The organism is Bacillus swezeyi, from assembly GCF_030908325.1.
Classification (GTDB): domain Bacteria; phylum Bacillota; class Bacilli; order Bacillales; family Bacillaceae; genus Bacillus; species Bacillus swezeyi.
Genome location: NZ_CP133085.1, coordinates 1090001 through 1319825 on the forward strand (window position 1 = coordinate 1090001; position 229825 = coordinate 1319825).

Annotated in this window: 223 protein-coding genes, 14 tRNA genes, 6 pseudogenes and 2 riboswitches (1 of these 245 only partly in view); of the genes and pseudogenes, 162 read left to right on the forward strand and 81 right to left on the reverse strand. The window is 44.3% G+C overall.

Going from position 1 to position 229825, the window contains the following annotated elements; translation table 11 throughout:
* Positions 1-65: 65 nt before the first annotated feature.
* From RBH91_RS05090 to RBH91_RS05150, 13 genes are all read left to right on the forward strand, one after another.
* A tRNA-Val gene (locus RBH91_RS05090) sits at positions 66-141 on the forward strand.
* 21 nt (positions 142-162) lie between these two features.
* Positions 163-239: transfer RNA gene (locus tag RBH91_RS05095), tRNA-Met, on the forward strand.
* A 39-nt stretch (positions 240-278) separates the two neighbouring features.
* Positions 279-355: transfer RNA gene (locus tag RBH91_RS05100), tRNA-Asp, on the forward strand.
* A gap of 17 nt (positions 356-372) precedes the next feature.
* Positions 373-445, forward strand: a tRNA-Phe gene (locus RBH91_RS05105).
* A gap of 6 nt (positions 446-451) precedes the next feature.
* Positions 452-524: transfer RNA gene (locus RBH91_RS05110), tRNA-Thr, on the forward strand.
* 8 nt (positions 525-532) lie between these two features.
* Positions 533-617, forward strand: a tRNA-Tyr gene (locus RBH91_RS05115).
* 7 nt (positions 618-624) lie between these two features.
* Positions 625-698: transfer RNA gene (locus tag RBH91_RS05120), tRNA-Trp, on the forward strand.
* A gap of 21 nt (positions 699-719) precedes the next feature.
* A tRNA-His gene (locus tag RBH91_RS05125) sits at positions 720-792 on the forward strand.
* Between the two features lie 14 nt (positions 793-806).
* Positions 807-878 (forward strand) — tRNA-Gln (locus RBH91_RS05130).
* A 54-nt stretch (positions 879-932) separates the two neighbouring features.
* A tRNA-Gly gene (locus RBH91_RS05135) sits at positions 933-1007 on the forward strand.
* A gap of 15 nt (positions 1008-1022) precedes the next feature.
* Positions 1023-1093: transfer RNA gene (locus RBH91_RS05140), tRNA-Cys, on the forward strand.
* 11 nt (positions 1094-1104) lie between these two features.
* Positions 1105-1193: transfer RNA gene (locus RBH91_RS05145), tRNA-Leu, on the forward strand.
* Positions 1194-1205: 12 nt separating this feature from the next.
* Positions 1206-1287: transfer RNA gene (locus RBH91_RS05150), tRNA-Leu, on the forward strand.
* 432 nt (positions 1288-1719) lie between these two features.
* Here the strand turns inward: RBH91_RS05150 and RBH91_RS05155 are convergent.
* Positions 1720-2088, reverse strand: a complete 369-nt coding sequence (locus tag RBH91_RS05155; RefSeq protein WP_307893704.1) for a four-helix bundle copper-binding protein — start codon at positions 2086-2088, stop codon at positions 1720-1722.
* 198 nt (positions 2089-2286) lie between these two features.
* On the opposite strand from RBH91_RS05155, the gene aroD reads away from it, so the two are divergent.
* Together aroD and thiC are read left to right on the forward strand one after the other, a co-directional pair.
* On the forward strand, positions 2287-3051 hold the full coding sequence (gene aroD, locus RBH91_RS05160) for a type I 3-dehydroquinate dehydratase (RefSeq protein ID WP_307893705.1): 765 nt from the start codon (positions 2287-2289) through the stop codon (positions 3049-3051).
* Positions 3052-3222: 171 nt separating this feature from the next.
* Positions 3223-3332: riboswitch (TPP riboswitch) on the forward strand.
* A gap of 144 nt (positions 3333-3476) precedes the next feature.
* A complete protein-coding gene (gene thiC, locus RBH91_RS05165) occupies positions 3477-5252 on the forward strand; it encodes a phosphomethylpyrimidine synthase ThiC (protein ID WP_307893706.1) in 1776 nt (591 codons plus the stop codon).
* A 35-nt stretch (positions 5253-5287) separates the two neighbouring features.
* On the opposite strand, the gene RBH91_RS05170 is transcribed toward thiC, so the two are convergent.
* Both RBH91_RS05170 and RBH91_RS05175 read right to left on the reverse strand, forming a co-directional pair.
* Positions 5288-5743, reverse strand: coding sequence for a hypothetical protein (locus tag RBH91_RS05170; protein ID WP_076761462.1), 456 nt, complete (start codon positions 5741-5743; stop codon positions 5288-5290).
* A complete protein-coding gene (locus RBH91_RS05175) occupies positions 5740-5946 on the reverse strand; it encodes a helix-turn-helix transcriptional regulator (RefSeq protein WP_307893707.1) in 207 nt (68 codons plus the stop codon). The genes RBH91_RS05170 and RBH91_RS05175 overlap by 4 nt, the downstream gene beginning before the upstream one ends.
* A gap of 549 nt (positions 5947-6495) precedes the next feature.
* Here RBH91_RS05175 and RBH91_RS05180 point away from each other — a divergent pair.
* The 7 genes from RBH91_RS05180 (at position 6496) to RBH91_RS05210 (ending at position 10761) form a co-directional block, all read left to right on the forward strand.
* Entirely contained in the window at positions 6496-6708 is a 213-nt protein-coding gene (locus RBH91_RS05180) for a hypothetical protein (RefSeq protein WP_076761464.1), read from the forward strand.
* 107 nt (positions 6709-6815) lie between these two features.
* A complete protein-coding gene (locus tag RBH91_RS05185) occupies positions 6816-7562 on the forward strand; it encodes an ABC transporter ATP-binding protein (RefSeq protein ID WP_076761466.1) in 747 nt (248 codons plus the stop codon).
* Positions 7528-8997: a hypothetical protein gene (locus RBH91_RS05190; RefSeq protein ID WP_307893708.1), complete on the forward strand. Its 1470-nt coding sequence runs from the start codon at positions 7528-7530 to the stop codon at positions 8995-8997. The genes RBH91_RS05185 and RBH91_RS05190 overlap by 35 nt, the downstream gene beginning before the upstream one ends.
* A complete protein-coding gene (locus RBH91_RS05195; RefSeq protein ID WP_307893709.1) occupies positions 8987-9895 on the forward strand; it encodes a PqqD family protein in 909 nt (302 codons plus the stop codon). The genes RBH91_RS05190 and RBH91_RS05195 overlap by 11 nt, the downstream gene beginning before the upstream one ends.
* Positions 9892-10176 carry a hypothetical protein gene (locus RBH91_RS05200; RefSeq protein ID WP_076761470.1) on the forward strand — a complete coding sequence of 95 codons (285 nt, stop codon included), beginning with the start codon at positions 9892-9894 and terminating at the stop codon, positions 10174-10176. The genes RBH91_RS05195 and RBH91_RS05200 overlap by 4 nt, the downstream gene beginning before the upstream one ends.
* Before the next feature lie 104 nt (positions 10177-10280).
* Positions 10281-10550 (forward strand): 30S ribosomal protein S14, encoded by a 270-nt coding sequence (gene rpsN / locus RBH91_RS05205; RefSeq protein WP_307893710.1) that lies wholly within the window; start codon positions 10281-10283, stop codon positions 10548-10550.
* Between the two features lie 137 nt (positions 10551-10687).
* A tRNA-Gly gene (locus RBH91_RS05210) sits at positions 10688-10761 on the forward strand.
* A 101-nt stretch (positions 10762-10862) separates the two neighbouring features.
* Here RBH91_RS05210 and RBH91_RS05215 read toward each other — a convergent pair.
* A complete protein-coding gene (locus RBH91_RS05215; protein ID WP_307893711.1) occupies positions 10863-11492 on the reverse strand; it encodes a B3/B4 domain-containing protein in 630 nt (209 codons plus the stop codon).
* Positions 11493-11575: 83 nt separating this feature from the next.
* Between RBH91_RS05215 and queG the strand changes: the two genes are divergently transcribed.
* The 17 genes from queG (at position 11576) to RBH91_RS05300 (ending at position 27365) form a co-directional block, all read left to right on the forward strand.
* Positions 11576-12724, forward strand: a complete 1149-nt coding sequence (queG, locus tag RBH91_RS05220) for a tRNA epoxyqueuosine(34) reductase QueG (RefSeq protein ID WP_076761476.1) — start codon at positions 11576-11578, stop codon at positions 12722-12724.
* A gap of 67 nt (positions 12725-12791) precedes the next feature.
* Complete coding sequence (locus RBH91_RS05225) at positions 12792-13697, forward strand: amidase domain-containing protein (RefSeq protein ID WP_307893712.1); 906 nt, start codon at positions 12792-12794, stop codon at positions 13695-13697.
* A 47-nt stretch (positions 13698-13744) separates the two neighbouring features.
* Positions 13745-14218, forward strand: a complete 474-nt coding sequence (trmL, locus tag RBH91_RS05230; protein WP_076761480.1) for a tRNA (uridine(34)/cytosine(34)/5-carboxymethylaminomethyluridine(34)-2'-O)-methyltransferase TrmL — start codon at positions 13745-13747, stop codon at positions 14216-14218.
* An 89-nt stretch (positions 14219-14307) separates the two neighbouring features.
* Positions 14308-14922: a YhbD family protein gene (locus RBH91_RS05235; RefSeq protein ID WP_076761482.1), complete on the forward strand. Its 615-nt coding sequence runs from the start codon at positions 14308-14310 to the stop codon at positions 14920-14922.
* A gap of 13 nt (positions 14923-14935) precedes the next feature.
* The gene (locus RBH91_RS05240) at positions 14936-15646 is read left to right on the forward strand and encodes a polymer-forming cytoskeletal protein (RefSeq protein ID WP_076761484.1); all 711 of its coding nucleotides are present in this window, start codon (positions 14936-14938) and stop codon (positions 15644-15646) included.
* A gap of 14 nt (positions 15647-15660) precedes the next feature.
* Positions 15661-16359 (forward strand): hypothetical protein, encoded by a 699-nt coding sequence (locus RBH91_RS05245; protein WP_307893713.1) that lies wholly within the window; start codon positions 15661-15663, stop codon positions 16357-16359.
* A 417-nt stretch (positions 16360-16776) separates the two neighbouring features.
* Positions 16777-18672 (forward strand): serine/threonine protein kinase PrkA, encoded by a 1896-nt coding sequence (gene prkA, locus RBH91_RS05250; RefSeq protein WP_307893714.1) that lies wholly within the window; start codon positions 16777-16779, stop codon positions 18670-18672.
* 177 nt (positions 18673-18849) lie between these two features.
* Positions 18850-20019 (forward strand): sporulation protein YhbH, encoded by a 1170-nt coding sequence (gene yhbH / locus RBH91_RS05255; protein ID WP_307893715.1) that lies wholly within the window; start codon positions 18850-18852, stop codon positions 20017-20019.
* Positions 20020-20338: 319 nt separating this feature from the next.
* Entirely contained in the window at positions 20339-20971 is a 633-nt protein-coding gene (locus tag RBH91_RS05260) for an HlyD family secretion protein (RefSeq protein ID WP_076761492.1), read from the forward strand.
* A 65-nt stretch (positions 20972-21036) separates the two neighbouring features.
* Positions 21037-22602 carry a DHA2 family efflux MFS transporter permease subunit gene (locus RBH91_RS05265; RefSeq protein ID WP_307894670.1) on the forward strand — a complete coding sequence of 522 codons (1566 nt, stop codon included), beginning with the start codon at positions 21037-21039 and terminating at the stop codon, positions 22600-22602.
* A gap of 17 nt (positions 22603-22619) precedes the next feature.
* Positions 22620-23150 carry an NAD(P)H-dependent oxidoreductase gene (locus RBH91_RS05270; RefSeq protein ID WP_076761494.1) on the forward strand — a complete coding sequence of 177 codons (531 nt, stop codon included), beginning with the start codon at positions 22620-22622 and terminating at the stop codon, positions 23148-23150.
* A 13-nt stretch (positions 23151-23163) separates the two neighbouring features.
* Complete coding sequence (locus tag RBH91_RS05275) at positions 23164-23496, forward strand: hypothetical protein (protein ID WP_307893716.1); 333 nt, start codon at positions 23164-23166, stop codon at positions 23494-23496.
* 131 nt (positions 23497-23627) lie between these two features.
* Positions 23628-24395, forward strand: a complete 768-nt coding sequence (locus tag RBH91_RS05280; RefSeq protein WP_307893717.1) for a hypothetical protein — start codon at positions 23628-23630, stop codon at positions 24393-24395.
* 4 nt (positions 24396-24399) lie between these two features.
* Positions 24400-24780: a GntR family transcriptional regulator gene (locus RBH91_RS05285; protein ID WP_076761500.1), complete on the forward strand. Its 381-nt coding sequence runs from the start codon at positions 24400-24402 to the stop codon at positions 24778-24780.
* Positions 24770-25471 carry an ABC transporter ATP-binding protein gene (locus tag RBH91_RS05290; protein WP_307893718.1) on the forward strand — a complete coding sequence of 234 codons (702 nt, stop codon included), beginning with the start codon at positions 24770-24772 and terminating at the stop codon, positions 25469-25471. Before RBH91_RS05285 ends, RBH91_RS05290 begins: the two co-directional genes overlap by 11 nt.
* Positions 25472-25507: 36 nt before the next feature.
* Complete coding sequence (locus RBH91_RS05295; protein WP_307893719.1) at positions 25508-26431, forward strand: ABC transporter ATP-binding protein; 924 nt, start codon at positions 25508-25510, stop codon at positions 26429-26431.
* Entirely contained in the window at positions 26424-27365 is a 942-nt protein-coding gene (locus RBH91_RS05300; protein ID WP_307893720.1) for an ABC transporter permease, read from the forward strand. Before RBH91_RS05295 ends, RBH91_RS05300 begins: the two co-directional genes overlap by 8 nt.
* A gap of 115 nt (positions 27366-27480) precedes the next feature.
* On the opposite strand, the gene cspB is transcribed toward RBH91_RS05300, so the two are convergent.
* The gene (gene cspB / locus RBH91_RS05305; RefSeq protein WP_003155376.1) at positions 27481-27681 is read right to left on the reverse strand and encodes a cold shock-like protein CspB; all 201 of its coding nucleotides are present in this window, start codon (positions 27679-27681) and stop codon (positions 27481-27483) included.
* Positions 27682-28027: 346 nt separating this feature from the next.
* Positions 28028-28141: riboswitch (SAM riboswitch) on the forward strand.
* 100 nt (positions 28142-28241) lie between these two features.
* Here cspB and RBH91_RS05310 point away from each other — a divergent pair.
* From RBH91_RS05310 to RBH91_RS05325, 4 genes are all read left to right on the forward strand, one after another.
* A complete protein-coding gene (locus RBH91_RS05310; protein WP_307893721.1) occupies positions 28242-29246 on the forward strand; it encodes a methionine ABC transporter ATP-binding protein in 1005 nt (334 codons plus the stop codon).
* Entirely contained in the window at positions 29247-29897 is a 651-nt protein-coding gene (locus RBH91_RS05315; protein WP_076761511.1) for a methionine ABC transporter permease, read from the forward strand.
* Between the two features lie 17 nt (positions 29898-29914).
* A complete protein-coding gene (locus tag RBH91_RS05320; protein ID WP_307893722.1) occupies positions 29915-30733 on the forward strand; it encodes a MetQ/NlpA family ABC transporter substrate-binding protein in 819 nt (272 codons plus the stop codon).
* Between the two features lie 112 nt (positions 30734-30845).
* The gene (locus tag RBH91_RS05325; RefSeq protein ID WP_404802477.1) at positions 30846-32231 is read left to right on the forward strand and encodes an L-cystine transporter; all 1386 of its coding nucleotides are present in this window, start codon (positions 30846-30848) and stop codon (positions 32229-32231) included.
* Between the two features lie 40 nt (positions 32232-32271).
* On the opposite strand, the gene RBH91_RS05330 is transcribed toward RBH91_RS05325, so the two are convergent.
* The 3 genes from RBH91_RS05330 to RBH91_RS05340 all read right to left on the reverse strand — a co-directional run bounded on the left by RBH91_RS05330 (position 32272) and on the right by RBH91_RS05340 (position 34476).
* Positions 32272-32631, reverse strand: coding sequence for a hypothetical protein (locus RBH91_RS05330; RefSeq protein WP_307893723.1), 360 nt, complete (start codon positions 32629-32631; stop codon positions 32272-32274).
* 54 nt (positions 32632-32685) lie between these two features.
* A complete protein-coding gene (locus tag RBH91_RS05335; protein WP_307893724.1) occupies positions 32686-34080 on the reverse strand; it encodes a S9 family peptidase in 1395 nt (464 codons plus the stop codon).
* A gap of 231 nt (positions 34081-34311) precedes the next feature.
* A complete protein-coding gene (locus RBH91_RS05340; protein WP_307893725.1) occupies positions 34312-34476 on the reverse strand; it encodes a hypothetical protein in 165 nt (54 codons plus the stop codon).
* 141 nt (positions 34477-34617) lie between these two features.
* Between RBH91_RS05340 and RBH91_RS05345 the strand changes: the two genes are divergently transcribed.
* A complete protein-coding gene (locus RBH91_RS05345; RefSeq protein WP_307893726.1) occupies positions 34618-35181 on the forward strand; it encodes a YhcN/YlaJ family sporulation lipoprotein in 564 nt (187 codons plus the stop codon).
* A gap of 1177 nt (positions 35182-36358) precedes the next feature.
* Here the strand turns inward: RBH91_RS05345 and RBH91_RS05350 are convergent.
* Positions 36359-37024, reverse strand: coding sequence for a spore coat protein (locus tag RBH91_RS05350; RefSeq protein ID WP_076761523.1), 666 nt, complete (start codon positions 37022-37024; stop codon positions 36359-36361).
* Positions 37025-37686: 662 nt separating this feature from the next.
* Between RBH91_RS05350 and RBH91_RS05355 the strand changes: the two genes are divergently transcribed.
* The 3 genes from RBH91_RS05355 to RBH91_RS05365 all read left to right on the forward strand — a co-directional run bounded on the left by RBH91_RS05355 (position 37687) and on the right by RBH91_RS05365 (position 43955).
* Complete coding sequence (locus RBH91_RS05355) at positions 37687-39714, forward strand: PAS domain-containing protein (RefSeq protein WP_307893727.1); 2028 nt, start codon at positions 37687-37689, stop codon at positions 39712-39714.
* Between the two features lie 114 nt (positions 39715-39828).
* A complete protein-coding gene (locus RBH91_RS05360) occupies positions 39829-43359 on the forward strand; it encodes a 5'-nucleotidase C-terminal domain-containing protein (protein ID WP_307893728.1) in 3531 nt (1176 codons plus the stop codon).
* Positions 43356-43955, forward strand: coding sequence for a class D sortase (locus RBH91_RS05365; RefSeq protein ID WP_307893729.1), 600 nt, complete (start codon positions 43356-43358; stop codon positions 43953-43955). Before RBH91_RS05360 ends, RBH91_RS05365 begins: the two co-directional genes overlap by 4 nt.
* A gap of 34 nt (positions 43956-43989) precedes the next feature.
* On the opposite strand, the gene RBH91_RS05370 is transcribed toward RBH91_RS05365, so the two are convergent.
* Positions 43990-44913: an RluA family pseudouridine synthase gene (locus RBH91_RS05370; RefSeq protein WP_307893730.1), complete on the reverse strand. Its 924-nt coding sequence runs from the start codon at positions 44911-44913 to the stop codon at positions 43990-43992.
* A 121-nt stretch (positions 44914-45034) separates the two neighbouring features.
* Between RBH91_RS05370 and RBH91_RS05375 the strand changes: the two genes are divergently transcribed.
* The 8 genes and pseudogenes from RBH91_RS05375 to RBH91_RS05410 form a co-directional block, all read left to right on the forward strand.
* A complete protein-coding gene (locus RBH91_RS05375) occupies positions 45035-45409 on the forward strand; it encodes a DUF5365 family protein (protein ID WP_239693608.1) in 375 nt (124 codons plus the stop codon).
* A 185-nt stretch (positions 45410-45594) separates the two neighbouring features.
* Positions 45595-45999: a CBS domain-containing protein gene (locus tag RBH91_RS05380; protein ID WP_395948174.1), complete on the forward strand. Its 405-nt coding sequence runs from the start codon at positions 45595-45597 to the stop codon at positions 45997-45999.
* 138 nt (positions 46000-46137) lie between these two features.
* A complete protein-coding gene (locus RBH91_RS05385) occupies positions 46138-46800 on the forward strand; it encodes an HAD family hydrolase (protein ID WP_307894672.1) in 663 nt (220 codons plus the stop codon).
* Positions 46801-46824: 24 nt separating this feature from the next.
* Positions 46825-48363: a GNAT family N-acetyltransferase gene (locus RBH91_RS05390; protein WP_307893731.1), complete on the forward strand. Its 1539-nt coding sequence runs from the start codon at positions 46825-46827 to the stop codon at positions 48361-48363.
* A gap of 94 nt (positions 48364-48457) precedes the next feature.
* Positions 48458-48592, forward strand: a complete 135-nt coding sequence (locus RBH91_RS05395) for a hypothetical protein (protein ID WP_263315902.1) — start codon at positions 48458-48460, stop codon at positions 48590-48592.
* 119 nt (positions 48593-48711) lie between these two features.
* Positions 48712-50349 carry a ribosomal protection-like ABC-F family protein gene (gene abc-f / locus RBH91_RS05400; RefSeq protein ID WP_307893732.1) on the forward strand — a complete coding sequence of 546 codons (1638 nt, stop codon included), beginning with the start codon at positions 48712-48714 and terminating at the stop codon, positions 50347-50349.
* Between the two features lie 133 nt (positions 50350-50482).
* Positions 50483-51394: an AEC family transporter gene (locus RBH91_RS05405; RefSeq protein ID WP_076761540.1), complete on the forward strand. Its 912-nt coding sequence runs from the start codon at positions 50483-50485 to the stop codon at positions 51392-51394.
* Between the two features lie 142 nt (positions 51395-51536).
* A pseudogene (locus RBH91_RS05410) lies at positions 51537-52155 on the forward strand (aminotransferase class III-fold pyridoxal phosphate-dependent enzyme); the annotation flags it as partial.
* A 30-nt stretch (positions 52156-52185) separates the two neighbouring features.
* Here RBH91_RS05410 and RBH91_RS05415 read toward each other — a convergent pair.
* Positions 52186-53178, reverse strand: a complete 993-nt coding sequence (locus RBH91_RS05415; protein WP_307893733.1) for a quinone oxidoreductase family protein — start codon at positions 53176-53178, stop codon at positions 52186-52188.
* A gap of 196 nt (positions 53179-53374) precedes the next feature.
* On the opposite strand from RBH91_RS05415, the gene RBH91_RS05420 reads away from it, so the two are divergent.
* The 11 genes from RBH91_RS05420 to RBH91_RS05470 all read left to right on the forward strand — a co-directional run bounded on the left by RBH91_RS05420 (position 53375) and on the right by RBH91_RS05470 (position 63924).
* Positions 53375-53932: a glycerol-3-phosphate responsive antiterminator gene (locus tag RBH91_RS05420; RefSeq protein WP_307893734.1), complete on the forward strand. Its 558-nt coding sequence runs from the start codon at positions 53375-53377 to the stop codon at positions 53930-53932.
* Positions 53933-54151: 219 nt separating this feature from the next.
* Positions 54152-54967, forward strand: a complete 816-nt coding sequence (locus RBH91_RS05425; protein ID WP_307893735.1) for an MIP/aquaporin family protein — start codon at positions 54152-54154, stop codon at positions 54965-54967.
* Positions 54968-55005: 38 nt separating this feature from the next.
* Entirely contained in the window at positions 55006-56496 is a 1491-nt protein-coding gene (glpK, locus tag RBH91_RS05430) for a glycerol kinase GlpK (RefSeq protein ID WP_076761550.1), read from the forward strand.
* A 140-nt stretch (positions 56497-56636) separates the two neighbouring features.
* On the forward strand, positions 56637-58310 hold the full coding sequence (gene glpD, locus RBH91_RS05435) for a glycerol-3-phosphate dehydrogenase (protein WP_307893736.1): 1674 nt from the start codon (positions 56637-56639) through the stop codon (positions 58308-58310).
* A 186-nt stretch (positions 58311-58496) separates the two neighbouring features.
* On the forward strand, positions 58497-60245 hold the full coding sequence (locus RBH91_RS05440; protein WP_307893737.1) for a phospho-sugar mutase: 1749 nt from the start codon (positions 58497-58499) through the stop codon (positions 60243-60245).
* Positions 60246-60401: 156 nt separating this feature from the next.
* Positions 60402-60860, forward strand: coding sequence for a DUF6773 family protein (locus tag RBH91_RS05445; protein WP_307893738.1), 459 nt, complete (start codon positions 60402-60404; stop codon positions 60858-60860).
* Between the two features lie 21 nt (positions 60861-60881).
* Positions 60882-61082, forward strand: coding sequence for a helix-turn-helix transcriptional regulator (locus tag RBH91_RS05450; RefSeq protein ID WP_076761558.1), 201 nt, complete (start codon positions 60882-60884; stop codon positions 61080-61082).
* 58 nt (positions 61083-61140) lie between these two features.
* Positions 61141-61500 (forward strand): hypothetical protein, encoded by a 360-nt coding sequence (locus RBH91_RS05455; protein ID WP_307893739.1) that lies wholly within the window; start codon positions 61141-61143, stop codon positions 61498-61500.
* Positions 61501-61614: 114 nt separating this feature from the next.
* Entirely contained in the window at positions 61615-62763 is a 1149-nt protein-coding gene (locus RBH91_RS05460) for a GAF domain-containing sensor histidine kinase (RefSeq protein ID WP_307894673.1), read from the forward strand.
* Complete coding sequence (locus RBH91_RS05465) at positions 62751-63401, forward strand: response regulator transcription factor (protein ID WP_307893740.1); 651 nt, start codon at positions 62751-62753, stop codon at positions 63399-63401. The genes RBH91_RS05460 and RBH91_RS05465 overlap by 13 nt, the downstream gene beginning before the upstream one ends.
* A 4-nt stretch (positions 63402-63405) precedes the next feature.
* Positions 63406-63924 carry an NADPH-dependent FMN reductase gene (locus tag RBH91_RS05470; RefSeq protein WP_307893741.1) on the forward strand — a complete coding sequence of 173 codons (519 nt, stop codon included), beginning with the start codon at positions 63406-63408 and terminating at the stop codon, positions 63922-63924.
* A 64-nt stretch (positions 63925-63988) separates the two neighbouring features.
* Here the strand turns inward: RBH91_RS05470 and RBH91_RS05475 are convergent, their stop codons facing one another.
* Positions 63989-64237, reverse strand: a complete 249-nt coding sequence (locus tag RBH91_RS05475; protein WP_076761567.1) for a YhdB family protein — start codon at positions 64235-64237, stop codon at positions 63989-63991.
* 203 nt (positions 64238-64440) lie between these two features.
* Between RBH91_RS05475 and RBH91_RS05480 the strand changes: the two genes are divergently transcribed.
* Positions 64441-64761, forward strand: a complete 321-nt coding sequence (locus tag RBH91_RS05480; protein ID WP_307893742.1) for a YqzG/YhdC family protein — start codon at positions 64441-64443, stop codon at positions 64759-64761.
* Positions 64762-64791: 30 nt separating this feature from the next.
* Here RBH91_RS05480 and nsrR read toward each other — a convergent pair whose 3' ends face one another.
* Positions 64792-65223, reverse strand: coding sequence for a nitric oxide-sensing transcriptional repressor NsrR (gene nsrR / locus RBH91_RS05485; RefSeq protein WP_076761571.1), 432 nt, complete (start codon positions 65221-65223; stop codon positions 64792-64794).
* Positions 65224-65484: 261 nt separating this feature from the next.
* On the opposite strand from nsrR, the gene hmpA reads away from it, so the two are divergent.
* Both hmpA and RBH91_RS05495 read left to right on the forward strand, forming a co-directional pair.
* Positions 65485-66699, forward strand: a complete 1215-nt coding sequence (gene hmpA, locus RBH91_RS05490) for an NO-inducible flavohemoprotein (protein ID WP_307893743.1) — start codon at positions 65485-65487, stop codon at positions 66697-66699.
* A 100-nt stretch (positions 66700-66799) separates the two neighbouring features.
* Positions 66800-68209: a SpoVR family protein gene (locus tag RBH91_RS05495; protein WP_307893744.1), complete on the forward strand. Its 1410-nt coding sequence runs from the start codon at positions 66800-66802 to the stop codon at positions 68207-68209.
* A 68-nt stretch (positions 68210-68277) separates the two neighbouring features.
* On the opposite strand, the pseudogene RBH91_RS05500 reads toward RBH91_RS05495, so the two are convergent.
* Positions 68278-68436 (reverse strand): annotated as a pseudogene (locus RBH91_RS05500) (alkaline phosphatase); the annotation flags it as partial.
* Positions 68437-68835: 399 nt separating this feature from the next.
* Here RBH91_RS05500 and RBH91_RS05505 point away from each other — a divergent pair.
* The gene (locus tag RBH91_RS05505) at positions 68836-69657 is read left to right on the forward strand and encodes a C40 family peptidase (RefSeq protein ID WP_076761577.1); all 822 of its coding nucleotides are present in this window, start codon (positions 68836-68838) and stop codon (positions 69655-69657) included.
* 45 nt (positions 69658-69702) lie between these two features.
* Here RBH91_RS05505 and RBH91_RS05510 read toward each other — a convergent pair whose 3' ends face one another.
* Positions 69703-70581, reverse strand: a complete 879-nt coding sequence (locus tag RBH91_RS05510; protein ID WP_307893745.1) for a transcriptional regulator CitR — start codon at positions 70579-70581, stop codon at positions 69703-69705.
* A gap of 109 nt (positions 70582-70690) precedes the next feature.
* On the opposite strand from RBH91_RS05510, the gene RBH91_RS05515 reads away from it, so the two are divergent.
* The 6 genes from RBH91_RS05515 (at position 70691) to RBH91_RS05540 (ending at position 77659) form a co-directional block, all read left to right on the forward strand.
* A complete protein-coding gene (locus tag RBH91_RS05515) occupies positions 70691-71782 on the forward strand; it encodes a citrate synthase/methylcitrate synthase (protein ID WP_307893746.1) in 1092 nt (363 codons plus the stop codon).
* Between the two features lie 128 nt (positions 71783-71910).
* Positions 71911-72975: a PQQ-dependent sugar dehydrogenase gene (locus RBH91_RS05520; protein WP_307893747.1), complete on the forward strand. Its 1065-nt coding sequence runs from the start codon at positions 71911-71913 to the stop codon at positions 72973-72975.
* Between the two features lie 82 nt (positions 72976-73057).
* Positions 73058-73927: an SDR family oxidoreductase gene (locus RBH91_RS05525; protein WP_307893748.1), complete on the forward strand. Its 870-nt coding sequence runs from the start codon at positions 73058-73060 to the stop codon at positions 73925-73927.
* Between the two features lie 137 nt (positions 73928-74064).
* Entirely contained in the window at positions 74065-75423 is a 1359-nt protein-coding gene (locus tag RBH91_RS05530; RefSeq protein WP_076761587.1) for a sodium-dependent transporter, read from the forward strand.
* 21 nt (positions 75424-75444) lie between these two features.
* Positions 75445-77073, forward strand: a complete 1629-nt coding sequence (locus RBH91_RS05535) for a pyridoxal phosphate-dependent decarboxylase family protein (RefSeq protein ID WP_307893749.1) — start codon at positions 75445-75447, stop codon at positions 77071-77073.
* A gap of 82 nt (positions 77074-77155) precedes the next feature.
* Positions 77156-77659: a hypothetical protein gene (locus RBH91_RS05540; protein ID WP_307893750.1), complete on the forward strand. Its 504-nt coding sequence runs from the start codon at positions 77156-77158 to the stop codon at positions 77657-77659.
* Positions 77660-77678: 19 nt separating this feature from the next.
* Here the strand turns inward: RBH91_RS05540 and RBH91_RS05545 are convergent, their stop codons facing one another.
* Both RBH91_RS05545 and pdxR read right to left on the reverse strand, forming a co-directional pair.
* Positions 77679-78554 carry an AraC family transcriptional regulator gene (locus RBH91_RS05545; protein WP_307893751.1) on the reverse strand — a complete coding sequence of 292 codons (876 nt, stop codon included), beginning with the start codon at positions 78552-78554 and terminating at the stop codon, positions 77679-77681.
* 80 nt (positions 78555-78634) lie between these two features.
* On the reverse strand, positions 78635-80032 hold the full coding sequence (gene pdxR / locus RBH91_RS05550) for a MocR-like pyridoxine biosynthesis transcription factor PdxR (RefSeq protein WP_307894675.1): 1398 nt from the start codon (positions 80030-80032) through the stop codon (positions 78635-78637).
* 114 nt (positions 80033-80146) lie between these two features.
* Between pdxR and RBH91_RS05555 the strand changes: the two genes are divergently transcribed.
* Positions 80147-80584: a GNAT family N-acetyltransferase gene (locus tag RBH91_RS05555; RefSeq protein ID WP_307893752.1), complete on the forward strand. Its 438-nt coding sequence runs from the start codon at positions 80147-80149 to the stop codon at positions 80582-80584.
* A gap of 231 nt (positions 80585-80815) precedes the next feature.
* Positions 80816-80893: a putative holin-like toxin gene (locus RBH91_RS05560; protein ID WP_125921372.1), complete on the forward strand. Its 78-nt coding sequence runs from the start codon at positions 80816-80818 to the stop codon at positions 80891-80893.
* 468 nt (positions 80894-81361) lie between these two features.
* Here the strand turns inward: RBH91_RS05560 and RBH91_RS05565 are convergent, their stop codons facing one another.
* Genes RBH91_RS05565 through sigM form a run of 3 tightly spaced genes read right to left on the reverse strand, consistent with a single transcriptional unit; the run spans position 81362 to position 83194 of the window.
* Positions 81362-81652 (reverse strand): anti-sigma factor, encoded by a 291-nt coding sequence (locus RBH91_RS05565; RefSeq protein WP_148956210.1) that lies wholly within the window; start codon positions 81650-81652, stop codon positions 81362-81364.
* Positions 81640-82710: an anti-sigma factor gene (locus RBH91_RS05570; RefSeq protein ID WP_307893753.1), complete on the reverse strand. Its 1071-nt coding sequence runs from the start codon at positions 82708-82710 to the stop codon at positions 81640-81642. The genes RBH91_RS05565 and RBH91_RS05570 overlap by 13 nt, the downstream gene beginning before the upstream one ends.
* Positions 82703-83194, reverse strand: a complete 492-nt coding sequence (gene sigM / locus RBH91_RS05575; protein WP_307893754.1) for an RNA polymerase sigma factor SigM — start codon at positions 83192-83194, stop codon at positions 82703-82705. Before sigM ends, RBH91_RS05570 begins: the two co-directional genes overlap by 8 nt.
* Before the next feature lie 800 nt (positions 83195-83994).
* Here sigM and RBH91_RS05580 point away from each other — a divergent pair.
* Positions 83995-84597, forward strand: coding sequence for a lysophospholipid acyltransferase family protein (locus RBH91_RS05580; RefSeq protein WP_076761602.1), 603 nt, complete (start codon positions 83995-83997; stop codon positions 84595-84597).
* 80 nt (positions 84598-84677) lie between these two features.
* On the opposite strand, the gene RBH91_RS05585 is transcribed toward RBH91_RS05580, so the two are convergent.
* From RBH91_RS05585 to RBH91_RS05600, 4 genes are all read right to left on the reverse strand, one after another.
* Positions 84678-85970: an acyl-CoA thioester hydrolase/BAAT C-terminal domain-containing protein gene (locus RBH91_RS05585; RefSeq protein WP_307893755.1), complete on the reverse strand. Its 1293-nt coding sequence runs from the start codon at positions 85968-85970 to the stop codon at positions 84678-84680.
* Positions 85970-86566, reverse strand: a complete 597-nt coding sequence (locus tag RBH91_RS05590; protein ID WP_076761605.1) for a TetR/AcrR family transcriptional regulator — start codon at positions 86564-86566, stop codon at positions 85970-85972. Before RBH91_RS05590 ends, RBH91_RS05585 begins: the two co-directional genes overlap by 1 nt.
* A 148-nt stretch (positions 86567-86714) precedes the next feature.
* A complete protein-coding gene (locus RBH91_RS05595; RefSeq protein ID WP_307893756.1) occupies positions 86715-88034 on the reverse strand; it encodes a hemolysin family protein in 1320 nt (439 codons plus the stop codon).
* A gap of 60 nt (positions 88035-88094) precedes the next feature.
* On the reverse strand, positions 88095-88520 hold the full coding sequence (locus RBH91_RS05600; RefSeq protein ID WP_307893757.1) for a Cu(I)-responsive transcriptional regulator: 426 nt from the start codon (positions 88518-88520) through the stop codon (positions 88095-88097).
* 312 nt (positions 88521-88832) lie between these two features.
* Here RBH91_RS05600 and RBH91_RS05605 point away from each other — a divergent pair, with 312 nt between their 5' ends.
* The 4 genes from RBH91_RS05605 to RBH91_RS05620 all read left to right on the forward strand — a co-directional run bounded on the left by RBH91_RS05605 (position 88833) and on the right by RBH91_RS05620 (position 91876).
* Entirely contained in the window at positions 88833-90206 is a 1374-nt protein-coding gene (locus RBH91_RS05605; RefSeq protein ID WP_307893758.1) for a hemolysin family protein, read from the forward strand.
* 112 nt (positions 90207-90318) lie between these two features.
* On the forward strand, positions 90319-90717 hold the full coding sequence (locus tag RBH91_RS05610) for a transcriptional regulator (protein WP_076761614.1): 399 nt from the start codon (positions 90319-90321) through the stop codon (positions 90715-90717).
* Between the two features lie 231 nt (positions 90718-90948).
* Positions 90949-91236: a hypothetical protein gene (locus RBH91_RS05615; RefSeq protein ID WP_307893759.1), complete on the forward strand. Its 288-nt coding sequence runs from the start codon at positions 90949-90951 to the stop codon at positions 91234-91236.
* The gene (locus RBH91_RS05620; RefSeq protein ID WP_307893760.1) at positions 91199-91876 is read left to right on the forward strand and encodes an N-acetylmuramoyl-L-alanine amidase family protein; all 678 of its coding nucleotides are present in this window, start codon (positions 91199-91201) and stop codon (positions 91874-91876) included. The genes RBH91_RS05615 and RBH91_RS05620 overlap by 38 nt, the downstream gene beginning before the upstream one ends.
* Positions 91877-92082: 206 nt before the next feature.
* On the opposite strand, the pseudogene RBH91_RS05625 reads toward RBH91_RS05620, so the two are convergent.
* The 4 genes and pseudogenes from RBH91_RS05625 to RBH91_RS05640 all read right to left on the reverse strand — a co-directional run.
* A pseudogene (locus RBH91_RS05625) lies at positions 92083-92372 on the reverse strand (DUF817 family protein); the annotation flags it as partial.
* The gene (gene crcB, locus RBH91_RS05630) at positions 92365-92715 is read right to left on the reverse strand and encodes a fluoride efflux transporter CrcB (protein ID WP_076761620.1); all 351 of its coding nucleotides are present in this window, start codon (positions 92713-92715) and stop codon (positions 92365-92367) included. The pseudogene RBH91_RS05625 and the gene crcB, both read right to left, overlap by 8 nt.
* Positions 92712-93113: a fluoride efflux transporter FluC gene (locus RBH91_RS05635; protein WP_307893761.1), complete on the reverse strand. Its 402-nt coding sequence runs from the start codon at positions 93111-93113 to the stop codon at positions 92712-92714. The genes crcB and RBH91_RS05635 overlap by 4 nt, the downstream gene beginning before the upstream one ends.
* A complete protein-coding gene (locus RBH91_RS05640; RefSeq protein WP_307894677.1) occupies positions 93110-93832 on the reverse strand; it encodes a glycerophosphodiester phosphodiesterase in 723 nt (240 codons plus the stop codon). The genes RBH91_RS05635 and RBH91_RS05640 overlap by 4 nt, the downstream gene beginning before the upstream one ends.
* Positions 93833-94038: 206 nt before the next feature.
* Here RBH91_RS05640 and RBH91_RS05645 point away from each other — a divergent pair, with 206 nt between their 5' ends.
* The 3 genes from RBH91_RS05645 (at position 94039) to RBH91_RS05655 (ending at position 96450) form a co-directional block, all read left to right on the forward strand.
* Positions 94039-94146, forward strand: a complete 108-nt coding sequence (locus tag RBH91_RS05645) for a YhdX family protein (RefSeq protein WP_094777330.1) — start codon at positions 94039-94041, stop codon at positions 94144-94146.
* Positions 94147-94590: 444 nt separating this feature from the next.
* Positions 94591-95667 (forward strand): mechanosensitive ion channel family protein, encoded by a 1077-nt coding sequence (locus RBH91_RS05650; RefSeq protein WP_076761624.1) that lies wholly within the window; start codon positions 94591-94593, stop codon positions 95665-95667.
* A 33-nt stretch (positions 95668-95700) separates the two neighbouring features.
* A complete protein-coding gene (locus RBH91_RS05655; protein ID WP_307893762.1) occupies positions 95701-96450 on the forward strand; it encodes an NAD-dependent protein deacylase in 750 nt (249 codons plus the stop codon).
* Positions 96451-96501: 51 nt separating this feature from the next.
* On the opposite strand, the gene RBH91_RS05660 is transcribed toward RBH91_RS05655, so the two are convergent.
* Together RBH91_RS05660 and RBH91_RS05665 are read right to left on the reverse strand one after the other, a co-directional pair.
* Positions 96502-96996, reverse strand: a complete 495-nt coding sequence (locus tag RBH91_RS05660; protein WP_307893763.1) for a GNAT family N-acetyltransferase — start codon at positions 96994-96996, stop codon at positions 96502-96504.
* A 156-nt stretch (positions 96997-97152) separates the two neighbouring features.
* The gene (locus RBH91_RS05665; protein ID WP_307893764.1) at positions 97153-98052 is read right to left on the reverse strand and encodes a polysaccharide deacetylase family protein; all 900 of its coding nucleotides are present in this window, start codon (positions 98050-98052) and stop codon (positions 97153-97155) included.
* Between the two features lie 285 nt (positions 98053-98337).
* On the opposite strand from RBH91_RS05665, the gene dat reads away from it, so the two are divergent.
* Entirely contained in the window at positions 98338-99189 is an 852-nt protein-coding gene (gene dat / locus RBH91_RS05670; RefSeq protein ID WP_307893765.1) for a D-amino-acid transaminase, read from the forward strand.
* Between the two features lie 209 nt (positions 99190-99398).
* On the opposite strand, the gene nhaC is transcribed toward dat, so the two are convergent.
* Positions 99399-100763, reverse strand: a complete 1365-nt coding sequence (gene nhaC, locus RBH91_RS05675; RefSeq protein ID WP_307893766.1) for a Na+/H+ antiporter NhaC — start codon at positions 100761-100763, stop codon at positions 99399-99401.
* Between the two features lie 232 nt (positions 100764-100995).
* On the opposite strand from nhaC, the gene RBH91_RS05680 reads away from it, so the two are divergent.
* Positions 100996-101976 carry an aldose 1-epimerase gene (locus RBH91_RS05680; protein WP_307893767.1) on the forward strand — a complete coding sequence of 327 codons (981 nt, stop codon included), beginning with the start codon at positions 100996-100998 and terminating at the stop codon, positions 101974-101976.
* Between the two features lie 16 nt (positions 101977-101992).
* On the opposite strand, the gene RBH91_RS05685 is transcribed toward RBH91_RS05680, so the two are convergent.
* The 6 genes from RBH91_RS05685 to RBH91_RS05705 all read right to left on the reverse strand — a co-directional run bounded on the left by RBH91_RS05685 (position 101993) and on the right by RBH91_RS05705 (position 107844).
* Positions 101993-102157 carry a DUF4944 domain-containing protein gene (locus tag RBH91_RS05685; protein WP_307893768.1) on the reverse strand — a complete coding sequence of 55 codons (165 nt, stop codon included), beginning with the start codon at positions 102155-102157 and terminating at the stop codon, positions 101993-101995.
* Complete coding sequence (locus tag RBH91_RS05690) at positions 102154-102309, reverse strand: DUF4944 domain-containing protein (protein WP_307893769.1); 156 nt, start codon at positions 102307-102309, stop codon at positions 102154-102156. The genes RBH91_RS05685 and RBH91_RS05690 overlap by 4 nt, the downstream gene beginning before the upstream one ends.
* Before the next feature lie 206 nt (positions 102310-102515).
* On the reverse strand, positions 102516-104444 hold the full coding sequence (locus tag RBH91_RS05695; RefSeq protein WP_307893770.1) for a TOMM precursor leader peptide-binding protein: 1929 nt from the start codon (positions 104442-104444) through the stop codon (positions 102516-102518).
* A gap of 1 nt (position 104445) precedes the next feature.
* Positions 104446-106290, reverse strand: coding sequence for a putative thiazole-containing bacteriocin maturation protein (locus RBH91_RS05700; protein WP_307893771.1), 1845 nt, complete (start codon positions 106288-106290; stop codon positions 104446-104448).
* Between the two features lie 117 nt (positions 106291-106407).
* Complete coding sequence (locus tag RBH91_RS22625) at positions 106408-106728, reverse strand: heterocycloanthracin/sonorensin family bacteriocin (protein WP_404802478.1); 321 nt, start codon at positions 106726-106728, stop codon at positions 106408-106410.
* Between the two features lie 615 nt (positions 106729-107343).
* A complete protein-coding gene (locus RBH91_RS05705) occupies positions 107344-107844 on the reverse strand; it encodes a universal stress protein (RefSeq protein ID WP_076761644.1) in 501 nt (166 codons plus the stop codon).
* Between the two features lie 552 nt (positions 107845-108396).
* Between RBH91_RS05705 and RBH91_RS05710 the strand changes: the two genes are divergently transcribed.
* Positions 108397-110151 (forward strand): multidrug ABC transporter ATP-binding protein BmrC, encoded by a 1755-nt coding sequence (locus RBH91_RS05710; protein ID WP_307893772.1) that lies wholly within the window; start codon positions 108397-108399, stop codon positions 110149-110151.
* Positions 110148-112166: a multidrug resistance ABC transporter ATP-binding protein/permease BmrD gene (locus RBH91_RS05715; RefSeq protein WP_307893773.1), complete on the forward strand. Its 2019-nt coding sequence runs from the start codon at positions 110148-110150 to the stop codon at positions 112164-112166. Before RBH91_RS05710 ends, RBH91_RS05715 begins: the two co-directional genes overlap by 4 nt.
* 17 nt (positions 112167-112183) lie before the next feature.
* On the opposite strand, the gene RBH91_RS05720 is transcribed toward RBH91_RS05715, so the two are convergent.
* The 3 genes from RBH91_RS05720 to RBH91_RS05730 form a co-directional block, all read right to left on the reverse strand.
* Complete coding sequence (locus tag RBH91_RS05720) at positions 112184-112804, reverse strand: NAD(P)-dependent oxidoreductase (protein WP_307893774.1); 621 nt, start codon at positions 112802-112804, stop codon at positions 112184-112186.
* A 24-nt stretch (positions 112805-112828) separates the two neighbouring features.
* Entirely contained in the window at positions 112829-112972 is a 144-nt protein-coding gene (locus tag RBH91_RS05725) for a hypothetical protein (protein ID WP_307893775.1), read from the reverse strand.
* A gap of 122 nt (positions 112973-113094) precedes the next feature.
* The gene (locus tag RBH91_RS05730) at positions 113095-113295 is read right to left on the reverse strand and encodes an alpha/beta-type small acid-soluble spore protein (RefSeq protein WP_076761651.1); all 201 of its coding nucleotides are present in this window, start codon (positions 113293-113295) and stop codon (positions 113095-113097) included.
* A 223-nt stretch (positions 113296-113518) separates the two neighbouring features.
* Between RBH91_RS05730 and RBH91_RS05735 the strand changes: the two genes are divergently transcribed.
* Complete coding sequence (locus RBH91_RS05735; RefSeq protein ID WP_076761653.1) at positions 113519-113740, forward strand: hypothetical protein; 222 nt, start codon at positions 113519-113521, stop codon at positions 113738-113740.
* Positions 113741-113782: 42 nt separating this feature from the next.
* On the opposite strand, the gene RBH91_RS05740 is transcribed toward RBH91_RS05735, so the two are convergent.
* The 5 genes from RBH91_RS05740 to RBH91_RS05760 all read right to left on the reverse strand — a co-directional run bounded on the left by RBH91_RS05740 (position 113783) and on the right by RBH91_RS05760 (position 118702).
* Positions 113783-114889, reverse strand: coding sequence for an ABC transporter ATP-binding protein (locus tag RBH91_RS05740; RefSeq protein ID WP_307893776.1), 1107 nt, complete (start codon positions 114887-114889; stop codon positions 113783-113785).
* Between the two features lie 106 nt (positions 114890-114995).
* Positions 114996-115883: a helix-turn-helix domain-containing protein gene (locus RBH91_RS05745; RefSeq protein ID WP_307893777.1), complete on the reverse strand. Its 888-nt coding sequence runs from the start codon at positions 115881-115883 to the stop codon at positions 114996-114998.
* 20 nt (positions 115884-115903) lie between these two features.
* Positions 115904-116113 carry a YheE family protein gene (locus RBH91_RS05750; protein ID WP_076761661.1) on the reverse strand — a complete coding sequence of 70 codons (210 nt, stop codon included), beginning with the start codon at positions 116111-116113 and terminating at the stop codon, positions 115904-115906.
* Positions 116114-116273: 160 nt separating this feature from the next.
* Positions 116274-117620 (reverse strand): YheC/YheD family endospore coat-associated protein, encoded by a 1347-nt coding sequence (locus RBH91_RS05755; RefSeq protein WP_307893778.1) that lies wholly within the window; start codon positions 117618-117620, stop codon positions 116274-116276.
* Entirely contained in the window at positions 117617-118702 is a 1086-nt protein-coding gene (locus RBH91_RS05760) for a YheC/YheD family endospore coat-associated protein (RefSeq protein WP_307893779.1), read from the reverse strand. The genes RBH91_RS05755 and RBH91_RS05760 overlap by 4 nt, the downstream gene beginning before the upstream one ends.
* Positions 118703-119160: 458 nt before the next feature.
* On the opposite strand from RBH91_RS05760, the gene RBH91_RS05765 reads away from it, so the two are divergent.
* From RBH91_RS05765 to RBH91_RS05810, 10 genes are all read left to right on the forward strand, one after another.
* Positions 119161-119367 carry a helix-turn-helix transcriptional regulator gene (locus RBH91_RS05765; protein WP_076761666.1) on the forward strand — a complete coding sequence of 69 codons (207 nt, stop codon included), beginning with the start codon at positions 119161-119163 and terminating at the stop codon, positions 119365-119367.
* Positions 119364-119753: a hypothetical protein gene (locus RBH91_RS05770; RefSeq protein WP_307893780.1), complete on the forward strand. Its 390-nt coding sequence runs from the start codon at positions 119364-119366 to the stop codon at positions 119751-119753. Before RBH91_RS05765 ends, RBH91_RS05770 begins: the two co-directional genes overlap by 4 nt.
* 238 nt (positions 119754-119991) lie before the next feature.
* Positions 119992-121122 carry a DUF445 domain-containing protein gene (locus tag RBH91_RS05775; RefSeq protein ID WP_307894679.1) on the forward strand — a complete coding sequence of 377 codons (1131 nt, stop codon included), beginning with the start codon at positions 119992-119994 and terminating at the stop codon, positions 121120-121122.
* A 123-nt stretch (positions 121123-121245) separates the two neighbouring features.
* Positions 121246-121599 carry a YlbF/YmcA family competence regulator gene (locus RBH91_RS05780; protein WP_307893781.1) on the forward strand — a complete coding sequence of 118 codons (354 nt, stop codon included), beginning with the start codon at positions 121246-121248 and terminating at the stop codon, positions 121597-121599.
* A gap of 463 nt (positions 121600-122062) precedes the next feature.
* Positions 122063-122926 (forward strand): Cof-type HAD-IIB family hydrolase, encoded by an 864-nt coding sequence (locus RBH91_RS05785; protein WP_307893782.1) that lies wholly within the window; start codon positions 122063-122065, stop codon positions 122924-122926.
* 167 nt (positions 122927-123093) lie between these two features.
* Complete coding sequence (locus RBH91_RS05790) at positions 123094-124611, forward strand: coproporphyrinogen III oxidase (RefSeq protein ID WP_307893783.1); 1518 nt, start codon at positions 123094-123096, stop codon at positions 124609-124611.
* 188 nt (positions 124612-124799) lie between these two features.
* Positions 124800-125576, forward strand: coding sequence for an enoyl-CoA hydratase (locus RBH91_RS05795; protein WP_307893784.1), 777 nt, complete (start codon positions 124800-124802; stop codon positions 125574-125576).
* A gap of 134 nt (positions 125577-125710) precedes the next feature.
* Entirely contained in the window at positions 125711-126829 is a 1119-nt protein-coding gene (locus RBH91_RS05800; protein ID WP_307893785.1) for a response regulator aspartate phosphatase, read from the forward strand.
* The gene (locus RBH91_RS05805; protein WP_164470244.1) at positions 126819-126956 is read left to right on the forward strand and encodes a hypothetical protein; all 138 of its coding nucleotides are present in this window, start codon (positions 126819-126821) and stop codon (positions 126954-126956) included. The genes RBH91_RS05800 and RBH91_RS05805 overlap by 11 nt, the downstream gene beginning before the upstream one ends.
* Positions 126957-126963: 7 nt before the next feature.
* Positions 126964-127245 carry a hypothetical protein gene (locus RBH91_RS05810; protein ID WP_307893786.1) on the forward strand — a complete coding sequence of 94 codons (282 nt, stop codon included), beginning with the start codon at positions 126964-126966 and terminating at the stop codon, positions 127243-127245.
* Positions 127246-127330: 85 nt separating this feature from the next.
* Here RBH91_RS05810 and RBH91_RS05815 read toward each other — a convergent pair whose 3' ends face one another.
* Positions 127331-127516 carry a YhzD family protein gene (locus RBH91_RS05815; protein ID WP_307893787.1) on the reverse strand — a complete coding sequence of 62 codons (186 nt, stop codon included), beginning with the start codon at positions 127514-127516 and terminating at the stop codon, positions 127331-127333.
* 119 nt (positions 127517-127635) lie between these two features.
* On the opposite strand from RBH91_RS05815, the gene RBH91_RS05820 reads away from it, so the two are divergent.
* From RBH91_RS05820 to RBH91_RS05845, 6 genes are all read left to right on the forward strand, one after another.
* Positions 127636-128532, forward strand: a complete 897-nt coding sequence (locus tag RBH91_RS05820; protein WP_076761675.1) for an ABC transporter ATP-binding protein — start codon at positions 127636-127638, stop codon at positions 128530-128532.
* The gene (locus RBH91_RS05825) at positions 128525-129796 is read left to right on the forward strand and encodes an ABC transporter permease (protein ID WP_307893788.1); all 1272 of its coding nucleotides are present in this window, start codon (positions 128525-128527) and stop codon (positions 129794-129796) included. Before RBH91_RS05820 ends, RBH91_RS05825 begins: the two co-directional genes overlap by 8 nt.
* A gap of 126 nt (positions 129797-129922) precedes the next feature.
* Positions 129923-131149 (forward strand): metallophosphoesterase family protein, encoded by a 1227-nt coding sequence (locus RBH91_RS05830; RefSeq protein WP_307893789.1) that lies wholly within the window; start codon positions 129923-129925, stop codon positions 131147-131149.
* A gap of 13 nt (positions 131150-131162) precedes the next feature.
* Positions 131163-134117, forward strand: a complete 2955-nt coding sequence (locus RBH91_RS05835; RefSeq protein ID WP_307893790.1) for an ATP-binding protein — start codon at positions 131163-131165, stop codon at positions 134115-134117.
* Positions 134118-134175: 58 nt separating this feature from the next.
* Entirely contained in the window at positions 134176-135120 is a 945-nt protein-coding gene (gene yhaM, locus RBH91_RS05840; RefSeq protein WP_307893791.1) for a 3'-5' exoribonuclease YhaM, read from the forward strand.
* Positions 135121-135187: 67 nt separating this feature from the next.
* Complete coding sequence (locus tag RBH91_RS05845) at positions 135188-135424, forward strand: sporulation YhaL family protein (protein ID WP_307893792.1); 237 nt, start codon at positions 135188-135190, stop codon at positions 135422-135424.
* A 49-nt stretch (positions 135425-135473) separates the two neighbouring features.
* On the opposite strand, the gene RBH91_RS05850 is transcribed toward RBH91_RS05845, so the two are convergent.
* Entirely contained in the window at positions 135474-136331 is an 858-nt protein-coding gene (locus RBH91_RS05850) for a peptidylprolyl isomerase (protein WP_307893793.1), read from the reverse strand.
* A 162-nt stretch (positions 136332-136493) separates the two neighbouring features.
* On the opposite strand from RBH91_RS05850, the gene RBH91_RS05855 reads away from it, so the two are divergent.
* Together RBH91_RS05855 and RBH91_RS05860 are read left to right on the forward strand one after the other, a co-directional pair.
* Positions 136494-136580 carry a YjcZ family sporulation protein gene (locus tag RBH91_RS05855; RefSeq protein WP_003180245.1) on the forward strand — a complete coding sequence of 29 codons (87 nt, stop codon included), beginning with the start codon at positions 136494-136496 and terminating at the stop codon, positions 136578-136580.
* Between the two features lie 125 nt (positions 136581-136705).
* Entirely contained in the window at positions 136706-136804 is a 99-nt protein-coding gene (locus tag RBH91_RS05860) for a YjcZ family sporulation protein (protein WP_003180247.1), read from the forward strand.
* A 49-nt stretch (positions 136805-136853) separates the two neighbouring features.
* Here RBH91_RS05860 and RBH91_RS05865 read toward each other — a convergent pair whose 3' ends face one another.
* Complete coding sequence (locus RBH91_RS05865) at positions 136854-137039, reverse strand: hypothetical protein (protein WP_395948168.1); 186 nt, start codon at positions 137037-137039, stop codon at positions 136854-136856.
* Positions 137040-137148: 109 nt separating this feature from the next.
* Positions 137149-137664, reverse strand: a complete 516-nt coding sequence (locus RBH91_RS05870; RefSeq protein WP_148956161.1) for a DUF3267 domain-containing protein — start codon at positions 137662-137664, stop codon at positions 137149-137151.
* A gap of 211 nt (positions 137665-137875) precedes the next feature.
* On the opposite strand from RBH91_RS05870, the gene RBH91_RS05875 reads away from it, so the two are divergent.
* Positions 137876-138223: a YhaI family protein gene (locus RBH91_RS05875; protein WP_076761683.1), complete on the forward strand. Its 348-nt coding sequence runs from the start codon at positions 137876-137878 to the stop codon at positions 138221-138223.
* Here the strand turns inward: RBH91_RS05875 and RBH91_RS05880 are convergent.
* Positions 138220-138840, reverse strand: a complete 621-nt coding sequence (locus RBH91_RS05880) for an HTH-type transcriptional regulator Hpr (protein WP_307893794.1) — start codon at positions 138838-138840, stop codon at positions 138220-138222. The genes RBH91_RS05875 and RBH91_RS05880 overlap by 4 nt on opposite strands.
* A gap of 192 nt (positions 138841-139032) precedes the next feature.
* Complete coding sequence (locus RBH91_RS05885) at positions 139033-139389, reverse strand: YtxH domain-containing protein (RefSeq protein WP_076761685.1); 357 nt, start codon at positions 139387-139389, stop codon at positions 139033-139035.
* Between the two features lie 167 nt (positions 139390-139556).
* Between RBH91_RS05885 and RBH91_RS05890 the strand changes: the two genes are divergently transcribed.
* Positions 139557-139748: a membrane protein YhzF gene (locus RBH91_RS05890; RefSeq protein ID WP_076761686.1), complete on the forward strand. Its 192-nt coding sequence runs from the start codon at positions 139557-139559 to the stop codon at positions 139746-139748.
* Positions 139749-139836: 88 nt separating this feature from the next.
* Here RBH91_RS05890 and RBH91_RS05895 read toward each other — a convergent pair whose 3' ends face one another.
* The 3 genes from RBH91_RS05895 to RBH91_RS05905 all read right to left on the reverse strand — a co-directional run bounded on the left by RBH91_RS05895 (position 139837) and on the right by RBH91_RS05905 (position 142244).
* Positions 139837-140364, reverse strand: coding sequence for a tryptophan transporter (locus RBH91_RS05895; RefSeq protein ID WP_076761687.1), 528 nt, complete (start codon positions 140362-140364; stop codon positions 139837-139839).
* 144 nt (positions 140365-140508) lie between these two features.
* The gene (gene serC / locus RBH91_RS05900) at positions 140509-141582 is read right to left on the reverse strand and encodes a 3-phosphoserine/phosphohydroxythreonine transaminase (protein WP_307893795.1); all 1074 of its coding nucleotides are present in this window, start codon (positions 141580-141582) and stop codon (positions 140509-140511) included.
* A 230-nt stretch (positions 141583-141812) separates the two neighbouring features.
* Complete coding sequence (locus RBH91_RS05905) at positions 141813-142244, reverse strand: HIT family protein (RefSeq protein ID WP_076761689.1); 432 nt, start codon at positions 142242-142244, stop codon at positions 141813-141815.
* A 522-nt stretch (positions 142245-142766) separates the two neighbouring features.
* Here RBH91_RS05905 and RBH91_RS05910 point away from each other — a divergent pair.
* Genes RBH91_RS05910 through RBH91_RS05920 form a run of 3 tightly spaced genes read left to right on the forward strand, consistent with a single transcriptional unit; the run spans position 142767 to position 145486 of the window.
* The gene (locus tag RBH91_RS05910) at positions 142767-143507 is read left to right on the forward strand and encodes an ABC transporter ATP-binding protein (RefSeq protein ID WP_148956154.1); all 741 of its coding nucleotides are present in this window, start codon (positions 142767-142769) and stop codon (positions 143505-143507) included.
* Positions 143500-144723 (forward strand): ABC transporter permease, encoded by a 1224-nt coding sequence (locus tag RBH91_RS05915; protein WP_307893796.1) that lies wholly within the window; start codon positions 143500-143502, stop codon positions 144721-144723. The genes RBH91_RS05910 and RBH91_RS05915 overlap by 8 nt, the downstream gene beginning before the upstream one ends.
* 52 nt (positions 144724-144775) lie before the next feature.
* A complete protein-coding gene (locus tag RBH91_RS05920; protein WP_307893797.1) occupies positions 144776-145486 on the forward strand; it encodes an EcsC family protein in 711 nt (236 codons plus the stop codon).
* Positions 145487-145548: 62 nt separating this feature from the next.
* Here RBH91_RS05920 and RBH91_RS05925 read toward each other — a convergent pair.
* The 3 genes and pseudogenes from RBH91_RS05925 to RBH91_RS05935 form a co-directional block, all read right to left on the reverse strand.
* Positions 145549-146710: pseudogene (locus RBH91_RS05925) on the reverse strand (M20 family metallopeptidase).
* Between the two features lie 140 nt (positions 146711-146850).
* Entirely contained in the window at positions 146851-148233 is a 1383-nt protein-coding gene (locus RBH91_RS05930) for a hypothetical protein (protein ID WP_307893798.1), read from the reverse strand.
* 105 nt (positions 148234-148338) lie between these two features.
* Positions 148339-148842, reverse strand: a complete 504-nt coding sequence (locus RBH91_RS05935; protein ID WP_148956149.1) for an antibiotic biosynthesis monooxygenase family protein — start codon at positions 148840-148842, stop codon at positions 148339-148341.
* A gap of 131 nt (positions 148843-148973) precedes the next feature.
* On the opposite strand from RBH91_RS05935, the gene RBH91_RS05940 reads away from it, so the two are divergent.
* The 6 genes from RBH91_RS05940 to RBH91_RS05965 all read left to right on the forward strand — a co-directional run bounded on the left by RBH91_RS05940 (position 148974) and on the right by RBH91_RS05965 (position 157743).
* Positions 148974-151112: a transglycosylase domain-containing protein gene (locus RBH91_RS05940; protein ID WP_307893799.1), complete on the forward strand. Its 2139-nt coding sequence runs from the start codon at positions 148974-148976 to the stop codon at positions 151110-151112.
* A gap of 125 nt (positions 151113-151237) precedes the next feature.
* The gene (gene hemE, locus RBH91_RS05945) at positions 151238-152299 is read left to right on the forward strand and encodes a uroporphyrinogen decarboxylase (protein ID WP_307893800.1); all 1062 of its coding nucleotides are present in this window, start codon (positions 151238-151240) and stop codon (positions 152297-152299) included.
* Positions 152300-152372: 73 nt separating this feature from the next.
* The gene (gene hemH, locus RBH91_RS05950) at positions 152373-153314 is read left to right on the forward strand and encodes a ferrochelatase (protein WP_307893801.1); all 942 of its coding nucleotides are present in this window, start codon (positions 152373-152375) and stop codon (positions 153312-153314) included.
* Between the two features lie 16 nt (positions 153315-153330).
* Positions 153331-154749 carry a protoporphyrinogen oxidase gene (gene hemY / locus RBH91_RS05955; protein ID WP_307893802.1) on the forward strand — a complete coding sequence of 473 codons (1419 nt, stop codon included), beginning with the start codon at positions 153331-153333 and terminating at the stop codon, positions 154747-154749.
* Between the two features lie 188 nt (positions 154750-154937).
* Positions 154938-155510 carry a TetR/AcrR family transcriptional regulator gene (locus RBH91_RS05960; protein WP_076761698.1) on the forward strand — a complete coding sequence of 191 codons (573 nt, stop codon included), beginning with the start codon at positions 154938-154940 and terminating at the stop codon, positions 155508-155510.
* Positions 155511-155580: 70 nt separating this feature from the next.
* Entirely contained in the window at positions 155581-157743 is a 2163-nt protein-coding gene (locus RBH91_RS05965) for a YhgE/Pip family protein (RefSeq protein WP_307893803.1), read from the forward strand.
* A gap of 668 nt (positions 157744-158411) precedes the next feature.
* Here the strand turns inward: RBH91_RS05965 and RBH91_RS05970 are convergent.
* On the reverse strand, positions 158412-159407 hold the full coding sequence (locus RBH91_RS05970) for a ketoacyl-ACP synthase III (RefSeq protein WP_307893804.1): 996 nt from the start codon (positions 159405-159407) through the stop codon (positions 158412-158414).
* Positions 159408-159512: 105 nt separating this feature from the next.
* On the opposite strand from RBH91_RS05970, the gene RBH91_RS05975 reads away from it, so the two are divergent.
* Positions 159513-160553 (forward strand): M42 family metallopeptidase, encoded by a 1041-nt coding sequence (locus tag RBH91_RS05975; RefSeq protein WP_307893805.1) that lies wholly within the window; start codon positions 159513-159515, stop codon positions 160551-160553.
* 82 nt (positions 160554-160635) lie between these two features.
* Here RBH91_RS05975 and RBH91_RS05980 read toward each other — a convergent pair whose 3' ends face one another.
* The 3 genes from RBH91_RS05980 to yhfH form a co-directional block, all read right to left on the reverse strand.
* Complete coding sequence (locus RBH91_RS05980) at positions 160636-160815, reverse strand: hypothetical protein (RefSeq protein WP_307893806.1); 180 nt, start codon at positions 160813-160815, stop codon at positions 160636-160638.
* 151 nt (positions 160816-160966) lie between these two features.
* Positions 160967-162253, reverse strand: a complete 1287-nt coding sequence (locus tag RBH91_RS05985) for a glutamate/proton symporter GltT (protein ID WP_307893807.1) — start codon at positions 162251-162253, stop codon at positions 160967-160969.
* Between the two features lie 313 nt (positions 162254-162566).
* Positions 162567-162701, reverse strand: coding sequence for a protein YhfH (gene yhfH, locus RBH91_RS05990; protein ID WP_076761704.1), 135 nt, complete (start codon positions 162699-162701; stop codon positions 162567-162569).
* A gap of 157 nt (positions 162702-162858) precedes the next feature.
* Here yhfH and RBH91_RS05995 point away from each other — a divergent pair, with 157 nt between their 5' ends.
* From RBH91_RS05995 to RBH91_RS06005, 3 genes are all read left to right on the forward strand, one after another.
* Positions 162859-163593 (forward strand): MBL fold metallo-hydrolase, encoded by a 735-nt coding sequence (locus RBH91_RS05995; protein WP_307893808.1) that lies wholly within the window; start codon positions 162859-162861, stop codon positions 163591-163593.
* A 15-nt stretch (positions 163594-163608) separates the two neighbouring features.
* Entirely contained in the window at positions 163609-164598 is a 990-nt protein-coding gene (locus RBH91_RS06000; protein ID WP_307893809.1) for a lipoate--protein ligase, read from the forward strand.
* A gap of 192 nt (positions 164599-164790) precedes the next feature.
* Complete coding sequence (locus tag RBH91_RS06005) at positions 164791-166332, forward strand: fatty acid--CoA ligase family protein (protein WP_076761707.1); 1542 nt, start codon at positions 164791-164793, stop codon at positions 166330-166332.
* A gap of 19 nt (positions 166333-166351) precedes the next feature.
* On the opposite strand, the gene RBH91_RS06010 is transcribed toward RBH91_RS06005, so the two are convergent.
* Positions 166352-166780 carry a YhfM domain-containing protein gene (locus tag RBH91_RS06010; protein WP_307893810.1) on the reverse strand — a complete coding sequence of 143 codons (429 nt, stop codon included), beginning with the start codon at positions 166778-166780 and terminating at the stop codon, positions 166352-166354.
* 95 nt (positions 166781-166875) lie between these two features.
* Between RBH91_RS06010 and RBH91_RS06015 the strand changes: the two genes are divergently transcribed.
* The 4 genes from RBH91_RS06015 to RBH91_RS06030 all read left to right on the forward strand — a co-directional run bounded on the left by RBH91_RS06015 (position 166876) and on the right by RBH91_RS06030 (position 169788).
* Positions 166876-167427: a helix-turn-helix domain-containing protein gene (locus RBH91_RS06015; RefSeq protein ID WP_307893811.1), complete on the forward strand. Its 552-nt coding sequence runs from the start codon at positions 166876-166878 to the stop codon at positions 167425-167427.
* Positions 167428-167438: 11 nt separating this feature from the next.
* Entirely contained in the window at positions 167439-168155 is a 717-nt protein-coding gene (locus RBH91_RS06020) for an AzlC family ABC transporter permease (protein WP_076761710.1), read from the forward strand.
* Entirely contained in the window at positions 168148-168459 is a 312-nt protein-coding gene (locus RBH91_RS06025; protein ID WP_076761711.1) for an AzlD domain-containing protein, read from the forward strand. The genes RBH91_RS06020 and RBH91_RS06025 overlap by 8 nt, the downstream gene beginning before the upstream one ends.
* A gap of 72 nt (positions 168460-168531) precedes the next feature.
* Positions 168532-169788: a M48 family metallopeptidase gene (locus tag RBH91_RS06030; protein WP_307893812.1), complete on the forward strand. Its 1257-nt coding sequence runs from the start codon at positions 168532-168534 to the stop codon at positions 169786-169788.
* 58 nt (positions 169789-169846) lie between these two features.
* On the opposite strand, the gene RBH91_RS06035 is transcribed toward RBH91_RS06030, so the two are convergent.
* Positions 169847-170986 carry a S8 family peptidase gene (locus tag RBH91_RS06035; protein ID WP_076761713.1) on the reverse strand — a complete coding sequence of 380 codons (1140 nt, stop codon included), beginning with the start codon at positions 170984-170986 and terminating at the stop codon, positions 169847-169849.
* Between the two features lie 458 nt (positions 170987-171444).
* Between RBH91_RS06035 and RBH91_RS06040 the strand changes: the two genes are divergently transcribed.
* From RBH91_RS06040 to RBH91_RS06050, 3 genes are all read left to right on the forward strand, one after another.
* Positions 171445-172422, forward strand: a complete 978-nt coding sequence (locus RBH91_RS06040; RefSeq protein WP_307893813.1) for an ABC transporter substrate-binding protein — start codon at positions 171445-171447, stop codon at positions 172420-172422.
* Positions 172423-172526: 104 nt separating this feature from the next.
* Positions 172527-173525 (forward strand): FecCD family ABC transporter permease, encoded by a 999-nt coding sequence (locus RBH91_RS06045; RefSeq protein WP_307893814.1) that lies wholly within the window; start codon positions 172527-172529, stop codon positions 173523-173525.
* Entirely contained in the window at positions 173522-174547 is a 1026-nt protein-coding gene (locus RBH91_RS06050) for a FecCD family ABC transporter permease (protein ID WP_307893815.1), read from the forward strand. Before RBH91_RS06045 ends, RBH91_RS06050 begins: the two co-directional genes overlap by 4 nt.
* Positions 174548-174579: 32 nt before the next feature.
* Here the strand turns inward: RBH91_RS06050 and RBH91_RS06055 are convergent, their stop codons facing one another.
* The 7 genes and pseudogenes from RBH91_RS06055 to RBH91_RS06080 form a co-directional block, all read right to left on the reverse strand.
* Positions 174580-175152 carry a histidine phosphatase family protein gene (locus tag RBH91_RS06055; protein WP_307893816.1) on the reverse strand — a complete coding sequence of 191 codons (573 nt, stop codon included), beginning with the start codon at positions 175150-175152 and terminating at the stop codon, positions 174580-174582.
* A gap of 109 nt (positions 175153-175261) precedes the next feature.
* Positions 175262-176353, reverse strand: coding sequence for an acetyl-CoA C-acyltransferase (locus RBH91_RS06060; RefSeq protein ID WP_307893817.1), 1092 nt, complete (start codon positions 176351-176353; stop codon positions 175262-175264).
* A complete protein-coding gene (locus RBH91_RS06065; protein WP_307893818.1) occupies positions 176350-177786 on the reverse strand; it encodes an AMP-binding protein in 1437 nt (478 codons plus the stop codon). Before RBH91_RS06065 ends, RBH91_RS06060 begins: the two co-directional genes overlap by 4 nt.
* 17 nt (positions 177787-177803) lie before the next feature.
* Complete coding sequence (locus tag RBH91_RS06070; RefSeq protein WP_076761720.1) at positions 177804-178349, reverse strand: biotin transporter BioY; 546 nt, start codon at positions 178347-178349, stop codon at positions 177804-177806.
* A 147-nt stretch (positions 178350-178496) separates the two neighbouring features.
* Positions 178497-179003, reverse strand: coding sequence for a methyl-accepting chemotaxis protein (locus RBH91_RS22630; RefSeq protein ID WP_404802495.1), 507 nt, complete (start codon positions 179001-179003; stop codon positions 178497-178499).
* 252 nt (positions 179004-179255) lie between these two features.
* Positions 179256-179789: pseudogene (locus RBH91_RS22635) on the reverse strand (protoglobin family protein); the annotation flags it as partial.
* A 103-nt stretch (positions 179790-179892) separates the two neighbouring features.
* Positions 179893-181422: an FAD-dependent oxidoreductase gene (locus RBH91_RS06080; RefSeq protein WP_307893820.1), complete on the reverse strand. Its 1530-nt coding sequence runs from the start codon at positions 181420-181422 to the stop codon at positions 179893-179895.
* Positions 181423-181554: 132 nt separating this feature from the next.
* Between RBH91_RS06080 and RBH91_RS06085 the strand changes: the two genes are divergently transcribed.
* On the forward strand, positions 181555-182412 hold the full coding sequence (locus RBH91_RS06085; RefSeq protein ID WP_076761722.1) for an SDR family oxidoreductase: 858 nt from the start codon (positions 181555-181557) through the stop codon (positions 182410-182412).
* A gap of 69 nt (positions 182413-182481) precedes the next feature.
* Here the strand turns inward: RBH91_RS06085 and RBH91_RS06090 are convergent, their stop codons facing one another.
* Entirely contained in the window at positions 182482-182715 is a 234-nt protein-coding gene (locus RBH91_RS06090; RefSeq protein ID WP_076761723.1) for an IDEAL domain-containing protein, read from the reverse strand.
* Positions 182716-182991: 276 nt separating this feature from the next.
* On the opposite strand from RBH91_RS06090, the gene RBH91_RS06095 reads away from it, so the two are divergent.
* Positions 182992-183570: a competence protein ComK gene (locus RBH91_RS06095; protein WP_307893821.1), complete on the forward strand. Its 579-nt coding sequence runs from the start codon at positions 182992-182994 to the stop codon at positions 183568-183570.
* On the opposite strand, the gene RBH91_RS06100 is transcribed toward RBH91_RS06095, so the two are convergent.
* Positions 183571-183930 carry a YhjD family protein gene (locus tag RBH91_RS06100; protein ID WP_307893822.1) on the reverse strand — a complete coding sequence of 120 codons (360 nt, stop codon included), beginning with the start codon at positions 183928-183930 and terminating at the stop codon, positions 183571-183573.
* A gap of 209 nt (positions 183931-184139) precedes the next feature.
* On the opposite strand from RBH91_RS06100, the gene RBH91_RS06105 reads away from it, so the two are divergent.
* Positions 184140-184751 carry a TVP38/TMEM64 family protein gene (locus tag RBH91_RS06105; RefSeq protein ID WP_307893823.1) on the forward strand — a complete coding sequence of 204 codons (612 nt, stop codon included), beginning with the start codon at positions 184140-184142 and terminating at the stop codon, positions 184749-184751.
* Positions 184752-184763: 12 nt separating this feature from the next.
* Positions 184764-185279 carry a signal peptidase I gene (gene lepB, locus RBH91_RS06110; RefSeq protein WP_076761727.1) on the forward strand — a complete coding sequence of 172 codons (516 nt, stop codon included), beginning with the start codon at positions 184764-184766 and terminating at the stop codon, positions 185277-185279.
* A 461-nt stretch (positions 185280-185740) separates the two neighbouring features.
* On the opposite strand, the gene RBH91_RS06115 is transcribed toward lepB, so the two are convergent.
* Positions 185741-187519: a S8 family peptidase gene (locus tag RBH91_RS06115; protein WP_404802479.1), complete on the reverse strand. Its 1779-nt coding sequence runs from the start codon at positions 187517-187519 to the stop codon at positions 185741-185743.
* Positions 187520-188090: 571 nt separating this feature from the next.
* Here RBH91_RS06115 and RBH91_RS06120 point away from each other — a divergent pair.
* From RBH91_RS06120 to RBH91_RS06130, 3 genes are all read left to right on the forward strand, one after another.
* Positions 188091-189050, forward strand: a complete 960-nt coding sequence (locus RBH91_RS06120; protein ID WP_307893824.1) for a 2-hydroxyacid dehydrogenase — start codon at positions 188091-188093, stop codon at positions 189048-189050.
* Positions 189051-189163: 113 nt separating this feature from the next.
* Positions 189164-189547, forward strand: a complete 384-nt coding sequence (locus RBH91_RS06125) for a cupin domain-containing protein (RefSeq protein WP_307893825.1) — start codon at positions 189164-189166, stop codon at positions 189545-189547.
* Positions 189548-189947: 400 nt separating this feature from the next.
* Entirely contained in the window at positions 189948-191189 is a 1242-nt protein-coding gene (locus RBH91_RS06130) for an MFS transporter (protein WP_076761731.1), read from the forward strand.
* A 44-nt stretch (positions 191190-191233) separates the two neighbouring features.
* Here RBH91_RS06130 and RBH91_RS06135 read toward each other — a convergent pair whose 3' ends face one another.
* The gene (locus RBH91_RS06135) at positions 191234-192847 is read right to left on the reverse strand and encodes a PucR family transcriptional regulator (protein ID WP_307893826.1); all 1614 of its coding nucleotides are present in this window, start codon (positions 192845-192847) and stop codon (positions 191234-191236) included.
* A gap of 265 nt (positions 192848-193112) precedes the next feature.
* On the opposite strand from RBH91_RS06135, the gene RBH91_RS06140 reads away from it, so the two are divergent.
* From RBH91_RS06140 to RBH91_RS06205, 14 genes are all read left to right on the forward strand, one after another.
* A complete protein-coding gene (locus RBH91_RS06140; protein ID WP_307894681.1) occupies positions 193113-193400 on the forward strand; it encodes a hypothetical protein in 288 nt (95 codons plus the stop codon).
* An 86-nt stretch (positions 193401-193486) separates the two neighbouring features.
* Complete coding sequence (gene allB, locus RBH91_RS06145) at positions 193487-194851, forward strand: allantoinase AllB (RefSeq protein ID WP_307893827.1); 1365 nt, start codon at positions 193487-193489, stop codon at positions 194849-194851.
* Between the two features lie 323 nt (positions 194852-195174).
* Positions 195175-195375, forward strand: a complete 201-nt coding sequence (locus RBH91_RS06150; RefSeq protein ID WP_404802496.1) for an L-lactate permease — start codon at positions 195175-195177, stop codon at positions 195373-195375.
* Between the two features lie 440 nt (positions 195376-195815).
* Positions 195816-197045, forward strand: a complete 1230-nt coding sequence (gene allC / locus RBH91_RS06155; protein ID WP_307893828.1) for an allantoate deiminase — start codon at positions 195816-195818, stop codon at positions 197043-197045.
* A gap of 23 nt (positions 197046-197068) precedes the next feature.
* Entirely contained in the window at positions 197069-197857 is a 789-nt protein-coding gene (gene allE / locus RBH91_RS06160) for a (S)-ureidoglycine aminohydrolase (protein ID WP_307893829.1), read from the forward strand.
* A 15-nt stretch (positions 197858-197872) separates the two neighbouring features.
* Positions 197873-198901 carry an ureidoglycolate dehydrogenase gene (gene allD, locus RBH91_RS06165; protein ID WP_307893830.1) on the forward strand — a complete coding sequence of 343 codons (1029 nt, stop codon included), beginning with the start codon at positions 197873-197875 and terminating at the stop codon, positions 198899-198901.
* 25 nt (positions 198902-198926) lie between these two features.
* Positions 198927-199976, forward strand: a complete 1050-nt coding sequence (allD, locus tag RBH91_RS06170) for an ureidoglycolate dehydrogenase (RefSeq protein WP_307893831.1) — start codon at positions 198927-198929, stop codon at positions 199974-199976.
* A 17-nt stretch (positions 199977-199993) separates the two neighbouring features.
* The gene (locus tag RBH91_RS06175) at positions 199994-201751 is read left to right on the forward strand and encodes an acyl-CoA synthetase FdrA (protein ID WP_307893832.1); all 1758 of its coding nucleotides are present in this window, start codon (positions 199994-199996) and stop codon (positions 201749-201751) included.
* Complete coding sequence (locus RBH91_RS06180; RefSeq protein ID WP_307893833.1) at positions 201751-203016, forward strand: YlbE family protein; 1266 nt, start codon at positions 201751-201753, stop codon at positions 203014-203016. Before RBH91_RS06175 ends, RBH91_RS06180 begins: the two co-directional genes overlap by 1 nt.
* Positions 203013-203783: an oxamate carbamoyltransferase subunit AllH family protein gene (locus tag RBH91_RS06185; protein ID WP_307893834.1), complete on the forward strand. Its 771-nt coding sequence runs from the start codon at positions 203013-203015 to the stop codon at positions 203781-203783. The genes RBH91_RS06180 and RBH91_RS06185 overlap by 4 nt, the downstream gene beginning before the upstream one ends.
* 5 nt (positions 203784-203788) lie before the next feature.
* On the forward strand, positions 203789-204721 hold the full coding sequence (gene arcC / locus RBH91_RS06190) for a carbamate kinase (RefSeq protein ID WP_307893835.1): 933 nt from the start codon (positions 203789-203791) through the stop codon (positions 204719-204721).
* Positions 204722-205437: 716 nt separating this feature from the next.
* Positions 205438-205938, forward strand: a complete 501-nt coding sequence (locus RBH91_RS06195; protein ID WP_404802497.1) for a DUF2690 domain-containing protein — start codon at positions 205438-205440, stop codon at positions 205936-205938.
* Positions 205939-206160: 222 nt separating this feature from the next.
* Entirely contained in the window at positions 206161-207264 is a 1104-nt protein-coding gene (locus tag RBH91_RS06200) for a response regulator aspartate phosphatase (protein ID WP_307893836.1), read from the forward strand.
* Positions 207261-207377, forward strand: coding sequence for a phosphatase (locus RBH91_RS06205; RefSeq protein WP_076761745.1), 117 nt, complete (start codon positions 207261-207263; stop codon positions 207375-207377). The genes RBH91_RS06200 and RBH91_RS06205 overlap by 4 nt, the downstream gene beginning before the upstream one ends.
* A gap of 533 nt (positions 207378-207910) precedes the next feature.
* On the opposite strand, the gene RBH91_RS06210 is transcribed toward RBH91_RS06205, so the two are convergent.
* Positions 207911-209065: an AbrB family transcriptional regulator gene (locus RBH91_RS06210; protein ID WP_307893837.1), complete on the reverse strand. Its 1155-nt coding sequence runs from the start codon at positions 209063-209065 to the stop codon at positions 207911-207913.
* Between the two features lie 225 nt (positions 209066-209290).
* Between RBH91_RS06210 and RBH91_RS06215 the strand changes: the two genes are divergently transcribed.
* The 3 genes from RBH91_RS06215 to RBH91_RS06225 are packed head-to-tail and all read left to right on the forward strand — an operon-like array spanning position 209291 to position 210384.
* On the forward strand, positions 209291-209524 hold the full coding sequence (locus RBH91_RS06215; protein WP_076760372.1) for a spore coat associated protein CotJA: 234 nt from the start codon (positions 209291-209293) through the stop codon (positions 209522-209524).
* Positions 209525-209529: 5 nt separating this feature from the next.
* A complete protein-coding gene (locus RBH91_RS06220) occupies positions 209530-209793 on the forward strand; it encodes a spore coat protein CotJB (protein ID WP_307893838.1) in 264 nt (87 codons plus the stop codon).
* 21 nt (positions 209794-209814) lie between these two features.
* Complete coding sequence (locus tag RBH91_RS06225) at positions 209815-210384, forward strand: manganese catalase family protein (RefSeq protein ID WP_076760370.1); 570 nt, start codon at positions 209815-209817, stop codon at positions 210382-210384.
* Between the two features lie 63 nt (positions 210385-210447).
* On the opposite strand, the pseudogene RBH91_RS06230 reads toward RBH91_RS06225, so the two are convergent.
* Positions 210448-212071, reverse strand: a pseudogene (locus tag RBH91_RS06230) (AMP-binding protein).
* A 64-nt stretch (positions 212072-212135) separates the two neighbouring features.
* A complete protein-coding gene (locus RBH91_RS06235; protein WP_307893839.1) occupies positions 212136-213353 on the reverse strand; it encodes an MDR family MFS transporter in 1218 nt (405 codons plus the stop codon).
* 114 nt (positions 213354-213467) lie between these two features.
* On the opposite strand from RBH91_RS06235, the gene RBH91_RS06240 reads away from it, so the two are divergent.
* Positions 213468-215261, forward strand: coding sequence for an SgrR family transcriptional regulator (locus RBH91_RS06240; protein ID WP_307893840.1), 1794 nt, complete (start codon positions 213468-213470; stop codon positions 215259-215261).
* A gap of 152 nt (positions 215262-215413) precedes the next feature.
* Here RBH91_RS06240 and RBH91_RS06245 read toward each other — a convergent pair whose 3' ends face one another.
* From RBH91_RS06245 to RBH91_RS06260, 4 genes are all read right to left on the reverse strand, one after another.
* Entirely contained in the window at positions 215414-216655 is a 1242-nt protein-coding gene (locus RBH91_RS06245) for a cell wall-binding repeat-containing protein (RefSeq protein WP_307893841.1), read from the reverse strand.
* A gap of 97 nt (positions 216656-216752) precedes the next feature.
* Positions 216753-218114, reverse strand: coding sequence for a sensor histidine kinase (locus RBH91_RS06250; protein ID WP_307893842.1), 1362 nt, complete (start codon positions 218112-218114; stop codon positions 216753-216755).
* On the reverse strand, positions 218111-218791 hold the full coding sequence (locus tag RBH91_RS06255; protein ID WP_307894684.1) for a response regulator transcription factor: 681 nt from the start codon (positions 218789-218791) through the stop codon (positions 218111-218113). Before RBH91_RS06255 ends, RBH91_RS06250 begins: the two co-directional genes overlap by 4 nt.
* Positions 218792-218903: 112 nt before the next feature.
* A complete protein-coding gene (locus RBH91_RS06260; RefSeq protein ID WP_076760364.1) occupies positions 218904-219344 on the reverse strand; it encodes a ferritin-like domain-containing protein in 441 nt (146 codons plus the stop codon).
* Positions 219345-219534: 190 nt separating this feature from the next.
* Here RBH91_RS06260 and modA point away from each other — a divergent pair, with 190 nt between their 5' ends.
* The 6 genes from modA to sbcC all read left to right on the forward strand — a co-directional run.
* The gene (gene modA / locus RBH91_RS06265; RefSeq protein ID WP_307893843.1) at positions 219535-220326 is read left to right on the forward strand and encodes a molybdate ABC transporter substrate-binding protein; all 792 of its coding nucleotides are present in this window, start codon (positions 219535-219537) and stop codon (positions 220324-220326) included.
* Positions 220327-220334: 8 nt separating this feature from the next.
* Positions 220335-220991 carry a molybdate ABC transporter permease subunit gene (modB, locus tag RBH91_RS06270; RefSeq protein WP_307894685.1) on the forward strand — a complete coding sequence of 219 codons (657 nt, stop codon included), beginning with the start codon at positions 220335-220337 and terminating at the stop codon, positions 220989-220991.
* 99 nt (positions 220992-221090) lie between these two features.
* Entirely contained in the window at positions 221091-224591 is a 3501-nt protein-coding gene (addB, locus tag RBH91_RS06275; protein ID WP_307893844.1) for a helicase-exonuclease AddAB subunit AddB, read from the forward strand.
* Complete coding sequence (addA, locus tag RBH91_RS06280; RefSeq protein ID WP_307893845.1) at positions 224578-228270, forward strand: helicase-exonuclease AddAB subunit AddA; 3693 nt, start codon at positions 224578-224580, stop codon at positions 228268-228270. The genes addB and addA overlap by 14 nt, the downstream gene beginning before the upstream one ends.
* A gap of 69 nt (positions 228271-228339) precedes the next feature.
* Complete coding sequence (gene sbcD, locus RBH91_RS06285) at positions 228340-229521, forward strand: exonuclease subunit SbcD (protein ID WP_307893846.1); 1182 nt, start codon at positions 228340-228342, stop codon at positions 229519-229521.
* Positions 229518-229825, forward strand: the 5' portion of a protein-coding gene (gene sbcC, locus RBH91_RS06290; protein ID WP_307893847.1) for an exonuclease subunit SbcC. Its footprint extends 3085 nt past the window's final position; 308 of the gene's 3393 nt are visible here — the first part of the coding sequence; the start codon lies at positions 229518-229520; the stop codon falls past the right edge of the window. The genes sbcD and sbcC overlap by 4 nt, the downstream gene beginning before the upstream one ends.

Here is a 229825-nt window from a genome sequence, read left to right on the forward strand (position 1 = left end):
TTAGGACAGTATGCTAAAGGCGCAACGTTCTGTTGCAACACATGCACTTGTACGTCCTGTACTGCGGAGGATTAGCTCAGCTGGGAGAGCATCTGCCTTACAAGCAGAGGGTCGGCGGTTCGATCCCGTCATCCTCCACCATATCTATGAAAATAACATTATCGCGGGGTGGAGCAGTTCGGTAGCTCGTCGGGCTCATAACCCGAAGGTCGCAGGTTCAAATCCTGCCCCCGCAACCAAAACAATTCATGAGAAGTACCCGAAGGGTGCAGCTAAATGGTCCGGTAGTTCAGTTGGTTAGAATGCCTGCCTGTCACGCAGGAGGTCGCGGGTTCGAGTCCCGTCCGGACCGCCATTAAAATTTAAATACTTGGCTCGGTAGCTCAGTTGGTAGAGCAACGGACTGAAAATCCGTGTGTCGGCGGTTCGATTCCGTCCCGAGCCACCTTTTGCCGGTCTAGCTCAATTGGTAGAGCAACTGACTTGTAATCAGTAGGTTGGGGGTTCAAGTCCTCTGGCCGGCACTGTTTTCGGAGGGGTAGCGAAGTGGCTAAACGCGGCGGACTGTAAATCCGCTCCCTCAGGGTTCGGCGGTTCGAATCCGTCCCCCTCCACCATTATTTTAGGGGCATAGTTTAACGGTAGAACAGAGGTCTCCAAAACCTCCGGTGTGGGTTCGATTCCTACTGCCCCTGCCAATTTGCAATTCAGAATGTATGGCGGTTGTGGCGAAGTGGTTAACGCACCAGATTGTGGCTCTGGCATTCGTGGGTTCGATTCCCATCAATCGCCCTTTATAATTATATTGGGCTATAGCCAAGCGGTAAGGCAACGGACTTTGACTCCGTCATGCGCTGGTTCGAATCCAGCTAGCCCAGTTTTCATCTTTTCTTATGAAGCTGCATATGATGAGATGACTTACTAATAAAAATGCGGAAGTAGTTCAGTGGTAGAACACCACCTTGCCAAGGTGGGGGTCGCGGGTTCGAATCCCGTCTTCCGCTCCAATTTCTTAAAATGATGGCGGCATAGCCAAGTGGTAAGGCAGAGGTCTGCAAAACCTTTATCCCCGGTTCGAATCCGGGTGTCGCCTTATTTGCCCGTGCCGGGGTGGTGGAATTGGCAGACACACAGGACTTAAAATCCTGCGGTAGGTGACTACCGTGCCGGTTCAAGTCCGGCCCTCGGCACCATTGCTCACACATGCCGGTGTGGCGGAATTGGCAGACGCGCACGACTCAAAATCGTGTTCCTTCGGGAGTGTCGGTTCGACCCCGACCACCGGTATCAAGTTTATTATTCGAAAATAATACGAAAAACGGTCTAGCGCTATGCTAGGCCGTTTTTCGTTATATCCGAATTGTACGCAAGGAGGTCGTATGAGTATAGCCTGATAGCCGAATCTAAAGAAACACAAAAGGTCAGCGAGAGCGGTCTGCCGAATTTCGGCTATGAAACGCATTATGATTGGATCATAGAACAGGACCGATTCTAAGGTGGCGAAACATGGCCGTCTTTTTTTACTTGCGCTATCCAGAATGATATAAAATAGAAACTTTAATATAAATCGTATACCATTCATAGCCCTTAACGGCTGATCTCGAAATCGCTTCGGCACGACTCAAAATCTGTTCTTCTTTCGGGAGTGATGAAAAAACGTTTCTCACGATCAGTAAGAAACGTTTTTCGTACAATCCGTAAGTTCATTTTCTCAGCATATCATGACGGCATTGCAAAGGAACGGCATTCCTGGGCGCATTGCAGGCAAGTCTGACTGCATGTTTGCGATTGCTGATCGGGCTGTTGTGAACAGTGATTTCCGCAGATTTCACAAATTTTTGCGCACAGCAAGGCAAGCGATTTTGCAAAGCGGCTGTACCTTGCGATATATTTGGCGGTCAGCGTACATATATCGGCACAATCTCTAAGCATTCTTAATTGGTCTTTTCTATGTCTCGGATCTTCCCTTGTGAGAACGTAATACTCAGTTAACTCACAAACAGCTTCACAATGCTGAAGCATTTTTAAAACACGTTGGTGCTGGACGTTCCTTAAATCCGCATGATAGGGAACGGTATGGTCATCCATTATATTTCCTCCTTCGTTCTATATGATCATTCCAACTTCATCCTATTCTTGTGCACTTGCCTATGCTCTGGGTGTTCATCTATTTTTGTTTCATATCTGCGGCATAGCCTAAGATTTTTGCTTGCGCTTATGATGAATATTGGTTACCGTTAAGTCATTGAGATTTCACGGATATAGAAAGAACAGGAGCTGAAACAAGTGGAGAAACTGGTGAAGGTCAGAGGAATGACGTTTGGAGAAGGCGCCCCGAAAATTTGTGTGCCCCTTGTCGGAGAAACACTCGGACAATTGAAAGAAGAAGCGGCTTTTCTGCAGACGTTTGATGCGGATGTCGCCGAATGGCGGGCAGATTTTTATGAAGGTGTTGAAGACATCGAGAAGGTAACTGAGGCTTTGTCGGAAATCCGCGGCCTTTTGAAAGAAACTCCGCTGATCTTTACCTTTCGCAGTGCGAGGGAAGGCGGAGAAAAAGATGTCAGCCCGGAATATTATTTTTCTTTAAATGAAACGGTTATCAAAACAGGGCTTGCCGATCTCATCGATATCGAGCTGTTTCATGATGAACGGGCTGTGAAAGCAGCGACGGAAGCCGCACATGCGAATGAAGTGGCAGTCATTATTTCCAATCATGATTTTGAGAAGACGCCGGCCACAGAAGAAATGATTTCCCGCTTGAAGAAAGCGCAGGAATTGGGTGCAGATTTGCCGAAAATTGCAGTTATGCCTGAAACGCCGGCTGATGTGCTAAGGCTGCTTGAAGCGACGTATACGATGCATGAGCAGTATGCAAAGCGGCCGATTATTACGATGTCCATGGCCGGGAAGGGTGTAGTCAGCCGTTTGGCAGGCGAGGTGTTTGGTTCGGCCATGACTTTCGGCGCCGCAAAGAAAGCCTCGGCTCCGGGACAGATCGCAGCTGGTGAGCTCAAGAGAATGATTGGTGTTCTGCACGATCATTTATAATCCTGTTAACGGATCTTTCTCCATAATGGTATTCACTTTTGCTGACATATCCCTTTTTAATTAAAAGCAGCTTTCATACGTTTTTGTAGTCAATCATTCCTAAAAAGCAGGAATGATTACATTTTAACTTTTCATCATGTGTTCATTGTGTTACCATAGTGACGAATTAAATAGCATTACTAGGGGTGCCCTGCATGGGCTGAGAGAGGAACGAATGCGTTTCTTAACCCTTTGGACCTGATCTGGTTCGTACCAGCGTGGGGAAGTAAAAGTGATTTATGCTGATTATTGCGAATTGCCGTGCAATAATGGTGATTTTTTACTGACTTTAAACCAGGTTCATGAAAATGTGCCTGGTTTTTTTGTGCTGGTACAGTTCTCAGGTTTAGTCTTGACCAATTTATAGAGGGGAAGGATTTTAAAACATGAAACATGAGTCAGTACAGCAAAAAAACATCTCGATTATGTCAAGCTTTACAGGGAGCCGAAAGGTGTATGTCGAAGGATCGCGTCCTGACATTCAAGTCCCGATGAGAGAAATTGCCCTGAGCCCAACGACAGGTTCATTCGGCGAAGAAGAAAATCAGCCTGTTCGTATATACGACACGAGCGGTGCTTACACAGACGCAAAGGCGGAGGTTGACATTTTAAAGGGGCTGAAGCCTTTGCGGTCGGCCTGGATCAAAGAGCGCGGCGATACCGAGGAATACGAGGGCAGAGACATAAAGCCTGAGGATAACGGCTATAAAAATGTGAAGCAGACGAATCACAGCTACCCGGGGCTGAAAAGAAAACCGCTGCGCGCGAAAAAAGGACAAAATGTCACTCAGCTACATTACGCAAGAAAGGGGATCATCACTCCTGAAATGGAGTTTATCGCGATTCGCGAGCATGTATCTCCTGAATTTGTCCGTGATGAAGTAGCGAGCGGCCGGGCGATCATTCCGTCAAACATCAATCATCCGGAAAGCGAGCCGATGATTATCGGCCGGAACTTCCACGTGAAAATTAATGCCAATATAGGGAATTCAGCCGTCACCTCCTCAATTGAAGAAGAAGTGGAGAAAATGACATGGGCGATCCGCTGGGGCGCCGATACGATGATGGATCTGTCCACTGGGAAGGATATTCACACAACAAGGGAATGGATCATCCGCAACTGTCCAGTGCCTGTAGGAACCGTGCCGATTTATCAGGCGCTTGAGAAAGTAAACGGTGTCGCGGAAGATCTGACTTGGGAAGTTTACCGCGATACATTGATTGAACAGGCAGAGCAGGGTGTGGATTATTTTACGATTCATGCCGGTGTACTCCTGCGCTATGTGCCGCTCACGGCAAAGCGTGTCACGGGCATCGTCTCCCGCGGCGGAGCGATTATGGCGCAATGGTGTCTGGCGCATCATGAAGAAAGTTTCCTTTACACGCATTTTGAAGAAATTTGCGAAATTATGAAAGCTTATGATATCGCATTTTCATTGGGTGACGGACTTCGTCCCGGTTCGATTGCTGATGCGAATGATGAAGCCCAGTTTGCCGAATTGGAAACGCTCGGCGAGCTGACGGAAATTGCCTGGAAACATGATGTGCAGGTGATGATCGAAGGACCGGGGCATGTGCCGATGCATAAAATTAAAGAGAATGTCGATAAGCAAATGGAGATTTGCAAGGAGGCCCCGTTTTATACACTCGGCCCGCTGACGACCGATATTGCCCCGGGCTATGACCATATTACATCAGCGATTGGAGCGGCGATGATCGGCTGGTATGGAACTGCAATGCTTTGTTATGTCACGCCGAAAGAACATTTGGGGCTTCCGAATAAAGATGATGTCCGCGAAGGGGTCATTACATACAAAATTGCGGCTCATGCGGCTGATCTCGCTAAAGGGCATCCCGGCGCGCAAATTCGCGATGATGCGCTTTCGAAAGCACGCTTTGAATTCCGCTGGCGGGACCAGTTCAACCTCTCGCTGGATCCGGAAAGGGCGCTTGCATTTCACGATGAGACCTTGCCGGCCGAAGGCGCGAAGACCGCTCACTTTTGCTCAATGTGCGGTCCGAAATTTTGCAGCATGAGGATTTCTCAAGATATTCGCGATTATGCAAATGAAAATAATCTTGATGAAGAAAAGGCTATTGAAAAAGGCATGGAAGAAAAGGCGAAGGAATTTAAAAAAGCGGGCAGCCGCATATACAGCTGACAAAAAAAGCAGATGAAGCGGGGGCCTTCATCTGCTTATCTGTTCTTTTGAAATGAAAACATATATGACAAGTGTTGAATGACAATTAACACAAAGATGACGATAATCGGAAAGTACGGGATATCGACTTGGAAAAACGGATAAAAGATCATGAGGAGCGCTGCGACAGGCATTGCAAAATACAGAACGATGTAAGAGGTTCTGCACGCTTTGGCGGTCATCATCTGCTCCCTTTCATCCTGTTCTTTAAATTCATCAGGAATGAGAATAAGGCTTCGTTTGCGAGAGCCTTTCTTCTCTAAAAAAGAGTAAACCGCCAGAACCGAAACAAATAGAAGAATGGGAATAAGGTTAAAAACAAAATGCAGTTCAGAATTGCTCGTTTTCAGGCTTCTTGCAATCTGTTCAGATGTTTGGAAAAACGTAATAAAAGTCCAGCACGCAAGTCCGAAAAGAAGAATGTGAAAAAAAGTCCTCGTTTTCATATTCATTCATTTTTCCCCCCTTCTAACCAAAAAACTTCTTCCATATTTAATCGAAACTCCCCGCAAATTTTCAATGCTAAAAGGAGCGACGGTATGTAATTGCCTTTTTCAATGGCCGCAACTGTCTGTCTCGTAACTCCGACAGCTTTTGCAAGAGCTTCTTGTGAATAGCCATATCTTGCTCTCAGCTCTCTTACCCTGTTGTTCATCTTACCACCCGCAATCCTTTTTTTATATAGTATATTTGACATATTGTTAATTGTACTAGACATAATGTTAACTCGATTTTACATTGCATTCAACATCTTTTGATCTAGAAATGGAAGATTCACAACCGCAATACTTAAATTTATACATAAAATTAACAAAAATGGAACAGGTAAAATAGGACTGTCTATCATTGTTTGAAAAAGGACTTTATGGTTATTTTCAGTGTTTATTTTCAAGTGGAGGCATGTCTTATTTTCTAGTTCTTTTCTCACTTGACACTTGGAAACAGTCTGTTTTCAAGAATGAAGAGGAAAAAGGCGGAGAAGATTGAAAATTAAGAAAAAAAGACCATGTGGCATCTGTGATGGTGAAAAACGCAGGGGGATTACGATGGATGGAGAGAATGAATGGGAAAATAGAATCAAAAAGAGACAGATGATTAAATAAATAGTTGGAAGGTAGTATTTATGAAATAGGAAAATTCATAGATTTCAGTATGAATTTGGGTGTGTTACGCTTTGGTTACTTGATAGAAAGGAGGGGGAAAAATGACATACGCAGCACCGCAAGTTGATTATTCTGTCAATCCGGCGATCGAAGACCAAGCTTGGTTCTTAGTGTTCATCGCAGTCCTATTGGCACTTGGAGCGACTGTTGTACTTGGCGCCGCAGTATGGTGTGTAGCTAACGGAAACGGCAGCTTCACGGGATCCGTCAAATGGGCCAGCGGTTTAAAGGTCAGCATTGAGTGCAGGAAGTAGCTATACTTAAGTATCTATTCACATCAAGAGACATATCTTACAGGACTTAACCGCCTGTGGGGGGCGGTTAAGTCCTCATTAATATTCATCACTACCCTGGAGGCATTATGTTTATAATAGATAATCTGTCTAAAACATATAAAAACAATGTGACTGCCGTTAGCGGGTTTCAAATAGAGATTGAAAGAAATCAAATTGTCGCGATAGCCGGTCCGAACGGTTCAGGGAAGACGTCAATCATTCATTCCATTTTAGGAATCATTACGCCCAGCGAAGGAACCATTCTTTTGGATGACCTGCCGAACATGTCGGCGGAATTCAAGCAAAAATTCGCTTATGTTCCCGATGATCTGCTTTTGCCGGATGCCCTTTCAGCTGCTGAATATTTGGATTTTGTTTCTTCAATGTATAATTGTACATCAAAAGAGAAGCGGAAACAATTAATTGAGCTTTTTGATATGGAAGAGGCATTGCAAGAGCCGATTGAAACGTATTCCCACGGAATGAAAAAAAAGACGCAGCTGATCGCCGCTTTTATGCTGGAAAGTGAATTTGTCATCATGGACGAACCTTTCCGCGGGCTGGATATTGAAGCAGTCATCAATACGAAAAAATTGATGAAGCGATATGTGGCTGTACAAGGATCGATTCTGCTTTCGACTCACGATATGCTCTCTGCCGAAGAGCTGTGCGATAAAATCGCGATCCTTTCTAAAGGAGTCAAAATGGACGAAGGAAAAGTCGAAGAATTAAAGCTGAAATATAATAGTAATACATTGGAAGAAGTGTTTTTGAAAGCTTCGATGCTGAGTGATAGGGGTGCGCATTTTGATCAAATCATTCGAAATTTCTAAAATGATGCTGAAAATGTGGCAGAAAGAAATGAGCAAGCTCTTTAATACCGGCACAAAAAGATTGTTGGCCGCGCTTTTTTTGCTGTTGGCGGTCAGTATGGGCGCCGTGATCGGTTATAGCTTTACGGGCATGTTTTTGAGTTCGTTTTTAAATGGTGATGTACGTTCTTTGGGATTGTTCGTGATTTCCATGTTTATGAATGCCTCGATTTTTACATTTGTTTTGTTCATTTTGTTTAAGGTAAGGACGCCGGAGCAGCACAGCTTTTCCATGCAGCTCAGCTGGTTTCCGCTGACGGCTTTCCAGAGAAGCCTCGGCTACTATATTCCGTTTGCCGGAGCGGTATCATTCCTTGTTTTATTCATCATATTTATTTTGCTGATTCCAAATTTTATTGCGACCGGTGTGGGCATCTGGTTTGCGTTTACGTTCTTTGCGCTGCTTTTTGTACAGATTCTCTTTTTCTTTTCATTGCTCAATCTTGTTTATAATTTGGTGTACATCACCATTTTAAAATTCGGCTTTCCGCTGCAGAAATTTTTTTCAATGTTTGCGCTCGTCGTATTAGCTGTGTTGTACGGCATGACGTCTTTTGATCTTGCTAAAATACAGAATGCTTATTCATCATTTGATTATAACTTAACCTATTTCACAGCGCCGCTGTTTCTCCTGCTGAACGGACAGGCAGCAGATGCAGCCATCGTTCCGGTTGTGCTGATTTTGGCAGCCGCCATTATGGCTTCTTTCCTGTCATTGAATTTTGTCCCGATCCTCACTGAAAAAAAATCATCTAAACTGTTTTCATTCATTAAAATCCCGTCATCAAAACTGCTGTCTATGATGGTGAAAGAAATCAAAATTCAAGCCAGAAATGAAGAAAATATTTTAAACTTCATTTTTTTGCTTTTGGCCTTATGTTTTTTAAAATACAGATTTCAATTCGGCTTTACAGGGGAGAGCTATTTGGTGCTTGGCGGCGTAACCGGAATCATTGCATTTAATTCCTTTGGAAACGACCAGCGGATGATGCCGGTGTATAAGGCGCTTCATTTGAAACTGGCAACGGTTTTATGGTCGAAATATCTCGGTTTATGTGTACTCGGTCTGCTTCAGCTTTGCTTGTTTTCCCTGCTGACATGGACGTTTCCGGAGAGCTTCCCGGTCTTGTTGAAGACGATCGCTGTCATGATGAACTCGATTGCCATGTTTTATTTAGCCGGAATCATCTTTCCGCTTGACCGAAATAATCCTTATATGGGGATCTTTTCATTCGGGATGCTCCTTCTCTTTTTGATCCCGCTGTTTTTTATAGGAAATTATGCAATCGATAAAGTCACAGGGAATGGATTGCTGTTTTTCATACCGTGTCTGGAATTACTGCTGCTCCTGTTGTTATACGGCGGGTTTAAATGGAGGTACCATTATGATCATTAATATGGTGAAGGCATTATTCGCAATAAAAAAAATTCCTTATTTTCCAGAGCATGTGACACTTGATCAAAAGCATATTTCAGATCATGACATCGGTGCGGATTTCCCGATTAATCCGACAGCTTATCAAATGCTGAAAGAAATCGATGGAAAAAAAGATGAACAGGAGATAGCAGCCGCCCTTTCAGGCCTGTTCCGCATCAGTGAAGATGTCTTGTTAAAAGATTTGCATGAGCTGCTCTCCGGGCTTAACCAGCGCTATTTGATCAATTGGAAATATGGGGATGGCCCGTCTTTCCAAGGGTTTCTCCATCAATTTTTCGGTCAGTATCATATTCGCTACAGGGAGAGATTTTCGAGCCGGTCTGATTCGTTTTTGTTTTTGTACATAAAATTTCTTCAGATCATTTCAAAGAAAATCATCGTGTTCTGGCTGATCTTTCTGATGCTCTCGCTCGCGGCATTTTCCGCGTTTCCAGATGGTTCGATCATCGGCATCGCGGTTTACTTTTCGGTCATTTATTTCGGGCTGATTACGGGAACAGCGCTTCATGAAGTGGTGCACGGCATCGCACACCGCAAATTGGCCGGGAAACACGGAGCACCGGGATATTTAGCGGCTGATATGATGTCCGTTAAGTTTATCAGGCCCGTGATATCACCGTTTGATAAAAAAATGATTTGGATTACGGCGTTGGGGCCGCTTGTCCCGGGGATACTGGGTTTAGCAGGGGTGCTATTTACGATCTTCTTCCTTCAGGAAAATGCGGTGTCCGTCGGCGTGCTTCTGTTCTTTTCAACTTTTGCTCTGCATATGATTTATCTGCTTCCATTTATGGGTGACGGAAAATCGATTATGAAACAGCTTATGATCAGAGGAATGGGAGGGAAATCATCATGAATGCAAACTCTTTAAAACAGGGATTAATATTTGCCAGTTTCTCAAGTTTCTTGGCATTTCCGATGATATCGGTGGCGCTTTTGTTTTATCATCTATTTGCAAATCAAACGAGTTCGGACATTCTCTTTAACAGCCTGTCGTTTGTGATGGAGAGCGAGTCTTCTTTTTCATTTCAGGTAAAACCCAACTTCTTCTTCATTATGATCGGGCTGTTTATCGGCATCTTTATCATAGCGGCGGCCTTTTCGTCTCTTTTTCAGAAAAAAAAGAAAGGGTCATAAAAAAGCTTGCTTTTTCAGGCAGGCTTTTTTTATTTGCATGAGAAGGAAAGATGTGATAAATTTAAATCGTAATCATTACGTTTTGTTAAAAGGAGGAGGCAAACGTGGCCAAAAAATCAAAAATTGCAAAGGAAAAGAAACGGCAAAAGCTTGTTGAGCAATATGCAGCCATCAGGAAAGAATTAAAAGAAAAAGGCGATTACAGGGCGCTGAGCAAACTTCCGCGCGATTCTGCGCCCTCAAGGCTGCATAACCGCTGTGAGGTGACGGGCAGGCCGAGAGGATATATGAGAAAGTTTAAAATGTCGCGGATTGCATTTAGAGAATTGGCATATAAAGGACATATTCCAGGAGTGAAAAAGTCAAGCTGGTAAACAATTAATGTCGAAAAAAAGCAGCCGATTGAACTCGGCGTTTTTTTCGACAAATTTTTAATATACCCTTGACGAAAATTTAATAAACGTGTAACATTATAAAAGTCAAATCGCTGATCTGATTTTAAAAGATCTGTGCGGGTGTAGTTTAGTGGTAAAACCTCAGCCTTCCAAGCTGATGTCGTGGGTTCGATTCCCATCACCCGCTCCATACATACTGTTTATAACGCAGTGTTTCGTTTCTCAGATTAAACGAAGCATTGCGTTTTTTCATGTATGACTTAAAAAACTTGCTTTTTGTGAGCAAGTTTTTTAAGGAAAGACTGCTGAGATATGTTCTCCGCCGTGAATTTGTTCAAACATTTTTGTCAAAGCTTCTAGCATCCGGAGTGCTTCATCTTTGGAAACCGAAGGTCTGAAGAAGACGAGCTGCAAAGCATCTTTTGTTTCCCTGCTGACGGGATGATGATGGATGTTTTGCGAAAGGGAACCGAATGTTTCGCCCGCATCAGAAACGGTTATGATACTGTCTCTTTCGCCGAGCGCGACGTGAAGCGGTCCCTTTAGCTTCCCGGCATCATAGATATGAACCGGCATCGAATATTTCAGAGAGAAAAAGCGGCTCAAATCAGTGGCGGAATCGGCTGATTCTATGTAGTTTTGCTGCTGAATATCCGTGAGCATCTGCTCAAGGCTTGTTTGCCGGCCGGAAAATGACGGGTCCAGCTTTGTCAGCATCCGCTGCCATTCTTGTATTGCCGGTTCATCCCCGAGGCTCCTGTCGGCATAATCAAAAAACAGCGATTCCTGAAAAAGGCGGAGCCGGCCTTTTAGCATTTGCGGGGAATCCGCAATCTCAATTCCTTTATATAAAACCGCGCCTGCCTTAAATGAAGGAACACGCTTTAAAACAGCAGGGGCTATTTGTAATTTTAGTTCCAATTCCAATTCAACTCCCATTCATCATGTTACACTTATATTATACAGTGAGCGAAAACTAAAACAAAGAAAGGAGGCTCTGCACCATGGATGTCAAAAAATTGAAGCAAGATGTGATTGAATACGCACAGCAAATCGGAATTGATAAAATCCGCTTTGCAAGCGCAGATACATTTGAAACATTGAAAGAGCGTCTAATCGAAAACCGTACGCTCGGCTATGAATCCGGCTTTGAAGAACCTGATATTGAAAAACGGACCAATCCCGATCTCCTGCTGCCAAAGGCGAAATCGATCATCGCGATTGCGCTTGCATACCCTTCAAAAATGAAAGATGCGCCAAGGAGCACAAAAGGCGAACGCAGGGGCATCTTTTGCAGAGCTTCCTGGGGAAAAGACTACCACCATGTACTGCGGGAAAAGCTTGACCAGCTTGAAGAGTTTTTGACGTCGCAGCGCAGCGATGTCAGAACAAAATCAATGGTGGATACCGGAGAGCTTTCCGACCGGGCCGTAGCAGAGCGCGCCGGCATCGGCTGGAGCGGAAAGAACTGCATGATCATCACCCCTGAATTCGGCTCTTACGTCTACTTGGCGGAAATGATTACCAACATCCCGTTTGAACCTGATGAGAGGGTGGAGGATCAGTGCGGCTCATGCAACAAGTGCATTGACGCATGCCCGACCGGAGCGCTTGTAAACCCGGGACAGCTGAACTCCCAGCGATGCATCGCCTTTCAAACGCAGACAAAAGGATTTCTGCCTGATGAGTTCCGCACGAAAATCGGTAACCGGATCTACGGATGTGATACATGCCAGATGGTATGTCCGATTAATAAAGGCAAGGACTTTCACCTTCATCCTGAAATGGAGCCCGATCCTGAGATCGCCAAGCCGCTTTTAAAGCCGCTGCTTACGATGAAGAATCGCGAGTTTAAAGAAAAATTCGGCCATGTGGCGGGTTCCTGGAGGGGGAAAAAGCCGATTCAGCGGAACGCGATTATCGCGCTGGCTCACTTTAAAGAAACAAGCGCACTGCCTGAGCTGGTCTCGCTCCTGCACAAAGATCCGCGCCCGGTCATCAGAGGAACCGCTGCCTGGGCGATCGGAAAGATCGGAGAAGCAGATGTAAAGGATGAGCTTGAAAAAGCGCTGATCCGTGAACAGGATGAAGAAGCAAAAGCCGAGATCGAAAAAGGCATACAGCTTTTAAAGGAAACGAGTGCGACTAATTAAGGGCTGTCCTGACATATGTTTGGAAGAGAAATGTTTCTTTTCAAACAAACAGATGGGGGTGCAGCCCTTGAAACAGATTATCGAGCAATTGCTGAAGGCCAGGCTGAATTATTTAATCAACGGCAGCGACGAAAGAGACTGGCGTAAAGCCGGCGGCTTTGAAGTTATCGAACGAAAACAAAAGCTTTTTGAAAGGCGCGGTGTTCAGATCGTCAAAGCGAATATACGGGCAGCCATAAAGGAGCATTGGGTTGATGAAGACAGTGCAGCCCATGTGAATTATCAAACCCATACCGCATACTTGTGCAAAGATGGGGATGATATGTATATGGAAGAACAAATTGAAAACAGGAATGCTCTATTATATGACGAGATGGTGATCAAAGATTCCGAAAGTCCGCGGCCGGCCGTTCAGCCGCTCCCCGAGGTGGAAAGCAGGGCGGGACATGAGCCGAGCGAATTATTGGGGCGGGCGTTCCGCTATGATCGGCTGGCCGCCGTCCGCTATGCCGAAACATTTTGGAATAAACGGAATCCGGCTTATAAAAACTTTGAAGACAATTGTACAAATTTTATTTCTCAATGCCTCAGAGCCGGAGATGCGCCGATGCGCGGCTATCCGAACAGAGGCAAAGGCTGGTGGATGCAGAATCACTCCTGGAGCTACAGCTGGACTGTCGCCAATTCACTCAGAACGTTCCTGCGACAATCAAAAGCCGGCCTCCGCTCTGTTCCAATGAAGACTGCAGCAGAGCTGATCGAAGGTGATGTGATCTGCTACGATTTCAACGGAGACGGAAGGTTTGATCATGTGGCGATTGTGACGTCAAAAGATAAAAGCAATATGCCGCTTGTGAATGCCCAAACCCATGACTGCCGGATGAGGTACTGGTCTTATGAAGATTCGCCCGCTTATACCTCTTCGATTCGATATGCGTTTTTTCATATTGCAGATGATACGCCAAAAGCGTAAACAATGGTATAATAAATAGCGGATCAGAAAAACAGAGGTGAACATTTTTGGCATTGCATGTCGTATTATATCAACCAGAAATTCCTGCGAATACAGGAAATATCGCACGAACTTGTGCAGCAACAGATACAACGCTTCATTTAATCAGGCCGCTCGGATTTTCAACAGATGATAAAATGCTGAAGCGCGCAGGCCTTGACTACTGGGAATTCGTCAATGTCGTCTATCATGATTCATTGAAGGAATTGTTTGAGGCGCATCCGAAAGGACAGTTCTTCTATATTTCGAAGTTCGGCCAGAAACCGCACACATCATTTGACTATTCAGATCAAAACGAAGATTATTTTTTCGTGTTCGGCAGAGAAACGAACGGTCTTCCAAAAGACTTGATCGAACAAAACATGGACCGCTGCCTGCGTTTGCCGATGACAGAGCATGTCAGATCGCTGAACCTGTCAAATACTGCGGCAATTCTTGTCTATGAGGCGCTTCGCCAGCAAAACTACAGAGATTTAACATAAGCGGCTGCCCCCAAAAAGAAGGGGGCGGTTTTTTTAGGCTTTTTAATGTAACAGTGTTATGTTACAATGTTTGTGAAGGAGTGAAGAATATGGAGCATGATGATTTAATCTCAAAAAAAGAGCTGCTTGATTTGACATCGATTTCTTATGGGCAGCTTTATAGATGGAAACGGAAAAATTTAATACCTGAAGAATGGTTTATTCGGAAATCTACGTTTACCGGACAAGAAACGTTTTTTCCAAAGGAAGAGATCCTGAAAAGAATCGAAAAAATTCAAAATATGAAAGAAAACCTTTCGCTTGATGAAATGGCGGAAATGTTTTCGCCGAGGCTTGAAAAGATCAATGCCAGCCGCGGGGAGCTGCTTGAAAAAGGGCTGGTTTCCGGTGCGGTCATGTCATTTTTCATAGAAAATACAGATCAACGGGATGATGCATTTGAACTGACAGAAGCGCTGGCCGTTTATGTGCTGGAAGGATTGCTTCAGTCAGGGGAGATCAGTCTTGATGAAGGAAAAATGGTTTTGGATGTCATGCTGTCGCGTGCTCCGAAGCACCAGGGCAGGCTGATCGTGCTGCGAAAGCTAGGCATCGCCACATGCTTTATTGCTGAAGGCGAAATCGTGTTTGAAAAGGCGGTGAAAGTCGCTGCTGATATCAGTCTGGCGGCTGCCGGAGAAGAAATGAAAACAAAATTACTGTAATGGAGGAACAGCGATGGATAATTTAACGATAAACGGCTTTGGAAGTTCAAGCGGAGGGACGTTTCAATCTGTTGAATTAAACGGCAAAGGAACGGTTAACGGTGATGTTGATTGCAAACGGCTTCTCTGCAACGGGACTGGGACCGTAAATGGGAATGTGAAGGCCGATACGGTGAAAATCAGCGGCCATGCGAAAATGAACGGCGGGATTACTGCTTCTTCAGTGCGGATTGACGGCTCCGCAAAGGTAGAAGGAGATGTCAGCGCGGATAAACTGAAAATCTCCGGTTATGCAGGCCTGAGCGGTCATGTGAAAGGAGACGAGCTGATGATTCGGGGAAAAGCGTCAATCGGCAAAGACTGCGAAGTAGAACATTTTTCGGCTGAAGGCTATTTTACGATCGGCGGTCTTTTAAATGCAGAACAAATTGAGATCAAGGTGCATGGAGGCGAAAGCAAAGTCAAAGAAATCGGCGGCCGGCGCATCAGCTGTACAGTACATCAGTCCAAATTGCTGTCATTTTTGACACCGCTGATTTCTCCGCCGAGGCTCTCTGCAGAACTGATTGAAGGCGATCACATAGAACTCGCCAACACAACGGCGAAAATCGTTCGGGGCAATACGGTGATCATCGGAGAAAATTGTGATATCGGACTGATAGAATACAAGGAAGATCTCAAGCAGTCAAAAACGGCAAAAATCGAAGAGAGCCAGAAAATATAGCGGAGGGATATGGTATGGAGAAAAACGACTTAAAAATCAGCGGATCTGGGAGCGCGTCCGGCGGCTCTTATCAACAAGTCGTCATCAGAGGCGAAGGAATGATCGGAGGAGACCTTGACTGCTCTAAATTTCGCACATATGGCACAAGCACTCTTTCAGGAGATGCTGCAGTTCAAACATTTGCTATACATGGAGAGTCGGAAGTCGGCGGCAGCTTGAAAGCAAAAAAGGCCAAAATCTTCGGAACGGCTGACATTGCGGGCGACGCCGAAATCAGCGAAGCGGCCGTCAAAGGCATGGTCAATATCGGCGGAAATATGACCGCTGAAACATGCGACATCAAAGGCGCGCTGACTGTAAAAGGTGATTGTGAAGCGGAGCGTTTTGCATTACAAGGGAGTCTTGAATTAAAAGGGCTTTTGAACGCCGGTATGATTGAAATCGGGTTAAGATTGGGCAAGAGCTCTATTGGAGATATCGGCGGAACCGTAATAAAAGTGGTCAATAAACGCGGCTTCTTTAAAAGAAACGGCGGTTTTCTCTCGGCCAAAGTGATAGAAGGTGACGACATTTACCTGGAAAACACAACGGCTCAGATTGTCAGAGGAAACAAGGTGCATATAGGTCCGGGCTGCCGCATTGAAGCTGTTGAGTACAAAAGCGATTATCAGGTGTCTTCCCGGGCGGATGTAAAAGAAAATAAACAAAGCTGATTTAGAATAAAACAGTGTTATGTTTTAAAAAAGAAAAAGGATGGCTGCTTATCACGCCATCCTTTTTCTTTTTTAATTTTTCTTCCCCGGCTTGCTTTCATACCCGGCTGTGAAAATGGATACGAGAAATGTGAGGATAACCCCCATCATAATCAAGGTTCTCAACAAAATCACCCTTTCCATCCTTTATCCCTTGTTGTCTTCGGCCATGTGGTAGTTAGAGTCCGGCTGATCCGCGGCGCATCTGCGGGCCGGGCTTATCTGCTTTTATTATGAATGGTTTGCGCCGTCCTTGTCAATTCGAGGAAGTACATTTCAATTTTCATATGAAACGCATCTAAAGGGACATCTCCGCATAGAGTGAATGTAACAGTGATTCACTTGGCACCTTGCATTCATCACATATAGGAGGTTCTTATGGATATATTAAAAAAGATTGAACAGTATAGAGAGGAAGAGCAGCGTCTGAAGTGGGAAGGAACCTTCGCTGATTATTTGGAAATCGTGAAAGAAAATCCGACTGTCGCACAATCTGCTCATTCCCGCGTTTACAATATGATTAAAGACAGCGGCATTGAAGAAAAAGACGGAAAAAAAGTATACAGCTTCTTTGACAAGGAGCTGTTTGGGCTTGAAGAACCTTTAGAACGCCTTGTTGAAGAATATTTTCATCCGGCCGCAAAGCGCTTGGACGTCAGAAAAAGAATTTTGCTGTTAATGGGTCCTGTCAGCGGCGGAAAGTCAACGCTTGTCACGATGCTGAAAAAAGGTCTTGAAGCTTACTCGCTGACAGATGAAGGCGCAGTCTACGCGATTAAAGGGTGTCCGATGCATGAAGATCCGCTTCATTTAATTCCTCAGCATTTGCGCGAGGATTTTTATAAGGAATACGGCATCCGCATTCAAGGCAATTTATCCCCTTTAAATATGATGCGGCTTGAACAGGAGTATGGCGGAAGAATTGAAGATGTAAAGGTTGAAAGAATCTTTTTTTCCGAGGATAAACGGACAGGGATCGGCACGTTCAGTCCCTCTGATCCAAAGTCGCAGGATATTGCCGATCTGACGGGCAGCATCGATTTTTCAACGATCGCTGAATACGGATCAGAATCCGATCCGAGGGCATACCGTTTCGATGGGGAACTAAACAAAGCGAACAGAGGGATGATGGAATTCCAGGAAATGCTGAAATGCGATGAGAAATTCCTCTGGCATCTTCTGTCCCTGACACAGGAAGGCAATTTTAAAGCGGGCCGGTTCGCGCTGATTTCGGCGGATGAACTGATCGTAGCCCACACGAATGAAAGCGAATACCGTTCATTTATTTCGAATAAGAAGAATGAAGCGCTCCATTCGCGGATTATCGTGATGCCGATTCCATATAATTTGAAAGTGACAGAAGAGGAGCGGATTTACGAGAAAATGATCGCTGAAAGCGACGTGTCTGACGTGCATATTGCCCCGCACACTTTAAAAGTGGCCGCGATGTTTTCGATCCTCACGAGGCTGAAAGAGCCGAAGCGTTCAGATATTGACCTCGTCAAGAAAATGAGGCTGTATGACGGAGAAAGTGTTGAAGGGTACAATTCCGTCGATGTCGACGATATGAAAAAAGAATATCATGACGAAGGGATGAGCGGGATTGATCCGCGATATGTCATCAACAGGATTTCTTCGACGATCATCCGCAAAAACATGGAATCGATCAATGCGCTCGATGTCCTTCGATCGTTAAAAGAAGGACTTAACCAGCACCCCTCGATTTCAGCCGAAGACCGTGAGCGTTATTTGAACTTTATTTCGGCCGCAAGAAAAGAATACGATGAGATGGCGAAAAAAGAAGTGCAAAAAGCATTTGTATACTCGTATGAAGAATCAGCTAAAACCCTTATGGACAATTATCTCGACAATGTGGAAGCCTACTGCAATAAAATCAAGCTGCGCGATCCGCTGACAGGCGAGGAAATGAATCCTGACGAAAAGCTGATGAGGTCGATAGAAGAGCAAATCGGCATTTCTGAAAACGCCAAGAGAGCATTCCGTGAAGAAATTCTCATCCGGATCTCGGCCTATGCGAGAAAAGGGAAGCGGTTTGACTACAATTCGCATGAACGGCTGAGAGAAGCCATTCAGAAAAAGCTGTTTGCAGATTTAAAGGATGTGGTCAAAATTACGACATCGACAAAAACGCCGGATGAACAGCAGCTGAAAAAAATCAATGAGGTCGTCGCCCGTCTCATTGATGAACACGGCTATAATTCAACAAGCGCAAATGAGCTTTTAAAATATGTAGGAAGCTTATTAAACCGGTAGTTCAAGACCCGTCCGGAAGAAGGGCGGGTTCTTTTGTCCCATTTTCAAAATTGTTTGTCAAAAGTCATCTGCCGTCCGCATAAGATAAAAATAAACATTTTTTAAGGCTGATTTCAAAGAATTCTCGTGCATGTATGAAGCCATTTTTTAGGGATTTATCAATAAGGAGGGGAATTCATGTCCCATAAAGACAATGGCCATTTTATTATTTCTGAGGAAGACTGGTCCCTCCATCGAAAAGGGTATGATGACCAACAGCGCCACCAGAAAAAGGTGCAGGATGCGATAAAGAACAATCTGCCTGATCTGATCACGGAAGAAAGCATCATCATGTCCAACGGTAAAGATGTTGTCAAAATTCCGATTCGTTCATTAGATGAGTATAAAATCCGTTATAACTATGATAAAAATAAACACGCCGGACAGGGAGAGGGAGACAGCAAGGTGGGAGACATCGTGGCAAGGGACGGCTCTGACAAACGAAGCGGCACCGGAAAAGGCCGGGGAGCGGGTGATCAGGCCGGTGAGGACTATTATGAAGCGGAAGTTTCATTAATGGACTTGGAAGAGGCGCTCTTCAGCGAGATGGAGCTGCCGAATTTAGAACAGAAAGAACGCGATGACATTGTCGTCGAAGATATCGAGTTCAATGATATCCGCAAAACGGGGCTGACTGGCAATATCGATAAGAAAAGAACGATGCTCTCCGCATATAAGCGAAACGCGATGACGGGAAAACCTTCGTTTTATCCGATTTTCCCCGAAGACTTAAAATTTAAAACGTGGAATGACTCCGTCAAACCGGAATCCAAGGCTGTTGTATTGGCGATGATGGATACGAGCGGTTCGATGGGCGTTTGGGAAAAATATATGGCGCGAAGTTTTTTCTTTTGGATGACACGCTTTTTGCGGACAAAGTATGAAACGGTTGACATCGAATTTATTGCCCACCATACAGAAGCAAAAGTCGTATCTGAAGAAGACTTCTTTTCAAAGGGGGAAAGCGGAGGGACGATATGTTCATCCGTATACCGAAAATCCTTGGAACTGATCGATGATAAATATCACCCGACCCGCTATAACATTTATCCATTTCATTTTTCGGACGGTGATAATTTGACATCTGACAACCCGAGATGTGTCAAGCTCGTTGGAGAAATTATGGAGAAGGCAAATATCTTCTGCTATGGGGAAGTCAATCAATACAACAGGCATTCAACTTTAATGTCGGCCTATAAAAATATTAAAAATGAAAAATTCAAGTACTATGTTTTAAAACAGAAAGCCGATGTGTTCCAGGCGCTGAAAAGTTTTTTCAGCAATGAAGAACGTCATCAATATACGTAAAAGCGCCAAGCCGCGCCTCCTTTATGGAGGTTTTTTTATGTGGAAAATATTGAAGTGAAGATTTTCAGTGCAAGGTTGTTGACATTCTTTCTTACTTTAACTAATATTTAATCTTGTTAACTATTAATTTTGTTGTTTGCATGGGTGAACTCGTTTTACAAATTCCGATCTTTTTTGCTCAGTTTTGAACAACCGAATCAAAAGGAAGTTCAGTACACGTCCGCAAGTTTCTGAGCAGGAAATAGGGAAAACGCAAACTGTGTGCGGCCCGCTTGCCGGGTTCGCCAAAAATATAAGAATACGGAAGGAGAAATAAAACATGAGCAAAGGACGTTTAATCGCGACTAACATTATCGGACTCATCATCGTGCTTGCCATCATTGCAGGAGGCGCGTATTTCTATTATGACAGCATCAGCTATGTGAAAACAGATGAAGCGCATGTTGCCGGGGAAATGGCTGACATCACAGCGACTGCATCAGGCAAGCTGACTGACTGGGATATCAAAGAAGGAACAAAAGTTTCAAAAGACGAAAAAACAGCGAAGATCAAAGGCGAACAAACCGTTGATGTAAAGTCAATCATGGACGGAACAATCGTAAAAAATGAAGCGAAAGAAGGTCAGGTCGTACAAGCCGGACAAACGCTGGCCAAAACGATCGACATGGACCACCTGTATATTACAGCAAACATTGAAGAAAACGACCTTAAAGATATTGAAAAAGGCGACAAAGTGGACATCGTGGTTGACGGTGATTCAGGCTCTACCTTTGAAGGAAACGTTGAAGAAATCGGCTATGCGACAAACTCTACATTTGATCTGCTTTCCCAAAGCAATTCAAGCGGAAACTACACAAAAGTGACGCAGAAAGTGCCGGTGAAAATTTCAATCAAAAACCCATCTGATAAAGTGCTGCCGGGAATGAACGCATCAGTAAAAATTTCAAAATAGCTTGGGGGAAGAAAACGAGCGAAAGGAGGATGTCATAAGTGGCTTCTCAAGAGAAACAAGGAAATATGTCACTGCTTATTATATTAATGTCCGGTTTGTTTCTGGCCATTTTAAACCAGACGCTGCTGAATGTGGCGATGCCGCATCTCATGACCGAATTTAATGTGAGCGCCACAACGATTCAATGGCTGACGACTGGATATATGCTTGTCAACGGCGTTTTGATTCCTTTATCAGCCTTCTTGATTATACGGTTTGGCGGGCGCAGTCTGTTCTTAAGCGCCATGCTGCTGTTTACGATCGGAACGCTGATTTGCGGTATATCGCCCAATTTCTCAACGATGTTAATCGGGCGCCTCATTCAGGCGGTCGGCGGAGGCATACTCCAGCCTTTAGTGATGACGACGATTCTGTTCATCTTCCCTCCGGAAAGCCGCGGGAAAGGGATGGGAATCTTTGGACTCGCGATGATGTTTGCTCCGGCGGTCGGTCCGACCTTATCCGGCTGGGTCATCGAAAACTATAGCTGGCGGATCATGTTCTACGGGCTTGTACCTGTTGGCGTCATTGTGATTATTTGCGGATTTTTCCTATTTAAAAATATGACAGAACCTAAAAAAATTAAGCTGGATACAGCAGGTGCGTTCCTTTCAGTCATCGGGTTTGCAGCATTGCTGTACGGTGTCAGTGAAGCGGGAACCGACGGCTGGGATGATCCGGTCGTTCTTTCTACCGTTGTGATCGGTGTCATCGGCATTATTGCTTTCATTATCCAGCAATTGAAATCAAAAGAACCGATGCTCGATTTCAGAGTGTTTAAATATGACATGTTTTCATTATCAAGCGTGATCAACGCAATCATTACGGTCGCTTTATATGCCGGAATGTTTCTGATTCCGATCTATTTGCAGAACCTGGTCGGTTTTACGGCGCTTGAGTCGGGTCTTCTCATGCTTCCTGGCGCAATCGTCATGCTTTTGATGTCGCCGGTATCAGGGATTTTATTTGATAAAATCGGTCCCAGACCGCTTGCGATCGTCGGTTTATTGATCACCGTCGTTACGACTTACCAATTTACGACACTTACCATTGATACACCATATATGCATATCGTGGTTATTTATGCGATTCGGGCGTTTGGTATGTCAATGCTGATGATGCCGATTATGACAGCCGGCATGAACCAGCTTCCGCAGCATTTGAACAGCCATGGAACGGCAATGTCCAATACGCTTCGCCAAATCAGCGGTTCGATTGGAACAAGCTTGATGACGACGATATATACAACGCGCACGACATTTCACTACGCATCAATGGCTGACCAAACAAATACGGCTGATCCGTCATTTATGCATACATTGCAGTCAACCATTCAGTCAACAGCACAATCGATGCATATATCCATTGAACAGGCGCAACAATATGTTGTGAAATATTTGACCGGACAGGCACAGCTCAATTCCAATGTCATGGGGATCAATGATGCATTTATGTGGGCGGCTGGATTCTGTTTAGCCGGTCTTGTGCTCAGTCTGTTTTTGAGAGATGTCAGAAAAGACAAGAACCGCAAGAAAAATAAAGCAGAAGAGCTGACTTTGCTGCCGGCTCCGAAGGAAGCGAAAGAATCTTAAGATGAGGAGGCTCTCATATGAAAATCTATGTTGTCTATGACAGTGAAGGCGAACACACAAAAAAATTAGCTGAATCGATTGCAGAAGGTGCACGGGAAAATGAGGCGGCAGAAGTGTTGATCGACCATGTCAGCCAGGCTGATGTCAGAAAGCTCGAAGATATGGATGCCATCATCTGGGGATGCCCGGGCCATTTCGGCACGATCAGTTCTGGTTTGAAAGCCTGGATTGATAAGCTCGGCTATTTATGGGCGGAAGGAAAGCTGATCAATAAGGTCGGCGCCGTGTTCTGCACAACAGCGACGACTCATGGCGGAGTTGAAGCGACGATGCTCAACTTAATCACGCCGATGCTCCATCAAGGAATGATGATTGTCGGTCTCCCTGGGAATGTACCTGAAAATGCTTTATACGGATCTTATTACGGGGCCGGCATCACATGCCCTGTAGACAGTGATGAATTAATTACTGAGGAAGGCCTTGAGCTGGGCCGGGCTTTGGGCAGACGCGTCACACAAGTGACGGGCCGCTTTGCAGCAGGACAGTAAGGAGCGTTTTGACATGACCATTATCGTGACCATTATAGCTGCAGTCATCGTTATTATCGGACTTGTGGTGTTTAATGTACGTTCGGCATCTCCTGCAAAACCTGAACCTGCTGAGGAGCCTCGTGTTGAGCGCACTTCCCCGGTTCAGGTGGAAGAAGAGGCGCCGGAAGCGCCGGAACCAGCTTTCGGCGAAAATGATCAGTATGTCATGACTGATCAAACATATCGGGAGATACTGCAAAAGTTTCAAACACCAAAAGAACAAAATAACGCCCCTAAAGAAGAAATGGATGACATGGATTACCGAAATGCATTGAAGTCCATGAAGAAACGGGATCAAGATTAAAAGCAAATTCGCTGGGTATCAGCGGGTTTGCTTTTTTTTTCGGTTTTTTTAAAAATTTTATTGTCATTTCTTCTGTATCAGTGTACTATTGTCGTAGTACACTGATACAGAGATTTAGAGGAGGATATCGTTTGAAATCTTTCAGCGGTTTATTTAAAAAAGATTTGCTCACCTCAAGATTTTGGTTTCTTACTTGGGTGCTCTTGATGCTTTTTGCGATCACTGCAAGCATTGTTTTTGCCCGCTATACAGACGAACCGATGGTGTTGTTTGGGGCGTTTGCGACCATCTTATTGTTTCATATTCTGTTTTGTCCACTCATGATGATCAGCCAGCTTCACTTGGAAGGGAAAACCCAGTTATGGCTGTATAATCCGAATAAGGGTGCGGTTTTGCTGCTGTCAAAATTGGCGTCAGCCGCCGTGTATCAAATGGCTTCCCAGGCGATTCTTTTTATGTTCGGATTGGTTGTCAGAGGCGTCCTGGAATCCCTGAGTGACAGTCTGTTTTCGGTTTGGGATATGATGATTGTCAACATCGCAGTCTTTTTCGGATCAGTGTTGTTTTCAACGTGGGTCATGTTTCTGTGGACGATATATGAAACACTTAGAAAATATCCGGCCATCAAAAAAATCCGCTGGCTCATTCCTTTATTGATCTACTATGCTTATGGATTGATAGAAGGGCTGTTCATCAAGAGCGGTCTGTTTCAGGCTGCACAGGAGTTTTGGAGCTTTTCCATAAAGACGAATTTCAAATTTCACTATCAGAATTCAGAATGGACTGTTGCATTTTCTAAAATTGATCTTCCGGGTGTTCTCCTGGTGTATTATGCGGTTTTAGGTGTCTGTCTATTCTATTTTTCCGGCAAGATACTTGATAGAAGAGTTGAGGTGTAATGCGATGGCAAATGATTTTTCTTCATCAAAGCCGATCTACAAGCAAATTGCCGAACAGCTTTTCAAAAGAATGGTACGCGAAGAGATCAAGCCGGGAGAAAAACTGCCTTCCGTCCGTGAGCTGGCTGTCGAGACACAAGTAAATCCGAATACGATTCAAAGAACCTACAATGAAATGGAAAGGATGGGCATCGTGGAGACCAGGCGGGGACAGGGAACTTTTGTTGTTGAAAAGTCGGAAGTGATTGATGATTTAAAACGGGAGATGCAAGCCGAAGTCATCGGACAATTTGTGCTAAGCATGGAAGAACTCGGTCTGTCTAAACAAGATATGCTGTCTGAGCTTGACCGTTATCTACAGAAAGGAGATCCAAATGAACATTGAGCTGAGAAATGTCACGAAAAAGTACGGCAAAGATTTCGCGCTCAAAGATGCAGATCTGACTCTGTCTCCCGGCAAAATTTACGGATTGGCCGGACCGAATGGCAGCGGCAAATCAACGATCTTAAAGCTGATCACAGGGCTTACTTTTCCGGATTCGGGAACGGTTTTTATTGAAGGAAAGCCCGCAGCCCGGCACATGGCTGAAAGTATCGCCTATTTAACAGAGCTTGATATGTTTTATGAGCCTTTCCTTGTAAAGGATATGATTTATTTTTATGAAAGCCAGTTTGCCGATTTTCAGACTGATAAGGCCTTTGACCTTTTAGAAGATATGAAAATCGCTGGGGATAAAAAAATCGGAAGGCTTTCCAAAGGGAACCGAGGCAGACTGAAGCTTGTGCTGACATTGGCGCGCAATGCACCAGTCGTGCTGCTTGATGAGCCTCTTTCAGGCCTTGATCCGCTGGTGAGAGAATCGATTGTCAAAAGTCTGCTTACAAATCTTGAGCTTGAAAAGCAGACGGTGATCATCGCCACGCATGAAATTCATGAAATCGAACCGATTTTGGATGAAGTGATCGTCGTCTTAAACGGGCGGATTGAGGAAAAAAAGGATGTCGAAGAGCTTCGTGAAGAATCAGGGGTTTCGCTTTTACAATGGCTTAAACAGCTTATCAAAGAAAAATCATGATGAATCTGCAACTTCAAAAGTCGGGAGGGGAAATCAGTGGAAACACTGCTGCAATTAAAAAACGTCTCAAAAACGATCAGAGGAAAGAAAATTATCGACGGATTGAGCTTTGATGTACACGCCGGAGAGATATTCGGCTTTTTAGGGCCGAACGGCGCCGGAAAAACGACGACGATCAGGATGATGGTCGGTCATATGAACATCACCGCTGGAGAGATTGCCGTGTGCGGTGTGAGCGTAAAAGACAATTTTGAAAAGGCTGCCGGCCATATCGGGGCGATCGTCGAAAATCCTGAGCTGTATAAATTTTTAACGGGCTATCAAAACCTTCAGCAATATGCGCGCATGACAAAAGGCGTGACAAAAAAGAAAATCGATGAAATCGTCGAGCTCGTCGGTCTGAAGAGCAGGATCAATGATAAGGTCAAAACGTATTCTTTAGGCATGAGGCAAAGGCTCGGCCTTGCTCAAAGTCTTTTGCACGATCCAAAGCTGCTGATCCTTGATGAGCCTACAAACGGACTTGATCCGGCTGGAATCAGGGAAATCCGCGATTATTTAAGAAAACTGACAAGGGAAAGAGGCTTGGCCGTCATCGTTTCGAGCCACCTTCTTTCTGAAATGGAACTGATGTGTGACAGGATTGCCATCATTCAAAACGGCAAGCTGCGCGATATTCAACATGTGCACGGAGCTGCCGCGGACGAGAGAAAGCGCTATTTCATCCAGGCTGATGATGTAGACGCCCTGCTTCGCGAGGCTGCTGGGTTTGGAGACAGACGGGTTGAAAAAGTTCAAACGGGAATAGAAATCAGCCTCTCGAAAGGTGAAGTTCCTGATTTCATTAAACATTTGACCGACGGCGGCATCCGCTTATATGAAGTGAAGGTCATCAACAAATCTCTGGAAGACCGATTCTTGGAAATCACCGCAGAAGATGAGGAGGCTCAGCATGTTTAATCTCGTTGTTAATGAATGGATCAAAATTTTCAATCGAAAAGGAACATACGTCATGATCGGGTTATTGCTGTTATCCGTCATCGGACTGGGCATCATGACCAAGACTATAGGCGAAAGCGGCGTGAGCGCAGATTGGAAAAAGGAATTGGCGCAGGAAAATGCGGATATGAAACAACAGCTTGAAGGCGTCAATAATCCCGTTCTTGAACAAAACTACAAAAAGTCGATCGCCATTAATGATTATCGAATCAAGCACGATTTACCGGAGGATGGAGAGTATTCGGTATTGTCGTTTATCAATGATGCCATAGATGTAATTCCCATGATCGGACTGTTTGTCATTACGGTAGCGGCGGGGATTGTCGCAAATGAATTCAGCTGGGGAACGGTGAAACTTCTTGTCATTCGGCCGATCAGCCGCTTTAAAATATTATTATCCAAGTATCTTACGGTGCTGCTGTTTGCGCTGGCTTTGCTTTTCATTTTGTTTGCAAGCGCGGGCTTAACAGGTCTTCTTTTATTTGGTACGGGAGAAAGCAGCCAGGTGCACCTTGCGTATGTGAATGGAAGCGTAGAAGAGCAAAGTCTTCTGCTGCACTTAGCCGGCAGCTACCTGCTGAATTCGATCTCACTGTTCATGATGTCGACGATGGCATTTATGATTTCAGCCGTTTTCAGAAACAGTTCTCTTGCCGTAGGGATTTCGATCTTTCTGCTTGTCATGGGTGGAACGGCGACAGGCCTACTTTCAATGAAATTCGATTGGGCGAAATACATCTTGTTTGCCAACACGGATTTAACGCAGTATTTTGACGGAACACCGCTTGTTTCAGGAATGACGTTAGGGTTTTCGATTACGGTGCTGGCTGTCTATTTTATCGTTTTTCAAGTGCTGGCTTTCGGCGTATTTACAAAAAGAGACATTGCTTCATAAGCGGTTTTGGAACGAAAGCATAACACCGGTTTCCGGGCGTTATGCTTTTTTTAAAACATAAAAAGACTGCTGACGATAAGTCAGCAGTCTTGTATGAAGATCAGCGGTTCCCAGCTTATGCTTTTGTTACGTTAGCAGCTTGTGGTCCGCGGTTTCCTTCAACGATTTCGAAAGATACAGATTGGCCTTCTTCCAAAGTTTTGAAGCCTTCGCCTTGAATAGCAGAGAAATGAACGAATACATCGTCTTGTCCTTCAACTTCGATGAATCCGAATCCTTTTTCAGAGTTAAACCATTTTACTTTACCTTCTAGCATGAAATTTCCTCCTAAAGCGATAACGCTTAAATTCACTATTCTTGCTCTAAAACAAACTTCCAAGACGAAAACTCTTACAAAACTTTCTTCTTAAAGATAGTTCGAACAAAAATAATTACCTTTACTTTACCAGTGTTTAAGCGAAATTACAACTGCTAAACGCAAATTTTTTTAAAAAAGTGAATTTAGTTAGGATTGTGAGACGGAAAAATGAAAAACCGCACCGGCAGGGGAAGCACTTTGAAAGGCAGCTTTCCCATGCCGGTCCGTAGAAAGCTCAAAAAACCCTCATTGACAACATTCCGAAGAAGCTGTAAAGTTAGGTAAAACTTTATACATCAACAACTTCTTATTCAGAGAGGCGGAGGGAATTGGCCCTATGAAACCTCGGCAGCGGGTTCTGTGCGATACAGAATACTGTGCCAACTCCAACAAGCCGTACAGGCTTGAAAAATAAGAAAAGCGGATGCACTCAAATATTCCCTTGAGCTGATAGGCTTCTTCTTATTTTAAATAAGAAGAAGCCTTTTTTGTTATCTAAAACACGGAGGAGGATCATCATGATTACATTTCAAGGGGTTGAAAAAGTGTATGAGAGCGGCGGACAGAAAGTCCGTGCGCTGAATGGCATTGACCTTCATGTCAATAAAGGGGAAATATACGGAGTCATTGGATTTAGCGGAGCAGGCAAAAGCACGCTGATCCGCTGTGTCAACTTTCTCGAAAAACCGACGGCGGGAAAGGTATTCGTTGGCGGTCGGGATTTAACATCATTGTCAAAAAGCGAAATCCGCTCTGTGAAACGGAAAATTGGAATGGTGTTTCAGCATTTTAACCTTTTAAATTCGAAGACTATTTTCGCAAATGTCGCGGAGCCGCTTGTACTCGTCAAAACACCGAAAGCCAAAATCAAACAAAAAGTGATGGATCTGCTTCGTTTTGTCGGCCTTGAGGATAAAGCGGGCGATTATCCGGATCAGCTTTCAGGCGGGCAAAAACAGCGCGTCGGCATCGCGCGGGCGCTGGCGACAAATCCGGAGGTTCTGCTTTGTGATGAAGCCACATCTGCGCTTGATCCGCAGACAACCGGCGAAATCCTGAAACTGTTAAAGCGTGTCAACGAGCAATACAATATTACGATTCTTTTGATCACCCATGAAATGAATGTCGCAAGAGAAATTTGCGACAAAGTCGCTGTGATTGAAAAAGGAAGAATCATTGAATCAGGCAGTGTGTTTGACGTTTTTTCCGCACCGCAGACAGACACATCCAAAAGCTTTATTCGATCGGCTATAGATCATGAGATTCCTGAATCGATCCAAAAGCTGAATGTAAAGCATCTCTACCAATTTCAATTTATCGGGGAATCATCAGGGAAGCCGTTTCTCTCCCGTGTATCAAAGCGATTTGATGTGGAAGTCAATATTCTTCACGGAACGATTACAGAACTCCAAGGCATTCCATTTGGCAGCATAACGGTCGAGCTGCAGGGAGAAGACGATGAAATCAGGCGGGCTCTAGATGATATCCGTAAAGAAAACATTCGAGTAAGGGAGGTTTCATAGATGCTTGTTACATATGACCAAATCATCAATGCACTGTTAGAGACGATACAGATGACTCTTTTTTCACTTTTGTTTTCAAGCATCATCGGAATTCCGCTCGGGATTTTGCTCGTTGTCACAAGAAAGGGAAATCTCCTCGAAAATAGAGCGGTTTTTACGATTGTCAATGCCATCATTAACATTTTCCGATCTGTGCCGTTCATTATTTTAATGGTTGCTTTAATCCCGATAACACGGCTGATCGTAGGGACGTCAATCGGAACATCGGCTGCGATTGTGCCGCTTACTTTTTATGCGGGGCCATATATAGCAAGGCTTGTAGAAAACTCTCTTCTTGAAGTGGACCCCGGGGTCATTGAAGCAGCTGAAGCTATGGGGGCCACCCCGCGGCAGATCATCTTTCGATTTTTGATTCCGGAAGCGCTCGGTTCATTGGTGCTGAGCTTTACGGTTGCGACAGTCGGGCTTGTCGGGGCTTCGGCAATGGCTGGTGCAATAGGCGCCGGCGGACTCGGAGACTTGGCGATCACTTACGGCTATCAGAGATTTGATACGCTGACGATGATCATAACGGTGGCGATGCTTGTCATCGTTGTACAAGGATTGCAGACATCAGGAAATGTGCTTTCAAAAAAAATAAGAAGAAGATAAAAAGAGAGGTAGACGTAATGAAGAAATTTGCTTTGATCATCATCGTTCTTTTGTTTGTCATTGTGTTTGCAGGATGTGCAGCAAATTCGGACAGCAAAACGATTAAAATCGGCGTCAGCGGAACGGATACGAGAATATGGGATTTCGTGAAGAAAAAAGCGGAAAAGGAAGGATTGAAGCTTGAAATCGTCAAATACTCAGACTATGTTCAGCCAAATCAGGCTTTGGCAAGCGGAGACATCGATGCAAACGCCTTTCAGACGATATCTTATTTTAACACGTTTAAAAAAGAACGCGGCCTTGACTTATCGCCCATCGGCACGACGATTATCGCTCCGATGGGGGTGTATTCCGACAAATATCAATCAGTCGGCGATATTCCTGACGGCGCAAAAATCGCAGTTCCAAATGAAGCGACCAACATGGGAAGAGCGCTGCTCCTTTTGCAGTCGGCGGGATTGCTACAATTAAAGGACGGCTTTGACGGCAACGGAACACTTGATGCCATTAAAGAAAACCCTAAAAACTTGGAAATCACAGCAGTGGCGGCGGAGCAGACTCCCCGTGTCCTCCCTGATGTGGCTGCTTCTGTCATTAACAACGGTATCGCGGTTGACGCCGGCTTGCACCCTGTAAAAGATTCAATCAAACTGGAAGACGAAACAGCGACGCCGTATATTAACATCATTGCCGCCAGAACAGAAGACCGTAATCGCGAAGATTTAATAAAAATTGTGGAGCTTTATCAAGCAGACGATACGGCTGAATTTATCAAGAAGGAATTTGACGGGGCACAGCTGCCAACGTTCGTTCCTCTTAAAGAAATCGGAGAATGAAGAAAAGCTCCAGGCCCATTTTTGGCAGCAGGTATAATTCCTACTTGACCAATCAGGTTTGTTGTATTATAGTTTTCTAATGTAAAAAAATTCTGGGGGTGCTTTTGTTATCATGACATTCTTTATTATTATAAATATTCTCGTCATGCTTGGCCTGATGGCGCTCCTTTATATGATGCAAAAAAAACATGTTTCGTTTTCTAAGCGGGTATTTACCGCTCTCGGACTCGGAATTGTGTTTGGGTTTGCTTTGCATTTTATATATGGTTCGTCTTCAGAAACGATTACACAAACATCTGATTGGTTCAATATTGCCGGCAGCGGCTATGTCAAGTTTTTGCAGATGATTGTCATGCCGCTTGTGTTCATTTCGATTTTGGGTGCTTTTACAAAGCTTAAATTGACCCACAACATCGGAAAAATCAGCGGACTGATCATCGGGATTTTGATTGCGACGACCGCTGTCGCTGCTGCTGTAGGTATTGCCTCCACGCTTTCCTTCGACCTTCAAGCCGTCCAGGTTGATCAAGGCGGTGCAGAGGTTTCAAGAGGAGCCGAACTTGAGCAGAAATCTCAGGACATGGAAGCCAAAACGTTTCCGCAGCAAATCGTTGAGCTTCTTCCGGGAAATCCGTTTTTAGATCTTACTGGAGCAAGACCAACGTCAACGATTGCGGTTGTCATTTTTGCGGCTTTTCTCGGAATCGCTTATCTTGGCGTAAAGCGAAAACAGCCTGAACAAGCTGAACTCTTTAAAAAAGTCGTTGATGCCATATATGCGATCATCATGCGCGTTGTAACGCTGATTTTAAGACTGACGCCTTACGGTGTACTGGCGATTATGACAAAAACGATTGCGACAAGTGACCTTGACAGCATCGCAAAACTCGGCAAATTTGTGATTGCTTCATATGCGGCGCTGATTGTGATGTTCATCATTCACTTGCTGCTGATTACAATCAGCGGGTTGAACCCGGTCACATACTTGAAAAAGGTATTTCCGGTGCTTGTGTTTGCCTTCACTTCAAGATCTAGTGCTGGCGCTTTGCCGTTGAATATTAAAACGCAGCGGAGCCTCGGAGTTCCTGAAGGAATTGCCAACTTTGCCGGCTCATTCGGCTTATCGATCGGCCAAAACGGATGTGCGGGTATTTATCCCGCCATGCTGGCGATCATGATCGCACCGACAATCGGGCAAAATCCGCTTGATCCGTCATTCCTTTTCACCGTGATTGCTGTCGTTGCGGTCAGCTCTTTCGGTGTGGCAGGCGTCGGAGGCGGTGCGACATTTGCAGCGCTTCTCGTCCTATCCGCTTTAAATATGCCGGTTGCCCTTGCCGGACTGCTGATTTCGGTCGAACCGCTCATCGACATGGGGCGTACGGCTCTTAATGTCAGCGGAAGCATGACTTCTGGTCTTGTGACAAGCAAGGTGACAAAAGAGCTTGAAATAGACACTTATCACGATCGTACCAATATAATAGAAGCAGAAATGTAAAAAAGGCCCGCACATGCTCAGGAAGCTGTGCGGGTTTTTTTTATGAATACGTTTGATCTGCATCATACATGGTCTGCTGTGTTGTTTCATCGTTCATCACATTGACCGGAGCTTGCGACATATGGCCGAATGTTTGCTGCTGGTTTCCCGTATGGTCCGATTGGCTTTGACCTTGCTGCTGCTGTGTTTGTCCTTGCCCTCCGGGATTGAAGGCCTGTTTAATCATTTCAGCCGGGTTTATCATCATGTTTTTCTGGCTGTTTCCGTGCTGCTGTCCGCCCATTCGGTTCGAGATCATGCTTGTTACTCTTTTGCGGATTTCGGGGGAAAATGCTGCGGTTAATGCAGCAGATCCCAAGACTAATACAGCGGGATGGATGCCTGTTTTTCTTCTGAACAAAGGGTCAACCTCCTTTTTACGTATACCATCCCCAGCCCTGTCCGGTTTTATTCTTCATGCTTTTGCAGTCTGGCTTAGCCGGTGCTTTTCAAAGAAGCTGAAAATTGTGCTGTACACTTTTATTTTGTTTTCTTTTTTAGAAAAGCCGTGGCCTTCATTTTCCATGACGAGATATTCAATGTTCCGTCCCCATGCCCTCAGCTTGTCGACGACTTGATCGGATTCTTCCTTCACAACGCGGGGGTCGTTTGCACCTTGAACAATCAGCATTGGACGTGTCATCGTCTTCAAATATGTGATCGGTGAATCGGCTTTCATTTTTTCATAATCCCGCTCTGGATGACCGACCCATTTCTCCATAGAAGGCCGCCAAAAATCAGGGACAGATTTGACAAACGAAAACAGGTTGCTGACTCCGCATATATCAACGACGGCGCGGAAATACTCAGGATGCCTGCCATGCAGTAAAAGAGCCATGTATCCCCCGTAGCTGCCGCCCATTAAAAACAATTTGTCAGGGTCTGCGAGCTTCTGATCGATGAGCCAGTCGATGCCGCTCACCATATCGAACCGCGGCCCGTCTCCCCAATCCTGTTCAACCATTTTATAAAAGGAATAGCCATAATTTGCAGACCCCCGGAAATTCGGGGCAAATACTTGGTAGCCCATTTTAGCCGCGATTTGAAAAATATCGTAAAACATGAAGTTTTCGGCGTCCTGAGGGCCGCCGTGAGGCCAAATGATCGTCCAGCCATTCGCTTCACTCTGAGCGGGTTTAAACAGCAGTCCCTCGATCGAGAGACCGTCAAAAGACGGATATGTCACGACTTCTGGATATGACAGTTCATCTTCTGAAAAGCCCGGAACCTCATGTTTTGTCAATTGGCGCCATGCTGTTTCGTTTTGCTTTTTTACGTAAATGTTGGGCGGCTTCGTCGGGGTAGATCCCAGAGCATAGAGAGATCCTGATTTGGTGCTGCAAATTTTAGCGATCGAAGAGCATGGACACACTACATGCCTGCCTTCTCTTGAATCTGTGTCATATTCATAAAGGACGTCTTTGACGCCTTTTTTTCCAATGAGGTAAAGATATTTTCCTTTCGGATCGGCATGGATGGATGTCAGCTCTGTTTTGTCTATCGAAAGAACCGGAGTGAAGGTATCGGTTGAAATGGTGTATAACGCAAGATATGAAAACTCTGAATTGTAGTTTGTTGTGACATATAGCTGATCATCTGATGCAAAATGGGATGAATACACCATGTGGGGCTTCTCTCTGTCGGGAACAATCGCTTTTGTATCCCCCTCCGCTGTCTGAACCATACAGACGGAATGGCTGTTGACATAGGAGACATGGATGCTGACCGCTTTTTCGCCCGGACTCACATCACCGAGCAGAGATGACCCGTCTTTTCCTTCAAAAACGAGCTGTTCCCGGTCAGTCAGCAAATCATATTTGTATGTATTTAAAAATGTAGGATTGTGTTTCGTTGATGAGTAATAAACCGCATGTTTTGCCGGGATCGGTTCAAAATGGCGGTCTGTTTCATTTCCGTTTAAGCACTGGAGCTCTCCGCCTTTTGAAGAAAGTTTATATAACCCGTCTTGTTCATTTCCATCAGTGTCAAACCCCGCAAAGATGATGGAACCGTCTTGACTGTAGGCGATTCCCTTTGAATCCTAATTCAAAAATGAGAGCTGGTATGGATAGGCATGGGGAAGATCCATGGCCCACAGATTTGATTTTCCATTGAAGTTTGTATCAAAGACAAGCTGAGTCTCGTCTGGATGAATCGTAAAGTCTGTAATTCGCAAAACGTCAAATATTTTCTCAGCACTGATCATGTTTCAAACACCCCCGGTTTGATTTGGATATTCTTTCAATTTGATCATAACAAAATATGGGGATAAAAGTTATGTTTAAAACGAATAAATAACATGGAAAAGAAAAACCTATACGTAAATCATTAAAGGAGGCAATTTTTAATGTTCAATATGAAAAAAGGCGCAATCACAGCTTTTCTTCTTCCGCTGTTGTTTACCGCAGGATGCGGTATGGCGAACCAAGGAGAAAATGCCCGCCGCAATCAAGACAATGCGCTTCAAAATGTAACCAACAGAGATAATGTCAATGATGGTACGAATGTAAATGATCGCAGGGATGTAAATAACCGTATGAATGTAACGGACAACCGCAACCAAAATCAAGACAACAACAATATGGAAGTTGCGGATAAAGCAGCAGATAAAGTGGCAGAACTGAAAGAAGTCAGAAACGCCAACGTGATTGTTACAGAAAACAACGCCTATGTCGCTGTTGTGCTAAAAGGCAATCCGAAGGGCGAAGTAACAGGCGACCTGAAAAAGAAGATTTCCAATAAAGTCAAAGAAGCAGACAAAGATATCAACAATGTATTCGTATCTGCCAATCCGGATTTCGTTGACCGTATGAGAAATTATGGAGACAGAATTCAAAACGGTGAACCGATTGAAGGTATTTTTGAGGAATTCGGCGAAACGATCAACAGGATTTTCCCTCAGCAACGATAATGAAACAAGGCAGCTTTCGCTTCGGCGTGCGCTGACGCACTGTCTTCACACGTTCTTATGAAAGTCCGCTCCGATGCCTGCCGTTACTAATACGAGCCGTGACAAGCATTTATGAGCACGCCTGAAAGATGACAAAACCCTAAAATTTTAAACCGACGTAGATTTTGTCAACCGTCTGGGCCGCATCTAAAAGATGCGGCTTTTTTATTGGCTGTTTTCAGACAGGGCACTTTTGATTCATCCCGGCATAATGTAGTACAGAAAAGCTTTGCGGATGGAGGGAGAATCGGTGACTGGTAAGTTGAAAACAGCCTTTGTTTTTATCATGGCGGGCGCTCTATCTGCTCTTTTACTGATGGTTTTTATCATGCTTAATCAAAATCAAGAGAAGGGTGCGGTTTTTTCTGAAGAAAAAGAAAAGCTGAAAGCATCCTTGCAGATGACTAAACATGAGAATGTCAGCATTTATTATGCCGACAAGGAAAATCCGCTATTGGCGCTTACTAAAGAAACGCTTGATGATGCAGCCAGCCTCAGCCGGACCCTGTTTGACAGTCCCCGCACGGATGAAGTGGATCTCATCTTTTTTTCAAGCCGCGACGAAATGGAGTCATTTTCAAACTTAAAGGACATCACCGGATTTTATTCAGAAGAAATGCGGATGATCGGACTGCTGCCTGAGGAAAAAAAGCACCTTTTGAACGGAGAAGGGTTTGCCGTGTTTCTTTACAAGCGGGTTTTGACACATGAATATACCCATTACTCGTTTCATGGGAAGCTTCGGGAGCTGAAATCCGAACCTGGAGATTATCCGCTTTGGTTTCATGAAGGGGTTGCAGAGTGGGCTGCCGCTCATGATACGGCGTATGCCCGTGCTCTGCCGGCAGTCGTTCCTCTCAGAGAACTGAAGACGGACCGGCAGTGGCAAAAAGCGCGGACTTTCCATAAAACGGACATTTATTTGCAGAGTTTTTATATCATTGAAGAGCTTATAGCCCAAAAAGGCAGAGGAATCATCCTTCATATCATCGAAGAAACGGCTGAACGCAAAAATTTTGAAAGCGGCTTTAAAGCTGCTGTAGGTCAAGAGCTAACCGAATTTGAAAAGAAATTCAAACAAAAATATGAGAATGAAAAAACGGCATTGAATATTTCTTTTTCAATGCCGTTTCTGTTGTTAATGAATCGGTCTCTGCTGTCCGGCGCCATTGTTAGGAGGCATCTGCATTTGCGTCTGTCCTTGAGCCGGTGCAAAAGCAGTCAGCATTTTTTGCATGTCCTGAGGAGAAAGCTGCGGCACTTGGTAATAGCCATGTTTGTTTTGGTAAAGGAAAATTTCATAGGCCATTTCGATATAGTGAGGAATTTGGTCTGCCAGCACTCTTCTGCAGACAGGGTTTGTCACCTCAGGAGCAGCCATGGCAAGAGCGGAAGAACAAGATTTAATCAAGCTGAGCATAAAGCTGCTGATGCAGGCATCATCAATTTGTTGAGGAGACTGTTTCGGCTTTTTGGGCTGGGTATTCTTTAAGCCGTATACAAATTGACGATCCTCTTTCATCATATAAGTCGCCGTTTCCTGGCTCGGCTTTTGTCCTGTCCGGAAACACTCTGTCGTAATATTGTACTGCGACAAAATAAATTGGTGCTGCCTGTTTAAAATATCAAGCAGCTCAGAATCTTGGACATGCTGTCTGAACATCATGTATTGCTCAAGAGTGCCGATCATTCCCGACAGCACTTCATGCATGTCAAAAACTTCGTGTCCTCCGTGATTCATATGCTGCATTCCTTCATTCCCTTGATTGATTTGCATTTGCTGCTGCTGGTTTTGCTGTTCCATTCTTTAGTACCCTCCTTGAATTTAGTTCAAATGTTATATTTTGTTTATGGAAGCATTTTTATTCAAAAAAACGATAATCGATAAACTGGATTAAGAGGGATTTTATTCTAATTGTCGAATAGTTTAGTTCAGAAGAAAAATATTTGGGGGTCTTGCTTGACAAGACATTGGCCAAAAATTATCCGGAAACATGGGTCATTATTCTATGCTGTTGATGCGGCGGTAGTGAATTCACTTGGTATAAAACATTTGTAAAGAAATTTACAAGTCAAAAAGTGCTGCTGTTTTTTTAGCCTGGGAAAAAAACAGGGCGTACATCTGCCGGGCGCTGCGTCAGTCACTTGATTTGAAGAAATCTTTAAGCCTATTGTTCAGTCAATATGGACTAAAAGCTGCCTAAGCTGCGGCATCCTCTTTAAAGAAAAGGATCGGGACTTCACTTAAAGAGGAGAAAACAGGCAGTGCCGGGCTTGGCATTCGCGATGGATGTTTTCACAGGACAGAAGTGTACTCTGTAGAAGCTTTTCTTATTGCCCCTGCGTGCTCTGTAAAGGATTTTCCCTCCGTAAAATGATTTCAGCTGCCAAGGTTTTTATTATCATCATGAAATGCAAAAAAGGTATTCCCTTTTTTATTTTGCGCTTAGAAAAGGAGGATTTTATATGCTGGGCTCAAGTGAAACGGTTGGAAAAATGTCAGGTTTATTTAGTGATGATTTGTATCCGAAGGTGCAAACGGACCTATATAAAAAAATCAATGAGCTGAGTGATTTTCACAGACTGGATGATATCTACCTGTCGGTGATCGATCAGTATTTATTTCCTTGTCTGATTCTGAATGACAGGGGGGAAATCGTAACATCCTCAGAAGATGCTGATCAATTTTTAAAATGTCCGAAAGGCAATATCGATTATGTTTTTCCGGCCAGTTTGGCTGTGCAGGTCAAAGCAGCTTTACAGCGGGCGAAAAAAGAAAAAAGAGAAGTCGTTTTGAAAAATGTTCCGATTTATTTAAGCGGAAAACTCGCTTTTGTTCATTTGACACTCAAAAGTTTTTACCGCCAATATCACAAACTTTATGTACTTTTTATTGAAAAAGGAAAGGAAGACGAAAACAAATGGCGGATATCTGAAGGAGACGAAGGCAGGGCATCTGACGACATTCAGCAGCTCTATCGGAAGATAAAAGAGCTTGAAACGTCCAATGATGTATTGCTTGCCGCTAATCAGAAGCTGCAAAAAACAAACAGGGAATTAACGACGGTCAACAAGGCGTACGAAAAGCAAATTGATGAGCTGAACACCATCAGAAATGATATGGATAATCTGCTGATCAATACGAATATCGCCGCGGTTTTTCTAGATCAGGATTTTAATTTGAAATTATTCACACCTGAAGCGGAAAAGATTTTTCAGCTGGAGAAGCAGGATATCGGCAGACCGGCCTGCGATCTGGCGGACAGGCTGAAGTACGAGGATTATGCAGAAAACGTAAAAACCACGCTTGAGGAAAAAAAGACGATTCAAAAAGAAATGAAAGCACTGGATGATCAGTGGTACGCCGTAAAAATGATTCCTTATTACACGGCCGAAAATAGAGTGGAGGGCGTTGTGATTACGTTTGCCAATATCACCGAGCTTAAGATGACAAACGAAGCTTTGCATATCAGCTCGCAAGCGATCGATCAAAGCCCGGCCAACATTTTGATCGCATCTGTCGAAGGGGCTGTCCAGTATGCAAACAAACGGTTTTGTCGGATGATCGGAAAAAAGCAGGATGAAATTATTGGTGAACATGTCTTTGCCCTTTATAACGATCATTTTCTTTGCGCTGATCTGTCCGGCTGCTGGCAGCAGGTGATTGAAAAGAAACCTTGGTCAGGAGAGTTTCATCACCGGGGCGAAAACGGCAGTGACAGATGGGAGCAAGTTTCGCTCGTTCCTGTTGAAGACCAGATAGGAGACGTTCAGCAAGTCATACTGATATCTGAAGATATCACGAATCAGAAGCAGTCAGAGAAGATGCTCATGAAATCAGAAATGCTCTCAGCCGTGGGACAGCTTGCAGCTGGGATCGCTCATGAAATCCGCAACCCCCTGACATCCCTGAAAGGATTTCTTCAGCTGATGATCCAGACTAAGAAATATCAGAAGGATTATGCCGAGGTGATGATGTCTGAATTTATCAGACTGGAAGCGATCATTAATGAATTTCTCGTATTGGCGAAAACGAAATCGGCTACATATGATCCCGTTGAGGTCAATGAGATCATAGAAGATGTCTGCATGGTTTTGGAATCCCAGGCGGTGCTTAACAATGTGCGGATTGAGAAAAGATTGAGCGGTGAGCTTCCTGAGATTCTCGCTGTCACTAATGAGCTTAAGCAGGTTTTTCTTAACATATTAAAAAATGCGATCGAGGCGATGGAGGATGCCGAAGGCGTCATTTCCATCCGTTCCTATAAGGAACAAGACAACGTATTCATCATTTTTGAAGATCAAGGCAAGGGGATTTCAAAAGAAGTGCTTGAAAAACTGGGTGAGCCGTTTTATACGACGAAGGAAAAAGGAACGGGCCTCGGTTTAATGGTCACCTTTAAAATCATTGAAAACCATGGAGGAAGCATTCATTTTGAAAGCGAGGAAGGCAAAGGCACGAAAGTAAAATTGAAGCTTCCAATTAAAGAATGAGAATGCGGTCATCCCTATTCTCATTCTTTTTTTGAAATATTTACAAAAACATCATATAGCCTTTATAAAAATCAGATAAATTTGACAGGGAAGCAAAAATAAGGGGGGAAATATATGGTTCATTTGCTGAAAGATCGTTTTATATCCTGTTTAGTGATTGTATTTATCATGATGGCCTCTTTTTTGGCACCAATTGCGGGCGAATCACAGGGTGCGGAATCGCCGATATCGGTTGAAGAAGCTATCAAACATAATGAAGGGCAGGCGGTTGTTGAAGGATATGTCGTCGGCCACACCGTTGCAAAAGGAAAATACAATGTCACAGGAAATTTTGCAAATGATTATAATTTGGCGATCGCCGACCAAAAAGAAGAGACATCACCAGAGAATATACTCCCCGTGCAAATTCCCGCCTCATTCAGGGATCAATTCGGCTTACAGACCAATCCGCATCTCATCGGAAAAAAACTAACCATCGAAGGAGAACTTTCTTCATATTTTAATTCCCCGGGTTTAAAATCCGTTCAATCCATCAGGCTCTCCGATGGTAAGCCATCCCCAGCCCAGCCGGACATGAAAACGATAGCGGATGCCCGCAAGCTCTTAAATGAAACGGTGAAAATCAAGGGAATTGTCACCGCAGATCAGTCCGCGGTCGGCGGAGGAAAATTGTCAACCTTCATCCAAGATGAAACGGCGGGAATCAATATTTTTTCTGCATCCCAAGGTGATTTTCCGGAACTAAAAGAAGGGATGACCGTTTCTGTCACAGGGAAAATCACGACTTATAAAAGTCTGACAGAAATCGTTCCGGCACCATCCGGTATCGAAGTAACTGGTGAAGGTGCGGCCCTGCCTGAGCCTGTTTCGCTGACTATTGAAGATTTGAAAGATGGTGTAAAAGCAGATGAAAACGAAGGCCGCCTCGTCAAATTGAAAGGCTATATTGAATCAAAGCCTGACACACCTGCCGGCGGAGGCTACAATTTGACGATGATTGACAAAAACTACAATCCGCTGATGCTGCGGGTTATGGAAGAAACGAATGGGGTCAAACTGATTGAACAAGGGCAATGGTTCGAAATAACCGGGATTTTGAGCCGCTATAATACGCTGCAGCTTTTGCCGAGAAAACCGGAAGACATCAAGAGATTAGACGGCATCAGCCATCCTCCTCCCCCTTCAGAAGGACAATACGAAAGCATTGTGGACCGCGTTGTTGACGGGGATACCATTCATTTGAAAGAGCCGGTGTTGGGGTCGACAAAGGTGCGCTATGTTAATATTGATACGGCTGAAACCTATCATACGCCAAAAAACGATTTAGATGAAAACCAGCTGAAACACGGAAACCGGGCAAAAGAATATTTGCAGTCGATTTTGTCCCCAGGAGATAAGGTGACCGTTAAAGTGGGCAAAGAAGCCAAAGACGGCTATGGCCGGCTGCTCGCCCAAATCATAACCGAGGACGGTTTGAATACGAATTTGGAAATGGTCAAAAAGGGGATGGCTTCGACATATTTTATTTGGCCGATCGGAAGTGAAGAAGACTACGATTTGTTCCAAAACGCTGTCAAAAAGGCAAAAGAGGAACAGCTCGGCATTTGGAATCCAGATGATCTCCTTCTTGAACTGCCGTTTGAATTTCGTGCAAGAGAGCAGGGCAAAGGGCTGACAAGGCATGTCGGAGATTCAGCGGAAAAAACGTATGTCACGCCTGATGAATGGCGTGAAATTCCTGCGGAAAGACGAATTTTCTTTGCGTCTTCGGAAGAAGCGGAAGCCGCCGGATACACGAAAAAAGAGCAAAACGGAAATCTTTCTTTGCGGCTGTTAAGCATGAATGATCTGCACGGTAAAATCGATCAGAAGTATCAGCTCGATTTAAACGAAGACGGTCAGCCTGACGGAACATTTGGCAGAATGGATTACACAGCGGCCCTGCTCAAACAGAAAAAAGCGGAGCAGAAAAACACGCTCCTTGTCCATGCTGGAGATATGATCGGCGGAAGTTCGCCTGTGTCTTCCCTCCTTCAAGATGAACCGACCGTCGAAATCATGGAGGAAATCGGATTTGATGCAGGGACTGTCGGCAATCATGAGTTTGATGAGGGCACTGATGAGCTCCTGCGAATGTTAAAAGGCGGCGAACATCCTGAAGGAAAAGGGACGAAAGACTATGACGGTCAGAATTTTCCGCTTGTCTGTGCCAATTGCAAATTGAAAAACAGCGGAGGCAGTTTTTTGCCTCCATATGAGATCGTGGAAGTTGAAGGGATTCCCGTCGCCTTCATCGGGGTGGTAACCAGGTCTGCCGCCGATATGGTGATGCCTGACGGAATTAAAACGATTGAATTCACCGATGAGATCAAGGCGGTCAATCAGGCGGCGGAAGAACTGAAAGCGAAAGGCATCCATTCGATCGCTGTGCTCGCCCATATGACAGCTTCACAGAGCGGCAGCACCATAACGGGAGAATCTGCTGATCTGGCGAACCGCGCGGATCCTGAAGTGGATGTCATTTTCGCCGGGCATAATCATGAAGTCGTAAATGGCGAAGTCAATGATATTTTAATTGTTCAAGCGCATGAATATGGAAAAGCAATCGGTGTAGTCGATCTTGAAATTGATCGGAAGACAAAAGATATTGTCAAAAAGAACGCAGATGTAGAATACGTCAATCAGGAAAAACTCAGCCCTGATCCAGCCGTAAGCCGGATTTTGGAAAAATACGGGCATATGGTTGAGCCGATCATCAGCGAAAAAGTCGGTGAAGCGGCACATGATATGGCTGGCGGATACTCTAATGACGGTGACACACCGCTCGGAAATTTAATTGCCGACGGAATGAAGCAGGCGATGAACTCCGATTTCGCATTAATGAACGGCGGCGGCATCCGTCAAGATTTAAAAAAGGGGCCGATTACATGGGGCGATTTATTCAATATCCAGCCGTTCGGAAATGTGCTCGTTCGGCTTGAAATCAAAGGGAGCGATTTATTCGACATCTTAGATGCGCAGATTTCTCCGTCATACGGGCCAGACTACAGCATCAGCGGTTTCACCTATACTTGGGACCCTAAAACAAACAAAACGGCTGATATTTTTCTTGAAGATGGATCACCGATTGCCAAAGACCGCACCTATACAGTGACCGTGAATCATTTTATGGCCTCTGCCTCAGGAAGCAAGTACTCGCCGATTTCCAAGCTTGGGAAATACCCGGTGACAGGTCCGGAAGATATCGAAGCCACCGTTGCATTTGTGAAAAGCTTTAAAGAGCCGATTGCCTATACATCTGAAGGGCGGATCAAAAAGCTGGACGAGGCCTCACAGCCGGGAGGACCGCCTGGAAATGGTAACCCGGATGGAAGCGGATCGCCTGGAACCGGCGACGGATCGGGTTATAATGGAGAAAAACCGGAAGATTCGGATCATGGAGGGAAAACGGATGCTGATGGAACCGGCGCTGTTGTACAATCAGAGGCTGAAGAAACACCGGCTGGCCTGTCACATGACGTCCGGGACGGGCACATACTCCCAAATACGGCGACGGCTCTTTACAACATTCTGTTGTACGGCTTCTTCCTGTTCATGATTGGCGCAATTCTTTATGGAGTGAAAAGGGGTTTTGTAAAGCGATGAAAATCAAAGTTTTTTCTTTCTTTCTGATGGCCGCTGGTCTTATCATTTTTGCATATGGCGGATGGAAGATATTTGATATGAACAGACAGACGGATATGTCTTTATCAGAGGCAAAAGAAACGGTGGCAGCGGGATCGTCAGGAAGTTATTCAAAAGCCTTTTCCGAAGGGAAGCCGCCTGAGTCCTTTAAAACTGCAACAGGCGAAGCGGTCGGTATTTTGAAAATTCCAAAGCTAAAAGCGGAGCTGCCCATCGTTGAAGGCACAAGTCCGGATGATTTGGAAAAAGGCGTCGGACATTACAAAGAAAGCTATTATCCGAAGCAAAACGGGCAAATTGTCCTTTCAGGACACAGGGATACGGTCTTTCGAAGAACAGGCGAGCTTGAAATCGGCAATCTGCTGAAGATTGAGCTTCCCTACGGTAGCTTTGAATATCAGATTACGAACACAAAAATCGTCGATAAAGACGATACATCCATTATTACCTTGCAGCATGAAAAAGAAGAATTGCTGTTAACGACATGCTATCCGTTTTCCTACGTTGGAAATGCACCGCAGCGTTATATTATCTATGCGAAACCGCTTGAATCATAAAGGGCTGTCATATTTTTGACAGCCCTTTATGTATTTAGATTTTATTTGCGTTTCCGAATAAACGCTCAGCCTCCGTTTTGAAGTCATCGGGCAGGGACGCGGTTATGGTCAATCGTTCGTTGGTGATCGGATGGGTTACTTTGATTTGTTTTGCATGCAAAGCCTGTCTGTTGAAAAGAGCCGATGAACCGCCGTATAATGTGTCGCCTGCCAAAGGATGGCCGAGGCTGGCAAGGTGGACTCGGATTTGATGGGTTCTGCCTGTTTCCAGTTGAAGTTCGCACAATGAAACATGATGTTTATTGTGATAGCCTTTGACGGCATAATGAGTGACGGCCGGCTGCCCTGTCGGCGAGACTCTTCTTCTGACGGAGTGGTACCTGTCTCTTCCAATAGGGTTTGAAACCGTTCCTTGTTTCTTTTTGAACTTCCCTTCTGCTATGGCAAGATATGTCCTCGCCAGTTCTTTTCTTTGCAGCTGTTCGTCTAAAATCGCATGGGCAAGGCGGTGTTTTGCAAATACGATCGCACCGCTTGTATCTTTGTCAAGGCGATGAACATGGCGGATTCTCCGTTCCTCTCCGTTTGATTGAAAATAAAAGGAGATAAGATTGCTGAGTGTTCCGGTCTGCCCCTCTTCATTCGGATGTGTTGCAATTCCCGGTGGCTTATTGACGATGAGCATGTGATCGTCCTCAAACAAAACGGAAAGGTCGCCATACTCGGGCACGATGCCGCTCTCTTCCTCTTCTCTGAGATCGATCAATATCCTGTCGCCTGCTTTAAGCTGAAGGTTTTGTGAAACGTCTTTATGATTGACTTTTATTTTTTGGTTTGCTGCCCAATATTGAATGACCGGCTTTGAAGCTTTCGTTTCTCTTTTTAAAAATGTAAATAAATGTTCTCCGTTATTTTCGCCGTCGGCGACAAAAGTAACACCGCGATTTTTTTGGTTCATTTTTACTCTCCTTTCTGTAAAAAGCGATTCAGCTATCAGGAAACACTTACCTTCACAGCCCCGAGTTTTTGTGTGCTATTCTGTTTGAAGAGATTTGAACAAGGGATGAAGGGTGATAAATGTGCGTATTGTTAAAGCTGCAACTGAAGAGCAGGAAACCTATATTGAAGAGCTTGCATCTGAGCTGTATCAAGTATTGTCAATGTACTTCAGCAAACAAAAAATGAAAGAGCTGAAAAAGCAGGGAACGCTTGACTTTAAAGAATATGAATACAAAGGAATTCTGGATGAAGCATTTCAGATTATCACAAGTCTGCAATTGATCCACACGTTATTAACGAAATCAAAACGCCAGTGGGTGTTAAAAGACCGGGAACTCTTCGATAGAAACTGCCAAAAACTGAATGAATGCGGCCTGTATTTTCCTTTAAGCTCGTCCGATTTTAACATGCTGAAAACAGACGCTGATAAGCAGGGCATTCAATTGCTGATGTAAGAGCCGGTCATTGAACTTTAAAGAGCTGTTCCTCTATGGAAAAGCTCTTTTTTTTATGAAAAGACTATATAGGAAATCAGCAAAAAACACAATGGATGGTGTCAACTTCCTTTTTAGCATTTCACTTATTGTACATACTAACAAGCGAAAGGGGTGCAGTTTACTTGAACACAATCAACAATGCGATGTCAAGACAAGTTGCAACAGTTTCTTCCAATCAGACGGTTCAGGAAGCGGCAGAGCTTATGAGCCAGCATAATGTTGGAGCGATTCCGGTTGTTGATCAGGGTGTGTTAAAAGGAATGATCACAGACCGTGATATCACACTGAGAACGACAGCTGAAGGACAAGATGGACAGACGCCTGTTTCACAAATCATGACAACGAATATCGTTTCGGGGAATCCGAACATGAGCCTTGAAGAAGCGTCACAGCTTATGGCGCAAAGCCAAATCCGACGCCTGCCGATCGTGGAGAACAACCATTTAGTCGGCATTGTCGCGCTTGGAGACCTGGCGGTAAATGAACTGTCTAATGAATCAGCCGGACAGGCGCTTACGAACATTTCCACTCCGACAAAAACACAATAAATACGGAAGAGCTTGCCTCTAAAACAGCAGGCTCTTCTTCCTTTATACATACTGATTTGAATGCGCCGGACTTTTCAAGGGTTAGCAAGAAGGATACAATAAGTTTGCAAACAGTCAAAAGGAGTGGGCTAAAGCGTGATGATTAAAGCAGTGATTTTTGATTTTGACGGTCTTATTTTAGATACAGAAACACATGAGTATGAAGTGCTTCAAGAAATATTTGAAGAGCATGGGTCGGCGCTTCCAATGTCGGTTTGGGGAAAAGTGATCGGTACGTCCGCGGGATTTCAGCCATTCGTTTACTTGGAGGAGCAGCTTGAAACAAAGCTTGACCATGAAGAACTGACGAAGATGAGGCAGGAGCGTTTTATAAAAAGAATGGAAAATGAAAAACCGCGCCCAGGTGTGGAAGCTTATTTATCAGCGGCAAAAGAGCTCGGTCTAAAAATCGGCCTGGCTTCAAGCTCAGATTATAAATGGGTATCTCAGCATTTAAAACAAATCGGCCTTTATGACGATTTTGAGTGCATCAGAACGGCTGATGATGTAGAAGAAGTCAAACCGAATCCGGAGCTTTATCTGAAGGCTGCCGATTGCCTTGGTGTGAAGCCTGGGGAATGCATCGCTTTCGAAGACTCTGTCAATGGATCGATTGCGGCAAAACGGGCCGGTATGAAGTGTGTCATCGTTCCGAATCAAGTCACGAAAACTTTGCTGTTCGAAGATTATGACCATCGCCTTGAATCAATGGCGGAATTGGAACTTGAACGTCTGATAGAGAAAATTTCTGAACAAGCATGAAGAAGAGGAGAGGAGGAATGAGGCGTGTCTGAAAAATTGGATCTTTCCCGTTTTGAAAAAAAGATTGTAATTCGCAATATTGAAGAAAAGGATATCGAAAGCATCATTGAGCTTCAGGGACTTTGCTTTCCGGGAATGATCCCTTGGAAGCGTGAGCATTTGGAAAGCCATCTTGATCATTTTCCGGAAGGGCAGTTCTGTGCAGAGCTTGACGGTGAAGTGATCGGCTCCTGCTCAAGTCTGCTGATCAATTTTGATGAATATGATGACAGGCATACATGGCAGGATATTACAGATGACGGCTATATCACCAATCATAACCCTGACGGCTTAAACATGTACGGTATTGAAGTCATGGTTCAACCTGAATACAGAAGAATGAAAATCGGACACCGTCTTTATGAAGCACGCAAAGATCTGGCGAGAAGGCTGAATCTAAAAAGCATCATTATCGGCGGACGGATTCCGAATTACCATAAGTACGCTTCGGAGATGACGCCGAGAGAATATGTGGAACAGGTCATTCACCACCAGATTTATGATCCGGTCCTTTCATTTCAGCTTTTGAACGGATTTACGATGATGAGGATTAATCCAAACTATCTTCCTGATGACAAAGCATCAAGCAAATATGCGACTTTGATGGAGTGGAATAATGTCGACTATCTGCCGCAAACGAAGCGCTATTACAAGTCGGCTTTTCCGGTTCGGATCTGCGTGATTCAATACGAAATGAAGCAGATTCATTCGTTTGAGGAGTTTGCCAATCAAGTGGAATACTATGCGGATGTCGCTTCAGACGCCGGAGCTGATTTTGCAGTTTATCCGGAAATCTTTACGACACAGCTGATGTCTTTTCTCGAAGAGCGTTCTCCGAGCCTCGCCGTGCAGCGAATCACAGAATACACCGAGGATTATATCAGCTTGTTCACAGATCTTGCCGTCAAATATAACGTGAATATTATCGGCGGCTCCCACTTTGTCGAAGAGGAAGGGAAAATCTACAATATCGCTTATCTCTTTAGAAGGGACGGCACGATTGAAAAGCAGTACAAGCTCCACATCACGCCGAATGAACGGAAATGGTGGGGCATCAGCAGAGGAGATGAAGTGCGCGTTTTTGACACAGACTGCGGAAAAATTGCGATTCAGATCTGCTATGACATTGAGTTCCCTGAGCTCGGCAGAATCGCGACGGAAAAAGGCGCAAAAATTATTTTTACGCCTTTCTGTACTGAAGACCGTCAAGGCTATTTGCGCGTCAGATACTGCGCTCAGGCAAGAGCAGTTGAAAATCAGGTATACACCGTCATTTCCGGAACGGTCGGAAATCTTCCGCAAACCGAAAATATGGATATTCAATATGCGCAATCCGCGATTTTCGCTCCTTCAGATTTTGAATTTGCAAGGGATGGAATCGTCGGTGAATGCAATCCGAACATTGAAATGGTGGTCATCGGCGATGTCGACTTGGAAATTCTCAGAAGGCAGCGCCAGGACGGAACGGTCCGTCAGCTCAAGGACAGGCGCCATGACATATACCGGATCCATTATAAAAAATAATCGAACAGAGCCGGCCGTTTTTGGCCGGCTTTATTCAGTTTGACTTTTTGGTTTATTTTTCATATATTGTAACTATCAAAAGGAGGTGGGAAAGATGAATCAAACTGGTATCCGCATGACAGACATGCAAGCTCATTTGTATATTTGTCGTGCGATTTTTTCCGGAGAATGCGGATTACGGGATCAGTCTGCCCTTTTTACACATTCATACAGGAAAAAATACCAGTGAGAGACATCTGCCCACAATCGGATTTTCATTCATGTCTGATGACCTGATGGCAGTGTGCAGCTCTGCCGTCTTTTTTAATGCAAAAGTGTCTCTTCACTGGAATATGGAGGAAGAGATAAGTGATCGTATGCAGTATACAGAATGTCACGAAAACGTACGGAGGACACGCGGTTTTCAATGGACTTTCCTGCGAATTTAAGCAAGGTGAACGCATCGGTCTGATCGGCCGCAATGGCTGCGGGAAAACGACTTTATTAAAGTTAATGAGCGGTCAAGTACAGCCTGATGAAGGCCTTGTCACCTGGAAAAAAGGAACGGCCGCCGGGTTATTGGAGCAGACTCCTTCCATGGACGGCCAAAAAACAGTGAAAGAGCTGTTTTATGATGTGTTTGCTTCATTATGGAAAATACAGCACAGGCTTTCCCAGATTGAACGGGAGCTTTCAGGCGAAAACGATATGAAAAGGCTTGAACGCCTGTTGGAGCGGTACGGGGCATTGCAGGAAGAATTTCAGCAAAAAGGCGGTTATGAGATCAGCGCGCAAATTGAACGCGTTGCCGCCGGATTGAATGTCAGCCGCCTGTTTGATAGGCCGTGGCAAGGCTTGAGCGGAGGCGAGCGGACAAAGGTCGGCCTGGCGCGCCTTTTGCTTTCAGCGCCGGATTTGCTTTTGCTGGATGAGCCGACAAACCATTTAGATTTAACTGCGATCGAATGGCTTACATCATTTTTAAAGCAGTACAAAGGAACGGTAGTCATCGTTTCGCATGACCGCTATTTTTTGGATGAAGCCGTCACATCCATTTTTGAAATCGACCAAGGCGAATTTCACATGTATCAAGGCGGCTATTCAAAATATGCGGTTGAACGAGAGGAGCGCCTCATCAAAGAATTCCAGCATTATCAGGACCAGCAGAAAAAGATCAAAAAAATGAAAGAAACGATTAAGCGTTTAAAGGAATGGGCGAATCGGTCCAATCCTCCGAACGATGGTCTGCATCGGCGGGCGAAAAGCATGGAAAAGGCTTTGGCGCGCATCGAAGTTTTGAAAAAACCCGTGCTGGAGCGGGAGAAAATAAACTTATCTTTCAAAATGGACGGCCGAAGCGGAAAAGACGTCGTCAAGCTTGAGGAAGTGAGCAAACGATTGGGCGGCCGGATGCTCTTTAACAGCCTGAGCATGCATGTCCGCTTTCAGGAGCGCGCCGCCATTGTCGGTGAAAACGGCAGCGGCAAAACGACGCTTCTCAATATCATTGGCGGAGCAGCTGCCCCTGACGGCGGGGTTGTCCAGCTTGGAAGCCATTTGTCGGCTGCCCATCTGACTCAGCATGTCGCTGAACTGAATGAAGAGCAGTCGGTTCTAGACGAATTCCGTGAAAAAGTCACTGCAACTGAAGGTGAAGCCCGCATGATGCTTGCAAAATTTTTGTTTTACGGAAATGCCGTTTTTCAAAGAGTAAAAGATTTAAGCGGGGGAGAGCGGATGAGGCTTCGGCTGGCCCAGCTTGTTCATCAGCAGCATAATGTCCTCATTCTCGATGAACCGACAAACCATTTAGACATTGAGTCAAAAGAAGTGCTCGAAGAAGCATTGAGCCAATTTGAGGGAACAATAATAGCGGTATCACATGACCGGTATTTTCTCGATCGTCTGTTCAATGTCACCTATTGGCTTGACGGCGGGCGGTTGACCCGATATGACGGAAACTATACGGCTGCGAGAGAGAAGAAAAAGCGGCTGGATGGAAGCTGAAATAAAAGAAGGACAGGGTCAGCCGGCCCTGTCCATTTGATCTGAAGAATGCTGATATTGAAAAGAAAAGAAATCTTCTTTATTATTAAAATTATGACTGAAAACGGTTTATATATAAAAAAGAAGGTGCATCATGGAATTTTTGCTTGTTTTGCTGCCTGTTTTCGGGATTTTTGCGATTGGGTTTATCGGACAAAAGCTGCTTCATTTTGATATTCAAAATCTTTCTAAAATGTCCCTTTATTTAATGTCTCCTTTTTTGGCGTTTGATACATTTTATGAAAACAGGCTGACTATGGATTATGTATATATGTCCGTCTATTGCCTCGGCCTCTGTTTAACTTTGATTCTATTTGTATATATCATTTCATATTTTCACAAGTATTCCAATCAGGAGCGGTGCGCTCTTGTTTTGTCGTCTGCTTTCATGAACAATGGAAACTACGGCACTCCGGTCGTCTTGCTTGTCTACGGGACGGCGGGGCTTGATATCGCCGTTGTGCTGATGGTGCTTCAGCAGCTTGTGATGAGCACGATCGGCGTGTATTATGCAGCGAAAGGAAGCTCTAAGGGAGGCGGCTTTAAAACGGTGATGACGAGGGTAACCCGGATGCCCGTTGCATATGGGGCGCTGCTCGGCATGTTTTTTCAGTTGGGTCATATTTCGATTCCCGAACAGTTAATGACGGCAATTAAATTAGTAGGCGACGCTGCGATACCGACGATTATGATCATTCTAGGCATGCAGCTTGCCGTCATTTCCTTTAAGCATATTGAATATCGGAAAATCTCTTATTCTCTCTTGCTGAAGCTGTTCGTGTCCCCCTTGATTGCCTTGGGATTCGCTCTCATCCTGCCTGTCGACGATTTGGTCAAAAAGATTATGATTCTGGCCGCTGCCATGCCGACGGCGGCAAATACGACACTGATGGCCGTACAGTTTGAAACAAAGCCGGAAATCGTTTCAAGCGCAACGTTTATCAGCACGATGCTCAGCATAGCCACCTTGCCGGCGGTGCTCTGGATGCTTTCTCTGTGGGGCTGACCTGAAATCGTTCAGGCAGCCTTTTTGCATATCAAAACAAAAAAAGGAACGGCACCTCATCCGGAGAAGTAAATCAATAGGAAACTGAAATGATTTACTTTTTTGAAACATTGATTGTGGTGATGACATAGGAGCTTTCTGAAACGAAACGATCGCTGAGATGATCATGGAACCGATCATTACGGGAGGCGGCATCCTCATGCCTCATGACGGATATATGGAGGTTAAAAAGATCTGTGAGAAGCACGAAGCGCACTTGATCTGTGATGAAGAGATCTGCGGTTTTGGCAGGACTGGTCAATGATTTGATTTTATAAATTATCGTGTTTATTACGATGGCAAAAGGTTTAACAGGCGGATATCTGCCGCTTTCGGCAACGGATAAGTATGACCGCCTCCGCCATGTCAATACGTTTGGAGGAAGCCCTGCGGCCTGCGTTGGCACTGAATAACCTCAGCGTGATGGAGGAGGAGCAATTAAATGAACGATCAAGGACGCTCGGCCTAAGGCTCCTCAGTGAATGAAAAGCCGCCTGAATGTTGTCGGAAACATCTGCGGCAAAGGGCTGCTTGTCGGGAAAGAACCCGAAGATGTCAAAGATGTGGACAAAGTGATCAGGCAATCCAGGGAAAAAAGGATTCATTGTCAGCAAAAACGGAGATACGGCGGCCGGATATCATTTGCATCCCCGCTCAGCCTGTGGGAACAAGACCTTTCATTTATGGTGAAAGTGCTCAAGGAAAGCCTTTGCCGGCTGTAACGAAAGGGGCGGCGGGAGCGCCGCCTCAGCTTAATCGCCGGTTAACAGAGCAATCTTTCCGAACTGTTCACCGTTTGCCATTCGTTTAAAGGCATGAACAGCTTCTGATAACGAGAATGCTTGATCTATGATCGGTTTTAGTGAATGACGTTCCATAAAGGCGAGCATTTGCCGAAATTCTTCAAGGCTCCCCATCGATGTGCCGATGATGCTAATTTGCGGAAAAAAAAGCGAGCGCAGCGGAAGGTTGATGCTGTCTCCAGAACTGGCGCCGAAATTGACGATCCGTCCGTTCGGTTTTATGACATCAAAATAGTTTGCAAATGTGGCCGGACCGATGCTGTCAAGGATGATGTCAGCGTGATGTCCGTCCATGTTTTCTTTCCAATCGCCGCCGCTGTCAAAGGCGCGGTCTGCTCCATAATGCAGCGCTTCTTTCCTTTTTTCTTCACTCCGCGATGTCACAGTGACTTCTGCGCCAAGAGCCTTTGCCATCAGCAGTGCATAGGTTGCGACACCGCTTCCGATTCCGGGAATCAAGATATGTTCGCCTTTTTTCAAGCACCCTTTCGTAAATAGGGCTCTGTAGGCGGTCAGAGCGGACAATGGCAAGACTCCGGCTTCCTCCCAGGAAAGATAGGCGGGTTTTGTAACGACGTGTTTGGCCGGAACGATGACATGTTCCGCGAAAGTGCCATCAGTCGGGCCTCCCAGGATGTCCGGAACCTGCGGAACGGAATCGGTCAGTTCCCAAGCAATGCTCGGATTGATGATCACCTCTGTATGAACGGAGAGATCTTGCACACCCTCGCCGATTTCTTCTATAATGCCGGCTCCGTCTGAACCGGGAATAAACGGGGCATCGCCTGCTTTTCTCGACCGAAAGAGAAACAGGTCCCTATGATTCAGCCCCGCTGCTTTCAGTTTGATTTTTACTTCGCCAAAGCCGGGCGATTTAGCTGAAACGTCTTGATATGTAAGTCCCGAAAGTCCGGTCGTACCGTCATGTATGATCGCTTTCATCAAAAATCCCCTTTCATATGTGATTAAGCTAAATTATCCACCCGGGATGGGGGAATGTAAAATCATCTGCTTGGGAATGATTTTCATCAGTAAAAGCCAAACTTCTTTCTATATAAGGGATTGCAATGTGAGGGAAATTCCTTTAGTGTAATACAGTATCCAGTAAAAGCAGGATAGTAAATGAAGGAGATGGAACATGAGTTTTGACGATCAGCAAATTTTACCGGCAATACGAAACATGAAACAATTTGATATTTTTTTGGACAGTCCTTTTTCATACGGAGTCCTTCTTGATATTCATCTTGGACAGTTGGGCGGGGTCATCAGCGCTGCGAGAGCACGCGGAAAAAATATGCTTGTGCATGTCGATTTAATCCAGGGAATTAAACACGATGAGTACGGAGCGGAATTCATCTGTCAGGCAATGAAGCCAGCTGGTATTCTGTCAACGAGATCAAGCGTGATTGCCAAGGCAAAGCAGAAGAAAGTATATGCCATCCAGCGCATGTTTTTAATTGACACAAGCGCCATGATGAAAAGTATTGAACTCGTTAGAAAACATAGACCTGATTATATTGAAGTGCTTCCGGGAGTTGCACCGGAATTGATTAGTGAAGTAAAGGAAAAAACCGGAATTCCAATATTTGCAGGAGGATTCATCCGTTCTGAAAAAGATGTAAGAAAAGCGCTAGAGGCTGGGGCTACAGCTGTGACTACCTCTGATACGGAACTGTGGAAAAAGTATTGGGGTTAAAATTTAAAATGTGAAAAAATATTGACACCGCTTACATTTTACGATACGATCTTACTAAGTTAATACATTGTGACGGAGACTCGGAGACCACAGCAGTTCTTTACTATGATCATGTAAAGAAAGTTTGCTGTGTTTTTTTTATGGTCTTTTAAGCACAGTGGATAAGATGAACAATGACTGTTCATCTGGAATTGATAGATTGATTAGGAGGGATTAGCCTTGACAGCATTTTGGGGAGAAGTTATTGGTACGATGCTGCTCATCGTATTTGGTGCAGGTGTATGTGCAGGAGTAAATTTAAAGAAATCGCTTTCTCATCAATCGGGATGGATTGTTATCGCATTTGGTTGGGGGCTCGGAGTGGCCATGGCCGTATATGCCGTCGGCAATATCAGCGGAGCGCATTTAAATCCTGCTGTTACGCTGGGGCTGGCATTTGTCGGCGATTTTCCTTGGGAGCAGGTGCCTTCCTATATTTTAGGACAGATGCTTGGTGCATTTTTAGGAGCCGTACTCATTTTTCTTCACTATTTGCCGCATTGGAAAGAAACAGAAGATACTGGAGCCAAGCTCGGAGTATTCTCAACAGGGCCGGCCATTCCTAATACGTTTGCCAACCTGTTCAGCGAAACATTGGGGACATTTATTCTCGTGCTCGGCATTTTAGCGATTGGCGGAAACAAATTCACAGACGGACTGAATCCGCTTGTTGTCGGATTTCTGATCGTGGCGATCGGCCTCTCGCTTGGAGGTACGACAGGTTATGCGATTAATCCGGCGCGAGATTTGGGACCAAGAATCGCCCATTTCGTTCTCCCGATTGCGGGAAAAGGAGGATCGAACTGGAGATATGCATGGATTCCAGTCCTTGGACCGGTTCTCGGAGGATCATTTGCAGGCGTATTTTACAATGCCTTTTTTAAAGGGCACATGACAAACAGCTTTTGGTTTGTAAGCGCTGCAGTAGCTGTGATATTGTTAGGTTTCTATATTCATATGAAAAAACAGGCAGTGGATAAATCGGTCACGTTTTAAGTAAAGTGACTCTTAACAGACTCATAGGGGGAGTTAAAATGGAAAAATATATTTTATCTCTTGATCAAGGAACGACAAGTACAAGAGCGATTATATTCAACAAAAACGGGGAAGTTGTGCATACCGCACAAAAAGAGTTTCAACAGTATTTCCCGAACCCGGGCTGGGTTGAACACAACGCAAATGAAATCTGGGGATCTGTCCTGTCCGTTATCGCTTCAGCACTTTCTGAATCAGGAATAGAAGCCGGACAAATAGCCGGGATCGGCATTACGAACCAGAGGGAAACAACAGTCGTCTGGGATAAACATACCGGCAAGCCGGTTTACAATGCGATTGTCTGGCAGTCGCGCCAAACGGCAGACATATGCCATGAATTAAGAAATAAAGGCTGTGAAGATACAATCAGGGAAAAAACAGGACTCTTGATTGATCCTTACTTTTCAGGAACAAAGGTCAAGTGGATCTTGGATCATGTAGAAGGAGCGAGGGACAAAGCCGAAAACGGCGACCTGCTTTTTGGAACAATCGATACATGGCTGATCTGGAAGATGTCAGGCGGAAAAGCTCATGTGACAGATTATTCAAACGCATCAAGAACATTAATGTTCAACATTTATGACTTGAAATGGGATGAGGAACTGCTCGACATTCTCGGCGTTCCGAAATCCATGCTTCCGGAAGTCAAGCCTTCATCACATGTCTACGCTGAAACGGTCGATTATCATTTCTTCGGAAAAAATATTCCGATTGCCGGTGCGGCCGGAGACCAGCAGGCGGCATTGTTCGGGCAAGCCTGCTTTGAAGAAGGAATGGTTAAAAATACGTATGGCACAGGCTGTTTCATGCTGATGAACACCGGTGAAAAAGCAATTAAATCAGAGCATGGCCTATTGACGACGATCGCTTGGGGAATTGACGGAAAGGTAGAATACGCGCTGGAAGGAAGCGTATTTGTCGCAGGCTCCGCCATTCAATGGCTTCGCGATGGGCTGAGAATGTTTAAGGATGCAAAAGAAAGTGAAAATTACGCTGTAAGAGCAGAATCTGCTGATGGTGTTTATGTGGTTCCGGCATTTGTCGGCTTAGGCACGCCTTATTGGGACAGCGATGTTCGCGGCGCTGTATTTGGTCTGACCCGAGGAACATCAAAAGAGCATTTTATTAGAGCAACGCTTGAGTCGCTTGCATATCAAACGAAAGATGTGCTTGATGCGATGATGGAAGACTCCGGGATTTCGGTTAAAAAGCTGCGGGTTGACGGCGGAGCTGTAAAGAACAACTTCCTGATGGAGTTTCAGGGAGACATTCTGAATGTTCCGGTTGAACGTCCGGAAATCAATGAAACGACTGCACTTGGTTCAGCTTATTTAGCAGGCCTTGCCGTCGGCTTCTGGAACGATCGCTCAGACATCAAAGATCAATGGCAGCTCGATAAGCGCTTTGAACCGAAAATGGAAGAACAAGAGCGTGACAGTTTATACAGCGGATGGAAAAAGGCAGTAAAAGCAGCTATGGCTTTTAAATAACATTTATGCTACAATGAACTTAAGTTAATAGAAACGGTTGGAGAAGAGGAGAGACCACAACACCAAAGCAGCGTCATTGCTTTGGATGTTTGTGGTCTCTTTTTCTATTATTTGCCGTGACAACAAGGGAGGACTTTAATATGGAATCATTATTTTCAAGCCGCAAACGCGACGACATTCTTAATCATATGACAAAACAGAAATACGATGTGTTTATTATCGGCGGCGGGATCACTGGAGCCGGTACGGCCTTGGATGCCGCTTCACGGGGGATGAAAACGGCTCTTTGCGAAATGCAGGACTTTGCCGCAGGGACATCAAGCCGTTCGACGAAGCTTGTGCACGGAGGGCTCCGCTACTTGAAGCAGTTTGAAGTCAAAATGGTCGCCGAAGTCGGTAAAGAGCGGGCGATTGTTTATGAAAATGGCCCGCATGTGACAACGCCTGAATGGATGCTTCTGCCGATGCATAAGGGAGGAACGTTCGGCAAGTTTTCGACATCTATCGGCCTTAGAGTTTATGATTTTTTGGCAGGCGTCAAGAAGCATGAGCGGAGAAGTATGCTGAATGCAAACGAAACACTCGAAAAAGAGCCGCTTGTGAAAAAGGACGGCCTCAAAGGCGGAGGCTATTATGTCGAATATCGGACAGATGACGCCAGACTGACAATTGAAGTATTAAAAGAAGCGGCAAAGTTTGGAGCTGAGGCCGTGAACTATGCGAAAGTAAGCGAGTTTCTTTACGAAAACGGCAAAGTTGTCGGTGTCGTCATTGAAGACGTTTTGACAAAGAAAAAATACCGCGTCTATGCAAAAAAAATCGTCAATGCGACAGGACCTTGGGTCGACCGTCTCAGGGAAAAGGACCGCTCAAAAGAAGGCAAACACCTTCAGCATACAAAGGGAGTGCATCTTGTTTTTGATCAATCGGTCTTCCCTTTAAAACAAGCGGTGTATTTCGATACGCCCGACGGCCGCATGGTGTTCGCCATTCCTAGGAATGGCAAGGCATATGTCGGAACAACGGACACCGTTTACAACAAGGATCTGGAACATCCGAGAATGACGACAGAAGACAGGGACTATGTCATCAAAGCGATCAATTATATGTTCCCTGAGCTGGGCATTAAAGCCGAGCATGTGGAATCCAGCTGGGCCGGGCTCAGACCGCTGATTCATGAAGAAGGAAAAGACCCGTCGGAGATTTCCCGCAAAGATGAAATCTGGACATCGGACTCCGGTTTGATCACGATTGCCGGCGGAAAACTGACAGGATACAGAAAAATGGCTGAACATATCGTCGATCTTGTCAGAACCCGTCTGAAAGAAGAAGGAGACAAAGACTTCGGACCTTGCAAAACAAAAACAATGCCGATTTCCGGCGGGCATATCGGCGGCTCCAAAAACTTAGAGGCCTTTATTGAGGCGAAAGCGGCTGAAGGGGTTGCAGCAGGTTTAACAGAACAAACAGCCAAACAGCTTGCAGCCAGATACGGATCGAATACAGACCATCTGTTTGAACGAGTGCAGCAGCTGAAGGATGAAGCAGCTAAACGCCGCATTCCTGTTCACGTATTGGCGGAAATGGACTATGGCATTGAAGAAGAAATGGCCGCCGCACCGGCAGACTTCTTTGTACGCAGAACGGGCGCGCTATTTTTTGACATCCATTGGGTCCGCACGTATAAAGAGGGACTTACGGAATATATGAGCGACAAGCTGAACTGGGACGCCGAAACAAGGGCTGAGCATATGAAAACATTAGATATGCTGCTTCATGACGCGGTGGTTCCGCTTGAGAACAAATCATCATGACAAGTGCAAAAGGCATGTGTGAATGTTTCGGTAAAACAGGTCTGAATATCTAAAATGGTGCTGCCTTGATAAGAGGCAGCCTCATTTTTTTAGATGAGCCGTCTAATTTTGGACAAAGCAGGCGTTTATCGATAATATAAAAAGAAAAGGCTGCAATTACATAGGCTAGAACAATGGAGGTCTGTCATGAGCTGGAGAACAAGCTATGAACGTTGGAAGAAAAATGAAAACCTAGATCCTGAATTAAGGTCTCTCCTTCTCGAACGAGAAGGAAATGAAAAAGAATTGGAAGATTGCTTTTATAAAAAGCTTGAATTTGGAACAGCGGGGATGCGCGGGGAAATCGGACCCGGCCCGAACAGAATGAACGTCTATACGGTTCGCAAAGCATCGGCCGGCCTTGCTTCTTATATTGCTGCAAACGGGGAGGAAGCCAAGAAGCGCGGCGCTGTCATCGCTTATGACTCCCGCCACAAATCGCCTGAATTTGCGATGGAAGCGGCTAAAACGCTTGCCGCAAACGGCGTTCAGACGTATCTGTTTGATGAACTGCGCCCGACGCCTGAGCTTTCATTCGCGGTAAGAGAGCTGAATGCATATGCCGGTATCGTGATTACGGCAAGCCACAATCCTCCGGAATACAATGGCTACAAAGTATACGGCGATGACGGGGCCCAGCTGCCGCCCGAGGCCGCTGACAGGCTCATAGGCCACGTCAATGCGATTGAAAACGAACTGGACATTCCGGCTGGCGATGAAGACGCTTTAAAAGAAAAAGGGCTGATTAAGGTCATCGGCGAGGATATAGACCAAGCATACCTTGACAAGCTGACGTCGATCTCCGTCAATCCGGATCTTTCTCAAAAGACAGAAGTAAAGGTGATATTCACTCCGCTGCACGGCACAGCCAACAAATCCGTCAGACGGGGACTCAAAGCTCTCGGATATGAACATGTCACCGTCGTTCCTGAACAAGAGCTGCCAGATCCTGATTTTTCGACTGTTTCTTCACCTAATCCGGAAGAACACGCCGCTTTTGAATATGCAATCAAATTGGGCGAGGAAAAAGAAGCCGATATTCTGATCGGGACAGACCCTGATGCAGACCGCCTCGGCGTCGCTGTAAAAGATCAAGAAGGGCGCTATGTTGTGCTGACTGGGAACCAGACGGGAGCGCTTCTGCTCCATTATTTGCTTTCACAAAAACAGCAAAAAGGAATCCTCCCGGAAAACGGCGTCGTTTTAAAAACGATTGTCACAAGCGAAATGGGCCGCGATATCGCAGCTTCGTTCGGGCTTGATACAATCGACACACTGACAGGCTTTAAATTCATCGGAGAAAAAATGAAGCAATATCACGCCTCAGGCGAATATACCTTCCAATTTGGCTATGAAGAAAGCTACGGCTATTTAATCGGCGACTTTGCAAGGGATAAGGATGCTGTCCAGGCCGCGCTCCTTGCCGTTGAAGTATGCGCCTTTTATAAAAAAGAGGGGAAATCTCTTTATGACGGTTTAATGGAGCTGTATAAAACATTCGGCTATTATCGCGAGGGATTGAAGTCTCTTACATTAAAAGGGAAAGAAGGAGCTGAACAGATCGCTGCAATCCTCAGCTCTTTCAGAAAGCAGCCGCCTCTTTCAATCGCCGGAAAAGATGTGATGTCTGCTGAGGATTATCTGATCGGCAAACGGACGCTGCTGAAGGAAAACAAGGAAGAAACGATTGATCTTCCAAAATCGAATGTCCTGAAATACTTCCTTGAGGACGGATCATGGTTCTGCCTCCGCCCGTCCGGCACAGAACCTAAAGTGAAATTTTATTTTGCGGTCAAAGGCCAAAGCCATCAAGACAGTGAAGCGCGTCTGAAGACCTTGACAGATGAAGTAATGAATAAAATAGATGAGCTTGTAAAAGCAGCATCAAATTCGTAAGACTAAAAATCCGCCGCATGTATGCAGGCGGATTTTTTTTCATCCCTATTGAAAAGTCATGCTGTTGAATGTAATGTATAATTTGCATAAAGTACGATATAAATTGCATGATGTTGAGCATTCATTTCAATTTTATGAATGAGGGGGAGAATAGGCATGAAGTTTTTTAAATCTGGAGATGAATACATTGAAAAGAAAATGGAGCAATTTTTCAGCGAAGCCGGCATGATCGTTGCGGTTCTATTGTTGATCGATTTTCTCATCAGAAGCCTCATTTTGGAGAGGCCATCATCCGAATACTTAATCAGCGGAATTGGTTTTGCTGTCTATGCAGGCTGGATTTTATTCCGCTATCTTTTTTCCGGGCTTGAGTACCCGGAGATCGCGAATCAATTGACTTATCGGAAAAAAAGAAAAGAAATCATAGCGGTCAGCTTCGCTTCCGGCATCATCTTTTTCATTTTAACGCTCATATTCATCGGCGTCCCGGAACAGCCGGATGAATGGGTTGACTTGATTGTGATGTTTATTCTGTTTGTATTTTTTTATTTCATTATCCATTTTATTTCTTTGCATAAATCTTTCAAAAAAAATAAAGATCTTTTAGACGATTAAATAAACACGGCGGGTGAGCAAATGGTGAACCGAGTCAAATTGGCCCGAATCGAAAAGTCATGGACACAAGCCCAGTTAGCAGAACGGGTTCGGGTGACGAGGCAGACGATCGGACTGATTGAAAAAAATAAATATAATCCGACATTGCAGCTTTGCATTGCTATTGCAAAGGCTCTGGATAAAACCTTGGACGATTTATTTTGGGTGGATGATGAAAAATGATGAATGGGTTGAAGCCGGCGGATGAATAAAAATGACTCAATTCTTCAGCTAAGCGGGGATGATCATCGCCTTTCTCTTGTTGATGGATATTGTGGTCAGAAGCGCTGTTTTGCACAACGGTTTTTCAGAATATACGGCAAGTCCAGCCGGTTTAGGCTACTCGGAAATCGACAACGTTAAAACATATCGACAAAAATGTATGCAGATCCTGTACAGCAGTATCATCCGGGCCTTGGCCGTCCTGTTCATCGATTGTGCGTTCACAGGTCTGCCTAATGGACCGGGAGAATGGGGGGAGCTTGATTCTGTTTGGCTTGCCGGTCGTGTTGTTTTGCTTTTGGATCAGTTTGTACTCCTTGAAAAGGTTTTGGAAAAGAAACAAAGATCTTTTCGAACCAGCTCTCAGTCAAAAGTCTGAGAAAAATTCATCTAATACGGCGAGCCGTTTCCGATCTTATGGAGGGCGTCATTTTTTTGAAACATTTGTATAATAAAATAAGCTGGAATCTGGAATGAGGGGCGGATGAAGCTTTTGAGAGAAGACACCCGGTTTGAAAAACTAAAAACGCTGAAAGAAATCGCGGAAACCTTAAATGAAGGAAATTATGTAAAGGAAACGCTTGATGCTGTCTTGAAGAAGCTTCTTCATTTGACAGGACTCAAGACGGCATGGCTTTTTCTGATTGATGAGAAAGGCGGTTTTGAACTGGCTGCATCCGCTTTTTTACCTGAAGCTCTCGCTTATGATGACAGCCGCTTATTGTGTGAAGGAGGATGTTATTGCCTTCAGCAATACAGGGACGAAAATTTGGACAGAGCGACAAATATGATCCACTGCCAGAGAATTGATAAGGCCATTAAAATGAACAGGGGAGATCCCGAAGGCATTACCCAGCATGCAACAGTGCCGCTCAGAGATCAAAATAAACGATTTGGCCTGCTGAATGTCGCCGCTCCCGGCAAAATCCACTTTAACCGGGAAGAGCTGGCACTTTTAGAGGCTGTCGCCCTGCAAATCGGCACAGCCATTAAACGGATGAGGCTTGCTGAAACAGAACGAAAAAATGTCCTTTTGACGGAGAGGAACAGGCTCGCACAGGATTTGCATGATTCTGTCAACCAAATGATTTTTTCGTTAAGTCTGACCGCAAAAGCTGCCGGCGAAATGACAAATAACCCCGAAGTCTGTGAAATGCTTGAGTTTATCCAGGACCTATCACACGAAGCACTCCTTGAGATGAGGGCATTGATTTGGCAGCTCAGACCCCAAGGCCTTGAAGAAGGACTGGGGGCCGCCCTTGAAAAGTATGCCGAAGTCCTCGGTCTTGATGTGAAGATGACGCTCAGCGGTGTTCTGCGCTTATCGCCAGCAGAGGAAGAGCTGTTTTGGCGTCTGAGTCAGGAGGCGCTCAACAATTGTAAGAAACATGCGGAAGCCGAGCTGATCCATGTGAACATCTGCGTGTCTCCGTCATCTGCTTTTCTGGAAATCGAAGATGATGGAAAAGGCTTTTCATACGATCCTGATTCAGCTATTCCGACGCTTGGCTTAAAAGGAATGAAAGAACGGACAGAAAAGGCGGGAGGCACCTTCCATCTCGAGTCGGACATGAATAAAGGGACGAAAATCCGGGTTGTTCTGCCATGCAGGGAGAAGGGGGAGGCAAAATGGAGAAAATAAAAATCGTCATTGCCGATGATCATCACATTGTCAGAAAAGGCCTGCTGTTTTTTTTCAAGACGAAAAGCGATCTGGCTGTTGTGGGAGAAGCATCGACAGGCGCAGAAGCGTTGGAAGCCTTAAATAAAAATGATGCAGATATCGTTTTAATGGATTTGTCGATGCCTGAAATGGACGGAATTGAAGCGACAAAGCAAATCAAAAAAGCATATCCGTCGGTTAAAGTGATTGCATTGACAAGCTATGCCGACGAGGCGCACGTGATTCCCGCCATTCAAGCCGGCGCAGAAGCGTATCAGCTGAAAGACGCCGAGCCGGATGAGCTTGTCGAAACGATTCGGGCCGTTCACAGAGGCAGGCATACATTGGACCCGAAGATCATGTCCCACGTCTTTCAACACATGGCTCAGACTGATGAAAAAGAAAAAATACATCAATTGACAAATAGAGAAAAAGATGTTTTATTTGAAATTGCTAAAGGCAAAAGCAACAAAGAAATTGCAGCCTCTTTATTCATCAGCGAAAAAACGGTCAAAACGCACGTATCCAATCTGTTATCTAAGCTTGAACTGTCAGATCGCACGCAAGCCGCGCTTTTTGCTGTAAAACATGACATAAATTCAAATACCAGGAGATGATGATATGAAGATCACCGTTATCAGCGGAACCGCAAGAAAAAAAGGAAGAACGAAAATAGCCGCTTCTTATATTGCCAATAGATATCAGGCTGATCTGATCGATTTAAGCGAATTCATCCTGCCGGTTTTCAACGGCGAAGAAGAGCAGTTTTTATTAGAGAATGTTCAACAGCTGAAAGCAGCGGTCAAAGACGCTGACGCTGTCGTTTTATTATCCCCAGAATACCACAGCGGTATGAGCGGCGCTTTGAAAAATGCGCTCGACTTTTTAAGCAATGAACAGTTTGCAGGAAAGCCGGTAGCGCTTTTTGCGTGTGCAGGAGGAGGAAAAGGCGGGATGAACGCTTTGGCCAACATGCGCATCGTAGCCCGCGGACTATATGCGAACGTGATCACAAAACAGCTTGTGCTCGATCCGATACATATTGATGAGGTAAACAAAACGGTTATAGAAGAGGCGCAAGCGAATATTAAAAATGTGATGGAAGAACTTCTGTTATTCGCAACATTTCAAAAAGCTTGACTCGCCTTCTGACGGGACGCGAGCCAAGCAAAAGCCTGACGCTAAAAGAGCGTCAGGCTTTTTTTTATGTGAAGACGAGCACGCCGGTTTCATTTTCTTGTCCGGAAAATGAAGCATGATCAATATATTGAAGCAGATCATAGAGCCTTTTTTCAACAATGGAGTCGTCTCTTTCAAAATTATAGGCGTGCAAAAAATGTTCAATTCGTTTAGACAGTAAATCATCTTCCGTACGCACCATTAAGATGAGCAGGTTATCCCATTGAGACCGATGTGTGTAATACAAAGCCTTATCATAATCAGCGTAGTTCATTCGCGATTCTCCCTTCTTTCTTTAAGGAGTCTTGATTATTTTATGTGGCGGCCTGTTTTTTTCTCTGGGCAAAACTTGGTCTGCCTGATTTCACAGCCTAGAAATATGAGGATTGTATATGGAAAAAGCGAAAAATATCTGCATGACCGCCAGCTTTCTGGTCATGATAATCATATGTACAATACAATCGGAGAGAGTGAAAAATGAAGAAACTTTCGTACGCGGTTTTTTTCAGCATCCTTATGCTGTCCGCATTCACGGCAAACAGCTATACACTGGGGGAAGAACACGATTCGGCCGAAAGATGGGAAAGAATCGCCTGGAGCGCGCTTGAAGAAAAATATAAAGGCGCCCAGCTGGAGGATTATGAATATGTAGGCCGTACTGAAGTCAATGATGAACAGGTGAAAGATGTTTTCAGGGTAACCGTCAATCAGGAAAGCCAAACGTTTTCGGCGCATGCAGAAGTATATTTTCATCCGATAACACATGCGATCATCAGCGTTCAAATTTTTCCTCTGTAAAGAAAAAAACGAAGGAACACGATTCCTTCGTCAACTCAATAATTTACGTATATGATCCTGATTAAAGATAACATCCTGAAGAGTATACTGGTCCAATACTGCTAAATATGCGGAAAGGGCTTTGTTTAAGACGTGTTTTAAGCCGCATGTGGGAGACAGAATGCAGTTGTTTTTTTCTGCATTAAAACACTCGACAAGGTTAAAATCATCTTCTGTTTTTCTTATGACTTCACCGATATTAATCAGTTCAGGAGCTTTTCCGAGGCGAATCCCGCCGTTGCGGCCCCGAATCGTTTCAACGTAGCCAAGCTTGCCAAGCTCGTAAATCACCTTCATGAGGTGGTTTTTTGAGATGGAATACGTGTCGGCGATGTCTTTTATATTGACAAGCTCGTTTGAGTTTTTGGATGCTAGAAAAATCAGTACTCTTAATGAGTAATCCGTATAATTTGTTAATTTCATCGCATTACCTCAATCAAACAAGTTTTCATTATCTTATCACATTTTCTCCCTTTTATGAGGGTGGAGCTGAATTTGTTACAAAAATATAAAATATTCATTTATGATATTGCTTTAATATTCATAAAGGACTACTATAAAGATGTATAGTAAATACATCTTTAATCAAGAGAAACCAATTCATATTTTAAAAAAGACCGTTTTGCACTTTTAAAGATGTATTTGAAATACTTCTTAAAAGTGGCTGGAGAGGAGCAAACCATTATGCTATCTGAAAAAACGATGCAAATTGTCAAATCGACCGCCCCTGTTTTAAAGGAAAAAGGAACAGAAATTACTTCTTGTTTTTACAAACGGATGTTCAACGCACACCCTGAATTAAAGAACATTTTTAATATGTCACGCCAGCAAACGGGAGGACAGCCTAAAGCATTAGCTTATACCGTGCTGCAGGCGGCAGAGAATATCGACCGCCTTGAGGCGCTTCTGCCGGTTGTCACACAAATCGGACATAAGCATAAAAGCTTAAATGTGAAACCGGAGCACTATCCTATCGTCGGCCATCACCTTTTGGAAGCGATTGAAATCGTACTCGGCGATGCAGCGACAGAGGAAATTCTCCAAGCTTGGGCCGAGGCATATGAAGAGATTGCCCGCGTGTTTATTGAAATCGAAAAACAAATGTATGATGAAGACAAAAAACAGGACGGAAACTGGGAAGGCTTTAAACCCTTTGTCGTCTTAGATAAGCGGGTGGAATCTGAAACGATCACCTCCTTTTATTTAAAACCGGCTGACGGAACAGACCTGCCTCCTTTCAGCCCGGGCCAATACGTATCTGTACGGATTAAAATTCCTGGAGAACAGTACTTTTTAACAAGACAGTACAGCTTATCAGATGCCTGGAACAAAGATTACTACCGCATTTCAGTTAAATTGGAAGCGGAAGAAGGCAAGCCGAAAGGAAGGGTATCAAGCTATCTGCATGAAGCAATGGAAGTCGGCGCCAGCCTCGAAGTGAGCGCTCCTGCGGGAGACTTCGCCCTTTCCGAACAGACGGATCAACCGGTTTACTTCATCAGCGCCGGATCTGGAATTACGCCTGTCATGAGTATGGCGAAAACACTGGCCGCTAAGGAAAACGATCGGCAGATCACATTCATTCATGCGGCGAAGTCTGAAAAACACCATGCTTTCAAAGAAGAGGTTGAAAAGCTGATTGGCGAGAAACAAGAGGGCAGACTGCTGTTCATCTACAGCCAAGCTTCCGGAGAACCGTCTGAACACGTCATCAATGGCCGTCTGAACGATGACATTCTCAAAACGGCCGTCAAAAATCCGGATGCCGCATTCTATATCTGCGGACCGCTTTCTTTCATGAAGAGCGTCATCGAAGGACTGCAAAATCTGGGTGTTCCAATGGAAAACATCCGCTATGAAAGCTTTGCTTCATCCCTTGATATGCAAATTGCAAACTAATCAAAAGGCAGCTGTCAATCGACAGCTGCCTTAAAATTTCATCTTTTTAAGACCCGGCTCATACAATGAAAGAGAAGTCCAACCGGGGGGGATCTGAGTATTGAGCGTACGGGAGCAAAAAGAACTGCAGCGGGCGATTGAAGAAATTACGGACATCGCGAAAGGATTCGGCCTTGATTTTTACCCGATGAGATATGAAATTTGTCCGGCTGAGATTATTTATACATTCGGTGCATACGGGATGCCGACAAGATACAGCCATTGGAGCTTTGGCAAACAATTTCATAAAATGAAGCTTCACTACGATTTTGGTCTGAGCAAAATTTACGAGCTTGTCATCAATTCTGATCCTTGCTATGCATTTTTGCTTGACAGCAATTCACTGATCCAAAATAAACTGATTGTCGCGCACGTGCTTGCTCACTGCGACTTCTTTAAAAACAACTGCCGCTTTCAAAATACAAAACGGGATATGGTTGAAAGCATGGCGGCAACGGCGGAACGGATTAAACACTATGAGACGATCCACGGTTCAAAGGAAGTTGAATCATTTCTCGATGCGGTTTTGGCGATTGAAGAACATATTGATCCTTCATTGGTGAGGCCGAAGCTTTCTTGGAGCATAGATGATGAGGAGGAAGAGGAAGCAGAAACGGGATCAAGTCCTTATGATGATCTGTGGGAGCTCGATCAGAAAGAGCTGAAACAGAAGAAGAAAAAGGGGAGGAAGAAGTTCCCTCCGAGACCGGAAAAAGACATCTTGCTTTTTATTGAAGAGCATTCCAGAGAGCTTGAGCCTTGGCAGCGGGACATTCTAACTATGATGAGGGAGGAAATGCTGTATTTCTGGCCGCAGCTTGAAACCAAAATTATGAATGAAGGATGGGCATCCTACTGGCACCAGCGGATCATCCGCGAGCTCGACCTGACTTCCAGTGAATCAATCGAATTTGCCAAGCTGAATGCAGGGGTCGTACAGCCGTCTAAAACAGGGATCAACCCTTATTATCTCGGATTAAAAATATTTGAAGACATCGAAGAACGCTACAACAATCCGACCGATGACATGAAGAAGATGGGGGTTGAGCCAAACTCGGGAAAAGAGAAAATCTTTGAAGTGCGAGAAATTGAATCAGATATTTCCTTTATCCGCAATTACTTGACAAAGGATCTTGTGGCGAGGGAGGATCTCTATCTGTTTCAAAAACAGGGAAGGGATTATAAAATCGTTGACAAGGAATGGGAAGCAGTACGCGACCAGCTTGTCAGCATGAGAGTAAACGGAGGATTCCCTTATCTGACCGTTGAGGACGGAGATTATTTAAAAAATAACGAACTCTACATCAAGCATTGGTATGAAGGGATTGAACTTGATTTAAAGTATCTTGAAAAAGTGCTTCCTTACCTTCAGCAGCTGTGGGGAAGAAGCGTACATGTCGAAACCGTGCTTGAGGATAAGCCTGTCATGTTCTCGTATGACGGAAAGGCCGTACATCGACGATATTTATAGATGAAAAGAGGGAAACTCCCTCTTTTTTTTTTGCTTCCCGCTATTAAAAAAATCCGGTTTTGATACAGCTACAAGTGTTCACTCCTATTTTCTTTTTCGCCTGATCTATGTGATCCAATACCTGTGAATTGTTCTTTTCCTGGGCCATACGCATATACCGGCACTTCTTCGCCAGTTTGGCCGCCTGTTGTCCAGCCTGTATGTGAGCGGTTATTAAAGATCGTTTTAAGAGCCTTTCCACTGTCATTTGTGCCGGCCATCTCCTATTAAAAATCGGATTCAGTCTATATTGTTAAAGGAAGCTTGTTTGCCCAGTTTTGATAAATAGAAAAATAGTAAATGAGATAGTGGATTTTTATTTCTATTAATTGAATTTTTTAACACTTGAAAAGTGTAACTATGTAGCATTTAAGTTACTTTTGAAATGCAAATGAAATATTTTAGACCCTTAAAAACTTTTTTTAGAAACGAATAACTAAGAAATCTGATGCAGGAAGTCAAGACTATTCCTAATGGAATTACCTCCTTATAATAGAAACAGAGGAAGGCTTAAGAAGCCGTTTCTTTTCTAAATATGAGAGATTATTACATTTAAGATGATAAAAATCTACCTATGGGAGGACAACATGAAGAAACAAGTTTTAACTGCAACAACAGCGATTGTTTTGGGGACTACATTGTTTGCGGGAGCGGCATCCGCACAATCGGTCAAGGTGAAAAAAGGCGATACATTATGGGGTTTTTCCAAAAAATATGGAACAACCGTCGGTAAGATTAAAAAAGAAAACAAGCTGACTTCTGATATCATTTATATAGGACAAACGCTGTCCATCAATGGAAGCAGCAGCACTTCTTCTAAAGCATCGCAGTCATCTTCTTCCACGTACAAAGTCGTCAGAGGAGACAGCCTTTGGAAAATTTCGCGGTCCTACAATATGACTGTCAATGAATTGAAAAAGCTGAACGGTTTAAAAACAGACTTAATTCGCATCGGACAAGTTCTGAAAGTAAAGGGGACAAGCAGTGTAAAAGCAGCATCTACAAATACTGGTTCCAGTACGACAAGCAGCTCATCGGCAAATACCTCTTCAAAGCTGAATACATCAAAGCTTATCTCAGATGCGCAAGCGCTTATCGGAACACCTTACAAATGGGGAGGCACGACGACTTCCGGCTTTGACTGCAGCGGCTTTATCTGGTATCTCTTAAACAAGCAAACAAATGTAGCCAGAACGAATACAGTCGGATACTGGAATTCTATGACCAGCGTATCAAGCCCTGCTGTCGGCGACTTTGTCTTCTTTACCACTTATCAGGCGGGACCATCGCATATGGGCGTTTACATCGGAAATAACAAATTCATTCATGCCGGCTCAGACGGCGTGACAACAAGCGATATGACAAACAGCTATTGGAAGCCGCGCTACCTTGGCGCAAAACGCTTCTAAGCTATTTTAGAAAAACCCGTTCTTGATTGAACGGGTTTTCCTGTTTCAAAAACGGAACTGGGATAAGAATGTTAAAAAGTGCTGTACTTTCTCATTATCTTTTAAACTGACCGCATACCCACCTACAACGGGAAGCTTCATAAACCCGCACGGCACCTCTATTAATCTTTTTTCCATCAGCTCGCGGCGCACGGTCGATAACGGCAAAAATGAAATGCCGAGCCCTTCTGCAATAAATCTTTTCGTAATATGTGTCTGGGACACGAGCATTGTTCTCACAAACGGAAATTTGATTCTCAGCTGTCGAACCAAATCATCCCAATACTCCGGATGGTTGTGGGTCAACAATAAATATTCTTCAAGCAAATCTTTGACATCAAGCGGAGATGCGCTTTCTGAGTCGCGGCCGTCATGGGGCGCAACCAAGATGACGGGATCGCTGTACATTGAATGACAGGTCAGATTTGACGATTGAACTTTGAGGCAGCTTAATCCGATATCTGCATTGCCTGCCGAGATCAAGGGGGCAATTTCAGCCGATTCGGCGATCCTCACTTTGATTTCCGAGTTTGGGTTAAGCGCTGTATATTTTTTTAATACGAAAGGCAGAATCGTATCTGCGATAAGCGGTGAGACTGCCAGATTCAAAGTTTGCGAATAGCCTTGTCTGATTTTGTGCAGCTCTGTCATGCTGGATTCATAATCCTCCAGAAGACGGAGGGCAAAAGGAAGGTAGGCTCTCCCTTCTTTTGTCAAATGGATGCTTCTTCCTTTCCGCGTAAATAATTGGCATCCGAGCTCTTCCTCGAGCAGTTTGATTTGAACGGTTACAGTCGGCTGGGAAATAAATAAGGTTTCTGCTGTTTTTCTGAAATTTTCGTATTTTGCTGCAGTGACAAAGGTATGAAGCCATTTAAAATCCATTGCGGTCCTCCTGATTAATTTTTTTAATCAAAGACATCAATATAATTCAATATTTTTTAAATATTATATCAATTATAATGAAAATGACAAAGGCAAAGGAGGAATTCACATGGTATATCACGGATTAAAAGGGATTACTTGTGTTGAAACAGCGATCAGCCGCATTGATGGTGAAAAGGGAAAGCTGATTTACAGAGGATACAATGCAGACCAGCTGGCGCTTGCTTCGACATTTGAGGAAATTGCTTATTTGATACTTAACGGAGTGTTTCCAAACGAAGATGAACTTCAAACTTTCAAGGAAATGCTTGCTTCATTTCGCGTACTGCCAGAATCGGCTGAAAAGCTGATTGCGAGCCTTCCTAGTGCATTAGACGATATGGCGGCACTCCGCACGGTCATCTCTTCATTCGGAGATAAAACGTATAGATTCCGTCCGACAATGGCAGAAGCGGTTCGGCTGATTGCGGTCGCTCCAACGATCATCGCCTTCAGAAAACGTCTGATGGATGGAAAGGAGCCTGTACAGCCGCTTTCTGAGCTTGGCTTTGTAGAAAACTATTTTTATATGCTGAAAGGAAAGCGTCCGACCGAAGCGCAAATGAAAGCACTTGAAACGTACATGATTCTCGCCATGGAACACGGCATGAACGCGTCAACCTTCTCGGCAAGGGTCACGGTGTCTACTGAATCCGATCTTGTCTCAGCCGTCACGTCCGCACTAGGCACGATGAAAGGGCCTCTGCATGGCGGAGCACCGTCGGCGGTGACTGGAATGCTTGAGGACATCGGAGAAAAATGCCGTGCTGAAAGCTATTTAAGAGCAAAGCTTGAAAAAGGCGAGAGACTGATGGGATTTGGACATCGTGTGTATAAAACGCACGATCCGAGGGCGAAGGCTTTGCGGATTAAAGCTGAAGAAATTGCCGGAGACGATCGGGATATTGATCTGGCTCTTCACGTTGAGAACACGGCGATCCGTCTATTGGAAGAATATAAGCCCGGCCGGAAGCTTTATACCAATGTCGAGTTTTATGCAGCGGCCGTCATGAAAGCGATCGATTTTGACGCCTCATTGTTTACGCCTACATTTTCGGCAGCCAGAATGGTCGGCTGGTGCGCCCATGTGTTGGAGCAGGCTGGCGATAACATGATTTTCAGGCCGTCGGCCAAATATATCGGAGAGATGGTCTCTCAGTAATGAAAGCGCACGCCTTCTGAATAGAAGAGCGTGTTTTTTTAATTTGCTGAAAAACTGCAAGTTTTCAGTAGGGAAATGGGCTGGTGTTCTTGAATGTAAACAGCAGAAAACATTCTGGGGGGAGACGATTGAAAAGGTTATTCCTGTTTTTGATGATGTTCATCGTTTTGACCGCGTGTTCAGCTGACCAAAGTCATGAAAAAGATCAAGATGCCATGACATCGGGAGAAGGAGGGAGCGGGGCAGAAGTCATTGCAGACCGGCTTGATGTACCCTGGAATATCGTTTATAACGGCAGGACATTCTACATCACAGAACGAAACGGCAAGATCACGTCCGTAACAGACGGGAAAAAGGAACGCATGCAGCTGCAGCTCAAAAAGCCGGTTCATCAGGAAGGGGAAGGCGGGCTCCTCGGGTTTGCGCTTCACCCCGATTTTCAAAACAATCAGGAAGCTTATGTGTATCATACATATCAAGACGGGCCCGACATAAAAAACCGAATCGCAAAATTGACGCTCGATCATCTGACTTGGACTGAAGCGGATGAGCTGCTTGCCGGTCTGCCAGGCGGCACCATTCATAACGGCGGCCGGCTCGCCATCGGTCCTGATCAAAAGCTTTATATCACCACAGGTGATGCGGGTGAGAGAGAATGGGCACAGCAGCCAGAAAAAATGGCAGGGACGATATTAAGAATGGAGCTGGACGGTTCAGTGCCGGCCGACAATCCTTTCAAAGCATCGTATGTATACAGCTACGGACACCGAAACCCGCAGGGGCTGGCATGGATCGACACAAAGCTTTACAGCTCGGAGCATGGTCAGACAGGCCATGACGAAGTGAATCAAATTGAGCCTGGTGCAAACTATGGATGGCCGGTGATTGAAGGCGGCGAAACGAAAAAAGGAATGAAAGCGCCGCTCATCCATTCAGGAGAAAAAACATGGGCTCCGTCAGGCATGGTGGCGAAAGGAAGCATTCTCTATATGGCGGGATTGAGGGGAGAAGCCATTTACCAGGTTGATCCTGCTGCAGCCAAAGCTGAAAAATGGCTAGGCGGATTTGGGAGGATCAGGGACATTCACATCATTGGCGACGATCTTTATTTCATCACAAACAACGGCGACGGAAGAGGTACAAAGCAGAAAAACGACGATCGGCTCATTCGAATTCCGCTTTCTGATCAATAAACCCGCATCACCTGTTCATGCGTTTAGCGCCGGCACAAATGTGGTAACTGACCACTAAACCATGTGAACAGAGGTGAGTCAGATGAATCCGGCGAACAGACAGACTGAAGGACAGAAAGCCCAAAAACAAGATAGACAGCCAGGGGCAGAACATAAGATGGAGCCCCTTCCGCTGAGAGAGGATCGGGATTATCAAGGAAGCGGCAAATTAAAAGGAAAAACCGCTCTTATTACCGGCGGAGACAGCGGAATCGGCAGAGCCGCCGCCATTGCTTATGCGAAAGAAGGCGCAAACGTTGCGATCATGTATCTGGATGAGCATGAAGATGCCAAAGAAACGAAAGCTCGGATTGAACAGGAAGGTGTTGAATGCCTCTTGATTCCTGGGGATGTCGGAGATGAAACACAATGTAAAACATCTGTTCAAAAGACGGCGGATCACTTTGGCAGACTCGACATTCTCGTTAACAACGCCGCTGAGCAGCATCCTCAGAAAGGAATAGAGGATATTTCGACAGAACAGCTGGAAAAAACGTTCAGAACGAATATTTTTTCGATGTTCCACATGACAAAAGCCGCGCTCCCGCATTTGCGCGAAGGGAGCACGATCATTAACACGGCTTCGATTACGGCATATGAAGGAAGCCCCGCTCTGATCGACTATTCAAGCACAAAGGGAGCAATCGTCGCGTTTACCCGTTCAATGGCGGCATCTCTAGTCAAGAAAGGGATCCGCGTAAACGCGGTTGCGCCGGGGCCCATTTGGACGCCGCTGATTCCGTCTACATTCTCTCCGGAAAAGACGGAGCAGCACGGAACAGATACGCCGATGGGAAGGCCTGGACAGCCTTCAGAACACGCCGCAGTTTATGTCCTTCTCGCTTCAGACGATTCGTCTTATATGACGGGACAGACGATCCATATCAACGGCGGAAGATTTATCACAACATAATGATAAACCGGCTGACCATTGAGGAAGCCGGTTTTTTTCTGTTTATTTATTCCGAAAAATAAGAATTTACAAGATCACTTTAAAAAAAGCTATCGAGTAAGAGATAATAGAAAAAGATATAGAAAGGAAGTGTATGAATGAGCGACCGCACAATATCAGCAAAATGGACATCCAAAATAGGATTTGTGCTTGCTGCCGCAGGGTCTGCCATCGGTCTGGGAGCGATATGGAAGTTCCCTTATGTGGCGGGAACAAGCGGGGGAGGCGCATTCTTCCTTGTGTTTGTTCTTTTTACGATACTTTTGGGGTACCCCCTGCTTCTCGGGGAATTTATATTAGGCCGAAAAAGCCAATCTGATGCTATCGGCACCTATCAAAAAATGGCGCCAGGCTCGCCTTGGGTGATAACAGGCTGGATCGGGATCGCCGCGTGTTTTCTTGTTTTATCCTTTTACAGTGTCATCGGCGGCTGGATCTTGCTTTATATCATCAAAGCCGTCACAGGTTCTTTGTCAGGCCTTTCACAAGCGGAGTATGGAGCGCTTTTTGGTTCCATCATACAAGACCCGCTGCAAACGTTGGCAGCCCAGCTCGCGTTTATTATGATGACGATCATCGTCGTTGCCAAAGGTGTACAAAAAGGAATCGAACGGGTCAGTTCGGTCATGATGCCGCTATTATTTATTTTATTTATCGCTCTTGTGTTGAGGGCTTTGACTCTTGATCATGCGATGGACGGTGTTCGCTTCCTGCTTGTTCCTGATTTTGCGGGTTTGACGCCCAGGGCGATCCTTTTTGCGCTCGGACAAGCTTTTTTCACTTTGACACTCGGCGTATCTGTGATGGTGACATACAGCTCTTATTTATCAAAATCTCAAAACCTGCCAAAGTCGGCGATGTCGATCGTCATCATGAACCTTGCCGTTGCGCTGCTCGCCGGTTTGGCGATTTTTCCGGCTGTCTTTTCATTCGGACTGAAGCCAGATGAAGGTCCGACTTTATTGTTTGCGGTCTTGCCAGCTGTGTTTGATCAGCTTCCGTTCGGGATTTTGTTTTTTATCGGTTTTTTGGCGGCTTTTTTATTCGCCGCACTGACATCCGCTTTTTCGATGATTGAAATTATCGTGGCGGCCATCACGAAAGGAGATCAAACAAAAAGGGGAAAATGGACATGGACAATCGGGCTTTTGATTTTTGCCGCGGGCGTTCCCTCATGCTTGTCTTATGGAGTGCTTGATCAGCCGTTCATTTTCAATAAGACGTTTTTTGATGCGGCGGATTACATTGTCAGCAATGTGCTCATGCCGCTGGGGGCGCTTTTCATTTCCATTTTCATTCCGCTGAAATTGTCCAAGCATGATTTATTTGAGGAGATGAAAAGCGGGTCAAAGGCGGGGAGAGGATTTTTTCTCGTGTGGTTTTACCTGCTCCGCTTTCTAGTCCCGCTTGCGATTGTGCTCGTCTTTTTAAACTTAATCGGAGTATTTTCACTTTAACTGATCAGGAGATGGGAGAATATGATGCAACACTTTCAAAACATGTTTCCGAGTGAGGATGGGGGGCATGAGGCGCGGTTTGAACTGCTTGCACTGCTTGAAACCGTGCTGGCCGGGATGGATGAGCTGAAAGATCCGAGCCGGCTGACGCTTGGCCCTGAATCAGAGATTTCGTCTGATTATTACCAAAGTATAATTGATGCGGCCGTTTTGCCTGAAAAAGGGCTCGGAACAAAAAAGAGTGTTGAAGAGCTGTTGAAATTGCTGGAGGGGCATCGCTTTCTGAATCGGCAGTATGTTGCGAATGCGACTCCGCTGCCGAACAATGCCAGCATTGCAGGAAACCTTTTGATGGTTCTTTTGAATGGAAATAATTTATGGGATGTCGATGGTACGGCGGCGGCCAAAACAGAGGTGCAAATCACCAGCATGCTGTCAGACATCGTCGGCTATGACAGGCAAAAAAGCGCGGGATTTACGACGTGGGGAGGACAGGGAGCCGTTTTTCAGTCGCTTAGGCTCGCGATTGCAAATGCCTGTCCTGAAGCGAATCAAAAAGGAACGCCAAATCATTTGTACGCGTTTTGTTCTGAGCTGTCGCATTTCAGCCTCTATAAATCGATGGAAGCCTCAGGTATAGGAACGGACCATTTGATCCGGGTAAAAGCGAATCGCGATCATTCAATGGATCTGTTCGACTTGCGGGAAAAAATGACGGCTGTCATTGAAAACGGCGGACTTCCGGTATATGTTTTGGCAACGCTTGGCACGACAGATACATTCGGGATTGATGATCTGGCGGGCATCAAGCAGTTGACAGAAGAAATAGAGGCCGCATACGGTTTGCCTCGCATATATATCCATGCCGATACAGCGATGGGCGGAATGTACAGCTTTTTTAACGGATATGATTTTGCAGAAAATCCGCTCCGGCTTGAAGATGACGTGCTTGAGACGCTTTCCCGCTATAAGTCTCATTTTCAGCATCTAAAGCTTGCGGACAGCCTTGTCTTTGATTTTCATAAACTCGGCCAAACGCCGTATACGACAAGCCTTTTTTTAGTCAAAAACAGAGAGGATTTTAAAGCGGTTGACTTGGACCCTGATGAGACCCCTTATGTTGGAAACAGGGGTTTTGGCAGCTATCATACAAGCTATACGCTTGAATGCTCAAGAATGGGAAGCAGTATTCCGATTTATGCCTCATTGCTTGCCTTCGGCATCCAAGGCTATCAGCAGATCTTGGCGAATTACATCAGGGTCAATCTGGCGTTTCGCAAAAAGCTGACAGCAGCCTTTCCGAATGCGGCAGTGACCAATGAGGCAGCGCCTGTTACGACTTTCCGGTTTTATCCCCGCAATGTTCGCTATCACGATGAGATAAGCGGAAACATTACTGAAGAAGAGGTTCGGGAAATTAACAGGCATAATGAGACAATTGCAGAAGCGTTGGGGAGGTTCCGCAATCAGACGTACTTTGGCAGTACGAAAAAGCAGAGGTATGTTTATCCTTTCGACAGCCAGTCGCCCGTACCGCTCTACGTTCAGAAATTTTACAGTGTGTCTCCTTACACGACGGTAGATGCAGTTGATGGATATATTGACTTTTTAAAAGCACACGTTGTGCCGGCGGATGCCATAACAGGGTAGACGTAAATGGAAAAAGATATGGAAAAGGGTCTTGGCCAATTCCCTTCTTCCATATCTTTTTTAAAAGCAGGGTGGTTACATGGTGAATGATAGAAAAAGCAGGCTCGGGAAGCTGCTGAAAGAAAATAATAGAAAACAAGCAAAGATACAGCTTATATATGATTTGAAGCAATATCACGGTATAGATATTTCGGATAAAGAATATGCCGATTATCAACTAGCCGAGGAAGTGCATCAGAACATTTATGCCCGTATTAAAACTGATGAAATCAAAACTTTAACATTTCCATACGATGAAAAAACGCTCAAGTCAAAGATTGACTTCATATTTGATTACGATAAGAAATACGAACAGGAAAGAGTTCTATTTTATCCTTCTACATTGGGTTTTTACTTTAGAGGCCAGCGGCTTTATCTTAAGCATCCAATTGCCATCATCATCCCTTTACGAGAATGTAAAAAAATGATGAACAAGCTCATGTTGGGCATGCACGATGATTTGTCTGTCGTTTCAGAGACATTTAAATTTGGATTTGTTCTAAGCGAGGACGAATATTCAAACGTAGCGATCGAATATTGGGATTAAAAAAAGAGCTGTAAACAGCTCAGCTCCTTTTTTTAACAGGGATCCATATTTCGCTTTTGAACATTGGTGAGGAAATATCTTTATGCTCATTCCAGAGGATTTCCGGCCCTTCCATTTGTTCATAGTGAGAGGATGGAAACCATTCAGAATAAATGCGTCCCCACACATTTTGCAGTGTATCAGGAAACGGTCCTGCCGCTTCGAATACTGCCCATGTCAAGGCAGGCACTTCAAGCTGTGTGAAGGGTTCAGGACATTCCTTTGTTGTAGCTGCGCCGATATAATGGTCAAGCTCTCCTTCTTCTTCCATCCGGCCTTCTGAAAAATTCGCGGATGCTTGAATGATTCCTGAAGGCTCCACATTAGAAAGTTTCTTCAGGCTGTCAATCATCTCACTGTTTAACGATTTCCACATCGAGGCGATTTCCGGATGGATTCCGTGAAAAATAACAGGAACCCTTTTATTTATGCCGACTATGCGAAAGGCCTTCTTTTCTTCAATTCGGTAGTTCATTTCGCTTCCTCCTTTAATTGTTAGCTGGAAGGTCATCGGCGGATATGCTTTAAGCGTGTGCACACTGTTTCTGGCTTCTGTCGGCGTAATCCCGTGCAGTTTTTGAAATGCCCTTGTGAAAGCATCCGGGGACTGATAGCCGTATTTCACCGCAACATCAATCACCTTTGCGCTGGTGTCTTTCAGCTCAAATGCCGCAAGGGTCAGCCGCCTGCGACGGATGTATTCTGACAGAGAAATGCCTGCAAGAAAGGAAAACATCCTTTTAAAATGATATTCAGAGCAAAAAGCCAGCTTTGCCAATTTTTTAAAGTCAATATCGGCAGTCAGATTGTTTTCGATGTACTTCAGCGCTTCATTCATGTTCTTCAGCAAATCCATGAGATGACCTCCTTTATTTACAGAATAGCAGGAGCGGAATATCACTATCCGACTTTTTGTGCCCGATTCTGCAGGGTATTTTATGGGCGAAGCCACGCTTTTTTCAGCTTTTTGATTCCGGCTGTGATAGCTTCTTCAGAAAGTCCCCCAAACCCGAGGAGCACGGCCGTCGTTTGCGGCGGTGTATCATATGAGACAGATGCAGGGTAGACTTTGACACCTTCTTCAAGCGCCTTCGAAACCAGCCAATCTTCACTTTGAATGCCGTTTGTTTCAAGAATGATGTGAAGGCCGGCATTTTCTCCTTTGGTTGCGGCATCATTTCCTAATTCCCGCTTGACGGCCTCAAGCAGCGTTTTTCGTTTTTTTCGGTAAAGCGTCCTCATTCGGTTGATATGCCTTTGGTATTCGCCGCTTTTCATAAATTGAGCGACAGCCTGCTGCACATGACGGGAAACCGTTTGTTTATATAATGAACAGAGCTCTTGTCCTCTTTCAGCCAATGGGAGGGGAAGGACCATATAGCTGACCCTTAAAGAGGGGATCAGCGATTTTGAAAAAGTCCCCAAATAGATGACGCGATTGTTTTGATCAAGCCCCTGAAGGGAAGGAATCGGCTGTCCTGCATAACGAAATTCGCCGTCATAGTCATCTTCAATAATATAAGCGCCATGAGACTTCGCCCAGTCAAGCAGCTTCAATCTGCGGCCGACCGGCATGACCATGCCGAGCGGAAACTGGTGGGACGGTGTGACATATGCTAGTTTTGGCCTGTATTGCTGAAGTTCATTGACACAAATTCCGCTTTCATCAACCGCAATGGGCATCACTCGAAGCCCGCCCGCTTTTAAGACGATTTTTGAACGGTAAAATCCCGGATTTTCATACCCGACTGCAGTTCCTTTAGGAAACAGCTGGCACAAAAGCTGCAGCACAACGGGTGTGCCTGCGCCTACGATAATTTGCTCCGGCGTACACTTGACACCGCGCGATTCTCTGAGATAGACAGCTATCATCTTTCGCAAGAAAAGGTCTCCGGCCGGCGGCCCGCTCTGAAAAAGCTCGAAGTCTGATGCATCGACCGTTTTTGCGATTGTTTTTTTCCAGGAGGAGACCGGGAAAGAATGGAGATCGACATGCCCGTGATGAAAATCAATGACATCTTCTAAAGACGGTGATGTTTCCGCCTCTGTGTTAAAAAGGGGCGGCGCTGGATGGTCGTTAAAGTCTCCGTCCGTTTCAGCCGCATACCAGCCCTTTCTCGGTTTGCTGATCAGGTAGCCTTCGGCTGTGAGCTGTTCATATGCGTGTTCGACGGTTGTCTGGCTGACATTTAAATGCTTGGAGAGCGCCCGTTTGGAAGGCAGTTTTGTACCGGGCTGTATATGGCCGCTATGAATTTTGTTTTTAAAAAACATATAGAGCTGCTGATAAAGCGGTTCATCATGTTCGCGGTTTAAAAAAGGCGTTATATCCATAGCACCATACCTTTCAACATATAACATAACTGGCATTCTTTATTTTAGCAAAACTGACTATTTTATTCATGCCAGATTTCGAGTTAAAGTAAATTCATCAATCAGAAAGGAATGATGCTGTTGCTTTATCAAAAGGAAATCCAATCTGAAACAGAGCTAAGGGAAGTGTACCCGGTCATGAAACAGCTGCGGCCCCATCTGGATGAAGAGGCGTTTTTAGAGCTCGCAGACAAAGCGAAGAAAACCGAAAATTATAGGATGTTGGCATTATACGATGATGCTGTTCCCGTTTCCTTGGCCGGGTTTGTGCAGAGAGTAACCTTGAATCAAGGAGTCCATGTGTGGGTAGACGATTTGGTGACGTGTGAAAAACATCGGTCAAAAGGCTATGGAAAAAAGCTGCTCTCGGCTGTTGAAGAGTGGGCAAAACAGCACGGCTGCCGGACTGTCGCACTTTCATCAGGAACACAGCGACGCGAGGCACACAGATTTTACGAGGAAAAAATGGGTTATGAAAAAGCGAGCTATTTATATCGCAAGCATCTCAAATAAAGGGGCTGTCCCAAAAGGCCATAAGAAAGACTTTTGGGCAGCATTAAAAAGTCGCCTCCCACATGAAGCTGACCAAGCTTCGGAGGCGATTCATCATTTTATCCTTTAGCCTCGGCATTTTGTCTTGGGAATGAGAAAACACTCTCAATGTTAGAGAGTGTTATGGTAAAATATTCATTGTATAAAGTTTCGGCTCATTCAACCCCCCCTATGAAAGGGGGGGGGATGCTTATGACAACATACGAAACAATCTCTTTAATGATTGCTTTTGGCATGTTAATTGCCGTGTTGTCTAAAAAAGAAAAATAGACTTCCCTTGAGCACCGCAAAAGTTTAAAGGGAGAGTCTATTTCCAGATTGCGTTTGAGCCAGCCCCTTGCTGGGCCGCTTTGTACACACGACTCGACTGTTGGCGCAGTCGGGTCTTTTTTATTTTATGCATTTCTTAAAGAAGAAATACATTTCACATGTGTTGATCGTACGAGTATGATGTTTCTTTCATGATTCAAAGAAGAATTTGACTCACGAAAGAGGTCATTTCATAGCTTCATATTACTAATTCGAATCTGTAAAAGCAACCAATAATTCTTATAGGGGCATTCTATCAATGAAATGCTTTTCGAAAATTGGAGAAAGCGTCATTTCTAAGGAAATCAAAATCTTCGAAAGCAAATCCAGCTGTACCCGGCCGGCGTTCATAAATATGAGGGGCGGCGGATGAAAGCCGCCTCCGATGCCCGCCCTTAGTCTGTGTCTCCTGTCTATCTGGACCTTACATCAAAATCCAAGCTGCAAATTCGCATCGATAGACACAATGGTCCAGACGCAGATGAGAATGAAAATATTGAGCACGACGCCGAGGAATCCTAGTCCTGTCCGTCCTTTTTTGATGAAGAGCTCGATGATGCCGAGCGGTATGGCGGCCATTGCAAAAGGAAGCATTTTATAGGAAAAAGCGAAGGTATCGCTTATAATCGCCAAATTTAAGATGAAGAGGGAAAGGATCGCTGTCGCGACAGATACCCAGCCAAATACATTATGTTCTTTAAAGATTCTTACCAATTCCATAATTCCACCTCACCTACTTTAGCTGCTTTGACAGGCCCTTTTTCAATCAGGTTTTCAATTTCTTTTGAAGGGCCGGTAATGACCGCTCCATACACGTTTACACCGTTTTTCTCAACGTAATCAAGCCGTTTGGCGAGTTTTAAGTCTTTTCTTCCTGATATGGTTTCAGCCCAGTCATTGTGTTTGATCATATATGACAGCGCGGCTTTGAACTGTTCATTGTCATTCTGAGCAGGGTGCTGAAATTCGAAAATGCGGTTGGAATCCTTTCCAGGATAACCGATCGGTTCAGCGTACGGATGCTCTTTTAAATCGTTTTCGGTTTCTATCGCATTCCAAAGAACACGAATATCGTATCCTTTTAATTTCTCATAGAGTTCCCTTGTCGGATAGGCTCTCTCAAATGAAAGGAAAGCTTCGGCAACAGTCCCGTCAGGCAATTGTTTTAAGATTGATTTGGCTTTGGAAACCGATTTTTCTTTTATGCCCCCTGGATAGACAAAATACCGTTCTTCCTGTGACAGCTCCTGGTTATATTGGTGAACCTGAGGGGACTTCAGCTGGTCAAAAAACATTTCCACTTCTTCATTCCCAACCACTTTCGTCACATTGCCGATCTGTTTTTTTAGCGGAAATTGGGTCTTGATTCCGAATAGCTGCACTTTATTCACGAGTGAATCAGTATCCACTTGAATATTCGGCTTGGTGACGGCTACGGTCATTGAAGCGGTCTGCACCAGTGTGTTTCCTTTGCTTTCATGTCCGCCCAGGCCGTAGTATAAATAGCTCCCGAGCGTACAAAGCGGCAGGATGATGAGCGTAGAAAGGACAGCAAGGGCTGAAATCCGCATATATGATTTGTTTTTTCCATATCGTAAAATCGCTTTTTGTTTTTCAGGACTGAGTGTGAGATCCCAGTTTTCATCTTTCATTTCCTGATCAAGCATATCCTGATATTCTTCAAGTTGTTCAAGCTCCTCTTCAACCTTGATCATTTCCGATTCGGAAAGTTCGCCGTTTTTATATTGTTCCCAACGTTTTTTAAAATCTTCATTCATCGTTAACACCTCTGTTGTAAAGTGCTTTCAGCCGCTGTCTGGCGCGAAATAGAACACTTTTAAAATTAGCCTCTGAGATATTCATCAAGCTTGACGCTTCTTTGTAATTCAGCTCTTTTAAATAATAAAGCGTAAGCGCTTCCCGGTAGTTATCGGGAAGCTGATTCATATATAACGTTAACACTTCCTTAATCTCGACCTGGTGGGCCGGGCTTTGGACCGCGGTTTGAAACAGGCTTCCGATCATATCGTCAGAAATCGTGACTTCCTTTTTATGCTTTCTGACATAATCGATAAACGCATTCCGCGCCACCTGAAAAAGCCATGGCTTCACTTTGCTGTGGTCGTAAGAGTGGATGTGTATATAAGCTCTCATAAAGGTTTCCTGAAGCAAATCCTCTGCAAGATGTTTATCTTTTGTCATGGAGAGCAGGAACCTGTAAACATCATTCATATACAATTGGTAAATTTCATCGATAGTCACTGCCTTTTCTCCCCTCTATGTTATAAACGCATAAGAAAGGTTTGAAGTTGCACTCAATATGTCCACGGCTGTTTTTTCCTCCAATTTCTTACCCTTAAAAATCATCTATCCTATATAATAACTGAACCTGTTCAAAAAAACTAATTTTCATGCAAAACTGAACCTATCTAGCGGACAAGGAAAAAACAAAGTCGTATAGGTGAAGGAGGATGAAGGCTTTGGCAATAGAATATCAAACCTAAATATTGCGGATCGAGTTTCTTATGAAGGGATGTCGAAGGATAGGAAAGATGACAATGGTGTGCGGAAGATTACATCAACGGGAGTATAAGAAACAATGAGACGCCTCCTAATAAAAACCGTTCAAGACCTTTCATCATCATTACCATATATTAAATCGCTCTATTCTGTTTTTGAAATATGTCATTGAAATTTTTTTAACTTTTGCTCCCCCGTTTGTTCAGGTTGTAATGAGGTTTTCCAAACTCCTTGTTTCTTCTGCATCTTTAAATAAAATACACTCATAAACAGATTCATCATTACCTAAGATTGGCAAAGGCGCTTAAATGCTTTGCGTATTTTAAAAAATTGTTGTCATCAGACTGATTTTAGACATTAGCTTCACTCCTGTTTTTTTATTCTAATTCTCAAGACCTTTTAGGATTTTGTCAACAATCTGAAGCAGGGAGTATTCCTCGGTTTTTTGATGAAAGAACAATTTTTAGTACCAGGTAATAAAAAAAGTTGTTATAATGGAAAAGGGAAACCTCATTCGATTACAACAATAAAGGAAGTGCCATATGTATAAATTTACAGCTAATGCTGCAAAAGCGATTCTTTCTTTACGCGGCGGAATTAAAGTATACAATAAGGAGAATCTTCCTAAAGACACAGGCTTCGTTATTGCGTGTACACATTCCGGATGGGTGGATGTAGTCACATTAGGTGTCGGCATTTTGCCTAATGAAATTCATTACATGGCGAAAAAAGAGCTTTTTGAAAATAAATTAAGCGGTTCTTTCCTTTCGAGCATCAACGCTTTTCCGGTCGACAGAGAAAATCCGGGGCCAAGCAGCATCAAAACCCCGATCAAATTGCTGAAAGAAGGAAAGATTGTCGGCATTTTTCCGAGCGGAACGAGATCATCTGAAGATGTTCCTTTAAAAAGGGGAGCGGTCACGATCGCGCAGATGGGAAAAGCGCCGCTTGTACCGGCTGCATACAGCGGCCCGTCCAACGGAAAAGAGCTTTTCAAGAAAGGCAAAATGAAGCTGATCATCGGCGAGCCCCTCAATCCGGAAGATTTCGCTCAATATTCGTCAAAAGAAAAGCTGGCGAAAATGACAGAGGCTTTGAATGACAGTATTAAGGGTCTTGAAACGCAGCTCAAGGAGCTGTCATAAAAAATGCGAACAAGAAACAGCTTCTGGCTGTTGAATGAGACAAAAAAACATCCCTTGAGTCGTAATTGATCATTACGATCTTACAGGGGTGTTTTTTGATTTTGCCAGCATAAAGCCGTTTTTTCCAAAAACAAAAGCAATTCCCGCCAAAATGTCTGGGAAGCGAGAGCATCCGCGGCAGTTTCCCCTCCATATACAACCGTTCCGCTTTGACGTGCAGCGGTTGGAAAATACGGAGGTCTGATATTGTGGCCGGCATTTTCAAAGCATAGATGCTGAACAGAATGGGGAAAGCCGTTCACTTTCAGGCGTTCAACGACTTTTTCGCTCATGAATGCCGAAGGCCAAACCAAATCATCTGTACTTGAAGTTAAAAAGACGGGGCCCTTTATATTTTCTGCTTTAATAATAGAAGGATGATCGTCCTTTATGTTATGTAATGCTTTTTGATAAAGCTCAAGAAAAGATTGAGGCTGCCTTGTGATCTTTTGTTTCATGAACGTCCACAGCTGAGAAATCGTGAACAGTGGGAGAGGGGCAAAGGCCAGCGGTGCGCCGCCCAGACTCCAAGAAGATGTCTGGCGAAGTTTTTTCAATCCGACACCTTGAAAGACGATTCCGCCGCCTACATGGGAAATGACAAAACGGATATCAGGAAAATGAGAACCGATTAAAAGCGCTAATTCCCCGCCTTTTGACCGTCCGAATATTCCGATTTGGCCATGATCGAGCCCCTCTTGACGAAGCAGCCAGGCGATTGCTTTTTGAAAATACTCAAGCGGAATTTCAGCCAATTTTTTAGGAAGCTGTTTGTATTGAAAATAAGGAATTGCGAATGTCGCATAACCGTAATTTGATAACATACCTGCTATTGTTTCATCAAGACCTCCGTCAGATCCGCCTAAAACAATGATGACGGGCGGCCGGTCGGCAGTAAGAGGACGAAAAAAGACGCCGGAGAATCCATTTTCCTCTATTTCCTGCCTTTTTATCGTTTCAGAGACTAGCAATCGTTTTATTTCCTTGCTCAAGATGACCCGTTCGTTTTGCCTCACTTCAATGCGATACACAGAAGGGTGAACCGATTTTTTCTGGAAGGAGCGGGAAGATCCAACTGGTTGCATTGACCAGAATAGCCCCATTTGATCTTGAACTTGATAGGTTCCTTTTAATGGAATTGCTGTTGCAGGATTAACCTCTCCAGATTGATTAGCCTGAAAAACGGCGTGCGATCTCCACGTGACATCGGCTTCATCTTTCACTGTAACAACGATGTAAACGATATCAAACGGATTGAGTCCGCATATCTTCAAATTGATATTTTCATCCCATTTGGAAGCGGAAGGGATGTGCAAAACAGGTTGACAGCTCATCAAGACAGCACTTCCTTTTTAAGTTTTGAGAAAAATAAATCGACGCACTCATCAACAAAGTCTTCTATATGATCAGTGAATGATTCCCGGAATGCCGGCAAATGACGAAACATGATGTATTGATTGAGCAAACCGAAAAACATGCCGCTGAGAACTTGAAAGTTGCCGCCTGAAATCTTTTTTTGAGAATGAAGCTTTGCAAAATAAGCGGCTAAAAACTGTTGTAAGCGGTGGGGAATGTCCATGATTAATTCGGAAACCTCCGGATCTTGTGCTGATTCAGCATAATAAATCCAGAAAACAGTGTCCTTTTCCAGGTTCTCTTCAAGATAAGCTTTGGCGATCAATGTTAAATCCTCTTTAATATTTCCAGTTAATCTTCCCTCAAGCCCGCCGATAAAATCGCCTGATGTTACATGCTGAACAACACTTTCCCGAAATAAATTTCTTTTATTTCCAAAATGTCTAAAAAGGGTCAAATGATTGACTCCTGCCTGTTGGGCAATTTCTCTGGTGGATGCAGCTGTATATCCTTTTTCTTTAAAAACAGCAAGGGCCGCCTGAATTAAACGTTCCCTCGTCAATTGTTTCGTCATATGCCCCTCCTATAAATGTAATCAACTGATTACATTTTAAAGGAAGCTAATGATGTAATCAAGTGGTTACATGGATGGAACCTAAAAAACGGGCAACAAAAAGAGGATACAAAATGAATTGTATCCTCGAAGGTTGTTCATTCAATTGTTATTCCGCTTCCTCAAGCAGTTCTTCATCCGCTTTTTTAACCTCTACATATGAGACGTGATGGCCGTCGATTTCATTAATCCTAAATTCAAATCCCTGTTCTGAGATCATATCGCCCTTTTGGACATCATATTTTTGCGTCAGGAACCATCCGCCGATCGTGTCAACTTCTTCATTGTCCAGCTGGATGCCGAGCAAATCGTTGACTTGGTTGACCAGCACTTTGCCGTCAAGAATGTAGTGGCCTTCGTCAATTTTGCGAATTTCATTGATTTCATCAATATCAAATTCATCGCGGATTTCACCGACGATTTCTTCAATAATATCCTCAACCGTAACAAGACCCGCCGTTCCGCCGTACTCATCGGAAAGAATGGCCATGTGGACGCGTTCTTTCTGCATTTTGAGAAGCAGATCGTGAACTGGCACGGTTTCGATCACATGGATGATCGGGTTGATAAACTGTTCAATCGTGTCTTCTTTGGAGCATTCTCCGCTGATGCAGGCCGTCAGAATTTCCTTGACATTGACGACGCCGATGATATTGTCTTTATCGCCGTCCTCAACGGGATAGCGCGTGTAGCCTTCGGCTTTCGTAATGTCGATCATATCCTTGATTTTCATATCATGTGGAAAGCTGACGACTTCTGTTCTCGGGATCATGATTTCCTTGGCAAGACGGTCATCGAATTCAAAAATTTTGTTTACATATTTGAATTCAGATTGATTGATTTCGCCGCTTTTATAGCTTTCTGACAGAATGATCCGCAGCTCTTCCTCAGAGTGTGCCATTTCGTTTTCAGAAACTGGTTCAACGCCAAACGATTTCGTCAAAAGCCTTGCTGATCCGTTCAGCGCCCAAATGAATGGAAACATGATGCGGTAAAACCAGATCAGAGGCTTTGCGAATAGAAAGGAAATGGTTTCCGCCTTTTGGATCGCAAGTGTTTTCGGAGCAAGCTCTCCGACAACGACATGCAGAAACGTAATGAAGCTGAATGCGATCACAACTGAAACGATGTGTGAAACAGAGCTTGGAATGTTCCACTGAACAAATAGCGGCTCAAGCAGCCGGGCGACAGTAGGCTCTCCAAGCCATCCAAGTCCCAGAGCCGTCAGGGTGATGCCGAGCTGACAGGCCGATAAATATTCGTCTAAATGTGTGATCACTTTCTTGACCGAAACCGCTGTTTTGTTTCCTTCGGTAACCAGCTGATCGACCCGTGAGCTTCTGATTCTGATAATCGCAAACTCAGACGCTACGAAAAATGCTGTTAAAGCAATTAAAACAGCAACAAAAATCAAATTAACTATTTCCAATTAGGACCTTCACTCTAACGTGAGAATGAAGGTAACACCTCCTGTTTAGTAAAAGATTAACTAAAGCAGCAGCATAAATGACTGGATGACCGTCATTTTATCAGGAGAAAGGCGGTTTTTGAGAATCTTCCGTTCATCGGGATTCAGCCGTTCCAATCTATTTATGATCACGGATATATGATCATTGACATGATCAATCTCCGTTGTCAGGCTTCCAATTTCATCATCGTTCACAACTGAAGAGGGAAACTGGTTTTCCAGCCGCAATTTGATGTCGGACAGAGCCAATCTCTGCTGCTTGCAGTCTGTAATAAACTTCAGCCGTTTAAGAGCGGCTTCATCGTAGTACCGATAGTTTGAACATGATCTGATAGGCGTTAAAAGCCCGAGATTTGTGTAATAATCAACAGTTCGTTTTGTAACGCCCGCTGCAGCTGCTAATTCGCCGATACGATATTTCTCTGCCCCATCTGCATCCCTCCTCAACCATCACGTTATAGTTATAAAACATTTTAATATATTAGAAGCTGTTTATACAAGTTAATTGATCAAAAAAAGGCGTGAAATTGATGCGGAAACCTTCATTTTTCTAAATATTCGAGGAAATATTGTCAGATTTAAAGTTTAGACATTTGACTGACTCTTTTTTAATAAAGTAAGATAATAGTATATATTGGCTTGGAGGTGGTTTGATGGGGCCCTCTGCATAGTCACTCATACAGAACACACATCAGCCTTATTACGGGAATTTGAATTCATCAGGAGGTGACTCCTTATCCTGTAGAGGGATAAGGCTAAATGGACGATATTGTTAGTCTGATTATCATCGGCGTTCTGATTGCTTTGACTGCTTTTTTCGTAGCATCAGAATTTGCGATTGTCAGAGTAAGAAGCTCACGTATTGATCAGCTTATAGCAGAAGGAAATAAAAAGGCAGTTCGCGCAAAGCAAGTGATATCGGATTTAGATGAATACTTGTCAGCTTGTCAGCTCGGCATTACGATTACAGCGCTGGGATTGGGCTGGATGGGTGAGCCTGCAGTCAGAAAAGTTCTGCATCCGCTCTTTGAAAGCCTGCATGTTTCAGACTCTGTCTCACATGCGCTGTCAATTGCGATTGCTTTTTCTGTGATTACATTCCTGAACGTCGTGGTTGGAGAACTTGCCCCTAAAACCATCGCGATACAAAAAGCTGAACAGATGACACTGTGGCTGGCGGGACCGCTGCATTTTTTCAATGTTGTCATGTTCCCTTTCATATGGGTGTTAAACGCCTCAGCCCGAGTGTTGACCGGAATATTCGGTTTGAAGCCTGCTTCGGAAAAGGATGAATCCCATTCAGAAGAAGAGCTGAGAATTCTGTTATCAGAAAGCTATAAAAGCGGAGAGATTAATCCGTCTGAATATAGATACGTCAATAAAATTTTTGAATTTGACAACCGGATCGCCAAAGAAATCATGGTGCCTCGTACAGAAATCGCCTCGGTTCCTGCGGATATGCCGATCGATGAGGCGCTTACCGTGATGCTGAAGGAAAAATATACGCGCTGGCCAGTCTATAAAGGCGATAAGGATCATGTGATCGGCATGATCAATACGAAACAGCTGTTTACGGATATGCTGCTCATGTCAGAAGCGGAAAAAAAGCGGCTTTCTCTTGAAGCATATATCCGTCCGGTCATCGAAGTCATTGAAACCGTTCCTGTACAAAAGCTCCTGATCAAAATGCAGCGGGAACGGATTCATATGGCGATCTTAACGGATGAATACGGAGGAACCTCAGGTCTTGTAACGACTGAAGACATTCTCGAAGAAATCGTCGGAGACATCAGGGACGAATTTGATGAAGACGAAAAACCCCTCATTCAGAAGATTTCCGATCATGAGTACATCATGGACGGAAAGGCGAGAATTGATCAGGTGAATGAACTGTTTGAGGATGATATTGAAGAAGAGGAAGTCGAAACGGTCGGCGGACTCGTTCTGAAAGAAAATATAGATATCGCCGAAGGCCAGGCGGTTCATGTCGGCTCCTATACGATAACGGTTCTTGAGATGGAAGGCCGGCTGATTAAGCACGTTGAGGTCAAACAAGAACAAACGACTGAACATGTGGAGCTGGCGCCGGCAAATCCGATTGTCGTAAACGAAATCACCTTGAGCGAAAAATAGTTCAAGGTGTTTTTTGTGTTGTTAAGAAAAAAGACCATAAGTCAAATGGCATTTGAACAGGAATGTATGTTCGTATATAATGGGAACAAATGTTCTGTTTGGAGGGATGCAATTGCTTTGGTATGAAACCATTTCTGGGGACGAGAAGAAAACATACATTAAGCGGATCGAGTTTCATTTGAGAAATTGGAAAAATTACAAAGCGGCGGTATTAAATCTGGAGAGGAGGATGGATAAGGAAGAACAGAGCGGATTGGTGAAAGAGACGGACGTGCATTATCAAATTGATGCGGAAAAAAGACTCTATCAATTTTTGCTGGACTCCATGGAGACAGCTTTGGCTGAATTGGACGAGATTGAGCGGACGCTTGTTGAATATCGGTATATTCAAAATTGGAGCATGGGGAAATGCGCAATAGAAATCGGCTATAGTGAAAAAACATTGTTTTTATTAAAAAAAACGCTGCTCGATAAGCTGCTTGTCAGTTTGGCAGCGATCACGAATATTTAGCACAGCGCCTTTGGGACTTGTTTTCAGGAACGGAGACAAGTCCTTTTTGCATTTGCACCAAGCTTCCTTCCGTTTTTCTTCAGTTTCCTGACAGGATGATGACAGGGAGGACGAGCGGTTTCCTTTTATGATGAAGACAACCTTTTATTCAGCAAGGGGGCTGATCAAGATGTGACGCAGTAAACAGAGGTATTTGCTTGGACAAACGGCTGAAAAGGGAGGGGAAAGAATATGGACATTTCTGAAATCGGACTCGTTCCGCTGATTACAGGTTTGGTGCATACGGTAAAGCTTCTGGGCGTTCAGAAACGATTTCTCCCCGTCTATGCAGTGGTTTTCGGCATCTGTATTTCTTTGTTTTTGACATCGGGAAACTGGAAGGAAGACATGATGATCGGAACGTGGCTAGGATTGTCATCAGTCGGTTTTTATTCAGGTTCAAAAAACATCTTAAAACCATTAAACAAGGAGGAAATCGAACATGAAGATTTATTTGGATCCGGGACACGGCGGGAGTGATCCGGGAGCAGCAGGAAACGGCCTGCAGGAAAAAAACGTCACATTGGCCATTGCACTGAGGATCAATGATATCCTTTTAAAGGAGTATGCCAATGCCGAAACAAGGCTGAGCAGGATGACGGACAAAACAGTCTCGCTTCAGGAACGCACGGATGATGCCAATTCGTGGGGCGCGAATTTGTTTGTTTCCATTCATACAAACGCTTTTGACGGGACAGCCTACGGGTATGAAGACTACATTTACAGCGGCTTGTCCGATGAGTCTGTGACCGCTCTTTATCAAAGAATCATTCATCAAGAAGTGATCAAACTTAACGGACTCCGGGACAGAGGGATGAAAAAAGCGAACTTTCATGTCCTTCGGGAAACCGCCATGCCTGCCATTTTAACTGAGAACGGATTTATTGACCATGCCGGCGATTCGGCAAAAATGAAAAGCGCCGCCTGGATTGAACAGACTGCAAGGGGGCATGTCAACGGGATTGCCGTCTGTCTGGGTCTTACGAAAAATGACACTTCATTATATAAGGTGACGATGGACGGAGGACAAATTGGGGCATATCAAGAAAAAGACGATGTTTTGAACGTGATATCTTCAAACTGGGACAGCTTTCAGACGGCAGAGATTGTAAAAGGATAACGAAAAAAATCAGGAATCCATTTTGAAAAAAGCGAGATCAAAATGGATTCTTTTTTTGAACCTGTTTTTTCGGACCGCTTTCTTAAAACGGCCTTTAAGTCCTTTGCCTGCTTGAAGCAGCTCATCTTCGCGCGATTGTCTTTTAAATGCTTCAGCATTGCAACGATCATAAAGCTGACAATCACAAGAAGAGCCAGGAGCTGACAGCCGCTGTACAAAGGGACGCCGAACAGCTTGGTGGCTGGCCTCCTCAGGGTAGCTCCACGATCCCATATGTACTTTATAAAGCTCTAGTGCCAGGCCGATGAGGTGGAAAACCCCAATCACTTTCACTTCATCCAAAGATTCAAGCTTGAATGCTATCATGAATATTTGCATCAATAACAGATCGGGGCATAAAAGGCACTTCAACCGCTTTTGTTATGGCAAGAGCAAGAAAAATGACAACCGGAAACAGACAAGCTTTTGCTTGTTCAAAACCAAATCGATCAAACAATGCTCCCCGCCCAAAATCCACCGATGCAGCAAACCATTGTCAGCAATATGTATGCTGCTGATGCCTTTAGACGTTTTGCCGACAAAAGCTCAACAGCTTCGATGCTGAAGGTGGAAAATGTTGTGAACCCGCCGAAAAATCCCGTTCCCACGACGATTGAGAGTACTTGATTGTCAATTCCAAGGCTGACAAATAGGCCGAGGGCGAAAGAGCCGAGAATGTTGATCAGCATAATGCTGACCGGTATACGCGGATGGGGAAGCCTCGACATGATGATATTGCCGAGCCAAAACCTCAGAACAGACCCGATTCCTCCCGCGATCATAAAACCAGCTGCCATCATGATTCAAAACGCTCCTTTTCTTTTCCTGCTGCTCTGCTGATCCGTTTTCCAAAGACAATTCCTAACAAAGCGAAGCATATCCCGCCGGCAAGGGAAGCCGCCAAGTACAAGACTCCGGTTTGCGGTACAGAGGATTGAAGGATCAGGGCGGTTTCCTTGGAAAACGCAGACATTGTCGTATACCCTCCGCAAAAACCGGTACCTAAACATAGCTGAACGAGCGGTTTTTTTGCCCTGAACGAAAAAAAGCCTGTCAGCAGACCGAGAAGCAAGCTCCCCGAGATATTTTCGACAAAAGTCGCCCAGGGAAAAAAACCGCTGTCTGTATTCAAGTTTAAGACATAACGAAGAAGGGAGCCGAGTGCTCCTCCTAAAAAAACGGCAACATACGATTTCATGTTTTTCCTTCTTTCTTGAAATAATCCGGATAATCGGTAATGAGTCCGTCAATTTTCCAGCTTTCAAGACGGCGGCCTGTTTTTGGCCCGTTGACCGTCCATGCAAAAGCTTTTAAATCATAGCTGTGAATCGATTCGATCAGGAAAGAGCTGAGCATCGTATGTTTGACGCTGACATAGCCCGCAAATGACGCAATATGCCGAAGTCTGCTGCGCGGCACCATTCCAAATCTCGGCTTGATCAAAACAGCGGATGGAATTGAAGGATACAGCTTGTGAAGCGTCATCATTGCGCCGGCATCAAAGGATTGGACGATCGTATTCATGGAGACGCCGAACCGGCTGATCAGCTTCCCGATCGCTTGTTCAATTCCCGGCTGTGTTTTGGAAGACTTGATTTCAATGAGCAGTCCCGTTTTTTTGTGATACTTCTGAAGAACGTCTTCAAGAGCTGGGATTTGTTCACCTTGAAACTCGGGGCCGAACCAGCTTCCCGCATCAAGCTTTTCAAGCTCGCTCATCGTAAACTGCCGAACAAAGCCCGCGCCGTCTGTCGTTCTGTCGATCTTGTCATCATGAATGACCGCAAGCTTTCCGTCCTTTGTTAATTGTACATCAAGCTCAATAAAGTCAGCTCCAAGCTCTCTTGCTTTATCAAAAGCGGCAAACGTATTTTCCGGGGCGTAAGCTGAAGCTCCGCGATGGGCGATGATATGCAAAGATGTCAGCTCCTCTTCATAAAATCTTTCCATATCTAGGATACCTGAAGAGGTGATGCAAGTAAATCACCAGTCCCGAAATATTCAAAAACAGAACAGAGCAAAAAAACACGCGATGGAAACAACAAAGCTCGTCAAAATTAGTGCGAAAGCATCATTTGTTCAATATTTCAGATATTTTATAATGGACAAAAGGAGGCGAGATGATGGGTAAAGGGAGAATGAAAGTGGAAGAACGGATTAAGATCGAAACCGATGCTGAAATGTTTAAAGCAACTCTCCTTGATCAAACACAGTCTCAAAAGAAAAAATAGCGGTGTTGGCCCGAAATGTCTCTTGGATACAAACTCAACCGATCAAACTCCGGATGATGCATTCCGGAGTTTTTTGTTGAAAGCTAAAAAAAGAGACTAAAGTGCGAATCCTATATCAATAGAATAGGGAGGCAGCAGGTGTTGAATACTACCGTCATTCAGTTTGCCAAAGTGGCTGAGAAATAAGATTTTGTCGCCAGCCCGAAAAGTGGCCATTTTTTTTTCTGTCCCATCTGCCTGTGAAAAGGCGAATGGCCCTGGACATCGGGTGCGGTTCTGGATGACTGGTTTTCTGAGCTGTCCAATTGCTTCGATGAAGTCATTGTTTGGGAAAAGCAAATCGATTAAGCTTTCAGGATTGAGCTGCTGCGCAATAAAATGAGAAATTTTTCGAAGCATCTAGTATAATAGATGGTTGATGAGCTTTAATAAGGAGAGAAAGCAATGTTTACAAAATATATGACAATGGAATTTGCTGCAGAAATCGGAATCAGCATCGGCATCCTGCTTTTATTTTTCTTGCTTAGAAAAATATTTACGAAATACTTGTTCAACCTGATTCTGAAATTGACGAATAAAACAAAAACGGATTTTTTCAGTCAGGTGGCGCGGGCGTTTGAAAAACCCGCAAGATGGTTTTTTGCTATACTCGGTATTTATTTGGCCATTATTTACTCCCCGTTTTTCGATACCCACATGGCCATCGTCCATAAGCTGTACAGAGTGTCCGTCATCATCATCATTGTCAGCGGACTCTACAATTTAACGGCATCATCATCGGTATTATTCTATAAAATCAATAAGCGGCTTGAACTTGACATGGACGACATTCTCGCGCCGTTTTTGTCAAAAATTCTCCGCTTTATCATCGTCGCGCTCGGTATCAGCGTCATTGCCGGTGAGTTCGATTATGATGTGAACGGTTTTGTTGCCGGCCTCGGGCTCGGGGGATTTGCTTTCGCACTTGCGGCAAAAGATACCGTCGGGAACTTTTTCGGGGGAATTGTGATCATCATGGAGAAGCCTTTTACAATAGGAGATTGGATTGAAACGAACATCGTCATCGGAACGGTCGAGGATATTTCGTTCAGAAGCACGAGAGTTCGTACGGCGGGAGAGGCGCTTGTAACTGTTCCCAACTCTGTGCTTGCCAATGAAGCGATTATGAACTGGACGAAAATGCGGAAGCGCCAGGTCACGTTCTCACTCGATATCGATCCGTCAACACCGCGGGAAAAGGTCGAAAGATGTGTGGAGCGGTTTAAAGAAATGCTGCGGTCGCATGAGCAGGTGAACCAAGATGTCATTATGGTTAATCTAGAAGTATTGCAGGATACGCATTTGAGCATCTTTTTCAACTACTATACCAATACAACGGTGTGGGCTGAAAATTTAGACGTCAGACAGGACGTGAACTACAAAATCCTCGACATTATGAAAGAAGAAGAGGTGGATTTTGTATCGCCTGGACACAGTCTCTTTGAATTGAAGAAAATGACGGATCAGCAAAACAATGCCTAGAAAGATCGTCTTGAGAAAGGGGGAGGGCGCCGAATGCAGGGAGAAACCGGGAAGTTTTTGGAGATGATCGAAAGCGCCAGGCGCATTACCGTGTTAACGGGCGCCGGAATGAGCACGGAATCCGGCATTCCCGATTTTCGCTCAGCCGGCGGAATATGGACGGAAGATATGTCGAGAATGGAAGCGATGAGCCTCGATTATTTCGAGCGTTTTCCAAAGCTTTTTTGGCCAAAGTTTAAAGAGCTTTTTCAAATCAAGATGACAGGCTCGTTTCAGCCGAATGCAGGGCATCTATATTTAGCCGATCTTGAGCGGCAGGGGAAAGAAGTCAGGGTGTTCACGCAAAATATTGACGGGCTTCATAACAAGGCGGGCAGCCGCCATGTATATGAACTGCACGGCTCCATTCAAACGGCCGCGTGCCCTAAATGCGGGACGCGCTATGGGCTGGACCATATTTTGCAAGCTGAAGTTCCCAGATGCTGCCGTGTGAATGAAAAGGGCAGAGAGTGCGGCCTTATTTTAAAGACCGATGTCGTTTTGTTCGGCGACGCTGTTCAGCATTTCGATACTCTTTTTGAGAGTCTTGATCAATCTGACCTGCTTTTAGTGATCGGCACCTCGCTTGAAGTGGCGCCTGTCAGATTTATCCCTGAGGAAGCGCACGCGATTCCCGGACTAAAGAAAATGATGATCAATCTGGATGAAACACCTTATGATCATTTGTTTGACCTTGTGATCCATCATAAAATCGCTGAGTTTGCCAAATTAATAAACGGTTAAGAGGCGTTCCCGCCGGGAACGCCTTCACTATGATCTCTCCCGGCAGCTTTGTCATAGATATTGATAATAAAAAACGGTAGCATCCAGTTCGCCGTTAGCCGACTCAGCATAGGCGGGAATTCGTCCAGCTTCCCTAAATCCGAGTGACGTATAAAGAAGATTTGAAGGATCGCCTTCTCTCGTATCAAGAACAAGCAGTGATCTGCTTGCTTGTTTCGCTCTTTGCAATGCTTGTTGCATTAATAGACGAGCGATGCCTTGCCGTCTGAAGGCAGGGGCAGTCATTAATTTACAGATTTCAGCTCTGTGGCGGCCATTCGGTTTCGTACACAGAGCAATCTGAACACTTCCGGCAATTTCATCGTTCTGTCTGGCTATCAGTAAAATGACGCTGGGTGATAAGGCCGTTTGCCAATATTCTTTTGCCTGCGCCTGGTCAAGCGGCGGCAAAAAACCGATAGATGCCCCGTCATTCACCACTTCAACGAGAAGACCCGCCAATTGATCAATTTCTTCTGTGATCGATTTTACTTCTTCAATCTGCATCTCAAAACACCCCATTTTATCAACTTATCTGTTTAATATAGCCGAGGCTCTTTTTTTGGCAACAAGTGTGTCAGATTTTATGACGGATATGATGATGATCAAGTCTTTCTTTTATTAAAAAAATCCCCTTAAAAAGGGGATCAGTATGGCAATTTGCTATTCGTGAACAGGTGTCATCGATTCATCAAGTGTTTCGAATGAATAACCCATGTTTTTTAAATTTGTGATCAATAGCGGCAATGACTGAACAGTTGAAGGAATATCATGCATCAAGATCACTATCGGCTGTTTCGACTGCCGTTTTTCGATCGTATTCAGCTGGTTCATGACTTCCGGAACAAACTTTTGACTCCTGTATTTCCAGTCAAGGCTGTCGATATTCCAGTCCCAATAAGTAAACCCGTTTTTCTTCAGAACATTCTTTTGAGCATCGGTAAGCGACGGTTTGCTTCCGTATGGCGTTCTGATCAGATGGGTTTCAACCCCGGTAATCGACTTCAGCGTTTTTTGAGCCTGCTTCATTTCCAAGTTAGGAGAATTGGCGTCTTTATAAAATTTCTTCTGGTCATGGGTCACCCCATGAAGTCCAAGTGCATGGCCCTGCTGCTTCATATTGAGAACGGCTTGTCTGTGAACCTTCATGTTTGGCTCAAGCATGAAAAACGTTGCCTTGACATCATGTTCTGATAAGATCTGCAATAGCCTTTGGCTGACCGCTGAAGGGCCGTCATCAAAAGTCAGATAAATCGTTTTTTCATTCTTTTTTTCTTCCGCTGCTTTTTTCTTTTCTTTTTCCTGCTCGCGTTTTGCGATCTCCTGTTTTGTGCTCAGGTGATCAAGAAGCTGTCCTTGCGTTGCCTTTTTAAGCGGGATGCTGTCTCCTTCATGCCGCATTTGACTGTTTTCGGACATTGTCAGCTCTTTTTTGTCAGGGGTGTCAGAGGACTGTGACAAATCCCAAACGTAGAGAAGGATCAGACACAAAATGACAAAACATGCTGTTTTCGTCAACAGATAAGCTACAGATGGAGATGTTTTTTTTGAAACTTGGCGCATGTCACTCTCTCCGTATCATTTTTCGATTCCATTATGTAATAGAAAGCGAGTCTCATAAAATAATGGATCACAATTTTTAAGTATACAGGATTGGAAGGAAGATGGGTACCGGGTGTAGTGAAAAATATATCAAATTTTTAGAGAAAATGCTGAAACTTAGAAGAAGAGGTTTTTTATCCGTCAGCGGGAAAGTTTTTGGAAATCTTGCACTATTTTGAACGATACCGACATGTTAGAATGGAATGGAGAAAATCGAGAAACCATAAAAAACAAGGGGATGGAGAAATGAAGGTTCTTTTTAACGGCCGGCTGATTGAACGGAGCGAATGTGCTGTTGATATCGAAGACAGAGGATATCAATTTGGAGACGGTGTCTATGAAGTCATCCGCATTTACAATGGGAGCTTTTATACGCTTAATGAACACATTGCCCGTTTTTTCAAAAGCGCAGCCGAAATCGGCATTGATCTGCCGTTTTCAGAAGCTGAGCTTAAGGGAGAGCTAAAAGAGCTTATTGAAGCCAATCAGGTTCAAGACGGAGGGCTCTACCTTCAAGCGACAAGAGGAAAGGCGCCGAGAAAGCATCAATATGAAGCAGGGCTCACTCCTCAAGTGACCGCTTATACGTTTCCGATTCAAAAACCTGAAAAAGACCAGCAACACGGCGTTTCCGTAATCACAGCAGATGATCTGCGCTGGCTGAGATGCGATATTAAAAGCCTGAATCTGCTGTACAACGTCATGATCAAACAAAAAGCAAGCGAAGCTTCCTCGTTTGAGGCGATTTTGATTCGTGACGGCGTCGTGACGGAAGGGACATCTTCAAACGTTTATGCCGTCAAACAAAACGTCATTTACACTCACCCCGCGACAAATCTCATTTTAAACGGCATCACACGGATGAAATTGCTCAAGCTGTTTGCGAAAAACGGCTGGCAGCATAAAGAAAAAGCCATTACAAAAGACGAACTGCTGAGTGCGGATGAAGTGTTTATTTCATCAACAACAGCCGAAGTGATTCCGGTCACGGTGATCGACGGACAGAAAGTCGGAACAGGAACGCCGGGCCCGCTTACAAAAGAAGTACAAACAGCAATGCAAAACAGCATTTTGTCAGAAACGGCAAAGCCTGTTTAATAAAGAAAAGCGCCGTCTCCAGCAGAGAACGGCGCTTTCAGCGTGTCGACAAACCCTCGCATTCTTTTGGGAAAAGGAACGGCGGCAATCGCTCAGGCGTCCTGTCTGAACGCCGCTGTCATCACATCCTGTGAAAGTCTGCTTTCACAGACTGCGAGGATTTTCACTGACGCTGGGGCAAAATCCTAAAACGGTTTAAAGTTTTAGGATTATGATTGTTTGCGAAATCCGAACAATATTGAAAAGATCGGCGATAGATATAGGAAGAAAACGAACGGCAAATATTCAATCACAGGGACCCCGAGCGCACTTGACATAAACGCGCCGCTGACACCCCACGGAATCATCGGATTGATCAATGTCCCCCCGTCTTCAAGCGACCTTGACAAATGTTTTCGTTCAATTCCAAGTCTATCATACAGCTTTTTAAACGATTGGCCGGGAATCAAAATCGATAAATATTGCTCTCCGGTCAGCAAGTTCATGCCCATGCTTGACGCAACGGTTGAGAAAACAAGGCGCCCTTTTGAACGAATGCCTTTGATCACACCTTCAAGAAGGCTTGTAATCAGTCCTGTCTTTTCCATCAGACCGCCGAGCGCAAACGCGATGATGATCAGGGAAACGGAGCCCATCATCGATTGAAGGCCGCCGCGGTTCAAAATGTTTGCAACCGCTTCGCTTTCGGCTGAAAAAACCGGCCCATTCTGCATGGCTGATAAAAAAGATGAAAAGCTGGCATCAGGCTGTATAAACGCTGCGAGAATTCCCGCTGATACGATTCCTGCTGCAAGGGACGGAATCACGGGAATTCTTCTTACGGCAAGCACGATGACCAAGAGAGGCGACAAAAGAGTCAGCATGTTGATATTGACTATGTTTTCAATCCCGCTGACAATAGTTTGAATGTTTTCCGTTGATGCCGATGCAACGGTTAAAGAACGCCCCATGAAAAAGAAGAGCAGGATGGTGATGAATAGAGCGGGAATCGTGGTTCCCATCATATGCCTGATATGCTTGAAAATCGGCAGTTCTCCAACCCCTGCGGCAAAGTTTGTCGTATCTGACAACGGCGACATTTTATCACCAAAGCAGGCGCCGCAAATCACAGCCCCCGCGACCCATGTGAGGGGAATTCCCGCTGCTTGGGCTACGCCGATTAGAGCCACTCCGATCGTGCTGACTGTTGTAAAGCTTGAACCGACCAGCGAACTGATAATCAGGCAGCTGAATAAAGCCGTCAAGAGCAGGGCTTGAGGTTCGATCATCTTCAAAGCATAAACCGTAACCGTCGGAATCGCTCCGCTGTATTCCCAAACCCCGATTAATATGCCGATTAAAGAAAGAACAATAATCGGCTGAACACCATTCCGAATTCCTGAGACGATGCCGCTTTCAAGCTCTTTCCAGCTATACCCTTTAAACGCGCCGACGACCGCCAAAAAGCCGACGCACATCAATAATGGCAAATGCGGCTCTGCGTGAAAAATAAACAGGCACGTAAAAATAATCGCTAAGATAACTAAAAATAATAAAGCCGATATAGAAAACGATAAGCGTTTTTCTTTTGACAAATCATACACCTCATTGGAAAAAAATATCATTCTTTAATACGTTTATGCTTTTGTGCGTAAACGTATTATAACAGAAAAATAGAAGATATACTTAAATTAAAATATTTCAAACATTTTTCAGTTGTAGGCCCATCCTTTTGAAAGCGCTGACTTCTTTAGATATAATAAGCTCAGGAAGGCTTGAATGTATACATGCCTGTACCGAATCGATTGAAAATAGGGGGAAATGCGGATGTCCTGCACTGTAGAGAAATCCCGGTTTTTAAATGAAGAAGCGATACTGATGACGAATGAAAGTTTGGAGGCCGTACTTGTGCCAGGCTGGGGGAGCAACCTGATATCACTGAAGTGGAAGCCCAGCGGATTGAACTTGTTAAAAACGCCCGAAACAAAGGAAGAGTATGATGCCAACCCGTATTTATTCGGAATTCCCATCCTTTTTCCGCCTAACCGGATCGATCATGGAAGATTTACATATGAAGGAAAAACATATCAGCTGCCCATCAATGAAAAACCGCTGCAAAACCATCTGCACGGATTTCTGAACGATAAAAAATGGACGGTGAAAAAAGCGGAGGCGGACGAAGAAAGCAGCATGGTGCAAACGGTGCTTCAAGCGGATGATCATCCAGACATTCAGAGCATCTTTCCGCATTCGTTTTCGATCGTCATCACCTATAGATTAAAAGAAAACCATTTGGAGATGGATGCAACCGTTGTCAATCATGGCACAGAGCCGATGCCGCTCGGCTTGGGATATCACACATCGTTTCGCTATCCATTTAATGATGAGGGGGATAAAACACAATGCTTGTTTTCTCTCCCGGCATCAAAACAATGGGTGCTGTCAGACCGCTTGCTCCCGACAGGGGAACTTAGGTCAACAGAGGAATTTAAAAAGGGGAGAACGGCTGCCGGGGAAAGGCTTGATGACATTTTGGCGGCAGAGCTTGATCAAGGAGAAAAGAGCACCGCTGACATTTGCGACCGCCTTGCGGACATTCGCGTGCAATATCAATGCGACAAACATTTTAAGCATTGGGTCGTTTTTAACGGGAAATCGGATCGGGATGACTTGCTTTGCTTGGAACCCTATACATGGGTGACAAATGCCCCGAATCTTGAGCTTCCACGGGATGTGACAGGTTTTGAGGCATTAAAGCCGCAGGAAGAGGCGACAATGCGAAGCAAAATCATAATCGGCGGAGTGTAAGCTTACATTCCGCCATTCAATCATGTTTTTTTATCAAGCGTAAATGGACACATGCTTTCCTTGTCTCCAATTCAACTGGACAGTGGCCATCGAATTCGACTTCGCCGAACTTTTCTAAAAACGACACAGATTCTTCTTTCGATCCGCCGCCGGGAAAAGCGCCTCCAGCATAGTCGATCATTGGCGTTTCGCCGAGGAGCTGAGAGCTATTTGATCATCAAATGTTACAACAAGTGTTTCCGAATACGTGTCATCCGGCTGGCTGCGGCCTGTCCAATAAAAATCTCCGCTGAACCCGGGCGCATCACCGCTTTTTTCATGACGGCCTCCCAATTTCCGTCAGCGCTGTGCCCGGTCCATCTCGGATATTCCGTCATGTCAAAAACCGATCAGCTTCCCGCCAAAATAAACGGCGCAAAAGCCCATCAAAAGGGTTGCAAGAAATAGAATCGGCCGCATGTCTTCCTGTTTCACCACAATTACCGCCTTAAAAAGTTCCGCTTTATTAGAACAATCGGAAAAAATTCTTCATCTTCATTTTAAGGAAATGGGTGTGGATGCGGATTCAGCTGACCGGGTTTTAGCGGCTCTTTTGCGTAGCCCAGTATCTTAGGAACCGTCAAAACCCGTTCAAGCCCCTCCAGGCGGATGAAGCGCTGTCCGAATGTCATGGGAATCAACCCTGGGATAAGCACTTTTACACAGTATAATCCGTTTTGCTTTGTTACAGGTGAAGTCTGATCAATGACGATCACTTCAAGGTTCAAACTGCGTAATTTTTCAAGCAGGCTGCAAAGGTCTTCGGTTAAATCAAGGTTTTTCTTTCCTGGTTTAAAGGCTTCTGCGAAAGTTTGCAAGGGCTCCCTCTGCTCCAATAAAAACCGGAGGCGTTCTTCTGCTTCAGGTAAACCGTACAGCATGCTGTGCTCTTCCATTTTCCTAACTAGAGAAGGGTTGTGGAGCATCTCCACATATTTGTTTCTTTCGTCCTCAAATCTGCGGTCGTGCTTCAGCATCATGCCCGCCAGCTCATGAAGGGCGCTTTTGACCGCTTTTACGGGATCGGGGTGGGCTCCTGCGGAACAAATGAGATTCATCCCTTGCTGCTTTCTGTTTTTGGCGACCGCCCAGATGCTCGGAATACCGTATTCCATGGTTGAATTAAAGACATACAGATCATATCCGGCCACACTGCGCACCCGTTCTGTCATTAAGCTTAATTCAAGATCAGCGGCTGAATCGAGATCAAGCTGCCGGAGAGGCAGTTGAGCATACCAGGTCAGCAAAAATGAATCGCGCTCAGCCGCTTCTAATATAGCGTGGAAAATCGCTTCTTCCAAACTCCCTCCCAATGCACAGCCATTGGATGTTTCATAAACGAAGCTGTCCTCCCGCCCAAGACTGTAATAGGCAAGTGACTCTGGAACAAGAATCGGTCGCTCTTGCAAAAATGAATAGCCCCATACCCAATGGAGCGGGCGATTTCGATGAAATGGCTTAAAAGGAAAATCGGACTGCCGGTATTGTTCAGCTTCATGTAGTCCAGCTTTTCTCGGGTCGAGTGCGTCATGTTTTACATTTTGGTAGCAGTCATGGACAACTGTTCGTTTGCCGCGCGGTTCCATTCCGGAATAACGTTCCAAACCTTCTAATATCGCGGTTAACTCGCTTTCTTCATATGAATGGCTCCGTCCTCCGACACCTTCGTTTCCTATCCATAAGGGCATATTGACAATCATATCGGCGAACGGCAAAATCGCGTCATATATTTTTCCGTTGAAAATTCCTGTTCTCTGATCGAGATAATCTTTTGCTAGTGTTTGTTTTAAATCGTTTGGTTCTCGAACCCGGAAATTGTCCGGCGCCGCTTTAGGATTTGGCTGAAGTGAAATCCGGGCGGATTCTGCTGTATCATCAGGAAGGCTGCCGCAGACACGGCACAGTGGGTCTGGTATAAAAGAATGCAAGGAACTTTCCAGCGTTTTTAAATTGATGATGAACAGTTTTCTTTCCAAAAGGCCGCGCCCGCCGCCCATGATGTTGTCGATTTCCGTGCATATCAAACGGGCCATTTGCCGGCAGCCTGTCTTTGACGCCCATGGATCACGGTGAAGGTCTTCGCTTTTCTGCTCCAGCTCGAGCATTTCCCTGCTGTCGGGTCCGGCGATAAGCCGCCTCATATCGGCGCATTGGGAGCAGCCGGGGCCGTTCGGATAAACGAGCGGACCGATTATACCCTCGCCAAATGATGCAAACACGCGAAGCCATGGAATGCCCGGCGCTCTCAATATCTGTTCAGTCTTGCGATATAAGAAAGGCTGAAAAGCGTCGTGGACAACAAGAACAAACGAAGTCTCCTCCGGTACTCCGGCCTTAAAATCAGACTGACGAATGACCTGATATTTTGCTGATAATTGTTCTGATGCGCCTTCTGCAATCACACCTTCACCAACAATCAAAATACACATTTTAAGCCTCCTCCTTTCTTAACTGCACCCCATAGATGCCCGCTAGGTTTTCTTTCAAAAAAGGTTCAGCTGGAAAATCATAGACCAAAAACTGTGAGCTATGATTGTTTATTAAAGTGGAAAGCAGTGTTTGCGGCGAATCTTCGCAAACAGGGATATCGAGCTTTATGTCATTTTTTTGTAAAATCATGTCCGTCTTCTCCAAAGGCTTTATGTCCATCAATGCCCGCTCGAGCGCTTTTCTGAGCGCCAGAGTGAGATTTAAACCAGGACTCCCATACCAGCGGCCGTGAATACCTGCCCATACAACAGGAAAGTCTTCTATATCCTTGCTTAAACCGATTTCCGGTCTGCCGTGCATCATCGTCAGCGCTTTGAAATAGAATGCCGACTGCTTATCTTGTATTACACCTAAAGGAAACTGGACAATCGTTTCTTTTTCGCCCTTTTTCCGCTCTGTCAATCGATGCTCTAAGCATTTCTGCAATCCTCTCAATACGCCTTCTGCTATTGTTTCTCCGGCTCCGATTCCGAAATCCTCACCATGATTGATAGAAGAGCGTGCCAATCGTGATACATACATTTCAATACCGGTCAGCCCTGCTTCCCGCCTTGCTTCTTCATGGGTGAAACCGATGCAAACCGATTCAGGCAAAAGCTTTGCGGGCCCTATTGACAGCGGATCGGCAGCTTGAACAAAGCACTGTGACAATGGGAGCTGCTTCAAATGTTTTTCTTCCCAGAGATGAAAAATTCCCGATGTGTCAGATGTCAGCTCATTGAAAAACTGAAATAAACGTCCTTCTTCTTTGTTGTCCGAGCGCTCTGCCATTCTCCCTTCAAGGTCGTCAATCAATTGAGCGCGGGCACCGTCAGAATCGATGAGCGGGTGTTTGAGAAATGGGTACCAAGCGCCTTCAAGGGTGGCCAAATCGATTAGGAAAAATTGATTCCGTTTAGTTAACGGCGTAAGTCCTGTAACCGTTTTAAACAAATCAAACACGATGGTGTTTGCCAGCATGTCTTTTCCCGCTGAAGAAAAAACTGCAAGCTCTCGGTCTTCATGAAGCGCCGTCTGATGGATGCGTCGCCATGCCGACTTCCAGCAGGCGTCACCGCCCTGCTGTACGACAGGTCCTGCCAGACCGATTTGCTTCAGACAGACGCCCGGAATGAAGCCTTTCTTCTCTTCCATGCAAATCGTTTGCAGTTTGAGGAGCTCTTCTTGCAGACCATCTTCAGAGACGTACAAAACCCAGTCGACAGAGCGCACCGCTTCACGCCAATTTTGCGCGTCCGTCAATTCGACTGCCTCCTCGCCAGCTATTTCCGTCAGTTCCTTTAAAGCGGGTTGAGAAGAACCTGCCGCCATAACCCGAATATTGGAGAATCCGGATTCGGTCAGCGATCTGACTAGTGAAACAAGAAAGGAACCGGAGCCCGCTGCCAGTACTTTTGTCTGGCGGCATAACTGGAAGCGGTAAGCGCCGGAATCTCCAAAGCTTTCGATAAATTCGATTTGGGCTGCATACGTTTCCAGCACGGAGCTTTTCAATTGGTGAGTCCGGTCGCTGCTTATATCCCGAACAAACCCATTTTTATGGAGCATGTTTCCGATTTCATACACCCTGTTTCGATAAGGAGCGGGTAACCCGTTTGTTAAATCTTCCATTGTATGCTCACCATTGAACATCGGCAGCAATTTTTCAATCCATTGATAAATTGAAGCGCCTTTTATGCGAAACGACCCGGAATTATTTCTAAAATACGCGCCGCCGTTCGGATCAGGAAGAAAATAAGTATCCTGTTTCACTTTCAGGCGGGCGGAAGCGGCTAAATGTGTCATGTTGCTCCTCCTTTTCATGATGGAAAAAGCTATACCATTATATGTAATTTTGTTTGTCCATTATGAAGGGAAGACCCCTGCGGCAAAAGGGACAGGGGCAGTCTTCTCCCAAAAGAACTACATGCCTCCATGCCAGCAGCTTGCACAGCTCCAGCAGCTGTGACATGAACAACTCCAGCAGCTTGCACAGCTCCAGCAGCAATGCCCCGCACAGTTCCAGCAACTATGACAGGAGCAGCTGTGACATGAGCAACTCCAACAGCTCGCACAACTCCAACAGCTCGCACAGCTTCCGCAGCTCGCACAGCTTCCGCAGCTCCAGCAGCTTGCACAGTGTTTGGCATTGGCATGATGACGGTTCGGATCCCAAGCCGTCATTTCACCTGCCTGGAAATGATCCATCCCCAATGACTGCAACTCATCATGAAAATGTTCCATTTTGACAACCCTCCTACATCTTAAATAAAGGAATGGTATTCACTTCAGGAAACCATTCAAAGAAAAAAATCGTTATAAATATGAGTTTAAATATCCCGGGCACTCACAACATCAAATTATGAGCCCTGTTAGGTGATTGTTACTAATTTCAACGCCTATTTTCCTGTAATTGGTATCGGGAGGGCGTGCTGATTTTTTTTCTGTTATTGATATATACAATCAAAGAGATTGCGAAAGGAACTGAAAAGATCACTTTCCTATTTAAGGTGGTAGATTGTAATAGAGGTGTCGATATTAAAATGCTATTCTTGAGGAATTTTGGAAAATTCAAAGAAAGTTACAACTTCTTATTCCAAGAGTGGAAGAATAAATATTTAAATGTCGATTTTAATGTCATTGAATCTTGAGATATCAAGATTTCAAATATAAAATTAAAAAAATAACCTGAACATTTCCAGATTTTAATGATAAAGTCACCAGGAAAATAAGGTTGATATTCCTAGCATATAAACTATGAATGCGATATTTTGAAATGAAAATAGAGACAGCCTCAAGCTGTCTCCTTTTGAAAAAGGCAATGGAGGCCGTTTTGCCGAACCAGCTCTCTGCCAACTCTCACTTCACAATCAACACCGGAATCTCAGACTTTGTGGAAATCTTGTCGCTGACGCTTCCAAACAGCAGTTTTTTCAGGCGGTTTTGGTCGCGCGTTCCCGTGATGACGAGATCGGCGCCGGTGTTTTCGGCGTGGTGAAGGACCGCGTTTGCGGGGTCGCCTTCCAAGATTTCTATTTCAGCATCAAACTGGTTTTCATGTAAGATGATTTTGGCTGCCGCAATCGCTTCTTCTGCACTGTCTTCGTAAATCATCGGCTCCCCGGCCAGATCTGATTCAGGCGGAACAGGAGGTGCAGCCGGGATGCCGCTGTAAAGATAAGATGCACCGGCAGCAGGGCGCTGTTCCTCAGCTGATGCTCTGACTTGTTTCGGTTCATGGACATGGGCGATGGTCAGTTCGGCATCAAGCTTTTTTGTCAGGTCGATCGCTTTTTTTAGCGCTTTCTTGCTTTCTTCTTTTCCGTCAAACGCGACAATAATGCGGTCAGCTTTAAACAACTTGATCATTCCTTTCAGAATGGATTTATTATCGTTTTACCCGATTTTCAAATGATCTAACAAAATATAAGAATATGAATAAAAAGTCTGCAATTGACGAAAAATCAAATTGACAAATAAAGGGCCGTACTATAAGATGGAAAATATTAATAAGATTGGAGGACAGCGTCATGTTGAGGAAAATCAATGCATCAGCTCAGAAAACAAATGAATCTGAACGTGACGGCTCAATACCTTCCATCTGTTTGAAGTAACGATTTCCATCTAAAAAAACGAAGGAAGGCGCATGTCGCGTGAACGAGCGTACATGCGCCTTTTTTGTATAAAGAAGGCATACTGCATATACAGTGTGTCTTTTTTTACGGAGAAAAAACATTTTGTTCCTGATGATCAGGGCATGATGTTTTTCTAATATATGAAAACGAAGCTGAATTGGCCGAATTTTCGCAATCCAAATATAAGGAGGAATTTTTTATGCTCAATGTAAGAAAAAGCGAAATCAAAGATTGTAAGGAAAAGCTCGAAGGCGGCTAAAAAAGGAGAGGATATCACATGTTTTCTGTTTTATGGAAGCTTGGCTGGTTTTTTAAAGATGCATGGCGGCGCTATACAATTGCGATCGCTTTGCTGATCATCGTTAATATTTTAGAGATGTTTCCGCCGAAGCTGCTGGGAAACGCGATTGACGATATGCAGGCAGGCACTTTTTCAATGGCCGGGATGCTTTTGTATATCGGCTTATTAATCGGGCTTGCCATTGTGGTTTATACACTGTCTTACCTTTGGATGTATCAGCTGTTTGGCGGAGCGAATCTGATCGAGAAAATCCTCAGGTCAAAATTGATGGGCCATCTGCTTAAAATGACGCCGTCTTTTTACGAGAAGAACCGCACCGGAGATTTAATGGCGAGAGCGACGAATGACTTAAAAGCGATCTCGATGACGGCCGGTTTCGGAATATTGACGCTTGTGGACTCGACAATGTATATGCTGACGATTCTCTTCACGATGGGGTTTTTAATCAGCTGGAAGCTGACGTTTGCTTCAATCATTCCGCTTCCTTTGATGGCGGTGGCCATCAGTATATACGGGAAGAAAATCCATCAGCGTTTTACGGAAGCGCAGGATGCGTTTGGCGATTTAAATGACCAGGTGCTTGAATCGATCTCAGGCGTAAGAGTGATCCGGGCTTATGTACAGGAGAAAAACGATGTCGGCCGATTTAACCGAATGACGGCGGATGTATACCAAAAAAATATGAAAGTTGCGCTGATTGATTCACTGTTTGAGCCGACAGTGAAGCTTTTGGTCGGGATCAGTTATTTAATCGGCCTCGGCTATGGCGCCTACCTTGTCTTCCGCAGCCAGCTGACATTGGGAGAGCTCGTTTCATTCAACGTTTATCTCGGGATGCTGATCTGGCCGATGTTTGCGATCGGAGAGCTGATCAATGTCATGCAGAGAGGAAATGCGTCCCTTGACAGGGTGAATGACACTTTGTCGTATGAACCTGATGTAGCGGAAGCCTCTCGGCATGAAAAAGCCGAGCCGGGGGATATCGTGTTTGACAACGTCAGTTTTACGTATCCGAGCTCAGCCTCAGAAAACCTTGCCGGCATTTCATTTTCTGTTTTGCAAGGCCAGACGGTCGGGATCGTCGGAAAGACGGGAAGCGGAAAAACGACTTTGGTCAAACAGTTATTAAGACAGTATCCCGCTGGAAAAGGCATGATCAGCATTTCCGGTGTGCCGATTGAGCGTCTGCCTCTTGATCAGCTTCGCAGCTGGATCGGCTATGTGCCCCAGGATCATGTTCTGTTTTCAAAAACGGTGAAAGAGAACATTTTGTTTGGCGGACAATATGCGACAGAACAGGATTTGCGGGAGGTTATTCAAGAGGCCCATTTAGAAAAGGACATTGAACTGATGTCAGATGGGCTGCAGACGATGGTCGGCGAAAAAGGCGTCGCATTATCAGGGGGGCAAAAACAGCGGATTTCAATCGCGAGAGCCATGATCGCACAGCCTTATATTTTGATCTTGGATGATTCGCTCTCCGCTGTTGATGCGAAGACGGAAGCAGCGATTATTGAAAACATCAGACACGGCAGGAAAGGCAAAACAACCTTTATTACGTCACATCGCATGTCAGCGGTTGAACATGCCGATTTCATCATCGTCTTAGAGGGTGGAAAAGTGTCTGAGAAGGGAACGCACCAAGAACTGATCGCAGGTAAAGGCTGGTATTTTGAGCAATATGAAGCACAGCGGCTTCCTTCAGGAGAAGAAGGGGGGACTGTTATATGAAGACTGGAAAAAGGCTTTTTCAATATGCGCTTCTTTATAAAAAAACTCTAATCGCGGCGCTTGTGATGCTGACTGTAGCGGTCACAGCCGAACTGACCGGGCCGATGATCGCCAAAAAGATGATTGACGATCATATTTTAGGAATTGAAAAAACGTGGTATGAGGTCTCAGAGAAGGGCAAACATACGGTTTCCTATAAAGGCCGGGAATTTGTCAGGGAAGACAGGGCAGACCCTTCGGCTGAAAAGCGCAAGGAAGTTCATATTTTTCAAGTCGGCATGAATTATTATTTTGTGGATGAAGCGGTTCCTTTTGATGGAAAACGGACAGCGGCCGGAGGAGAACTGCGGATTTCAAGCGGAAAACAATCCGAAACCTATCAGGCCGTCCCGCTGTCAAAGTCTGAAGTGTTTTCTTTTTACGAACCTGAAGTCAGAGGACTTGTGTCACTGGTCCTTTTGTATCTTGTCCTTTTGATTTTCTCGATTTTTTTCCATTACGGGCAAATTTATCTGCTGCAGATGAGCGCAAACCGCATCATTCAAAAGATGAGGCAGGATGTGTTCGCCAACATTCAAAGGCTGCCTGTCCGCTATTTTGATAATCTGCCGGCCGGAAAAATCGTTGCCAGAGTAACTAATGATACAGAAGCGATCCGCGATCTGTATGTGACCGTCCTTTCGACATTTGCGACGAATTTGATTTATATGGCCGGCATTTTTGCCGCATTGTTGTTGCTTGATGTACGGCTTGCGTCCGTCTGTCTGCTAATATTGCCGCTTATTGTCATTTGGGCGGCCGCTTACCGAAAATTTGCGTCTGGCTACAATCATAAGCTTCGCTCGATCAACAGTGAGATCAACGCCAAAATGAATGAGTCGATTCAAGGGATGACGATTATTCAGGCGTTCCGCCGCCAAAAGGATATCAAGCGGGAATTTGAACAGCTGAATGACAGCCATTTCCAATATCAAAATAAAATGCTCAATCTGAATTCCCTTATGTCCCACAACTTGATCAACATTCTCAGAAACCTGATGTTCACTGCATTGATCTGGTACTTTGGAGGTGCGGCGCTGAATGCGGAAGGAATGATTTCAATCGGTGTCCTCTATGCATTCGTTGATTACCTGAATCGTTTGTTTGAGCCGATTACCGGCATTGTTAACCAATTTGCCAAGCTTGAATTGGCTCGCGTATCATCGGAGAGGGTATTTCGCCTTTTGGATGAGCCGGGTGTCGATGTTGAAGATAAAAATTCCGAAAAAGTAAACGGTCATGTCGTGTTTAAGGATGTGTCATTTCGCTATGATGACGGGGACGATGTATTGCAAAACATTTCATTTGAAGCGAAACAAGGGGAAACCGTAGCATTAGTCGGCCATACGGGCTCAGGCAAAAGCTCGGTCATGAACGTTCTTTTCCGCTTCTACGACATTCAAAAAGGCGATGTGACAATTGACGGAACAAGCATTTACCATATGTCCCGGCAGGAAATCAGGCAGCACATGGGCATTGTGCTCCAAGATCCTTACTTGTTTTCAGGGACGATTGCTTCCAATGTCAGCCTTGAAAATGAAGACATCTCAAGAGAGCAGATTGAAGCGGCACTGAAGCATGTAGGGGCTGATAAGCTTTTTACCCAACTCCCTAAAGGCTTTGATGAGCCGGTCATTGAAAAAGGCAGCACGCTTTCGTCAGGGGAAAGACAGCTGATTTCGTTTGCACGGGCGCTTGCTTATGATCCGGCCATCCTCATTTTAGATGAGGCGACGGCAAATATCGATACCGAAACAGAAGCGATGATCCAAAAGGCGCTTGATGTTGTCAAAAAAGGGCGCACAACCTTTATCATCGCTCACCGGCTGTCGACAATCAGGAACGCAGATCAAATTCTTGTGCTTGATAAAGGGCGAATCATAGAACGGGGTCATCATGAAGAGCTGATGAAACAAAAAGGGCAGTATTATCAAATGTATGAGCTCCAGAAAGGACGCGGAACGCTTATAGGGTAAGCTGGCTTTTAAAACGATTAATAAGCTAATCCCACTCTTGTTCTGATATATAGATCAGACTCAAGCTGTGCAAAAAGAAAGTGAGCGGTATCACCTGTTGATATCGCTTTTCCGCCAAGCGGCAAAAAGTCCCGTTCAACCCGATACTTTTCAACGGCCGGACCTTCTGGGAGATAGGTAGGGCAAATGATTGTCCAATCCAGACTTGAGTCCCGGAGCCATTCATATACCTGGGCATGTTCTTTTGCCGCCCGCGCCGAGCGCCGTTTTGATTCATTTGATTCAAAACGGTATAGTGTCGGATCTTGTCTTGCATTTAAAATTCCGGCGGTTCCGATGGTGATCAGCCGTTTTTTGTTCTGTTCATTCATGGTGTTGATTATATTTTGGACGGAGACGGACAACGTATCGTCCCCGTCCGTATTTAAACAGCTGACAACAATGTCCGCCTCTTCAATCAAAGCTCTCGTGTCATGCTGGTTTCTTGCGTTTCCCGTAAGCGTCTGGCAGCGGTTTTTCAGAAGGTCCGCACGTTCCCCGCGGACGAGGGCATACACGGAATGTCTGCCGTCTTTTTCTAGAAAATTGACAAAGGCCTGTCCGACACGGCCTGTGCCTCCCAAAAGTGCAATCTTCATCATCAATTCCTCCCATCTGATCTATCATACGTCAGATCGCCCGGAAGAAAAAGCCCTCGGAAAGCGGAAGAGCGGATGAAAAGGGCGGACATTGACGACATATTCGTGCAAGAGAGAAATTCCGACAAATTGAAACAGTTCCCAATTAATGCTTGCCACAAGCTGCATGCCGATTCCTCCTTTCTACAGCATATGAAAAAAGGAGAAGCCGGGTGCGGGATTTTACCTATGCAAAAAGAAGGTGCAATTGAATGCACCTTCTCAGCCATTATTATGAAGTTATATTAATTTTAGTGTTGACCGCCCATAGAAGCTTGAGCTTGAGAAACTAAACGTTTTGTGATTTCTCCTCCGACAGAGCCGTTCGCACGAGAAGTGGTGTCAGCGCCAAGGTTTACACCGAACTCAGAAGCGATTTCGAATTTCATTTGTTCGATCGCCTGAGCAGCGCCAGGTACAACAAGTTGGTTTGAAGAATTTTGGTTAGCCATTTGTATCCAAACTCCTTTTTAAAATAGTATGGTTGGGCTGGCTGGATTTGCACCAGCTGACGGTTTTCACCGCTGCCTTCTTTGGCTAAGCCCAATGTGAATTGTTACTACGTATTATGGAGAGATGGTTCACATTCCATGCATACAGCTCAATGGTAAATGTTGAAAGTGCAATTTTTTGCGAGGGCGGGCATGCTAAGGAAAAAGTCAGGAGGATGGAGAGATGTGTCCTGTTTGCAATGGCATTCTTGTCGAGGCAAGAATGTGTCCGAAGTGCGGCGGTGAGATGGCAGACGCCGGGAGAACGACCGATTTTTACGGCCCGTACAGTCCGTATATGGAATTTGATTCTTTTCTGCAGACGCAAACAACATGTATTCACTTATACACTTGTCAAGACTGCACTTATGAAGAAACCGTTGAAATTGCAATGACCGAAGCATAGCAGGGCATTTGCTTCGGTCATTGCATCATTGGAGCTGCCGGGTCATCCTTCAGAGCGGATGCGGAGCTCTGTTTCTTTATCAAAAAAGTGTGCTTTATTCATGTCAAATGCAAGAGCGAGTGAATGGCCTGCCTGTGCATCTGTCCGAGAATCGACTCTTGCGATGAACGGATGTCCGCCCGCTTGGGAGTAGAGCATTGTTTCAGCGCCCATCAGCTCTGCCACTTCAATTTTGGCATCGATTTTTGACTCCTTTGAGGCTTCGATAAAGACAGGCTCATCATGAATGTCTTCAGGTCTGATTCCCATGATGATCTCTTTTCCGACATAGCCTTTGCCGCGCAGAATCTTCATTTTTCCCTCTGGAACGAGGACGGAAACATCACCGTATGTAAAGGTTTTTTCCTTGAGGGTGCCCGTGAAAAAGTTCATTGCCGGAGAGCCGATAAAACCGCCGACAAATACGTTTTCCGGATTTTCATACACTTCCTTCGGCGCGCCGACCTGCTGGATGAGGCCGTCTTTCATGACGACAAGCCTTGTTGCCATCGTCATCGCCTCTGTCTGGTCATGCGTAACATAGATCGTCGTCGTTTGCAGGCGCTGATGGAGCTTTGTGATTTCAGCGCGCATTTGAACGCGCAGCTTGGCGTCAAGGTTTGACAAAGGTTCATCCATCAGGAATACTTTCGCATCGCGGACGATGGCGCGTCCTAATGCGACACGCTGGCGCTGTCCGCCGGAAAGCGCTTTTGGCTTTCTGTCCAAATACTCTTCAAGTCCTAAAATTTTGGCTGCTTCATGCACCCTTCGTTTAATCTCATCTTTTGGAAACTTCCTCAGCTTTAATCCGAATGCCATGTTGTCGTAGACGTTCATATGCGGATAGAGGGCATAGTTTTGGAACACCATCGCGATATCGCGGTCCTTCGGGGCAACATCATTCATCCGTTTTCCATCGATGCTGAATTCGCCGTCTGTAATTTCTTCAAGACCTGCAATCATTCTGAGCGTTGTCGATTTTCCGCATCCTGAAGGCCCGACAAAGACGATAAACTCCTTATCCTCAATATGAAGATTAAAATCATCTACAGCGGTCACTTTGTTGTCATATACTTTATAAATCTGATCAAGCACCAGCTCTGCCATTTTTTATCCCCCTTTATTTATGTAAGCGCTTAACTTGTTTTTATCTTATAAAACTGAATAGGCGGTGTAAATGGACATGATGCACAATTTGCTTTCGTGCAGGTTGCTATAAAAGCTTGAGAAAATGCAAAATAAAATAAACGGCGGCTGCTTCTTCAAACTGTCTGATATCGATTGCGGTCCGTTCAATAAATTTGTCGATTCTGTATTGCAGACTGTTTCGGTGGATAAATAATCGTTTTGCTGTAAGAGAAGCGTTCAAGTTGCACCTCATATACGTCCGGATCGTTAAGGATGTCTCCTGATCTGACAGCGCATCTCTTATGGCATCCGATAATAGGGAGGCTTTGATTTTATCCGGTGCTGCCAATAAAAATGACGGGAGGCACTGGCAAAATGAGGTGACTTTTCCGCGCTCGCTGTTCGCCAGGATATGCTGAAACATTTGTTTTTCAAAACGGATTTTTTCTTGAAGCGAAGCATTGACTAGATGAAGCTGGCCGCTGAAAAACACTGGGGTTGACAGAAAATCGCTTGTCAGCGCGTCGGAAAGTTGCTCCAATTCCTTTTTCGGGAGATATGGAGAAGGATCTTCGTGAATGATGAGCGCTTCATGCTGATCGTACCAAACAATAATCGGATGTTCGAAAAAGCCGCTGACCGCTTCTTTGATGGCCTGTCTTTCTTCAAGTGAATGTTTCATTTTGAAAAAATGTCCTTGGACAAGCTGGATGTTTTCCGGGTTTTCCAGCGGGGCATTTGCAAAAAAATATTGATGCCATTCTTTCTCACGGGGGGTCAGCTGAGACGGCTGCGATTCTGAAAAAGGCTGAAACAACGCCAACAGCAGCTGTTTTTCCCGTTCTGTGACCGCTTCTTTCAAAACGCCGAACGTTTCGCCTTCGTCCGTTTGAAACCAGAGCGCTTCATGCTTTTGAGCTGAGCCGGAAGCCATCATCTTTTCACCGTATAGCGTCTTTAATTTCTCCAGCATCCTGAAAACGTCCTTTTCTTTTACTCGTAAATATGGAAGAGCATTAACTCATGAATTTTGCTTTTAAGGGAAGGTTCGTCATCATGCGGCGGATAAACGCTGCCCCATTCAATCTCCCCTGACCTATGATAAATTCCTTCATAATGTGTTCCTTTATGGTAAAACGAAATTTTCCAGCCAGGCAGTTTTTCTTTTTTAAACAACGGCTTCCATTGAAAGTGAGAAATCATAAAGTGCCACGCTCCTTAATTGATTTCTAATGGTCAGCCTCGAACACAAGCCGACTATAAACGTTGATTTGTTATCATTGTATCTCATTCACAGGAAAGATCATAGGCTCTTTTCATGACTAAAAAAATACCGTGAAGAATTGATTCTTCACGGTTGAATTTATTGCCACATGTTCTCGGGAAAAAGGATCGATTGTTCAGTCAAGTATGAAGCGTATTCGAAATTCCTTTTTTTCGTCAAGCGGCTGACAGATGTTAAGCGGGGGTGGGCGAAAATGCCTCTGCCCGGGCGCGAGTTGGCTTCAAACATCCAAACTTTTCCCGAGTGGTCCATTCCGAGATCAAGGCCCATTTCCCCGATAAAACCGTCCATTTTCTCATCGAGAACCTGGCTGATGAGCACCGCTGTTTTTGTCAGTTTTTGCAGGATGATCAGTCTCTCCATGGGATCATCATAGATTTCTGCAAGCGTTTTGACGGCGCCTCCGCTCGAAAGATGTGTTGTGACCCCGTCCTTTTCCGCTATTTTGGCGGCGATCGCTGTAACAGTCCATTTCCCTTTTCCGTTTTTGTTTGTATGCACTCTGAAATCAGCGGGATGATCGCCGACTTTGATCCGTTCAATTCCCTCCTGTGCAATATAGGGAGTTTCTTTATGGCGCTTCTGTAAATCGTTTAAAAAAGCATCTGCTGATGGATACGGCTTTCCGCCTTTGGCATGCTTTGCCTGCAGGCTGTTTTCTTCAGATGCGGAGAGCTGAAAAATCCCGTTTCCCAAGCTGCCATTGGCGGGTTTGACATAGACGACGCCATACCGGCTGATCATCTCGTCAAGCTTCTCTGCACTCGGCTGGAATACCGAATATGGAAGCAGATCTTTCGTTCTTTCGTCTTGCTGCATGGACTGGTATATGTCCCATTTATTAAAGAAGCCCGGATTGAACCATGGAATTCGGTATTCGTTCATCAGCCGCGCCTTCGTTTCCTGCAATTCGGCCGAATCTTCCGCCTGTCGGTTTGGCAGTCTGTCATAAACCACATTGGGCAGTGGAACGGTGATGTCTTCCCAGCCGTTTTCCTTGAAAATGAGTCCCTGGACGGTTCCTTCTTCCCACTGAATCTGGTGGGCTCCGAACAGGTAGCAATAGCCGCCTGCAGGAAGATCCATCGTCAGAAGCTTTGAAAAAAACAAAGAGCGCCCTCTGACAGGCTCCAGCTCCGACTTTGTGAAGCCGGCGGTGAAAATGCCGATTAAAGGCCCGATATAGACGGTATTGTCGCGGAAAAGCAAGGATGCTTTGCCGCGGTAAGGAATCCGCAGGTTGTTGTACAGGTTCTCAGAAAGCAAAACCGTTCGCTGCAAATGGCTGTCAAAAGAGATATGGCATCTTTCCACGCTCGTTCCGAAAGCGGCATACAATAGACCGTCCTGCTTTAAAGAAGCGGGGAGAAGCAATGTATTTTCGCTGTTTGGGTGAACCCCGACTGTAAACGGTTTACCGGTCATCCTTTCTCAGCTCCTTTCTTGTCCGGCGATGCTGCAAAAGAGGAGCAATATTCCAAAGGGCCTTGATGCAAAAGCTTGCTGTTTTCAGGAGAATACTGTAAAAATGCTTTTTTTCCAGGCTTTGAATTGACATCAAGAAGCCAGACTTTTCCGTCTTTCGTCAAACAGATATCAAGACCGAGCTCAAATAAAGGTCCATGCGCGGATTCAAGCGCTCTGGGGACGGCTTGCGATATCGTCTCTAAGTCATCGAGAAGAACGGCCTGACGCTTCTTCGGAACGGATAAAAGCCAGCTGTCAAAGCTTACAGACTCCGAGCCGCCGGCCAAGTTGGCGAGCAGTCCGTGCTGGTAGCTTCTTCTCACTGTTCTTCCGGCCGTAGCCCATTCCCCCGCTCCATTTTTCTGCAAAAGCAGCCGGATGTCGCACGGATAACCGTCTTTGTCTTGAATGTCGAGGAACGATTGCAAAAGATAACGGTGCTGAAGAACTTTTTTGCACCATGTTTCAAAAGAGGCCTGCTTGGAAAAAGATTTGAGCTGTTTATGCTTTCCGACTTGATAAGAGGCTTTGACCGTTTTCCCCGTCATTTCGAGATGAATCATGCCGCGTCCTCCTGAGCCGTATGCAGGCTTCAATATACACTTTTTTTCTTTTGTAAGGCGGCGCAGAACATCTTGGGCGCTGCCTGCGAGAGATGTTGCAGGCAGGTAAGACTTGAGAATCGGATCAGCCCTTAAAGCTTTGTAAACCGTCCATTTATCAGGGAGTCCGAGTCCGAGGAACTTCGTTTTTGGGTACTTTTTGAGCCAGTCAACGATCGGCTTTGCTTTCTTTGATTGCTGATCTTTGCCATAAAAGCAGCGGTCATAGATCAGCTCTGGAATTTCCCGTTCCACTTCATTCCATTGTCCTGATTTCGAATGATAGGTGAGCGCTTTAACAAGCGTGGAGCCGGGAGAAATATCTAAAGGTGTGAACCGGATAAACCGGATTCCGTAATCCGAAGCCATTTTCGCTAATTCCTCGGCATAGGCTTTTTCGTGTTCATGGGACAGCGACATAAATCCAAGCGTCAGCATGCATATTCCTCCTTGTTAAAAAACGCTTAGCCGGCCAAAAAAGGACGCGGCTAACTCTGTTAAGCCTTGGGGGGCAATCTTCATATACATGAACTTCTGTTAAATGATACGCCTGAAACTGCGGAAATAGGCATTTATAAATTGGAAATTTATTAAAAATGTCTTTCGCCCTAAATAAAAGCCACTTGACCAATTTTATTGTTCAAACGCCTGTCCCATGTTATTTTTGTTCCGCAATCGGTCCATTTAATGGAATAAGACGTTCAAATAAACACTGGATAATATATGATGGAGATTGTGAAAGAATGTCCTTCAACTAAAGGATAGATTAGTGAAGGAAGACATATTTTGATATGATGGTTTGGATGTAAAAAATATTTGACACCTAAACCATCTTTTTTTATACTTTGTATGTAAAAACTTTTTAACACCTATCTTATTGTGAAGGTGGAAATCTAATGAAAAATCAAATCAAGGAGTATCGAGAGAAAAAAAACATCTCGCAAGGAAAATTGGCAGACTTATGCAATGTGAGCAGACAGACGATTAATGCCATTGAAAACAATAAATATGACCCAAGTTTACAATTAGCATTTGATATTGCAAAAAATTTAGAAGTTAGGGTTGATATCTTGTTTTTAAATGAAAAGGAGGGAGAAGGGTGAGCACTCGAAAAATTGGTTCGGTAATATCTGGTATAGCTGCTCTGATTGTGGTAGGCTTTACAATTTATAAGATTATTGTTGGAAAAGATGTTGGATTTAACGAAGTTATGAGTATGGGCGCTTTGTTGATGATCTTTTTTTCTGCCATCACTTGGGGAACAAAGGAAGAGCAAGATGGAATATTGCAGGAGGAAGAGCTTGGACAAAGGATTACAGAGAAAAGTTCGAAAGTGAGTTATTTTCTTCTGACATTTTTTATTTTTGGAGCAGTAGTTGCTGACCAATTTATAAACGAGACAATCAATATCTTTCTATTGCTGTTATTAGGGCTATCAATGATAACTTTACCTTTTATAGAGTTTTTAGTTGCAAAAAAATATCAGTAATATGTATAACTTTTTTCACTACCATGAAAATAAACTTCTGTAAGTAAAAGAAGAAGGCAATCCTAAAGAAGACGCAGCTTATTCGTTTTTTAAATAGAGGCGAGCGTAAGGTGCTTCGGGTTCCTATCCTCAGGTAACGATAGGCATAGAACGAAAACAGGCGGGTCCGATCTGCGGACGGCCGTGTGCAGTCTATGCAGCAATGACATCAGGTGAATGGAAGGCAGTTGAAAAAGAAATGTATGTGTTTGGAATTTTTGTCATCATGATTGCAATTGGCGCACTGATTGGAGCTGTGACGAATCATTTTGCAATTAAAATGCTTTTTCGCCCATATAAGGCGCATTACATATTTGGGAAGCGGGTGCCGTTTACGCCCGGTTTGATTCCGAAAAGACGCGATGAATTGGCGAGACAGATGGGACAGATGGTCGTCAACCATCTGCTGACAACGGAAGGAATCAAAAAAAGGCTGGCATCAGATGCAGTCAAAACAGAGGCGCTCCAATTGGGGGAACGGCTGCTGGCGCATTTCAGCAAATCACCGTCTACCCTTGAAGAAACACTGGAGAAAATCGGGATTGCAAACCCTGCTCAACAAGCGGATCAATTTGTCAACAAATGGACAGATGAAAAGCTGTCTGCACTTTTATCAACTTATGAAAATGAACCGCTGAAAGAGCTTATTCCTATAGAAGCGCAGGAAAAGCTGAAAGAAAAAATCCCGATGGTATCCGGTTATATTTTAAAGCGGGCTGTCAGCTATTTTGAGAGTGATGAAGGGAAAAACCGCCTTGGACATATGATTGACGATTTTTTGAAAGAACGCGGTATGCTCGGGAGCATGGTGCAGATGTTTTTAGGAAACAGCAGTCTGATAGACCGGGTTCAGCCTGAGATCATCAAGTTTTTAAAAAACGGCGAAACCGCCCGGCTGCTGACAGATCTGCTTGAAAACGAATGGGACAAGCTGAAGGAGTTTACGTTTAAAGAAGCTGATGAAAAATGGAACCTTAAAACCCTGATCATGAATGTAAAAGAAAAGCTGATGATCCGATTCTCGCTTGCGCCTTTTTTCGCAAGATCGACTGGCTCTTACGTCTCCATGATTGAACAGAATATAAAAGAGCGCCTGCCGGAGATTTTCGACCGGCTTCTCGAAGAGGCGGGCCGCCGCCTTGACGATATATTGAAACGGCTCCAGCTTGAAGATATCGTCAAGGAACAGGTGGACAACTTCCCAGTCGAGCGGTTGGAAGAAATGGTGCTGTCCATATCAAAGCGGGAGTTTAAAATGATTACGTATCTAGGCGGGCTCCTTGGCGGAATCATCGGTGCCGTTCAAGCTCTTTTCGTGATTTTGATCTGATGAATAAACGCCTGTTTTACACGGAATGTTAGTATAACTGTGAAAAATGTTCCATAGTTTGTTATAGTGGAGTGGTGCCATTTCCATAGAAGAGGAAACCTGGCAAGAAAGGAGCGTATAAACATGACGGTTAATTTGCATGATACGGCTTATGATTTGGAGAAAGCCTTGCGTCAAAGTGAAGAATACTCTCGATTGAAAGGCCTTTATGATGAGGTAAATGCCGATGCATCTGCTAAAAAGATGTTTGATAACTTTCGCGATATTCAATTGAAGCTTCAGGAGAAACAGATGAACGGTGAAGACATTTCCCAGGAGGAAGTCGAACAAGCACAGAAATCCGTAGCACTCGTTCAGCAGCATGAAAAAATTTCAAACCTGATGGAAGCAGAGCAGCGGATGAGCGTGCTGATTGCTGAATTAAACAAAATCATCATGAAGCCGCTGGAAGAACTTTACGGAAACCCTGAAAGCTGATCAAAAACCCCTCTTTTCGAGATAAAGAGGGGTTTTTTTAACTAAGTGAATAAATAACTTTCATAATGATTTAAAAAAAGACTTGTCAATTTATGAATTAATTGCGATAATACTAAATGTAAGTGCTTTCATAGTTTGCCGGGATACGATCATGATCAAAACTGACTAGCGGCAAAATGATAAGGGGTACAGAGAAAATTGCCAGATTGTTTTTATGGAAAGCACAAATTCCGGTCAGATAAAAGGGGTTCACTATATGCAGTGAATTGAATGAAAAGGGGCATTGAATTCGCTGTTTTTCGATATTGAGGGAGAAATCATGATCGTATCCAAAAGATGCGAAGCAAAAAGTCTGTGAAAACAGGCTTTTTTAGTTTGGATAAAAGTGAGGTCTGTTCTAAAGAGGAGGATCGGGACATATTCTCTATAACAGATTCAGTCATCAAAGAAGGGGGACCTCCTAGTGTCAAAACAAATGCTTGCGCTCAATATAGACGGAACGCTGCTTCGGACAAACGGACGGCTTCATCCCGCAACGAAGGAAGCGATAGAATATGCAAAGAAAAAAGGTGTATATGTTACGCTCGTTACAAACAGACATTTTCGATCCGCACAAAAAATTGCGAAATCTTTAAAGCTCGATGCGAAACTGATTACTCACAGCGGAGCCATTGTTGCGGATAAAATTAATGAGCCTTTCTTAGAACAAAGGATTTCTGAAGAAAAAACGTTTAATCTTGTGCAAATATTGGAGAGCTATGATTGCAATATACGAATTCTGCATGAGAAATATTCAATCGGCAACCGGAAAAAAACAAACTCAAATCTGCTGGGGAAAACGATGATCCACCCGTCTGACCCGATCTTTTATCCAGTGCAGTTCGTTGATTCTTTAAGCGATATGCTGATGGATGAACCGGTCAGTGCCCCGGTCATCGAGGTTTACTGCACAAAAGAGCAGAAAGAAGAAATCAGGCAAACAATCGAAAACGCTTTTCCTTCAGTTGACATCATTGAGGCCGGAGAAAAAATGCTGATTGTCCACAAAGGTGTTTCAAAAGAGTCCGGGTTGACGATGCTTGCCGCAGACCTTGGCTTTAAAATGGAAGACGTTGTCGCGATCGGCCATGATATCGATGATCTGCCGATGATTGAACTTGCAGGAGTGGGCGTCGCAATGGGCAATGCCGCACAGGAAGTGAAACAAAAAGCCGACTGGGTGACGCGATCCAATGATGAGCAGGGCGTCGCCTATATGATCAAAGAATACTTCAGAATGCAGCAAAGCAAAGGCTTTCTCAACAAATTTCATATTAGAAAAGTGTGACCCGGTGAAATCCCTGTTTTCATTTGAAAACAGGGATATTTATTGTGAAAAAGAGGGCTTAATATATTTTCAATGCAGCATGAAAAAACTTCCCCGTTTCCCGGATTGATTTTGCCCATTTATTTTTGTACACTAAAGAAAGTTTTGAAACGAAAAAGGTGAGGATATTGCGCATTTATATAGAAGGGCTTCAAGATGAAAGATTCCAGCGGCCGCTTGAGCATATAGCCCATTTATTTTTTGAAGAGAGCGAAGTTGTGTTTGATGAAGAAGAAACCGCAGACCTTGCGATTATACTCCGCTATGAACGGGATGAGGCGTCAGTCATTGCATCGGGAGCGATAAAAGATACGGACATCAAAGCGGACTACACGAAATCACTCGAGCCTCAATTAATGGAGAAGGAAGCGTTTAAGCAGGTGAAAAACACCGTTTCCTACGTTTATTTGAGCATGCTTCAGGAGCATACGGGAATCGTTCAGACGTGGGGGATTCTTACCGGAGTCCGCCCGACAAAGCTGCTTCATAAAAAACTGCAAAGCGGCATGTCGAAAGAAGCGGCCCACGCCGAATTGAAACGGGACTACTTAATTCATGAAGAGAAAATCGAACTGATGCAAAACATCATTGACCATCAGCTGAAAGCCGTTCCTGATTTATATGAGCTTGACAGGGAAGTGAGCATTTATATCGGCATTCCTTTCTGCCCGACGAAATGCGCGTATTGCACTTTTCCGGCTTATGCGATCAGAGGACAAGCCGGACGGGTCGGCTCATTTTTGTGGGGGCTTCATTTTGAAATGCAAAAAATCGGTGAATGGCTCAAACAGCATGATGTCAAAATTACGACCGTTTATTTTGGCGGAGGCACACCGACAAGCATTACGGCTGAAGAAATGGATCTGCTGTATGAAGAAATGTACCGTTCCTTTCCCGATGTGAAAAACATCCGCGAAGTCACGGTTGAAGCGGGGCGCCCCGATACGATCACAGAGGAAAAGCTTGCGGTGCTGAAAAAATGGAACATCGACCGGATCAGCATTAACCCGCAGTCTTACGAGAATGAAACCTTGAAGGCGATCGGCCGCCATCATACGGTTGAAGAGACGGTCGAAAAATATTGCCTGTCTCGGAAGCACGGCATGTCAAATATCAATATGGATTTAATCATTGGCCTTCCGGGCGAAGGTGTCAAAGAATTCAGGAACTCCCTTCGCGAAACGGAAAAATTAATGCCGGAGTCTCTGACAGTCCATACGCTGTCATTTAAGCGCGCGTCTGAAATGACAAAGAACAAGCATAAGTACAAAGTGGCGGACCGCGAGGAAATCGTCAAGATGATGGATGATGCGGTGTCATGGACAAAACAGCACGGCTACCAGCCCTACTATTTGTACAGGCAAAAAAACATTCTCGGCAATCTTGAAAATATCGGCTATTCTCTTCCGGGGCAGGAAAGCATCTACAACATTATGATCATGGAAGAAAAACAGACGATTATCGGCATCGGCTGCGGAGCGGCAAGTAAATTTGTCGATCCGAACACAGGGAAAATCACGCATTTCGCCAACCCAAAAGATCCGAAAACATACAATGACAGGTTTGAACACTACACAGAGGAAAAGCTCCGCTACCTGTCTGAGCTTTTTGGCGAGGACGCCAAAAGCGGCTTTCAGGGAGCTTAAGTTTTGGCTGCCGGCTTAACCTGCAGCTTTTTCATTGACCAGATCATAGTCTTTAAACGAAGGCTGAGCACACGCCTGATATCCGATTTCAGCACCGATCCATCAAGCATAAAAAGGATTTTGGAGGCTCAAAGTGGAATAGTTTAAGCTAATGCTACATGAAAACGTATTCACGGAGGTGCTGGAAGATGGATTATATTAAATGGAAAGACCATGGCGAGATGTTTGAGATTGTGCTGAATCGCCCTGAAGCGTATAATGCCTTGAATGAACAAATGCTTGAAGAGCTGAAAGAAGCTTTAATCCTTGCCGGGGAAACAGAAGCGATGCTGTTACTGATAAAAGGCAGCGGAAAAGGGTTTTCTGCCGGAGGAGACATCAATATGATGATGTCTTCCGCTGATGAAAAGCTCTCAGAGACTGTGATCGATACGATTTCAGAAGTTGTGATGATGATCTACAGCATGCCCAAGATCACGGTCGCGGCTGTCCACGGCGCGGCTGCAGGCCTGGGGATGAGTCTGGCGCTCAGCTGTGATCATGTACTCGCGGAAAAAGGCGCCAAACTGGCGATGAATTTTATCGGCATCGGCCTTGTTCCCGATGGCGGAGGACATTTCTTTTTAGAGAGACGGATCGGTGAAAGGGCGGCAAAAGAACTGATTTGGAGCGGCAAAAAACTGACGGCTGATGAAGCGCAGAGGCTCCAGCTGGTTGATGCTGTATTTAGCGGAGACCTTGACCGCCATACCGGCTCACACCTCGAAAAGCTGCTGCAATCACCGCTTTCCGCCATGATTGAAACGAAAAAAATATATCAAACCTTGAATGCCGGCCATCTACAAAAAACGCTCGAGCTCGAAAAAACAGCCCAGATCAAAATGAGGCGGACAAATGACCACCAGGAAGGAATCCGCGCATTTTTAGAAAAACGAAAACCCCGGTTTAATCAAAAATTAACGTGATCACGGGTTTGGTAGAGGCGTCTCTGGGATTTTTGTCTTGGGAAAGACGTGCGAAAATGAGTTGTAACAAAATTTAAATTTTTATAAAATGGTTCTTAAGACGTAGGTTTGTTCAAGCAGAGGGGGCGGAGAAATTGAAACAAAAGATTCCATCTGAATACGTTGCTGCAAAGCTGAATGACTGGTACAGCGCCATTCGGAAAAATCTGGTCGCCGCCAGTGAATCATTAAAAGCCGACATTTTAAATGATTTTCAAGACATGGAAGAAAATCAGGATGTGCTGCTTTATTACTCGCTGCTTGAATTCAGGCATAATCTGATGCTCAGCTATCTGAAACCTGAAAAGACAGAAAATATAGAAAAAAACCTTCGCGATTTAGAGGAAAAAGAAGACCAAATGACAGGTTTATTAAACTATTATTTTTGGTTTTTTAAAGGGATGTACGAATTTAAACAAAAGCAATTCGTCAAGGCGATCGGCTGCTATAAAGTGGCTGAACAAAAAGTGAGTGCACTGGAAGACGAGGTTGAAAAAGCGGAGTTTTTTTACAAACTCGCGGAAATTTATTACTACATCAATCAGAGATACCTCTCTATCAACTATGCGACAATGGCGTCTGATATTTTCAACAAATATGAAACATTAAAAGAAAAAAAGATCTTTTGCGATTTTATTATTGCCGGCAATTGGGTCGAATCGATGAAATACAAAGATGCACTGGCGAGTCTGACCAATGCTTTAGAAGATGCAAAGCAAATCGAGAACAGCCATTTAACGGCATCCGCTCATTTTAATTTAGGGAATTGCTACTTTTATCAAGGATCGTATCGCGAAGCCTCTGATCATATGGACAGCGCACTTTCCATCTTTGAACAGGAATGTTCATCATATGTACCAAAGGTTCTGTATAATTTGATGTATGTCCGCCTCAAGCAGGAAAACCATGGCGTTGCTTCTGAATATTATGAAAAAGGGATCAAGAGTGCGGCATCGCTCGGTGATGAAGAACATGCGGCAAAGCTTCATATTTTGCATGGCCTGTATTTAGACGGTGGAGACCCGGAAGCCGTGGAAAGCGGATTTCATTATTTGGAGTCGAAACATTTGTATGCAACCGTAGAAGAACTGGCATTAGACGCGGCTCAATATTATAATCAAATTGAGCGGCTGAAAGATTCCATTTTTTATTATGAAAAGGGTGCTCAGGCAAGACGAAAAATTCAAAGGGGAGATGCATTGTATGAAAGCTAAGCTGTTGTTCGTCGTGTTGTCATTGGCTGCGGTGGTTGCGTCTGCGAATCTTTGGTCAGAAAGCGGCAATAGCCCTTCGCTTTATGCTGACAAAATGATTACGACTTCAGATGAGGCAAGGGTCTAAGCCGTACATGCAGCAGTTCTTTGAAAATGAGACAGCCCGGACAGCAAACGAGCGGCGCATGTTTATTGCGGCTTCGACGTTTTTAATACTGTGCACGGCGGGATTTTGGTTTTTCGAACCGGCCATTCATTTAGAAGACATGGTGCTGCACATTTTTGATGCTGTCATCATCTGTGTGCTGATCGCAAACGCTTTTTATTTCCTTCGGAGAAACAAAGGGATCGCATTTGTGTCCTTTTTGCTGGGATTGGTCAATCTTGTCATGCTGGCCGCTCTGATCATCCAGTAAATCGGCAGCCTTGCGATTATCAGTTAAAGGACGGGCGGCGAAACATCCATGATTTCCCCGAAGCGCCGCCTCACCCATTTGCAATCTATCTGTGGAAAACGATCATTTTACCAGACGAATGAACTACACGGTGGGTATGTTCCGAAAACTGTTTTTCCTTCAATAGATGTTTCCCTTTCTCTTTCGCTTCCTCCTCATTCAGCGCTTCAAAACGTTCATTCAGCAAGGTTTCCCCAGACGGATCGAAAACGGTTACATAATAGCTTTCCATTTATATTCTCCTTTCGCAAAAAAAGATGTATTTGTTTAAAATTATATAAAAATCAAAAAAATCCTTTTTTTCATTGCATGACTAACGTATCATTGTAACTTGGAAGGAGGAGTTTTTTAATGCTTAAAATCGATCACGTGACAAAAAAGTTCGGTTCTTTTACGGCGGTTAACGATCTCACGCTTGATATTCCCGAGAAGCAAATGTTCGGACTGCTCGGTGCAAACGGCGCTGGAAAAACGACAACGTTTCGCATGATTCTGGGCCTTTTGAATGCGACAGAGGGTGCGGTGACATGGAAAGGGAAGCCGATTAACTATGGAGTGACTAACAGCATCGGCTATTTGCCGGAAGAACGCGGACTGTACCCGAAGCTGAAAGTAAAGGATCAGCTCGTATACCTCGGCCGCCTCAAAGGCATGACAAAACAGGATGTGCTCAAGGAAATGGACAAATGGCTGGAAGAATTCCATATTACAGAATATGCGGATAAAAAGGTTGAAGAGCTTTCAAAAGGAAACCAGCAAAAAATTCAGTTCATCACGGCTGTTTTGCACAAGCCCGAGCTTTTGATTCTCGATGAGCCGTTCAGCGGGCTCGATCCTGTCAATGTCGATCTTTTAAAAGACGCGGTTGTTTCCTTGAAGAACGCCGGAACTTCAATTGTCTTTTCAAGCCACAGGATGGAGCATGTTGAAGAGCTCTGTGAGCACGTCTGCATTTTGCAGCGCGGAACACCAGTCGTCCAAGGAAAATTAAAAGAAATCAAACGCTCTTTTGGCAAAAAGAATGTCACGATTCATTCAGATGATGATTTAAGTTTCTTAAAAGAAACGGACGGCATCACGAAATGGAGAGAGACCGCGGAAGGCATCAGACTGCAAATCGAGAATGAGGAAATTTCCCAGCAGCTGTTTTCAATACTGCAGGGGCGCGGGTTTATCAGAAAGTTTGAACTTGAAGAGCCTTCTTTGCATGATATTTTCATTGAAAAGGTAGGTGCCCGTTATGAATAAGTTTTGGATTGTGCTTTTTCATACATACATAAGCAAGCTGAAAACGAAATCGTTTATCATCTCGACTGCGATTACGCTTGCACTTGTCATGGTTGTCACAAATTTGGGCTCAATTATTTCTCTGTTTGACAATGAAGAAGGCGAACCGGATAAAATCGCCGTCATTGACGAATCGAATCAGCTGTATGAACCATTTTCCCAGCAGGTGAAGGCGATAGACAAGGATCATGAGCTGGAGCTGAAAAAAGCGGAAAAGCCTGAAAAAGATCTCGAAAAAGCTGTAAGAGATGAAGAGCTTGCCGGGATTTTGATCTTAGCCAAGGGTGAAAAAGGCGGGCTGACAGGGACGTATAAAGCGCTTGATATTGCCGATTCAACGGCTGTTTCCACGATTGAACAGGCGCTCTCACAAACGAAAATCGCCGTCGGAACGGCTGAATTAAATGTGCCGCAGGAAAAGCTGAACGAGCTTTTTACACCGGTTAAAGTCAAAAGCGTCGCTTTAAAAGAAGGGGCCAAAACAGAAGAAGAGCTTCAAAAGGCGTCAGTCCTAGTATATATTGTGTTGTTTGTCATTTATATTTCTGTGATCATGTATGCTTCAATGATTGCGACTGAAGTGGCGACTGAAAAATCGTCCCGTGTCATGGAGATTTTAATTTCAAGCGTAGCGCCCGTCCAGCAAATGTTTGCCAAGCTGCTCGGCATCGCTTTATTGGGGCTTACACAGCTCGCTGTTCTGTTTCTCGCAGGCTATCTCTCTCTGCAGTCAAGCCAAGAGAAAGCTGGTGGAGCTGCTGAGCAGATTAAAGGATTTTTGGACTTTTCCGGCGTTCCCGTATCAACGCTTGTCTATGGCGTGATTTTCTTAGCGCTCGGCTATTTCCTTTATGCAACGCTTGCGGCATTTCTCGGCAGCATTGTCAGTCGGATTGAAGATGTCCAGCAGACGATTTCACCGATGATCTTTTTGGTCGTTGCCGGATTTGTGATCGCGATGGTGGGATTGAATACCCCTGATGCGCCATTTATTACGGTCACTTCATTTATTCCGTTCTTTGCGCCGATGATTATGTTCCTCAGAGTCGGCATGCTTGATATCCCGTTTTGGGAAGCGGCCCTCGGCATCGGCATCACCGCTGCAACCATTATCATTCTCGCCATCATCGGAGCGAGAGTGTATAAAGGCGGCGTTCTTATGTACGGCACTGGAGGCGGACTGAAAAACATCAAACAGGCGCTTCGTCTGTCAAAAGACAAATAAATGAGAAAAAGAGAAAAGCAGCTTGAAAGAAAAGCTGCTTTTTTCAGGTAGATCAATAGAACGTGCATTCGCCTGGAAGCCATGATAAAATGAGGGCAGACATGTTTTAGGAAAAGGAGCAGAAGATTGACAAACCTAACCTTCATTCATGCGGCCGACCTCCATCTGGACAGTCCGTTTCACGGTATCAGCCGGCTTCCCGAAAGGATAGACCGGCGGATTAAAAACAGTACATTTGCAAGCGCCGCGAATGTGTTCCAGATTGCTATCGATGAACAGGCGGATTTCATTTTACTGGCCGGAGACCTTTTCGATGAAGCAAACCGCAGCTTAAAAGCGCAAATGTTTTTGCGAAAACAGTTTTTAAGGCTTCAGGAAAACGGCATCCACGCTTATGTGATTTTCGGAAACCATGATCATTTGGGCGGGGAGTGGACGCCGATTGAATGGCCGGACAATGTTCATATATTCTCCTCGGAAGATGTAGAGGAGAAATCATTTTACAAGGCCGGCCGGCTTCAAGCGAGCATCTATGGATACAGCTATCCTGAACGGTCGGTATTTGAGAACAAGGCTTCCGAAATGAAAAGAACGACGGACGCCCCTCTCCATATCGGCATGATTCACGGGACCCTTTCAGGTGAAAGCGGCCATGATCCGTACTGCCCTTTTTCCCTGCAAGATGTAAAAAACGGTGAAATGGATTATTGGGCGCTCGGCCATATTCATAAAAGACAGGTCATTTCAGCCGAACATCCGGCGGTGATTTATTCCGGAAACACACAATCCCGCCATATGAAAGAAACCGGCGAGAAAGGCTGCTATCTCGTCAAAGCCCGTGAAGGCGAACTGTCTTTTGAATTTAAAGCCGCCTCAGATGTCCTTTGGGAAACGATTGACATCGACGTATCGGAAACACGGCATTTAACTGACTTAATCAATCGCATCGAAGACGTTTTTCAATCTTTCAGAGACAAAGGGAAGCCCGTTTTCATCAAAGCCGTACTGACTGGAGAAGCGCCTCATTATTTGGTTGACGGAGCGTCGGTCATGATAGAAGAGCTGCTTGACACCTTTCACGAGGAAGAGCAGGAAAAAGAAGCATTCATCTGGCTTGCCGCTGTCGAAGATCGTACTGAAAGCGGTATGACGGGAATAGAAAATGATGCGTTCTTTCAGGAGCTGACCCGTGAAATCAATGAGTTTCAAGAATTCGGCCTGATTCTTGACGATTTAAAGCGGCACCCCGTCTTCAGAAGGTACGGAGAGCGGTTTAGTGAAGAGGATTTTCACGACATTCGCCTTCAGGCGGAAAAGGTCCTGCTTCATGAGCTGAAGACAATCAGAAGATAAGGGAGGATACGGGGTGAATATTTACGCTATACATATATACGGATACGGAAAGTTTGTGAACCAGACATTTCGCCTGTCACCTGTTGCCAACCTTCACTTAATCTATGGGCTGAATGAAGCCGGGAAAACGACGCTCATGTCATTTATAGAAAGCATGCTGTTCGGTTTTCCGAAAACAAAAAGATATGAACCGAAGACAGGCGGCATTTACGGAGGAATGCTCGAAGCCCGGCATCCTGAATTGGGCAATATCCGCATCGAACGGATCGCGGGAAAACCTGAACGGGTAAACGTTTTTTTAGAAGACGGAAGCACCCGGTCAGAGGACTTTTTAAAACAGCTGCTGTCTAACATCGACAGGCGGCTGTACAAGGCGATTTACTCGTTTGATGTATTCGGTCTTCAGGAAATTCACAAATTTAACCGTGATCAAATCGGCCGGTTTTTGCTTTTCTCCAGTCTATTCGGATCAGATGCCATATCGAAGATGGATGCCGGCCTGACGAAAAGGCAGGAAGAGCTGTTTAAACCGAACGGGCGAAAGCCAGAGCTCAACCAGGAGCTAGAACATTTAAAAAGGCTTTCAGAAGAGCTGAAAAAGGCTAAAGCGCGTGAAGGCGATTATCATCATATACTGAGCGGAAAAAAAGCGGTTGAGTTGTCCATGAAGGAGAACGAACAGCTGCTCAAAGACCTCGGCCATTACATCTCGCAGATTGAACGGGCGATCGAGATTCATCCGCTGAAGGAGGAAGAACGGCAGCTGGCCGCACAGCTTGATGCAGAAGGCGGCGCCTTGGAAAACGCCTTCCCTGAGGCAGGGCTTTTTGAACTTGAAAAGTACGAATCTCATCTTCATCCGAAAATGGCTCAGCTGAAGGCGCTGGAAGAAAAAAGATGCGATTTGGCAAAGCAGGCGGAAGCTCTTGCACCACCGGAAGGTCATATGCAGTATGAAGCGCAAATTGAAGAGCTGCTGTCAGAGTATCCGCTTTACCAATCATACATAGAGAAAATCATGACGCTGACCGACCAGCTGAAGCAAACGGATGAAAGGATTCAGGCGGGGATGGCCCGGCTGAAAATTGCAAGCGAAGCGGAGATACTCAAGGCGGACACCACCTACGAATACGAGTGGAGGCTGCAGGAGTCGGTTCAGGCTTTTCTCCGATTGCGCGAGCAGAAACGGGAGCTTGATGAACGCTTTGAACAGGCGAGGACTGATCTTGAAGAAGCGGAACAAGCTTATGCCGACGTTGCAAACGAGGTGTTGCCGGACGACATTCGCAAACAAAAGGAGGAGGCGTTGAGCCGACTGGCAGCCGCTGGCGGACAATCGGTAAAGCGGGAAGAGCTGCTCGGCCAGCTGTCAGTTCTGAAGCATGAACAAAAAGAGCGGGCGAAAAAAAGGAAAGCTTTAGCTGCCGGGGCGCTTTTAGCAGCTATTGCCGGAAGTCTGGAGGCGCTGTTTTTGCAAGAGTGGCTTCCGGCTGTTTTTATCGTCCCTGTTTCGCTCCTGTTGCTGCTCTTTGCTTTGCAGAAGCCGGAGCCGTCTTCTGTTGCGGTATTCATTCAAAAGCAGCTTGAAGACGCAGAACGCAGCGCCGAAGAAAGCGGATCTGAACTGAATACCTTAAGAGAAGAGGTGTGGCGAGATGATCAAAACAGACAGCTCTTCATCGCAAAACAGGCTGAGCTCCGGCAGAAGGAAGCGGACTACGAAAGGGCGATTCGGAAATTCGAAGAATGGGAAAAGGACATGTATCCTTATCAGGAACAGACAGACCGCTATTTAAAAGAGCTGAACGTGTCAATTGACCCGTCTTTTTTATCTGACGCTTATGCCTTGATCAAAGATCTTAAAACGGAAATAACAAAAATGAGGGAAATGAAAGATGAGCGAAGCCGCCTCCAATCAAAAAGGGCATCATTTGAAGAGCGCTCAAGCCAGCTTGCCTCACTCCTTCACCATCCTGAAGGAAGCGTACAGGAGCTGATGTTCAAGCTGAAAAGCGGGCTTGAATCAGAAAAAGAAAAACTTCGGAAGAAACAGGAAGCGGATTTGTCCCTTAAGCACACAGAAGAACAAATAAAAGAATTGGCGAGAGAAGCGGAGTATTTTAAATCGCAAATCGCAGCCTTGTATAAAAAGGCCGGCGCAGACGGCCGAGATACGTTTATCGAGCTGGCAAAGCGCGATAAAATCAGAAAGGAATTGAAAACAAGGCTCGGACGGATCAAAGCCGAACTCGGCAAAAAAGATGAGAAGGCCATCATGCTCGCAGCGAACCATGCTCTTGTCGATCTTGAAGAGAAGCTGGCCGAGGCCAAAGAAAAAAAAGACCGGACAGACAAGCTTTTGAAAGAGGAGAGGGAAAAAGCTGCGGTGCTTTTGGCTGAACAGCGCAGGCTGGAGGAATCCGGCACGGTTTCCGAGCTTGTCCACAAGGTGGAAATGCAAAAAGAGCAAGTCGCTCTGCTTGCCAAAAAGTGGGCTTCTGTTAAGCTGGTCAGGCAGGCGGTTAAAAACAGGATAGAAGACCATAAGAAGGTTCGGCTTCCGAAGCTTTTACAAACGGCCGAATCTCTATTAAAGCCGTTAACAGGCGGACGTTATGAAAAAATTTATTTTTCTGAAACAGATGACTCCATCATGGTGTTGAGAAGAGACGGCGCTGTTTTTCATGCTCATGAGCTGTCCCAGGCGACCTGTGAACAGCTTTATTTAGCGATACGCTTTGCGCTTGCTCTGTCCCACCAAAAGGGGATCAAGCTGCCTTTTCAGCTTGATGACAGCTTTGTTCACTTTGACCATGAAAGGTTCAAACAAGTGCTGGACATTTTAAAACAGCTTTCAGGCGAAGATCAGCAAATATTATATTTTACCTGTCATGAACATGTGAGGAAGGCTTTTCGCGAGGAAGAGGTGATACAGCTTTCACCACTCTTGAAGGAGATGGAAAAATAAGGTTAAACTAGGTCTGTGCTATAATGATTTTATGTATGAAAACGGAGGGAGCTTTATAATGGCAAAAGGTATATTGTTGCATGAAGTTGGCGAGCAGGTGGATATGTATTTGCTCATCAAATCGTCAACAAAAGGGATCGCAAGCAACGGAAAACCGTTTTTAACACTGATGCTGCAGGATCAGTCAGGAGATATTGAAGCAAAGCTTTGGGACGCTAAACAGCATGATGAAACGACCTATGGACCGCAGACGATCGTCAAAGTGGTCGGGGACATTCATCATTACCGCGGACGGAACCAGCTGAAGCTGAGGAATATCAGACCTGCGGGCGAACATGAAAATGTTCAAATCGACGATTTTTTGGAGACCGCTCCGATCCCGAAGAATGAAATGATGGAAATGGTCACCCAATATATTTTTGAAATGAAAAATCCGAATATACAGCGAATCACGAGACACCTCGTCAAAAAATACGGGAATGAATTCATCGACTTTCCGGCCGCGACGAAAAATCATCATGAGTTCGTATCAGGACTGGCTTACCACGTTGTCTCCATGCTGCAGCTGGCCAAATCGGTCGCAGATTTGTATCCGGCGCTTGATCGTGATCTTTTGTATGCCGGTGTCATCCTGCACGATCTTGGTAAGGTCAAAGAGCTTTCCGGCCCGGTGTCAACCACTTATACCGTTGAAGGGAATCTGCTCGGCCATATTTCGATCATGGTGACGGAGATCTCAAAAGCCGCTGAAGAGCTTCAAATCGACTCCGAAGAAGTGCTTATTCTTCAGCATTTGATTTTAAGCCATCACGGCAAGCCTGAATGGGGGAGCCCGAAGCCGCCGATGGTCAAAGAGGCGGAAGTCCTTCATTATATCGACAATCTTGACGCGAAAATCAATATGATGGACAGGGCGCTCGAACGGGTCAAGCCAGGGGAGTATACTGAGCGCGTGTTTGCTTTGGATAACCGTTCCTTCTACAAGCCTGTTTTTCATAAATAAACGTCATAACTTGTCTCCCTTTTGCATAATGTCTGATATACAGTTTTTTGAAAAAGGGGGAAAAGCCGTGCTGCTGTTTCCGTGGTGGGTCTACCTTTGTATTGTCGGTATCATATTCAGCGCCTATAAGCTGATGACGACGGCAAAGGAAGAAGAAAAGATCGATCAGGCTTTTATAGAAAAAGAAGGCCGCATTTATATCGAGCGGATGGAAAAGGAAAAAGAAAGACGAATGAAACGTTCTGACGATGAAAAAGACGAACAGCGTGAGAATTCAGCGGAAAACAACCATTCTATTGCATAAAAAAAGCTGTCCGGCCCCGTAAAAGGGGAGGACAGCTTTTTTGCTGAAATCAGCTGCTGCTTGTCTGTGACTGAGACTGTTCAACCTGTTTTTTCAGGTCTTTGTCTTTTACTTTTAAATCAGCGTCTTTCACAAGCTTGTCAATAACAGACTGGAGCTCAGTTTGATTATTTTGTTTTTGTTCTTTGACTTGCTTTTTCAAGTCTTTTTTCATGTCTTCGTATTTGCCGCGTTCTTCGGTTTTCTTAATGATATGGTATCCGTAGTCAGTTTTAACCGGGTCGCTGACTTCACCTGTTTTTAAAGCGAAAGCGGCTTTGCTGAACGCTTCATCCATTTCGCCTTCTTTGGCAAACCAGCCGAGATCTCCGCCTTTTTCAGCGGTGCCGTCAGTTGAATACTCTTTTGCAAGGTCTTCAAATTTTTCGCCTTTTTTCAGCTTTTTCTCAACTTCCTCCGCGGTTTTCTTTTCTTTTACAAGAATATGGCTTGCGCGGATTTTGCCTTTTAAGCTGTCATAATATTCTTTTACGTCATCATCGGTTACTTTTATGTTATCCTTTGCGGCTTTTTTCATCAGGAGCTCATATTTAATCTGATCCTTGACATAGCCTTCGCCCTTCTGGTCGATGAGCGCATCAAGCTGATCTCCCATTGACTTTTTGTACTCGTTCAGCTTTTTGTCGATTTCTTTGTCGGAGACGTCGTATTTATCATCGAGCACTTTTTGTTGAACAAGCATGTTCAGCGCGTCCGCTCCGGCGTTTTCTTTTAGCGTATCATAAAGCTCTTCTTTTGTAACATTTCCAGCTTTTGTTTCAGCAACAACTTCAGAATCTCCCCCGCTGCACGCGCTGAGAGCCAAAACGCTTGTCGCCGTAATCGCCGCAATTGCAATCTTCTTCATAAATGCTAACACTCCTAATCGTTACAGTTTAAACTTCCTTTGAATTGTATCATATCATATTCTGACATGCTGTAAAAAGATTTTCAACAGAGGGGCATCCGTCTAGTCAAATTTCTTTCCCGGTCATACAAATATAGTGATCAAGAAAAGGAGGTCAATAACATGAGCGGAGGATACTCAAGCGGTTTTGCTTTATTGGTCGTGTTATTTATTTTGTTAATCATCGTTGGTGCAGCTTATCTGTACTAAAACCTAGAAAATAGGGAAAGAACCGCTTTTTTCAGGCGGTTCTTTTCTTTTGTGTGAAGAGCCTAATCGTTTCATGACATTCGTGCATACACTAATGTAACGACTGGGACAGAGGAGGTGTCAATATGGGCGACGGTTACGCAGGAGGTTTTGCTGGCGGCTTTGCACTGCTGGTGGTTCTGTTCATTTTATTAATTATTATTGGTGCTTCTTGGATATGCTAATAAACAAAAGGATAGCTGCCGTATCATAACCGGCAGCTATCCTTTTTCTTTACACCGTGAAGGAAATTTCAATAAATGATGAGATCAATAAAATCAAGATCAGCACGTTAATCATTCTGAATACCTTATCCTGCCGTTCTTCAGGAATCTCTCTGACAAGGCATAAAGAGTTTGTAAGCTTGTTTATGTTGAACACAGTAAAGACCGCGAACAAGATGAAATAAAAAAGGATAATAGGAGATCCCCCTCTCTCTGTTTATACTCCATACTACATTACCAAATATTTATTAAAAAAGATAGAAAATAGACTGAAAAAAAGGGATTTTCCAAGTGTCAGTCTCCCTTTATTTTTGAATTAAAATATCGAAATCATCGGCTTCTTGATCTACAAAGCAATTCTTCGGCGCTTTGACCAATTTCCAGGCAAACAAAAAGTCCGGCAGACAATAACCAAAATGGATGCTGGAAATGATGCAGAAATAGTGGGCAAAGCTTGGCATCACGGCCCCCGCATAGAAAAAAACGGGTGTGATGATGAGGAATGGGCATAGAAGAGAAACAAGCATCGTATTTTTCGGTATTTCTCTCCATGTTCTCATTTTCAGCCAAAATATCTTTTTTTCTATTTTTTTCTTACTGATTATCGGTAAAATGTGAAGGATTTTATGTGCGATAATCGCCGCCAATAAAAGCCCGGCAAACAAAAGAGCATGATCGCCTCTCTGAACGGTTTGCGGATGGATAAGCTGCATAGCCAAATATTCGGGAATAAAAAATAAAATCATTAAACTGATGGCAGTGAGCCCAATGCGCATGCCTCCATAATCTCTAATCAGATTGATGGTTTTCCAGCAACTCATACGTAACATCCTTCCGTTTCAAAAAAATGATATATGAAATCCTCAGAATAATTTACTCCTCTGCATGAGAAAAATCAATGCTTTTTCGAAAAAAATTTCGTTATTTTACAAAGAATTTAGAGGACCCTAAAAGGAACGGAAATCTTTACGTTGAACTTTCATCAAAAGGCAATTTCGGCTAAAATAAGGGAAAGGGAGAGAGAAGACAAATATGAATTCATTTGAACATCGTCTTGAGCGGTTGGAATATTATATGAAGCTGCTGCTGAACACAGCGGATATGGATCAATATCCATATTATAAAATGCTGATTGAACAGGGCTTATCAGAGGAAGAAGCAAAGGAAACGGAAAAGCTGTGCGAGGAACTCGCAATGGAGCTGGAAGCGCAAAAAGCGCAAGGATATGTGATGTTCGACCATCTCCTTACGCTTTTTGCCGGACAGTTAAATGAAAAACTTGAAGTGCACGAAACGATTTTCGCCCTTCACAGACAAGGTCTTTACAAACCGCTGATGAGCGAGTTTATCAGCATCATCAAACAATACGATTTGGCTTAGTTTTTAATAGGCTCAAGCGGTTTGTCCATCTCTATCAATTCCCCGGATTCCTTCGCTTCTTCTTTTTTCCTCATTTTGCCCTCTTCACTGATAAATTCATTTTCAATATTAGAAAACGATTTTTCGAAAATTTCCATGAAATCATCGCCGTAAATATGGCGGATGATAGACATCATTTCAACGATTTCAGGGAATTTCCCATAAAGCTGATGAAGGGGCTGAGCGCCTTTTAGGACAGCGTTCCGGGACGGGTCATAAGACTCGAGGATTTCAAGGAAAACTTCTTCGCCTTTTCGCGTCAGCTGAATATACGTATTACGTTTGTCGTTTAATTTTTTGGAGAACTCAAGATATCCTCTTTCCTCAAGCTTTTTTGAAAAATTAAACGCTGTGGAAACATGCATGACGCCGAACTTGGCAATTTCAGAAATTGAAGCTCCGTTCAGCTGGTAGGCAATCCACAAAATATGATGCTCGTTAATGTTGAGATCATAAGGCTTAATCCACTGCTGCCAATCCTTTTCTATCGATTTCCAAAGCGCCTTGCTGAGCTGTGCCATTCGTTGACTGAATAAAAGGGCTTCTTTCACTGTATAGGGCTCTTCCGCTCGATTCATTCACTTCACCTGCTTCTCTTTATCTTATAATTTCTATTATGCCAATAAAATAAAGATTAATAAAGATGTAAATTTACGAAATTTTTAAAAAATCCATCATTTCGGTGTGAAACCAGCATTTTGATTAAAAAAAGAGCGTGAAAATGTCCATTCACACCCCTTTTTAAAGGTTCATTTTTTTCGCTGAGTATATTAGTTTTGTAAGGTTTTCTCCAGTTGTTTGATCTTTTCTTCAATATCAGCGATTTCTTTTTTTAGGTCCTGCTGCTGCGGCTTGATTTCTTCGCGCCACTCCTGGATGGATGTCTGCAGTTCGCTGCCGACGTCTTTAATGATTTCAGCGCCTTCTCTGGCGGTTTTGACAACTTGCTCTTTTAAAGCAAGCCCGTCGCTTTTCAATCTTTTGACAGTATCTTCAAATGTTCCGCAGTTGGCTTTGAGTTGTCCTCTCAATTTCTTTCCTGAAGTCGGTGCGGAAAGCAAACCTGCAATTCCGCCGATAACTCCTCCTACAATCAGTCCAGCTGCTAAAGATCGGCCTTTTGACATGTACATCACCCCGTTTATATTTTTGAAAGGTCAGGCATTCAGGCTAAAGCGCCAGCCTTTTCATGATTTAAAAGTGTGAAGCTTGTCTTGTCTGAATTCCCTCAAAGCAGAAACTTCTGCATAGCTTGCTTTATTTTAGCATACTTTTTTAAAAAGGAGGGAGAGGGTTGTCTGTCATCATCATCGTTTTGCTCATTTTATGCGCTGTTTTCACCGCCGGCTCCTTTTACTATTTAAGACTTCTCGGATATTCTACATCTTATCCGCCGAAACGCGTCCTTAAACAAAAAGCGCTTTTTTGTACGGGAAGCGCAGGACTAGTGCTCTTGCTCCTGTTTTTTATTCAGCTTCTTATATAAAATATCGGGCGGATTCCTCTTTTTTTGACCATCGAAACGAAAAAAACCTCTTCAAAAAAGGAATAGACCTTTCTTAAAGAGGTTTTGGTTATTTGACTTGTTCGATCAGTCTTGAGCGTTTCATGATTGACTGCACGATCGGGAAGATCACGACCATGGCGATCGTGTTGATCAGTGTCGCCGGTAAAACGACAACAGTGAACAGTGCAATAAATCCCTGGTTTCCAGGCAGTCCCACTATGAAAAGTGCCGCTGTAAGGAAGATGGTTCCAGAAAGGATCGTTCCTGCAGCAGTTAATCCGGAAGCCGCAAATGTTTTGCTGCCAAGCTTTTTCACAGCAAGGAAAGCGGCGAAGAACATCAAAGCTGTTATCGGTTTATCAATGATGTTTGGCAGCTGTCCTCCCGGAAATGCAGTCGTTAAAGCGGAAATAATGCCAGTCACAATTCCGATGACAAGCACATTCTGCACTCTAGGGAACAAAATGATTCCCATAAACATCATAATCAGCATCATATCCGGCTTCATTCCGTAGAAAAAAGGCGGAATGACGGCGTGCAGTGCTGCTCCAATGGCGACAAACAGGGCCATTGCCACTAATTCTTTTGTTTTCATCTCTATTCTCTCCTCATCTCAGGCTCTTTTTATGCTTTCCAATAATATGCTCGCCATTTATTGCGAAAGCTTTCTAGTAGTATATCAAACTTTTGAATGAATGGGGAAGCCCTTTTCGGCAGCTTCCATCATAAGGATAAAAAATTAGTTTTCTTCCCGGAATCTTTTCATAAAGGCCGCCAATTTCTCGCAGTCTTCAACAGATACGGCATTGTAGATCGATGCACGGCAGCCGCCGACTGAACGGTGTCCGCCAAGGCCTGACATTTTTTCTTCCTTCGCCTTTGCGATGAATGATTTGGTCAGTTCATCATTTTTAAGCGTAAAGGTGACATTCATGTTTGAACGGCTGTCTATTCTCGCATGGCCGCGGTAAAATCCGCCGCTTTCATCAATCGCCTTGTATAAAATCTCCGCCTTTTCGCTGTTGCGTTTTTCGGTTGCAGCGAGACCGCCTTTTTCTTTCAGCCACTCAAGCACAAGTGACAGCATATAAATCGCAAAAGTCGGAGGGGTGTTGTAGAGCGAATTCGCTTTTGCGTGTGTTGAGTACTTTAAGATTTTCGGCACTTGTTCGTTTTCTTTTTCGAGCCATTCTTTCTTCATGATGACGACGGTGACGCCTGAAGGTCCCAGGTTTTTTTGGGCTCCGGCATAGATGATGTCAAACTGGGACACATCGATTTTTCTGCTCAAAATGTCGCTCGACATATCAACCGCTACCGGGATCGGAGAGTCGGGAAACTGCTGCCACTGTGTTCCGAATATTGTGTTGTTGGATGTCAGATGAAGGTACGCTCCGTCTGCCGGGATCTCCGTGACTTCCGGGATATAGCTGTAAGTATCGGTTTCACTTGACGCGATGACCGATGTGTTTCCAAACAGCTTTGCTTCTGCAAGCGCTTTTTCAGACCATGACCCGGTCATGACGAAGTGCGCCGTTTTTTCGCTGGAGAGAAAGTTCATCGGAATCATTGAAAACTGTAGGCTTGCTCCGCCTTGAAGAAACAAAATCTCATAATCGTCAGGTATGTCCATCAGTTCCTTTAAAAGAGCTTTCGCTTTTTGATGAACGGCATCATACTCTTTGCTGCGGTGGGAGAGCTCCATTACAGACATCCCTGCACCGTTGAAATCAATAAACTCGTCTTTCGCCTTTTGTAACACTTCTAAAGGCAGTGCCGCAGGTCCTGCATTAAAGTTCGTTGTACGTATCATCACAATCGCTCCCTGTTCATGTATAAAAATATAAAACAATCCTATCATAAAAGGTTCCCGTTATACATAAAAAATTTGAATTGTGTGAAATATAGAGCAATACAGATTCTAGGCCCATCAAGAGGGATCAACATATGTGAAGGTTTTATGACAAGCGGGAAGAAGAAAGGGGACTTAAAACGAAAAAGGGGCATCGCTTCGAACAATGCCCCCCCTTGAAAAGCTTTTGTTTATGAAGACTGAGTCAAACGGCTGTTGATGGAAGAGGCGATTGACTGCAAATCTTCGGGTGAATAATCGTCCGCATGTGTTTTCCAGACGGCGCCGAATCCGTCTCCCTTCCCGTAGCGGGGAATGATGTGCATGTGATAATGAAAGACGGACTGTCCCGCTTTTTCGCCATTGTTGTTCAGCAGGTTTAAACCGATCGGTTCGTACTCATCTTTGATGGCTTGGGCGATTTTTGGAACTGCTTCGAAAAATTCCCTTGAAACATCAGGAGTCATTTCATATATGTTGGTTTTGTGGACTTTGGGAATGACAAGGGTGTGTCCTTTCGTTACTTGGCTAATATCGAGAAAAGCCATGACGTGTTCATTTTCAAATACCTTTGCACAAGGAATTTCTCCATTAATGATTTTGCAAAAAATACAATCGCTCATACTTTTCCTCCTTTTTCCATTAGGAAAGGTTATGTATAAGCATCATATTACCACAATTTTCACAGAAACACGAAAACAGGATGAACGGCTCCCGCGTTCACCCTGCCTGAAGAAGGTTCGCTGTTTTCATTAAGAAACGTTTCTTGCCTTTTGCAAGCACCCCATTTTTCCTGAAAATGAAGACTTGGAACGCCTATACATTTCCTGCGACAAACACCTCATTTGATCGTCACATCTTTTTCAAACGACATATTGTCATATGAATCGGATGCTTTCTCAATTCAGTGGATGAAAGAAATTTCTAAGCTTTGACATGTTTCATACTCAAGACTCTTGCCGGATTATTGTCTTTGACAAACACCTCATTCGCCAGAGTTGATCAGCTCTCCTTCTTCACAACTTAGACTGTCCCGAACTGTTTTCGATTATTCGTTTTTCTTTTTAGATAGCCGGAGGGAAAACGTTTCAAATACCTCCTTGTTTTTGGTACTATTAAGAAAAATGCAGGAAAGGAACGAACGTATGTCACTACTGACCGTTAAAGATCTGACTGGAGGATATACAAGAAACCCGGTGCTGCGCGATGTTTCATTTGCGATTGAACGGGAGCAGATCGTCGGATTGATCGGCTTGAACGGAGCCGGGAAAAGTACGACGATTCGCCATATTATCGGACTGATGGAGCCGCACAAAGGATCTGTTGAGCTGAACGGCAAGACGTTCATGGAAGATCCGGAAAGCTACCGTTCCCAATTCACGTTTATCCCGGAAACACCGATTTTATATGAGGAACTCACGCTGAAGGAGCATTTGGAATTGACCGCGATGGCCTATGGTTTATCGAAAGATACGTTTGAAAAAAGGCTGCCTCCGCTGTTAAAGGAGTTTAGGATGGAGAAGCGCCTCAAGTGGTTCCCGGCTCATTTTTCAAAAGGAATGAAGCAGAAGGTCATGATTATGTGCGCTTTTTTGGTGGAGCCTGACCTCTACATTATTGACGAGCCTTTTCTCGGCCTTGATCCGCTGGCGATCAACGCTTTGCTTGAACGGATGAATGAAGCGAAGAAAAACGGGGCGGCCGTTTTGATGTCAACGCATATTTTAGCAACCGCAGAGCGGTATTGTGATGCATTTATTATTCTACATAATGGCGAAGTGCGTGCAAAAGGGACGCTTGAAGAGCTCAGAGAACAGTTTTCGATGAAAGAGGCGACCCTTGATGATCTGTATCTTGAACTGACGAAGGAAGAGAGCTATGAATAGCATTCAAGGGATCTGGAAGACAAGAATCGAGGAGTATATAAAAGAAACAAGATCCTATTTGAAATATATGCTGAATGATCATCTCGTCATCGTCATGATTTTTTTCCTGGCAGGGGCTGCGAGCTGGTACAGCAAATGGCTGAAAGAGATGCCGGAAGGATTTCCGGCCTACTGGCTGATGTCCGTCCTGTTTTCGTTTATTTTGACGGGCTCCTATGTCAGAACGTTGATCAAAGAAGCCGATCTTGTGTTTTTATTGCCTCTTGAAGCAAAAATGAAGCCTTATCTTAACCAGGCCTTCCGGTTCAGTTTGATCACGCAGCTGTTTCCGCTGATTGCTGTGATGCTCGCTTTAACGCCGCTGTATTTCGAGGTGAGCGGCAAGACATTATCGGCTTATTTGATGTTATTCATTCAGCTGTTTGTATTAAAAGTCTGGAATATGGCGATGCAATGGAGGATGACATTTTTCGGCGAAAAAAACATGCGGATCATGGATCAGGTTGTCCGCCTTTTTCTCAATACGATCGTCATCTACTTTGTTTTGCAGGCGTCCTATGGCTTTGCCATCGCGGTTTATGCGATCATGGCCGCCCTGCTCGTGTATTTTACAGTGGTTGATAAGAAAAAGTCTTTTAAATGGGAGCTGCATATCGAAGATGAAATCAAGAGAAAACAGCGGTTCTACAGGCTTGCTAACTTATTTACGGATGTCCCTCATCTGAGGAAACAGGCGAAAAGAAGAGCATATCTTGACTGGATGCTCAGCCCCATCCCGTATGATCAGCGCCGGACATTTGCGTACATGTATGGCAGGGCATTCATCAGATCGAACGATTATTTCGGGATCGTCATCAGACTGACCGTGATTTTCGCACTCATCATTGTTTATTTTTCGACTATTGAGTGGGTGTCTGCACTGCTGATCGTCTTTACCGTATTTATTACCGGCATTCAGCTGACACCGCTGTTTGATCATTTTTCCCACTTGTCTTTGCAGGAGCTCTATCCCGTCAGACAGGAAGAAAGACGAAAGAGTTTCTTCCGGCTCCTCCACATCGTTTTGAGCATTCAGGCGCTCCTTTTAGCCGCCGCTGCCGGCGTCAAGATGCACTGGACCGGGGCGCTTTTCGGTTTGGCCGGTTCTGCGCTCTTGATATTTGTCGTGATGAAGCCTTATTTCAGCAGCAGACTGAAGAAAAATGCGCGCAGATAAATGAATCCTTTTCTTTTGTCATCAGTATGAATAAAGAAGAGGTGAAAGGCACATGAATGAAAACCAGCTGTATTTAGATGAAGCCTGCCGCTGGAAAATAAAGTTTCTGCGAAAGCCATCAATGGCCGAGCGGATGTCAAAAGGCGTCCAGGCAAAGATTAATGCACGCATTCCCGACAAAGTGCACAAGGCCGTCACAGAAAGCATTAAAAAGATGGTCGAAGCGACACTGCTAGGTTCAAATTTGACGACTCCCCAAAAGGAGACGGGGGCGCTTTCGTTAAGGGAAAAAGACCAATTGGCGCAAAAGACGATTGCCCAATATCAAAAGGCTGCCGCTGTGGAAGGAGTCGGAACAGGTGCTGGCGGGGTTGTTCTCGGATTGGCGGATTTTCCGCTGCTGCTCGGCATTAAAATGAAATGCCTGTTTGAATTGGCATCCATTTACGGCTATGATGTCAAGGAGAAGGAAGAGCGAATGTTTCTCTTGTATATTTTTCAGCTTGCATTTTCTGGTGAAGCGCATCGAAAAGAGATTTTCCGCATCATTGAAAATTGGGAAGCTGAAAAATGCGACATTGATTGGCAGGCATTTCAGCAGGAATACCGGGATTATCTTGATCTCGTTAAATTGTTTCAGCTTGTTCCTGGCTTCGGGGCAATTATCGGAGGCACGGCCAATTATAAGCTGCTGGGCCATCTAGGGGAAACGGCGAGACATGTCTTTCATTTGAGATACATTAAAGAGACAGCCGGATTTTGATCATCCGGCTGTCTTTTGTTCTTCAAAAATGATGAAAACCGGCCATTTTTTCAACTGAGATGCTAAATTTCCGCTGATGCGGCAGACATTTTTCCCTGTTGTTGATAAGTGATTGCGGCATTGACCATCACCTTGGCGGAAATCAGCATCGCTTTTTCATTGATATCAAATTTCGGATGGTGGTGCGGATAGACATTTTCGGGATTTTCAGGGCTAGCACCTGTAAAGAAAAAGGTGCCTTTGACATGCTGGAGGTAATAGGCAAAATCTTCTCCGGCCCATTTGCAATTCGCTTTCCGTTACCTTTTGGACGCCTTCCGTCTTTTTGGCGATCTCGGAGAGAAAGGCTGTTTCTTGCGGATGATTGCAGACGGCCGGATAGCCCCTTTCATATAAATAGTCAAAAGAGGCGTCATGCATGCTGCAAATACCCTTCACAACTTCTTCAATCTCTTTTTCAATAAGGGTGCGGATGTCCTCGCTGAAGGATCGTGCCGTTCCAATTAAAACGGCTTTATCGGCAATCACATTAAAAGAGTTTTCCGCGAGAAAAGAGCCTGTTGAGATGACGGCCGGCTGTGTCGGATCAAGCCTGCGGCTGACAATGTTTTGAAGGGCGGTAACAATCTGTGAACCGATCAGGACGGCATCCTTTGTTTTATGGGGCTGTGCGCCATGGCCGCCTTTACCGTTAATCGTAATCGTAAAGCGGTCAGAAGCTGCCATCATCGGGCCTGTTCGGTATTGAACGGTTCCAAGCGGCTCTGTGGCCCACAAGTGGGTGCCAAAAATGACGTCGACTCCATCGAGACAGCCGTCTTCAATCATCGGTTTGGCTCCGCCCGGCGAATATTCTTCAGCATGCTGATGGATCATCACAATCTTTCCCTTTAAACCGTCCGCATGCTGGTTCAAAATTTTTGCGAGAACGAGCAGTGCCGCGGTGTGGCCGTCATGGCCGCACGCATGCATGACTCCGGGAACCGTAGACCTGTAAGGCGCTTCTTTTTCATCCTGAATGGGCAGAGCATCGAAGTCGGCTCTTAGCGCAATGACAGGACCCGGCTGCCCGCCTTCAATGTACGCAAGGACACCGCCCCCTCCGACATTTGTGCGAGTCGGAATGCCAAGCGCTTTATAATAAGAAGCGATAAACGCGGCTGTTTTCTTTTCCTGAAAAGAGAGCTCTGGATGCTGATGGAAATGGCGCCTCAATTTGACCATTTCATCGTAGTGCCTGTCGAGCTGCTGATCGATCGTTTGCTTTAATGCGGCTGCACTCAAAAATATTCCTCCTTTTAGGAATGGTGAGTTTTTATAATTTTATGACAGTTTAAGCCCCTGTTCAACCTTGCTGCCAAGTTTTATAAAAGAAATATCGCAGCAATTGTCGTGACGGTCAGCCCGACAGCGACAGGGATAAAATTTTTTCTTGCCAGTTCAAACGGATCGACTTGACAAATGGCTGCCACAGGGATGATTGCCCAAGGAACAAGCGTCCCTCCGCCGACCCAGATTGCAGAAATTTGGCCGAGGGCTGTCAGAACAGCAGGATTTCCGTCAATCGCCGCGGCAAACATGCTGGCAGCAGAACCGGCGAGAGAGATGCCGGAAAATCCTGAACCGTCAAGTCCTGTTACTGCACCGGCAAATGTTAGCGCAATAGCTGAGATTTCCGGAGACAGGGGAACGGAATGGGCAAAAGACAAGCCGAGATCATGAACGATCCTGTTGGAGAACCCTGGAATATCGGCTGTTATCACTTTCTCAAAACCTGCGTCGCCAAGGTAGAAAAAAGCGGCAATCGGAATGACGGGAGCAAACACTTTAAAACCGAATTGAAATCCATGAATGAAATAATCGGTGATTTTCTCAAGGCATCGATGCTTGTAGACGATAAAATGGATAAGCATGAGCACGAAAACAGCAGTTCCGCCGACAAGCGCAGTCGCTTCATCCCCCTGCAGACCCATCATAAACATCAAGACAATATCGCTTATGAAAATGACCGGTACAATGAATGCAAGCCATGTTCTCGCTGCCGGACCAAGAAGCCATTCCGGTTCGTCTTTCTGCAGGCCGCCGCTTTCAATACGTGTATAAGAAGCGGAACGCTCCTTTTTCAACATGAAAAAAGCTGTCAGTGTAGTCACAAATCCCATGATCAGAACGAGCGGAATACTGGCGGCCATCACTTCTGTGACCGGAACCCCGGCGGCATCTCCGGTCAACTTCGGCGCTGCCTGAATGATGAAATCGCCTGACAGGGCAAAACCGTGGCCGAACAGGTTCATCGCCGCCGCTGTGGCCATTGGTGAAAGACCGGCTTTAAGAGCAGCGGGCAGAAGCACGGCTCCAACGAGAGCAACAGCCGGAGATGGCCAAAAAAAGGATGAGATGATAAACATTAACGCTCCGGTGATCCAATAGGCCAGCACAGGCCCTTTTATCCACTTGGCAATGGGTGTGATCATCGTTTCATTAATGCCCGTTTTTGTTAAAAGCTCACTCATTGAAACGATAAAGCAAATGATGAAAATGGTCGGGAGGAGTTCGCGGGCGGCGTAAATTAAACTGTTAAATACGCCGATGACAGAGGCGCTTACGGAATGGGTTGCCAATAAGGAAATGAAAAAAACCCCTGCAAGCGATATAAATGTTGTATCGAGACGAAGAAGCATAAACATGAGAATCGCCACAATAAAGCCCAAATACAAAAAATGAACGGATGTTAGTTCGAAATCCAATGCTCATTCCCCCGTTATCCTGAACCTTATACAGCTTATTCTTGGGCTGCAAGATTGTGAAGGAGGGTCATTTCCTCGGAAATAAAAAAACTGCCGATCAGGCAGTTATTCGACAGAATGGTATGATGAAATATAGGAGGGCCTTGAAAAGATTGTTCCGCCTTTGTTGATTCCTGCTGAAGATTGCTGTTTTTTGTGAGCTTCGTTGAAGGATTTTGAGTTTTTCCAATCCTGAAAGGCCTGTTCGGTCTCCCACAGTGATAATACGATATATGTGTCGCTGTCTTGCGGTCTGAGTACTCGCAGCGCTTTAAAGCCGGGCTGATTTTCAATTTTTCCGGCCCGGTTTTTAAAACGGGTTTCAAACAGAGGCCTGCCTTCAGGTGTTACAGGGATATTGTTGAGGACGAGAAAGCCGGGCTGTTCCAATTCTCCGGACTGATCGATGACGTCGTAGCGGTGAGGAGCCTGAAAAACGCTCTCTCCGTCCGTTTCGTGAAAAAGAAGCGCAGATTCGTAGCTTTTCATAAACAGCATGTTTTCAAGACCGTTTTTTTCAGCAATCTTTTTTAAAAAATCGACTGTTCCGTGTGTCATATAAAAATTCATTTTACCCACCCCTTTTTTGATAGTATAACAAAAGGTTGATTTAAAATTCTATCGAGGAAATGAATAAATGCGCAAACATAATTTGAAGAAAAAATTCCCATACTAGCTATAGAAAGGAATGAGGTGAATATATGAGAAAGAGATTTTTCATTCCAATCATCATAACAGCGGCCATTTTCCTTTTATCTTTAATTGGTTATATAACGATTTTATTTCTGGGGGACTATGTGATTGATGAAAAGAAACTGATTTTCCATGCGTCTTCAAAGATCGTCGACCAAAATGGAGAAGAAGTCGCAAGCCTCTATACTGAAAACAGAAGCCCGGTGTCAATCGGTGAAGTGCCGGACGAAGTAAAACATGCGTTTATTGCAGTTGAGGACAAACGCTTTTATGAGCATCACGGCATCGATTTCAAATCGGTGAGCCGTGCGATTTACAAAGATATATTAGCCGGAGGCAAAGTCGAAGGGGGAAGCACGATTACCCAGCAGCTTGCTAAAAATACCTTTTTGACCAATGACAAAACATTTTTAAGGAAAACAAAAGAAGTCATTATTGCTATTAATTTAGAGCGTGACTACAGCAAGGACAAGCTGCTTGAAATGTACTTAAACCAGCTTTATTTCGGACACGGTGTTTACGGGATTCAGGCTGCCGCAAATTATTACTTTAATAAAGATGCAAAAGATTTAAATGTAAGCGAAGGTGCGGTACTCGCTTCGATTCCCAAGGCGCCGTCTACTTATTCACCCATTCTCAACCCGGAAAAAAGCAGAGAGCGGCGCAACGTCGTACTCAGTATGATGAATGAGCAAGGATACATCAGTTCAAAAGAAACGGTCAGGGCACAAGGAAGCACTTTGGGCCTTCATGTAAAAGAAAAGTCAAAAAATCCTTGGATTGACAGCTATATTGACCTTGTGATGAAAGAGGCGGAAGATCGTTATTCCATTTCAAGCGAACAGCTTCTGCAAGGCGGATACACCATCAGTGTTCCCCTTGATGTCTCGATTCAAAAAGCCGCCTACACACTGATGAAAGAGGATGCCTACTTTCCAGGAACTGATCAAAAAGCCGAAGGCAGCGCCGTTTTTATCGACAATAAGACAGGAGGTGTAGTCGCGGCTCTCGGAGGAAGGGATTATCTTCCAAAAAGCTATAACAGAGCGACTGCTGCGCGCCAGCCGGGATCAACTTTCAAACCGCTTGCCGTCTACGGACCCGCCCTTGAGGAAAAGCTTTTTAAGCCTTACTCCCTGCTTGAAGATAAACAGCTCTCATATGGCGGCTATGCTCCTAAAAATTATGACGGGCAATATGAAGGAAAGGTATCGATGGTCGATGCGTTGACTGACAGCAAAAATGCGCCTGCCGTATGGACGCTGAATGAAATCGGTATTGAAACCGCGAAGCCTTATGTAAGCCGTTTGGGCATGAACATACCTGATGAAGGCCTTGCTTTAGCACTCGGCGGCCTCGAAGAAGGAGTGTCGCCGCTTCAACTTGCCGGTGCGTATCGGACGTTTGCAAACTCAGGAAAATTTGATAAGCCATACTTTATTACAAAAATCACGGATGAAAGCGGGAATGTATTATACCGCCATGAAGATAAACCAGAGAAGGTATTTAGTAAACAGACCGCTTGGAATATGACACGCATGCTTCAAGAGGTTGTCAAAAGCGGTACTGGAAAAGCCGGTGAGTTTTCCGGAGAGATAGCCGGAAAAACAGGCTCCACTACGTTTACCGGAAAAGAGGGCGGTACAAAGGACGCATGGTTTGCCGGGTATACTCCCGGAGTGACAGGAGCGGTCTGGATGGGCTACGATAAAACAGATGAAGCCCACTATTTAAAAGGCGGAAGCTCTTATCCGACGAGGCTGTTTAAAGACATTTTAAAGCGCTCCAAACAAAAAACGGATACATTCAAAAAGCCGGAAGGCGTAAAGGATCTGGACAGGCCGATCCACCTTGAAGACTTGGAAAGCGCTGAGGCAGACTATTCCTTTACACCTATGGGACTGATTACGGTGTCATTAAAATGGCATGAGCAAGAGGATAAAAGAGCCGAATACCGAATATATGAAAAGAAAAACGGAAAAGAGGCACTGATAAAAACTGTTACAGGAAAAGGGAGCTATGAGATTCCGTATGCAAATATCTTTTCCGACGTTTCATACAGAATTGTTCCATACAATCCGCAGACAAAAACAGAGGGGAAAGGGACCGATTTTATCAAGCCGAAAATATTCCCTTCGGGTCATTAGAAACTCGAAATTCATCAATTTTTTGAACAATAAGTCTCATGAGTATACCGCACATCAAAAAAACGGTATATTTGAAGGAGTAATTTTGCGAACGTATGGTTGCAGCTTGAAAGGTGGAAATCAGAGTGAAAAACGACAAGGCTTTTAATGACACATTTTTAAAAGCGTGCCGCGGAGAAAAGACCGATCATGTACCGGTATGGTACATGAGGCAGGCCGGCAGATCGCAGCCTGAATACCGGGCGCTTAAAGAAAAATACGGACTATTTGACATTACGCATCAGCCTGAACTGTGCGCTTATGTGACAAGACTGCCTGTTGAACAGTACGGGGTCGATGCGGCGATTCTTTATAAGGACATTATGACACCGCTTCCAGGAATTGGCGTCGATGTCAAGATTAAAAACGGAATCGGCCCGGTTATCGATCATCCGATTGCGTCGGCATCAGATGTTGAAAAGCTTGGTGAACTTGAGCCGGAAAAACATATTCCATATGTGCTGGAGACGATTAAGCTATTGACCGAGGAGCAGCTGAACGTTCCGCTGATCGGTTTTACCGGAGCCCCGTTCACATTGGCAAGCTATATGATAGAGGGCGGCCCGTCTAAAAACTACAATAAAACAAAAGCGTTTATGTACAGCCAGCCTGAAGCATGGTTCAAGCTGATGAAAAAACTGGGCGGCATGGCGGCCGTTTATGTGAAAGCCCAAATCCGCGCGGGCGCAAAAGCCATTCAAGTGTTTGATTCATGGGTCGGAGCATTGGACGCCAATGATTACCGCCGCTACATCAAACCGACAATGGACGTTCTCTTTGAAGAGCTCAAAACTGAAGGTGTACCGCTGATTATGTTCGGTGTGGGCGCGAGCCATCTTGCCCGCGACTGGCATGACCTTTCACTCGACGTCGTCGGCCTTGACTGGCGGATGAGCATACAGGAAGCAAGGGATAAAGGACTGACCAAAACCCTTCAGGGAAATCTGGATCCATCGATACTGCTTGCGCCATGGGACATCATCGAGGCTAGAACAAAAGACATTTTGGATCAAGGAATGCTGACAGACCGGTTTATTTTTAACCTCGGCCACGGCATCTTCCCTGAGGTCAGCCCTGATACACTGAAAAAATTGACGGCATTTGTTCATGAGTATTCCGCCTCAAAAAAATCGAGCCTGATCCCATGAGCATTTCAGTTGGTCTTTGCAGTTTAAACTGTCAAAATACGAATAGATAAAGATCTTTAAAGAGGTGTTCATGTTGGGTAAAAAGAAAATGGGGCTTCTTGTCATGGCGTACGGAACGCCATATAAGGAAGAAGATATCGAGCGTTATTATACGCACATCAGGAGAGGCAGAAAGCCTGAGCCGGACATGCTTCAGGATTTGCAAGACCGCTATAAGGCGATCGGGGGAATTTCTCCGCTCGCAAAAATCACCGAGGAGCAGACGAAGCAGCTTGAAAAGCGCTTAAATGAGGTTCAGGATGACGTGATCTTTAAAGCTTATATCGGTCTCAAGCATATTGAACCTTTTATTGAAGACGCCGTTCAGGACATGCATAAAGACGGTATAACAGAAGCCGTCAGCATCGTACTTGCGCCCCACTTCTCCACGTTCAGCGTGCAGTCATACAATAAACGGGCGAAAGAGGAAGCTGAAAAGCTGGGCGGCTTAAACATCACATCGATTAACAGCTGGTATGATGAGCCTAAATTCATCACATATTGGGCGGACAAGATCAGAGATACGTATGCCCAAATGCCGTCTGAGGAAAGGGATAACGCCGTCTTGATCGTATCGGCACACAGCCTTCCAGAGAAGATCGTTGAAATGGGAGACCCTTATCCAGATCAGCTCAAAGAATCAGCCAGATTGATTGCTGAAAAAGCGGGTGTTAAAAATTACGCCATAGGCTGGCAAAGCGAAGGCAACACACCCGACCCATGGCTTGGGCCTGACGTTCAGGATTTGACGCGGGACTTATCCGAGCAAAAAGGATACAGCGCTTTTGTTTATGCTCCTGTCGGTTTTGTAGCCGACCACTTGGAAGTCCTGTACGATAATGACTACGAATGCAAAGTCGTGACAGATGATATCGGAGCAAGCTATTACAGACCGGAAATGCCTAATGCAAAACCGCAGTTTATCGATGCTTTGGCAGACGTTGTGCGAAAAGAATTGGAGAAAGAAGAACAGTAAAGAAGGCGATTTTATGATGAGTGGAGAACGTAGGCAGATTGTAATTATCGGCGGCGGTATTACCGGACTGGCCGCCGCCTTCTACTTGGAGAGAGAAATCAAAAAAAACGGTCTCCCGGCTGAAGTGACGCTTGTTGAGGCGAGTCCGAGATTAGGCGGAAAGATTCAGACCGTCCATAAAGACGGCTATGTGATTGAAAGAGGTCCGGACTCATTTTTGGAACGAAAACAAAGCGCTCCTCAGCTTGTCAAGGACCTGGGGTTGGATCATTTGCTTGTGAACAATGCGACAGGTCAGTCTTATGTGCTCGTAAATGAAACGCTCTATCCGATTCCAGAGGGAGCCGTGATGGGGGTGCCGACAGAAATCAGACCTTTTCTGACGACTGGACTGTTTTCCTTTCAGGGAAAATTGCGGGCTGGGATGGATTTGGTGCTTCCTGCAAGCAAGCCTCAGGAAGATCAGTCACTCGGAGAATTTTTCAGGAGACGAGTCGGCGGGGAAGTGGTAGAGAACCTGATTGAACCGCTTTTGTCAGGCATCTATGCCGGTGATATCGACCGTCTCAGTCTGATGTCGACCTTCCCGCAGTTCTATCAAACAGAGCAGAAGCACAGAAGCTTGATTATCGGAATGAAAAAATCGCGCGGCAATGCAAACAGCAACAAACCGGCAAAAAAGAAAGGCCAGTTTCAAACCTTGAAAACCGGATTGCAGACCATTGTTGAAGAACTGGAAAAACAGCTTGAACTGACGAAGGTTTATAAGGGTACAAAGGTTGTGAGCGTTGAACATGCTGGAAACGGGTACAGCATGAAGCTTGACAATGGGAGCGTGCTCGATGCGGACGCCGCCGTGATCACGGCTCCTCATAAAGCCGTTTCTGCGATGTTTCAAGGTGAGGATTGGCTGAACGGCTTGCAGGATATGGTTTCGACATCAGTTGCAAATGTAGCGCTGGGCTTTCCTGAAGAAGCTGTACAGATGGAGCATCAAGGCACAGGCTTCGTCATTTCGAGAAACAGCGACTTTTCCATTACCGCCTGTACATGGACAAATAAAAAATGGCCGAATACAACGCCGAAAGGAAAAGTTTTATTAAGAGCCTATGTCGGAAAAGCCGGGGATGAATCGGTTGTCGAGCAGTCCGACAATGAAATGGTCAAGATCGTACTCGATGATCTAAAACGGATCATGAAAATCGACGGCGAGCCGGAAATGAGCTGTATCACGAGGTGGAATGAAGCGATGCCGCAGTATCATGTCGGCCACAAAAAAAGAATTAACGAAATACGGGAAGGTTTAAAAACATCATATCCCGGGATTTTTGTAACGGGCGCTTCTTTTGAAGGCGTCGGCATCCCGGATTGCATTGATCAAGGCAAACAAGCCGTAAAAGATGTGCTTTCCCACCTATTTGAAAAAGCAGAATAAAAGTAAGCGAAGCTGTCCGAGTGATATCGGCGGCTTTTTTTATTTGCTCTGATTTTAAGCCTACATAATGAATGGTTGTTTATATAAAGATAAATTGAAATGATTGCTTTTTGCATTCAGATGTGTTAAATTACTTTTTGTACTTATTGACCAAAATGTTCAAATAGTCATTTCTGGGGTGAAAAAACATGAGCAAAGATCGGAAAACACTCATTATCGAAGCGGCAAAAAAATCATTCACACAATTTGGGTACAAAGCGACGACGATGGATCTTGTGGCAAAGCTCGCAAATGTCGGAAAGGGCACGATTTACACATTTTTCAAAAATAAAGAAGAATTGTTCGGCGAAATTTTTTCTTCGCTGCTGATTGAAATGAAACAAACGGCTGATCATGCGATCGACCCGGGGCAGCCTTTTCACGAAAATGCCCATCGCGCAATGATGGCCATTTTGGAGTACAGAAAAAAACATCAGCTGACGATTAAAATCTTTCAAGAGGCAACTGAACTGGGCACCCCAGCTGCCCGGGAAGTGATCGAGAAGCTGGAGCGGATGGTGATTAACTACATTAAGAAAAAAATTAAAGAAGCGATTAAAAATGACGATATTAGACCGTGTGATCCTGAGCTGAATGCATTTGTCATCTTTAAGCTATACATTGCACTCATCTTTGATTGGGAAAAACACCATGATCCATTACAGAAAGAAGATATAGCAGAAATGCTGAAAATGTATATTTTAAAAGGATTGTCCCGCTAGATGATCCTTCCTTTTTTAAAGGGGTGCGGCCACATCAAGAGATCGGCCATTTATTAGGAGGCGTATCAACATGAATGTTTTAAAAAACCAGTGGAGAGAACTGATAACCAATAAAAAACTTCTAATATCCGTCATCGGGGTTCTCTTTATTCCGCTGATTTACAGCAGCATTTTTTTGGCGGCATACTGGGACCCTTACGGAAATGTCGACCAGCTCCCTGTAGCGGTCATCAATTCTGACAAGGGAACGACATATGAAGGAAAAGACCTTCACATCGGCGACGATCTTGTCAAAGAACTAAAAGAGAATAAAAAATTCGACTGGCATTTTACAACGAAAGAAAAAGCGCTGAAAGGTTTACAAAATGAGGAATATTATATGGTTGTCGAAATACCTGAAAACTTTTCAAAGGATGCCAGCACAGTATTAGATGAAAAGCCGAAAAAGCTTGACTTGATCTATCATACAAACGCCGGCCGCAACTATGTCGGCGCTCAGATCAGCGACAAGGCGATTGATCAGCTGCAGCATTCGATCGGCTCAGAAATCAGCGAACAGTACGCTGAAGTGATCTTCGATAACTTCGGAAAGATTGCAAAAGGGCTGGGAGAAGCGAGCGAAGGAGCCGGAAAGCTTGATAAAGGCTTAAAGGATGCAAAAGAAGGAAGCGAAAAGATCAAAACGAACCTTGAAAAACTGGCGAAAAGCCAGCTGAAATTTAACAAAGACGGCATGGAGAAGTTTGGCACGGCTTTTAATACGCTAAATGAAAAAATCCATGATCTTGATTCTGCACTCGGACAGTTCCAGGAAAAAAGCGGTCAGCTGTACAGCGGTGCACAGCAGCTTCAGCAAGGTATGCCGCAGCTGGTCTCAGGTTTAGAGCAGCTCAATGACAAAGCCCAGCAAATCAGCAAAATCGAACAATCGATTTCAGATGAGAAGATAGCCCAGCTGGAAACAGCGCTCTCAAATGCCGAGAAGGCGAAAAAAGACATCAGTCAAATTTCAAATAACTTGACACAGCTGGAACAAACTTTGAAAAACCAAAAATCTGAAGTCCAACAAATTATTGAATCAAGCAGCATGTTGACAAAAGAACAAAAAGCGGCCCTTTCAAAACAGATCGAACAGAAGATGGGAGAGGTGAAACTCCCTGAACTGGAGCAGCTGAAAGAGCGGATTCCGGATATGAGCAAACTTCCTGATCTTTCTGTCATCAAACAGCAGCTTCAGGAGCTTAAAAAGTTCCCTTCCCAGGCGAACCAGCTTTATACCGGATCGGTGAAGATCCAAAAAGGACTCGACACCATTACAAACGGGCTTGGGGCTTATAACGAAAAGTTCGCAGAAGCGAGAAGCGGGTCTTCAAAAATTGCCGAAGGCAGCCAGACATTGACAGGCAAGTTTGGCGAACTTCAAAGCTCGTCCAAGAAGATCGAGGATGCTTCTTTCAAATTGGCAGACGCGATGAAATCTTTGGACGATGGTCTTGGCAAGCTTAAAGGCGGCAGCGGGGAGCTTTCCGATAAGCTTTCTGACGCAGCTGATCAGACGGGCGATATCAAAGCCGGAGAAAAGAACTACAATATGTTCTCTGATCCTGTCGATGTCAAAGGCGACAAGATCGATCCGGTTTCCAATTACGGCACGGGATTAACCCCGTACATTTTATCTCTCGGATTATTTGTCGGCGCGCTCATGATCACTGTCGTGTTCGATGTGAAACAGCCTTCAGGCAAACCTGAATCTGCATTCGGCTGGTTCATCAGCAAATTCAGCGTACTTCTGCCGGTCGGCATTCTTCAAGCGGTAATCGCCTGTACGATCATCCTCTGGGGAATCGGGCTTGAAGTGCAAAGCGTTTGGAGATTCTATGTATTCAGCATGATCATGAGCATAACATGTCTTGCGCTCATTCAGTTTTTGGCGGCCGCGATGGGGAATCCGGGCCGGTTCATCGCCGTTATTCTCCTCGTACTTCAGCTTGGAGGAAGCGGCGGAACATTCCCGCTTGCGCTTGTTCCTCATTTCTTCCAAGTCATACATGCCGCACTGCCGATGACCTACAGCATTGCGGGCTACAGAGCTGTGATTTCAAGCGGCGATTACGGATATATGTGGAAGCAGGCCGCTGTGCTCGGCGGTGTTGCTCTCGTCATGATGGCTTTGACGCTGATCTATTTTAAAGTGCTGCTTAGAAAAGGAAAAACTGAGGAGCAGCCTGCTTAAGGGAAAAACATCTTTTCAGCCCGGCTTCGGGTTTGAAAAGATGTTTTTTTATGCCGATAAGTACAGGGATCACACGAGAAGAGCAAAAGACATTCTGTTTATTACGGCTGTCGTGCTTGCCATTTCAATCATCACCGCTTTTTCCCGCTGGCCGTTCTGAATCAGATTTTATTTGTGTTTCTGACAGGCTGTCTGCGGGTTATGCTGAACTTTCAGACTTGTATTGGAAAAAAAACACAAAAGACTGCGCGTTTATAAAAAACATCAGGACCGTCCGGACTGCAGGTTTTACATTTTGTTGATAAACGGCAGGACAGCTGAAGCTGAAAGAGCATTAAACGAAATAGCCAGAACATAAACAGCCGCATATTCAGATTTTTGTCAGACGACCTGGCAGCGCGGCAATTAAAGCAGCCTGATGCAAAACAATATGATGAAGGACTGCTCCAAGTAGAACGACATGAACTGAAGGTGGCAGGGGACATCAGCAAACAGTGCATGAAAGAAGCGCTAAAAAGGCGAAATAGCCGAAGCGAAGGGACTTCAAGATGAAGCCGTCCGCTGCCGGCTGAAGGCTCTGCAAGCGAACAGGGGGCTTCTAGCGGTATATGATGGCGACAATTTGTGAAGGAGGATTGGTTCATAACAACCAATCCTCCTTCTTTGTTTTAGGAAGCCGGAACCTCCCATTTCACGATAAGTCCGGTATATGTAAAACCTCCGCCAAAGCCGTATAGGAGCAAGGTATCCCCTTTTTTCAGCTTGTCGTTTTTGACGGCTTCATCAAGGGCCAGAACAATCGAAGCCGATGATGTATTGCCAAACCATTCAACACTTGTCAGTACTTTTTCGGTTGGAATTCCGGCTTTTTCGCAGATCGACTCGATCATCCTCAGATTTGCGCTGTGCGGAACGAACCAATCGATGTCTTCGAGATTCAAGTCCGCTTGTTTAAGCAGTGTTTTGATTCCGTCGGGAATCGTGCGGACCGCCCATTTGTAAACCTCGCGCCCGTTCTGGACCATCTTTCCTCCGCCTGCTAGCTGTTCACCCTTTAAATCGCTTCTTAAGCCTGTCCTGTACAAGTGTCTGGCACCGTCTCCTTTAGTGCCTTGGACGAACGTGATAAAGCCCGGGGCTGTTTCATCCCGTTCAACAAGCAACGCGCCTGCTCCGTCTCCGAACAATATGCAAGATGTTCGGTCTGTATAGTCCGTTACTTTTGATAATGTTTCACCGCTGATCACGAGGATTTTTCGGTGCAAACCCGAAGTGATCAGCCCGTTAGCCATATGCAGACCGTATGTTAATCCGGCGCATGTTGCATTGACATCCACCGCCCCGACATCAGACCATCCGAAATGCTCCTGAATCTGGCAGGCTGTGCTCGGGAAAGCATAGTCGGCCGTTGTCGTAGAGACGATGATCATGTCGATATCATCAAGTGTGCCTTTATATCTATGCTTCAAATTTTCGACAGCTTTAATGCAAAGATCTGAGGTAAATTCCTGTTCACACGCCAGGCGTCTTTCTTTCATTCCCGTCCGCTGTGTGATCCATTCATCAGAGGTATCAACGATTTTTTCCAAGTCTTCGTTGGTCAGCCGTTTTTCCGGGACATAGGTGCCGATCGCAGATATTCGCGCTTTTGATAAAGTTTTCATGAACTCACTCTCCTTTTTTTATATTATATCACCAAGTATTAGTATCTGGTACTAATTTGTTTTTTTCATGTATACTGGATACATATAAAGATGGGAGGAATGAAGATGTCATCTGTTCAGGAAACGATGAAATTAATCAAAGAGCTGGTCTCGATCCCAAGCCCAACCGGACATACATATGAGATCATAGACTATATCAGCGGGCTTCTAAAGGAAGAGGGAATTGAAACGAGGCTCAATCATAAAGGCGGGCTGATCGCAACCATTCCCGGCCGCGACAACTCGCGCCACCGGATGCTGACGGCGCACGTCGATACACTTGGTGCGATGGTAAAAGAGATTAAATCAGACGGGAGGCTGAAAATTGATTTAATCGGAGGGTTTCATTACAACTCAATTGAAGGCGAATATTGCAGAATTGAAACATCAGCTGGAAAAACATATACAGGTACGATTTTAATGCATCAAACGTCTGTGCACGTTTATAAAGACGCAGGAAAAGCCGAGCGCAGCCAGAAAAACATGGAAGTTCGCATTGATGAGCCTGTCCGGGATGAAAAAGACACCAGGGCGCTTGGCATCAATGTCGGGGATTTTATTTCATTTGATCCGCGGGTTGAGATTACGCCGAGCGGATTTATCAAGTCGCGCCATCTTGATGATAAAGCGAGCGTGGCTCTTTTGCTGCAGCTGATCAGAACAGTCAAAACAGAACAGATTACACTGCCTTACACCACCCATTTTTTAATTTCAAATAATGAAGAAATCGGTTATGGCGGCAATTCAAATATTCCGTCCGAAACAGTGGAATATATGGCTGTTGACATGGGGGCGATTGGAGATGGGCAATCGACGGATGAGTATACGGTATCCATTTGTGTGAAGGATGCAAGCGGCCCATATCATTACGGTCTCAGAAAGCGTCTGGCTGAGATTTGTGAGAAGCACAGGATCGAGTATAAGCTTGATATTTATCCGTACTACGGATCAGACGCTTCCGCAGCAATCAAAGCAGGCCATGATATCGTCCATGGTTTAATCGGCCCCGGAATCGATGCTTCCCACGCATTTGAAAGGACGCATAAGGCATCATTGGAGCATACGGCAAAACTCTTGTATCACTACGTCCAGTCTGAGATGATTTGAATTCGTTAAAAAACTCCCAAGGATCTCGTGATCGCTTGGGAGAAAAAGGTGTGGAAATCATCCTTTAGAATGAAAGTTTTACTTACCAGTAGTCATAATGTTTTTTCTTTTTGCAGTGGTCAAAGTGAAAATCTTTCTTGAAGCAAGGATAATAGTAGTAATAATAATAGTAGTAGTGTTTCTTGCAATCGCGGTCTTTCTTGAAGCAGTGGTCGTAGTCGTAGTCATAGTCTTTTTTGCAATGGTCATCGTAATAATACATTATGCTTCCCTCCAGTTTCTTTCTTAATTTAACTACAGTACATCGTATGTAACTGGAAGGAAGCTGTTTGGACAGGTTTCTTGATTAAATCGTATATTTTTGAAAAAAACGTATGTTTTCCGCCCGGAAACATACGTTTTTCAGTGTGCCGTCAGCTGGACATTTTCATGTCGGCAGGCTCAGTTTTGTTCAGTTCAGCGTGTCCTTTAAATGCATCATATTCACCTTCCCATTTGGACATCACGACAGCTGCAAGGGCGTTTCCGGTTAAGTTGACGACCGTACGCGCCATGTCCATGATCCGGTCGACGCCGGCGATAAAAGCCAGTCCTTCAGGCGGGACGCCAATTGTTCCGAGCGTCGCCAGAAGCACGACAAACGATGTGCCTGGCACCGCAGCCATTCCTTTTGATGTGACCATCAGTACGAGAATTAAGGTAAGCTGCTGGGCAATGGACAGATCGATGCCATAAACCTGCGCCAAAAACAAAGCGGCAATCGCCTGATATAGTACAGAGCCGTCAAGATTAAAGGTATAGCCGATCGGTATGACAAACGAGACGATCCCTTTTGGACAGCCGATTTTCTCCATCTTTTCCATCACGCGGGGCAGAACGGTTTCTGAGCTTGATGTACTGAACGCGAGGAGAAGCTCGTCCTTTAGGTATGCCAAAAATTTAAATATGCTGATGCCGGCCAATTTGGCGACAATGCCAAAGACGACAATCAAGAAAAAAGCCAGTGCAAAATAGACCAATAAAACAAGCTTTCCCAGCGACAGCAATGAAGAAAAACCAAATTTTGAAACCGTTACACCAATTAAAGCAAACACGCCGAACGGTGCAAATTTCATGACAATGTTGACGACATGAAACATGGCCTGAGAAGTTGCTTCAAAAAACGAAAGCACAGGCTTTCCCTTTTCTCCGATTGCTGAAACCCCGAGGGCAAAGAGGACGGTGAAGCAAATAATCGCCAGCAGGTCTCCTTCAGCAAGAGATTGGAAAAAGTTTGTCGGCACAATATGTAAGAAAGTATCTGCGACCGATTTTGTGCTGGCTTCTTTTTCGGTTTGGACATATTGGCTAATATCCGTCTTTTCGGTATCCGAAAAATTAACGCCGTGTCCAGGCTGCAAAATGTTTCCCAAGAGCAGGCCGAGAACAATCGCAAAAGTGGTGATGATCTCAAAATAGAGAATCGTCCGGAAGCCGAGTCTGCCGACTTTTTTGCCGCTTCCAGCTCCGGCAACCCCAACGATTAAGCTTGATACGACAATTGGAATGACAATCATCTTGATGAGTCTCAAGAATAAGTCGCCCACAGGCTGAAGGTATGTTTCAACAGCAGGATTTCCGAACCAAATCGCTCCAGCTGCAACACCTAAAATCAGTCCGAGAAAAATTTGTGTGGCCAATCCGATTTTGAATCTTTTCATAGAGGCCCTCCCAACGAATATTTAATTATACTAGAATATTAAATACGAGATCGTAAATTAAGTATAGCGAAAGAAAAAGAAGCTCGTCCATAAAAAAATAACATCTGAATATATTGAAAATTCAGATATGAGATCATTATACCGGTTTTAAAGCCAAGCTGGTCTGCAAAGCGGAGTCTATTTTTCCTAAGAAACATAGTAAAATGTTATTAAAATAATGAATTTTGACACAAATCTCTCTCTTTATGACTAACTTTGTGACAAAAAAAACACCCCGGGGATCGAATGTCCTCCGGAGTGTATTTTGCCAGGTTTATAGATCTTTCAAATTGAGACACTTAGAACATGTATTTCCATAGCATTCATGCTGTTCATCAATTTCATTGCCGCACTCTGTACATTTTTTGGAAGGTAAATTTCTGAAAAACTCGGTGATCTTAGCCAGCATTTCAATTCCCCCAATTCATTTGTTGATAACATTGTATTATAACAGTATGCAGAAAATCAATGTCTGTTTTATGACAAAACATAAAACATGCAATTTTTAAGAAAAATGGGTATATTGAATAGGGGGACTAAAGCCATAAACATGGGGTGTGAATGATATGAAGATCACTGTAATAGGCTGCTATGGAGGATTTCCGGCTGCGAATGAAGCGACTTCCGGTTATCTCGTACAATCAGGGGATTACTCTGTTTTAATCGATTGCGGCAGTGCGGTTTTATCCAAACTTCAGCAGTTTTTGCCTGTTGAGAAGCTTGATGCCGTTATTTTATCCCATTATCATCACGACCATATCGCAGACATCGGCCCTTTGCAATTTGCCAAACTGGTCGGTTCATTCCTTGGAAAAGGCGTGAATGCGCTTCCGATATATGGACATCCTTTTGATGAAGATCAGTTTTCAAGGCTTACATATAAAACGCATACTGCCGGATACCCGTACGATCCTGGGCAGCCCTTAACAATCGGCCCGTTTACATTCACATTTTTGAAAACGGCGCATCCTGTTGACTGCTTTGCCATGCGGATCACAGACGGTGCACACTCTGTCGTTTATACTGCTGATTCGAGCTTTCAGGAAGCGTTTATCCCTTTTAGCGAAGGGGCGGATCTAGTGATCAGCGAGTGCAATTTTTATGCGGGTCAGGACGGTGCAAAGGCAGGGCATATGAACAGCCTTGAAGCGGGCCGGATCGCGGCGGAAGCCGGAGCAGGGCATCTTCTGCTGACACACCTCCCGCATTTTGGGGAGCATCAGAAACTAATAGAAGAGGCAACAACGGTTTATAACGGCGCTGTTGATCTGGCGCAAACCGGTTTTGTGTGGGGAGACTAGAAGGAGGAAAGAAACATGCTGTTTATCGATAATCAACATATCACAGATCCGAGGATCAACTTGGCAATTGAGGAGTACTGCTTAAAGCATCTTGATCCAGAACAAACATATCTGCTGTTTTATATCAATCAGCCGTCGATCATCATCGGCAAAAATCAAAATACAATCGAAGAAATCAATACAAAGTATGTAGATGAAAACGGGATTATCGTCGTCCGCAGGCTTTCGGGCGGAGGAGCTGTTTATCATGATCTCGGAAACTTGAATTTCAGCTTCATTACAAAGGATGACGGCAACAGTTTTCATAACTTTAAGAAGTTTACAGAGCCTGTTGTCGAGGCTTTAAAGCGGCTTGGTGTGGACGCAGAGCTGAGCGGCCGAAACGATTTGATGGCGAACGGACGTAAAATTTCGGGGAATGCCCAGTTTTCAACGCGAGGCAGAATGTTCAGCCATGGGACGCTTTTATTTGATTCCGAAATTGAACACGTCGTATCCGCATTGAAGGTGAAGAAGGATAAAATCGAGTCAAAGGGTATTAAATCGATTAGAAGCCGTGTTGCCAACATCAGCGAGTTTCTTGATCAGAAGATGACGACCGAGGAATTCCGGAATCTCCTCCTTCGCTACATTTTCGATACAGAGGATGAAATTCCGGAGTACAAGCTGACTGATGAGGATTGGAAAATCATTCATCAAATCTCAAAAGAACGTTATCAAAATTGGGATTGGAACTACGGAAAATCACCAAAATTCAACCTCCAGCATTCAAAACGTTTTGCAGCCGGATCAATCGACATTCGTCTCGAAGTACATAAAGGCGTGATTCATGAATGTAAAGTATACGGCGACTTTTTCGGAGTCGGCGATATCGGGGACATCGAAGAGAAGCTGGCAGGTGTTCAATATGAGAGAAATGCAATCGAAGAAGCCCTTCAAGGTGTTGATATTCAGCATTATTTCGGCAACATTCAAAAAGAAGAATTTTTGGATCTCGTATACTAAAGAAGAGCATGCCCATCGGTTTTTAGAGCTGGGGGCAGCTCTTTTCTTCATTTACTCCCGGTTTTAAATGAAGAGGGATGGAAGATATTTCCCTAGAGCTCTTGAGTGTTTTCTGTTCATTTAATATAATGGGGATAGATTTTGATTATCACAAAATGAATGGTTATTCATTCATTTTTAAGGGGTGGGAGAATGAATTTAGTTTCAAAATTAGGTGAAACAGCTAAATCAAAGCCTGACCGAACCGCTTATATTTTTGGGGAACAGACAGAATCTTACGGGGGATTGCAGCAAAAAATTGATCGTTTTGCCGGGGGATTGCATGAATTAGGGGTTGAAAAAGGGGATCATGTCGCATTGCTTCTCGGCAATACACCGCATTTTCTGATTTCTTTTTATGGAGCATTGAAAGCCGGGGCTGTAGTTATTCCAATTAATCCGACTTATACACCGACAGAGATCGGCTATATGCTGACCAATGGAGATGCAAAAGTCATTGTGGCAGCCGGCCAGCTCCTTCCTTTGTATGAAAAAATGCATGAATCTCTTCCAAAAGTCGAGCATGTTGTGCTTTGTGAGACAGGAGAACCGCTTAAAGAATCAGAAAACATAGAGATCAACATGAAATTGAAATCGTTTTCAAAGATGATGAGATCTTCTGTTCAGTCTTTTCCTGAGCTCAAAGAAGAAGATACGGCCGCGATTCTCTATACATCGGGAACGACTGGAAAACCGAAGGGAGCGATGCTGACACATCAAAATCTTTTTTCAAATGCAAATGACACGGCGCAGTATTTAACGATGAATGAAGCCGATCTTGTCGTTGCCGCTCTGCCGATGTTCCACGTGTTCTGCTTGACGGTCTGCATGAACGCTCCGCTGATGAACGGCGCCGCCATCCTTATCGTGCCGAAGTTCAGTCCGGCAGCCGTTTTTAAGCTCGTTAAAAAGTACAAAGCGACAATCTTCTCCGGTGTTCCAACGATGTATAACTATTTGTACCAGTATGATGAGGCTGATGCAACCGGGTTTGATTCCATCCGGATTTGCATCTCAGGAGGTGCCGCAATGCCTGTCGCCTTATTGAAGAGCTTTGAAGACAAGTTCGATGTTCTCGTATTAGAAGGCTACGGATTGTCTGAAGCATCCCCTGTGTCATGTTTTAATCCGTTCAGCACAGGCCGCAAGCCGGGATCGATCGGCACCAACATTCTCAATGTGAAAAACAAAGTCGTAGATGAACTAGGGGAAGAGCTTCCTCCAGGCCAAGTCGGCGAATTGATCGTCAAGGGTCCGAATGTGATGAAGGGCTACTATAAGATGCCTGAAGAAACGGCCCATACATTGAAAGACGGATGGCTCTATACGGGCGACCTGGCAAGACGGGATGAAGACGGTTATTTCTATATTGTCGACAGAAAAAAAGATATGATCATTGTCGGCGGCTACAATGTGTACCCGAGAGAAATCGAGGAGGTTCTTTATCGGCATCCGGAAGTGGCCGAGGCGGTGGTTATCGGGGTTCCCGATCCCACTAAAGGAGAAGCGGTTCAGTGCTATGTCGTTCCGAAGACAAAGACGCTTACAGAAGATGACGTTTCTTCCCACTGCAAAAAGCACCTTGCCAAATACAAGCGGCCTTCAGCAATCGTTTTTTTGGAGGAAATTCCGAAAAATTCGACCGGGAAAATTTTAAGGCGCGCTTTAAAGGACATGCTTTCGAAGCAATCTTAAACAAAGAAAAGGGACGGGGTTACGTCCCTTTTTGCATTTTTTTAATGAGATCGGCTTTGTCCCGTTGATTGAGATGGAAATAAGTATCATCATCGTTTTGTAAGATCACGGCTTGATCTTTCTCAAGCCAGACGGTGAAAGGGACATGGTGTGTATCGCTCATTTTGATATCTCCGTGATAGTCTGGCTGAGACCGTTCATGAGCTTTATTTTTCTTCATTCTTTTTCCTTTGTTGAACGTATCCAAAATGCCGTCTATGCTCTGCCTCTCTTTGATCCTGATCGCCTTCCCGCTTTTCTCTGCCGGCATAAATGTGATTTCTTCGGCATTTCTTGAATCAAAAGGCTCTGCCATCAGGTTGAATATATAAAAAACGCTGAGTGATAAAATACCGAAAAAAAGCACGATACCCATTATTTTTTTCAGAATGATCACCTCTAGTAGCAAGTTTCTCCGTTTAGAGGTCTTTTCATCCTGAAAAAATATGCTATAATGTTCAATAAATTATACAAATGTTCAATTTATTGTGAGGGGGCTAAAGGATGAATTCCATTGAAAAGCAAGTGGCCGAAAATATCAAAAGGCTTCGAAAAGTCCGCAATTACAGTCTTGATCAACTATCATCGATAACCGGCGTCAGCAAAGGAATGCTCGCGCAAATCGAAAAAGGCGCTTCAAGCCCGACGATTACCACGCTGTGGAAAATCGCCAACGGCCTGCAGGTATCGTTTACTTCATTGGCTGAAAAGCCCGCCGGGGAACCGACAGTCGTCCGAAGGCTCGAGAAAACGCCTGTTATGGCGGGAGAAGACAAATATGCGGCTTTCCCGCATTTCCCATACGATCAGAAAAAAAAGTTTGAAATTTTTTATATTGAACTGCTGCCGGGCTGTATGCATGAGTCTGAACCCCATCACGGCGGAATTGAAGAATACGTGCTCGTCAGCAAAGGAACGATGAAGGTGGCTGCGGGAGACTACAGCTGTGAATTACATGAGGGTGATGCTATGCATTTTACCGCAAATACTGTTCACGCGTATGAAAACGATACGGAACAAGCCGCATCTTGCTATACATTAATTTATTATCCGTAAGAGGTGTCAAAATGGAAAACCAGCGTTCACTTACATTTATTGATGGACTTCGTTCAGGGACTTCGCTTGCAGTCGGCTACATTCCGGTTGCTCTGACGTTCGGGCTTTTGGCAAAAACAACGGGCTTGTCGCTTTTTGAAACGTTTTTAATGAGTGCGCTTGTTTTTGGCGGGGCGTCACAGTACATGTCTTTGAGCATGCTCGCCGTTCAAACGGGAATCATTGAAATTATCATGACGACTTTTATCGTCAATATCAGGCATTTTTTATTTTCTGCCTCTTTGAATCAGTTGGTTGAAAAGGATTCATCCTGGAAAAAAGCGATTTATGCTTTTTTTGCGGTGACGGACGAGTCATTTACAGTCGCTGCTTTAAGAAAAGAAAAATTGACAACGCGATATATGATGGGCCTTGGTTCGATCGGATATGTGAGCTGGGTTTTTTGGAGTGCTGCCGGTCATGCTGCAGGAGCCGCGATGCCCGCCGTCTTGCAGGAAAGCATGAGCATTGCCCTTTACGCAATGTTTATCGGACTTCTTGTCCCGACTATGAAAAAACAGATGAAAGTTCTTTTTTTGGCGGGGGCGGCAGCTTTATTCAATACTATTTTCCAGTTGAACGGCATGCTGTCAGCTGGCTGGTCGATCGTTTGCGCTACGCTCTTTTCGGCTGTCCTGATTGAATGGCTTTATCATTTTAGAACAGAGGGGAAAAGAAAATATGTTTAGTCCCATCATCTGGATGATTCTCGGAATGGCTGCTGTTACATATGTGCCGCGGATGATCCCTTTAGTCGCTTTTGAAAGCCTCAAACTTCCCGGCTTTTTAGAGCGTGTTTTAAAAAACGTGCCTTACGCTGTTCTGGGCGCTTTGATTTTTCCGGGGGTTTTTTTCATTCAAAGCGGCATGCTCTACGGACTTGCCGGCGCTCTTATCGCGTTTTTATTTTCCTATTTAGGGGCGAGCGTCATCATTGTTGTAACAGGAACGATCTTGACGCTTGCGGGAGCGGGTCTCTTGTTCTCATTGTAAGGCTTGGTTCTAACTTTGCGATAAAAAGCTTACAATAGAAGAAACGGCTTTTGTGAGAGGAAGTGATTCGTCATGCGGAAGTGGATTGTAGGCGCCGGTCTGCTTTATGTTCTGTATGGTCTTTTTTTCTATTGGTATCTCTTTCTGACCGGCGATTCCTCTGTTCCTGAGGGGCTGAAAGGGACAAGCGCAGACCCGGCGACATTTATGAATCAACGGGAACTCATGCTGACTGAAGAATATTCGAAAATCAAAGATTTTCTGTTTTTTGTCCGGATTCCGTTTGAATGGTTTTTGTTTTTTATTCTTTTGATTGCAGGTTTATCCAAGAAGATGAAGCATTGGGCGGAGCAGACTTCAAAGCGAAGGTTCATTCAGATTGCGGTTTATGTTTTCAGCTTATTTTTGATTGTGACGGCCGCTTCATTGCCGCTTGACTGGATCAGCTACCAATTCTCGTTAGAGTACGGGATTTCAACCCAGACGACTGCCAGCTGGATCAAAGATCAGGTGATTGACTTTTGGATCAGTTTTCCACTAACGGCAGGGGTAGTCATGGTGTTTTACTGGCTGATCAAAAGGCATGAAAAACGGTGGTGGTTCTATGCATGGTGCTTGACCGTTCCGTTTACGCTCTTTTTGTTTTTTCTCCAGCCAGTTGTCATCGACCCTTTGTATAATGATTTTTACCCGCTGAAAAATAAAGATTTGGAGCAGCACATTCTGAAGCTGGCCGATCAGGCGGACATACCGGCAAATCATGTCTATGAAGTGAACATGTCTGAAAAAACGAACGCATTAAATGCTTATGTGACAGGGATCGGTGCCAATAAAAGGATCGTTTTGTGGGATACGACGCTGAACAAGCTTGATGGGTCTGAAATTTTGTTTATTATGGCGCATGAAATGGGCCACTATGTGATGAAGCATGTCTACATAGGGCTCGGCGGGTATTTGCTTTTGTCTCTCGCCGGTTTGTATGTGATCGGCAAAATATATAAATGGATGATCAGCCGCTATGGAAGTAGGCTTCATATTGCAGGCAAATCTGATCTGGCCGCACTTCCGCTTTTACTGGTCGTCCTCGGTGTGATTTCCTTTGCTGTTTCTCCTTTTACAAACGCAGTATCAAGACATCAGGAAAAAGCGGCTGACCAGTATGCCATCGAATTGACGGAAAACAAAGAGGCTGCTGTTACTACCTTTCAGGAGCTGTCGAAAGCGGGGCTGAGCGAGGCGAATCCGCCATTCCTAGTCAAAATTTTTAAATACGGACACCCGACGATTATGGAGCGCATTCAAAATGTTGAAAAAGCATCAAATGAATAAAGAAAAAGCCAATGTCTTTAGACACTAGCTTTTTCTATACAGTTTTTGTTAAAATATGTTACTGAGCGGCAGCTTCGGTATTGATCAGCCCATTGCCATAGTAGAAGGAGCTTCCCAAATAAGTCGCTGTGCTTGAGAGGCGGTTGCGAACTTGTGAAGCTGAAAGCGTTGGGTATTTTGACAAGACCAAAGCTGCTGCTCCTGCAACATGAGGAGAAGCCATTGAAGTTCCGTTCAGTGTTGCATAAGTGTTGGCAGGGTATGTGCTGTACACTGCTGAACCCGGAGCCATGACCTCAAGCTCTGCTCCCACACTTGAGAATGAAGCTCTGTTGCTGTTAGAATCTACCGCACCGACAGCAATGACAGAGTCGTATTTGGCCGGATAGCCGATTGTATTAGCGCTCCCTGATGATCCGCTGTTCCCCGCTGCTGCCACAACGACAACCCCGCTTGAATATGCTCTATCCACCGCCTGTTTCAGTGCAGTCGAGCCGGATGATCCGCCGAGGCTCATGTTGATGACATCCATTCCATTTGCCGTAGCCCACTCGATTCCGCTAACGATGGCGCTGTATGTTCCGCTGCCGCTCGAATTTAGCACTTTGATGGCGTAGAGGGAAACATTTGGCGCAACACCTAAAACGCCAGTTGTATTATCAAGCGCAGCTACCGTACCTGCCACATGCGTACCGTGTCCGTTCCCGTCGTTATAAGGGTTGGAATCACCGGATACAAAGCTTGCTCCGCCGACGACATTTAAGTCTGAATGAGAGGATTGGATCCCGGTATCGATGACACCGACTTTTACATTAGCTCCTTTATAGCCTTGGGCTTGTACTTTGTCAGCTTTGATGAGCGAGATGCCGTAAGGGACAGTTTGTGCCAGTGCATGTGCGACGTGATCCTCTTCTACATACGCGACGCTCGGATCATTTTTTACTTCTTTCAGCGCTTCTTTATCGAGCTTCACTTTTGCTGCGTTGATGATTTTAAACTGCTTTTCGACCTTTCCGCCGCTCTCTTTGATGACGTCCTTTTTGACGGAAGCTGTTTTCATTGAGGATTTAAATCCGACAATATAATCCTTTTCTACATTTTTCGCAGACTGGGCAGCAGAAGCCGAATCGCTGAAAGCCATTGTGAAAACAAGCAGAAGGGCCGTCAGCACACTAAGCCATAAACTCTTTTTTCTCATCGTTGCTCACTCTCCTCTTATTTTATTCAGAATAATTAAAATAGAAGGATAATATACTCTATTCAAATTATTCTGTTAATTCATTATAGAGAAAAAATGAATTATTTGGAAGACCTATTTTTTTGAAGAAGCCCTTGCGATTTTCTAGTTATAAATAACGATTTTAGAAAAATAAACAACACCAAAAGTAGGTGTTTTCGCTGTTTTTTTCGTATGAAAGATGTCCCGTTGCTCAACGGGGACAAGAGTTTATTTTATTCCTTTATTTTATGAAAATACTATTTATTCATTTTATAAAATAATATTTTTAAAATGTGTACATGGCAGAGGCTGCCGAAAAGTGCAGTGTTAAAGGAGAAGGAAATCACTATTTTTATAAAAATGATAATGATTATCATTGTCATGATCCCGCTGTGTTGCTATAATGTTATCGTCTATTAAGAAAAAAGGAGATACATATGAAGCTCAGATACTTTACTACGATTCTATCTTTGATCCTGCTTATGTTTGTTTTGTCGGCGTGCTCCGGACAAAAAGAGAGTGCCGAAAATCAGGATACTGTGACGGTAAAACATGACCTTGGCGAAACGAAAGTGCCAAAAAACCCGAAAAAGGTTGTCGTTCTTGAACTTGGTTTTATTGACGCGCTGGTGGACACAGGCATTAAACCTGTCGGTGTCGCGGATGACGGGAAGCCTAAGTTTATTAATGAAAAAGTGAGAGAAGAAATAAAAGGCTATACTTCGGTCGGCACCCGCGCCCAGCCAAGCCTTGAAAAGATCGCCGCTTTAAAACCCGATTTAATTATCGCCGATTCAAGCAGACACAGCGGTGTGTATGATAAACTGTCAAAAATCGCGCCGACGATTGCTTTGCAAAATTTAAATGCCGATTATCAGGATACGCTTGACGCTTCCGCAACGATTGCAAAAGCGGTCGGCAAAGAAAGCGAAATGGAGAAAAAACTGGCTGAGCATAACGAAAAACTGACATCTCTGCAAGACAAGTTTTCTGATCAAAAGCAAAGCATTCTCCTAATCGGAAATACAAATGAAGAGATCACCGTCCGTGACGAGAACTTTTTCACGTCTCAGCTGTTAACGAAAATCGGCTACACATACGGTGTGGGGGACAGCCAAAAAAGCGAAGCTGCAAACGGTGAGTCCGTCAATATTAAAATGACGATCGAACAGCTCCTTGAAAAAGATCCGGATGTCATTATATTGATGACAGGAGAAAAAGATAAATTGGATAAAGATGGTAAAAGGGAGATTGAAAAAGATCCGCTTTGGCAGAAGCTCAACGCTGTGAAGAATCATAAAGTATATGAGGTTGATCGATTTGCGTGGTCGCTCCGCCGCAGCGTGAACGGGGCAAATGCCGTAATTGACGAAATCGATCAAGATATTCTGCCCGCTGCCGAAAAGAATTCATAAAAAGACAGATGTTCCATCACTGCCGGTGTTTTCTTCAGGCAGACCAACGCATGCTTTTTTCGGAAAGCATGCGCTTGTTTTTTCTCAGGAGGTGATCCGCTTTTATGAAAAAAAAGCTCTTGATCAGGGGCGTTTTTTTGGTTCTTTTCATTGTGAGTTTGATGCTGTCGATATCTATCGGTTCATCCAATATCGCGTTTTCTGATATATGGGCGGCCGTTTTTTCATATGATGGGTCAAAATTGCATTCTATCATTCAGTCTATTAGAATACCGCGCGCTTTGGAAGCCGCTTTGATCGGGGCCAATCTCGGAGCGGCGGGGGCGCTTATGCAGGCGGTGACGAGAAACCCGCTTGCATCGCCGAGTGTTTTTGGCATTAATGCAGGCGCTTCGGCGGCTGTTGTGTTCCTGTTGGTGATGTTTCCGGCTGCCGTCAGTCTCCAGCTGACGATGGGCGCCGCTTTTGCCGGAGGATCCGCCGCCGCCCTGATTGTTTATATGATCGCATCGGTTTTAAGCGAGCATCATCGCGATATCAGTTTTGCATTAATCGGTGTCGTTATCCAAGCGATCCTTGCATCAGTGACACAAATGCTGCTGATTTTTAATGAAGAGTCGACGGAGACGATCCTGTTTTGGCTTTCCGGCTCTTTAGCCGGGAGTTCATGGGACAAGCTGGTTTTTTTGATTCCGGTCAGCGCCGCCGGTTTAGTGACTGCTTTTGCTTTAGGAAAAGCGGCTTCCGTCCTCAGCCTTGGTGATGATATTTCTCAAAGCTTGGGACAAAAAGTCTGGATCAGCCGGATATTCATAGCCATCACTGTCGTCGCGCTTGCGGGGGCATCTGTGGCGGCCGCCGGTCCGATTGGTTTTATCGGTTTGATGGTTCCTCATATGATTCGTTATATCATGGGGGCGGACTACCGAACGGTGATTCCGTATTCGGCGATGCTAGGCGCGGTTCTGCTCCTTCTGGCCGATATCGCATCACGATTTGTTTATTTTCCTTATCAAACACCGGTCGGCGTTGTCACAGCAGTGCTCGGAACACCCTTTTTTATTTACTTGGCGAGAAGACGAAAAGAGGGGGCCGCGTCTTGAACAAACTTACAGACCAAACAAAACAACATGTTGGAAAAACAGCGGCCGTCCTGCTCGTGCTGTCCGCTTTTCTGCTGCTGCTTGTTTTAGTCAATTTAGCGATCGGCGATGAGAAAATCCCGCTTTTAGACGTGATTAAATCTTTGACAGGACAAGGAGATCCCGGGGTGCGGTTTATGGTGATGGAATTTAGGATGCCGAGGATCATCTTGGCCGTGCTGGCCGGAGCCGCTTTGGCAATTGCGGGGGTTATTGCCCAGTCTCTGATGAGAAATCCGCTTGCCGCGCCGGACACGCTCGGCATTACAGGGGGAGCAGGGCTCGGGGCGGTGATTGTCACCGTGCTGTTTTCACAACAAAGTCCGCTCCTGTTGACAGGCGCTGCTTTTTCAGGCAGCATTCTGGCGGCTGTTCTCGTTTATTCATTGGCTTATCGAAATGGAATATCCGCAGTGCGGCTCGCGTTAGTCGGAATCGCCGTCAATGCTTTCTGTCATTCGGGCATCCAGCTGTTGATTTCAAGAGCCAGTCCGAATGTGAACAGCGCTCTAATTTGGCTGAATGGAAGTTTATGGGGAAGAAGCTGGGATGATGTGCTGTCCCTTTTCATTTGGTGCTGTCTGCTCATTCCGCCCGTTTGGCTTGCGGCAAAGTCGCTTGACATCATCAAATCGGGTGACAGTATTGCCGTCAGTCTTGGCATCAGCCTGGAAAAGACCAGGTTTTTGCTGCTTGCGGCAGCTGTTACGCTGACAGCGGCCGCCGTTACCGCTGTGGGTACAATCGGTTTTATCGGGCTGATGGCGCCGCATATCGCGAGAAAGCTGGCAGGTTTCGACTCACGCCTCCTGATCCCTGTCTCAGGCTTGATCGGAGGCATCATCCTGCTCTTGGCGGATGCAGTCGGAAGAGGGTTGATGCCTCCGCTTGAAATTCCGGCGGGGCTGATTGCCGCCGTTATCGGAGGACCTTATTTTATCTATTTGCTGCGGCGTGAGGCAAAACAGGGCAGAACGAAATAACCGGACGGATTTGAACCGTCCGGTTTGTTATGTTAGTCAGACAAATGGTCTGACCGGTTATAGTCATTTACAAGCCATTTGTTTTCTTGAAAGCTGATGTTGCTTAGGCAGGCATTGACGAGTTTCGTGTTTTCAAGATTGATGTTTCCGTTTGAAATCTTTGACAGCAGGGTGTGAATGGCGGCTCCGTGTGCAACGACGAGCACCTTTTGATCGGGGTACTTGTCACTGACCTTTTGAATACCCGTCATTAGACGTTCAGCCAACGCTTCTTTTGATTCTTGATTCGGATAGTTTTTATCGGGGTACAGCTTCATTCTTTCTGCAAATGGCATTCCTTCTGCGTCTCCGTAATTGCGTTCGATGAAATCCTCCATTTCGACGATTTCCAGCCCCAAATATTGATTGATGATCTCCGCCGTTTCCCGGGCTCTTTTTAAAGGGCTTGTAATGATAACGTCCCAATCTGCATCTTTTAAAAATTCTCCGGTTTCTTTCGCCTGTCTTTTTCCGGTTTCATTTAAAGGGATATCTGTTCTTCCCTGGAGTTTTCCTAAAGCATTCCAGTCGGTTTCTCCGTGCCGGATTAAGCAAATCGCAGTCATTTTGAAAAAATCTCCTTTCGAACAACGAGTGCACGTTTTTTGGTGATAAGGCCATTATACTAAATTTAAAAACGAGAACTCACGAATAATGACTGACATGATCAAAAATTCAAACGGCGGTTTCAAATAATACGGCTGTTCCGATCCCGCCTCCGCTGCCGATCGCGGCAATGACATACTTCAGATCGTCTCGTCGTACGGCCTCAAAAAATAAACGGGTCACCAAAATGGCTCCTGAAGCGCCGTAAGGGTGTCCGAGCGTGAGAGCTCCGCCCCTGACATTCAGTTTATGATAGGGAATCCCAAGTTCTTGGGCACAGGCCGCGATTTTTACGGCGAATGCTTCATTGATTTCAAACAGATCGATATCCTGAACGGAAAGGCCCCTTTTCTTTAACAGCTTTTCAATGGCGGGTACAGGTGAAATTTGCGGGAAGTTTGGATTAACCCCGCTGACTTCGCTGTCAACAAATCGCAGAACAGGTTTTAAGCCGAGAGACTTCGCTCTTTGTTCGTCCATGATGACGACGGCGCTTGCACCGTCGTGAATCCCGCAGCTGTTGGCTGCTGTCACGGTGCCATGTTTCTTGAAAGCGGGCTGAGCCCTTGAAACGATTTTATCCATCCGCCGCTTGCGGGTCATGCTTTCATCAACCGCTAAACCTTGAAATGGCAGTATTTCATCTTCATAACAACCATCTTCAAATGCACGTAAGCTTCTTTCATAGCTTAACAGTGCATAATCATCCTGCATGTTGCGGGTGATGTGATAGACTTCCGCCGTCAGCTCTGCTGCAGCCCCCATCTCCGGGTCGCCCCATTCATCAGGAGAAAACCGCGCTCTTTGCGGGAAAGGGGAGAGGCTCGCGCTTTCCGTTCCTCCGGCGATATAACAGCTTCCTGCGCCGGCCTGCACGAAATAGCAGGCCGTGCGGATGGCTTCAAGGCCTGCGCTGCATTGACGGTCAATCGTCATTCCTGAAACCGAAGCAGGAAGACCGGCAGATAGGGCTGATAGACGGGCGATATTGCCCCCCGGCCCTACGACGTTCCCGAGAATGACCTCGTTCAAGTTTCCGTTCAGCGGTTTCTCAAGGTATTTAATGAGAGCTGCGGCCAATTCGTGCGGCTCTGCTGTTTTCAAAAATCCGTTTTGTCTGCCGATGACCGTTCGTTTGGCGGCTGTGATAACAGCTCTCATTTCATCAGCTCCTTCAGCTGTTTTTTCAGGAGGTGGCGGGCGATTTTTCCGCCGGCAGTATGCGGGATTTGTTCGAAGCAATACCATGCTCTCGGTACTTTGTAAGGAGCCATCCGCCGTTTGCAGAACGATTTAAGCTCTTTAACCGTGGCTTTGCCCTTATAGACGGCGGCCGCTTTTTCTCCCCAATAATCATCAGCGATGCCGATGACCGCTGCTTCTTCTACCTCCGGGTGTGAGCTGAGAACACCTTCGATCTCTTCAGGGAAAATATTGATGCCTCCGTAGACGATCATGCTGTTTTCTCTTCCGGTTACATACAGGTAGCCTTCATCATCCATCCAGCCCATGTCATCAACCGTGATCCATCCGTTTTCATCAAGAGGGGGAAGCGGGGCTTGTTTCTGCAAATATCCTGAAAACACCATCGGGCTTTTCACGTAAATTTTGCCGATCTCACCGGCTTTGACGGCTTCCCCTGAGCTTGAGCGGATGGCCACGTCCACGTTTTGAAAGGGGCGTCCGACAGAATCGGGCTTCGTTTCAAAATCACGGGGGGTGGAAACGGAGACAAAGCTTAATTCCGATGTACCGTAGAAGTCATATAAAGAGAGCTGCGGATATGCCTTTTGGAATGCATTTTTTGCCTCCCTGCTCCAATTGGCGCCGGAAGAAATGACTTTGAGCCGTTTATCGATCCGCCTCTTCTCTGATCTCACGGCTTCGGTCATTGTCGGCACTGTATATATCGTTGTGACAGGCGAGCGGGCGATTGTTTTTTCAAGCTTAAGCGGCGAAAATTTTTTCATGAGATCTACTGTTCCGCCGAGATATAATGTGTTCATCGCTCCGTATAAAAAATGTGAAAAGAAAAGGGAGCCTGGAATGACAGCCCTGTCCGCTCCCGATAATTGAAAGTCCCTGCTGCTGATGCGGAAGCTCTCAATCCAGGAACGGTGCGATCTGATGAATGCTTTGGGCGTTCCTGTAGAACCGGAAGTAAAGCCGATGTAAAACGGCTCTTCATCATGGATGTCAGGTTCCGAAGCATATGGTGCAGTTTTAATGTCCTCCAGACATTCGTCCAAAAGCAGTGCATCTTCACCATCAGGAAACGGCCGTTCTGAAATGATCAATCCGGGTTTACAAACGGAAAGCCTTTCCCTGCATTCAGACAGGCTCCATCGCGGATCAAATGGAACAGCCGTCCACCCGGCCATTGCCGCACCGGCGAACAGCTGCAAAAAAGGAAGGCCGTTCGAAAGCAGACATGCGATTCTCTTATTGTCCTGTTGTCTGCCGTTTAGCCAGCTTGCCGTCCGGCAGACGAGCTGATGCCAGCTCCTGTAATTGATCGATTCTGCCTCGAATTGGATGGCGGTTTTTTCAGGATGATGTTGAGCGTGGTAATGATAGGTTTCGGTAATTGGCACTTTGCGATTCCTCCATACTAATTTCCAGCATCGCGGATTTGTAATGCTTTTCTTAATTTTAGCACGAGATAAGCTGCGGCTGCGGACTTTAGCAAATCCCCGGGAACATAGACCAAGCTATACCTCAGCGCCGTTATAAAATCAATTTGCATCAAAAAAGCCTGAACAGGAATCCCGATCGCGTATATGAATAAAATGCCAAATAAAAGATGAATGAAAAAAATATTCCGGAAACGTAAAATGGAAAGTCTGCCGACGGCAAGAGCGATGCAAAACGCCGCGGCAGGGTAGGCGAGCAAAAAGCCCGCGCTTGGACTTGTGAAAACGCCGATCCCGCCCCTTCCTCCTGAAAGAAGAGGCATGCCGCTGGCGACAAGCAGCAAAAAGACGATCAGGCTGAGCCCCGCGTTTTTTGGTTTGTTTATTCCTCCTGCAAGCATAACGCCCAATGTCTGCAATGTAATCGGCACGGGTGTAAAGGGCAGAACGATCGGCGGAAAAAACCCGAGGACTGCGATGATTGCTGTACTTAGAGAAATGAATGTCATATCTTTTACATGCATAATAGACTACGATCCTTTCAAATGTATTAATAGAATCAAAGTATCATTGAGTCTTTTGTAATGTCAACTAATTTTTAAATGACGTTTACAAAAAGAGTCCGAAAAAAATGCACAGATCATCCGTGACCTGTGCATGTTTGTTGCAGCTTATTTTTTTGTCAGTTCAACAAGGGAATCGACTGAAGATGCGACTTGCAATACGGCTCCATTTACTTCTTCGAGGCCGCTTAAAAAGGATTGCAGATCACCTTCGATTCTGCCGCTTTGATGTTTGCTTGTTTTCATATTGCTGACAATATCATCGAATAAGTGGTTGATATCTGACATTTTGCGCTTGCTTTCTTTCACAAGCTGGTTCACATCTGTAATATGTCTAGTGACAATGCTGATTTGTGCGTTTGTGTTATTGACCAGCTCTGATACGGCTGAGACGGTTTTTTTCGTGTCGTCGGAAAGCTTTCTGACCTCATTGGCGACGACCGCAAATCCTTTGCCGTGCTCCCCGGCTCTTGCCGATTCGATCGAAGCATTGAGCGAAAGCAAATTTGTCTGCTCGGCAATGCCTGTTACAATTCCAAAAATCTTTTCGATTTGCTGTGCGATGTTTTCGAGTTTTTTGATTTCATGTTCAATCTCGGTCATGCTGCTTCCCATTTGATTGAGCTGCTGTTCCTGCTCCTCAAGCTCCTTTTTGCCGCCGATCGATTTTTCTTCGACTGAGCCAGCCGTCTTTGTTCCCGCTCTTGACGTTTCGGCGATTTCTGAAGATTTATCCACCAATTCCTGCACCGCACCCGTCGTTTCGGCAAATAAAGCGGCTAAAGAGCCGGAGGTATCTTTGATTTGCCTGTGAAGCTCATTTTTTCTTTCTTCTTCGTGCGTGCGGATTCTTGCATGTTCGTCTTCAAAAGCTTCCAGAACGATCTGCTGTTCAATGTTGAGGATTTTCGTCACTGCCTTGACAGATCGTTTATACTCTTTATCGCTTAAGGCGTATTCGAAAATCTTGAGCAGTGATAAAAGAAGATCTTGAAAGGCGCCCAAATACCACTTTGGAAGCAGTCCGATACGAAGATGAACATGGGCGATCCGGACTCTTTTTTCTAAAAATGCTTCGTCGATGACACCGGAAAACATTTCCTGTATATGAATGGTCAATGTCTTTTTTAAACGGTCGACTGAACTGTGATCATGGATAATATCCATCAGCGAGCTTTCATGTTCAAGGTTTTGATAAAATTGGCTGACGATGGACTCGATATGTTCAGTGACCAAAGGCTTCAGCTTGCTCAGCACCCAAAGATCATCATCTGTTAAATCAACTATGGCAAGCTGTTTTTTAAATTCTGAATGGTGTTCAAGCCTGATTCTATTGATTTGTTTATCGTTTTCCCCAGCAAAAAATGACCGTTCTGATTTTCTATCCTTTTTGAATAACACGATCGTATCCCCCTGTAAACGCTAATAAAAAATTGCCGGTTTTATAAAATTTCCAGCATTTATCTTTTTATCGGTTGTTTTTCTTATTATTTAAGTTCACACCTCAGCTTTCAGGATCTTTTAACGGCATGACCGCAGGTCCTTCGATGACCTCGCCGTCAATGGAAAATCTTGAACCATGGCAGGGGCAGTCCCATGTCCGTTCTCCGTCATTCCACTCGACTTCACAGCCCATGTGGGTGCAGGTCGTATCGACCATATGCAGCTTTCCGTTTTCATCACGGTAAGCGCCGGCCCGTTTGCCGCTGACCGTGACAACCGCTCCTTCTCCCTTGACAAGTTCATCCGGCTTCCGTATCGGCTGTTCGAGCTTTCCCTCAGCAAAGTGTTTTGCGACATCCGTATTGTAGGAAATCGCTTTTTTGATGCTTGGATCTGGATGAAAGCGAGAAGGTTTAAAGACTTCTTGATACGGATTATTTTCGTTTGTAATATGATCCGTCATGATTTGAGCGGCGAGCGTGCTTGATGTCATGCCCCATTTTTTAAATCCGGTCGCGACAAGGATCCGCTTCTCTTTCGGATAAATCGGCCCGATATAAGGGATTTTATCAAGGCTGATTAAATCCTGTGTTGACCAGCGATAGGGGATCTCTTCGATGCCGAGCACGCCTTCTGCAAATGATTCAAGCGCTTGATAATGCTCCATTGTATCTTTTCCCTGTCCGGTTTTATGGCTTTCTCCGCCGACAAGAACCATGTTTTCTCCGTCTATCATCACCGAGCGAAGAGAGCGGGAAGGCTGGTCAATGCTTAAATACATGCCGCCGGGGTAGGGTGTTTTCGGTTTGACGGCGAGTACGTATGAGCGGCTCGGCTCAAGCCTTGCAAAGTAAAAGCCCTTTTTGTCATGAAACGGAAAATGCGTACAGCATACGACATAATCGCTGAAGATCTTATACCCGCTTCTTGTCAGCACTTTTGGACGGTCTCCTTCTTCGATCTCCTTGGCGGCTGTGTTTTCAAAGATTTGGCCTCCGGCTTTTTGGACAGTCTCTGCAAGGTGCTTTAAGTAATGAAGCGGATGAAACTGAGCCTGGTTTTTCATCACAAGCCCGGCTTTAATATCGATGGCGACAGGAAGGTCTTTGATGAATTCCCTGTCGATTCCGAGTTTTTGATAAGCCTCATACTCTTTTTTGATCTTTTGGACCGATTTTTCTTCCGTCGTATAGATGCACGCGTCCTGTTCTTCAAAATCGCAGGGGATGTTTTGTTCGAGTACAAGGTTTTTGATGAACGAAAGCGCCTGGAGATTTGCTTCATAATAAATCCTTGCATTTGGCATTCCGATGTGATTGATCAGCTCATCATAAATAAGGTCATGCTGGGCGGTTATTTTGGCCGTCGTATGTCCTGTCGTTCCGTTCAGGATGCTGTCCGCATCGATCAAGAGGACGCTGTATCCTTTTTGTGTCAGCATATAAGCTGTCGTCAATCCGGTCATACCGCCCCCGATAATCGCGACATCTGTCTTCACGTCTTCCTTTAGTTCCGGAAATGAAGGAAGATTCGTACTGTCTCTCCAAAACGATTCAGGTGAATTCGGCAGTTTTTGTTCATTGTTTGCCACAAAGTTCCCTCCAAAGTTGGTTTTGTTCTTAAATTTTCCATTTGTGAAATATTCATACACCGGAAAAGGCTCGTCATAAAAAACGTTATGTTTCATAAAATAATAAGGTTTAATCGTGAAGGAGGAATTGTTTTGAGCAAGCAACAGAAAAAAGTACTGCCTCCACAGCACCAGACCCAGCAGCCCGGTCTGGAATATTTGATGGATCCCCGCCCTGTTTTCGACAGGCCGAAATTGGAGAAAAAGCTGGCGGGGAAAACGGCGATTATTACGGGAGGAGACAGCGGAATCGGCCGGGCGGTGGCCGTTTTGTTTGCAAAGGAAGGCGCAAACGTGGTCATCGTTTATTTAAATGAGCACCGTGATGCAGAGGAGACAAAAGGATATGTGGAAAGAGAGGGGGTCCGGTGCTTGCTGATTGCCGGAGATATCGGGGACGAGGCTTTTTGCAATGAGGTGGTCAGCCGGACGAAGGAAGCATTTCCGAGCATCGATATTTTGGTCAATAATGCGGCTGAACAGCATCCGCAAAAAGGAATCGAAAAGATCACGAGCCACCAGCTGATCAGGACGTTTCAAACCAACATTTTTGCAATGTTTTATTTAACAAAAGCCGTCCTGCCTCATCTGAAAAAAGGCAGCTCGATTATCAATACGACGTCCATTACCGCATATGCCGGGAATGAAAGGCTGATCGATTATTCGTCGACAAAAGGAGCGATTACATCATTTACGCGTTCGCTTGCATTGTCGCTCGTTGATCAGGGCATCCGCGTCAACGGAGTGGCTCCTGGGCCGATTTGGACGCCTCTTATCCCTTCGACATTTACGGAGAGAGAAGTCGAGGTATTCGGTTCAACAACGCCGATGGGGCGTCCGGGGCAGCCGGTTGAAGTAGCGCCGAGCTACCTGTTTCTGGCCAGTGAAGATTCATCTTACATGACCGGCCAAGTGCTTCATGTCAATGGCGGGACGATCATTAATGGTTAAAAAGGCCGGGGCTCTATGCACTTGACCTTTTACCGCACATAAAAAAGCCAATCCTGTCGGGATTGGCCGTTATGCGTGCAATTTCATCGCAGTATATTCTGTTGAAAGCTCAAGGAAAGATTGTTTATCTCCTTTGTCTAATGCTTCATTGATCTTGTCACTCAGCATGTTCAAACGCCGTTTAAACAACGATTCATCAAGGACCATTTGAATGTAGATATCCATGATGGTTACATCAAGTTCTTTTACCTTTTGGGTGTTGCGGGACTTCATGAGCTCAGCGTACGACTTTTTCTCTTTCATAAAGATTCCCCCTGATGCCTTTTTTATAGTATATGGATTACGCACCAAAAAATCAATAAGTATTTATAATTTTTAGATAATTATTCAAAGAAGCTTGTTTATGAGAGTGAAAGTTTGTATATTTGGACAAAAAAACGCAATTTTGCCCGGATAAAAAATAAAAATGGAATTTTAAAAACATATTTTCAAATTAATTGGAAAAAATCCTGTCGTTTTGTAAAGGATAATGTTAGATTAATAGTATAAATTTACTAAATGGCTAGGAGGATCATGAAGATGAGTACAGAGGATATGACAAAGGATTCTTATGAAGTAAACAGTTCGACAATGGCCGTTCTGCCTCTGGGAGAGGGTGAAAAGCCCGCTTCAAAAATTCTTGAAACCGAAAGGACATTCCGGGTCAATATGAGGCCTTTTCAAATCATAGAAAGAAGCTGCCGCTATTTCGGTTCAAGCTATGCCGGAAGAAAAGCGGGCACATATGAAGTGATTAAAGTTTCCCATAAACCGCCGATTATGGTCGATCATTCAACCAATATTTTTCTTTTTCCCACATTCTCCTCAACGAGGCCTCAGTGCGGGTGGCTTTCCCATGCACATGTTCACGAATTTTGCGCGGCAAAATATGACAATACATTCGTCACTTTTGTAAATGGGGAAACATTAGAGCTGCCTGTATCCATCACATCTTTCGAAAATCAGGTTTACCGCACGGCGTGGCTGAGAACCAAATTTCTTGATCGGATCGAAGGCAGCGCCATGCAAAAGAAACAGGAATTTATGCTGTATCCGAAAGAAGACCGGAACCAGCTGATATATGAATTCATCCTCAGAGAGCTGAAAAAACGCTACTGATCAGGCTTTCGCCGCGAATAAATAGTGCTCTAAAAGGGCGGCGACCTGGTTGCGGATGCGGGGATTAAAGTAATTGTGCTCTTCTTCGTATCCTTCATATATAAAGGAATACATCGTAAACGCTTCGTCCCGGGACACTTCATGAACTTTGACTTTTCGTCTCCGTAAATCGTTTTTTACGTTGTATAAATCGCGCTGGGCAAGCTTCAACGCCTGCTCAATCAGGCGGAGATAAGGGTCTTTCAGCTTAAACGGACCTTGCTGGATGTTGCCGAGATCTTTATTTAAAATGCTGATGGTCATCGGAAGGTAAATAGCCTTTTCAATCGTGTCCCTGACATCTGAGGGAATTCTTGTCATGGCTTTTCTCCTCTTTTCTTTTCAGTGGTAAGGAACATTTGTTCTATTTGTATTTTACACGATAGGCCGTTCTTTTATCAAGAACCGGGAAAAAATGACTAAAAAGATCAGGTTGATTCAGACTAAGACAGAAACATCCGGAGACGGATGATTTAAAGTTTTTGCTTGAACGTGTAGAATAGAAGTAGACAACCGCCTGAGGAGAATAAATGTTGGAGCAATTATTCAGTTATTTTACAGAAGAGAATTTAACAGACTTTTTTCAGAGCTATCGGGCTTTTGGTCCTTTTGCAGCCATACTGCTGCCGTTCATTGAAGCACTGCTCCCATTTTTGCCGCTGATCGTGTTTGTGATCGCCAATGTGAATTCGTTCGGTTTGTGGCAGGGATTCATTTTCACTTGGATCGGAGCATCTGCGGGCTCGATAGCCGTCTTCCTTTTTATCCGCCATTTTGGCCAGCAAAAAGCTCTGGGGTTTATACGGAGGCATCAATCTGTGAAAAAGCTGATGATCTGGGTCGAAAAACGAGGCTTTGGTCCTTTGTTTCTGCTGCTTTGTTTTCCATTCACACCTTCTGCGGCAGTGAATGTTGTGGCAGGCCTTTCAAGAATCAGCCTACTGCCTTTTACACTTGCGGTGCTTTGCGGAAAGTTCGTCATGATTTTTATAGTAAGCTTTATCGGACATGACCTGATGGCGCTCTTCACACAGCCTTTAAGAACAGCCGGGGTCATTATCGTCATTTTGATTTTATGGTACGCCGGAAAACGGGTTGAACACCGTCTGAACGTGAAATTCAGCCAGAGAGAGAATGACTAGGGGGACATAGAAGTGAAAAAGCGTTTTTGGGTCATAGCCGGAGTACTTTTAATCATCATTGGAATTCAGGTGAAAAACGCCGTTTTTATTGAATATAAAGTGGAAGGAGTCAGCATGAATCCAACCTTTCAGGAGGGCAATGAGCTTTTGATCAATCGGTTCGCCCATCATTTTAAGACGATCGGCAGATTTGATATCGTGCTGTTTAAAGGGCCTGAAAAGGATATATTCATTAAACGGGTCATCGGACTTCCGGGTGAAACCCTCAGATATGAAGATGATCAGCTTTATATTGATGAAAAAAAAGTCAAAGAGCCTTATTTGGATGATTTAAAATCCGTGACAGCAGGGGGAGATCTGACCGGGGATTTTACATTGAAAGAAGTGACGGGGGAGGAGAAAGTTCCCGAAAATCACTATTTTGTCCTTGGAGATAACAGAATCCACAGCTTTGACAGCCGCCATTTCGGCTTTGTGTCGGATCAGGACATTGTCGGAATTGTGACGGAAAGAATCGATAAGAAGTGAGCAGGCGGCTCAAAAAGGGGAGGAAATGTCCACCCCTTTTTACAACCGTCCATCATTTCCAAGGGACTGCCTTGGGGCAAACACCCCAATAAGACGACTGAACAAAAGGCAGGAAGCTGGAAATAAAATTGAAAGCAAATGGCTGTAGGCAGAAAAAGCGGCTGGTTGATGTGAAAAAAGAAAAAGGCCATAAATCAAATAGTGGCGATGATATTTCGATCAGGCATAGCCTTCGTTGATTTAAAAGCTCCCTCAAAGGAATAAACTCCACATTGATAAATTAATCAAAATGGAATTGCTATTTTTAGATAAAAAGGTGAAATAGAGCCTTATTGTATAAAACGTTGATACATCATTCAGCATGGCAAACCCACCCCGCCGCCAAATCAGGCAAATAGAGAAGCCGAAAATATGAATAAAACTTTTAAACAACATAACTTCAAGGCTTGCTTTCGTTTATCTTACTTCAATTTAATGGCATTCAGCCTTTTTTGCAGCTTCTTTTTTGCGGCCGATGCTTTCAGCTTGTCCACCGCCGATTGCGCGGCCGATTTCGTCTTTTTCGTTTTTCTTTTTTCGGCTGTTTTCACTTTTGCTTTTGCTGTCTCAACCTTTTTTTGATAAGCCAGGGCAGCTTTCTTTTTTACGGTGTTCAGTCTTTTTTGCAGTTTCATTTGATCTTTCCCTGCAAGGAGCTCATTTATTGCTTTTTGCGCTTTGCCGATATTTGCGTCACTCGCTGTCTTTTCAGCTTTTGAGACGGCCTGCTGTGCGCTTTTGAGAAGGCTTGACCGGACTGAATGGATCCGTTTTTGCAGTTTTGTTTTAAAAGAACCTTTGTAGAGCTCATTGACCGCTTTTTGGGCGGCGTCCGCATTGGCTTTCTTTTTCTGTTTTTCAGCGAGCTTTACTTTGCTTTCGGCCGTTTTTTTGAGCTGTTCTTTCACAAGGGCGAGCCTTTTTTTCAAAGCGGTTTTATCGGTGTCTGCAGGGAGCGGATCGATTGCTTTTTGCGCCGCATCAATGTCGGCTTTTTTCTTGCTTTTTTCAGCCTTCCCGACGGCTTTTTGCGCTTTTTCAAATGCCGCTTGCGCCGCTGTATCTTTAAAGCGGACCAGACCGTAGCCGAACAGCGAATCGCGCCCGGACGCGCCCAAATCGCGGGCATAAAACTGCATTTTTCTGCGCAGCTCGGTATTTGTACTGGCGGGATCCAGCTGTTTTAATAAAGCGAACATGCCGGTTACGTGCGGAACAGCCTGGGAAGTCCCGCTGCCGATCGTATATCCGCGGTGCAAAGATGTGCTGATGATTGAAGTGCCTGGAGCGGCGAACTCGATGGCGCCGCCTGTGTTGGAAAACGAAGCGAGCCGATTTTTTTCATTTGTTGCTGAAACGGCAATCACGCTGCTGTAGGCGGCCGGATAATGAACGGGCTTTCCGTTTCCGTCATTTCCGCTTGCAGCTACGAGAATTAGCCCTTTTTTGTACGCTTTATCTGCAGCATCGTGCAGTATTTGGCTGTCGCCGGATACGACAAGGCTCATATTGATGATGTCGATCCCGTGCCGGATCGACCAATCGATTCCTTTTAAAATGCTTTTCAGATCGCCTGAGCCGTTCTGGTCAAGCACTTTCACCGCATACAACTGCGAATCGGGCGCAATTCCGTCGATCCCATAGCCGTTATGCTTTGCACCGATAATTCCAGCAACATGTGTTCCATGGCCGTTGTCATCGTGGTATGACGAGGTATAGCTCACCATTGAGGCTCCACCGGCAATCGACAGTTCCTCATGCGGCGCAATTCCGCTGTCTATGACCGCGATTTTTACACGTTTTCCGGTCAAACCTTTATTCCAGGCAAGAGCGGCTTGAATCAACTTTACATTCCACAGTGTAAATGAGCCAGTGCTTTGCTCTGATCCGCTTGAAACTGCTTTTAATGGGGCAATTCCGGCAACCTTGACCGCAGCATTGTTTTCAACATACAGCACATCAGGGTCATGTTCTAAATCGCGCACCGTTTTTTCATCCGCGGTGACGGCGGCTGCGTGAAGCTGCTGATAAATGTGTTCAACGGATTCCGCTTGTTCCATGACCGCTTTTTTTCCGCTTTGATTTTTATAGACGACAATAACCTCTTTTTCTTGCTCATTGCTCTCTGCTTGTAGAGGTGAAACGGTGGAAAAACTAAAAAATAACATGGCGGAAACGGCGGCCAGTCCAAATTTTTTCATCGGCTTTCCTCCTTTTTGCGCGGCGTTTGCTATATATATCGGAGAATTTTTTGTTTTTCAAAGAGAAATAAAGCCGGTCTTAAGGCGCTCGTCGTGCACCTCAGTTCTCAAAACGTTAAGAACACTGTTATACCAACGTTTGTGCCCTTCCCATTTATTTAGGAAGTGCTTTTTTAATAAATTGGGTACGAAAATGGGTAATCCTAATATCTGTAAAAATATTTGTTTTAAAAAAGAATCATCTTTTTTACCTGTCATTTAATTATTCATTTTGAACAGCTTTTAAGCGATGTTCAAATTTCTGATAAGCGGATAAATCAACTACATTTGGTGTATTTACATAGGCCAGCGTTGTTTTTGTATCAGAATGCGTTAAGTCACGTGAGATTTCTTCTATTGAAACCCCACCTTCATAAGCTATTGTTCATTAAATTTATTTTAATTTTTTGAATGGATTGACAGAATATATGAAATGGGCTATTGTAAAAATAAATTTGTGAAGAATTTCACAAACTAAAATAAAAGCTACAGGTGGTAAATGATTAAAAAATCACGGGGAGGAATGGATTAAATGTTAGTTAAATTATTAGAACCATTAAATGTTTCAGATTCGCTCATTGAGAAATTAGCAGAACCCATCAAACAGCAAGGCCATGAATTTGTTTACTACAATGAGAAAACAACGGATTCGGCAGAATTGGCAAAACGTAGTGAAGGTGCAGATGTTATTATGATTGCGAATAATCCTTATCCTTCAGAAGCAATTGATCAAAATGATAACTTAAAATTAATCAATGTTGCTTTTACAGGTGTCGATCATATAGGGTTTGCTCAGGCTAAGAACCAGGATATTATGATATGTAATGCGGCTGGATATGCGAACCAAGCAGTTGCAGAATTAACAATTGGTTTAGTATTAGATTTATATCGCCGTATCGCTCGTGGGGATAAAGAAATTCGTGCTGATAATTATCCTGGGGCATTCCAAGGTAGTGAAATTAAGGGAAAAACAGTTGGTTTGATTGGTACAGGTAAAATTGGTATGATGACTGCTCACTTGTTTAAAGCATTTGGTGCAAAATTGGTAGCTTCAGACCAATCTCGAAAAAATCCAGAAGCTACAGATTTGGGCATCGAGTACATGGAATTAGATGAATTATTAATACAATCCGATATTGTGTCATTACATGTACCATTACTACCAAGTACAAAAGGTTTGATTTCCAAAGAAAAATTAGAGCTAATGAAAGAATCAGCCATTTTAATCAACTGTGCACGAGGTCCAATTATTGATAATGACGCATTGGCTGATGCATTAAATGAGGGAAGAATTGCTGGAGCTGGTATTGACGTGTTTGATATGGAGCCTCCTATTCCAAGAGACTATAAACTATTACATGCCAAAAATGTTATTTTAACACCACATGTAGGTTTCTTTACGGATGAGGCAATGGAATTGCGTGCTGAAATTGCATTCAATAATACCATTGCATTCCTGGAAGGTAGACCTCAGAATATTATTCAAAGATAATATAGAGGAGCTTTTCTTACAGATCAGATAAGTGTTTTGCTTGTAAAATAATATGTGAATAATTGAACAATAGCGATGTGGCATTTTGGAAAATGAAGCGAGGAGAAAATACAATGACACTGAAAGAAGTAACAAGAGAAGATTTAAAAAATCGTATTTTCCATTGGCCAGACATTCAGGAGTTTAGAGAAGAAGAAGCAACAAAACATATTTTCTATGAAACACCTAATACTGTGGGAGCTGTATGGTGTATGCGCCCGGGACAAACTTTGCCAATCCATTCGCATGAGAATGCTGACGATATATGGATTGTCATCGAAGGAACAGCAGATTTTTATCCTGAATGTGGCGAAACGGTTCCGATTCAAGCTGGTGATGTCGTTGTTGCACGCGCAGGGGAAAAGCATGGAATGACAAATAAATCCGATAAAAATTTCGTTATGATTGGAATAGCGGGTCCGACACCCATTGGTTTCATTCCGCATAAGCATGATTAATCTAAATACAGCAGGCGTTAGGTTCTTAGTCTATAAGGACACGCGCAAACCTTGTTATAGATAGAATAGGCCCGATAACTCTAGAGTTATTAGGGCTTATTTCTTGTTTGTCTGAAGATTTATTTTGCAAAATAGTGTTTGCTCATGGAAGTAACAATGAGAGAGGGGAAAAGGCGTTACTATTATTACTTTTATGGAAATGAGAGAGCTGGGAAAAATAAGATTAGCTTCTATCGATGAATCATTCCATCGATATTTTTAAGCAGACACCTTTTGTCTAAAATGTATAATGTTACTTTTGTTTTTGTTGAAAGTGAACAATGTTATTGACTGGCTTATAACCTACAATTTAATTAAATAAAAAATATAATTGAATAATAAAAAGGGAGCGTGTCATACCGTGGAAAAAACAATTAAACATGACCCCAATTATTACAAAAAGATCATTATTGCATTGTGTTTAGGATGGGTAGCTATTTGGATTTATCGTACAATACTTACGCCAATATATCCACAGATTCAAGAATCATTAGGAAATATTAGTGACACACAAATGGGGTTGGTTGCTTCTATTTATTTCTTTGCATATACGGGTATGCAAATTCCGTCTGGAGCACTTGTTGATAAATTTGGACAAAAAAAGGTGTTAATTCCTGCATTTATCGTTTTTGCGCTAGCTGCATTTGTAATTGGCACAAGTTCAACTATCATGCAAGTCTACATTGGATCGTTATTGGCTGGTATTTCGACTGGTTCATATTATGGTGCAGCCTTTTCCTTATCAGCTAAACATACGCCAAAAGATAAAAAAAGCTTTTCCAATGCGATTATAAATAGTGGTTCAGCATTAGGGATGGTAATTGGACTAATCGGATCATCGGTTTTAGTAGGCGGTTTTGAAATTCAATGGAATTATATGCTTTTTATAACAGCTATCGTTATCGTAGCTGTAACATTTGTGTTTGTGTTGTTTATTAAACAAGATAAAACATCAGATAAGGAAGTGGCTGAAGAGAAGAAAGCCGCCGTACAAAGCACAGATATTCAAAATGAAAGCTTATTTTCTCCAAGACAATTAGTTGTATATTTTGTATATTTTGCAACATGCTATGGCTATTATATGATAGTAACTTGGTTACCATCCTTCCTTGTAGCGGAAAAAGGATTTGCTCAAGGTTCAGTAGGATATGTAGCTGCACTAGTTGCGGTCACTGCAGTACCTGGTGCTTTGATATTTACTAAATATATAGACAAAAATGCACATTTGCGTCTGCGTTTAATTTTATTTCTATTAATTGCTGCAGCAGTAACAATTAGTTTGACAGTATTTGCACCAAATCCTGCAGTACTGTATATTGCGTTAATTTTATATGGCTTATTAGGTAAACTTGCGATTGATCCAGTGTTAATAACCTATGTATCTGATTCCGTATCAGGAGATAGAGTTGCTAGAGCATTAACTCTATTTAACTTCTTTGGAATGAGTTCATCTGTTATTGCTCCAACACTTACTGGTTATATTGGTGATGTAACTGGCTCGCAAGTATTAGCATTCTATATTGCAACCATCCTTCTTGCAGCAGCAGCGTTGCTATTTTTCCTTGTGGTTATGTTAAGACAGAATAAAACAGTAGCTAACTAACTAAATAAATAAAAAAGAAAACTTCCAGTGGTTCTCCTTTTGATTTACAATGATATTTTCTCTGAAGCAAATAATGCCAATCGAATGCTCAGTGATGTATCAGGAGACTCTACAGATTGACCTAATATTTCTTCGCATTTTTTAATACGATATTTCACAGTATTACGGTGAATAAAAATATCTTCTGAGGTCTTTGTAAGATCACATTGGTTTGCCATATAAACATTTAATGTAAATCTTAGTTCTTTTTCCTTCATTGTTTGGGGATAGGCTAAAGGACCGAGTGTATAAATGATAAATGGCTTTAACTTATTCGTTGGAATGAGTTGTAATAATTCTTCTACGCTTTTGGATTTGTAGGGCTCTATAAATTCCATTTCGCCTTGTTCATATTTATTATCATAAGCCTCATTCGCTTCGAAAAAAGACAGTGGTAATTGTGAAAGCTCGGAGACCTCATTACCAATGCCAAATGAAAGGGAGCTATTAAAAAATAGCTGATACTCTTTTTGGATATATCTGCAGTATTCCGAATAATAATGATGTCTTCTTTGTAAAAGTATCGTAAATCTGCGTTCACCCTGAGACATATATATACTAATGGAAGGGTCAATCGCAGTAAACTTATGCGTTAGCCACTCAAAAGTCATCTGATATCGCTCATTTAAGTAGACGCTATTTTCTACATTCTTTTCTTTGTCAATCCCACAAATAATCACTTGATAGAATTTGGAAGGTTGAATGTGATATTTTTTTAAAAGGTCGGTGTGTTGTGTTAGTGAAACAAGGTTATCAGGATGTTCGGACATAAGTGATGTGAAAAAATGGTTCACGTCCTGCTGCTCTGCTTCTTTGATTTTACTATTTTTATAAATTGCGAGACTAAGTGTGTTGACTGCTTGTTCTATTGTTAATAAACTAATCGGATAGTTGAGCAAATTAACATTTGAAATCATAAGGTAATACGGAAAATATTTAAATGCAGGAACCTTAAATATAGCATATTCTTCCTGGAAAACACCATTATGATTTGGTTCGATTTGCTCTGAATTTAAATATCTTCTGAAATAATTAAGGTTTTTTTGAACATGTTCTGAGTGTTGATGAAAGTGATGACTCGCTGACTCAACTTGATGAAAAGAATTTAGCAGCATTACAGGAACCTTTATAAGTCTACTTAAACGTTCAATCATCATGTTCAGGCTTAACCCTTGCATAAGCATAGCATTTAACTCTTGTTGGATATCTAATGCGAAGTGTAATTTTTCTGTTTCTTCATCCAAGATAAATGACGATATATGATGAGTAATGGATCCCAAATTCCAACTTTCTGGAATTTCAATAATTGGGAATTTTAATTTGTTTGCAAATGCAATAACCTCATCATCTAATTTTTTTAAAAATCGGGATAGCTTGATACCTAGACCAGCAACTTGTATATCATTTAACTCACTAATAAGACTGATTAGTCCAGATTGATCATACTGATAATTCATTCCTGTTGTTACGATAAGTGAGTATGGTGTTGTAAAATTTTTAATATCAGGCGTTTCTGTAATATCAACCATTTCTACCACTCGTTCCAAATCGCCCTGCTCATTCAGCAATGTTAAATCTGAAAATTGCAGTACAGATAATATTTCTTTTAATGTTGTCATCAAGGCTACCTCCTTATCTTTGTTAGAAAAAGATAAAATAAAAATGAAATATATCAGATGTTACAAGGATAACTTCTCACTCTGATAGTACACTGTTTTTGAAGGTTATTATACGTATAATCCTTTAGTTAAAAATATTAAAGGAGAATCATTATGCTTCAACATGATTCTTCGTTTTTTGAAAAGCGTGGTTATAACAAAGATATCATGTCGAAGATCACTTGAACAAAGAAATTCATCCTCATTTAATTTTTTTACGTTGTGGATGGGAGCAGTGCATAATATTCCGAATTATATAGCTGTTAGTGATTTTTTACAACTGGGATTATCACCGTTTCAAGTAATAGTATCCCTTGTTATAAGTTCCTTCTTAGATAGCCTTATGCCTTGTTGTAAACGGATACACAGGTTCGAAATATGGCGTCCCATTTTTATGCATTTAAGACATACCCATGGTGATATAGGTGCTAACTGCCAGGTGTATTACGTGGTGTTGTGGCTTGGATTTCCTGGTTTTGATTTCAAACATTTGCTGGTTCACAAGCTTTATTGATTCTAATGAATAAGATTTTCCCGTTTTCATGATAGTGGGGTGGGGCTACCATTTTATCCAACCATTAAAAGAGGAGGATGATTTTGATGAATTTTGATTCAATTATCAAAAATGGATTAGTCATTTTAGAAAATGGTGAACAAGAAGTCGAAGTAGGGATTAAAGATGGTAAAATCGCAGCAATCGGTAAGGATTTGGGTACAAGTGCAGAAATCATCGATGCAAAAGGATCTATTGTATCTCCAGGTATGATTGATGCACATGTGCATATCACAGAGCCGGGCGGCGGCTATCGTGATGAGTGGGAAGGCTATGATACAGGAACACGTGCCTCTGCAAAAGGCGGTGTAACGACAATTATTGAAATGCCATTAAATCAAGTGCCAGCAACGGTAGATGAGAAATCCATTCAAGAAAAATTTAAAGCTGGAAAAGGAAAATTATCTGTAGACGTTGCGAGTTACGGCGGTTTAGTACCATTTAACTTAGATGGGGGTATTCAAGAATTAGATAACAATGGTGTTGTTGCATATAAATGTTTTGTAGCAACATGTGGTGACCGTTCTATAGAAGGAGATTTCATGAACGTGGATGACTATTCCCTATACGAAGGTATGAAACAAATTGCGAAGACAGGCAAAATATTATCTATACACGCTGAAAATGCTGCAATTACGGATAAGTTAGGGGAAAATGCATCTAAAAATGGTGAAACCTCATTACGTGCTTATGTAGATTCTCGACCCGTATTTACTGAAGTAGAACCGATTAGAAAAATAATTCTATTTGCGAAAGAAACGGGATGTCGTGTACACATCGTTCATGTAGCTTGTGAAGAGGGCGTAGATGAAATTGTCAAAGCGCAACAGGAAGGGGTCGATATTACATGCGAAACATGTACACACTATTTATATTTCTATAAAGAAGAACTAGATAATATCGGACCAGTTGTAAAATGCTCTCCGCCAATCCGTGAGCAATCACGCTTAGAAGGCATGTGGAATCGGGTATTAAACGGAGATATTTCATTCGTAACATCAGACCATTCACCATGTACCCCAGACTTAAAAGCTACGGATAATGCATTTGAAGCTTGGGGAGGTATCGCAGGTGTACAAAATATTGTCGACGTATTATTTGATGAGGGTGTGCAAAAACGTAATATGTCATTATCCAAATTTGCAGCCATTATTGCTACAAACCCTGCGAAACGTTTTAATCTAGCATCAAAAGGCAGTATTGCAGTAGGGAAAGATGCGGATTTCGTATTTATTAAGAAAGATGCACCTTATGAATTAAAAGCTGAGGACTTAGCATATCGACACAAAATTAGTCCATATATTGGTCGCAAAATTGGTGCGCAGGTAGTGAAAACAATCGTTCGTGGTGTCGAAATCTATGATAAAGAAAAAGGGATTTCAAATGAAAAAGTAGGAAGATTTATTCCTTAAGTGACGGGACAGCTGTCCCGTCAGGAATTTGAGGCAAAGGAAGATGTGAAGGCAGATTGTTCCTCTGAAGATTCGATTTATTCATCTGCCATTTCGTGAGAGATAAAGAGAATTTTTTATTTTACAATAATTGTAAAATGTTTCAAAAATAAAAGCGAATTAATTCACATGTTGGTTGGGGAGTAATATCTGGGATGAAAACAAATGAATAAAAAGTAAATGAAGTTGTTTTCCTGCAGAAAATATGGAACACATGCGTGCCACTTCCTGTGAAAATGTTTGTATGAAGGCGTCCTGAGAATGTGTTACACTCGCAAATCAGTATGTCAGCAGCATTTCTTATGGCTGCTAATACAGTTGGAGGGAGCATGGCAAAGCTGACTTCACCACAATGTATCGCTATTGCAGCAGCTGTTAATCAAATTGGAAATGAGTCAAAAATTTTTCAATATACAGTAAGGTACAGCCTAGAATTGCTGCTGCTCGTATGTATCCTGACTCTTGGCATATCATTTATGATGTAATGAAACAGATAAACTACCCTATAAATCAATGTTTTTTATTGATTTATAGGGTAGTTTTTTTCTTGAATAAGGAAGTATAAAATTTGCACCTTATTTATTTGTTGGGTAAGAGAGACAGTCAATCGTCAAAAAACAGGAGATTTTGCTTCGCTCCAATCTATATATTTTTAAGCGGGCGCTCTGCGATTTTTTTTAGGAGAAACTCGATGCAAATTTAATTTGTTATAAAGCGTATTTTTTCAAGTTTTTATGCAATCGAAAGCCAACAGTTTCTTTTTTTCCTCTGGCATTAGTCCATTATCTAGATACCATATTTTGATTAAAAGGTGTATTTGTTGAAAGTGCATAAAATGCTCTTCCATTATTGTTGGTTATGTCAATGAATGGTTGTAAACAGGGTTCTATGATGAAAGTAAATAAGGGAAAGGAGGAGAAAAAGAATGGATATTCAATCAACCTTTGAAACGTTGGATAAGAAATTCACAAGTTTTGGCGGTTTAGAACAAGGGGGTATTACGCGTCTGTTATACTCTCCTGAATGGATTGCTGCAGTTCGCGAACTGGAAGCAACATTTAAGGAAGAAGGTTTAGAAGTAAGCTTTGATGATGTTGGGAACTTATCTGGTCGTCTTGTTGGAAGTAAATATTCTGAAGAAACTATTTTAACAGGATCACATATCGACACAGTTGTTGAAGGTGGTCATCTAGATGGACAATTCGGTATCTTATCTGCACTGGTTGCTGTGAAATATTTAAAAGGAAAATATGGTCAACCATTACGAACAATAGAAGTATTATCACTCGCAGAAGAAGAAGGAAGTCGCTTCCCATATACATTTTGGGGAAGTAAAAACTTCTTTAACTTAGCCAAAAAAGCGGATGTTGGCACAATAGAAGATGCTGAAGGAATTAAATTCGAAGATGCTATGCACGAATCTGGTTTTGATTACCGTAAAACAGATGATGTTCGTGACGATATTAAAGCATTTGTTGAAGTACATATTGAACAAGGGAAAGTATTAGAGGCGGAAAATAAAGCGATTGGTGTTGTGACTGGGATTGTTGGGCAAAAACGTTACACAATTAACTTGAAAGGTGAAGCAAATCACGCTGGCACAACACCGATGTCATTACGAAGGGATACAGTTGTTGCATATAGTGAAATTGTAACAGACTTAACGAAACGAGCTAGAGAAATTGGGGAGCCTCTTGTATTAACGTTTGGACATGTCACTCCTGTTCCAAACACCGTAAATGTCGTCCCTGGAGAAATTACTTTTTCAATAGACTGTCGTCATATTGATCAACAACTATTAAATGATTTTGCGAGAGAAATTGAAGATAAAGTTAAAGCGGTAGCAGAAGCAAACAGCATGACTTATGACATTAATTTATGGATGGATGAAGCACCGTCATTGATGGATAAAGAAATCATTCAAATAGTTGAACAAGCAGCTAAGAATAGTGTGGGGGACAGCTATAAATTGATGCCATCTGGTGCAGGCCATGATGCACAAATTTTTGCGGATTTTGTTCCTACAGCAATGTTGTTTGTACCTTCTATTGGCGGAATTAGCCACAATACCAATGAAGAAACGAAGATAGAAGACCTTGTGAAGGGGATTGAAGTATTGAAAGATGTATTGTATGAACTAGCTTATAAAGAATAATAATGAAAAGGAGCCAGATATTCATGAGTTACTTAAATCATAATCAAGGATACAGAGAAGGTTTATTAGAAACACGTTCAGTAATAAAAAAAGATAATTATGCGGTAATCACACCTGATGGCTTAGTTAATAATGTTGTACCTGGCTTTGAAGATTGTGATGTCACCATTTTAGGATCTCCGCGTTTAGGTGCAAGGTTTGTAGATTATTTGGTAACAGTTAAAAACCAGGGCGGAAACAAAACCGGTTTTGCTGGTGATGGTATCCAATCATTTGTGTACGTTGAATATGGTAAAATCAACGCTTTTGCGGATGGTAAAAAATACAAATTAACAAAAGGCGGCTTCTTATATGTACCTCCACACCTACAATTGACGTTTGATAATAATAATAATGGTGAGGATAGCCGTTTGTTTTTATACAAAAAGCGTTATCAGCCGCTTAAAGGACATACACCAGAAATTGTTACAGGTAATGTGAATAACATCAAACAAGAAGCCTATGAAGGTATGAAAGAAGTATTAATTCAAGATTTGCTGCCAAAAGAAATCGCATATGACATGAACATTCATATTCTTTCATTTGAGCCAGGTGCTTCGCATGGTTACATTGAAACGCACGTTCAAGAACATGGTGCTTATATATTAAGTGGACGGGGTGTTTACAACTTAGACAACGAGTGGATGCCAGTTGACAAAGGTGACTATATTTTTATGGGAGCTTATACGCCGCAAGCAACCTATGCAATTGGTTTGGATGAACCATTCTCGTATATTTATTCAAAGGATGCGAATAGAGATATTAATCTATAAAGAGGGGCAATTTTAATGAGTGAACCATTAGTGTATGTAGATAGTAATCGTCTCCGGCAGCTAATGAAAGATAAATTAGTGAAAGCAGGCTTACCTGAAGAACAAGCGGATAAAACAGCTGACTTACTCATTTTTGCAGACGAACGAGGTGTTCACTCACATGGTGCAGTGAGAATGCAATACTATTCCGAACGTACATTAAAAGGTGGATATAACCTGAAACCAAACCTAAGTTTCGAAAAAACGGGTCCAGCATCAGGGATTTATCATGGAGATAATGCGTTAGGGCATTATGTGAGTTATCAAGCAATGAAAAAGGCAATCGAATTAGCAAAAACATCAGGTATCGGTGTTGTCGGTGTAAAAGAAATGGGACACAGTGGTGCTATTGGTTATTATGCATGTCAAGCAGCATTAGAAGGTATGGTGGCATTAACAGTATGTCAATCTGATCCCATGGTTGTGCCATTTGGTGGCACCGAACCGTACTTTGGTACCAACCCAATTGCTTTTAGTGCGCCTAGAAAAGATGGTAGTCCAATACTTTTTGATATGGCAACAACGGTACAAGCCTGGGGGAAAATCTTAGATGCAAGAAGCAAAAACAAATCTATCCCAGACTCATGGGCAGTGGATAAAAATGGAACACCAACAACAGACCCGTTTAAGGTAAATGCATTATTACCAATGGCTGGGCCTAAAGGATACGGGTTAATGATGATGGTTGATATTTTATCGGGGAGTTTACTCGGTTTGCCATTTGGCAGGCATGTCACTTCCATGTATAAAGATTTATCAGAGTACCGTCGCTTAGGGCAGCTTCATCTCGTAATCAATCCTGAATACTTTGGTGGGAAGGAGCAATTCTTGGAAAAAATATCTCAAATGGTTGAAGAATTACATGACAACCCACCTGCTGAAGGATTTGACAAAGTGTATTATCCCGGTGAAATTCAAATAGCTGTGATGAAACAGTATAAAAAAACAGGTATCCCAGTTACAAAGGAAATTTTAGATTATTTAGAGTCAGACAAAATTTACTAATCATGTAATGGAAGGGGGGAATCAGATGCGTGTATCTAAGCAGGAGCTGTTTCATTTAATCAAACAGAAGCTAATCAAAGCTGGATTAAATGAAGGAGCCGCACACGATGTTTCAGATGTATTGACATTCGCCGATCATAGAGGGATCCACTCCCATGGTGCAGTACGTGTGGAATACTATGCCGAACGAATCGCAAAAGGCGGTATTACAGCAAACCCAAACTACACATTTGAACAAACAGGACCTGCATCCGCTATCTTTAGCGGAGATAATGGTCCAGGTCACCAAGCAGCAAAACAAGCGATGGAAAAAGCAATCGAAATGGCAAAAAATTCAGGTGTTGCTGTTGTAGGAATGAAGAATATCTCGCATAGCGGTGCATTGGGTTACTTTGTTGAAATGGCAGCAGAACAAGACATGGTTGCTTTAAGCATGTGCCAATCAGATCCAATGGTCGTACCGTTTGGAGGAACAGAACCATACTTTGGCACCAATCCAATTGCTTTTAGTGCACCATCGGCTGATGAACGCATGATCACATTTGATATGGCGACAACTGTTCAGGCATGGGGAAAAGTATTGGATGCAAGAAGTAAAAATGAATCGATCCCGGAAACATGGGCAGTAGATGCAGCCGGTGCACCAACAACGAATGCAAGAGATGTCCATGCACTTGTGCCAATTGCTGGTCCAAAAGGTTATGGATTGATGATGATGGTGGATATCTTATCAGGCAGCCTTCTTGGAGTACCTCATGGCGTACATGTATCTTCCATGTATCAAGACCTGACAAAAGGTCGCGATTTAGGGCAAATTCATATTGTTATTAACCCTGCATACTTCACAGATTTAACTACTTTTAAACAACAGATTTCGACGATGCTCGATGAATTAAAAGCACACCCGGGAGCAGAAGGCTATGGAGAAATTTATTATCCGGGTGAGCGCGGTAAATTAAGAAGTGCAAAATATGATAAAGAAGGAATTGAAATTGTAGACGATATTTATAACTACCTCGTTTCAGGCGATGTTCATTTTAATCGTTATCATGGAAAGAATAGATTTGCAGAATAACAAAATGGAGGATCATTATGTTATACACAATTATAAAAGAAAACACTTATCAAGATTCTATCGTGTTAATGCTTTTATCAAACAAGTTATCTGCAATAGATGGTGTAAACAAAGTATCGATCATGATGGGAACACCAGCTAACAAAGACATTTTTAAATCTTCGGGTTTGGGCACAGATGAATTGGAAAAAGCAAACCCAAATGATCTCGTCATCGTTATAGATACAAATCAAGAAGAAAAAGTATCGGAAGTGAAAGAAGAAGTAAAAGCAGCTTTAAAAGGTGATTCCGCTTCACAAAATACATCTAAAGACCAAGAAGTACATAACTGGAAGCGTGCAATGGAGCTTGCGAACAACCCGAATTTAGCATTGATTTCCATTCCTGGTCAGTATGCAGCAATGGAAGCGGAAAATGCATTGAATGAAGGGTTACATGTATTTGTATTCAGTGACAATGTATCTAAAGAAGATGAGGTTAAGTTGAAACAAAAGGCGCATGAAAAAGGATTATTAGTAATGGGACCAGACTGCGGTACTGGAATTATTCATGGCGTGCCACTTGCATTTACAAATATCGTGAATGAAGGAGATATTGGCGTTGTGGGTGCATCCGGTACAGGGATTCAGGAAGTGACAAGCATCATTGACCGTTATGGTAAAGGTGTAACAAACGCAATTGGTACAGGTGGTCGGGATTTATCAACAGAGGTTGGGGCTACCACGGTTTTAGATAGTATCAAAGCATTGAATCAAGATCCAAAAGTAAAAGTGATTACAGTAATTTCTAAACCGCCTGCAGAGGAAGTGCAGCAAAAAGTATTAAACGTATTAAGAAATATTAAAAAACCGGTTGTTACGTTATTTTTAGGAGATAAACCAACTTATCAGGAAGAAAATATTTATCATGCGTATACACTTGAAGAAGCAGCGGTTGTATCTGTTCAATTATCCAATGGTGACAAACCGAATTTTGAACCGACAGTGGCTGAAAATGTAAACGTGTCGTTAAAAGATTCACAAGTTGGTATTAAAGGTTATTACTCAGGTGGTACTTTGGCATCTGAAGCAGCTGTGTTAGTGAAAGAGGCATTCAAAGAGGAAGTACCTGAAGAGAAGAAAGATGCCTATACCCTAAAAACAAAACATCATGAAATTATTGACTTAGGCGATGATATTTATACCCAAGGGAAGCCGCACCCGATGATTGATCCAGAAAAACGTATCGAAATGCTTGAAACATCTGGAAACGATCCTGAAACAGCAGTAATCATGATTGATAACGTCATTGGCTATGGCAGTCATGATGATATGGCAAATGAATTAGCACCAGCCATTAAACGTATTTTAGCCAATGCACATCAGAGTGGTCGTGAACTTGCAGTGCTTGTAACAGTCGTAGGTACAGCACAAGATCCTCAAGGTTACGAAAAGCAAATTGACACCTTAAAAGAAAGTGGTGCAATGATTTGTGAGACAAACGACCAAATGGTTCGTACAGCGATTAAACTGGTAGGAGGAAAAGTGGAACAGCCAGTCCTTGATATACAAAAATTTGAACATACCCAAGAAGACTTGACAGTAGACGAAAAAATTGTGTCCTTAATCAATACGAAACCAAGTGTCATCAATATTGGGCTAAAAAGTTTTACAGCTGCTGTTCAGAACAGCGGATCAGAGTGTGTTCAATTTAACTGGCGTCCAATTGCTGGCGGTGATGAAAAGTTAATGAAAGTACTTCAATTTCTAAACTACTATGAAGGAGAGACAATCTAATGGGGTACAAAACAATAAATGAAGCAAACGAAGCTGTTATCCAGAAGATCATAGCAGCTGAACCTTTCTTAACGGATGTTGTACCTGCCAAGTCTGTGATTCCTGAATTAGAAGATTATGTGTTATTACATGCTGGGCCTCCAATTAAATATGAAAATATGACAGATCCTATGCAAGGCTCTTGTGTTGGAGCGATTCTTTTTGAAGGATGGGCAGAAGATGAAGAGGGAGCGCGTGAACTGCTTGAAAACAATAAGATTACATTTATTCCATGTCATCATGTGAATGCGGTTGGACCAATGGGAGGCATTACATCACCTAATATGCCAGTTCTTGTTGTTATTAACAAAGAGAGCGGCAATGAGGCGTACTGTCAAATGAACGAAGGCATCGGTGCAGTATTACGCTTCGGTGCTTATAATGAGCAGGTAATCAATCGCCTGCACTGGATGAAAGATGTGTTGGGTCCAGTGTTAAGTAAGGCATTAAGAAAAATTGATGGAGGCTTAAACGTTAATGTATTGATTGCTAAAGCTATTGCAATGGGGGATGAATTTCACCAGCGCAATATTGCAGCATCATTGGCGTTTTTAAAAGAAGTTGCTCCAGTAATTTCGGCATTAGATGATGTTGAAAACGAACAATGTACAGAAGTTATCCAATTTTTAGCTGATACAGACCAATTTTTCTTAAACATTGCCATGGCGACTGGAAAAGCAATGATGGATGCAGCGCGTACAATCAAACATGGTACGGTGGTTACTGCAATGTGCCGAAACGGTGAAAACTTTGGCATCCGTATTGCAGGTATGGGAGATGAGTGGTTTACAGCACCTGTTAATACACCACAAGGGTTATATTTTACTGGCTACTCAGCGGAAGATGCAAACACAGATATCGGTGATTCAGCGATTACAGAAACAATCGGTGTTGGCGGCGTAGCAATGATTGCTGCCCCTGCAGTAACACGTTTTGTTGGAACAGGTGGATTTAATGATGCGCTTGAAACAAGCAATCAAATGGCTGAAATCTGTGTTGGAGAAAATCCGAACTTTGTTATTCCGACGTGGGACTTCAAAGGTGCGTGTTTAGGTATTGATGCACGTAAAGTTGTTGAAACAGGTATCACGCCGGTAATCAACACAGGTATTGCACATAAAATTGCTGGATATGGGCAAATTGGTGCTGGTACAGTTCATCCTCCAATCGAATGTTTTGAGAAAGCAATCACAGCATATGCTGAAAAACTAGGTTTTCAAGGATGATTTTACAGGCAAGTGCGATTGGTTCAATCGCACTTCAGCTATTAATTGAGGGAAAAACGTTTACTGTGCACAGCATTTTTGAAAAAGGTTTGAATATTGTTGATCGGAATGATGAATTGATATTTATCGGCACAAATGAAAATGGGGTCTTTCCATTTGGAATCTTGCTTGACTCACAAACGAAGCAAACATTAAAAGCCGGTCTTGAGGTGGGAGATACATTTCACGTTCGCAATAACCATCTTTCCCACAATCGTTTTGAACTCAATTTTAATGCGAAAATACTTCCGTTATATACGGATTTTAAACATGCAAATATAAATAAATTAAAAGAAAACGTGAAACAAATTTCATTTAAATCGTATGAATCTACTGATTTTGAATCAGCTCATGTGTCGGACTTGATAAATAAATTACACGATCCAACTGAAAATTTGGAAGAGGAGTTTCGTTACTTTATCGGACGGGGCCAAGGTTTAACACCAACGGGTGACGATATATTGGTCGGTATATTATATGGACATTTCATCGACTCTTTTATCGCACAAAAACACCTTGGAACATTGGGAAATCTAATCAGAAAACCCTTAACAACCATTGTTAGCACGCGCTTTTTAACTTGTGCTATAGAGGGTTTATTTAGCTCGAAAATTACAAAACTACAACATGATTCATCTTTAAAAAGTATGAAAAGCCTGATAAAAGTAGGTTCTTCTTCTGGGATGGATACTTTATATGGAATTTATATGGCTTTAACAAAGGAGTGAAAGAGATGGGGAAAAGTGTAGTAATGGCACTAGGAGGTAATGCAATTTTACAGCCAAAACAAGAAGCAACTTATGCTAATCAATTCAAAAATGTAATCTCTGCAACACGTCATATGATTGAAATTAAAGAAGCAGGACATAAAATTGTGATTACACATGGCAATGGTCCACAAGTGGGGAATATTATTGTTCAAAACGAAGCTGCTAAAAATGTCGTTGAACCATTGCCCATCTATGCTTGTAATGCAGAATCACAGGGGTTCATTGGTTATATGCTGGAAAAAGCTTTAAAAAACCATATTAAAGAACGGGGCATTGCTGCGAATGTAGCTACATTTCTAACAATGGTTGAAGTGGACAAGTATGATAAAGCATTTGAAAAACCAACGAAACCAATAGGAGTATTTTATTCAGAGGAAGAAGCGAAGCAATTAGAAGAAAAAGGGTTTACTATGTCAGAAGATGCAGGGCGTGGCTATAGACGAGTTGTGCCTTCCCCAGAACCGAAAGTGATCCATGGGATAGAAGAGATTCGACGTTTAATTGATGAAACTATTGTTATCTCCTCTGGCGGCGGCGGTATACCTGTATATCGTGACGACAGCGGTCTATTACACGGTCTTGAAGCAGTAATAGACAAAGATCGTTCAGGATTAAAGCTTGCACAACAAGTAAATGCTGATGTTTTCATGATGTTGACAGACGTACCAAATGTATTTATCAATTTTGGCAAAGAAAATGAGCAAAAACTAAGCCGAATTACAGTAGAAGAAGCAGAACAATATGTGGCAGAGGGGCAATTTCCTGCTGGGAGTATGCTGCCAAAGATGCAAGCGGCTATAGAATTTGCAAAGTTAGGTAAAGAGGCCATTATTTGTTCATTGGATCAAGCGGTAGCTGCACTAGATGGAAAAGCGGGTACACGCATAACAAAATAAGACAATCCGTGCATGTTCATAAGGAGGATAAAAAGCTAAAATTCCTCCTTTTTCAGATATGACCACATTTGATGTGTCATTTCCATCGAAGATTTCTGAACAATCTTTATAATGGGATTCTTTATGCTGAGCAGGTAGATTTCGAAAAGAAACAACCTATGAAGTCTAAATCGAAAGTCAAAGGATGAGTAGAAAATAATGTATCATTTAAAAGTTGAAGGAGGAAGTTTGATGACAAAAGAGGCGGGAACAGTTGAAGGCAAAGGAAAACAACCACTGGTTCCCTATTGGGTAAAAGTTGTCATAGTATTTTTCTTCAGGGGAAGTGCCGCTTGGTAATGGAGATAGGTACTTTCTCTACCTCACTGCCCATGTAGGTGCAATTCCATAATGTGAAGCCGCTAAAGGAAATACCCCTATACCATCAAAGAGACTTCCGATTTTTAATCCTGTATGATGTTTTTCTTCAAACATTTTTCCACTGTTCTGATTCACTTGTATTTTTGGGTACGAATTTAGGTACGAGACGGATAAAATTCATTAAAATAGAATAAAATATTCTCTGCTCTACAAACCGCTAAACCATTGATATTAAAGGGCTTTTCAACCTATTCAAAATTACTGATGCGAAATGCAGGTCTTAAAAATAAAAGGGTATAAATTTGAAAAACGGCAATATGATCAATTATGCGCTGGCGGTTTGCTGCGCATATGACATGAAGAGGAGATGGGACTCTGTGAAAAAAAGTCTGGCTATGGTTTCAAGTATGTGTTTGATTGCTCTTTTATGTTTCATGACGAATGGATTGTCGGCTCATGCTGAAGATCATTCGTACGACGGCAAAAGCCCTTACTACAATAATTGCGCTTCAAGCGGCACAACAAAGGCGACAGCCAGACTGATAGATGCAAATAATAAACAATTCGGAATCGTGGAATTAAAATTCAGCAGCGTCTGCAAAACAGCATGGGCTAAAATTACGCTGGACAAAGCCGTGCCTTCAGGCTGGGAGGCAAATGCGTACGTGAAGAGGAACACTGATGGAAAAGAGCTGAATTGCAGCTCATCCGGAGGAAACGGAAAAGTGCTCCCCGGCCAAACATCCTGCTATACGCCGATGGTCTATGATCTTGATCCGCGGTCATCCTATGCAATGGGGAAATACTATAATCCATCAACCGGCGCCTTAACCTATGCTTATACAAGTTCCTATTAATATTGAAGCACCCTTCGCCAAGGGTGCTTTTTGGTTGATTCATCAGACTCGTTATCTATCTCTTGAAGAGCCATTTGGCCTGAATATGTAAAAAATAAGCGATAAATCCGGTGAAGTGAGAAAAATGAACTATTACTATTAATTTATACAAAGGGAAAAATATAGTATGATATGTACAAAGAAAAAATAAAAAAATTGAATATTGGAAGAAAGGAGCTCCATATGAACAAAATCGCCGCGGAAGAAGTCGCCAACACCCTTAACTCATGGTACCGCGCCATCAGAAGAAATGATGCAGAACAGTCGATCCGACTATTTGAACAAGTCAAACCGATGCTGGCAGAGATGGAGGAAGATCAAGAGGTATTAATCTACTATTCTTTGCTGGAGCTGCGGCATAAAATCATGCTGTATGATACGCGGGGAAAAAAGATAGAACAGCAAGAGGAGTTAACGAACGGCGGCAGCGCTGCATCAGATATGACATCTTATTATTACTACCTGTTTTCAGGAGCGTACGAAGTTTATAAAAAGAATTATGAACAAGCGGTCAGCTTTTATAAAATTGCCGAAAAAAAACTCGCCAATGTCCATGACGAGATTGAAGTTGCGCAATTCCATGATAAAGTCGGGAAATTATATTATTACTTGGGGCAAAATCTTGTTTCGTTAAATCATACGCGCCAAGCGATGGAAATATTTAAAAGCTATGCAGAACATAATATCAATCTTGTTTCTACATATATCACGATGGCGGGTAATTACACTGAGATTGGGAAATATAAAGAAGCGGAAGAATATTTGACCCAGGCCATCGGTACAGCAAGAGATGCCGGCGATCATTTCAAAGAAATGCAGCTCCGGCATAATTTCGGCCTTCTTTATTCGGCGATGGACAAACCGGAAGAGAGCATTTGTTTTTTGGAAACCGTTTTGGCCGATCAGGCATATGCCGCTTCAGACTATTATTTCAACGCTGTTTTTTTAATGATCAAAGAGCTGTTTAAAATAGGGGAGCATGACCGGGCTGCCGCTCTTTACAAAGAGGGGAAGGAAAGATCAAAAGGCATGGAGAATGATATATTTGAGGCAAAAATCAATATTTTATATGCGACGTATGCAGAGGGTGGTGAAAAGGCATTCAGCGATTGCAAAGATAATCTGGAGGTCTTATTTAAAACAAAGCAGTATGACAGCGTGCGGGAGCTTTCACTCTTAACGGCCAATGTTTACAGTGGAAAATCTCTTTATAAAGAGGCTGCCTATTTCTTCTTGGAAGCGATTAAAGCAGAAGAAAAGATGAAAAAAGTGGAGGGAATGTCATGAAAAAACTTTTAATTGTCACTGCGATTGCTGCCGTTGTATGTTCAGGATGGCTGATGGCTGAAAACCACTCTGTCTCTACTGAAATGCATGTTGCTGAAAAGATGGTCGGATAAAAAATGGTTTGAATCCGTCTTGCTGGAAGCAAGGCGGATTTTTAGCGTATCGACAACCCTCGGATTCGTTGTCAGGCCTGCTGAGCCGGTGCTCATGTACAAGGAAGGAACGGCGGTTAGTCCTGCCCGAACACCGTCGTCATCACGTCCTGTGAAAGTCCGATGCTTGGCCTTTCTAGACTGCAAAGGATGACAACATCCTAAAACTTTAAACCGTTTTAGGATGTTTTGCGCTGGAAATAAAAAAAGCGGGCCCGGCGAAGTATATCAATCTGTTTTACATGCTTTCCGGCCAAGCCTTTCCATTTATTTTGCGGATTAAATCAAACATTGCGTATTGCCCTTGAAAGAGATGTTCGCATTTTTTTTGACGATTGAAGCTGCGATTACGAAAAAGAAAGAGCCATTTATCAGGCTGCACTGCTTGATCCGCATACTCCGCAGAGTGATCGATGGATGATATCGTAAAGATGTGTGATGAATGAATTGAATGACATTTCATTAGGATGTGAAAAAAAGCCGGAACGGAAGGGTTAACCTTCAGCTCTGGCTTTTTTCATAGACGGGTGTGCCGTTTTTTCCGACCTTTGATGCAAAAGCCGGAAGAATGGCGGCAGCATGGCTATCACAAGCACAACCCTTAAAACTTGAACGGCGACAACAAAAGTCGAGTCGGCGTGGAGAGAAACCGAAGTCGTCGCCATTTCCGCGATTCCTCCAGGTGAAAACGCCAATATGGCTGTCGTCAAGGAAATGCCTGCGGCTTTGGCAGTCACGAAGGCGCTTAAGATCATCGCAATAATCAGGCCGACGGAGCCGAGGAAAGCAACGACAAGCGTTTGTCTGACACCGATGAACATCTCTTTATTCATTTTTGAGCCGATCGTTGCGCCGAGACAGATTTGCGACAACACTGAAAAACCGTGGGGCCACCAGGCGGTCAGGCTAAAACCGGTCAATGAACTGCCGGCGATATGAATGACGGCGGCGCCAATCATGCTTCCCAGCAGCCATGGGGCGGGAAACTTTAAAAATTTAACCGCCTTGCAGGCTAAAAAAGCGGCCAGTGAAATGACGGCCGTCCAAACAACATAAACCGTTTCAAATTTGGATGTACCGGCAGCCAGCACCTGGTGGGCGACAGCCTGCGAATCCGGATATTTGGAATGAATGAAATAGACGAAAAAAGGTATCGTCATGACCACCAAAAGCACGCGTATCATTTGTACAAGGCTGACGATGGCCGTATTCGCGCCCACTTCCTGAGCGATTCCTGGCATGGCTGAAAGACCTCCAGGCGCCGTTCCTACAAAACTTGTCATCATATCCGCTTTGCTGAATCTCCATAAAACCAATCCCGAGAGCATCGCAAAGATAACGGAAAGAAGCAGCATTATTCCGACAATCAGCCAATTTTCTTTAAAGATCGAAATCACAGACATATTGATTTTTTGCCCGAGCTCTATCCCTAACAGCATTTGCCCGAAACTGAGCCATCCTGTATGAATGCCGTTTTGTCTGACCGCTATTTTCAGCGGAGCCGGCCGAAATAATGACAGACATGAGGCGGCAGCCATGGTCCCGACCATCCAGCCGATTGTCATCCCGGTTAATGAGAGAAGAAATCCCCCGATACCGCTGATGATAATCAATATGATATCCCGCAGGAAATCATTTTTTATCCTCAAATTTGAACCCTTCTTCCTGTAGTAATCGAGATCATTAATGTTTCACTAAGTAAAGTATTTATATTTATAACTATAATATAATTTTAGTGATTGGTAAAATACGAATTTATTTAAAAGATTGATAAGTAAAACTGATCATTGGAAAACAAAGGCATGTCAGAACATAACTGTAAGCGTATATGAATACATTAAATTAGATTCCATCACAAATAGAGGTGAACCTAAGTGAAGCATGCCGAGGAATCATTCACCAAAGTTAAATCGTATCGTCCGTTCCGCAGCGCTTTTGACCCGTGTCCGCCGCTGGGGAAAAGGTATTACCGAACCCCTCCGAATTTATATTTGGGCTTCCAGCCCCGGGGTCTTCCGCAGTTCTCGCCGATGGAGGCTTTAAAAAAAGGGACGCTTTGGCCCGTTTTTTATGATCATTATGAAAATCCGTATGAAGATGGGAGGTAAGGGGGGTGACTAACTCTTTACCGCAAGACTACTATCAAAAGCTTCATGAGATTCAGGCGGTCGATTTTGTACTTGTCGAGTTGATGCTTTACCTTGATACACATCCGGATGATATTGATGCCATTAAACAATACAATCAGTACGCCGGATACTCCAGAAAACTGAAAGCGAAATTTGAATCGAGATACGGTCCTCTCATACAGGGGAATCCCGATCAGACGGAATCCTACTGGAGCTGGAGAAGAAGTCCTTGGCCATGGCAAGTTTAAAGAAGGAAGGGAGTCATGTTCATGTGGCTGTATGAGAAAAAACTGCAATATCCTGTGAAAGTGAGGGAGTGCAATCCAAGGCTTGCTAAATTTTTAATTGAGCAGTACGGCGGAGCGGACGGTGAATTGGCGGCGGCGCTTCGCTATTTGAATCAGCGCTACAGCATTCCTGATAAGGTCGTCGGCCTTCTCACGGACATCGGCACAGAAGAGTTTGCTCATTTGGAAATGATTGCTACGATGGTGTACAAATTAACAAAAGATGCGACACCGGAACAGATGAAGGAAGCGGGACTCGGCGCCCATTATGCAGATCATGACAAAGCCCTGTTTTATCACAACGCGGCAGGTGTTCCGTTCACGGCTACATATATTCAGGCAAAAGGTGATCCGATTGCCGATTTATATGAGGACATCGCCGCGGAAGAAAAAGCGAGGGCGACGTATCAATGGCTGATCGATATGTCTGATGATCCTGATTTAAATGACGGGCTGGCGTTTTTAAGAGAAAGGGAAATCGTTCATTCCCAGCGCTTCCGTGAAGCTGTCGAAATTTTAAAGGAAGAGCGCGACCAAAAAAAAGTGTTTTAATGCAAAAGGCCGAAAATACCTTGGCATGTCGTCCGAACATGGCATTTTCGGCTTTTTCATAGCTTATGTTACTGTCTCAGCAGCCAATCGCGCTTCAGTTCGTTCTCTTAAAATATACTTCTGGACTTTTCCGGAGGCGGTCAGCGGATATTTATCGATCTGAAACACGTATTCTGGAATTTTATAATAGGAAAGCTGACCTTCGCAAAATGTCCTGATATCTTCCAGAGTCAGCGTTTTACCATGCTTGCATTTGATAAAAGCCGCCGTTTTTTCTCCGTATTTTTCATCGGGAACACCGACGACCTGAACATCGATAATATCTTCATGTTCATAAAGGAATTCTTCTATTTCACGCGGATAAATATTTTCCCCTCCGCGGACGATCATATCTTTTAGACGGCCGGTGATTTTCACGTAGCCATCCTGATCCATTACGGCGAGGTCTCCTGTATGAAGCCAGCCATCCTCATCTATTGCCTTATTTGTCGCCTCTTCCATCTTATAGTATCCCTTCATCACGAGATAGCCTCTTGTGCACAGTTCGCCCTGCTCATCAGGGCCGAGCGTTTCACCTGTGTCAGGGTCGATGATTTTAATCTCTACATGAGGGTGCACCTTTCCGACTGTTTCGACGCGGCGTTCGATCGTGTCGGCGACGGTTGTCTGTGTAATCACAGGGGATGATTCCGTCTGTCCGTATGCAATCGTGATATCTGTCAAATTCATCTGTTTCATCACTTTTTTCATGACTTCTTTCGGGCACGGAGATCCCGCAAATAATTCCGGTTCGCAGTGAAGAAAGATCATAATTTGCAAAGCCGGGATGAGCGAGCTCTGCAATAAACATCGTCGGTACGCCTTGCAGCCCTGTGCATCTTTCCTTTTCAACCGTTTTTAAAACCGTTTCAGGCTTGAATTCGATAATCGGCAGCATGGCTGCCCCTGCCGACACGCAAGCGAGCGTGCTTAATACACAGCCGAAACAATGAAAGAGGGGAACCGGGATGCACAATCTGTCTTCGCTCTTAAGCCCCATTCTGTCAGCGACGATCGCCGCATTGTTGACAATGTTATAGTGAGTCAGCATGACACCTTTTGGAAAACCGGTCGTTCCCGACGTATATTGCATGTTGATCACATCATCATGCGCCAGCGACCGCTCCCTTTTCAAAAGGGCGTCATCAGAAATGATTTCGCCTTTTTTGGCGATCTCGGCAAATGACATCATGTTGTCCGGTGTTTCGCCTTTTCCAAGATAGACGAGCCTTTTCAGGTTTGTCAGTTTTTCTGGCTTTGACATTATCGAATGAATCATCTCGATGTATGATGTGCCTTTGTAGCCGTCCATCAGAAAAAGGGTGGTTGAATCCGAATGTTCCAATAAGTATTCCAGTTCTCTCGCTTGATAGCTCGTGTTGACGGTCACAAGCACGGCACCGATTCTTGCAGTCGCAAACTGAAGCAGAATCCATTCGGGAATATTCGATGCCCAGATGGCGACATGCTCTCCTTTTTCAATGCCGAGTGCCATTAAGCCCTTTGCTATTTTGGCGGTTTCTTCATAAAGCTCCTGATATGAATATCTCAAATCCAGCTCAGAATACACGACCGCTTCATGATGCGGAAACCGGCCGGCAGCTGATGCTAACAAGGCGCCGATTGTTTGTTGTTTTAACGTATCCATAATGCCTCCTTATCTTCAAGATCTATGTTGATTTAATTATAGCACTTTGTACTAGTACCAGGTACTATAAAATGGTTCGTTTTTTCCCGTTAGACAGATTCAAAACTGCGGCATACTGAGCGGCTGCTCCGGCAATGACCAGTATAAATACCGACAGGAAAAGCGCGGTTCCGCCAAAGCGGATGAAGATCAGCCCTCCTAAAAAAGGTCCTATTGTCCGGGAAATATCCCAATGAAGGCCGTAAAATGCAAAATACCGACCGCGCATATGAACAGGAGCAATCCTTGAGACAAAGGTTTGCATGTGATTAAGCAGCATGCTTTCTCCCGCTGTCAATAAGACAGCTGTCACTAGTACTGCTGGGAGAGAGGAAGAAAATGCAAAACCTAATGCCGCAATTGAGTAGCATCCGTATGAAATCATAACAATTGTTTTCATTTTCAGCTTTTCCGTCCATTTAACAAGAGGAACCTGAATTGTGATCCCAAGCAATGCATGACAGACGGTAAAAGCAGTCAAGATCATTAAAAAATCGTCGAAAAGAACTTCAAGGTAAAGGCGGTAATTTGTTTCAAGCTGTGCGTATAACATGCTGACAGGAACCGAAAACAGCATTAAGAGCAGGACTGGCCGGTGATAAAGAAACATCTGCTTGAGAGAAACGGGATTTTCTTTTTGCAAACTTTCTTTTTTGCTTTTTGACCGATATGTCTCAGGCATTCTAAAATAAACAGCAAGCCAATAAAGAGCAAAAGCACACGCTTGAAAACCGAATATCCAAACGGGCTGATAGGAATAAACGGCAAGTCCGATGACGGGGCCGATCGCTGCGCCAAAGCCTTCAATAGCATGAATAACGGCAAACACTTCCGGCCGCATCCCGCTTCGGGTGCTGTCCGTTATTTGGGCGCGCTGTGCGGGAATGTACAAAGCTCCTCCGATGCCGTTCAGCATATAAAAAAGGGCAAAGAGCCATACGTGATCAGCGGTCATAAATCCGGCAGCAGAAATGGTCTGAAAGCCGAGCGCTGTTAAGATGATTTTCCGCCTCCCGAACCAATCTGTCATTCCTCCGGCAGCCAAAGTGACAACAACCTCTGTCAGCGGCCTGATCCCGATGACCATCATCACAGGCAATACGCCTGTTCCAAGCGTGTCATAGAGATAAAGAAGGAGGAAAGGTGCAAGCATGCCACCTGTTGTCCCGGTCAGAAACTCTCCGAAGAAACAAATCCACACCGGGGGGCTGTATCTTTGTTTCAATCGTTTGATGTATTTCATATCTTGCCTCCTTACCGTTATGTGGTGTAATTAGTGTAGAATAAAAAAATATCCGTAAAAAGGACAGAAAGGTAAGGAGATCATTTCACCTTTTCTAAAGCGGGGGAAGAATGGATGAAACCAATCGAGCATTACATGGCGCTGACCGCAACATTAAAATGTGATCAAGCCGGACAAACAGCGGAGATGTCGATGAAGGAAGCGGCAGGCATCTTATTTTGCACAGCAAGAAACGCAAAGCTGATTTTAAACAAGCTTGAAGATTTGCAGTGGATCAATTGGAAAAGGGGTCTGGGCAGAGGCATTAAATCTGAAGTTCAATTTTTGAAGGAACCCTGCGCACTGCTGTTCGAAACGGCAAAGAACTACACAAAAGACGGGAAGATCGGACAGGCGAGACACCTTTTGCAAACGTATGAAAACGTTTGTCCGCGCGCATTATTCTGTTATAAAAAATGGCTGAATCACGTGTTTGGTTTTCAAATGGAGACGCAGAACCAACAGAAGAAGGACGTGCTGCGGCTGATTACATCCCTAAAGCCGGAGCATTTTGAACGATTGGACCCAACTCGCATCTATCTGCGGTCTGAAAGCCATATCGTGAAACAGGTTTTCGATACACTGCTTCGTTTTGATGAAAAAAGAGGCGGAGTTCAGCCGCATCTTGCGCATCATTGGGAGTGTTCGGCCGATCACAAAACATGGACATTTTATTTGAGAAAAGGCGTTTATTTTCATCACGGCAAAACATTGAGCGCCGAAGATGTCCGCTACACGTTTGAAAGTTTTTTGCTGGATCCGCAAAACAAATGCAAATGGCTGGCCGAAGATATTGAAACAATCACGATCAAGGATGACTATTGCTTCGATATTTGTCTAAAGGAGAAAAACGCGCTGTTTTTGCATCATCTGTGTGATGAAAGGCTGTCTGTTTTATGTGTGCAGCATGAGAGCGGACAGTTGACCGGCACCGGTCCTTTCAGGCTTGTCCGCCGCGACGATAGGGTTCTTGCTCTTGAAGTGCATGAGCATTATTTTAAAGGGCGAGCTTTTTTAGACCGGATTGAATTATGGCATATGGAGACGGAAAGCCGCTCACATGTATTGGACTACGGTTTTTATATAGAGAGTGAAGACCAAGGACGGTTATTTGACGAATGGTATGAGGAAAGAAATGTCCAGTACATTTCGGTCAATTTGGAGCGGCCGGGGCCATTGCAGCATAGAGCGTTCAGAAGAGCATTAAAGCAAATCATATCTCCGGCTGATATGGTCAATGAATTGGCAGGTCAGCGGACGACACCTGCAGCAGCCTTTATGAATGTAAGTCAGCCGGCTGAAATCAAGAATAATATTCATGAGCTGTTGAAAGAATGTGATTACGGGGGTGAACCGCTCAAGCTTTATACATTTAGCGAGTGCGATCATAGGGAAGATGTGTCATGGATTAAGGAGAGATGCAGGCCATTTGGCATTGTAGTAGAAGTGCACCATTTGGAGGCTGATGAGCTGATGAGGAAAGACATCATTTTGAAAGCCGATCTGATTCATGACAGCGCGACTTTCAGCTATTCCGAAGAAGTGAGCTGGCTTCACCTGCTTTTGACGGAAAACAGTTTTCTGCATGCTCAGCTGTCTTCCGAATGGAAACAAAAGGTCAAGCAAGTGAGGGAAGACATTCGTTATATCGATGACCATGAAAAAAGAATCAGCCTTCTCAGCAGGGTGGATGCCGAACTGGCCGAAGAGGTTTGTGCACTGCCTCTTTATCAAAATAATATGCGTGTCAAAGCGGGGGAAGCCATTCAAGGCATTGCCCTGAATGATGAAGGATGGATCAATTTTTACGGCATCTGGTTCAAGAAAGACGAAAGGGAGAGGCTGCCGGAAACGTATGAGGACGCGTGAAACCGGAGGGACGCACGGCAAAAAGTTGAGGCTGCGAATTATCCGATTCCTTAACCGCATGTCTCTTCATTAGTGTGCCGCCGATGCGCAGCCAGAGGAGTATGATGACAATAAAATGAAGGCTCTTTTTCAGCGAGCCTTCACTAGAGATGCTAATGTCCGGTATGTCCTTCTTCAGAAGATTTAATCTCCAGAATGTCATCAAGAATGCTTTGTGTCTGAAATGAAATATCGTCTTCTGTTCCGAGAATAAAGCCATGATTGTAAGGTCCGTCTTGCGGGTGATTCTTAAAGGATGGTTCAATACCTGCTAAAAAGGAGTACATGTTTTGGTCTGCCTGTCCATTTTTCAGCAAAAGCAGCGGAGCATGCTTTCCTAAATGGGAAAAAGGCGCTCCGGCAAGAGCCAGCTCAGGCGCTGCCGTTGATGCAAAGGACAAGCCGTGTCCGGGATCTGTGATTCCCCAGCCAAAATCGGTGCTTTCATCTTTGAATTTTGCAAATGCAATCGAGTTTGTCACAGGATTGTTTCCGGAAATTCTTTTGACGGTTCCGTATTCTTTTAAAGCTTTTTCCGTTTTAACTGAAACCGCTGATTCAGGACCGAGAATATAAATGTTCGCTTTGCCGTTTCTTTTCTTCAATGCTTCAGCCGTTTCTTCAGGAATGCCTTCTTTATCAACGTATAATACCGGCTCAGGCATATGGGCGATCCAATTGACGGCGGGCAGAGTGTAAAGCTCTGCATCCTCTTCAGAGGAGCCGATGATGACGCTTTTCGGATACTCATCTGCCGCGCTTGCGTATTCCTTGTCGATTTCCTTTGCCAGATCAGCCGGATTTTTTCCCTTCAGCTGTTTTACTTTATAGGGTTCCAGAGCCTGAAGGGCTTTTTCATTGATATTTCCGATGGCCAGAATTTGCGTACCGTCCGACGTACCCAATGGACTTAACCGCTTGATCTCTTTCTGCGTCTCTTCAGAAATGTTCTCTGAATCTGTGAATAAAACCGGTCCGTTATTCGGATGGTGAATCAGATCTGCCGCGGCAAGGGCTGTTTGCCATGATTGGCCGGAGACCAAGATGACAGCCCCTGGTCTGTTTTGTTTATGGGTGGCGGGCCATATCGTTTGTGAAGTTTTGATGCTCATCTCTTCAAGTGTATCGGCATCCAGCCTTGTTGTGTTTTTCGTATTTTGGACAACTAATCCTTCTGCTGCCTGGTTGTTCAAATCAGTCGGAAGAGATGCGGATTCTTTCTTTTCTGTTCCGGAATGATCTTTCATTTGATGGTCATCATGTTCAGCCCCTTGTCCAGAGCCTGAAGTTTGACATGCTGCCAATACGCTAGCAAAAATAATCATGACAAAAAGAAAGCCGGATGTCTTTTTCATCGTGTTTTCCCCCTTCTTGGTTAACTTTATTGCATAGTATACCCGGGAAATGTGCAAAACCGATGCAGACATCAGAAATATCGTTATTTTTCAACTCTTAAGCCGGCAGGGTAATGATAAATTTGCTTCCTTTCGGGTGCCTGTTTTTCACCATGATCTCTCCGCCGTGATGTTCGACAATTTCTTTTACGATGGCAAGCCCCATTCCCGTGCCGCCGGTTTGTCTCGACCTTGATTTATCAATCCGGTAAAAACGCTCAAAAATATAGTCCTGCTCATCTTCCGGAATCCCGCAGCCTTCGTCGGCAACCGTGATTATGATTCGGTCTTTAGAGGCGGAAGCCGTGATCGTCACTTCTGTATCAGGTTCAGAATAGTGGCGGGCATTATTCAGCAGATTTGTGATCACTTGGGAAAAACGTTTTTCATCGATTGAGACAGTCAGGTTCAATGGGATGTGATAGGAAAGGCCGATTCGCTTTTCCGAAAAGGCGATTTGTGATTTTCGGACTTCCTTTTCCACCAAAGTATGAAGGTGCACCGGTTTCTTTTCGATGTGAAAGCCGGGCTGTTTCAATTTAGTCAGCAAAAATAAGTCATCGACAAGGAGGGTGAGGTTGTCCGTTTCTTCTTTGATAATGGACAAATATTGATGCCTGGCATTTGCATCAAGCTGATCTCTCATCGCAATGTCAGAATAGCCTTTAATATATGTGATCGGTGTCCGCAGTTCATGCGCAACGCTCGAGAGAAAGTCATTTCGTTCTTTTTGCAGCCGGTTCAGGTTTGAAGAAAGGTTTTCGATCGACTTGGCAAGCTCTCCGAGTTCGTCATTCCTTTTTATATTCAGTGAAATATTGTCTTGGCCGTTTGTCATTTTCTCGGCTGATTCTTTTATCATGATAATCGGCCTCGCCAAAAAGCGGCTCAATAAGTAGATGGCGGCAACCGTTAAAAAGCCGGTTAAACCGAAGCTTGCGAAAAAGCGATTGGTAATGTTCTGCACCAATCCTTTTATAGAAGACGTCTCCAAATACATAAAAACATAGCCGACTGTATCACGGCCTTTCATGATCGGGCTGATCGTACAGATGTACTTTGATGTCTTCCAATGGGACTGTAAAGCAGTGCCTGACCTAGGAATGCTTCGTTCTTCAAAATGCAGGTGCTCCGTCATATCCCCGGCGGCAGACTGCGCCAGCACATTTCTTTTATCATCGGTGATGATCACGTTTGTATCGGCTTCGGTTTCCATCAGAGCCACGTGTTCAATCGTTTTTTTGTCAAAATGTTTTTCCAAGACGGCTCTATGGCTGTTGCCTCTTCCTTGAAGCGCATGGATCTCCTCAGTGATTCTTGTGTTGACAATTGATGTATAGAGCGCAGCAAAAAGGATGGCTTCGATGAAGAAGGTTAAAATGAAAAATGAGCCAGCAAGTTTAAATGAAATGTTTTTCATTGTGTCTTGGTTCCTTTGCTCGTCCATTTATATCCGATGCCGTAGACGGTATGAAGATATTCTCGGACCGGGAATCCCGCTTTTTTCAAACGGTTCCGCAAATTTCTCATATGTGAATCAACAGTGCGGGGCTCAATGTCGGAGTTGAATCCCCAAACGCTCTCGATCAATTGATCTCTCGCCAGCACCTGGTCCTGATGGTTTAAGAGGATGCCGAGCAGTTGAAACTCGCACGGTGTGATGTCGGCTTCCCGGTTGTTGACATGAAGGGTATGGTTTTGCTTATTCCAGACTAAACCCTTGAAGCGGATTTCGGACTGCCTGCTGGCCCTCCGCAAGACAGCTTCTATTCTAGCAAGCAGCACTTTTTCGCTGAACGGTTTTGTTAAATAATCGTCTGCTCCCTTCGTCAGTCCGCGCACAATGTCTTCCTGTCCGTTTTTTGCCGTGAGCATCATAATCGGAACGTTTGTGAGCTTCCGGATTTCTTCGCAAATCGTCCAGCCATCCATTTCAGGCATCATAATATCGAGAATCACCAAATCAAAGATCTGTTTTTCAATCAGCTCGAGCGCTTCTTTCCCGGAAACGGCTTTCGTGCACGAATATTTTTCTAAATAAAGTTCAAGCAGATCCAGCATCCGGATTTCGTCATCGACAAGCAGCACGTTCAATATCAAGCACCTCTTTAATACCAGTAGTGAAAATAATAGATTGTTATTTTAAAAATATACCCTATAAGGGTATATGGATCAAGTTTGCTTGCGGCCGGAATGAAGAGGCAGCCTTCTACCGTTTTGTTAAAAAGTATAAAAACCAGACTGCATGATTTTGCTCATCAGCGGCCGCTCTTTTGAAAGCCTTTTTGATCGATTGGTTTTTGGCATCGTCAGCGATGTCCAAATAGAAGTCGACCGTTTCCTGCTCGTCTTTAAGGGCGAACTCCAAACCTGCCCTATATTGGTCAGGACATGGCTCCGTTATTTTGATATCTGGCTTTTTGCCGGAAAGGGACATATAAAATCTTAAGAAGGTATTAAAGTGACGGATTTCATCTTGTCTGATCTCAAGTATTTGTTTTTTAACGGCCGAATCTTGCGCCATTTGCGCCAGTTTTTGATAGCAAACGACTGCACTGTGTTCGCCGTTTACCGCTCTTTCGATATCCTTGATCAGTTTGTTGTTTTGCCTGACGGGGAAGGCGGGATTATATGGCTGGACATACCACATCTTTTTTCACCTCTGTATTTTCATATATTGATCGCCATGTCATTATATGTAAGGTGGTGTTCGTGCGTGCCTAGCTGAGAATGTGTCAATTATGTGAGTCGTACTGAATCTATTTTAAAAAAATGAAGTTTGACGTAAAATGGTTTTTAGTGCTGAAAAGTGTCATATCTATCAAACTGGAGTGAGTCAGATGAAAAAGATGATGGTAACGGGAATGGCATTATTAATGGCGGCGGTTTTGCTTTTCGGCTGCCAGGCTGAAAAAGGCGCATCAGGCGAAGGAAAACCGGAAAATGTTCAGCTTACGGTTTCCGCGGCTGCCAGCCTCAAAGACGTTTTGACAGAGCTTGCGTCTGAATATGAGAAAGATCACCCGAATGTGACGGTTAAGTTTAACTTTGGGTCATCAGGCGCCTTGCAGCAGCAGATTGAAAAAGGAGCTCCGGCAGATTTATTTTTTTCCGCTGCCGAGGACAAGTTTAATAAAGTGGTAGATAAAGGATTAATCGAAAAAAGCGACTCCGTTAAGCTGTTGGAAAACAGTCTGGTGCTGATCGTTCCAAAAGGTAAAAATCAACAGATTGACAGCTTTCAAGATTTGACGAAAGATATTGAAAAACTTGCGGTCGGCAAACCTGAATCTGTTCCAGCCGGAAAATATGCAAAAGAAACATTGACGAGCCTTCATTTATGGTCTAAGGTTCAATCTAAACTCGTTTACGGAAAGGATGTAAGGCAGGTGCTTTCCTATGTGGAAACGGGCAATGTTGATGCAGGGATCGTTTATCGTACGGATGCCCTTTCTTCAGATCAGGTTGAGATCGCGGAAACTGCCGAAAACGATCTGCACACACCGATCATCTATCCTCTCGGCATTGTAAAAAATACAAAGCATAGAGAGCAGTCTGAGGAATTTTATCAATTCCTGCAGAGCGACCGGGCCATAAAAGCGATGGAAAAGTACGGGTTTAAGAAAGGCTGATCATGCTTATGCTTGAGGAATTTCTTTCTCCTATCAAAATTTCCGTCCAAGTTTCACTCGCGGCGGGCATCATTGCCGTTTTAGCCGGAACGGCTGCGGCGAGATTGCTGAGGAACAAAACCTTTAAAGGAAAATCTGTCATTGAGACGGTCATGATGCTTCCGCTCGTCCTTCCGCCGACTGTTGTCGGCTTCTTTTTAATTGTGATCTTCGGAAAACAGAGCATTATCGGCGAATTGATAGAAAATATATTTCAAGCCCCGATTATTTTTACTTGGTGGGCAGCGGTTGTTGCGGCGGCGGTTGTTGCGTTTCCGTTAATGTATCAGTCTGCGAAATCCGGTTTTCTGGGAGTTGACCAGGAAATAGAAGATGCCGCACGGGTTGACGGAGCAAATGAATGGCAGGTATTCTTATTTGTCACCATCCCCCTCGCGTCAAATGCGATAATTACCGGCAGTGTCCTCAGTTTTGCCAGGGCGCTGGGGGAATTCGGGGCAACGCTTATGTTCGCCGGCATTATACCCGGTGTGACGCAAACGGTCCCTACGGCAATCTATTTGGCGATTGACTCGGGCGACATGACGCTGGCATGGCTTTGGGTCGCCTCAATTGCGTTGATCTCGTTTTTTATGTTGTTTTTTGTACAGTTTAAACAAAAATAGCCGTATGAAAAGTACGGCTATTTCCCAGTTTTGGAGAATGGTTATTTGACGAATGTTTCGATAGAATAAAGATAAGTAAACAGAAAGGAGACGGGCTTAGTGGGAGCAGTATTTTTAACAGGCAGGTCCGGGAGTGGAAAAACGACCTTTATTTTAAATGAAATCAGAGAAAAGCTTCGCCGTGAACCGCTCGGGAAACCGATCATTTTTCTAGTCCCGGATCAAATGACGTTTTTAATGGAATACGAGCTTAGCAAAACACCTGATTTGGGCGGCACGATCCGCGCACAGGTTTACAGTTTTTCAAGGCTTGCCTGGCGAATCCTTCAGCACACCGGGGGCATGAACCGGCCATTTTTGACGGGCACGGGCATACAAATGCTGCTTCGCAAACTGATCGAAGAGCATAAGGGTGAGTTTAGGGTCTATCAAAATGCAAGCGATAAAAGCGGATTTACGGAGCAGGTGGAGCGAATGCTGACCGAATTCAAACGGCATTGCCTGACACCCGAAAGCATCCGCGGCATCATGGAGGGAAGCGGATCTTCAGAATATGAGGGTGAACGGATTCTGGCTGATAAGCTTCATGATTTATATATGTTGTACAGCAAAATGGAAGAAAATCTCGAGCGCCAATATGTTCAGTCGGAAGATTACTTGACGCTCTTGGCTGAGCAGATTCCGGATGCGGAAGAGATCAGGAACGCTTCTGTTTATGTGGACGGCTTTCATCAATTTACACCGCAGGAGATGAATGTGCTCGAACAGCTGATGAAACATGCCCGGGAGATGACGTTTTCTTTGACGGCGGACAAGCCGTTTACAGTAAACACCCCGCATGAACTTCATCTTTTCAGGATGACGGGGAAGGCTTATTATGACCTGTACCAAAAAGCACAAGAGCTCGGCCTTGACCTGTCAGAGGTGCGTCTTGAAGAGGGGAAGCGGCACAGCCATGCTCCTGAGCTTCAGCACTTGGAACGGTATTTTGATGAAAGACCAGCGAAGGCGTATAGCGGAAAAATGGAGGCGCTTTGCATCATGCAGGCGGCGGGCAGAAGAACCGAGATTGAAGGAATCGCGCGCGAAATTCATTCCCTTATACGCAAAGACGGCTTCAGACTGAGAGATATCGCCGTGATTGCCCGCAATGTCGAAGATTATAAGGATACGATAAAAGAAGTATTTAAAGATTATGAGATTCCTTTTTTCATAGACGGCAAGGAATCAATGCAGAATCATCCGCTCATCGAATTGATCCGTTCAACGCTTGACATCATCAAGGGCAATTGGAGATATGAAGCGGTGTTCCGCTGTGTCAAAACAGAGCTTTTATTCCCGCAGGATGAGCCGAGGGAACGGCTGCGGGAGCAGGTTGACCAGCTCGAAAATTACTGTATTGCCTATGGTATTAAAGGGGAGAGGTGGACGAGCAAAGATCCGTTTGCTTATAGAAGGTATGCTTCATTGGACGAGGACTTTGCCAAGACAGACCGGGAAATTGAGACAGAGCATATGCTCAATGAATTAAAGGGCTGGATTGTACCTCCCATCCACAGGCTGCAAAAGCGCATAAAAAAAGCAGAATCGGTCAGGGAGATGGCTGAAGCTGTTTATCTTTATCTTGAAGAAGCCGATGTTCCGATGAAGCTTGAGCAGGAAAGACGGATCGCAGAAGAAGACGGCAGGATCGCAGAATCGCGGCAGCATAACCAGGTGTGGGACGCCGTGATACAGTTATTGGACGAGTTCGTGGAAATGATGGGAGACGAACACATCTCCTTTTCCCTGTTCCAGCAAATGATCGAAACCGGTTTGGAGTCCTTGAAGTTCGCCTTGATTCCGCCTGCACTTGATCAGGTATTGATCGGCAATATGGATCTTTCAAGAATGTATGGAACGAGATGCACCTTTCTTATCGGGGCAAACGACGGCATACTGCCGGCAAGACCTGCTGATGACGGGGTTCTGTCAGATGATGACAGAGAGTGGCTCAAAAGAAATGGAGCGGAGCTGGCGGCTACGGGAAGAGAGCAGCTGCTGGATGAAAATTTTCTGATCTATATGACGCTCTCAAGTCCATCTGAAAAGCTTTACGTCTCATATCCCATCGCAGATGCCGAAGGGAAAACACTGCTTCCATCAACTGTTGTGAAGCGGCTGAGCGAGCTGTTTCCAAATCATGCCGAAAAGGTGCTGATCAATGAACCGGAACAGCTGAGCGATGAAGAACAGCTTGAATTTCTCATCAATAAAAGCGCTGCTTTAAGCTATTTGGCAGGACAGCTGGGAATATGGACGAGACAGTATCCGATCAGTGATGTATGGTGGAGTACTTACAACTTTTTGATGGATGAGCCCGATCGCTTCTTCTCTCAGAATATCCTGTCGAGCTTGTTTTTTCGAAATAAAGTTCACAAGCTCAGCCCGCAGGTGAGCCGCGATCTGTATGGAGAGAACATTCAGGGGAGCGTCTCAAGGATGGAAACGTACAAAGCCTGTCCGTTTTCACACTTTGCTTCGCACGGTTTAAGGCTGAAGGAACGCCAGTTTTTCAAGCTTGAAGCGCCTGATATCGGCCAGCTGTTTCACTCTGCGCTCAAGCTGATCTCAGACCGGCTCCACGAGCTGAAACTGGATTGGCGCGATCTGACGAAGGAACAATGTGATACATTGTCCAGCGATGCCGTGGAACGGCTTGCGCCAAAACTGCAAAAAGAGATTTTGCTCAGTTCAAACCGGCACCACTATGTGAAGCAGAAGCTGCAAAAAATCATTGCTAGGGTTTCCGGTATTTTAAGCGAGCACGCAAAAGCGAGCGGTTTCGCTCCCGTGGGCCTAGAGCTAGGATTCGGCGGCAATGGTCCGCTTCCTCCGATGCGGTTTACCCTTAAAAACGGATGCACGATGGAGCTTGTCGGCCGGATTGACAGAGTGGACAAAGCGGAAAGCTCAAAAGGTCTGCTGCTGCGGATCGTCGATTATAAATCAAGTGATAAAGGTCTCGATTTAGCCGAGGTGTATTACGGCCTCGCCCTGCAAATGCTGACATATCTTGATTTATCTATCACTCATTCAGCAGATTGGCTCGGCATGAAGGCCTCGCCTGCAGGAGTTCTCTATTTTCATGTGCATGATCCGATGATTCAGGTTCCTGTTCCGCTTGGACTTGATGAAATTGAAAAAGAAATTTTCAAGAAATTTAAGATGAAGGGTCTTCTTTTAGGTGATCAAGAAGCGATCCGGCTTATGGATACGACGCTTGAACAGGGCAGGTCAGACATCATCAGCGCCGGCTTGAAAAAAGACGGCTCGCTTCGTTCAGATTCTGCAGTCGTCTCAGAGGAGGATTTTCATTTCTTAAGGCGCCACATCCGCCGAACGTTTCAAGAAGCCGGCGAAGAGATTACAGACGGAAAGGTCTCGATCGAGCCGTATAAGCTAAAAGACAAAACACCGTGCACATATTGCTCTTTTCAATCATTCTGCCAGTTTGACGAATCGCTTGAAGAGAATGAATACCGTAAATTGAAACCTGAAAAAGACAATGTGATATTGGAGCGGCTGAAAAAGGAGGATGAGACAAATGGAAATGTCTAAGCCGAAGGGCAGCACATGGACTGATGATCAATGGAAGGCGATTGTCTCATCCGGCCGGGATATATTAGTTGCCGCAGCGGCCGGTTCCGGAAAAACGGCCGTTCTAGTTGAACGGATCATCCGTAAAATTACCGAAAAGGAAAACCCGATTGATGTTGACAGGCTTCTTGTCGTCACCTTTACGAATGCATCCGCGGCTGAAATGAAGCACCGGATCGGCGAAGCGCTTGAAAAAGAGCTTGCCGAAAATCCCGGCTCCCTTCATTTGCGCAGACAGCTCGCCTTACTAAACAGAGCCAGCATATCGACTCTGCACTCATTCTGTCTCCAGGTCGTTCGCAAATACTATTATCTGATCGACATTGATCCGGCTTTTCGGATCGCCGATCAGACAGAAGGCGAACTGCTTGGCGATGAGGTGCTTGATGACCTGTTTGAAGAAGAATATAAAAAGCAAGATCCGGCCTTTTTCGAACTTGTGGACAGATATACGACAGACCGCCATGATCTTGATCTGCAATATCTTGTGAAGCGTGTCTACGAGTTTTCAAGATCGCATCCTGATCCGGAAGGCTGGCTTGAAAAATTTGTTGACCTGTATGACGCCGCTCAAGATGAGAAAGTGGAGTCGCTGCCGTTTTATTCTTATATCAAGGAAGATATTGCCCTCATCCTCGAAGGGGTGCGGGAAAAACTTGCGCGTGCGCTTGAGCTGGCAAAACAGCCTGGAGGACCTGCACCGCGCGCCGAAAATTTCGTTGATGATTTAAAACAGATTGACAGGCTGATTCAGCATCAGGATGATTTTTCGGCACTTTATGAGCTTGTTCCCGCTGTTTCATTTCAAAGGGCAAAGACCTGCAAGGGAGACGAGTTTGAACCTGCCTTAATCGAAGAGTCGACAGAGCTTCGCAACAGTGCGAAAAAGCAATTGGAAAAGCTGAAAAGCGATTATTTTACCCGGACCCCAGATCAGCATTTGGCGAGCCTGAAGGAAATGAAGCCTGTTATCCATACCCTTGTTCAGCTTGTATTGGAGTATGGAAAGCGTTTCACAGCGGCCAAAAAGGAAAAGGCCATCGTTGATTTTTCTGATCTTGAACATGATTGCCTGGCCATTTTGACGAAGAAAAACGATGCCGGTGAAACCGGGCCGAGTGAAGCGGCAAAATATTACCGGCTCCAGTTCCATGAAGTGCTTGTCGATGAGTATCAGGATACGAACCTTGTGCAAGAAGCGATTTTAAAGCTTGTCGCCAAAGATGAGCCCGAGGGGAACCTGTTTATGGTGGGCGATGTCAAACAATCGATTTATCGGTTTCGGCTGGCTGAACCGCTTTTGTTTCTCTCAAAATACAAACGATTTACAGAGGATGGCTCAGGCGCCGGCCAGAAAATCGATTTAAATAAAAATTTCAGAAGCCGTTCAGATATATTAGACAGCACGAATTTCTTGTTTAAGCAGCTGATGGGGGAAAAGGTCGGAGAAGTTGACTATGATGAACAAGCCGAATTAAAGCTCGGCGCATCATATCCTCCGAATGAAACGACGAAAACGGAGCTTTTGATCATTGAAAATCAAGGAGACGCAGCCGATGAAGAGGCCGAAGAGCTTGAAACGGTCCAGCTTGAAGCGAGAGCCATGGCGATGCAGATCCGCAAGCTGATATCCGAAAAGTTTCAAGTATATGACGGCAAAACGAAGACGACCCGCAATATCCAGTACCGCGACATCGTGATTCTGCTGCGTTCGATGCCATGGGCGCCCCAGATTATGGATGAGTTCAAACAGCAGGGGATTCCCGTCTATGCGAATCTGTCTACAGGCTATTTTGAAGCGACAGAAGTGTCCGTCACACTGTCGGTGTTAAAAGTCATTGACAATGCATACCAGGATATTCCGCTTGCATCTGTTCTCAGGTCGCCTGTGGTCGGCCTTGATGAAAATGAGCTTTCCGTGATCAGGATTCAGGACAAGAAAGCGCCGTTCTATGAAGCGATGAAAGCATATCTTGCTTCAGGTGACCGCGATGGCAGCCTTTATGAAAAGCTCCGCCGCTTTGAAGGGCTTCTCAGAAAGTGGAGAGCGTATGCCAAAAACCATTCTGTGGCAGAGCTGATCTGGGAAATTTACCGTGATACGAAATACTTGGATTACGTCGGCGGAATGCCGGGCGGAAAACAGCGCCAGGCTAATTTGCGCGCGCTTTACGACCGGGCCCGATCCTATGAAGCGACTTCTTTTCGCGGCCTGTTCCGCTTTTTAAGATTTATTGAGCGGATGCAGGAACGCGGCGATGATCTCGGAACGGCGAGAGCTCTGAGCGAACAGGAAGATGTCGTGCGGCTGATGACGATCCACTCAAGCAAGGGCCTTGAATTTCCCGTCGTTTTCACAGCAGGCCTCGGCCGGAATTTTAATATGATGGATTTGAACAAGTCATATCTGCTTGATAAAGAACTCGGCTTCGGAACAAAATTCATCCATCCGAAATGGCGCATCAGCTATCCGATGCTGCCGCTCGTCGCAATGAAGAAAAAAATGCGCCGCGAGCTTTTGTCAGAGGAGCTGCGCGTCTTATATGTCGCTCTTACGCGGGCGAAGGAAAAGCTTTATTTGATCGGCTCGGCAAAGGATAAGGAAAAGCTCTTGTCGAAATGGCGGACAACCGCAGCCCAGCCTGAGTGGCTGCTGCCGGACTTTGATCGCTTTCAGGCCAAATCGTATTTGGATTTTATCGGACCTGCATTGATGCGGCACAGGGATATGGCTGATGCAGGTGTGGATTCTCCGGATGACGAAATCCGGCAGCATCCATCACGTTTTCTCATCAGCTGGCTCTCGGGCGGAGAGCTCCAAGCTGAAGACGCCAAACAAGCGGGGGAAGAAAAACACGAACGGCTGACTCAGATTAAAAAGGGGCTGCCGATCGATGCCGCGTTCGACTACCAGGAGGAGGTCGAGGAGCGGCTGAGCTGGTCATATCCTTATCAGGATGCGGCGAAAGTCCGGACGAAACAGTCCGTCTCCGAAATCAAGAGACAAAAGGAATATGAGGATGAATACGGCGACCGTTCATTGATTCGTCCGGCAAATGAGGCACTGCTGTTCAGACGGCCGTCCTTTATGATGACGAAGGGACTGACAGCCGCCGAACGGGGAACGGCGATGCATACCGTTATGCAGCACATCCCGCTCACCCGGGCTCCGGAAAAAGACGAGCTCAGCCGCCTTCTTGACAGGCTTGTCGACAAAGAGCTTTTAACGGAAGAACAGCGGGCAGCAATTGAAGAAGATGATATTCTCGCATTCTTCGAAACAGATATAGGTGAAAAACTTCTCGGCGCTCACCGGGTAGAGCGCGAAGTCCCCTTTAATATGACACTGCCGGCGGCAGAGGTTTATCCCAACCTGCAGACGGCGGATGAACCTGTATTGATTCAGGGGATTATCGACTGTTTATTTGAGACAGAGGACGGCTTTTATCTGCTTGATTACAAAACAGACCGAATCCAAGGAAAATACCGGAACGGCTTTGAGGGCGCCGAGCCGGTTTTAAGAAAACGCTATGAAACACAGATTCATCTTTATGCGCGCGCCGTTGAAACGATGCTCAAGATGCCGCTGAAAGGGCGTGCCCTGTACTTTTTTGACGGCGGACATGTGCTTAAGTTTTAGCAAAAACGCCTGCTTCCCCCTAAAACATACGTTGGGGGAAGTTTTGGCAAAAAGAGAGGTGGTTAGATTTTGAGAATTTTACATACAGCGGACTGGCATTTGGGAAAGACCCTTGAAGGGAGAAGCCGCCTGAAAGAACAGGAGGATTTTCTTGATGAACTCGCAAGGATTGTTAAAGACGAGAAAATCGATGCCGTCGTCATGGCTGGAGACGCTTTTGATACGGTCAATCCGCCTGCACTTGCCGAACAGTTATTTTATGAAAGTCTTTCGGCCTTGTCTGATAAAGGAAGGCGTCCCGTTGTCGTCATCGCAGGAAACCATGATAATCCGGACCGCCTTTCCGCTGCCTCTCCGCTGACGACAGACCATGGCATCCATCTGATTGGATATCCGAAGGCAGAGCCCGTTGATATAGAAGTCGCTTCAGCGGGAGAAATCCTCTCTGTCGCGGCGCTTGCCTACCCGTCTGAATCGAGGTTGAATGAAGTGCTGTCCGAGGCGTTTGATGAAAAATTGCTGCGCGACCAGTATGACGAGAAAATCAAACAGACCTTTCAGCATATGAGCCGGAAGTTCAGAAAGGATGCCGTTCAGATTGCGGCTAGCCATATTTATGTGGCGGGAGGCAGCCAGACTGATTCAGAGCGGCCCATCGAAGTCGGGGGCGCGTATACGGTGGCAGCGGAAAGCCTTCCTGAAAACGCCGCTTATGTAGCGCTTGGGCATCTTCATCGTCCGCAGACGATCAAACGGGCCCGCACACTTGCAAGATATTCCGGCTCCCCTTTAGCCTACAGCTTTTCAGAAGCCGGATATGCGAAGTCGGTTACCGTTGTTGAAGCTGCACCGGGTGAAGCGGCATCATGGGAAGAAGTCTTCCTATCGAGCGGAAAGCTGCTTGTGAAGTGGAAGGCGGAAGAAGGGATTTCTCAAGTGCATAGCTGGCTTGAAGAAGGCAGGGACAAGAATGCGTGGGTTGATCTTGAAATCCATCTGACGGATCAGCTTTCGATTGAAGAGATTCATCGTTTGAGAAAAGCGCATCAAGGAATCATCCACATTCGTCCGGTATTTCAAGACATTCCGTCTGTTAAAAGAACGGTTCAGTCGCAAAGCGTCCCGATCGAAGAACGATTTAAAACGTTCTATGAAAGACAGACCGGCGGAGCGATTCCTGATGATGAAACCGTAAAATTGTTTATGGAGCTTGCCTCCGGAATGGAACTTGAAGAGGGGGATGACACATGAAGCCGATTTCCCTGTCCATCAAAGGTCTGCACAGTTTCAGGGAAGAACAGGTGATTGATTTTGAGCGCCTGTGTGGTGCCGGGGTATTCGGCATCTTCGGACCGACCGGAAGCGGAAAATCATCGATACTGGACGCCATGACCCTGGCTTTATACGGAAAAGTGGAGAGGGCCTCCAACAATACGCACGGCATTTTGAACCATGCTGAAGCCGAGCTTTCCGTCTCCTTCACATTTAAGCTTCAAACCGGCCATGAAACAGCTTATAAAGTGGAGCGGGTGTTTAAGCGGACAGATGAGACAAA

What these genes read in the sequence shown, in the direction of transcription:
- thiC (WP_307893706.1), top strand. Translation starts at nt 3,477, where the DNA reads ATGAAACATGAGTCAGTACAGCAAAAAAACATCTCGATTATGTCAAGC.
- RBH91_RS05545 (WP_307893751.1), bottom strand. Translation starts at nt 78,554, where the DNA reads ATGGATTTGCTGAAGAACATGAATGAAGCGCTGAAGTACATCGAAAAC.
- RBH91_RS05720 (WP_307893774.1), bottom strand. Translation starts at nt 112,804, where the DNA reads ATGAAGATTGCACTTTTGGGAGGCACAGGCCGTGTCGGACAGGCCTTT.
- RBH91_RS05320 (WP_307893722.1), top strand. Translation starts at nt 29,915, where the DNA reads ATGAAGAAATTTGCTTTGATCATCATCGTTCTTTTGTTTGTCATTGTG.
- RBH91_RS05175 (WP_307893707.1), bottom strand. Translation starts at nt 5,946, where the DNA reads ATGAACAACAGGGTAAGAGAGCTGAGAGCAAGATATGGCTATTCACAA.
- RBH91_RS05455 (WP_307893739.1), top strand. Translation starts at nt 61,141, where the DNA reads ATGATCATCGCCTTTCTCTTGTTGATGGATATTGTGGTCAGAAGCGCT.
- RBH91_RS05905 (WP_076761689.1), bottom strand. Translation starts at nt 142,244, where the DNA reads ATGAGCGATTGTATTTTTTGCAAAATCATTAATGGAGAAATTCCTTGT.
- RBH91_RS05710 (WP_307893772.1), top strand. Translation starts at nt 108,397, where the DNA reads ATGTTTTCTGTTTTATGGAAGCTTGGCTGGTTTTTTAAAGATGCATGG.
- RBH91_RS05970 (WP_307893804.1), bottom strand. Translation starts at nt 159,407, where the DNA reads ATGAAAACTTTATCAAAAGCGCGAATATCTGCGATCGGCACCTATGTC.
- RBH91_RS05200 (WP_076761470.1), top strand. Translation starts at nt 9,892, where the DNA reads ATGAATGCAAACTCTTTAAAACAGGGATTAATATTTGCCAGTTTCTCA.
- RBH91_RS06025 (WP_076761711.1), top strand. Translation starts at nt 168,148, where the DNA reads ATGTTTAGTCCCATCATCTGGATGATTCTCGGAATGGCTGCTGTTACA.
- RBH91_RS05940 (WP_307893799.1), top strand. Translation starts at nt 148,974, where the DNA reads ATGAGAAAGAGATTTTTCATTCCAATCATCATAACAGCGGCCATTTTC.
- yhaM (WP_307893791.1), top strand. Translation starts at nt 134,176, where the DNA reads ATGGCAAAAGGTATATTGTTGCATGAAGTTGGCGAGCAGGTGGATATG.
- RBH91_RS05965 (WP_307893803.1), top strand. Translation starts at nt 155,581, where the DNA reads ATGAATGTTTTAAAAAACCAGTGGAGAGAACTGATAACCAATAAAAAA.
- RBH91_RS05825 (WP_307893788.1), top strand. Translation starts at nt 128,525, where the DNA reads ATGAATAAGTTTTGGATTGTGCTTTTTCATACATACATAAGCAAGCTG.
- dat (WP_307893765.1), top strand. Translation starts at nt 98,338, where the DNA reads ATGAAGGTTCTTTTTAACGGCCGGCTGATTGAACGGAGCGAATGTGCT.
- RBH91_RS05355 (WP_307893727.1), top strand. Translation starts at nt 37,687, where the DNA reads ATGCTGGGCTCAAGTGAAACGGTTGGAAAAATGTCAGGTTTATTTAGT.
- RBH91_RS05795 (WP_307893784.1), top strand. Translation starts at nt 124,800, where the DNA reads ATGGATTATATTAAATGGAAAGACCATGGCGAGATGTTTGAGATTGTG.
- RBH91_RS05195 (WP_307893709.1), top strand. Translation starts at nt 8,987, where the DNA reads ATGATCATTAATATGGTGAAGGCATTATTCGCAATAAAAAAAATTCCT.
- RBH91_RS05170 (WP_076761462.1), bottom strand. Translation starts at nt 5,743, where the DNA reads ATGAATATGAAAACGAGGACTTTTTTTCACATTCTTCTTTTCGGACTT.
- RBH91_RS05565 (WP_148956210.1), bottom strand. Translation starts at nt 81,652, where the DNA reads ATGGAATTGGTAAGAATCTTTAAAGAACATAATGTATTTGGCTGGGTA.
- RBH91_RS05465 (WP_307893740.1), top strand. Translation starts at nt 62,751, where the DNA reads ATGGAGAAAATAAAAATCGTCATTGCCGATGATCATCACATTGTCAGA.
- RBH91_RS05820 (WP_076761675.1), top strand. Translation starts at nt 127,636, where the DNA reads ATGCTTAAAATCGATCACGTGACAAAAAAGTTCGGTTCTTTTACGGCG.
- RBH91_RS05650 (WP_076761624.1), top strand. Translation starts at nt 94,591, where the DNA reads ATGTTTACAAAATATATGACAATGGAATTTGCTGCAGAAATCGGAATC.
- RBH91_RS05620 (WP_307893760.1), top strand. Translation starts at nt 91,199, where the DNA reads ATGAAGATTTATTTGGATCCGGGACACGGCGGGAGTGATCCGGGAGCA.
- RBH91_RS05525 (WP_307893748.1), top strand. Translation starts at nt 73,058, where the DNA reads ATGAATCCGGCGAACAGACAGACTGAAGGACAGAAAGCCCAAAAACAA.
- allC (WP_307893828.1), top strand. Translation starts at nt 195,816, where the DNA reads ATGGATATTCAATCAACCTTTGAAACGTTGGATAAGAAATTCACAAGT.
- allB (WP_307893827.1), top strand. Translation starts at nt 193,487, where the DNA reads ATGAATTTTGATTCAATTATCAAAAATGGATTAGTCATTTTAGAAAAT.
- RBH91_RS06115 (WP_404802479.1), bottom strand. Translation starts at nt 187,519, where the DNA reads ATGAAAAAATTTGGACTGGCCGCCGTTTCCGCCATGTTATTTTTTAGT.
- RBH91_RS05380 (WP_395948174.1), top strand. Translation starts at nt 45,595, where the DNA reads ATGTCAAGACAAGTTGCAACAGTTTCTTCCAATCAGACGGTTCAGGAA.
- RBH91_RS05725 (WP_307893775.1), bottom strand. Translation starts at nt 112,972, where the DNA reads ATGCAGCTTGTGGCAAGCATTAATTGGGAACTGTTTCAATTTGTCGGA.
- RBH91_RS06250 (WP_307893842.1), bottom strand. Translation starts at nt 218,114, where the DNA reads ATGAAAAACATTTCATTTAAACTTGCTGGCTCATTTTTCATTTTAACC.
- modB (WP_307894685.1), top strand. Translation starts at nt 220,335, where the DNA reads ATGCTTGAGGAATTTCTTTCTCCTATCAAAATTTCCGTCCAAGTTTCA.
- RBH91_RS05755 (WP_307893778.1), bottom strand. Translation starts at nt 117,620, where the DNA reads ATGACCGGTAAACCGTTTACAGTCGGGGTTCACCCAAACAGCGAAAAT.
- RBH91_RS05245 (WP_307893713.1), top strand. Translation starts at nt 15,661, where the DNA reads ATGGAGAAAAACGACTTAAAAATCAGCGGATCTGGGAGCGCGTCCGGC.
- RBH91_RS05975 (WP_307893805.1), top strand. Translation starts at nt 159,513, where the DNA reads ATGTCATCTGTTCAGGAAACGATGAAATTAATCAAAGAGCTGGTCTCG.
- RBH91_RS05760 (WP_307893779.1), bottom strand. Translation starts at nt 118,702, where the DNA reads ATGCTGACGCTTGGATTTATGTCGCTGTCCCATGAACACGAAAAAGCC.
- RBH91_RS05860 (WP_003180247.1), top strand. Translation starts at nt 136,706, where the DNA reads ATGGGCGACGGTTACGCAGGAGGTTTTGCTGGCGGCTTTGCACTGCTG.
- RBH91_RS05340 (WP_307893725.1), bottom strand. Translation starts at nt 34,476, where the DNA reads ATGATCAGTGCTGAGAAAATATTTGACGTTTTGCGAATTACAGACTTT.
- RBH91_RS05240 (WP_076761484.1), top strand. Translation starts at nt 14,936, where the DNA reads ATGGATAATTTAACGATAAACGGCTTTGGAAGTTCAAGCGGAGGGACG.
- RBH91_RS05155 (WP_307893704.1), bottom strand. Translation starts at nt 2,088, where the DNA reads ATGGATGACCATACCGTTCCCTATCATGCGGATTTAAGGAACGTCCAG.
- RBH91_RS06070 (WP_076761720.1), bottom strand. Translation starts at nt 178,349, where the DNA reads ATGCATGTAAAAGATATGACATTCATTTCTCTAAGTACAGCAATCATC.
- RBH91_RS06245 (WP_307893841.1), bottom strand. Translation starts at nt 216,655, where the DNA reads ATGAAAAAGACATCCGGCTTTCTTTTTGTCATGATTATTTTTGCTAGC.
- RBH91_RS05560 (WP_125921372.1), top strand. Translation starts at nt 80,816, where the DNA reads ATGACAACATACGAAACAATCTCTTTAATGATTGCTTTTGGCATGTTA.
- RBH91_RS05805 (WP_164470244.1), top strand. Translation starts at nt 126,819, where the DNA reads ATGAAAGCTAAGCTGTTGTTCGTCGTGTTGTCATTGGCTGCGGTGGTT.
- RBH91_RS05810 (WP_307893786.1), top strand. Translation starts at nt 126,964, where the DNA reads ATGCAGCAGTTCTTTGAAAATGAGACAGCCCGGACAGCAAACGAGCGG.
- RBH91_RS05420 (WP_307893734.1), top strand. Translation starts at nt 53,375, where the DNA reads ATGAGTTTTGACGATCAGCAAATTTTACCGGCAATACGAAACATGAAA.
- RBH91_RS05885 (WP_076761685.1), bottom strand. Translation starts at nt 139,389, where the DNA reads ATGTCAAAAGGCCGATCTTTAGCAGCTGGACTGATTGTAGGAGGAGTT.
- RBH91_RS06120 (WP_307893824.1), top strand. Translation starts at nt 188,091, where the DNA reads ATGTTAGTTAAATTATTAGAACCATTAAATGTTTCAGATTCGCTCATT.
- prkA (WP_307893714.1), top strand. Translation starts at nt 16,777, where the DNA reads ATGGATATATTAAAAAAGATTGAACAGTATAGAGAGGAAGAGCAGCGT.
- RBH91_RS06100 (WP_307893822.1), bottom strand. Translation starts at nt 183,930, where the DNA reads ATGACAAGAATTCCCTCAGATGTCAGGGACACGATTGAAAAGGCTATT.
- RBH91_RS05535 (WP_307893749.1), top strand. Translation starts at nt 75,445, where the DNA reads ATGATGCAACACTTTCAAAACATGTTTCCGAGTGAGGATGGGGGGCAT.
- RBH91_RS05580 (WP_076761602.1), top strand. Translation starts at nt 83,995, where the DNA reads ATGTATAAATTTACAGCTAATGCTGCAAAAGCGATTCTTTCTTTACGC.
- RBH91_RS05775 (WP_307894679.1), top strand. Translation starts at nt 119,992, where the DNA reads ATGTATGTGTTTGGAATTTTTGTCATCATGATTGCAATTGGCGCACTG.
- RBH91_RS05555 (WP_307893752.1), top strand. Translation starts at nt 80,147, where the DNA reads ATGCTGTTGCTTTATCAAAAGGAAATCCAATCTGAAACAGAGCTAAGG.
- RBH91_RS05660 (WP_307893763.1), bottom strand. Translation starts at nt 96,996, where the DNA reads ATGCAGATTGAAGAAGTAAAATCGATCACAGAAGAAATTGATCAATTG.
- RBH91_RS06235 (WP_307893839.1), bottom strand. Translation starts at nt 213,353, where the DNA reads ATGAAATACATCAAACGATTGAAACAAAGATACAGCCCCCCGGTGTGG.
- RBH91_RS05765 (WP_076761666.1), top strand. Translation starts at nt 119,161, where the DNA reads ATGAAAAATCAAATCAAGGAGTATCGAGAGAAAAAAAACATCTCGCAA.
- RBH91_RS05935 (WP_148956149.1), bottom strand. Translation starts at nt 148,842, where the DNA reads ATGAATTTTTATATGACACACGGAACAGTCGATTTTTTAAAAAAGATT.
- RBH91_RS05985 (WP_307893807.1), bottom strand. Translation starts at nt 162,253, where the DNA reads ATGAAAAGATTCAAAATCGGATTGGCCACACAAATTTTTCTCGGACTG.
- RBH91_RS05875 (WP_076761683.1), top strand. Translation starts at nt 137,876, where the DNA reads ATGAATTCATTTGAACATCGTCTTGAGCGGTTGGAATATTATATGAAG.
- allD (WP_307893830.1), top strand. Translation starts at nt 197,873, where the DNA reads ATGAGTGAACCATTAGTGTATGTAGATAGTAATCGTCTCCGGCAGCTA.
- RBH91_RS06000 (WP_307893809.1), top strand. Translation starts at nt 163,609, where the DNA reads ATGCTGTTTATCGATAATCAACATATCACAGATCCGAGGATCAACTTG.
- RBH91_RS05730 (WP_076761651.1), bottom strand. Translation starts at nt 113,295, where the DNA reads ATGGCTAACCAAAATTCTTCAAACCAACTTGTTGTACCTGGCGCTGCT.
- RBH91_RS05750 (WP_076761661.1), bottom strand. Translation starts at nt 116,113, where the DNA reads ATGATTTCTCACTTTCAATGGAAGCCGTTGTTTAAAAAAGAAAAACTG.
- RBH91_RS06140 (WP_307894681.1), top strand. Translation starts at nt 193,113, where the DNA reads ATGGGAGCAGTGCATAATATTCCGAATTATATAGCTGTTAGTGATTTT.
- modA (WP_307893843.1), top strand. Translation starts at nt 219,535, where the DNA reads ATGAAAAAGATGATGGTAACGGGAATGGCATTATTAATGGCGGCGGTT.
- RBH91_RS22630 (WP_404802495.1), bottom strand. Translation starts at nt 179,003, where the DNA reads ATGGGAAGCAGCATGACCGAGATTGAACATGAAATCAAAAAACTCGAA.
- RBH91_RS05310 (WP_307893721.1), top strand. Translation starts at nt 28,242, where the DNA reads ATGATTACATTTCAAGGGGTTGAAAAAGTGTATGAGAGCGGCGGACAG.
- RBH91_RS05570 (WP_307893753.1), bottom strand. Translation starts at nt 82,710, where the DNA reads ATGAATGAAGATTTTAAAAAACGTTGGGAACAATATAAAAACGGCGAA.
- RBH91_RS06035 (WP_076761713.1), bottom strand. Translation starts at nt 170,986, where the DNA reads ATGAGAAAAAAGAGTTTATGGCTTAGTGTGCTGACGGCCCTTCTGCTT.
- arcC (WP_307893835.1), top strand. Translation starts at nt 203,789, where the DNA reads ATGGGGAAAAGTGTAGTAATGGCACTAGGAGGTAATGCAATTTTACAG.
- RBH91_RS06020 (WP_076761710.1), top strand. Translation starts at nt 167,439, where the DNA reads ATGGAAAACCAGCGTTCACTTACATTTATTGATGGACTTCGTTCAGGG.
- addA (WP_307893845.1), top strand. Translation starts at nt 224,578, where the DNA reads ATGGAAATGTCTAAGCCGAAGGGCAGCACATGGACTGATGATCAATGG.
- RBH91_RS05590 (WP_076761605.1), bottom strand. Translation starts at nt 86,566, where the DNA reads ATGACGAAACAATTGACGAGGGAACGTTTAATTCAGGCGGCCCTTGCT.
- RBH91_RS05615 (WP_307893759.1), top strand. Translation starts at nt 90,949, where the DNA reads ATGGACATTTCTGAAATCGGACTCGTTCCGCTGATTACAGGTTTGGTG.
- RBH91_RS05260 (WP_076761492.1), top strand. Translation starts at nt 20,339, where the DNA reads ATGAGCAAAGGACGTTTAATCGCGACTAACATTATCGGACTCATCATC.
- RBH91_RS06030 (WP_307893812.1), top strand. Translation starts at nt 168,532, where the DNA reads ATGCGGAAGTGGATTGTAGGCGCCGGTCTGCTTTATGTTCTGTATGGT.
- RBH91_RS05995 (WP_307893808.1), top strand. Translation starts at nt 162,859, where the DNA reads ATGAAGATCACTGTAATAGGCTGCTATGGAGGATTTCCGGCTGCGAAT.
- RBH91_RS05695 (WP_307893770.1), bottom strand. Translation starts at nt 104,444, where the DNA reads ATGTGTATTTTGATTGTTGGTGAAGGTGTGATTGCAGAAGGCGCATCA.
- RBH91_RS22625 (WP_404802478.1), bottom strand. Translation starts at nt 106,728, where the DNA reads ATGGAACATTTTCATGATGAGTTGCAGTCATTGGGGATGGATCATTTC.
- RBH91_RS05315 (WP_076761511.1), top strand. Translation starts at nt 29,247, where the DNA reads ATGCTTGTTACATATGACCAAATCATCAATGCACTGTTAGAGACGATA.
- RBH91_RS05470 (WP_307893741.1), top strand. Translation starts at nt 63,406, where the DNA reads ATGAAGATCACCGTTATCAGCGGAACCGCAAGAAAAAAAGGAAGAACG.
- RBH91_RS06060 (WP_307893817.1), bottom strand. Translation starts at nt 176,353, where the DNA reads ATGAGAGCTGTTATCACAGCCGCCAAACGAACGGTCATCGGCAGACAA.
- RBH91_RS05265 (WP_307894670.1), top strand. Translation starts at nt 21,037, where the DNA reads ATGTCACTGCTTATTATATTAATGTCCGGTTTGTTTCTGGCCATTTTA.
- RBH91_RS05285 (WP_076761500.1), top strand. Translation starts at nt 24,400, where the DNA reads ATGGCAAATGATTTTTCTTCATCAAAGCCGATCTACAAGCAAATTGCC.
- RBH91_RS05735 (WP_076761653.1), top strand. Translation starts at nt 113,519, where the DNA reads ATGTGTCCTGTTTGCAATGGCATTCTTGTCGAGGCAAGAATGTGTCCG.
- RBH91_RS05635 (WP_307893761.1), bottom strand. Translation starts at nt 93,113, where the DNA reads ATGAAATCGTATGTTGCCGTTTTTTTAGGAGGAGCACTCGGCTCCCTT.
- RBH91_RS05655 (WP_307893762.1), top strand. Translation starts at nt 95,701, where the DNA reads ATGCAGGGAGAAACCGGGAAGTTTTTGGAGATGATCGAAAGCGCCAGG.
- RBH91_RS05395 (WP_263315902.1), top strand. Translation starts at nt 48,458, where the DNA reads ATGAATCAAACTGGTATCCGCATGACAGACATGCAAGCTCATTTGTAT.
- RBH91_RS05415 (WP_307893733.1), bottom strand. Translation starts at nt 53,178, where the DNA reads ATGAAAGCGATCATACATGACGGTACGACCGGACTTTCGGGACTTACA.
- RBH91_RS05365 (WP_307893729.1), top strand. Translation starts at nt 43,356, where the DNA reads ATGAAAATCAAAGTTTTTTCTTTCTTTCTGATGGCCGCTGGTCTTATC.
- hmpA (WP_307893743.1), top strand. Translation starts at nt 65,485, where the DNA reads ATGCTATCTGAAAAAACGATGCAAATTGTCAAATCGACCGCCCCTGTT.
- RBH91_RS06240 (WP_307893840.1), top strand. Translation starts at nt 213,468, where the DNA reads ATGAAACCAATCGAGCATTACATGGCGCTGACCGCAACATTAAAATGT.
- RBH91_RS05780 (WP_307893781.1), top strand. Translation starts at nt 121,246, where the DNA reads ATGACGGTTAATTTGCATGATACGGCTTATGATTTGGAGAAAGCCTTG.
- RBH91_RS06150 (WP_404802496.1), top strand. Translation starts at nt 195,175, where the DNA reads ATGTCAGCAGCATTTCTTATGGCTGCTAATACAGTTGGAGGGAGCATG.
- RBH91_RS06195 (WP_404802497.1), top strand. Translation starts at nt 205,438, where the DNA reads ATGAAGAGGAGATGGGACTCTGTGAAAAAAAGTCTGGCTATGGTTTCA.
- RBH91_RS05290 (WP_307893718.1), top strand. Translation starts at nt 24,770, where the DNA reads ATGAACATTGAGCTGAGAAATGTCACGAAAAAGTACGGCAAAGATTTC.
- RBH91_RS05235 (WP_076761482.1), top strand. Translation starts at nt 14,308, where the DNA reads ATGGAGCATGATGATTTAATCTCAAAAAAAGAGCTGCTTGATTTGACA.
- RBH91_RS05385 (WP_307894672.1), top strand. Translation starts at nt 46,138, where the DNA reads ATGATTAAAGCAGTGATTTTTGATTTTGACGGTCTTATTTTAGATACA.
- RBH91_RS05700 (WP_307893771.1), bottom strand. Translation starts at nt 106,290, where the DNA reads ATGACACATTTAGCCGCTTCCGCCCGCCTGAAAGTGAAACAGGATACT.
- RBH91_RS05510 (WP_307893745.1), bottom strand. Translation starts at nt 70,581, where the DNA reads ATGGATTTTAAATGGCTTCATACCTTTGTCACTGCAGCAAAATACGAA.
- RBH91_RS05920 (WP_307893797.1), top strand. Translation starts at nt 144,776, where the DNA reads ATGAATGAAAACCAGCTGTATTTAGATGAAGCCTGCCGCTGGAAAATA.
- RBH91_RS06015 (WP_307893811.1), top strand. Translation starts at nt 166,876, where the DNA reads ATGAATTCCATTGAAAAGCAAGTGGCCGAAAATATCAAAAGGCTTCGA.
- yhbH (WP_307893715.1), top strand. Translation starts at nt 18,850, where the DNA reads ATGTCCCATAAAGACAATGGCCATTTTATTATTTCTGAGGAAGACTGG.
- RBH91_RS05870 (WP_148956161.1), bottom strand. Translation starts at nt 137,664, where the DNA reads ATGAGTTGCTGGAAAACCATCAATCTGATTAGAGATTATGGAGGCATG.
- RBH91_RS05850 (WP_307893793.1), bottom strand. Translation starts at nt 136,331, where the DNA reads ATGAAGAAGATTGCAATTGCGGCGATTACGGCGACAAGCGTTTTGGCT.
- cspB (WP_003155376.1), bottom strand. Translation starts at nt 27,681, where the DNA reads ATGCTAGAAGGTAAAGTAAAATGGTTTAACTCTGAAAAAGGATTCGGA.
- RBH91_RS05645 (WP_094777330.1), top strand. Translation starts at nt 94,039, where the DNA reads ATGGGTAAAGGGAGAATGAAAGTGGAAGAACGGATTAAGATCGAAACC.
- RBH91_RS05270 (WP_076761494.1), top strand. Translation starts at nt 22,620, where the DNA reads ATGAAAATCTATGTTGTCTATGACAGTGAAGGCGAACACACAAAAAAA.
- RBH91_RS06260 (WP_076760364.1), bottom strand. Translation starts at nt 219,344, where the DNA reads ATGTGGTATGTCCAGCCATATAATCCCGCCTTCCCCGTCAGGCAAAAC.
- RBH91_RS05685 (WP_307893768.1), bottom strand. Translation starts at nt 102,157, where the DNA reads ATGATCGACTATGCTGGAGGCGCTTTTCCCGGCGGCGGATCGAAAGAA.
- RBH91_RS06180 (WP_307893833.1), top strand. Translation starts at nt 201,751, where the DNA reads ATGGGGTACAAAACAATAAATGAAGCAAACGAAGCTGTTATCCAGAAG.
- RBH91_RS06040 (WP_307893813.1), top strand. Translation starts at nt 171,445, where the DNA reads ATGAAGCTCAGATACTTTACTACGATTCTATCTTTGATCCTGCTTATG.
- RBH91_RS05370 (WP_307893730.1), bottom strand. Translation starts at nt 44,913, where the DNA reads ATGAACCAAAAAAATCGCGGTGTTACTTTTGTCGCCGACGGCGAAAAT.
- RBH91_RS05605 (WP_307893758.1), top strand. Translation starts at nt 88,833, where the DNA reads ATGGACGATATTGTTAGTCTGATTATCATCGGCGTTCTGATTGCTTTG.
- pdxR (WP_307894675.1), bottom strand. Translation starts at nt 80,032, where the DNA reads ATGGATATAACGCCTTTTTTAAACCGCGAACATGATGAACCGCTTTAT.
- RBH91_RS05480 (WP_307893742.1), top strand. Translation starts at nt 64,441, where the DNA reads ATGAAGAAACTTTCGTACGCGGTTTTTTTCAGCATCCTTATGCTGTCC.
- RBH91_RS05360 (WP_307893728.1), top strand. Translation starts at nt 39,829, where the DNA reads ATGGTTCATTTGCTGAAAGATCGTTTTATATCCTGTTTAGTGATTGTA.
- RBH91_RS05440 (WP_307893737.1), top strand. Translation starts at nt 58,497, where the DNA reads ATGAGCTGGAGAACAAGCTATGAACGTTGGAAGAAAAATGAAAACCTA.
- RBH91_RS06005 (WP_076761707.1), top strand. Translation starts at nt 164,791, where the DNA reads ATGAATTTAGTTTCAAAATTAGGTGAAACAGCTAAATCAAAGCCTGAC.
- RBH91_RS05815 (WP_307893787.1), bottom strand. Translation starts at nt 127,516, where the DNA reads ATGGAAAGCTATTATGTAACCGTTTTCGATCCGTCTGGGGAAACCTTG.
- RBH91_RS05275 (WP_307893716.1), top strand. Translation starts at nt 23,164, where the DNA reads ATGACCATTATCGTGACCATTATAGCTGCAGTCATCGTTATTATCGGA.
- RBH91_RS05475 (WP_076761567.1), bottom strand. Translation starts at nt 64,237, where the DNA reads ATGAACTACGCTGATTATGATAAGGCTTTGTATTACACACATCGGTCT.
- nsrR (WP_076761571.1), bottom strand. Translation starts at nt 65,223, where the DNA reads ATGAAATTAACAAATTATACGGATTACTCATTAAGAGTACTGATTTTT.
- RBH91_RS05585 (WP_307893755.1), bottom strand. Translation starts at nt 85,970, where the DNA reads ATGAGCTGTCAACCTGTTTTGCACATCCCTTCCGCTTCCAAATGGGAT.
- RBH91_RS06205 (WP_076761745.1), top strand. Translation starts at nt 207,261, where the DNA reads ATGAAAAAACTTTTAATTGTCACTGCGATTGCTGCCGTTGTATGTTCA.
- RBH91_RS05910 (WP_148956154.1), top strand. Translation starts at nt 142,767, where the DNA reads ATGTCACTACTGACCGTTAAAGATCTGACTGGAGGATATACAAGAAAC.
- RBH91_RS06185 (WP_307893834.1), top strand. Translation starts at nt 203,013, where the DNA reads ATGATTTTACAGGCAAGTGCGATTGGTTCAATCGCACTTCAGCTATTA.
- RBH91_RS06090 (WP_076761723.1), bottom strand. Translation starts at nt 182,715, where the DNA reads ATGAAAGAGAAAAAGTCGTACGCTGAGCTCATGAAGTCCCGCAACACC.
- RBH91_RS05715 (WP_307893773.1), top strand. Translation starts at nt 110,148, where the DNA reads ATGAAGACTGGAAAAAGGCTTTTTCAATATGCGCTTCTTTATAAAAAA.
- RBH91_RS06200 (WP_307893836.1), top strand. Translation starts at nt 206,161, where the DNA reads ATGAACAAAATCGCCGCGGAAGAAGTCGCCAACACCCTTAACTCATGG.
- RBH91_RS05855 (WP_003180245.1), top strand. Translation starts at nt 136,494, where the DNA reads ATGAGCGGAGGATACTCAAGCGGTTTTGCTTTATTGGTCGTGTTATTT.
- RBH91_RS05300 (WP_307893720.1), top strand. Translation starts at nt 26,424, where the DNA reads ATGTTTAATCTCGTTGTTAATGAATGGATCAAAATTTTCAATCGAAAA.
- RBH91_RS06055 (WP_307893816.1), bottom strand. Translation starts at nt 175,152, where the DNA reads ATGACTGCGATTTGCTTAATCCGGCACGGAGAAACCGACTGGAATGCT.
- RBH91_RS05915 (WP_307893796.1), top strand. Translation starts at nt 143,500, where the DNA reads ATGAATAGCATTCAAGGGATCTGGAAGACAAGAATCGAGGAGTATATA.
- RBH91_RS05895 (WP_076761687.1), bottom strand. Translation starts at nt 140,364, where the DNA reads ATGAAAACAAAAGAATTAGTGGCAATGGCCCTGTTTGTCGCCATTGGA.
- hemY (WP_307893802.1), top strand. Translation starts at nt 153,331, where the DNA reads ATGAGTGGAGAACGTAGGCAGATTGTAATTATCGGCGGCGGTATTACC.
- RBH91_RS06125 (WP_307893825.1), top strand. Translation starts at nt 189,164, where the DNA reads ATGACACTGAAAGAAGTAACAAGAGAAGATTTAAAAAATCGTATTTTC.
- RBH91_RS05350 (WP_076761523.1), bottom strand. Translation starts at nt 37,024, where the DNA reads ATGGAACAGCAAAACCAGCAGCAGCAAATGCAAATCAATCAAGGGAAT.
- allD (WP_307893831.1), top strand. Translation starts at nt 198,927, where the DNA reads ATGCGTGTATCTAAGCAGGAGCTGTTTCATTTAATCAAACAGAAGCTA.
- RBH91_RS06175 (WP_307893832.1), top strand. Translation starts at nt 199,994, where the DNA reads ATGTTATACACAATTATAAAAGAAAACACTTATCAAGATTCTATCGTG.
- RBH91_RS05960 (WP_076761698.1), top strand. Translation starts at nt 154,938, where the DNA reads ATGAGCAAAGATCGGAAAACACTCATTATCGAAGCGGCAAAAAAATCA.
- RBH91_RS06095 (WP_307893821.1), top strand. Translation starts at nt 182,992, where the DNA reads ATGAGTACAGAGGATATGACAAAGGATTCTTATGAAGTAAACAGTTCG.
- crcB (WP_076761620.1), bottom strand. Translation starts at nt 92,715, where the DNA reads ATGATGGCAGCTGGTTTTATGATCGCGGGAGGAATCGGGTCTGTTCTG.
- RBH91_RS05745 (WP_307893777.1), bottom strand. Translation starts at nt 115,883, where the DNA reads ATGCTGGAGAAATTAAAGACGCTATACGGTGAAAAGATGATGGCTTCC.
- RBH91_RS05180 (WP_076761464.1), top strand. Translation starts at nt 6,496, where the DNA reads ATGACATACGCAGCACCGCAAGTTGATTATTCTGTCAATCCGGCGATC.
- queG (WP_076761476.1), top strand. Translation starts at nt 11,576, where the DNA reads ATGGATGTCAAAAAATTGAAGCAAGATGTGATTGAATACGCACAGCAA.
- RBH91_RS05980 (WP_307893806.1), bottom strand. Translation starts at nt 160,815, where the DNA reads ATGTATTATTACGATGACCATTGCAAAAAAGACTATGACTACGACTAC.
- RBH91_RS06105 (WP_307893823.1), top strand. Translation starts at nt 184,140, where the DNA reads ATGTTGGAGCAATTATTCAGTTATTTTACAGAAGAGAATTTAACAGAC.
- RBH91_RS05740 (WP_307893776.1), bottom strand. Translation starts at nt 114,889, where the DNA reads ATGGCAGAGCTGGTGCTTGATCAGATTTATAAAGTATATGACAACAAA.
- allE (WP_307893829.1), top strand. Translation starts at nt 197,069, where the DNA reads ATGAGTTACTTAAATCATAATCAAGGATACAGAGAAGGTTTATTAGAA.
- serC (WP_307893795.1), bottom strand. Translation starts at nt 141,582, where the DNA reads ATGATACGTACAACGAACTTTAATGCAGGACCTGCGGCACTGCCTTTA.
- yhfH (WP_076761704.1), bottom strand. Translation starts at nt 162,701, where the DNA reads ATGCTGGCTAAGATCACCGAGTTTTTCAGAAATTTACCTTCCAAAAAA.
- RBH91_RS05405 (WP_076761540.1), top strand. Translation starts at nt 50,483, where the DNA reads ATGGAATTTTTGCTTGTTTTGCTGCCTGTTTTCGGGATTTTTGCGATT.
- RBH91_RS05185 (WP_076761466.1), top strand. Translation starts at nt 6,816, where the DNA reads ATGTTTATAATAGATAATCTGTCTAAAACATATAAAAACAATGTGACT.
- RBH91_RS06225 (WP_076760370.1), top strand. Translation starts at nt 209,815, where the DNA reads ATGTGGCTGTATGAGAAAAAACTGCAATATCCTGTGAAAGTGAGGGAG.
- RBH91_RS06135 (WP_307893826.1), bottom strand. Translation starts at nt 192,847, where the DNA reads ATGACAACATTAAAAGAAATATTATCTGTACTGCAATTTTCAGATTTA.
- RBH91_RS05515 (WP_307893746.1), top strand. Translation starts at nt 70,691, where the DNA reads ATGGTATATCACGGATTAAAAGGGATTACTTGTGTTGAAACAGCGATC.
- RBH91_RS05880 (WP_307893794.1), bottom strand. Translation starts at nt 138,840, where the DNA reads ATGAATCGAGCGGAAGAGCCCTATACAGTGAAAGAAGCCCTTTTATTC.
- RBH91_RS05325 (WP_404802477.1), top strand. Translation starts at nt 30,846, where the DNA reads ATGACATTCTTTATTATTATAAATATTCTCGTCATGCTTGGCCTGATG.
- RBH91_RS05445 (WP_307893738.1), top strand. Translation starts at nt 60,402, where the DNA reads ATGAAGTTTTTTAAATCTGGAGATGAATACATTGAAAAGAAAATGGAG.
- RBH91_RS06045 (WP_307893814.1), top strand. Translation starts at nt 172,527, where the DNA reads ATGAAAAAAAAGCTCTTGATCAGGGGCGTTTTTTTGGTTCTTTTCATT.
- RBH91_RS05505 (WP_076761577.1), top strand. Translation starts at nt 68,836, where the DNA reads ATGAAGAAACAAGTTTTAACTGCAACAACAGCGATTGTTTTGGGGACT.
- glpK (WP_076761550.1), top strand. Translation starts at nt 55,006, where the DNA reads ATGGAAAAATATATTTTATCTCTTGATCAAGGAACGACAAGTACAAGA.
- RBH91_RS05450 (WP_076761558.1), top strand. Translation starts at nt 60,882, where the DNA reads ATGGTGAACCGAGTCAAATTGGCCCGAATCGAAAAGTCATGGACACAA.
- RBH91_RS05665 (WP_307893764.1), bottom strand. Translation starts at nt 98,052, where the DNA reads ATGCGCCAAGTTTCAAAAAAAACATCTCCATCTGTAGCTTATCTGTTG.
- RBH91_RS05530 (WP_076761587.1), top strand. Translation starts at nt 74,065, where the DNA reads ATGAGCGACCGCACAATATCAGCAAAATGGACATCCAAAATAGGATTT.
- RBH91_RS05680 (WP_307893767.1), top strand. Translation starts at nt 100,996, where the DNA reads ATGTCCTGCACTGTAGAGAAATCCCGGTTTTTAAATGAAGAAGCGATA.
- glpD (WP_307893736.1), top strand. Translation starts at nt 56,637, where the DNA reads ATGGAATCATTATTTTCAAGCCGCAAACGCGACGACATTCTTAATCAT.
- RBH91_RS05345 (WP_307893726.1), top strand. Translation starts at nt 34,618, where the DNA reads ATGTTCAATATGAAAAAAGGCGCAATCACAGCTTTTCTTCTTCCGCTG.